The sequence below is a fragment of the Hahella sp. NBU794 genome (assembly GCF_050749805.1).
Classification (GTDB): Bacteria; Pseudomonadota; Gammaproteobacteria; order Pseudomonadales; family Oleiphilaceae; genus Hahella.
In genome coordinates, this window is record NZ_CP192738.1 from 5,002,501 (window position 1) to 5,233,186 (window position 230,686).

184 protein-coding genes and 6 tRNA genes (2 of these 190 running past the window's edge) are annotated in these 230,686 nt (G+C 53.6%); 84 read left to right on the plus strand and 106 right to left on the minus strand.

Annotated elements, in window-relative coordinates; all coding sequences use genetic code 11:
• The 3 genes from eno to ACQYWX_RS21860 all read right to left on the minus strand — a co-directional run.
• Positions 1-856 carry the 5' portion of a phosphopyruvate hydratase gene (eno, locus tag ACQYWX_RS21850; RefSeq protein ID WP_216738433.1) on the minus strand. 440 nt of this gene lie to the left of the window's left edge, so the window shows 856 of its 1,296 coding nt (coding positions 1-856); the start codon lies at positions 854-856; the stop codon falls past the left edge of the window.
• A 132-nt stretch (positions 857-988) separates the two neighbouring features.
• Positions 989-1,834, minus strand: a complete 846-nt coding sequence (gene kdsA, locus ACQYWX_RS21855; RefSeq protein WP_431686337.1) for a 3-deoxy-8-phosphooctulonate synthase — start codon at positions 1,832-1,834, stop codon at positions 989-991.
• Positions 1,835-1,976: 142 nt separating this feature from the next.
• Positions 1,977-3,605: a CTP synthase gene (locus tag ACQYWX_RS21860; RefSeq protein WP_279507739.1), complete on the minus strand. Its 1,629-nt coding sequence runs from the start codon at positions 3,603-3,605 to the stop codon at positions 1,977-1,979.
• A 169-nt stretch (positions 3,606-3,774) separates the two neighbouring features.
• On the opposite strand from ACQYWX_RS21860, the gene ACQYWX_RS21865 reads away from it, so the two are divergent.
• Entirely contained in the window at positions 3,775-4,773 is a 999-nt protein-coding gene (locus ACQYWX_RS21865; protein WP_431686338.1) for a hypothetical protein, read from the plus strand.
• 2 nt (positions 4,774-4,775) lie between these two features.
• Here the strand turns inward: ACQYWX_RS21865 and tilS are convergent, their stop codons facing one another.
• From tilS to ACQYWX_RS21885, 4 genes are all read right to left on the minus strand, one after another.
• Positions 4,776-6,119 carry a tRNA lysidine(34) synthetase TilS gene (gene tilS, locus ACQYWX_RS21870; protein WP_431686339.1) on the minus strand — a complete coding sequence of 448 codons (1,344 nt, stop codon included), beginning with the start codon at positions 6,117-6,119 and terminating at the stop codon, positions 4,776-4,778.
• Complete coding sequence (gene accA / locus ACQYWX_RS21875) at positions 6,103-7,056, minus strand: acetyl-CoA carboxylase carboxyl transferase subunit alpha (RefSeq protein ID WP_216738516.1); 954 nt, start codon at positions 7,054-7,056, stop codon at positions 6,103-6,105. The genes tilS and accA overlap by 17 nt, the downstream gene beginning before the upstream one ends.
• 102 nt (positions 7,057-7,158) lie before the next feature.
• Positions 7,159-10,635, minus strand: a complete 3,477-nt coding sequence (gene dnaE, locus ACQYWX_RS21880) for a DNA polymerase III subunit alpha (RefSeq protein ID WP_431689529.1) — start codon at positions 10,633-10,635, stop codon at positions 7,159-7,161.
• Between the two features lie 109 nt (positions 10,636-10,744).
• Positions 10,745-11,272 (minus strand): TlpA family protein disulfide reductase, encoded by a 528-nt coding sequence (locus tag ACQYWX_RS21885; RefSeq protein ID WP_216738437.1) that lies wholly within the window; start codon positions 11,270-11,272, stop codon positions 10,745-10,747.
• A gap of 149 nt (positions 11,273-11,421) precedes the next feature.
• On the opposite strand from ACQYWX_RS21885, the gene arsC reads away from it, so the two are divergent.
• The 4 genes from arsC (at position 11,422) to ACQYWX_RS21905 (ending at position 14,703) form a co-directional block, all read left to right on the plus strand.
• Positions 11,422-11,778 (plus strand): arsenate reductase (glutaredoxin), encoded by a 357-nt coding sequence (gene arsC / locus ACQYWX_RS21890; RefSeq protein WP_431686340.1) that lies wholly within the window; start codon positions 11,422-11,424, stop codon positions 11,776-11,778.
• Positions 11,779-11,811: 33 nt separating this feature from the next.
• A complete protein-coding gene (wrbA, locus tag ACQYWX_RS21895) occupies positions 11,812-12,432 on the plus strand; it encodes an NAD(P)H:quinone oxidoreductase (protein WP_431686341.1) in 621 nt (206 codons plus the stop codon).
• Between the two features lie 28 nt (positions 12,433-12,460).
• The gene (locus tag ACQYWX_RS21900) at positions 12,461-12,829 is read left to right on the plus strand and encodes a DUF2069 domain-containing protein (RefSeq protein WP_431686342.1); all 369 of its coding nucleotides are present in this window, start codon (positions 12,461-12,463) and stop codon (positions 12,827-12,829) included.
• Between the two features lie 89 nt (positions 12,830-12,918).
• Complete coding sequence (locus ACQYWX_RS21905; protein ID WP_279507745.1) at positions 12,919-14,703, plus strand: GspE/PulE family protein; 1,785 nt, start codon at positions 12,919-12,921, stop codon at positions 14,701-14,703.
• A gap of 9 nt (positions 14,704-14,712) precedes the next feature.
• On the opposite strand, the gene ACQYWX_RS21910 is transcribed toward ACQYWX_RS21905, so the two are convergent.
• Both ACQYWX_RS21910 and exaC read right to left on the minus strand, forming a co-directional pair.
• On the minus strand, positions 14,713-15,789 hold the full coding sequence (locus ACQYWX_RS21910) for a DUF3080 domain-containing protein (RefSeq protein ID WP_431686343.1): 1,077 nt from the start codon (positions 15,787-15,789) through the stop codon (positions 14,713-14,715).
• A 129-nt stretch (positions 15,790-15,918) separates the two neighbouring features.
• Entirely contained in the window at positions 15,919-17,439 is a 1,521-nt protein-coding gene (gene exaC, locus ACQYWX_RS21915) for an acetaldehyde dehydrogenase ExaC (RefSeq protein ID WP_431686344.1), read from the minus strand.
• Between the two features lie 204 nt (positions 17,440-17,643).
• Here exaC and ACQYWX_RS21920 point away from each other — a divergent pair, with 204 nt between their 5' ends.
• The 4 genes from ACQYWX_RS21920 to ACQYWX_RS21935 all read left to right on the plus strand — a co-directional run bounded on the left by ACQYWX_RS21920 (position 17,644) and on the right by ACQYWX_RS21935 (position 23,033).
• Positions 17,644-18,552: a helix-turn-helix domain-containing protein gene (locus ACQYWX_RS21920; RefSeq protein ID WP_431686345.1), complete on the plus strand. Its 909-nt coding sequence runs from the start codon at positions 17,644-17,646 to the stop codon at positions 18,550-18,552.
• A 153-nt stretch (positions 18,553-18,705) separates the two neighbouring features.
• Positions 18,706-20,721 (plus strand): endo alpha-1,4 polygalactosaminidase, encoded by a 2,016-nt coding sequence (locus ACQYWX_RS21925; RefSeq protein ID WP_431686346.1) that lies wholly within the window; start codon positions 18,706-18,708, stop codon positions 20,719-20,721.
• A gap of 170 nt (positions 20,722-20,891) precedes the next feature.
• On the plus strand, positions 20,892-21,563 hold the full coding sequence (locus ACQYWX_RS21930) for a response regulator transcription factor (protein WP_431686347.1): 672 nt from the start codon (positions 20,892-20,894) through the stop codon (positions 21,561-21,563).
• Positions 21,564-21,596: 33 nt separating this feature from the next.
• Positions 21,597-23,033, plus strand: coding sequence for an ATP-binding protein (locus ACQYWX_RS21935; protein WP_431686348.1), 1,437 nt, complete (start codon positions 21,597-21,599; stop codon positions 23,031-23,033).
• Between the two features lie 158 nt (positions 23,034-23,191).
• On the opposite strand, the gene mtnC is transcribed toward ACQYWX_RS21935, so the two are convergent.
• The 3 genes from mtnC to ACQYWX_RS21950 are packed head-to-tail and all read right to left on the minus strand — an operon-like array spanning position 23,192 to position 25,073.
• Positions 23,192-23,893: an acireductone synthase gene (gene mtnC / locus ACQYWX_RS21940; RefSeq protein WP_431686349.1), complete on the minus strand. Its 702-nt coding sequence runs from the start codon at positions 23,891-23,893 to the stop codon at positions 23,192-23,194.
• Entirely contained in the window at positions 23,893-24,450 is a 558-nt protein-coding gene (locus ACQYWX_RS21945) for a 1,2-dihydroxy-3-keto-5-methylthiopentene dioxygenase (protein ID WP_431686350.1), read from the minus strand. The genes mtnC and ACQYWX_RS21945 overlap by 1 nt, the downstream gene beginning before the upstream one ends.
• Positions 24,447-25,073 carry a methylthioribulose 1-phosphate dehydratase gene (locus tag ACQYWX_RS21950; RefSeq protein ID WP_216738449.1) on the minus strand — a complete coding sequence of 209 codons (627 nt, stop codon included), beginning with the start codon at positions 25,071-25,073 and terminating at the stop codon, positions 24,447-24,449. Before ACQYWX_RS21950 ends, ACQYWX_RS21945 begins: the two co-directional genes overlap by 4 nt.
• A gap of 177 nt (positions 25,074-25,250) precedes the next feature.
• Here ACQYWX_RS21950 and ACQYWX_RS21955 point away from each other — a divergent pair, with 177 nt between their 5' ends.
• The 3 genes from ACQYWX_RS21955 (at position 25,251) to aspA (ending at position 29,196) form a co-directional block, all read left to right on the plus strand.
• The gene (locus ACQYWX_RS21955; RefSeq protein ID WP_216738450.1) at positions 25,251-25,505 is read left to right on the plus strand and encodes a hypothetical protein; all 255 of its coding nucleotides are present in this window, start codon (positions 25,251-25,253) and stop codon (positions 25,503-25,505) included.
• A gap of 22 nt (positions 25,506-25,527) precedes the next feature.
• Positions 25,528-27,705: a GNAT family N-acetyltransferase gene (locus ACQYWX_RS21960; protein WP_431686351.1), complete on the plus strand. Its 2,178-nt coding sequence runs from the start codon at positions 25,528-25,530 to the stop codon at positions 27,703-27,705.
• Positions 27,706-27,783: 78 nt separating this feature from the next.
• Complete coding sequence (gene aspA / locus ACQYWX_RS21965) at positions 27,784-29,196, plus strand: aspartate ammonia-lyase (protein ID WP_253938507.1); 1,413 nt, start codon at positions 27,784-27,786, stop codon at positions 29,194-29,196.
• Positions 29,197-29,266: 70 nt separating this feature from the next.
• Here the strand turns inward: aspA and ACQYWX_RS21970 are convergent, their stop codons facing one another.
• Positions 29,267-29,860 (minus strand): SIS domain-containing protein, encoded by a 594-nt coding sequence (locus ACQYWX_RS21970; protein WP_216738453.1) that lies wholly within the window; start codon positions 29,858-29,860, stop codon positions 29,267-29,269.
• 519 nt (positions 29,861-30,379) lie between these two features.
• On the opposite strand from ACQYWX_RS21970, the gene ACQYWX_RS21975 reads away from it, so the two are divergent.
• A complete protein-coding gene (locus ACQYWX_RS21975) occupies positions 30,380-32,785 on the plus strand; it encodes a M64 family metallopeptidase (protein WP_431686352.1) in 2,406 nt (801 codons plus the stop codon).
• 66 nt (positions 32,786-32,851) lie between these two features.
• Here ACQYWX_RS21975 and ACQYWX_RS21980 read toward each other — a convergent pair whose 3' ends face one another.
• A complete protein-coding gene (locus ACQYWX_RS21980) occupies positions 32,852-35,185 on the minus strand; it encodes a M48 family metallopeptidase (RefSeq protein ID WP_431686353.1) in 2,334 nt (777 codons plus the stop codon).
• 592 nt (positions 35,186-35,777) lie between these two features.
• Here ACQYWX_RS21980 and ACQYWX_RS21985 point away from each other — a divergent pair.
• The 6 genes from ACQYWX_RS21985 (at position 35,778) to ACQYWX_RS22010 (ending at position 42,429) form a co-directional block, all read left to right on the plus strand.
• A complete protein-coding gene (locus ACQYWX_RS21985) occupies positions 35,778-37,328 on the plus strand; it encodes an ABC transporter substrate-binding protein (RefSeq protein ID WP_216738456.1) in 1,551 nt (516 codons plus the stop codon).
• A 138-nt stretch (positions 37,329-37,466) separates the two neighbouring features.
• The gene (locus ACQYWX_RS21990) at positions 37,467-38,444 is read left to right on the plus strand and encodes an ABC transporter permease (RefSeq protein WP_216738457.1); all 978 of its coding nucleotides are present in this window, start codon (positions 37,467-37,469) and stop codon (positions 38,442-38,444) included.
• A 23-nt stretch (positions 38,445-38,467) separates the two neighbouring features.
• A complete protein-coding gene (locus ACQYWX_RS21995; RefSeq protein WP_216738458.1) occupies positions 38,468-39,409 on the plus strand; it encodes an ABC transporter permease in 942 nt (313 codons plus the stop codon).
• Between the two features lie 3 nt (positions 39,410-39,412).
• The gene (locus tag ACQYWX_RS22000; protein ID WP_216738459.1) at positions 39,413-40,411 is read left to right on the plus strand and encodes an ABC transporter ATP-binding protein; all 999 of its coding nucleotides are present in this window, start codon (positions 39,413-39,415) and stop codon (positions 40,409-40,411) included.
• A 20-nt stretch (positions 40,412-40,431) separates the two neighbouring features.
• Complete coding sequence (locus ACQYWX_RS22005) at positions 40,432-41,439, plus strand: ABC transporter ATP-binding protein (protein ID WP_216738460.1); 1,008 nt, start codon at positions 40,432-40,434, stop codon at positions 41,437-41,439.
• Positions 41,440-41,490: 51 nt separating this feature from the next.
• Entirely contained in the window at positions 41,491-42,429 is a 939-nt protein-coding gene (locus ACQYWX_RS22010) for a LysR family transcriptional regulator (RefSeq protein WP_216738461.1), read from the plus strand.
• Between the two features lie 29 nt (positions 42,430-42,458).
• Here ACQYWX_RS22010 and ACQYWX_RS22015 read toward each other — a convergent pair whose 3' ends face one another.
• Together ACQYWX_RS22015 and ACQYWX_RS22020 are read right to left on the minus strand one after the other, a co-directional pair.
• The gene (locus ACQYWX_RS22015) at positions 42,459-43,340 is read right to left on the minus strand and encodes a TraB/GumN family protein (RefSeq protein WP_431686354.1); all 882 of its coding nucleotides are present in this window, start codon (positions 43,338-43,340) and stop codon (positions 42,459-42,461) included.
• 210 nt (positions 43,341-43,550) lie between these two features.
• A complete protein-coding gene (locus tag ACQYWX_RS22020) occupies positions 43,551-45,320 on the minus strand; it encodes an immunoglobulin domain-containing protein (protein ID WP_431686355.1) in 1,770 nt (589 codons plus the stop codon).
• 311 nt (positions 45,321-45,631) lie between these two features.
• Between ACQYWX_RS22020 and ACQYWX_RS22025 the strand changes: the two genes are divergently transcribed.
• The 4 genes from ACQYWX_RS22025 to ACQYWX_RS22040 all read left to right on the plus strand — a co-directional run bounded on the left by ACQYWX_RS22025 (position 45,632) and on the right by ACQYWX_RS22040 (position 52,903).
• Positions 45,632-46,417: an AraC family transcriptional regulator gene (locus ACQYWX_RS22025; protein ID WP_127972733.1), complete on the plus strand. Its 786-nt coding sequence runs from the start codon at positions 45,632-45,634 to the stop codon at positions 46,415-46,417.
• 244 nt (positions 46,418-46,661) lie between these two features.
• Positions 46,662-49,835, plus strand: coding sequence for a bifunctional proline dehydrogenase/L-glutamate gamma-semialdehyde dehydrogenase PutA (gene putA, locus ACQYWX_RS22030; RefSeq protein WP_431686356.1), 3,174 nt, complete (start codon positions 46,662-46,664; stop codon positions 49,833-49,835).
• A gap of 86 nt (positions 49,836-49,921) precedes the next feature.
• A complete protein-coding gene (putP, locus tag ACQYWX_RS22035; RefSeq protein ID WP_279507762.1) occupies positions 49,922-51,394 on the plus strand; it encodes a sodium/proline symporter PutP in 1,473 nt (490 codons plus the stop codon).
• Positions 51,395-51,721: 327 nt separating this feature from the next.
• Positions 51,722-52,903 (plus strand): C13 family peptidase, encoded by a 1,182-nt coding sequence (locus ACQYWX_RS22040; RefSeq protein ID WP_431686357.1) that lies wholly within the window; start codon positions 51,722-51,724, stop codon positions 52,901-52,903.
• A 60-nt stretch (positions 52,904-52,963) separates the two neighbouring features.
• Here the strand turns inward: ACQYWX_RS22040 and ACQYWX_RS22045 are convergent, their stop codons facing one another.
• The 10 genes from ACQYWX_RS22045 to ppc all read right to left on the minus strand — a co-directional run bounded on the left by ACQYWX_RS22045 (position 52,964) and on the right by ppc (position 63,767).
• On the minus strand, positions 52,964-53,539 hold the full coding sequence (locus ACQYWX_RS22045; RefSeq protein WP_127972737.1) for a YceI family protein: 576 nt from the start codon (positions 53,537-53,539) through the stop codon (positions 52,964-52,966).
• Between the two features lie 66 nt (positions 53,540-53,605).
• Positions 53,606-54,151 carry a cytochrome b gene (locus ACQYWX_RS22050; RefSeq protein ID WP_431686358.1) on the minus strand — a complete coding sequence of 182 codons (546 nt, stop codon included), beginning with the start codon at positions 54,149-54,151 and terminating at the stop codon, positions 53,606-53,608.
• 98 nt (positions 54,152-54,249) lie between these two features.
• Positions 54,250-55,149, minus strand: a complete 900-nt coding sequence (locus ACQYWX_RS22055; protein ID WP_431686359.1) for a DMT family transporter — start codon at positions 55,147-55,149, stop codon at positions 54,250-54,252.
• Between the two features lie 419 nt (positions 55,150-55,568).
• Entirely contained in the window at positions 55,569-56,360 is a 792-nt protein-coding gene (locus tag ACQYWX_RS22060; RefSeq protein ID WP_431686360.1) for a class I SAM-dependent methyltransferase, read from the minus strand.
• Positions 56,361-56,404: 44 nt separating this feature from the next.
• Positions 56,405-56,752 carry a hypothetical protein gene (locus ACQYWX_RS22065; RefSeq protein WP_216738469.1) on the minus strand — a complete coding sequence of 116 codons (348 nt, stop codon included), beginning with the start codon at positions 56,750-56,752 and terminating at the stop codon, positions 56,405-56,407.
• 154 nt (positions 56,753-56,906) lie between these two features.
• Positions 56,907-57,707 (minus strand): undecaprenyl-diphosphate phosphatase, encoded by an 801-nt coding sequence (locus tag ACQYWX_RS22070; protein ID WP_431686361.1) that lies wholly within the window; start codon positions 57,705-57,707, stop codon positions 56,907-56,909.
• Between the two features lie 127 nt (positions 57,708-57,834).
• The gene (tsaB, locus tag ACQYWX_RS22075) at positions 57,835-58,530 is read right to left on the minus strand and encodes a tRNA (adenosine(37)-N6)-threonylcarbamoyltransferase complex dimerization subunit type 1 TsaB (protein WP_431686362.1); all 696 of its coding nucleotides are present in this window, start codon (positions 58,528-58,530) and stop codon (positions 57,835-57,837) included.
• Between the two features lie 71 nt (positions 58,531-58,601).
• On the minus strand, positions 58,602-59,258 hold the full coding sequence (gene adk, locus ACQYWX_RS22080) for an adenylate kinase (protein ID WP_431686363.1): 657 nt from the start codon (positions 59,256-59,258) through the stop codon (positions 58,602-58,604).
• A 299-nt stretch (positions 59,259-59,557) separates the two neighbouring features.
• On the minus strand, positions 59,558-60,967 hold the full coding sequence (locus tag ACQYWX_RS22085; protein ID WP_431686364.1) for an HDOD domain-containing protein: 1,410 nt from the start codon (positions 60,965-60,967) through the stop codon (positions 59,558-59,560).
• Positions 60,968-61,121: 154 nt separating this feature from the next.
• Positions 61,122-63,767, minus strand: a complete 2,646-nt coding sequence (gene ppc / locus ACQYWX_RS22090) for a phosphoenolpyruvate carboxylase (protein WP_431686365.1) — start codon at positions 63,765-63,767, stop codon at positions 61,122-61,124.
• A gap of 319 nt (positions 63,768-64,086) precedes the next feature.
• Here ppc and ACQYWX_RS22095 point away from each other — a divergent pair, with 319 nt between their 5' ends.
• The gene (locus ACQYWX_RS22095; RefSeq protein WP_216738475.1) at positions 64,087-64,431 is read left to right on the plus strand and encodes a type 1 pili tip component; all 345 of its coding nucleotides are present in this window, start codon (positions 64,087-64,089) and stop codon (positions 64,429-64,431) included.
• Positions 64,432-64,470: 39 nt separating this feature from the next.
• On the opposite strand, the gene mazG is transcribed toward ACQYWX_RS22095, so the two are convergent.
• The 4 genes from mazG to cysM all read right to left on the minus strand — a co-directional run bounded on the left by mazG (position 64,471) and on the right by cysM (position 69,957).
• Positions 64,471-65,334: a nucleoside triphosphate pyrophosphohydrolase gene (gene mazG, locus ACQYWX_RS22100; RefSeq protein WP_431686366.1), complete on the minus strand. Its 864-nt coding sequence runs from the start codon at positions 65,332-65,334 to the stop codon at positions 64,471-64,473.
• Positions 65,334-67,574 (minus strand): GTP diphosphokinase, encoded by a 2,241-nt coding sequence (gene relA, locus ACQYWX_RS22105; protein WP_431686367.1) that lies wholly within the window; start codon positions 67,572-67,574, stop codon positions 65,334-65,336. Before relA ends, mazG begins: the two co-directional genes overlap by 1 nt.
• 44 nt (positions 67,575-67,618) lie before the next feature.
• A complete protein-coding gene (gene rlmD / locus ACQYWX_RS22110; protein WP_431686368.1) occupies positions 67,619-68,959 on the minus strand; it encodes a 23S rRNA (uracil(1939)-C(5))-methyltransferase RlmD in 1,341 nt (446 codons plus the stop codon).
• A gap of 107 nt (positions 68,960-69,066) precedes the next feature.
• Entirely contained in the window at positions 69,067-69,957 is an 891-nt protein-coding gene (gene cysM / locus ACQYWX_RS22115) for a cysteine synthase CysM (RefSeq protein ID WP_431686369.1), read from the minus strand.
• Positions 69,958-70,265: 308 nt separating this feature from the next.
• Between cysM and ACQYWX_RS22120 the strand changes: the two genes are divergently transcribed.
• Positions 70,266-73,139: a response regulator gene (locus ACQYWX_RS22120; protein ID WP_431686370.1), complete on the plus strand. Its 2,874-nt coding sequence runs from the start codon at positions 70,266-70,268 to the stop codon at positions 73,137-73,139.
• Between the two features lie 38 nt (positions 73,140-73,177).
• Here ACQYWX_RS22120 and recO read toward each other — a convergent pair whose 3' ends face one another.
• The 11 genes from recO to rpoE all read right to left on the minus strand — a co-directional run bounded on the left by recO (position 73,178) and on the right by rpoE (position 83,162).
• Positions 73,178-73,894 carry a DNA repair protein RecO gene (gene recO / locus ACQYWX_RS22125; RefSeq protein ID WP_431686371.1) on the minus strand — a complete coding sequence of 239 codons (717 nt, stop codon included), beginning with the start codon at positions 73,892-73,894 and terminating at the stop codon, positions 73,178-73,180.
• A gap of 17 nt (positions 73,895-73,911) precedes the next feature.
• A complete protein-coding gene (gene era, locus ACQYWX_RS22130) occupies positions 73,912-74,826 on the minus strand; it encodes a GTPase Era (RefSeq protein WP_216738482.1) in 915 nt (304 codons plus the stop codon).
• Positions 74,823-75,503 (minus strand): ribonuclease III, encoded by a 681-nt coding sequence (rnc, locus tag ACQYWX_RS22135; RefSeq protein WP_216738483.1) that lies wholly within the window; start codon positions 75,501-75,503, stop codon positions 74,823-74,825. Before rnc ends, era begins: the two co-directional genes overlap by 4 nt.
• On the minus strand, positions 75,500-75,868 hold the full coding sequence (locus tag ACQYWX_RS22140) for a DUF4845 domain-containing protein (protein WP_216738484.1): 369 nt from the start codon (positions 75,866-75,868) through the stop codon (positions 75,500-75,502). Before ACQYWX_RS22140 ends, rnc begins: the two co-directional genes overlap by 4 nt.
• An 81-nt stretch (positions 75,869-75,949) precedes the next feature.
• Complete coding sequence (lepB, locus tag ACQYWX_RS22145; RefSeq protein WP_431686372.1) at positions 75,950-76,717, minus strand: signal peptidase I; 768 nt, start codon at positions 76,715-76,717, stop codon at positions 75,950-75,952.
• A gap of 49 nt (positions 76,718-76,766) precedes the next feature.
• A complete protein-coding gene (gene lepA, locus ACQYWX_RS22150; protein WP_431686373.1) occupies positions 76,767-78,566 on the minus strand; it encodes a translation elongation factor 4 in 1,800 nt (599 codons plus the stop codon).
• 200 nt (positions 78,567-78,766) lie between these two features.
• Entirely contained in the window at positions 78,767-80,176 is a 1,410-nt protein-coding gene (locus ACQYWX_RS22155) for a DegQ family serine endoprotease (RefSeq protein ID WP_279507778.1), read from the minus strand.
• Between the two features lie 150 nt (positions 80,177-80,326).
• Positions 80,327-80,761 (minus strand): SoxR reducing system RseC family protein, encoded by a 435-nt coding sequence (locus ACQYWX_RS22160; protein WP_431686374.1) that lies wholly within the window; start codon positions 80,759-80,761, stop codon positions 80,327-80,329.
• Positions 80,758-81,786: a MucB/RseB C-terminal domain-containing protein gene (locus tag ACQYWX_RS22165; RefSeq protein ID WP_431686375.1), complete on the minus strand. Its 1,029-nt coding sequence runs from the start codon at positions 81,784-81,786 to the stop codon at positions 80,758-80,760. Before ACQYWX_RS22165 ends, ACQYWX_RS22160 begins: the two co-directional genes overlap by 4 nt.
• 3 nt (positions 81,787-81,789) lie before the next feature.
• Entirely contained in the window at positions 81,790-82,422 is a 633-nt protein-coding gene (locus ACQYWX_RS22170; RefSeq protein WP_431686376.1) for a sigma-E factor negative regulatory protein, read from the minus strand.
• Positions 82,423-82,565: 143 nt separating this feature from the next.
• Positions 82,566-83,162 (minus strand): RNA polymerase sigma factor RpoE, encoded by a 597-nt coding sequence (gene rpoE / locus ACQYWX_RS22175; RefSeq protein ID WP_216738491.1) that lies wholly within the window; start codon positions 83,160-83,162, stop codon positions 82,566-82,568.
• A gap of 255 nt (positions 83,163-83,417) precedes the next feature.
• On the opposite strand from rpoE, the gene nadB reads away from it, so the two are divergent.
• The 5 genes from nadB to ACQYWX_RS22200 all read left to right on the plus strand — a co-directional run bounded on the left by nadB (position 83,418) and on the right by ACQYWX_RS22200 (position 87,817).
• Positions 83,418-85,034: an L-aspartate oxidase gene (gene nadB, locus ACQYWX_RS22180; protein WP_431686377.1), complete on the plus strand. Its 1,617-nt coding sequence runs from the start codon at positions 83,418-83,420 to the stop codon at positions 85,032-85,034.
• A 113-nt stretch (positions 85,035-85,147) separates the two neighbouring features.
• Positions 85,148-85,408, plus strand: coding sequence for a succinate dehydrogenase assembly factor 2 (locus tag ACQYWX_RS22185; RefSeq protein ID WP_011395704.1), 261 nt, complete (start codon positions 85,148-85,150; stop codon positions 85,406-85,408).
• Complete coding sequence (locus ACQYWX_RS22190; RefSeq protein ID WP_431686378.1) at positions 85,386-85,817, plus strand: protein YgfX; 432 nt, start codon at positions 85,386-85,388, stop codon at positions 85,815-85,817. The genes ACQYWX_RS22185 and ACQYWX_RS22190 overlap by 23 nt, the downstream gene beginning before the upstream one ends.
• Positions 85,818-85,832: 15 nt before the next feature.
• On the plus strand, positions 85,833-86,825 hold the full coding sequence (locus tag ACQYWX_RS22195; RefSeq protein WP_431686379.1) for a YgfZ/GcvT domain-containing protein: 993 nt from the start codon (positions 85,833-85,835) through the stop codon (positions 86,823-86,825).
• 152 nt (positions 86,826-86,977) lie between these two features.
• Complete coding sequence (locus ACQYWX_RS22200) at positions 86,978-87,817, plus strand: HDOD domain-containing protein (protein ID WP_253938509.1); 840 nt, start codon at positions 86,978-86,980, stop codon at positions 87,815-87,817.
• 39 nt (positions 87,818-87,856) lie between these two features.
• Here ACQYWX_RS22200 and ung read toward each other — a convergent pair whose 3' ends face one another.
• The 14 genes from ung to ffh form a co-directional block, all read right to left on the minus strand.
• On the minus strand, positions 87,857-88,618 hold the full coding sequence (ung, locus tag ACQYWX_RS22205; RefSeq protein ID WP_279507785.1) for a uracil-DNA glycosylase: 762 nt from the start codon (positions 88,616-88,618) through the stop codon (positions 87,857-87,859).
• Between the two features lie 42 nt (positions 88,619-88,660).
• Positions 88,661-90,184 carry a lysine--tRNA ligase gene (gene lysS, locus ACQYWX_RS22210; protein WP_279507786.1) on the minus strand — a complete coding sequence of 508 codons (1,524 nt, stop codon included), beginning with the start codon at positions 90,182-90,184 and terminating at the stop codon, positions 88,661-88,663.
• Between the two features lie 72 nt (positions 90,185-90,256).
• Positions 90,257-91,355 (minus strand): peptide chain release factor 2 gene (gene prfB, locus ACQYWX_RS22215; RefSeq protein WP_431686380.1). Its coding sequence is split into 2 segments (ribosomal slippage): positions 90,257-91,279 and positions 91,281-91,355, totalling 1,098 coding nucleotides; the frame shifts between segments, so codons are not numbered across the junction.
• Positions 91,356-91,476: 121 nt separating this feature from the next.
• On the minus strand, positions 91,477-93,228 hold the full coding sequence (recJ, locus tag ACQYWX_RS22220) for a single-stranded-DNA-specific exonuclease RecJ (RefSeq protein WP_431686381.1): 1,752 nt from the start codon (positions 93,226-93,228) through the stop codon (positions 91,477-91,479).
• A gap of 87 nt (positions 93,229-93,315) precedes the next feature.
• Complete coding sequence (gene thrC, locus ACQYWX_RS22225) at positions 93,316-94,710, minus strand: threonine synthase (protein ID WP_431686382.1); 1,395 nt, start codon at positions 94,708-94,710, stop codon at positions 93,316-93,318.
• 103 nt (positions 94,711-94,813) lie between these two features.
• Positions 94,814-96,109, minus strand: coding sequence for a homoserine dehydrogenase (locus ACQYWX_RS22230; protein ID WP_216738500.1), 1,296 nt, complete (start codon positions 96,107-96,109; stop codon positions 94,814-94,816).
• Between the two features lie 52 nt (positions 96,110-96,161).
• Positions 96,162-97,352, minus strand: a complete 1,191-nt coding sequence (gene alaC / locus ACQYWX_RS22235) for an alanine transaminase (RefSeq protein WP_431686383.1) — start codon at positions 97,350-97,352, stop codon at positions 96,162-96,164.
• 515 nt (positions 97,353-97,867) lie between these two features.
• Positions 97,868-98,611 carry a DsbC family protein gene (locus ACQYWX_RS22240; RefSeq protein ID WP_216738502.1) on the minus strand — a complete coding sequence of 248 codons (744 nt, stop codon included), beginning with the start codon at positions 98,609-98,611 and terminating at the stop codon, positions 97,868-97,870.
• 147 nt (positions 98,612-98,758) lie between these two features.
• Positions 98,759-99,661, minus strand: a complete 903-nt coding sequence (xerD, locus tag ACQYWX_RS22245) for a site-specific tyrosine recombinase XerD (protein WP_431686384.1) — start codon at positions 99,659-99,661, stop codon at positions 98,759-98,761.
• A 97-nt stretch (positions 99,662-99,758) separates the two neighbouring features.
• A complete protein-coding gene (gene rplS, locus ACQYWX_RS22250; protein ID WP_431686385.1) occupies positions 99,759-100,115 on the minus strand; it encodes a 50S ribosomal protein L19 in 357 nt (118 codons plus the stop codon).
• A 29-nt stretch (positions 100,116-100,144) separates the two neighbouring features.
• Positions 100,145-100,894, minus strand: coding sequence for a tRNA (guanosine(37)-N1)-methyltransferase TrmD (trmD, locus tag ACQYWX_RS22255; RefSeq protein ID WP_431686386.1), 750 nt, complete (start codon positions 100,892-100,894; stop codon positions 100,145-100,147).
• 1 nt (position 100,895) lies between these two features.
• Entirely contained in the window at positions 100,896-101,417 is a 522-nt protein-coding gene (gene rimM / locus ACQYWX_RS22260; protein WP_431686387.1) for a ribosome maturation factor RimM, read from the minus strand.
• A gap of 21 nt (positions 101,418-101,438) precedes the next feature.
• Positions 101,439-101,678 (minus strand): 30S ribosomal protein S16, encoded by a 240-nt coding sequence (gene rpsP, locus ACQYWX_RS22265; RefSeq protein WP_216738506.1) that lies wholly within the window; start codon positions 101,676-101,678, stop codon positions 101,439-101,441.
• Positions 101,679-101,805: 127 nt separating this feature from the next.
• Positions 101,806-103,188 (minus strand): signal recognition particle protein, encoded by a 1,383-nt coding sequence (gene ffh, locus ACQYWX_RS22270; RefSeq protein ID WP_127972774.1) that lies wholly within the window; start codon positions 103,186-103,188, stop codon positions 101,806-101,808.
• A gap of 247 nt (positions 103,189-103,435) precedes the next feature.
• On the opposite strand from ffh, the gene ACQYWX_RS22275 reads away from it, so the two are divergent.
• The 5 genes from ACQYWX_RS22275 (at position 103,436) to ACQYWX_RS22295 (ending at position 109,714) form a co-directional block, all read left to right on the plus strand.
• Entirely contained in the window at positions 103,436-104,242 is an 807-nt protein-coding gene (locus ACQYWX_RS22275) for a cytochrome C assembly family protein (RefSeq protein ID WP_431686388.1), read from the plus strand.
• Between the two features lie 66 nt (positions 104,243-104,308).
• On the plus strand, positions 104,309-105,607 hold the full coding sequence (locus tag ACQYWX_RS22280) for an HlyC/CorC family transporter (RefSeq protein ID WP_431686389.1): 1,299 nt from the start codon (positions 104,309-104,311) through the stop codon (positions 105,605-105,607).
• A 171-nt stretch (positions 105,608-105,778) separates the two neighbouring features.
• On the plus strand, positions 105,779-106,381 hold the full coding sequence (locus tag ACQYWX_RS22285) for a Yip1 family protein (protein ID WP_216738509.1): 603 nt from the start codon (positions 105,779-105,781) through the stop codon (positions 106,379-106,381).
• Between the two features lie 246 nt (positions 106,382-106,627).
• Entirely contained in the window at positions 106,628-108,895 is a 2,268-nt protein-coding gene (locus tag ACQYWX_RS22290; RefSeq protein WP_431686390.1) for a DUF1631 domain-containing protein, read from the plus strand.
• 102 nt (positions 108,896-108,997) lie between these two features.
• Complete coding sequence (locus tag ACQYWX_RS22295; RefSeq protein ID WP_431686391.1) at positions 108,998-109,714, plus strand: hypothetical protein; 717 nt, start codon at positions 108,998-109,000, stop codon at positions 109,712-109,714.
• 38 nt (positions 109,715-109,752) lie between these two features.
• Here ACQYWX_RS22295 and grxD read toward each other — a convergent pair whose 3' ends face one another.
• Positions 109,753-110,073 (minus strand): Grx4 family monothiol glutaredoxin, encoded by a 321-nt coding sequence (gene grxD, locus ACQYWX_RS22300; RefSeq protein ID WP_127972779.1) that lies wholly within the window; start codon positions 110,071-110,073, stop codon positions 109,753-109,755.
• 351 nt (positions 110,074-110,424) lie between these two features.
• Between grxD and ACQYWX_RS22305 the strand changes: the two genes are divergently transcribed.
• The 5 genes from ACQYWX_RS22305 to ACQYWX_RS22325 all read left to right on the plus strand — a co-directional run bounded on the left by ACQYWX_RS22305 (position 110,425) and on the right by ACQYWX_RS22325 (position 116,920).
• Positions 110,425-111,621 (plus strand): aspartate aminotransferase family protein, encoded by a 1,197-nt coding sequence (locus tag ACQYWX_RS22305; RefSeq protein ID WP_431686392.1) that lies wholly within the window; start codon positions 110,425-110,427, stop codon positions 111,619-111,621.
• Between the two features lie 92 nt (positions 111,622-111,713).
• Positions 111,714-112,628: an ornithine carbamoyltransferase gene (gene argF, locus ACQYWX_RS22310; protein ID WP_216738513.1), complete on the plus strand. Its 915-nt coding sequence runs from the start codon at positions 111,714-111,716 to the stop codon at positions 112,626-112,628.
• Between the two features lies 1 nt (position 112,629).
• Positions 112,630-113,682 (plus strand): ABC transporter ATP-binding protein, encoded by a 1,053-nt coding sequence (locus tag ACQYWX_RS22315; RefSeq protein ID WP_431686393.1) that lies wholly within the window; start codon positions 112,630-112,632, stop codon positions 113,680-113,682.
• Positions 113,683-114,283: 601 nt separating this feature from the next.
• Positions 114,284-115,036, plus strand: a complete 753-nt coding sequence (locus ACQYWX_RS22320; RefSeq protein ID WP_279505031.1) for a hypothetical protein — start codon at positions 114,284-114,286, stop codon at positions 115,034-115,036.
• 27 nt (positions 115,037-115,063) lie between these two features.
• Complete coding sequence (locus ACQYWX_RS22325; RefSeq protein ID WP_216739580.1) at positions 115,064-116,920, plus strand: carbohydrate binding domain-containing protein; 1,857 nt, start codon at positions 115,064-115,066, stop codon at positions 116,918-116,920.
• 46 nt (positions 116,921-116,966) lie between these two features.
• Here ACQYWX_RS22325 and ACQYWX_RS22330 read toward each other — a convergent pair whose 3' ends face one another.
• Both ACQYWX_RS22330 and ACQYWX_RS22335 read right to left on the minus strand, forming a co-directional pair.
• On the minus strand, positions 116,967-118,535 hold the full coding sequence (locus ACQYWX_RS22330) for an ATP-binding protein (protein ID WP_431686394.1): 1,569 nt from the start codon (positions 118,533-118,535) through the stop codon (positions 116,967-116,969).
• Positions 118,536-118,555: 20 nt separating this feature from the next.
• Entirely contained in the window at positions 118,556-119,293 is a 738-nt protein-coding gene (locus ACQYWX_RS22335) for a response regulator (RefSeq protein ID WP_127972786.1), read from the minus strand.
• A 294-nt stretch (positions 119,294-119,587) separates the two neighbouring features.
• Here ACQYWX_RS22335 and ACQYWX_RS22340 point away from each other — a divergent pair, with 294 nt between their 5' ends.
• Complete coding sequence (locus ACQYWX_RS22340) at positions 119,588-120,361, plus strand: GNAT family N-acetyltransferase (protein WP_216739582.1); 774 nt, start codon at positions 119,588-119,590, stop codon at positions 120,359-120,361.
• Positions 120,362-120,393: 32 nt separating this feature from the next.
• The gene (locus ACQYWX_RS22345) at positions 120,394-121,188 is read left to right on the plus strand and encodes a lysophospholipid acyltransferase family protein (protein WP_431686395.1); all 795 of its coding nucleotides are present in this window, start codon (positions 120,394-120,396) and stop codon (positions 121,186-121,188) included.
• On the opposite strand, the gene ACQYWX_RS22350 is transcribed toward ACQYWX_RS22345, so the two are convergent.
• From ACQYWX_RS22350 to ACQYWX_RS22375, 6 genes are all read right to left on the minus strand, one after another.
• The gene (locus ACQYWX_RS22350; RefSeq protein WP_431686396.1) at positions 121,168-121,623 is read right to left on the minus strand and encodes an FKBP-type peptidyl-prolyl cis-trans isomerase; all 456 of its coding nucleotides are present in this window, start codon (positions 121,621-121,623) and stop codon (positions 121,168-121,170) included. The two genes, ACQYWX_RS22345 and ACQYWX_RS22350, sit on opposite strands and share 21 nt — an antisense overlap.
• Before the next feature lie 105 nt (positions 121,624-121,728).
• Positions 121,729-123,900: an acetyl-CoA hydrolase/transferase C-terminal domain-containing protein gene (locus ACQYWX_RS22355; protein ID WP_431686397.1), complete on the minus strand. Its 2,172-nt coding sequence runs from the start codon at positions 123,898-123,900 to the stop codon at positions 121,729-121,731.
• A gap of 300 nt (positions 123,901-124,200) precedes the next feature.
• On the minus strand, positions 124,201-125,742 hold the full coding sequence (locus ACQYWX_RS22360; protein ID WP_279505041.1) for a methyl-accepting chemotaxis protein: 1,542 nt from the start codon (positions 125,740-125,742) through the stop codon (positions 124,201-124,203).
• Between the two features lie 334 nt (positions 125,743-126,076).
• The gene (locus tag ACQYWX_RS22365) at positions 126,077-126,397 is read right to left on the minus strand and encodes a hypothetical protein (protein WP_216739587.1); all 321 of its coding nucleotides are present in this window, start codon (positions 126,395-126,397) and stop codon (positions 126,077-126,079) included.
• A 161-nt stretch (positions 126,398-126,558) separates the two neighbouring features.
• Positions 126,559-127,719 carry an alpha/beta fold hydrolase gene (locus ACQYWX_RS22370; protein ID WP_279505044.1) on the minus strand — a complete coding sequence of 387 codons (1,161 nt, stop codon included), beginning with the start codon at positions 127,717-127,719 and terminating at the stop codon, positions 126,559-126,561.
• An 85-nt stretch (positions 127,720-127,804) separates the two neighbouring features.
• Positions 127,805-128,842 (minus strand): NADP(H)-dependent aldo-keto reductase, encoded by a 1,038-nt coding sequence (locus tag ACQYWX_RS22375; protein ID WP_431686398.1) that lies wholly within the window; start codon positions 128,840-128,842, stop codon positions 127,805-127,807.
• A 188-nt stretch (positions 128,843-129,030) separates the two neighbouring features.
• Here ACQYWX_RS22375 and ACQYWX_RS22380 point away from each other — a divergent pair, with 188 nt between their 5' ends.
• The 6 genes from ACQYWX_RS22380 to ACQYWX_RS22405 all read left to right on the plus strand — a co-directional run bounded on the left by ACQYWX_RS22380 (position 129,031) and on the right by ACQYWX_RS22405 (position 133,832).
• Complete coding sequence (locus tag ACQYWX_RS22380; protein ID WP_279505046.1) at positions 129,031-130,278, plus strand: glycosyltransferase family 4 protein; 1,248 nt, start codon at positions 129,031-129,033, stop codon at positions 130,276-130,278.
• Complete coding sequence (locus ACQYWX_RS22385) at positions 130,238-130,765, plus strand: phosphatase PAP2 family protein (RefSeq protein WP_431686399.1); 528 nt, start codon at positions 130,238-130,240, stop codon at positions 130,763-130,765. Before ACQYWX_RS22380 ends, ACQYWX_RS22385 begins: the two co-directional genes overlap by 41 nt.
• Before the next feature lie 244 nt (positions 130,766-131,009).
• Complete coding sequence (gene minC, locus ACQYWX_RS22390; protein WP_431686400.1) at positions 131,010-131,708, plus strand: septum site-determining protein MinC; 699 nt, start codon at positions 131,010-131,012, stop codon at positions 131,706-131,708.
• Between the two features lie 87 nt (positions 131,709-131,795).
• On the plus strand, positions 131,796-132,611 hold the full coding sequence (minD, locus tag ACQYWX_RS22395) for a septum site-determining protein MinD (protein WP_127972798.1): 816 nt from the start codon (positions 131,796-131,798) through the stop codon (positions 132,609-132,611).
• A complete protein-coding gene (gene minE / locus ACQYWX_RS22400; RefSeq protein WP_011395660.1) occupies positions 132,608-132,856 on the plus strand; it encodes a cell division topological specificity factor MinE in 249 nt (82 codons plus the stop codon). Before minD ends, minE begins: the two co-directional genes overlap by 4 nt.
• A 313-nt stretch (positions 132,857-133,169) precedes the next feature.
• On the plus strand, positions 133,170-133,832 hold the full coding sequence (locus tag ACQYWX_RS22405; RefSeq protein WP_431686401.1) for an START domain-containing protein: 663 nt from the start codon (positions 133,170-133,172) through the stop codon (positions 133,830-133,832).
• 2 nt (positions 133,833-133,834) lie between these two features.
• Here the strand turns inward: ACQYWX_RS22405 and ACQYWX_RS22410 are convergent, their stop codons facing one another.
• A complete protein-coding gene (locus ACQYWX_RS22410) occupies positions 133,835-134,305 on the minus strand; it encodes a CBS domain-containing protein (RefSeq protein WP_216739594.1) in 471 nt (156 codons plus the stop codon).
• 163 nt (positions 134,306-134,468) lie between these two features.
• Here ACQYWX_RS22410 and ACQYWX_RS22415 point away from each other — a divergent pair, with 163 nt between their 5' ends.
• Together ACQYWX_RS22415 and ACQYWX_RS22420 are read left to right on the plus strand one after the other, a co-directional pair.
• Entirely contained in the window at positions 134,469-135,137 is a 669-nt protein-coding gene (locus tag ACQYWX_RS22415; RefSeq protein WP_216739595.1) for a TetR family transcriptional regulator, read from the plus strand.
• A 263-nt stretch (positions 135,138-135,400) separates the two neighbouring features.
• Positions 135,401-136,783, plus strand: coding sequence for a PhoH family protein (locus ACQYWX_RS22420; RefSeq protein ID WP_216739596.1), 1,383 nt, complete (start codon positions 135,401-135,403; stop codon positions 136,781-136,783).
• On the opposite strand, the gene ACQYWX_RS22425 is transcribed toward ACQYWX_RS22420, so the two are convergent.
• Positions 136,778-137,275: an ATP-dependent zinc protease family protein gene (locus ACQYWX_RS22425; RefSeq protein WP_431686402.1), complete on the minus strand. Its 498-nt coding sequence runs from the start codon at positions 137,273-137,275 to the stop codon at positions 136,778-136,780. The genes ACQYWX_RS22420 and ACQYWX_RS22425 overlap by 6 nt on opposite strands.
• Before the next feature lie 151 nt (positions 137,276-137,426).
• On the opposite strand from ACQYWX_RS22425, the gene phrB reads away from it, so the two are divergent.
• Positions 137,427-138,872, plus strand: coding sequence for a deoxyribodipyrimidine photo-lyase (gene phrB, locus ACQYWX_RS22430; protein WP_431686403.1), 1,446 nt, complete (start codon positions 137,427-137,429; stop codon positions 138,870-138,872).
• Here the strand turns inward: phrB and ACQYWX_RS22435 are convergent.
• The 4 genes from ACQYWX_RS22435 to hemA form a co-directional block, all read right to left on the minus strand.
• Entirely contained in the window at positions 138,852-139,604 is a 753-nt protein-coding gene (locus ACQYWX_RS22435) for a molybdopterin-synthase adenylyltransferase MoeB (protein ID WP_431686404.1), read from the minus strand. The two genes, phrB and ACQYWX_RS22435, sit on opposite strands and share 21 nt — an antisense overlap.
• 29 nt (positions 139,605-139,633) lie before the next feature.
• Positions 139,634-140,464, minus strand: a complete 831-nt coding sequence (prmC, locus tag ACQYWX_RS22440) for a peptide chain release factor N(5)-glutamine methyltransferase (RefSeq protein ID WP_431686405.1) — start codon at positions 140,462-140,464, stop codon at positions 139,634-139,636.
• 22 nt (positions 140,465-140,486) lie between these two features.
• Positions 140,487-141,569: a peptide chain release factor 1 gene (prfA, locus tag ACQYWX_RS22445; protein WP_431686406.1), complete on the minus strand. Its 1,083-nt coding sequence runs from the start codon at positions 141,567-141,569 to the stop codon at positions 140,487-140,489.
• Between the two features lie 78 nt (positions 141,570-141,647).
• The gene (gene hemA / locus ACQYWX_RS22450; protein ID WP_216739602.1) at positions 141,648-142,922 is read right to left on the minus strand and encodes a glutamyl-tRNA reductase; all 1,275 of its coding nucleotides are present in this window, start codon (positions 142,920-142,922) and stop codon (positions 141,648-141,650) included.
• Between the two features lie 343 nt (positions 142,923-143,265).
• Between hemA and ACQYWX_RS22455 the strand changes: the two genes are divergently transcribed.
• From ACQYWX_RS22455 to ACQYWX_RS22505, 11 genes are all read left to right on the plus strand, one after another.
• Entirely contained in the window at positions 143,266-145,044 is a 1,779-nt protein-coding gene (locus tag ACQYWX_RS22455) for a tetratricopeptide repeat protein (protein WP_216739603.1), read from the plus strand.
• 87 nt (positions 145,045-145,131) lie between these two features.
• Positions 145,132-145,752 (plus strand): lipoprotein insertase outer membrane protein LolB, encoded by a 621-nt coding sequence (gene lolB, locus ACQYWX_RS22460; RefSeq protein ID WP_216739604.1) that lies wholly within the window; start codon positions 145,132-145,134, stop codon positions 145,750-145,752.
• A 52-nt stretch (positions 145,753-145,804) separates the two neighbouring features.
• Positions 145,805-146,695: a 4-(cytidine 5'-diphospho)-2-C-methyl-D-erythritol kinase gene (gene ispE / locus ACQYWX_RS22465; RefSeq protein WP_431686407.1), complete on the plus strand. Its 891-nt coding sequence runs from the start codon at positions 145,805-145,807 to the stop codon at positions 146,693-146,695.
• 26 nt (positions 146,696-146,721) lie between these two features.
• Positions 146,722-146,796 (plus strand) — tRNA-Gln (locus tag ACQYWX_RS22470).
• A gap of 64 nt (positions 146,797-146,860) precedes the next feature.
• The gene (locus ACQYWX_RS22475) at positions 146,861-147,805 is read left to right on the plus strand and encodes a ribose-phosphate diphosphokinase (RefSeq protein ID WP_011395645.1); all 945 of its coding nucleotides are present in this window, start codon (positions 146,861-146,863) and stop codon (positions 147,803-147,805) included.
• Positions 147,806-147,951: 146 nt separating this feature from the next.
• Positions 147,952-148,578: a 50S ribosomal protein L25/general stress protein Ctc gene (locus ACQYWX_RS22480; RefSeq protein WP_216739606.1), complete on the plus strand. Its 627-nt coding sequence runs from the start codon at positions 147,952-147,954 to the stop codon at positions 148,576-148,578.
• 6 nt (positions 148,579-148,584) lie between these two features.
• Positions 148,585-149,172, plus strand: coding sequence for an aminoacyl-tRNA hydrolase (pth, locus tag ACQYWX_RS22485; RefSeq protein WP_216739607.1), 588 nt, complete (start codon positions 148,585-148,587; stop codon positions 149,170-149,172).
• 242 nt (positions 149,173-149,414) lie between these two features.
• Entirely contained in the window at positions 149,415-150,506 is a 1,092-nt protein-coding gene (ychF, locus tag ACQYWX_RS22490) for a redox-regulated ATPase YchF (RefSeq protein WP_431686408.1), read from the plus strand.
• 64 nt (positions 150,507-150,570) lie between these two features.
• Positions 150,571-150,647, plus strand: a tRNA-Met gene (locus ACQYWX_RS22495).
• 233 nt (positions 150,648-150,880) lie between these two features.
• Positions 150,881-151,624, plus strand: a complete 744-nt coding sequence (locus ACQYWX_RS22500) for a substrate-binding periplasmic protein (protein WP_431686409.1) — start codon at positions 150,881-150,883, stop codon at positions 151,622-151,624.
• A 184-nt stretch (positions 151,625-151,808) separates the two neighbouring features.
• Complete coding sequence (locus ACQYWX_RS22505) at positions 151,809-152,543, plus strand: substrate-binding periplasmic protein (RefSeq protein ID WP_279505098.1); 735 nt, start codon at positions 151,809-151,811, stop codon at positions 152,541-152,543.
• A gap of 6 nt (positions 152,544-152,549) precedes the next feature.
• On the opposite strand, the gene ACQYWX_RS22510 is transcribed toward ACQYWX_RS22505, so the two are convergent.
• Complete coding sequence (locus tag ACQYWX_RS22510) at positions 152,550-153,272, minus strand: lysophospholipid acyltransferase family protein (protein ID WP_431686410.1); 723 nt, start codon at positions 153,270-153,272, stop codon at positions 152,550-152,552.
• Positions 153,273-153,582: 310 nt separating this feature from the next.
• On the opposite strand from ACQYWX_RS22510, the gene ACQYWX_RS22515 reads away from it, so the two are divergent.
• Positions 153,583-154,599 (plus strand): hypothetical protein, encoded by a 1,017-nt coding sequence (locus ACQYWX_RS22515; RefSeq protein ID WP_431686411.1) that lies wholly within the window; start codon positions 153,583-153,585, stop codon positions 154,597-154,599.
• A gap of 144 nt (positions 154,600-154,743) precedes the next feature.
• The gene (fnr, locus tag ACQYWX_RS22520; protein ID WP_431686412.1) at positions 154,744-155,523 is read left to right on the plus strand and encodes a fumarate/nitrate reduction transcriptional regulator Fnr; all 780 of its coding nucleotides are present in this window, start codon (positions 154,744-154,746) and stop codon (positions 155,521-155,523) included.
• On the opposite strand, the gene ACQYWX_RS22525 is transcribed toward fnr, so the two are convergent.
• From ACQYWX_RS22525 to rnr, 8 genes are all read right to left on the minus strand, one after another.
• On the minus strand, positions 155,520-156,437 hold the full coding sequence (locus tag ACQYWX_RS22525; RefSeq protein WP_216739612.1) for a sugar nucleotide-binding protein: 918 nt from the start codon (positions 156,435-156,437) through the stop codon (positions 155,520-155,522). The genes fnr and ACQYWX_RS22525 overlap by 4 nt on opposite strands.
• Before the next feature lie 154 nt (positions 156,438-156,591).
• Positions 156,592-157,716 carry an alanine racemase gene (gene alr / locus ACQYWX_RS22530; RefSeq protein WP_431686413.1) on the minus strand — a complete coding sequence of 375 codons (1,125 nt, stop codon included), beginning with the start codon at positions 157,714-157,716 and terminating at the stop codon, positions 156,592-156,594.
• Entirely contained in the window at positions 157,716-159,146 is a 1,431-nt protein-coding gene (gene dnaB / locus ACQYWX_RS22535) for a replicative DNA helicase (RefSeq protein ID WP_253938651.1), read from the minus strand. Before dnaB ends, alr begins: the two co-directional genes overlap by 1 nt.
• A gap of 140 nt (positions 159,147-159,286) precedes the next feature.
• Positions 159,287-159,733, minus strand: coding sequence for a 50S ribosomal protein L9 (gene rplI, locus ACQYWX_RS22540; RefSeq protein WP_127972820.1), 447 nt, complete (start codon positions 159,731-159,733; stop codon positions 159,287-159,289).
• A gap of 125 nt (positions 159,734-159,858) precedes the next feature.
• The gene (gene rpsR / locus ACQYWX_RS22545) at positions 159,859-160,089 is read right to left on the minus strand and encodes a 30S ribosomal protein S18 (RefSeq protein WP_011395632.1); all 231 of its coding nucleotides are present in this window, start codon (positions 160,087-160,089) and stop codon (positions 159,859-159,861) included.
• 16 nt (positions 160,090-160,105) lie between these two features.
• Positions 160,106-160,534, minus strand: a complete 429-nt coding sequence (gene rpsF / locus ACQYWX_RS22550; protein ID WP_216739614.1) for a 30S ribosomal protein S6 — start codon at positions 160,532-160,534, stop codon at positions 160,106-160,108.
• A 126-nt stretch (positions 160,535-160,660) separates the two neighbouring features.
• On the minus strand, positions 160,661-161,377 hold the full coding sequence (gene rlmB, locus ACQYWX_RS22555) for a 23S rRNA (guanosine(2251)-2'-O)-methyltransferase RlmB (RefSeq protein WP_431689530.1): 717 nt from the start codon (positions 161,375-161,377) through the stop codon (positions 160,661-160,663).
• A 105-nt stretch (positions 161,378-161,482) separates the two neighbouring features.
• On the minus strand, positions 161,483-163,909 hold the full coding sequence (rnr, locus tag ACQYWX_RS22560; RefSeq protein ID WP_431686414.1) for a ribonuclease R: 2,427 nt from the start codon (positions 163,907-163,909) through the stop codon (positions 161,483-161,485).
• 284 nt (positions 163,910-164,193) lie between these two features.
• Here rnr and ACQYWX_RS22565 point away from each other — a divergent pair.
• Positions 164,194-164,280 (plus strand) — tRNA-Leu (locus ACQYWX_RS22565).
• Between the two features lie 335 nt (positions 164,281-164,615).
• Here the strand turns inward: ACQYWX_RS22565 and ACQYWX_RS22570 are convergent.
• The 3 genes from ACQYWX_RS22570 to ACQYWX_RS22580 form a co-directional block, all read right to left on the minus strand.
• A tRNA-Glu gene (locus ACQYWX_RS22570) sits at positions 164,616-164,690 on the minus strand.
• Between the two features lie 25 nt (positions 164,691-164,715).
• A tRNA-Cys gene (locus ACQYWX_RS22575) sits at positions 164,716-164,790 on the minus strand.
• A gap of 6 nt (positions 164,791-164,796) precedes the next feature.
• Positions 164,797-164,873, minus strand: a tRNA-Ile gene (locus ACQYWX_RS22580).
• A 247-nt stretch (positions 164,874-165,120) separates the two neighbouring features.
• Between ACQYWX_RS22580 and rtcR the strand changes: the two genes are divergently transcribed.
• The gene (rtcR, locus tag ACQYWX_RS22585) at positions 165,121-166,755 is read left to right on the plus strand and encodes an RNA repair transcriptional activator RtcR (protein WP_431686415.1); all 1,635 of its coding nucleotides are present in this window, start codon (positions 165,121-165,123) and stop codon (positions 166,753-166,755) included.
• A 16-nt stretch (positions 166,756-166,771) separates the two neighbouring features.
• Here rtcR and ACQYWX_RS22590 read toward each other — a convergent pair whose 3' ends face one another.
• Entirely contained in the window at positions 166,772-168,457 is a 1,686-nt protein-coding gene (locus ACQYWX_RS22590; protein WP_431686416.1) for a S8 family peptidase, read from the minus strand.
• Positions 168,458-168,833: 376 nt separating this feature from the next.
• Here ACQYWX_RS22590 and ACQYWX_RS22595 point away from each other — a divergent pair, with 376 nt between their 5' ends.
• Positions 168,834-170,153 carry a Na+/H+ antiporter NhaC family protein gene (locus ACQYWX_RS22595; RefSeq protein ID WP_216739618.1) on the plus strand — a complete coding sequence of 440 codons (1,320 nt, stop codon included), beginning with the start codon at positions 168,834-168,836 and terminating at the stop codon, positions 170,151-170,153.
• Between the two features lie 64 nt (positions 170,154-170,217).
• Here the strand turns inward: ACQYWX_RS22595 and ACQYWX_RS22600 are convergent, their stop codons facing one another.
• The 4 genes from ACQYWX_RS22600 to ACQYWX_RS22615 all read right to left on the minus strand — a co-directional run bounded on the left by ACQYWX_RS22600 (position 170,218) and on the right by ACQYWX_RS22615 (position 191,558).
• Positions 170,218-171,411, minus strand: a complete 1,194-nt coding sequence (locus ACQYWX_RS22600; protein WP_216739619.1) for a glycosyltransferase — start codon at positions 171,409-171,411, stop codon at positions 170,218-170,220.
• Between the two features lie 571 nt (positions 171,412-171,982).
• The gene (locus tag ACQYWX_RS22605; RefSeq protein ID WP_431686417.1) at positions 171,983-172,852 is read right to left on the minus strand and encodes a hypothetical protein; all 870 of its coding nucleotides are present in this window, start codon (positions 172,850-172,852) and stop codon (positions 171,983-171,985) included.
• Positions 172,853-172,871: 19 nt separating this feature from the next.
• On the minus strand, positions 172,872-190,538 hold the full coding sequence (locus tag ACQYWX_RS22610; RefSeq protein WP_431686418.1) for a LysM peptidoglycan-binding domain-containing protein: 17,667 nt from the start codon (positions 190,536-190,538) through the stop codon (positions 172,872-172,874).
• Between the two features lie 240 nt (positions 190,539-190,778).
• Positions 190,779-191,558: a hypothetical protein gene (locus tag ACQYWX_RS22615; RefSeq protein WP_431686419.1), complete on the minus strand. Its 780-nt coding sequence runs from the start codon at positions 191,556-191,558 to the stop codon at positions 190,779-190,781.
• Between the two features lie 218 nt (positions 191,559-191,776).
• Here ACQYWX_RS22615 and ACQYWX_RS22620 point away from each other — a divergent pair, with 218 nt between their 5' ends.
• The gene (locus ACQYWX_RS22620) at positions 191,777-193,576 is read left to right on the plus strand and encodes an acyl-CoA dehydrogenase C-terminal domain-containing protein (RefSeq protein WP_431686420.1); all 1,800 of its coding nucleotides are present in this window, start codon (positions 191,777-191,779) and stop codon (positions 193,574-193,576) included.
• Positions 193,577-193,611: 35 nt separating this feature from the next.
• On the opposite strand, the gene ACQYWX_RS22625 is transcribed toward ACQYWX_RS22620, so the two are convergent.
• A complete protein-coding gene (locus ACQYWX_RS22625) occupies positions 193,612-194,697 on the minus strand; it encodes an AI-2E family transporter (RefSeq protein WP_216739726.1) in 1,086 nt (361 codons plus the stop codon).
• A gap of 196 nt (positions 194,698-194,893) precedes the next feature.
• On the opposite strand from ACQYWX_RS22625, the gene ACQYWX_RS22630 reads away from it, so the two are divergent.
• On the plus strand, positions 194,894-195,085 hold the full coding sequence (locus tag ACQYWX_RS22630) for a hypothetical protein (RefSeq protein WP_431686421.1): 192 nt from the start codon (positions 194,894-194,896) through the stop codon (positions 195,083-195,085).
• Between the two features lie 43 nt (positions 195,086-195,128).
• On the opposite strand, the gene ACQYWX_RS22635 is transcribed toward ACQYWX_RS22630, so the two are convergent.
• A complete protein-coding gene (locus tag ACQYWX_RS22635; RefSeq protein ID WP_431686422.1) occupies positions 195,129-195,584 on the minus strand; it encodes a MaoC/PaaZ C-terminal domain-containing protein in 456 nt (151 codons plus the stop codon).
• Positions 195,585-195,998: 414 nt separating this feature from the next.
• Between ACQYWX_RS22635 and ACQYWX_RS22640 the strand changes: the two genes are divergently transcribed.
• The 7 genes from ACQYWX_RS22640 (at position 195,999) to ACQYWX_RS22670 (ending at position 203,769) form a co-directional block, all read left to right on the plus strand.
• Positions 195,999-197,117, plus strand: a complete 1,119-nt coding sequence (locus ACQYWX_RS22640; RefSeq protein ID WP_431686423.1) for an alpha-hydroxy acid oxidase — start codon at positions 195,999-196,001, stop codon at positions 197,115-197,117.
• Entirely contained in the window at positions 197,114-197,626 is a 513-nt protein-coding gene (locus ACQYWX_RS22645; RefSeq protein ID WP_431686424.1) for a VOC family protein, read from the plus strand. Before ACQYWX_RS22640 ends, ACQYWX_RS22645 begins: the two co-directional genes overlap by 4 nt.
• Positions 197,627-197,685: 59 nt before the next feature.
• Entirely contained in the window at positions 197,686-198,606 is a 921-nt protein-coding gene (locus tag ACQYWX_RS22650) for a phytanoyl-CoA dioxygenase family protein (protein WP_431686425.1), read from the plus strand.
• A gap of 3 nt (positions 198,607-198,609) precedes the next feature.
• The gene (locus ACQYWX_RS22655) at positions 198,610-199,926 is read left to right on the plus strand and encodes a PLP-dependent aminotransferase family protein (RefSeq protein WP_431686426.1); all 1,317 of its coding nucleotides are present in this window, start codon (positions 198,610-198,612) and stop codon (positions 199,924-199,926) included.
• Between the two features lie 21 nt (positions 199,927-199,947).
• A complete protein-coding gene (locus tag ACQYWX_RS22660; protein WP_216739732.1) occupies positions 199,948-200,850 on the plus strand; it encodes a DMT family transporter in 903 nt (300 codons plus the stop codon).
• Positions 200,851-200,890: 40 nt separating this feature from the next.
• The gene (locus tag ACQYWX_RS22665) at positions 200,891-201,094 is read left to right on the plus strand and encodes a tautomerase family protein (protein WP_216739733.1); all 204 of its coding nucleotides are present in this window, start codon (positions 200,891-200,893) and stop codon (positions 201,092-201,094) included.
• 290 nt (positions 201,095-201,384) lie between these two features.
• On the plus strand, positions 201,385-203,769 hold the full coding sequence (locus tag ACQYWX_RS22670; RefSeq protein ID WP_431686427.1) for a glycosyl hydrolase family 18 protein: 2,385 nt from the start codon (positions 201,385-201,387) through the stop codon (positions 203,767-203,769).
• Positions 203,770-203,829: 60 nt separating this feature from the next.
• Here ACQYWX_RS22670 and ACQYWX_RS22675 read toward each other — a convergent pair whose 3' ends face one another.
• The gene (locus tag ACQYWX_RS22675) at positions 203,830-204,213 is read right to left on the minus strand and encodes a hypothetical protein (RefSeq protein ID WP_431686428.1); all 384 of its coding nucleotides are present in this window, start codon (positions 204,211-204,213) and stop codon (positions 203,830-203,832) included.
• A 354-nt stretch (positions 204,214-204,567) separates the two neighbouring features.
• On the opposite strand from ACQYWX_RS22675, the gene ACQYWX_RS22680 reads away from it, so the two are divergent.
• The 3 genes from ACQYWX_RS22680 (at position 204,568) to ACQYWX_RS22690 (ending at position 208,069) form a co-directional block, all read left to right on the plus strand.
• The gene (locus tag ACQYWX_RS22680) at positions 204,568-205,452 is read left to right on the plus strand and encodes an immunoglobulin domain-containing protein (RefSeq protein ID WP_431686429.1); all 885 of its coding nucleotides are present in this window, start codon (positions 204,568-204,570) and stop codon (positions 205,450-205,452) included.
• A 262-nt stretch (positions 205,453-205,714) separates the two neighbouring features.
• Positions 205,715-206,377: a hypothetical protein gene (locus ACQYWX_RS22685; RefSeq protein ID WP_216739738.1), complete on the plus strand. Its 663-nt coding sequence runs from the start codon at positions 205,715-205,717 to the stop codon at positions 206,375-206,377.
• A 363-nt stretch (positions 206,378-206,740) separates the two neighbouring features.
• Entirely contained in the window at positions 206,741-208,069 is a 1,329-nt protein-coding gene (locus tag ACQYWX_RS22690) for a glycerophosphodiester phosphodiesterase family protein (protein WP_216739739.1), read from the plus strand.
• Positions 208,070-208,117: 48 nt separating this feature from the next.
• Here the strand turns inward: ACQYWX_RS22690 and ACQYWX_RS22695 are convergent, their stop codons facing one another.
• From ACQYWX_RS22695 to ACQYWX_RS22730, 8 genes are all read right to left on the minus strand, one after another.
• Positions 208,118-208,930: a crotonase/enoyl-CoA hydratase family protein gene (locus ACQYWX_RS22695; RefSeq protein ID WP_127972841.1), complete on the minus strand. Its 813-nt coding sequence runs from the start codon at positions 208,928-208,930 to the stop codon at positions 208,118-208,120.
• 23 nt (positions 208,931-208,953) lie between these two features.
• Positions 208,954-209,697, minus strand: a complete 744-nt coding sequence (locus ACQYWX_RS22700) for a 4'-phosphopantetheinyl transferase family protein (RefSeq protein ID WP_216739741.1) — start codon at positions 209,695-209,697, stop codon at positions 208,954-208,956.
• Positions 209,698-209,993: 296 nt separating this feature from the next.
• Positions 209,994-210,158 carry a hypothetical protein gene (locus tag ACQYWX_RS22705; RefSeq protein WP_216739742.1) on the minus strand — a complete coding sequence of 55 codons (165 nt, stop codon included), beginning with the start codon at positions 210,156-210,158 and terminating at the stop codon, positions 209,994-209,996.
• Between the two features lie 168 nt (positions 210,159-210,326).
• Positions 210,327-211,673, minus strand: coding sequence for an ABC1 kinase family protein (locus ACQYWX_RS22710; protein ID WP_431686430.1), 1,347 nt, complete (start codon positions 211,671-211,673; stop codon positions 210,327-210,329).
• Between the two features lie 171 nt (positions 211,674-211,844).
• On the minus strand, positions 211,845-212,243 hold the full coding sequence (locus tag ACQYWX_RS22715; protein ID WP_253938668.1) for a hypothetical protein: 399 nt from the start codon (positions 212,241-212,243) through the stop codon (positions 211,845-211,847).
• Positions 212,244-212,428: 185 nt separating this feature from the next.
• Complete coding sequence (locus tag ACQYWX_RS22720; protein WP_253938669.1) at positions 212,429-213,388, minus strand: sensor domain-containing diguanylate cyclase; 960 nt, start codon at positions 213,386-213,388, stop codon at positions 212,429-212,431.
• Positions 213,389-213,443: 55 nt separating this feature from the next.
• The gene (locus tag ACQYWX_RS22725; protein WP_431686431.1) at positions 213,444-214,460 is read right to left on the minus strand and encodes a response regulator; all 1,017 of its coding nucleotides are present in this window, start codon (positions 214,458-214,460) and stop codon (positions 213,444-213,446) included.
• A 135-nt stretch (positions 214,461-214,595) separates the two neighbouring features.
• Positions 214,596-214,784, minus strand: coding sequence for a hypothetical protein (locus tag ACQYWX_RS22730; RefSeq protein WP_279505239.1), 189 nt, complete (start codon positions 214,782-214,784; stop codon positions 214,596-214,598).
• A gap of 27 nt (positions 214,785-214,811) precedes the next feature.
• Here ACQYWX_RS22730 and tcdA point away from each other — a divergent pair, with 27 nt between their 5' ends.
• Entirely contained in the window at positions 214,812-215,603 is a 792-nt protein-coding gene (gene tcdA / locus ACQYWX_RS22735; protein WP_431686432.1) for a tRNA cyclic N6-threonylcarbamoyladenosine(37) synthase TcdA, read from the plus strand.
• 187 nt (positions 215,604-215,790) lie between these two features.
• Positions 215,791-216,558, plus strand: a complete 768-nt coding sequence (locus tag ACQYWX_RS22740) for a substrate-binding periplasmic protein (RefSeq protein WP_279505244.1) — start codon at positions 215,791-215,793, stop codon at positions 216,556-216,558.
• A gap of 3 nt (positions 216,559-216,561) precedes the next feature.
• Here ACQYWX_RS22740 and ACQYWX_RS22745 read toward each other — a convergent pair whose 3' ends face one another.
• From ACQYWX_RS22745 to ACQYWX_RS22755, 3 genes are all read right to left on the minus strand, one after another.
• Positions 216,562-217,779 (minus strand): osmoprotectant NAGGN system M42 family peptidase, encoded by a 1,218-nt coding sequence (locus ACQYWX_RS22745; RefSeq protein WP_431686433.1) that lies wholly within the window; start codon positions 217,777-217,779, stop codon positions 216,562-216,564.
• A gap of 10 nt (positions 217,780-217,789) precedes the next feature.
• Positions 217,790-219,550 (minus strand): N-acetylglutaminylglutamine synthetase, encoded by a 1,761-nt coding sequence (gene ngg / locus ACQYWX_RS22750; protein ID WP_431686434.1) that lies wholly within the window; start codon positions 219,548-219,550, stop codon positions 217,790-217,792.
• An 85-nt stretch (positions 219,551-219,635) separates the two neighbouring features.
• Positions 219,636-221,408 carry an N-acetylglutaminylglutamine amidotransferase gene (locus tag ACQYWX_RS22755; protein ID WP_431686435.1) on the minus strand — a complete coding sequence of 591 codons (1,773 nt, stop codon included), beginning with the start codon at positions 221,406-221,408 and terminating at the stop codon, positions 219,636-219,638.
• Between the two features lie 214 nt (positions 221,409-221,622).
• Here ACQYWX_RS22755 and ACQYWX_RS22760 point away from each other — a divergent pair, with 214 nt between their 5' ends.
• Entirely contained in the window at positions 221,623-222,090 is a 468-nt protein-coding gene (locus ACQYWX_RS22760) for a MarR family winged helix-turn-helix transcriptional regulator (RefSeq protein ID WP_127972851.1), read from the plus strand.
• A 92-nt stretch (positions 222,091-222,182) separates the two neighbouring features.
• Here the strand turns inward: ACQYWX_RS22760 and ACQYWX_RS22765 are convergent, their stop codons facing one another.
• Both ACQYWX_RS22765 and ACQYWX_RS22770 read right to left on the minus strand, forming a co-directional pair.
• On the minus strand, positions 222,183-224,357 hold the full coding sequence (locus ACQYWX_RS22765; protein ID WP_431686436.1) for a malate synthase G: 2,175 nt from the start codon (positions 224,355-224,357) through the stop codon (positions 222,183-222,185).
• A 429-nt stretch (positions 224,358-224,786) separates the two neighbouring features.
• Positions 224,787-225,254 carry a carboxymuconolactone decarboxylase family protein gene (locus ACQYWX_RS22770; RefSeq protein ID WP_279505252.1) on the minus strand — a complete coding sequence of 156 codons (468 nt, stop codon included), beginning with the start codon at positions 225,252-225,254 and terminating at the stop codon, positions 224,787-224,789.
• Between the two features lie 143 nt (positions 225,255-225,397).
• Here ACQYWX_RS22770 and ACQYWX_RS22775 point away from each other — a divergent pair, with 143 nt between their 5' ends.
• The gene (locus ACQYWX_RS22775) at positions 225,398-226,291 is read left to right on the plus strand and encodes a LysR family transcriptional regulator (protein ID WP_431686437.1); all 894 of its coding nucleotides are present in this window, start codon (positions 225,398-225,400) and stop codon (positions 226,289-226,291) included.
• 288 nt (positions 226,292-226,579) lie between these two features.
• A complete protein-coding gene (locus ACQYWX_RS22780; protein ID WP_431686438.1) occupies positions 226,580-227,413 on the plus strand; it encodes a hypothetical protein in 834 nt (277 codons plus the stop codon).
• Positions 227,414-227,503: 90 nt separating this feature from the next.
• Here ACQYWX_RS22780 and ACQYWX_RS22785 read toward each other — a convergent pair whose 3' ends face one another.
• The 3 genes from ACQYWX_RS22785 to ACQYWX_RS22795 all read right to left on the minus strand — a co-directional run.
• Positions 227,504-229,249 (minus strand): methyl-accepting chemotaxis protein, encoded by a 1,746-nt coding sequence (locus ACQYWX_RS22785; protein ID WP_431686439.1) that lies wholly within the window; start codon positions 229,247-229,249, stop codon positions 227,504-227,506.
• A gap of 215 nt (positions 229,250-229,464) precedes the next feature.
• Positions 229,465-230,118 carry a fumarylacetoacetate hydrolase family protein gene (locus tag ACQYWX_RS22790; protein WP_431686440.1) on the minus strand — a complete coding sequence of 218 codons (654 nt, stop codon included), beginning with the start codon at positions 230,116-230,118 and terminating at the stop codon, positions 229,465-229,467.
• Positions 230,119-230,140: 22 nt separating this feature from the next.
• Positions 230,141-230,686: the 3' end of an FAD-binding oxidoreductase gene (locus tag ACQYWX_RS22795; protein ID WP_431686441.1), read on the minus strand. It continues 858 nt past the right edge of the window; 546 of the gene's 1,404 nt are visible here — the last part of the coding sequence; its start codon lies off the right edge, out of view; its stop codon occupies positions 230,141-230,143.

The window sequence follows — 230,686 nt, forward strand, 5'->3', positions numbered from 1 at the left end:
CGATGGGATAACGTTGAGACAAGTCACCCAAGTAGTCAGCAAACTCCTCAGACGAGAAAACTTTACCTTCACCTGAGAGGTTATACTGCCCTTCTTTGTAAAACTCAGAGGACGCGCAGTCCAACGCCAAGGTCACATCAGATCCAAGTTTATAGCCAGCCTTAGTGACAGCCTCTTCAATCGCAGCCAACGCAGCTTCATTGGATGGCAAGTTGGGAGCAAAGCCACCCTCATCTCCGACAGCCGTATTCAGACCTTTGTCGTGCAGGACTTTCTTCAGGTTGTGAAAAATTTCGGCGCCAACACGCAGCGCTTCACGGAAACTGGCCACTCCCACTGGCTGAACCATGAACTCCTGAATATCGACATTATTGTCTGCATGCTCACCGCCATTGAGAATATTCATCATTGGCACAGGCATAGAATACTGCCCAGACGTACCATTGACGTCGGCAATATGCGCATAAAGAGGTACGCCTTTTTCTTGCGCAGCTGCTTTCGCCGCAGCCAAAGAGACAGCCAGAATCGCATTTGCGCCTAGGTTGGCTTTATTTTCAGTGCCATCCAGCTCAATCATGATACGATCCAGTTCACGCTGCTCCCTCGCATCCTTCCCTATCAAAGCGGAACGAATGGAAGTATTAACTGCATCGACCGCCTTCAACACGCCTTTACCCATGTAACGCGCAGGATCTTTATCACGCAATTCCAAGGCTTCGCGAGAACCCGTGGAGGCCCCTGACGGCGCGCATGCGGAACCAACAACGCCAGACTTCAGCACCACATCCGCTTCAACGGTGGGGTTACCGCGAGAGTCAAGCACCTCTCGGGCGCGCACATCTACTATTTCCGCCATATCTCAATTTCTCCTGTAACAGTTGGTAATGTTTCGGAATCAATAATTATTGTGGTTAATGCAGTCATCGGAAGCACCTTACGACCAGCCATGAGAGCCAATCATTTCGGCACTACGACAACTCACCCTTCCTCACGCAGTATCAATATTGGGAAATTGTTTGACCATATCGTCCAGCGCTTTCATTTGCGCCAAAAACGGTTCGAGCTGGGACAAGCGCAACGCACAAGGGCCATCGCATTTGGCCACATCAGGATCAGGATGCGCCTCCAGGAACAGCCCCGCCAAGCCAACAGCCATTCCTGAACGAGCCAATTGCACAACTTGCTCTCTACGGCCACCAGCCGAACTCGACAGCCCACCAGGCATCTGCAGAGAGTGCGTCACGTCAAAAAATACCGGGTAGCCAAATTGCTTCATGACGCCAAAGCCAAGCATGTCGACCACTAAATTGTTATATCCAAACGAGGAGCCACGCTCACAAAGAATCAACTGATCATTCCCTGCTTCCTCACACTTGCTCAGAATGTGCTTCATTTCTTGTGGAGCCAGAAACTGAGCCTTCTTGATATTGACCGGGCGCCCTGTCCTCGCCATTGCCGCCACAAGGTCAGTCTGACGAGACAAGAAAGCTGGTAGCTGAATAATATCAGCCACTTCCGCCACCGGTTGCGCCTGATGCGGCTCATGAACGTCCGTGATGACAGGAACATTAAATGTGCGTTTGATTTCTTCGAAGATTTTTAGGCCTTCATCCAGGCCTGGACCACGGTAGGAATTGATTGATGAACGGTTGGCTTTGTCGAAAGAGGCTTTGAAAACGTATGGGATGCCCAGCTTCTGGGTAACTTTTACATAGGATTCTGCGACTTGAAGAGCCAGATCACGCGATTCCAGCACATTCATACCGCCGAACAGAACAAAGGGACGATCGTTTGCGATATCAATACCGCCCACTTTCACAGTTCTAGTTGACATGTATTCAACCTTATTTTTGAGCATCCCCATCTAACGCCCGGGGTTGCATTGGGCCATAAAATGAAAAGGCCGCTATTTTAGCAAAAGCGGCCTCTCAAATAACCCTCAACTTTTGTTCATGGAACAAAATGCATGGAACCGCCTATTTTTCGACAGCATTCTCCAAAGCTGCGCGAACAAAGCCTTCAAACAGTGGATGTCCATCACGGGGCGTCGACTTGAACTCAGGATGGAACTGACAGGCCACGAACCATGGGTGATCTTTTACTTCAACCACTTCCACCAAAGAGCCGTCCTGAGACCAACCCGCTACCTGCAGGCCGGCTTCTTCCAACCTTGGAACAAGATTACCGTTCACCTCATAGCGGTGACGATGGCGCTCTTGAATTATGGACTTACCATAACATTCGCGCACTGTGGAGCCTTCAACCAACTTACATTCCTGTGCGCCCAGGCGCATGGTTCCGCCGAGATCGGAAGCTTCGTTACGCTGCTCGGTTTTGCCGCTCGCATCCTGCCATTCAGTGATCAAGCCTACAACCGGGTGAGCGGATTTGGGATTAAACTCAGTACTGTGGGCGTCTTCCATACCCGCCATATGGCGAGCATATTCAATTACCGCAACCTGTAATCCCAAGCAGATACCTAAGTATGGGATTTTATTCTCACGAGCATAACGGACTGTTTGGATCTTGCCTTCCACGCCCCGCTCACCAAAACCGCCTGGCACCAAAATCGCGTCTACGCCTTTGAGCAAATCAACGCCTTGCTGGTAAACCTGTTCGGAGTCGATGTAACGAATATTCACCTTCGTCTTATTACGAATACCCGCATGCTTCAACGCCTCAATCAAGGATTTATAGGCGTCCAGCAGCTCCATGTACTTGCCAACCATGGCGATGGTGACTTCATGTTCAGGGTTGGCTTCATTGTCGACGACATTCTGCCACTCACTAAGGTCAGCCGCGCCGCATTCCAGCCCGAAACGCTCCACAATAATCTCATCCAGTCCCTGGGCATGTAGCATCATGGGAATAGAGTAGATGGATTTGGCGTCTTCCAGAGCGATAACCGCACGCTCTTCAACGTTAGTGAACAGCGCGATCTTGCGACGGGAAGACTGATCAATACTGTGCTCAGAACGGCATACCAGAATATCCGGCTGCAAACCAATCGAGCGCATCTCTTTAACAGAGTGCTGGGTCGGCTTGGTTTTCACCTCGCCGGCGGTGGCGATATAGGGCACCAGTGTCAAATGCATAAATAGCGCACGCTTGGAGCCTACTTCCACTTTCAGCTGACGAGTGGCCTCAAGGAACGGCAACGATTCGATGTCCCCCACTGTGCCGCCGATTTCAACCAGCGCCACATCCGCATCGCCGGCACCTTCTACGATCCGGCGCTTAATTTCGTCAGTAATGTGAGGAATGACCTGCACGGTGCCGCCCAAATAATCGCCGCGACGCTCTTTGCGCAACACGGTTTCATATACACGGCCAGTGGTGAAGTTATTACGCTTGGTCATGGTCGTGCGGATAAACCGCTCGTAGTGACCAAGGTCGAGATCCGTTTCCGCGCCGTCTTCGGTGACGAAGACCTCTCCGTGCTGGAAGGGGCTCATCGTGCCCGGGTCCACGTTGATGTAAGGATCCAGTTTCAGGATGGTGACTTTTAGTCCGCGTGCTTCAAGGATAGCGGCCAATGATGCGGATGCGATGCCCTTCCCCAAGGAAGAAACAACCCCACCTGTGACGAATATATAGCGCGTCATGCAAAACCCGTTGGTGTAACAGATGTTAATCGGAAAGGAGGGAGATATTCATCTCAAAGATGGGACGCCAGAATAACAGAAACAGGGGGGTATCTCAACGAATGATGCGATGAATTCCCCGGATTGACAACGACGCATCCTGCCGCCGCGACCAGCTAAAAAGCACGTTATGGGCAAACGCCCCGGCTGTTTCCAGTCCAATGGCTATACTTCAACTATGGCTGGCTCGAACTCAAAAAATCAATCTGCGACAAAATGCGTCACCGCGACGTCACGACCTTTTCGTTTCACATTGCAAGCGACTGGGGCGATTCTCTTGCTGTCACTTTCACTTTTTGCAGAGGCGTTAGAAGTAACTAAAGTAAGATACCCAGTTCCTGAATCCGAAATGGACCTTCGATATGAGTATCCGAGGCAGCTGCTAAAGCTGGCCCTGGAGGAGACGCTCAGCTCTCACGGAGCCTATACAATAGAAGACGCAAAAATCAGGGCATCCCAGACCCGCAACGAGATATTCCTACGCCAGGGATTCAACATCGATATCATTTGGAGACCTGAGAACGGCTCATTAGATGACAACTTCCTCCCCGTTCGCATTCCCATACTAAAAGGCGCTCTGGGATATCGTGTATTTTTGATTCGCCAATCCGATCAAGGTCGCTTTCACGCCATCAAGTCCCTAAATGAGTTAAAAACCCTGACCGCCGGCTTTGGCCATGACTGGCCCGATGTTCATGTACTCAAGGCGAACAGCATCCCACTTGAACTCTCCTCAGATTACGAGACACTGTTCAAGATGCTCATTACCGAAAGGTTCGACTATTTTCCCCGGGGTATAAATGAAGCATGGGATGAATACGAGCAACGCCACCCGTTTCTTCCAGAATTAAAAGTGGAAGACTCCATTCTCATGTATTACCCCCTGCCCGTTTATTTTGTTGTGAACAAGTCAAACAAGGATCTCGCGCAACGTGTGGAAACCGGTCTGCAGAAAGCGATTGCAGACGGCGGCTTTGATCAGCTTTTCTTTTCTCACCATCAGAGCATGCTGGAAAGAGCCAATCTTGGCGGAAGAAAACTATTCGTTTTGGAAAACCCTTATCTGCCGGATTCCACGCCGACAGGGAGCCAGTATTGGCTTAAAGTGGGCTTCAATCAGACGCCGTAGAATTACGAGCCAGAGGGTTGATGGAACACTGGCAGCCATGCATTTTCCGAAGCGGCGAATTGCTCGGCCACGCCATAACTCCCCACCGCAGCCAGTTCATCATTGAAATAAATCAACGGAATGCTGTCCCGTCGCCATGGAGGAATGCCCTGCTCCTGCAACCATTTTTTTAAAGGACAGGAACCACCGCGCCCCTTGGGTCGAAAACGTTCCCCTCCACGACGAAATCGAACAATTACCGTTTCATCGGTTGTAGGTTGACGCAGCCCCTCGGTAGCTGGCTCAGCCATCAGCCTCCCAACAGGGGTCAACAATGCCTCAGCCAGAGGCCAGACCACTTCGTACTCCGATGGCGGCGCATCAATCCTCTCCGTGATATATAGCTTCCCATCGTGCCGACGCAAAACGCTTTCCCCTAATGGATAGCATGGCTGACGGGAGCCTTCAGCATGAAGCATCTGCGCTAGAATCTCGACCAGATCGCCTTCAGATGGCGTAAAGCCGGCGGTTTGCAGCCAGTATCGCAGCGCATTTTTTCTGCGATGAGGCGACAAACCTGATAACACAGCAAGCCCCAGCTCGTCCGCACTTATTGATTCGCCCTGTAAATCCATCTCCGCCAACTCATCCAACAGACTCGCGGCTTCCGACATACGCCGGCCAGTCTCAGCGATCATCGCCACAGCATTTCGCCATCGCGCGCTCATTGGCCGAAGTATTTCATTACGAAGAAAATTTCTATCAAACACGGCGGCGACGTTACTTTCATCCTCCACCCAGCTCAATCCCCAGCGTTGCGCCAGCGCTTCCAGCTCCGAGCGAGTGAAGCCAAGCAAAGGCCGTCTCAGCATGCCTTTGCCCAAAGAGCGCTGACCAGGGATGCCAGCCAGCCCTTTCACACCATGTCCTTTTAGCAGCCGAAACAGGATGGTTTCAGCCTGATCATTCTGATGATGGCCCAGCAACAACACCGCTCCCGCACACTCATTCAGATAATGCTCGAATACAATATAACGGGCCTCTCTCGCAGCCGCCTCAAGACCATCGCCATTCATCGCCACGCTCACGGGATGCGCATGGCATCTTATGTCCAGACTCCGACATTCCTTCTGACAATGCTCCATCCAGGCGTCGGCATTCGGGCTGAGCCCATGATGCACATGAATCGCTTCAATGTGCGCCTCTGCGGGCCAAACGCGCCGCACAGCATGCAGCAATACGCTGGAATCCAGGCCGCCGCTATAGGCGATATACAAACGGGAAAAGTCAGGCAGGCCGCGCAGGGCCGAGAGAAGACGCCGCTCGATATCAGCGGCGTCATGGGGAGTCTTAGAGGAAGCGCTCATAGGACGTCAGGCGCTTATACCGCTCTGCGACCAGCTCCTCGGTATCCATTTCCAGCAACTGGCTCAGAGAATCTTTCAGAGCCGCTTTGATATGACCAGCCATCAGTTCCGGGTTGCGATGCGCACCGCCCAGAGGCTCATCCAATACCTTATCCGCAAAGCCCAGTTCTGCAAGACGCTTGGCTGTAATGCCCATCGCTTCCGCTGCGTTGGCGGCGTACTCAGCATTTTTCCACAGAATGGAGGCGCAGCCTTCTGGAGAGATAACGGAATAAGTGGAATATTGCAGCATGATCAAGCGGTCGCAAACGCCAACCGCCAGAGCACCACCAGAACCGCCTTCACCGATGACCGTTGAGATGATCGGCGTCTTCAAGCGGGACATGACCGCCAGGTTAAATGCAATCGCCTCGCTTTGACCACGCTCTTCCGCCCCGATGCCCGGATAGGCGCCCGGGGTATCAATGAAAGTCAGAATCGGCATTTTGAAGCGCTCGGCCATTTCCATCATGCGTAACGCCTTGCGATAACCTTCTGGGCGCGGCATGCCGAAGTTACGCTTCACTTTCTCTTTGATTTCGCGACCTTTCTGATGTCCGATGATCATAACGGGCTCATCATCCAGTCTGGCGATACCACCAACGATAGCCTGATCGTCAGCGTATTTACGGTCGCCATGCAATTCGTCGAAATCTTCGAAAATCATCCGCACGTAGTCCAGCGTATACGGACGCTTAGGGTGACGGGACAGGCGGGAAATATCCCAAGAGGACAGATCCGCAAAAATATTTTCCGTGAGCGACACGCTCTTGGACTTCAGACGGTTGATCTCGTCAGTGATATTCAACTCACTGTCGTTACCAACCAGACGCAACTCCTCTATCTTTTCCTCCAGCTCGGCGATCGGCTGTTCGAAGTCGAGATAGTAAGGGTTCATCTGCTTTTCATGCTTACTCATAGTTTTTCTTGCTCGGCTATGTCTCTTGAGCTTGAGCTGACGCGCATGTCATTCCATGCCTTGCCGGATACAAGCGAGGGATCAACTGTAACGCAGTTGCACCCGCTCCTTGCCCAACAAATATCGCAGCCCCTGAATCAATTCATCGCTTGGATTAACCCGCCAATCTTCCGCCAGACGCAGTCTGGTGCGGGCGGTTTCCGTTTCATAATTGATCAAAACCGGGCAGCCCTCGGCGCGATGTTCTCCCAAAACGCCGCCCAGTTCGTCAATAAAGCCGTTATTAAAGTCTTTTTCGTGTACAAAGAGAATAAGCTCTTTGGCGAACTTCAATCGCGCTTGACCAATGTCCGAAGTTAATTTCGCCCGGACAGAAAGCCCACCAGAGTAGTCATCTTCGCCAACAACGCCCTCCACAACCAAAATGCGATCGTTGTGCAGCATTTCTTTGGCTTGCTCGTAGGCGTCGGAGAAAAAAGTCACTTCAATACGGCCGCTACGATCATCCAACGTAGCAAAACCGATATATCCGCCGCGTTTGCTCTTCATCGTGCGCACCGCCACCACCAGACCCGCCACATTTTGCGGGCTCTTGCCGGGACGCAACTCCGAAATGGGCGTACGCACGAATCGGCGTACTTCCTGCTCATATTCATCAAACGGGTGGCCAGTCAGATAAAGGCCCAGAGTCTCCTTCTCTAATTTCAGACGCTCCTTATCGCTCCATTCCTGCATGCCTTCCGTCGCGCTGTAGGGATTCGGATCGGTTTCCGGCACCACCTCGCCGAACAAGTCCAGCATACCGGCGTCCTCATTACGGGAATGTTGATCCGCGCGACGCACCGCTTCATTGATGGAGGCCATCATGCGGGCGCGATTCGGTCCCAGCTTGTCCATCGCCCCGGAGCGGACCAGCGCTTCCAAGGCGCGCTTGTTGACCCGGCGTAAATCCACTCGCTGACAGAAATCGAACAGGTCGCGGAAGGGACCACCTTCTTTGCGGGCGTCCAGAATGCTCTGCACAGGACCTTCACCCAGCCCTTTTACGGCGCCCAGGCCATAGACAATGCGATGCTTATCGTCGACGGTGAAGGTATAACTACTGTTATTGACGTCCGGCAACACCAAATCCAGCTTCATACGCCGGCACTCTTCCACCAGCGTCACCACTTTATCGGTGTTCTGCATATCCGCAGTGAGCACCGCCGCCATGAACGGCGCTGGAAAGTGACACTTCAGCCAGGCGGTCTGGTAGGACACCAAAGCGTAGGCGGCGGAGTGGGATTTGTTAAAGCCGTAACCCGCAAACTTTTCCACCAGGTCGAAGATCTTTTCCGCCAGATCCTGCCCAATCCCCTGATTAATGCTCCCCTCTACGAAAATCGCCTTTTGCTTGGCCATCTCCTCGGGTTTCTTTTTACCCATGGCTCGACGCAGCAAGTCCGCGCCGCCAAGCGTATATCCCGCCATCACCTGGGCGATCTGCATGACCTGCTCCTGATACAGGATGATGCCGTAGGTGGGCTGCAGGACAGGTTTCAATGATTCCAGCTGATAGTCAGGATGTGGATAGGCCAGTTCGGCGCGTCCGTGTTTACGGTTGATAAAGTCGTCAACCATGCCTGACTGCAGCGGCCCCGGGCGGAACAGGGCCACAAGAGCGATGATGTCTTCAAAACAGTCCGGCATCAGACGCCGGATAAGTTCTTTCATACCGCGGGATTCAAGCTGAAACACCGCAGTGGTTTCGCCATGCTTGAGCAGATTGAAGGTCGGCGCGTCATCCAGCGGGATAAAGTTGATATCCAGCGGCGGCTCGCCTTTTTCCGCCTGCTGGCGGTTAATGATATCCACCGCCCAATCGACGATGGTCAAGGTACGCAGCCCCAGGAAGTCGAACTTGACCAGACCTGCCGATTCTACGTCATCCTTATCGAACTGAGTCACCAGACCCGAGCCGGTTTCATCACAGTACAGGGGCGCAAAGTCCGTTAACTTGGTGGGCGCAATCACCACCCCACCGGCGTGCTTACCGACGTTACGGGTGACCCCTTCCAGCTTGCGCGCCATTTCCCAGATTTCCGCCGCCTCTTCATCCGTGGACAGATATTCCCGCAGCGGCTCTTCCTGCTCATAGGCCTTGGCCAGAGTCATGCCTACTTCAAAAGGGATCAGCTTGGACAGGCGATCGCCCATGGAGTAAGGCCGCCCCTGCACCCGCGCTACGTCCCGCACTACCGCCTTCGCCGCCATGGTTCCGAAGGTGATGATCTGGGACACCGCATTACGCCCATAGGCATCGGCCACATAGGCGATAACCCGGTCGCGGCCTTCCATACAGAAGTCGACGTCAAAGTCCGGCATCGACACCCGCTCTGGGTTCAGGAATCGCTCGAACAGCAAGTCGTAGGCGAGAGGGTCCAAATCGGTGATTTTTAGCGCATACGCCACCAGAGAGCCGGCACCGGACCCCCGTCCTGGCCCTACCGGCACGCCGTTGTTCTTGGCCCACTTGATGAAGTCCATAACGATGAGGAAGTAGCCGGGGAACCCCATCTGGGTGATGATATCCAGCTCAAACTTCAGCCGATCATAATAGCTTTGACGTTTACTCTCGTACTGAGGGTCGTCTTGTTTGAAAAGCGTAGCCAGTCGCTCCTCGAGTCCCTCTTCCGAGACCTTGATGAAAAACTCATCAATGGTCATGCCTTCTGGAATGGGATAGTTCGGCAGGAAGTATTTACCCAAGCGCAGGCTGACGTTACAGCGCTTGGCGATTTCCACCGTATTCTCAATCGCCTCGGGAATATCTGAGAACAGCTCGCACATTTCCTCCGCCGACTTCAGGTATTGCTCTTCACTGAAGCGGCGCTCCCGACGCGGGTCGTCCAAAGTGCGGCTTTCGTGGATACAGACCCGCGCCTCATGGGCTTCAAAGTCGTCGCGCTCAAGGAAATGCACATCGTTAGTGGCGACAACCGGGCAGCCGGTTTCCATCGCCAATTCGACAGAGGCGTGCACGCACTCTTCGTCATTAATCCGACCCGTGCGTTGCAGTTCCAGATAAAACGCATCCGGGAACATTTCCATCCAAAAGGCCAGCCGCTCGCGCGCCAGCTCCGGCTTACCCGCCAGCAACGCCTGACCGACTTCGCCATATTTGGCGCCGGACATCGCCAACATGCCTTCCGCCTGGGCGGCGATCCAGTCTTTCTTCAGGATGGCGCGACCATGAGACTGACCTTCAGTAAAGCCGCGGGATATGAGCTCCGTCAGGTTGCGGTAGCCGGTTTCATTGCGGGCGAATAACGTGAGTCGAGATGGAGCCAAGGGGTCGTCCAGGTTTTCAACCCAGACATCAGCGCCGACAACCGGCTTCACGCCTGCGCCCGACGCCGCTTTGTAGTACTTGACCAGACAGCACATGTTGGACTGATCGGTCACCGCCACCGCTGGCATCCCCATTTCGGCCAGCTTTTTAACTAAAGGTTTGACCTTTACCAGTCCGTCAACCAGAGAAAATTCTGTGTGAATGCGTAAATGAATAAAATCGCCCATCGGGCCTTTATCTCCAGTTTCTTCGTGCAACACGGCTTTCAGATCCGCGCTAGCCAACAATTCTCAGTAAAGTCACAAATTCTTAAATATAGACGCCAATTGGCGGCGATTATTGTGGAATAGCCGACAAAATCGCATTTTTCGTCTGCGCGCCGATCATCTCGCGCTGCACCTTGCCGTCATGAATCAACAGCGTGGTCGGCAACACCTTGGGGATTTCCACTTTCCAGTGACGGGTCGGTTCGCCTTGCAAAACCGGGAAGTTAATGCCCATTTTGTCGATGGTTTTGGTCAGCGCCTCCCCATTGTGGCCATCATAATCCACCCCCAGAACAATGACGCCGGGATGTCTATTTAGCTCATTCAACTCAGGAATTTCAACCTTACAGGGGCCACACCACTCCGCCCAAAAATTCAGAATGATCCACTGCCCGCCCAGATGATCCAGATTGATTTCTCCACCATCCGCCAGCTTCACCACAGTCGTCAGCGGCGCATCGCCTTTGTCTTCCGAACAGCCCGCCAGTAACGCCAGCAGGGCTCCTGCGATCAGCGCTTTGAATATGGTCCGATGGATAATCGAGACGCCACTTGCAATGGCTTGAAACAGACCGGGGGTAATTTCACGGGCGATCAAAATGTTTCTCCAGGTAATACGCTGACCGGCATTCTACACGAAAAAAGCGGGGGAAATGGGAGTCTGGCCTTTCCGTCATTGAAAGTGTTAGAAATGCGTTCCACAGATGCTTAAACTTGCCCCCTTACTGCAACAACAGGAAACCGACGATGAGTAAAAGCGCCCTCACTATCTGGCATAACCCACGCTGCTCAAAATCCCGGCAGACACTGCAAATTATTGAAGACAGTGGCGTGGAGCCCACCGTAGTGAAGTACCTGGAAACACCTCCCACTGCTGAAGAGCTGAAAGCGGCCTTGGCCAAGCTCGACATTTCCGCCAGAGACCTGTTGCGTAAAGGTGAAGAAGAATACAAAACTCTTAACTTGGCTAACGCCGACTTGAGCGAAGACGCCTTGATCGATGCAATGGCGGCCCATCCCAAACTGATCGAACGCCCGATCGTCATCAAAGGCGATCGCGCAGTCCTGGGCCGCCCGCCGGAAAACGTCAACGAACTGCTGTAATTAGTCCATCTATCTATATAGAAGAAGGAAACCATGAAGTCAGCGACCGACTCCCCTTATCTACTGGTGCTCTATTACAGTCGTAACGGCGCCACCCGCACGCTGGCGCAACATATCGCTCGCGGCGCTGCGCAAGTATCAGGCATGGACGTGCGCGTACGCACGGTGCCTCCTGTGTCCGCGGTCAGTGAAGCGACAGCCCCTGCAATTCCCGAAGAAGGCGATGTTTACTGCACCCTGGACGACCTGGAAGGTTGTAGCGGCCTGGTCATCGGATCGCCGACCCGCTTCGGCAACATGGCGGCCCCTTTGAAATACTTTCTCGACCAGACTGGCTCTCTATGGCAAGCGGGAGCTCTCATCGATAAACCCGCCGCTGCTTTCACCTCCACCAGCAGCCTTCATGGCGGCCAGGAAACCACCCTGCAGACCATGCTGACGCCTCTGCTGCACCACGGCATGCTGTTGGTTGGCCTGCCTTATACCGAGTCCGGCCTCAGCGAAACACGAGGGGGCGGCTCACCCTATGGCGCAGGCCACTGGTCTGGCTCCGATGGAGCCCGTCGCCCGGACGAGACGGAACTGCAATTGTGTCGGGCTTTGGGCCGCCGGGTGGCGGAACTGGCGCACAGACTGGCTATCACCAAGGCTTGAACCCTATCGCGAAAACTGGAGATTAACGTTGTCCCTATCGCAAAAAGTTAAAATCGCCCGTTCCACAGTGACGGCGAGCTATCTGATCCTGACCCTTTTGGTGCTGTTCAGCACCTGGCAGAGCATTTCTCAAAATATCGAAACCTCATGGCTGTTGATTGTCAGCGTCAAGTGTCTGCCTCTGCTGGCGTTTTTCCCGGCAGTATATCTGGGCCACGTACGCGGCCTGATCTGGTTATGCTTTGTGCTCTGCCTATACTTTATAAGGGCCGTCGGCGATTACGCAGCGGGACAGAATTTAATGATCAGTGGCGCTCTCGCCGTAATGAGCGTTATCCTGTTCAGCACCATACTGTGTTTTATTAAATGGAACGCACAAGCGCGCCGCGCCGCCTGAACCGAGCGTCCAGGCTGCACTGACAGCGATGTCGGCGGCTTGGGGCGGGCAACTCACTTTTTCGGAATAGACAACAGTAAAATAAGCCAATGAGCATCGCCGCCTCCGCACAACCCCAATGGCTGACCACCGTCGACATCATTAAGCGTCTGGTGCGTCTGAAACGGATCACTCAGGAAGAAGGAGAAAAGTTCCTGAGTTCTCCTCGCAGTAAAAGCGAACTGGCCCTTCACCCTATCGAGCAGGTCGTCAACTCCGGCCTGATTGATCACAATTCCGGCAAAGCCTTTGACCTGGAGGAATTATCCTCCTGGCTGGCGAAGGAAGCGGGGCAGCCTTATTTCCACATCGACCCTCTAAAAATAGACGCCCGCGGCGTGGCCTCCCTGATGTCCTTCGCCTATGCGCAACGTCATCGCATCCTGGGCGTGGAAATTCACAAAGATCACGTGGTGATCGCCAGCGCCGAGCCCTTTGTCACCGGCTGGGAAGACAACCTGCGCCATGTCGTCCGCAAAGACATCAAACGGGTCGTCGCCAACCCTGCGGATATTCGCCGCTTCACCGTTGAGTTCTACCGGCTCGCCACCTCCGTGGACAAAGCCGTGGGAGGACGCGGTGAGACCTCCGCCGCTATCGGCAATTTCGAGCAGCTGCTAGAGCTGGGCAATGTCGCCAATCCTGACGCCAACGACCAGCACATCGTCAATATCGTGGATTGGCTGTTGCAGTACGCCTTCGATCAGCGCGCCAGTGATATTCATATTGAGCCCCGACGCGAGATTGGTCAGGTAAGGTTCCGTATCGACGGCGTGTTGCACAACGTTTATGAGCTACCCATGCAGGTCTCCATGGCGGTGGTGAGCCGGCTGAAAATACTGGGGCGCCTGAATGTAGCGGAAAAACGCAAACCCCAGGACGGCCGCATCAAGACCAAGAATCCAGATGGCCTGGAAATCGAATTGCGTCTTTCCACGCTACCCACCGCCTTCGGCGAAAAGCTGGTCATGCGGGTATTTGACCCGGACGTATTACTACGCTCCTTCACCGACCTGGGCTTCGGCCAGGACGACAGCCGTCGCTGGAACTCCATGACCTGCCAGCCCAATGGCATCATTCTGGTGACGGGGCCTACCGGCTCGGGCAAAACCACCACCCTTTATTCCACGCTGAAGAGTCTGGCCACATCGGAGGTCAACGTCTGTACGATTGAAGACCCCATCGAAATGGTGGAGCCCGCCTTCAACCAAATGCAGGTGCAAAGCGGCATTGGCGTAACTTTCGCCAGCGGCGTCAGAGCATTGCTGCGACAAGACCCCGACATCATCATGGTGGGCGAGATCCGCGACCTGGAAACGGCGGAAATGGCGATCCAGGCGGCGTTGACCGGTCACTTGGTCCTCTCCACGCTGCACACCAACGACGCCCCCAGCGCCATCACCCGTCTGCTTGAGCTGGGCGTACCCGGCTACCTGGTGAAAGCCACGGTATTGGGAGTCATGGCGCAGCGTTTGGTGCGAGTGCTGTGTCCTAACTGCAAAGAGCCCACCACGATTGACGATAAGGACTGGCAGAATCTGATCCAGCCCTGGAAAGCCTCTAAACCAGATCACGCCTGCGCTCCGGTAGGATGTCTGGAGTGCCGCAACACCGGCTATCGCGGACGGGCGGGCGTTTACGAAGTCATGCTGCTCAGCGAAAGCGTGAAAGAGTCCATCAATGAGCAATGTGACCTGGAACGCATCCGCAAAGTGGCGGTGAAAGAAGGCATGCGCACGCTGCGCCTGAGCGGCGCGCAAAAAGTGGCCAATGGCATGACCACGATTGATGAAGTGTTACGGGTCACGCCGTCATCCAGTCTGGCGATACTCTGACGCCATTATTTACCGGCTTCCGGGCTCCAACCCGCATTGCGCCAACATCTCCGTCCATATCGCCGCATGCGCTGCGGCGTTGTGGCGGAACTCCCACCAAAGACTGGACTCCCCTTCCTGTAAGTAGCGCCGTGCAAAATCCTGCAACGCCACTGACTGCTCACCATGCAACTGATCATAGGAGCGCTGCAAGGGCGGCAGCCAGTCACGACGCGCCTTTTCCAGCTGCGCCAGGTACGGCTGCACCCGGGCGCTGTAGATATTGACCAGCACATTTTGCAGGATGCGACTACGCTCGCTCGGGGCTCCGTTCACACAGAGCGGCCGTTCTGCAAGCCAACGCTTCAGCCCTTCAACAATCGCCCCCATTTCCGCAGAAGCTTCTTCCGCAGAGAAAAGCAGCCGTCCCACCATGGGATACGTCAGCAAGCGACGATTCAGCGCCTCCAGACTATCGGCGTCCAAACCGGGCGACTCCGGCCGCGCCGACCACTCGGCCAATGCAGATAACGCCAGACTCAGTTCCGCCCAGTCGCCAGCTTGAAAGTCCAGGTCGAAGCCGCCTTCTTTCTGCGACATCAACGCTTGCCATTCCGGCCCCGCCCAGGTTGCGTTCCAAGCCACATCGCCAATCTCATCGCGTTTACTCGCCAGCGCGCGACGCAGCTCTAGGGCGAGATCCGCCTCTTCGTCTTGCGCCTCAAGCGTCGTCAGACAGGCATCGCCCAAGCTCAAAAACTGCTGCTCATATAGCCACTTCTGACTGGCGGGCATCATCTTGCCTAGCGAACTATTACGAAAGCCCACCAGCCGGTTCAACTCACAGCCGGTCAGTCCCAGGAAATCCAGTAAATTGATCTTCAGCTCGGCGACGTCCCTCAGCAGCACTTTGCTGCGAGGATAAACCTCAACGGGAAGCGTACGATCAGCGGTAGGAAAGTCAGTGTCTAACACCCGCTCCAAGCGATCACGGTAATCCTGAAATAATTCAGCGCTGGTGTCGGGGGGACCAAGGCAGGCGGTCAGCGATAGCATTGCAAGCAGCGTCAGCGTAGCCGTCCAGTATCGATGAGAAAAAACGAACATGAAAAAAAGCGGCCGCCCCGATTGCCCTGTCAGTATCGAAATTGTCGGCCGCAAGCAGTCTGAAAGTCCAGCCCTCAGTTCAAGGGCTTAGGGGAGTTCGCGCATCCTGCCGCAAATTCCTGTCTGTATTTAGAAAAAGCCTAAGGGGTTGATGTCATAACTCACCAGCAGATTCTTGGTTTGCTGGTAGTGCTCCAACGCCACCTTGTGCGTTTCCCGGCCAACGCCGGATTTCTTGTAGCCGCCAAAAGCCGCATGCGCCGGATAGTGGTGATAACAATTAGTCCACACCCTGCCCGCCTTGATTTGCCGCCCCATCCTGAACGCCAGATTGATATCCCGCGTCCACACGCCCGCGCCCAGCCCATACTCAGTGTCATTGGCGATGGTCAGAGCTTCCTCTTCGGTTTTGAAAGTCGTGACGCCGACCACCGGGCCAAAGATCTCCTCCTGAAACACTCTCATGTCATTGCCGCCTTTCAACAGGGTCGGCTGGATGTATAAACCGTCCTGCAAGTCGCCGCTCAGTTTTTCAACCCCGCCACCCAACAGCACTTGCGCGCCTTCTTTGCGGCCAATTTCGATGTAACTCAGAATTTTATCGAACTGCTCCTGAGAGGCCTGCGCCCCCACCTGGGTGTCGGTATCCAGAGGGTTGCCGCGCTTGATGGTTTTGGTCCGGTCAATGACTCTGCCGATAAAGTCGTCATAGATTGACTCATGAATCAGCGCCCGCGAGGGACAGGTACACACTTCACCCTGGTTGAAAAAAGCCAGCACCATGCCTTCCACGCATTTGCTGATAAAAGACTCTTCCTGACGCATTATGTCCGCGAAGTAGATGTTAGGAGACTTTCCACCCAGCTCCACGGTGGAAGGAATAATGTTTTCCGCCGCGCACTTCAGGATATGCGAGCCAACCGGGGTTGAACCGGTGAAGGCGATCTTGGCGATACGCTTGCTGGTGGCCAGTGCCTGACCCGCTTCAGCTCCCCAGCCATTGACGATATTCACTACGCCCGGCGGCAACAGATCACCGATCAACTCCATCAACACCAGAATTGAAGCAGGCGTCTGCTCTGCGGGTTTCAGCACCACACAGTTGCCCGCCGCCAGCGCTGGCGCCAGCTTCCAGGCCGCCATCAGGATGGGAAAGTTCCAGGGAATAATCTGTCCCACTACGCCCAGCGGTTCATGGATGTGATAGGACAAGGTATTAGCGTCGATTTCCGCCAGCCCGCCCTCCTGAGCGCGAATACAGCCGGCGAAGTAGCGGAAGTGATCCACCGAGAGGGGGATATCCGCCGCCAGAGTTTCCCGCACCGGCTTACCGTTATCCCAGGTCTCCGCCACCGCCAGGATCTCCAGATTTTGTTCCATGCGGTCAGCAATTTTCAGCAATAAATTGGAGCGCTCCGTCGCCGACGTCCGCCCCCAGACGTCTTTGGCCTTATGCGCCGCATCCAGAGCCAGATCAATATCCTCCGCACTGGAACGGGGAATTTCGCAGAACTTCTTACCATTAACCGGAGAGATGTTGTCGAAGTAGCGACCTTGTACAGGCGCCGTCCACTCGCCGCCAATAAAGTTCTGGTAGCGGGCTTTAAAGTTAACCAAGGCTTTATCGTGACCGGGCTGTTCGTAAATCATGCCGTTATCCTCTCTGTTTTTGTTATGGCTACTTGTCGTTATGGACAGCGCCTGCCAGGCGCGGCGGTACTACCGCCATGGAACCACTTTAAACCTCTGGACAGCGGCTCTGCTTATCTGTTAGTACATATCTGTTGCCTGTGAGTCCACGGGCAATGAAGTCTGCTGGTTACTCCAAAAATAAAAACATGACGGGTGACAGAGGTGACAAGAGCAATAGCCATTGCAGCCCGCGAGCCACGCGAGCTGATAGAAAACAGGGTATCTTTCGCCGGCCCCAACTCGGAGTTGAGCGTCTACGACACCTACCTGCCCGCGCAAAGCGTCGGCCTGTCGGCGGACGAACTGCTTTATTGCGGCATGATCAGCGGCCGTAAAATTCTGCACGGTCGCGACGACTACACGGCGGAGTTTCTGCCGCAGGAATCCTTCGTGATGGCCCCCGGCGAAACCATCAGCATAGATTTTCCCGACGCTGAGCTGGACCGCCCGACGTCCTGCCTGACGGTAGAGATCTCGCGCACGCGGGTGGACAGCATCTGTTCGCATATGAACAAAGTGGCGCCGCTGCATAAAGACTTTGAAGAATGGCGCTACCGCACAGAGACGTTAATCCATACTCCCCATACTCAGGCCACCCAGGCGTTGCTTGAGAGAATGATCGCCACGTTCAGCGAAAACGGACCAGACCGGGATATCCTGATCGACTTGGGCGTCAGCGAATTAGTGGTGAGGATGCTGCGCCAGCAGACCCGCGCCTTCTTACTGGGCGCCTGCGAACGTCAGCCCGACATTAATGGGTTGGCCGCCGCTCTTAGCCATATCCAGAAACACATCACGCAGCCCCTGGATATTGATCAGCTCTGCAAAATCGCCTGCATGAGCCGCAGCCGTTTCTTCGCTGAATTCAAAAGCCACTTCGGCTGCGCCCCCTCAGAGTTTCAGCAGCAGTTAAGATTGCAACGCGCCGGCGAGCGCCTGCGCCAGGGAGAATCCGTCACCCGGGTTTGTTTCGATCTGGGATATCGTAACCTGAGCCATTTCAGCCGACGGTTCCAGCGACAGTATGGGCGCAGCCCCAGCCAGTATCAGAAGCAGCTCACCGCCACCTAAAAACACGACAGAAAGTTCAGTTTTTGTTCAGAGCAAAAATCAGGCAATCATAATGTTCCGGTAAGTTTCTCCTGATTAGGATGAAATTGGCTCACTCATAAAGTGAGCCAGTCTTCCTACTTAACTAATAATTAGAACCTCAGGAGATCAGCAATGACCCAGAAGTTATTCGGTCCTTACATTTCCGCCAATCCGCCCTTCGCCCGCAGGCGCCTGCAACCCGCACTGGCTGCGGCGACGCTAGCCTGCGCATTGGGTCTCACCGCCTGCAACTCCGACGCAGGGACTCGGGATAATGAGACAAAAGCAACCAACAGCAGCTCTGCCTCCAATGCAGGATCGCAAAGCGCCGCCAATATCTGGCGCCCCAAACCAGGAACAACCTGGATGTGGCAGCTGCAAAACTACGGCTCCATGAATATGAATCTGGATGTCACCGCCTACGACATTGACCTGTTCGAAGGCAGCGGCAGTGGCTCCAACAGCCTGATTCGTCAATTGAAGAACAAAGGCAAGCGCGTAATTTGTTACTTCAGCGCCGGCACCCGCGAAGACTGGCGTCCCGATGCAGATCAATTTGCTCCTGGCTCGGTGATCGCAGATGGCGGCATGCAGGACTGGCCCGGCGAAACCTGGTTGAACATCGGCAATAAATCCGCCCTGGAGCAGACCATCAAACCCATTATGGAAGCGCGGCTGGATTTGGCCCGAGACGCGGGTTGCGACGCCGTCGAGCCGGATAATGTGGACGGTTACACAAACCGGGATGAAACCCATGGCGCCATCAGCGCAGCGGATCAGTTGGCCTACAACAAGTGGCTGGCGGAAGCCGCACACGCCCGTGGCCTTAGCATCGGACTAAAAAATGATGTTGACCAGTTACAGGCGCTGGCTCCGTATTTTGACTTCGCCGTCAATGAACAATGCTACGCCTGGGGCAATGAGTGCGTTGCATACGAAAATACCTTCCTCAGCGCCGGCAAAGCCGTATTCAACCAGGAGTACTATAAAAAAGGCGAGGAAGGGATCATCACTAAAGAGCAATTCCTCGGCAACGCCTGCTCCTACTTCGTCAGCGCAGGCATTTCCGCACTTTGGCGGCAAAGTTTCGAGCTGAACGGCGGAACCAGCCTGTCCTGCCCCGGCGCAGTAGATCCTGGCGATGATGGGGATGACGACGGAGGCGATAACGGCGGAGATACTGGTGGCGACGACGGCGACAATGGAGACAATGGCGGCGATACCGGTGGCGATGATGGCGACGACGGCGACAATGGAGATAACGGCGGCGATACCGGTGGTGACGATGGCGACAACGGGGACAATGGCGGCGATACCGGTGGCGACGATGGCGACAACGGCGACACCGTTGGCGATATCTGGACCCCAACGCCAGGAACAACCTGGATGTGGCAACTGCAGCGTTATGGCTCCATCAACATGGACCTTGACGTGGACGCCTACGACATAGACCTGTTTGAAGGCAGTGAAAACGGCGCCAACAGCCTCATTCATCAGTTGAAAAACAAAGGTAAGAAAGTCATTTGCTACTTCAGCGCAGGCACCCGCGAAGATTGGCGTCCTGACGCCAACCAGTTCACCGAGGGCTCGGTAATCGCTGACGGCGATATGGACGACTGGCCCGGCGAAACCTGGTTGAACATCGGTAACCAAACGGCTTTGGAGCAGACCATCAAACCCATCATGGAAGCGCGACTGGATCTGGCCCGTGACGCAGGCTGCGACGCCGTCGAGCCGGATAATATGGACGGCTACGACAACCGCAGCGAAACTCACGGTGAAATCAGCGCCGCGGACCAGCTAGCTTATAATATCTGGATCGCACAAGCGGCTCACGCCCGTGGTCTCAGCGTGGGTCTGAAGAACGACGTCGGTCAGGCGGAAGAGCTGGTGGCTTACTTCGATTTCGCCGTCAATGAGCAATGCTTTGCGTATGAAGAGTGTGAGGCATATGAAGATACCTTCCTCAACGCCAACAAGGCGGTGTTCAATCAGGAGTACTACACGGACGGCGACGACGGGGAAATATCCAAGCGTCGTTTCCTTCGCAAGGCATGTCCTTATTTCGAAAGCGTGGGCATTTCCGGCTTGTGGGCGAAGGGTTACAGTCTGAACGGGCGTAACGTCGTCGCCTGTGAAAGCAATTAATCAGACAGCTAATATAGAAGGATACTATTAGCTTGAAACAACCGAGCCTGCGCCGGGCTATTAACATGTCAATGTAGTCGCCATGTTGATAAAAATTGAGGCGGAAGGGCGCAGGGACGCGCCCGACTCATCGGGCGGACGCCCCTCACAACAGGAAGCTAGTCCCTTTTATGCGTTTACTGGTCATTGAAGACGCCGACATTTTACGCCAAAGCCTGGTCATCGGATTGGGCGACGCCGGTTATGTGGTCGACGCCGCCGCAGACGGCGAGGAAGGCTTATGGCTCGCCAGCGAGCAATCCTACGATTTGATTATTCTCGATATCATGCTCCCACGTATGAACGGCTTTGAATTGCTGGACCGTCTGCGCACTCTCGGCGCTGACAGTCTGGTGCTGATGCTGACCGCCAGGGACAATGTTGAAGATCGCGTACTAGGCCTGCGCAGCGGGGCTGACGATTATTTAGTGAAGCCTTTTGATTTCGCTGAATTGCTGGCGCGCATAGAGGCTTTGTTACGCCGTCGCGCTGGTTGCGCCAGCAATCTGTTGGAAATCGGTGAGCTGACCATCAACTTGCACAGCAAACAAGTCAGCGTCAGTGGCGTTCCAGTCACCCTCCCGCCTCGCGAGTATGCGCTGCTCGAATGTCTGGCTTTGAATCGTCACCGTGTGGTGTCCCGGCAGGAAATCGAACACAAGATCTATGACGACAAAATCGAACCAATGAGCAACGTCGTGGATTCCGCCATTTCCAGTCTGCGAAAAATGATTGATCACAAAGACCGTCCTTCGTTTATCCTTACCCGCCGGGGACATGGCTATCAGATACGCCAGTCATAACCATCGACGCTCAATTTCCAAACGCTCAATACGATGAAATCCATCCGTTTCACTACCACCTGGATGACCTTCGTAGGCGTCAGCCTGCTGGGGCTGGCCCTGTGCTCCGCCGCCTATCTGGTTGCGCGCAAGATTCTCATCGACAACTTTGATCGCGACCTGCTGCTGGAATTTCAAAATGTCGCCAGCGTCGCCCGAGTCTGGCCGGACGGCGACTTCTACATCGATATCGATTTTGATGTAGCGACCCAGTACAACGCTGGCGGCTCACGCATATTTCAAGTGTGGAGCGCAGACGGCAAAGAGATCGTTGACCAATCTCCTATGCTGGAGGAGGAAAATCGCCGCCTGTCTTACCCTCCCCGCCCAGCGGGTAATAAACCCTACTTTTTCGATCTGCAGGACAAGCATTCTGCGCGAGCCATTTTTCAAAAAGTCGACGCGCAATGGGGATGGATCGAAGAACAACCGGATCTAAAAGTGCCGGAGCACGTACAAGGCATGCAAGTGCAGCTCCTGGTCGTCCGGGAGCGCACGTCCCTCGACCAGTCGCTCTCTCTGCTGCGCAACTGGATGCTGGCCATTGCGGCTATCCTGCCAGCGCTGACGTTTCTGATTGTTTATCTCACCATCGGCCGCGGACTAAAGCCGTTACGAGAGCTCGCCACCAAAGTCAGCGCTATTCGCTCCAGCGGGGAAAAACTGGAAGCCGATCTACATTGGCCGCAAGAAATCACGCCGGTTGCAGAGACCCTAAACGCCTTACTGAAACGACTGGATTTCACCCTGCAACGGGAGCGCCGCTTCACTTCCGACGCCGCTCACGAACTGAGGACCCCGTTGGCGGAATTACGCATCGCCACGGACATCGCCCTGCGCGCCCAGCAAAATCAAGAACGCCTGCTGACAGCGGTGCGTCACGCCAACCACCTCTCCCACTCTATGGCCAACCTGGTCAACTCCATGTTACTCCTGGCCCGCTTCCAATCGGGATCGAGCAAACCGGAAAACGCGCCCATCGACGCCGCCGCCTTGTTCGACGAACAACGCCAACGTATATATGAGCTAGCCAAGAAGCGAGGGCTGGCGGTGCAAGCGCAGACGCCCGATACGCTTGTCATCACCAGCGACAAAGGCCTGCTCACCACTATCATGGCCAATTTATTCACGAATGCGGTGGAATACGCGCCGCTGGAATCCACTGTCACCCTGACCCTGTCCGCCGCCCCCAGCGGATTCGCCCTGGAGACACGCAACGCCGCGCCGGACCTGACACAAGAAGACCTTGAGCACTTATTCCATCCCTTCTGGCGCAAAGGCGAATCCCGCAGCCAACGCGACCACTACGGACTCGGCCTGGCCATCGTGCAAGAAGCCGCCGCCTGTCTTGCTTTGAAGTTGGATGTAACCCTGGAGAAAGAAAACGTACTGCGTATTCGCGTCAGCTCACGCATAACGGAAACAATTTAGCGACGAAGAAAAGAGTGTCACCAAAGCCAACTTCTCGTTAAAGAGAGAGCCTTAGATTAGAAGTCATCAATAAGGTGAATTAGGGACTGATAAGATACGAATGATAGCGAGGAAGCGGGAAGAAGCGAGAGTGCGACGCCTCTCGCTTCTTATTATACTCAGGCAGGTTTAATCACCAGATCAGCAAAGCTGGCGACCGCCGGATAAGCTTCCTGACGCTCGATGCCTTCGCCTCTCACCAACTGGCACACCTGCAATTCGGCTTCCGCCGCTGCGCTGAGCTCCGCCGGCACATCGGAGAGAAACAAGACGCTGGACGCAGGCTCCGACACCTCACGCACAATCGCCCGATACGAGTCAGCTTCTCGTTTGCCGCCGACGCGCGTATCAAAATAGCCGCTAAACAACGGCGTCAAATCGCCCGCCTCGGAAAAACCGAAAATCTGCTTCTGCGCCGCAACTGAGCCAGACGAGTACACGAACAAACGGATACCCAGCTCGCGCCAATGACGTAAACGCTCGGCCACTTCCGGGTAGACATGCCCTTTGTAGGCGCCTTCGTCATAGCCTGCGCGCCAGATCATGCCTTGCAGCGCCTTCAGCGGAGTGATTTTCTTGTCTTCCGCAATCCAGTCCAGCAGCTGTTTGATCAGCGCATCAGGGCTTTTGCGGTCAACGCCGCCCAGGCGGGCGACCTCGTCCAACTGCTCCGCAACGGCAGGCGCGGAGAAATTTTCCCGGATAAATGCGTCCATATGCCTGGCGGCATAGGGGAACAACACCTCATGCACAAAACTGATGCTACTTGTTGTGCCTTCAATATCCGTGACGACAGCTCTGATACCGTTAAACTCCGCCATTACGCCGCCTCGATCAGTTGCTCAAAACGAGGCGCTTTCGAAGCGATTTCGTCGCCCGTAAACTGCGCCACCCAGCCCTCAGGGTTGGTGAACAAGCGCACGCAGGTGAACTCCGGCGCCGGGCCCATATCAAACCAATGCCTGGTTCCGTTAGGAACGCTGATCAGGTCATTCTTGCGGCACAGCACGACATAGACCTTGTCATCCAGGTGCAAATAAAACAGGCCTTGTCCGCGCACGAAAAAGCGCACTTCGTCTTCACTGTGACGGTGCTCGTCGAGAAATTTCTTACGGAAATCATCTTTTTGCGGATGAGTTGGGGTCAGGCTGACCACGTCCGCCGTGGTGAAACCATTTTCCGCCTTCAACTTCTCCACTTCCGCCTGGTACGCCGCCAGAATTGAATCCGGCGTAGCGCCCTCTTCCAGCTCACGAGTGCACCAGCGCTCAAAGCGAATGCCCACTTCGTTCAACTGGCGGGAGATCTCCGCGCCATCTTCAGTAAAGACCAGGGGTTGCGAAAAATCGTTATCGTTGTATATACGCAGGCTACTCATGACTTGATCCTCATCATTTCCAATTCACAGGCTAGCAGGAATTCCATGGCTTCCACATGACGCAAACATTCCGCCATGGTCTCTCCCCAGGTATACATACCGTGGCCGCGAATCAGGTAACCGGGACAATCTGAATGCTCTTTCAGATACTCCACCGACAACGCGGACAACGCTTCAATATCCTGAGTGTTATCAAATATGGGAACGACACAGCGCCCTTCGTGGGTGTATACGCCACGGAAGGCTTTTTGGAGTTCGTAATCTTCAAATACGATCTCCGTATTGGGACGCAACGCGCGGGAAAGCACCGTGGCGTTCACTGAGTGAGTATGCAGCACCGCGCCGACATTGGGTTTCAAGTCATAAATAACGGTGTGCAGCAGCGTTTCCGCTGAGGATTTCATCTGACTGGCCACCGCCCGACCCTGCAGGTCCACGACCATAATATCCTGGGCCTGCAGACGCCCTTTGTGCTTACCGGATACCGTGATGGCGATGTTGGCGTCGTCGATGCGCGCGGAGTAATTGCTGCTGGTGGCGGGAGACCAGCCGGCGCCGTACAAAAACTTGCCAGCCTCAATGATTTCCTGCGCGCGAAGGGAAAATTTATGCAAATCAAACACAGTGGGTCCCCCTGAAATAATTGGCCGGTATTATAAGCGCCTCCGCCCTGCATTTCTAAGGTTTCATCGGCTTTCCGCTCATCTATATGAAGCGACGCGGCGCTGCTAACATAGACAACACACAGTCGGCGTGTTTGCATAGTCGGCTCCACGGCTAATCACAGTGAGGAACTCAGGATGAACATTTCAGCGGAATTGAGCTTTTACCCCTTCACAGACGATTTTAAACCGCCCGTTCTCGACGTTATCAAGCACTTAGAACAGCAACCCGGCGTGGACGTCCACCCTAACCGCATGAGCACTCAGGTCTTTGGTTCTTTCGACGATGTCACCGCCGCCATTAACGCCACCATGCGCTGGTCGTTCGAGCGCTATAACAGCTGCGTCTTCGTCACCAAAATCATGAACAGCGACCGTAGCCCCAAAGACTGACCCTGCGAGACCAGCACCCACCATGCAGTATTCCGTAATGTCTCAAGAGGAGAATTGGCGTGACGCCCTGGCGTCCGCTTTAGCCCGCGCGCGCGCCGCCAATTTCAGAGCGCCGATTTTGATTCAGGGTGAAGCGCCTGAGGTCGAGGCGGTGATCTGGCCAATACTTGAGCATTTTGCGCCAAACCAACGGGTTGTCTGGGTGGGCGCTCCCTCCTCGCCACCATCCAGTTTGCAGATGAAACTGGAAGTGCTGGAAGCCGCCCGCTTTCAAACCAGGCTCGGACAGGAAATCGATTGCCTGATATTCGACGCCCGCTGCGGATTTCATGCAGACGCCTTCGCAGCCCTAACCGGAACCGTTCTCGGCGGAGGTTTATTGCTTTTGTTGACCCCGCCGGCGCGGCAATGGCCATCATTCGATGATCCGGATTATCAACGGATATTGGCGCACCCACTCACTCACCAAGATGTGGACGGACATTATCTGCGACACTTGCAGGAGCGCCTGGACAACGCCAGCGGGTGGCTGCGAATCACGTTCGCCAAGAGTGCGACGCCCATTATCCGTTACACGGCTTTGAGTCCCCCATCCAATACGAGCGCGCATACCGGATCGGTTTCGCAGTCCGCCGTGATCACAGCGTTGCGTACGCTGGCTGCGGGACAGCAGGACGCCTTGGCCATAACCGCCGACCGCGGCCGGGGAAAATCCGCCTCACTAGGCATCGCAGCCGCGCACCGAATCGCCGAAAGTGCGGAAGGCATCTTAGTGACGGCGCCCTCTTTCGCCGCCGTGGCCACACTATTCAAGCATGCGGAAATGACTGCGACCGAACTGGGTCTCGATCAGGAACGACTCAAACGGCATCTGATATTCATCGCTCCCGATGACTTATTACAACGCCTGCCCGAGGCCGACCTGATATTAGTCGACGAAGCCGCCGCCATACCCACCCCCATTCTGGCGTCGTTACTGGAGCATTATCCCAGCGTTGTTTTCGCCACCACCCTTCACGGTTATGAAGGCACAGGACAAGGCTTTTCACTGCGGGTCTTTCCCTTGTTGGACAAACGCCGTCCTGGCTGGCGACATGTGACGATGTCGCAACCCATGCGCTGGTCGCAAGGCGACCCACTGGAAGCCTTTATCAACGACGCCTTATTGCTTAACCAATATCAGCCTGCGCCTTTACCAACCGCTTGGAATGAGAGCGAACTTTGTTTCGAAAGGCTTGATGGCGAGTCATTGCTACGTTCGCCGCAGCGGCTATCGGAAATATTCCAGCTACTGACTCTGGCCCACTACCGTACTACTCCTGACGATCTAAGAACCCTGCTGGATAGCCCGGGACTGGACGTATTTGTATCAACCGTGCGGGGCCGCGTTCTCGGCGCAGTCTTGCTTTCCCATGAGCGCCCTTTCACCGAGCCACCGCTCATCGACGCCATCTGGCGCGGAACCCGTCGTCCACGGGGCCACTTGCTGCAACAACTGTTCGCCCAGCAGATGGGCGTCAGAGAGGCATTACAACGTCCGATGGTTCGTGTCATTCGCATCGCCGTACATCCTGAACGTCAGGGACGCGGCGTCGGCTTGTGGATATTGCAGGCATTAAAGAAAATCCTGGAACAAACCGATTGTTGTCTGATCGGAGCCAGCTTTGGCGCCTCCGACTCCCTGCTGCAATTCTGGGAGCACGCGGGATATCGACTGTTGCGCCTGGGCGGTAAACGCGATCATGTCGCCGGCGCCTACGCCGCTTGCGTCGCAATGTCTCTTAATTCCGAGGGGGAAACATTGATATCTCAGGCGCACGATCGTTTTGTGCGACGCAGCGCCTTCGACAGCCACCATGCCTTCACCCAAGAGCCCTGGATATTATCCCGACTTCCCTCCCAGACGCCGAACGCTTTGCAATCCGGAGAAATCGAACTTTTGCAGCTATTTGTAGAAGGAAGCCGGCCGTATGAGAATGTTGAGGATCTCCTGCTGATTTTAGACGCCTACACAGAGTTAACTTATCTGGAAGAGAAAGCCGCCACGCTTTGGCGAGCCAAAGTGCAGCAGCAACAAGACTGGAGCGAAATCGCCCGCCTGACGGGTCTAAGCGGCAGAAAGCAAATCACCGCTCAATTGAGAGAGTGCGTCCGCGTGCTGTTAGCGTCGCTCGAAACCGCTGGAGCCCCCGCAGGATAAGTGATTCTACGAGATTGCAGCGGCTGGGCCGCCATGTTTCCATTGCTTGCATAATTGTTGGCCATGCGAGATGTATCTATGACCGAGGTTCGAATCGAACACGACTTACTGGGTGATGAGCCCGTTCCCCGGGACGCGTATTACGGAATTCAAACCCAACGCGCCAAACAGAATTTCAATATCACTGGCGTTCCCATCAGCCACTTCCCCGAACTGATCAACTCCCTGGCCATGGTCAAAATGGCGGCGGCCCGCGCCAACCAGCAAACCGGTCAGCTCAGCGACGCCAAAGCGGAAGTCATTGAAGCCGCCTGCCGCGACATTATCAACGGCGGCTATCACGACCAGTTTATTGTCGACCTGATTCAAGGCGGCGCAGGCACCTCCACCAACATGAACGCCAATGAAGTGATCGCCAACCGCGCGCTGGAGATCATGGGACACGTCAAGGGCGAGTATGAATTCCTGCACCCCAACAACGACGTTAATATGTCGCAGTCCACTAACGACGCCTATCCTACCGCTGCGCGATTGGCGATTATTTTCGCTTCGGAGCCATTGAGCGCTGCGTTGTCGGATTTGATCAAAGCGCTGGAAGAGAAATCTCGGGAGTTCGCCGACGTCATCAAAATGGGTCGCACCCAGCTACAGGACGCAGTTCCCATGACGCTTGGCCAGGAGTTCGGCGCTTACGCCGTGACCTTGCGCGAAGACATTGACCGCATCAGCTACGCGGCGGGCTTGCTGCAGGAAGTGAACCTCGGCGGAACCGCCATCGGCACCGGCCTGAATGCACACCCAGACTACCCGGATCTGGCGATTGACGCGCTCGCCGACATCTCCGGCAAGCCCATGCAATTAGCGCACTGTCTGGTTGAAGCCACCTCGGATATGGGCGCCTTTATTCTGTTTTCCGGCGTGCTCAAGCGTCTGGCGGTGAAGCTGTCGAAAGTCAGTAACGACTTGCGTCTGCTATCCAGCGGCCCTCGCGCCGGCTTCAATGAAATCAACCTGCCGCCCATGCAGCCCGGCTCTTCTATTATGCCCGGCAAAGTGAATCCGGTTATTCCTGAAGCCATGAACCAGACTGCGTTTCAGGTCATCGGCAACGACCTCGCCATCACCATGGCGGCGGAAGCAGGACAGTTGCAGTTGAACGCCATGGAGCCGTTGATCATTTACAACCTGCTCAGCGGTATGCGCATGCTCGGCGAAGCCATCAAAATGCTGGAAACCAAGTGTGTGGCCGGCATCACCGCCAATAAAGAGCATTGTGAGAATACCGTTAAGAACAGTATCGGCATTATCACCGCGCTGAACCCATTCATCGGTTACCAAAACGCCACCCGCATCGCCAAGAAGGCGCTGCATACCGGACGGGGCGTCGTGGAGCTGGTGTTGGAGGAAGGGTTGCTGACCGCAGCGCAACTGGATGAGTTGTTGCAGCCGTCCAAGATGCTGTCGACCCGTAGAATCCGGCCACGCGGTTAACCTGTCTGACCGACAAAAAACCGGGCCTGATGCCCGGTTTTTTTTATTTAGAGACGCCTAACGACAGGAGTTAAGCCTGCTCGTAGTTCTCAGGAAAAAAGCGGCGCTCCACCAACTCAATCAGAATATGCAGGACTTTGATGTGCAGTTCCTGCACACGGTCTGCGTACGAGCCGCCGGGAGCGCAGATACATACGTCCGCCAGACTCTCCAGGGGCGAACCCGCTTTACCCGTCAGAGCGATCACGCTGACGCCCTGTTCTCTCGCCGCCTTGGCCGCGTTGAGAATAGTGGGACTCTTGCCGCTGGTGCTGATGGCGATAAGGCTATCGCCTTCACGGCCATGGCTTTCGATATATCTTGAGAAAACGTAGTCATAGCCAAAATCATTGGCGACGCAGCTCATGTGACTGGGGTCGCTGATGGCGATCGCGCCCAATCCTGACCGATTCTTGCGGTAACGCCCGGTCAATTCCTCTGCAAAGTGCATGGCGTCGCACATGGAGCCGCCGTTGCCGCAGGAATATACCCGCCCCTTGCGCTCATAGGTTTTAATCAGCGTCTCGGCCGCCGCCTCCACGCTACGCAAAGCCTCCGCGTTGGCGATAAAGTCATCCAGAGCCCGCTGAGCTTCAAGCAGACTGCCTTTGATATGTTCGATCACAGTGGAGACACCCTTCATAAAAATTTAATAAAAGCTTCTAAGGCCATACGACCTGCATCCGATAATAAGCGTCAGAGATTAATTTTCCTAATTTTTCATACGCTTTATCGTCAGCAAAGTGATCTGCGAACAGAACGCCCCCTATTTAAAAAACGCATCCGTAATTATCCGCTTCAATTAATTTATTCGAAAAAAGTATTTCTTTATTTCCCCAGGTTATTTAGAGCGGGCGTTATGCCGGAAAGCAGATCGCCCACTCATTTTGAAATAAGCCTAGTCCATTGATTTAACAAGTCATACGCCCTCCTGCATAGCTCCTAGGAACTACATAAAAGGCCTCCGCTCCTGTGTATTATTAAGCGGCTATGCTTATCAATTAACCAGTCCGGCGCAGAGGGAGTTAAGGCTCCGGGCATGTCATTAACCATGAGAAATGGATGATTCCGGATGATGCCGCCGACGCACAAACTCCGGCGCATATCCCGTCCATGGACCTCTTGCCTGAAAGGAGAGCTAGAAATGAAGGCGCTTGCGAAGTTATTCATACCTGTCTTTTTGCTGTGCTCATCCGCCTTCGCCACAGCAGAATCAGTGACCGAGCTGCACATCCAGTTAGATCGCACTCAAGTCAATGCAGCCAATCCCAGCGATCTTTCCGCCGGCGTCAACGCCAGTGTGAAAGACAAAATCGCCAAACAGGCCAAATTTTATCAGGACGATGAAATCGTTTCCGACGACCAATTAATGGTGATAGGTAAGGACGCCGAGGGCCGCGAAGTCTATCGACAGGCGGTCGGCAACCCTTTGTTGATGCATGCGGAAGCTTTCGACCCTGACAGCGGCCAAGTGGAAATTGCGGAAGAGATCGTCAAGAACACAGGTACGCTACGTCTGGACGTTCCCAACCGTTTGGATATCCGCACCCTGGAGTTGAACGCCATCAAGAAACAGCGTTCCGGTTACCAGTTCAACTTGTTGCAGCGCATCAAGCTGGGAAAGAAACAGACGGCGCAGACAGCAGCCTCAGTGAGCCTGGAAGCCCGGGCGGATAATGGCGTATTCAGCGTTTTCAAAACCGGTGATTCAGAAAACCGGGCTGACCTGGTATTAGTCTCCGAAGGCTACACCAGCAGCGACCTCAGCAAGTTCGAAGAAGATGCGCGCAAAATCGTAGAAGGCTACTTCGGCGAAGATATCTATAAAGAGTACAAAAACCATTTCAACGTATGGCGCGTGGAAGTACCGAGCAACCAGAGCGGCGCTGGCAACGGCGGCCCTATCGACACCAAGTTCGGCGCCTACTTTAACTGCTACAACATTGAACGCCTGCTGTGCGTCGACGAGAGCAAAGTACTCAACTACCTGAAGTCCGTCATGCCGGCTAACGCCATGGATAAAGTCCTGGTCGTAGTCAACACTGAAAAATACGGCGGCGCAGGCGGCCAAGTAGCCACCATGTCCCTGGCCCCACAAGCCATCGATCTGGCGTTGCATGAGCTGGGCCACAGCTTCGCCAAACTGGCTGACGAATATGATTATGGTACCTGTCAGGTGCACGAGCCGGACAACGCCAACGCCACCGCCAATTCCAGCGGCGCCAAATGGCGACATTGGATGGATGTCGACTCCAACGTCGGCGTATTTGAGGGAGCGATGTACTGTACTCGCGGCATGTACCGCCCCACGCAGAACTCTATGATGAAAGAGCTGGGCCAGCCTTTCTACGCCGTCAACGAAAGTGAAATCGTGCGTCGCATCTATGGCCGCGTGAATGTCATCGACGCCGCCAATCCCGCACAGACTGATATTTCCATGGGGCAAGGCGAGTCCAGAGACTTTTCCGTTACGCCAGTGGATACCGCATCTCATACCGTGAAGACCTTGTGGTATCTGAATGAACAGCAAGTCGGCGAAGGCGCGTCATTCACCTTCAACAGCGGTAAATATCAGGAGGGCGTGTATAAACTGAAAGCCGTCGCCGCGGACAAGACCTCCCGCGTCATCAAAGATCCCAACAAGCTGCTGATCGCTGAGAACACCTGGACAATCACCCTGGGCGACTCTGATTCCGGTTGCAAAGAAGCGCCTGCTACGCCAACAGGCCTGGCTTCTGCGAATATCGGCGCAACCTCATTCAGCTTCACTTGGAGCGCCGTCTCAGGGGCGGAAAGCTATCACACTGAAATCTGGAACGAATCCGCTTCCAAGTGGGAAGCCCTGGAAGACACAGCTGAGACTACTGTTTCCGTCAACGGACTGGAGCAAGGCAGCACTCAATGGGTCAGAGTCTCCTCCAAAAACGCTTGCGGCGCATCCACTCCATCCGAGTACCTCGCCGTGGAGCTGACTGACAGCCAGGACTGCACGCAGCCTCCGGGCGTTCCCGGCGCCTTCGCCGCATCGGATGTTAACGATGGACGCTTCACTCTGAGCTGGAGCGCAGCAGACGGCGCAGCATCCTATGCGGTGCAAAAATGGACTGGCAGGGAATGGCGCGATCACAAGGAAACGGATGCGACGTCCATGGAAGTCACGGCAAGCCGTCTAGGCACAACCGAGTACTATCGTGTTTACGCCAAGAATCAGTGCGGCTCCGGACAGGCGACCAACTGGATCAAAGTGGTCATCCCCCAGAGTAAAGGCTGTACGAATCCACCCGCCAAGCCGGCCGGTTTGCAGTCTTCCTACGTCTACTCCACCCAATTCAGATTGACTTGGCCCAAAGTAGCCGACGCCACGCAGTATGAAGTGCAGACCTGGGACGGCTACGCCAGATCCTGGAAGCCATATCAGAGCACCCAGGGCAACTACGTGGACTTTTACCAACTGCAAAAAGGCTATGTCTACTATCCAAGAGTGGTGGCGAAGAACGCTTGCGGCGCAAGCACTCCGTCCAACTACCTGACAGTCAGACTGCCACGCTGATCCCAACGCAAAGAACCCGGCTCACGCCGGGTTTTTTTGTCTTCTCAGAATTTTCTATCAGGGACCTTAGCGCGCTAAAAGCTCCGCAAACTGCCCTGCTCCCAATGCGGCTCCCACAATCGCCACTGCGATAAGGAAACGCGCCAATGCAGGCGCAACGCCATCCGCAGTCTGGAAACGGTCCCAAAGTCCAAGGCGCTTTTGCCGCTTACGTTCAGAACCTGGCAACAGCACCGAATATTTCGCAGGCGCTCGGGAAGGCTTCGGAGCTTCTCCTATTTGCTCTCCGTCTTTCAGGCTTTGCGCCACTTTGGCCTCCGTTAGCAACAACTGCTCCAACGCCGCATGTCTGAGCGCAGAAAAACAGCCAGCGGCGCTGTTTATCCAGCTATCGATGGCCTGCATCCATTCATTGATATTGTTCTTGCTGGGCGGCGGCAGCTTGAACTCGCCAAACGCATCACTCCAGCGGGACAAGCCAAGTTTTTCACTCAATGTGGCGTCCAACGTCACCTCCACCGCCACGGCAAAGTCCAGGCGCAGAATTTGATATACCTCTTCCGCCACGACCAACAGACGCTTCAATTCACGGGAACTGACATTGCGGTCCGCAGTGATGACTGCGACCACATTAGCCATCAATCCCTGCGCGTCTCTTAAATTGGCCTCTGAATGATCCGCGTAATGCAACATGGCCGCCAAACCTGTCAGATAGGCGTCCCAGCCCCCAGGCACTCTCTTCGCCGCAGCGCGAAACACACTGCGACAACGGCGGTCGTGGCGACAAATCTGTTCGCGAGCGTCTTGAACCTCTTTTTCCAGCTCAGCGATGACGCCAGGCAACTCCGCCCTCTTGAGCTCTTGTCCACGGTGGCGGATAACGCCTCCAGGAGCAGTGAAAATTTTGTCGTATACCGCTTGCAGCGAAACCCGTTCCTCTTCCAGATTACGCAAGCGCTCCAGGTCCGCCGTCAAGGTTTCTGGATACAGCGCCGCCAATTCAGTGCTGATGGCGTTCGTAATAGGTTTCTTGTCATATAAATCATCAACCGTCTCGGCGCTACGCACCACTGAGCGTCCCAGATAGGCGCCCCGGTAGGCAGGATTCAGATACGCCCGATCAAACTGGCTGTCCAGTTTCAACAAAGACTCTTGAATATCCGCCGGCGCCGCCTCCTCTTCCAGACGGATCAGGTGAGCGCTCATTTGCGCTTTCATCGCCGCAGGATCGGAAAATAGTTCCCAGGCCGAGCGCTCATCCAAAGGCGCCGCCACATAGACGCGCTTGGCGTTGTTCTCCCTTTCCGAATTCTCCGGGTGCGTCGCCCACATGCGAGGCGGTTGCGCCAAAGCGGATTTAAACACTCGATGCGCTTCCGGATTCGCCTCTGGCAGCAAAGGGGCGCAGCCATAGTCGGGTTTATCCAGTATCTTGCCGATGCTTTCGATGACGCGACTTTGCACGGCGAAAATATCCTGTACTCCGCGCTTCTCGCTCAACTCGCCGCCGACAAACCGCAACGCTCTGTCCCAGGCCTCATCTGCGGCCTGCAATCGATGCAACGCGTGCACCAGAGCGTCGCTGCCGGTCAACGACACCGCCACCAGATCCGCCTGCAATTCCATTTCCCGCGACAACGCGCGCTGCGCCATCACCACCAGACTGAACACCGTGTCCAACAGGGATCGTATGGACCAGACGATCAAAGACAGCAGCCAACCGATCCAGGCTACACGTAAATCGAATCGGGACAGCCCGCGTAGAAAGTTATCGAACATATCCCGTTCAGCGATGATGTAAGCCGCGATTTGATGCGCCACATACACCCATCTCCCCACCGCCATCGACCGCTGGGCGAAGTGCCCGAACTCATGGGCCAGAACAGCTTTCATCTCGCCCAAAGTCAGCACATTCACCAGCCCGAGGCCGATCTCCAGATTTTTCTTGGAGGGAAAGATCAGGTTGAGGATCGACAGGTCGTAAAATACTGCGGCATTGACCCGTGGCGACAAAAAGACGCGGTGCGGTCTCGGCGCCCCCGCCTCGTCAGCCAACCGATATAAAAATTCGAAGAGTTTAGGCTCTTGTTCCGGCTTGATTTCAATATCGCCGGACTCGTGTCCATGTTTGACAAAAAACAACGCCTTCAACAGGAATAAAGCCAGAAACGCAGCGAGAGCGCCGGCGATTGCGTTAAACAACACTTCATCCCCACCCAGATAGGCGGCGTATAAGCGTTTACCTGCTATCCAGCTGAACCAGCCCGCCAGAAAAAAATAGAGTGTGACAAACAAAGCCAGCCCGGCCATGGCGAGCCAGGCCTTCTGCTTATAGCCCGCAGTGGGACGGGTTAGATTCTCAGGAACTGAGGAAGGACCAGCGGGGTACATATTTTCCATTCACTTTGCTCCAACAAAGTTTTTACAACAGGACGGGGACAGGATTTCCCCTGATGACCGAAGGCGGACTTGCGATAGCTTTCTTGCGACTGGCGCTGGCGAACAATCCCTTGCATTAATTTTGGATTTCGAATGGCTGGCGTATACGCAAAATCTATGGCGAAGCCGACCACCTAATATAGTCGATAGGTTCTTTTTTCGCCATTTTTATTACAGCTCCCCTTTTTTCAAACACTTAGACGCCCTTACATCAAGATGAGAAAATATCGCATAAACCCCGCTTTAATCTGCACCAATTAATTTCGGCGTTTCACAATACGGGTGCATACTTATACGTTTCATGCATGAGACGTGTCGAAATTTCGATTGTCTGATTCATAGGCGAGCCATTAGTCTGCTTATCTCATGATGCAGTACTCGCTTCTAACGACCATGTATCATTTCTTTAGGGATAACCTGAATCAACGCTAACTTGATTTAACGCCTTCTAATGCTGACCTGTCGGCAGTAGACGCGGCTGGTGGCTCCAGGACGGATATTTCCGGTCGCTCATAATAAACAGTCATTCCCAACAAAGAAGGAAGACGAAACAATGAAAAAGACTCTTGGTATCATTGCCGGGGCAGTTCTGTCACTAGGCCTGGTAAACGCTAACGCCGCGACACTCAAGCTCGCGCTGGACGCAGACCCCGTTTCACTCGACCCTCATGAACAACTTTCCGGCGGCACCTTGCAGCTGTCTCATTGGTTGTTCGATCCTCTGATTCGTTGGACCAAAGATCTCACATTCGAACCGCGCCTGGCGGAAAAATGGGAGAGAGTCGACGACCTGACCATGCGCTTCCACCTGCGCAAAGACGTTAAGTTCCACTCCGGAAACACATTCACCGCCAAAGATGTGAAGTGGACTTTCGATCGTCTGAAACAGTCTCCAGACTTCAAGGGAATCTTCGAGCCATTCGCGGACGTTAAAATTGTTGACGACTACACCATCGATCTGGTGACCAAAGAGCCTTTTCCATTGGTGCTGAACAACGCGACCTATCTGTTCCCGATGGACAGCGCTTTCTACAGCGGCACGGATGACAACGGCCAGCCAAAAGACCTGCTGGTCAAGCACGGCAACTCTTTCGCCTCACGCAAAGCCTCCGGCACCGGACCTTTCACTGTGTCCTACCGCGAACAGGGCGTAAAAGTTGAATTCGCGCGCTACCCTGGCTACTGGGACACCAAGTCTCCCGGTAACGTCGACAAAATGATCCTGACGCCTATCAAAGAAGACCCGACTCGCGTCGCGGCGCTGCTTTCCGGCGACGTGGATTATATCGCGCCAGTACCGCCGACCGACCTTAAGCGCATTGAGTCCGACAAGAACTCCAAACTGGTCACCATGAGCGGCACTCGCATCATCACTTTCCAGATGAACCAGAATCGTCGTGCTGAATTCAAGGACCCTCGCGTCCGTCTGGCGATCAACTACGCGATCAACCAGGAAGCTATCAGCGACAAAATCATGAAAGGCTTCTCCACGCCTGCCGCTCAGTTAAGCCCGAAAGGCTACCTGGGTTACAACGCGGACCTGAAGCCTCGCTTTGACCTGAAAAAGGCCAAAGAGCTGATGAAAGAAGCGGGTTACGAAAAAGGTTTCTCCATCACCATGATGGCGCCGAACAACCGCTACGTGAACGATGAGAAAATCGCGCAGGCCGCCGCCGCCATGTTGGCGAAAATCAACATCAAAGTGGACCTGAAAACCCTGCCGAAAGCGCAATACTGGCCTGAGTTCGATGCTCGCTCTGCGGACATCATGATGATCGGCTGGCACTCTGACACCGAGGACTCCAATAACTTCTATGAGTTCCTGGTGATGTGTCCAAATACCGAGACTGGCGCAGGACAGTACAACAGCGGTAACTACTGCAACCCGAAAGTGGATGAAATGGTGAAAGAGGCCAACAAGGTCACTGACACCAAGAAGCGCGCAGAAATCATGCAGAACATCGAGAAGACTCTGTACGACGAAGGCGCTTTCATCCCGCTGCACTGGCAGGACCTGGCCTGGGCCTCCAAAAAGAATGTCGGAGCCGAAGAAGTGTTGAACGTTATGGACTTCCCGTACTTCGGCGACTTGGTGATTAAGTAAGCTAACCAAGCTTGATTAGTCCGCCATTCAGGCAAAGAATCAGAGCCAGATTCTGGAGGGGATCGGACAGCAGTGATGGGACTGCTGTCCGAAGGGAAAGAATCTGGCTCTCCTTTTAACGCCTTAGGTATCTATTAGATGTTGGCATTTTTAATTCGCAGAATCGCTCAGGCTGCGGTGGTGATGTTCGTCATCAGCCTGATCAGTTTCTCCATTCAAGACAATCTTGGCGACCCACTTCGTGAACTGGTGGGACAAGCCGTATCAGAACAAGAACGTAACGCTTTGCGGGAAGAAATGGGACTCAATGACCCCTTCCTCACCCAGTACTGGCGTTTCGCAAAAAAAGCCGTTCAGGGAGATCTTGGCGACTCTTACTTTTTTAAAGAGCCCGCCTTGCAGGTTATCCTCAAGAAACTTCCCGCCACCCTGGAACTGGTATTCGGCGCTACGCTGATCATCGTCCTTCTGTCGGTGCCGCTCGGCGTGTTTTCAGCCATTCGACCGCGCCACTGGCTTTCCAAACTGGTGATGGGAGTCAGTATTATCGGGATATCCATACCAGTATTCCTCACAGCCATACTATTAATGTACGTCTTCGCCATAGAACTGGGGCTGATGCCTTCATTCGGGCGCGGCGAACTGGTCCATGTGTTTGGCTATTGGGACTCTGGCTTCTTCACCTGGGATGGCATCAAACACTTGATTCTTCCCTCAATCGCCCTGTCTTCCATCATGCTGCCATTATTTATCCGCCTCATCCGGTCGGAAATGATGGAAGTGCTGGAATCGGAATACGTCCGTTACGCCTGGGCGAAAGGCCTGAATCCGAAACGTATTTACTTTCTGCATGCGCTTAAAAACACCATGCTGCCCGTCATTACTGTCGGCGGCGTGCAAATAGGCACCATGGTCGCTTATACGATATTGACCGAAACGGTCTTCCAATGGCCTGGCATGGGCTTCCTGTTCCTGGAAGCAGTGAACCGCGTCGATACGCCCTTGATCGTGGCCTATCTGATTGTCGTCGGCGCCATCTTCGTGATTACCAACACTATCGTGGACCTGATTTACGGACTGGTTAACCCAACCGTAAAACTGGCCGGTAAGCAATAGCATCAGGAAGGAGAGTAACCCTCATGCAATCAAACGTAAAAGCTTCACCGAGCCGATGGGCGCAGTTTAAAGACTCTCACTTTTGGCACAGCTTTAAGAAAGACAAGATCGCCATCGTCAGCTTCACGATATTCGCGCTGATTTTGTCCGCGAGCCTGCTGGCGCCGGTATTGGCGCCCTTTGACCCCTACGACCTCACCCAGGTCGACATCATGGATGCGGAAATCCCGCCAAACTGGCAGGAGAACGGAGACGAGCGTTTTGTGTTCGGAACCGACTCTCAAGGGCGCGATATGTGGAGCACGATTCTCTACGGCACCCGCATCTCATTGATGATCGGCGTCTGCGCAGTATTGCTGCAAGCGTTCCTGGGCATCGTCATTGGTCTGATCGCCGGCTATTTCGGCGGCAAGGTCGACAACTTCCTGATGCGTCTGGCGGACATCCAGTTATCGTTCTCCACATTAATGGTGGCGATTATTGTACTAGCCGTGTTCCAGGCCGCATTTGGCGCAGAGCTGTATCAGGAGCTGGCGCTATTCATGCTGATTATGGTTATCGGCATCGCCGAATGGCCGCAGTACGCCCGTACTGTTCGCGCCACCGTGTTGGCTGAACGTAAGAAAGAGTACGTGGACGCCGCCAGAGTCATAGGCCTCCGCTCCAATCGCATCATGTTCCGCCATATTCTGCCGAACACGTTGTCGCCAGTATTGGTCATCTCCACGGTGCAGATCGCCAACGCTATTATCTCGGAAGCTTCCCTGTCCTTCCTTGGCTTGGGCATGCCGCCTTCGAAACCGTCTCTCGGTTCCCTGATATCCAGCGGATTTGAGTTTATTTTCTCGGGCTCCTGGTGGATCACCATCATTCCCGGCATCGTGCTGATCTGTCTTGTCCTGGTGGTGAACCTGCTGGGCGACTGGATGCGCGACGTTCTCAATCCCAAGCTTTACAAGGGCTGATCCATGGCGCTATTAGAAGTTAAAAACCTGGAAGTAAAATTTGGATTGCGCAGCGGCGCCGTTACCGCCCTGCGGGATATCAGCTTCACCGTTGACCGCGGTCAACGCCTGGGCATCGTGGGTGAGTCCGGCGCAGGTAAATCCGTCGCTGCATTCTCCATACTCAACTTGCTGAGCCGCCCCGGCTATATCTCCAGCGGAGAGATCAATTTCGACGGCAAAAACCTGTTGAAGATGTCTCCCGACCAACTGCGCAACGTGCGCGGAAACCGTATCAGTATGATCTTTCAGGATCCCATGATGACCCTGAACCCCGTGCTGACAGTTGGCGCTCAGATGGTTGAGTGTCTGCAGGCGCACACGCGGGTATCCAAAGAAGACGCGAGAAAAATCGCCCTGGAAAAGCTCAAGCTTGTACAGATTCCTTCTCCGGAAAAACGACTGGACCAATATCCTCATGAGCTTTCCGGCGGTATGAAGCAACGCATCATTATCGCCATCGCTCTATTGCTGAATCCAGACATCATCATCGCCGATGAACCTACAACCGCTCTGGACGTCACCATCCAGGCGGAGATCATGGATCTGCTGCTGGAACTGTGCACAAGCCAGAACCTGGGACTGATTCTGATCACTCACGATCTGGGCGTTGTATCCCAGGTCACGCAACAGATGATCGTCATGTACGCAGGAAAAATAATCGAGCAAGGCCCGACCAAGGAAATCATCAATGACGCACAGCATCCCTACACGCAAGGCCTGATCAACGCCTTACCGCAGCAGGGCGTGCCTGGAGAACGTCTATACCAGATTCCCGGAGCGATGCCTCCGCTGCAACGCATTCCCAAAGGATGCGCCTTCCATCCTCGTTGCACCTATGCGCAAGAGCGATGCGAGAAGGAACAGCCGGACTTTACTATATCCGGTGGTTGCCGCGTGGCATGCCATATGGTGGAGGACATGATCAAACAGGCTAACGTCCCCGCTTCCGAAGAGAAATAGAATTACAAGAGTCCGGTCTTATGACAGCATTGGTGAATATAAAAAACTTATACAAAAAGTTTCCGATACATGGCGACTGGTTGGATCAAATCAGTTTCGCCAACGGCCGCTTCCACATGAAGCGCGAGTACGTGCACGCCATTAACGGCGTTTCTCTGGACGTGCAAAAAGGCGAAGCGCTATGCGTAGTCGGCGAATCTGGCTGCGGAAAGTCCACCGTCGCACGCGTCGTAATGGGACTTCTTTCTCCCAGCGGCGGCGAAATTTGCTACGAAGGCCAGCGTATAGACCACCTTTCGTCCAACGCGATGATGCCCTACCGCCGCAAGATGCAGATGATCTTTCAGAATCCGTATGCATCGCTGAATCCACGCATGACCATCAAGCAAACCCTTGAGGAGCCGATTCGCTGGCACCAGCCTAAACTGGCCACCGGAGAGCTGAAGGACAAAGTGGCGGAAGTCATGAAGTCCGTGGGCGTGGACCCCTCCTGGGGCGAGCGTTTTCCTCATGAGTTCTCCGGCGGTCAGCGTCAGCGTATCAGCATCGCGCGCGCACTGATTGTCGATCCCGAGTTTATCGTCGCTGACGAACCTATTTCCGCCTTGGACGTATCAATTCAGGCGCAGGTATTGAACCTGCTGATGGACGCCCAGGAACAACGCGGCCTCACCTATTTGTTCATCACCCACGACTTGTCCGTCGTTGAGCATTTCGGCACCCGCGTCGCGGTAATGTATTTGGGCTCTCTCTGCGAAGTCACTACGGCTCGCAAGCTGTTCGCAGCGCCCCGGCACCCCTACACCCAGGCCCTGCTCAGCGCCATTCCGCGACTGGAAGACGAGAAGCCTGACTTTATCCGCCTCAAAGGCGAAGTGCCCACCCCGGTAAACCTGCCTTCAGGCTGTGTTTTTCACGGCCGCTGCCCTCACGCTAACGATCGCTGCAAACGTGAAGTCCCCGTATTAAGGGAGGTAGACGGAACACAGGTGGCATGTCATGCTGTTGAAGAAGGCCGGCTAGATTAGCCGGCTTTTTCAACCACCCCCAACAATAAAATCATAGCGGACTGTAGATCTGTGGAAATTCGTTGGCTTGAAGACTTCATAGCTCTCGCTAAAACCCGGCACTTTTCACGCGCCGCGGACGAGCAGAATGTGACGCAGCCGACATTTAGCCGTCGGATAAAACTTCTGGAAGAAGAAATGGGCGTACAGCTGGTGGACAGGAACACCCTGCCGCTTTCGCTGACGCCAGCAGGCGAGCTGTTTCTCGACGCCGCTGACAAAATCACCCGCATCCTCAGGGACACACGGGAAGAATGCCACGCGATTCGCGAAGAACAATCAAGCCGACTGGTTTTTGCAACGACGCAAACGCTTTACCTTTCTTTTTATAAAGCGTGGCTGGAGCCGTTCAGTCGCGCGCTGGACATTGTACTGGACTTGAATCTCCACTCAACCGCCTGGACCGTTCGCGATTTTTCCCATGCGTTGATGGAACAGCAGTGCGATATCATGCTGTGCTATTGGCACCCCAGCATCGAGCTGTTGGCGGATGCATCGCCCAATGTATTTGAGTATGTAAAGATCGCTGGAGAACGGCTGCTGCCATGCAGCTCCGTGGATGAATCCGGCGCTCCCAAGTTCGTTTTACCTGGGCACAAAAGGAGACCTATTCCCTTCATCGACTATCATGACAACGCCTTCCTCAAGCCGGTTGTTCATCATACGATCACTCACGCACAGAACGACCTGCACCTGGTGACCGTCAACAAGAACTTCCACTCCGTCAGCGTCAAAGCCATGATTCGGGAAGGGTTCGGCGTAGGCTGGATTCCATTCAGGCTGGCGCAGGAAAGCATTCGCTACGGCAGAATGAAACCAGCGGGGGATGAGAGATATTACACAGACTTGGAAGTGCGCTTTTATCGCAAGAGAGATAATAAGCACCCCAGCCTGGAGAAGCTGTGGAATAAGTTGAAGGAACATACGGAAGCCAACGTGAGCGTGGTCTAGCTTCCGTCATTAAGCGGAGTTCAGCTTAGTTATTGCTGCGAAACCTGATAGCCCTGTTTTTGCAGCAAATCCACAACACTGCCGGGCCCTACCAGGTGACCTGCGCCAACCACGACAAAGCAGACTTCCCTGTTTTTCATGCAGGCCTCCACTGACTTCGCCATCTTTGGATTACGGCCATCAAACATCAGTTCGTAGACAGGTTTGGCGGCTGGAGTTTCTTTCAAGGGGTCGCCAATCGCCAGTCGATACATCGTATCCGCATCTCCTTTTCTCCACGCAGTCGCCATTTCTCCCCAAATCTTCTCGTACTCGTCCATTTTGGACAGCTCTTCCCGAGTAGCCTCTTCAACCTCGGGTAGCTTCATCACCAACTCCATCTGCTCCTGGAAAGATTCTATCTCGCGGATGGGCTTACTGCCTCTCGCCTGGCTCATGAAGTAGAAGTCGATGCCTCTATCCTGTGAATAGCCCAAACGCATTGCTTCCAGAGCCGCCAGGGTCAATTCGATGAAACCAATACGCTGGCGCTCAATCGCCTGCAATGGAATCTGATGCAAGCTGAGTCGATCTTTTAGCAGCTTTATAGTTTCTGGAGATAAGTGGTCATGAATCGTTTCGCCGTTGGGGTAAAACGCCGTACGTTGAATGATTTCCTGCTGTTTCTCGGGGGGAATCGCCTTATCGTCCATTTCCACAACCAATACATCGCTGCGCTTGAACGCATCCATGATCTGGCGACGCATGGGGTAAAACTCATCAGACCCGAAGTGAATGGCGCCAAGCAGATAAGCCGTCGCGCCACCGGACTCCACCCGCCAGAATAACCCTCTATCATCAGCCGCCTGAGCGCTGACAACCATCCACTGCAAAACGATAAAGCACAGAACGCGCTTCAGCATGACATGCATTTTAGCTCCTTGATGCGATAGTAATCCGAAGGCCAACACAATCGTCGCCCCAACACCGCCTAGCATAACAGTAGAACTTTTGAGGTAAAGGTTAATTGTCTGGCGAAAAAAGAGGAAGTTTTAAGGCGGGAGAATTAAAAAAGGCCGGGCTTTATCCATTGCAGACAGGCTTCCGGCCTTGATCCATTCCAGCGCGCTCCGCGCCAATGGTTATTTAAAGGTTTTGGACAAGGTTTTGGATGAGTCGCTTTCCAGTCCGTTCACATCCACCGCCGTCACAGCGAATGTATTGTAGCCAGCGGGCAGATCCGACAACTCAATGCTGGTTTGCGATGGGTTGCTTATCTGTATCACCTTCTCGTAATTTTCATCTGGAGCGCGATGGTAAATGCGGAACCCTTTCAATTCAGCTTTAGCCAGACCGTCGCCATTTTCACGAGTAGTTGGAATATGCCAGGCGATCTTCACTTTACGCACTGGCTTAGAGGAAACTTTAAGGCTGGCGCGATTACTGGTGACGCTACTCACATCATTGCTGACCACTACATCGTAATTACCACTGCCGCTTAAAGTCAGACCTTTAAGCGCCAACGAGCTTTGAGTTGCGTTAGGCAGATTGACGCCATTTTTGCGCCATTGATAGCGAATGGGGTCTGTCCCTGTCGCTGAGACATTCAAAGTCACGGACTCTGACACATATACGCTGGCCGACGTGGGCTGTATGGAAATCTTAACTGGCGTGGAATCGCCCAACGCCGCACGCTTGGCGAAATCAGAAGATTGCTGACTGATTTGAGACAACAATGACTGTACTGATTTATTGCCAGTCATCGCCTCCAAGTCAGTAGAAATAGCAGACGCCTCATTGAACAACACGTTCATGGTCACCAGCGCCTGAGTATTGAAATCGCTGGGAGGAAGCTCGCCGGAATCAGTATAAGACTTAACTGCGTCCCCCATTACTTTAGCAATGGACATACCTTGACGCTGCGCCAAACCTGCAAAAGCAGCATTAACCACACTGGCGCGCATGTATTCAATCCCCACGTCAGCGCCCGCTGCATCGCTATTGGAAATAGCAACCAGGTCTACTGGGCGCTTATCAATGAGTCCGGCCTGAATCCCTAAGGATTTCGCCAAATCCGTTTTCGCCTTACTCCAGGATACGGAGGTTAATCCTTTACTGCTCTTGTGAGACAAAGCGACCGCCAAGTGAGTCAACGCGGAAATATTCAAAACCGCTTTATCGGCAGTCGGAAGCGGCAAATAAGAATCGAGGACGAACCCTTCAGATAAAGACATCACATCGCCAAAGGATGTTCCCTGACCGGACGCATTCAGGCCGCAGCCAGCGGTGGCGTCGCAGGTCATACGCGTACTCTCGTTGGAAGTCGCTTCAATCAGATAGCCGCCCGCCACCGGATTTTTAATAACCAGCTCGTAGCTTCCATCGGAATTGGTCAACGTAAGCGCAGCGGGATTTTGATAATCCGCATCATTCGCCGCGCCTTTCGCTACAACTGGGAACGCAGCCACCAAGGCGTTTTTCAGCGTCCCTTTCATCACATAACCACTAACCATTAACGAACGTTCTGGCTCGGCTGGCGCATCATCGTTGGATGAATCGTCATCGCCGGGTTGTGAAGGAGTTGTGGGCTCGGAAGGCGTGGTAGGCTCCGTTGGAGTATCTGGCTGTGAAGGGTTCGTAGAGCCGCCTCCCCCATCTGGAGTTGAAGGAGTAGTAGACCCAGTATCTGAAGATCCTGAGTCGGCGCCAGAATCATTGTTTGTGGCGCCATTGGAGCCAGAGCCGTTTTGCGTTGGGGAGGATGTATCCACAGGGGCGCTGTTGGACTGCCCGCTATTTTGCGCAGACTTGTCCCCATTGGAGTCATGTTCGTTACAGGCTGCCAATCCCAAAGCGACAGCAAAGCATCCTGCCATTAGCAGCACACGGCGGTGAAAGGTATAGGAGATCATTGTGTGTCGTTCTCTATTAGTCGCACGGTAAGGATACTGATCACAGTAAAATCCACCATTGGCCGTTAGGCCTATTTACCAAAACCGCACGCAATCCATTTGGACGATTTTCATCCAAAGACAACACATTGATTGCGTTAAGGAAAACACTTGAGGCCGGAAAAGCGGAGCAGTATAAATTTCAGCAGCGTATAAAGAAAGACGGTGGTAATATTGCGCCGCCTGACTTGCATGCCGCAATGGATGCATTTACCCTGAGCACATCTGTATATTTTTCAACCAATATCAATTTCACTTATTGTATACATTGCATGCTGCAAGCAAATGTGATCAGCCTGCCGCAAAACGTAAATCGGCACAAACATACGCATTACCAACTAGTGCTGGGTCTAACCGGCACCGCTGAGATCGATATGTGCGGTCTCGCAGCTCGTTTGGACGTCAGTCACGCCTGCATCGTGCCGACCGATACATTTCATGACTTTTATGGGCGTCCTCGCAATCATGTTTTGGTCATTGACTTAGACCAGGACTACCCTGCCTTTCTCGACTCCCATCACCCCGACTACGACCTTTTAAACCCTATGTTTGAAAGGCCGCAGCTGGTGACGCTGGATCGCGGACTGCAGCAACTGACGCAGGTCTCCATTCAGGAGATCCAGTGGGCGCAGGACGATCGCGCTCTGCGTCACCATTTGGCGTGCAGCATTATCCGCTGCCTCAGCCGAAGAATTTCGCCCAGCGTAAAACGGCAGAAATCTCCGGTGCTCGACATGCACCGGATTGACCAGTTCATCTATAAGCATCTGCATGAGCGCATCTGTATTTCAGATCTCGCCGGCAGTATCTGCGTGAGTGAACGTCACTTCCACGAACTCTTCAAACAGGCGACAAATCAGACGCCCCATCAATATGTCATCCGGGCGCGCCTGGATTACGCCAAGCGCTTGATGCTGGAAACCAATTTGTCTATAGCGGAAATCAGCCAGAAGTGCGGATTTTCCAGCCAGAGCGCACTGACCAACTGCATGCGTAAGCATGACGGACTCACCCCCAAACAGGTGCAAAAACGCAGTCAGCAATCCGACAGGATGTAAATGCGACAGGTCAATTTTTGATTATTGCAGTTCTGTAAAGCACAGTTTTTTGCAAAATCCATGCAGTTTTTTGTAAGACCTGAACGATAGCAAAACATTACATTCTGTCCATTCGCCCCGTATCAGGCCGTTGCCGTTCTTTTGAACAAATTAAACGACAGCGGATCAGGCCGGGCCGGCTCCTTTCAAAAGCCGGATCTTTACAGACAATAACGCCAATTATCGCGGTTCTGGAGTACTCCGTATGTTTAAAGCTTCATCCGTACTTTCGCCCGACATCCAAGCTGTTAGCCTGGACTCGCTGTGGACGGCGATAACCCAAAACTACGCCGTTGACGAAGCGGCTTATCTTGAAGAACTCATGGCTCTGGCCACGCCCGGAACTGATGAGTTAAGAGCTATCACCCAAGGCGCCACCAAACTGATTGAAGATGTCCGCGCCCAGGACGATTCCGTACACATGGTCGACGCCCTGTTACAGGAGTACAGCCTGGACACGCAGGAAGGCGTATTGCTGATGTGTCTGGCGGAAGCCCTGATGCGCATCCCTGACAAAGCCACCGCAGACGCACTGATTCGCGACAAAATGTCCGCAGCCCAGTGGGAAAAGCACATGGGCAAGAGCGAATCGACGCTCGTCAACGCGTCCACCTGGGGTCTGCTGCTGACCGGAAAAGTCGTCAAGCTTGACCGCAATATCGACGGCACGCCCGCCAATGTCCTCAAACGCCTGATCAACAAGTGCGGCGAACCAGTCATCCGCAGCGCAATGAACCAAGCCATGAAAATCATGGGCAAGCAGTTCGTTTTAGGCCGCGACATTAGCGAAGCATTGCAAAATGGACGCAAATACCGCGACAAAGGCTACAGCTACTCTTTCGACATGTTGGGCGAAGCCGCGCTCACCGCGGAAGACGCAGAGCGCTACTTCCAGTCGTACATAAAAGCGATTGAGACAGTCGGCGCCGACCAATACGACAATCGTCCAGGCGCATCAAGCATATCCATCAAGTTGTCCGCGCTGCATCCCCGTTACGAACAAGCCCACCAAGACCGCGTACTCACAGAAATGTACGAAAAGGTCCTGTTACTGGTGCGCGCCGCTCGTGAACGCAATGTCAGCCTGACCATCGATGCGGAAGAGATGGATCGCCTGGAGCTGTCCCTGCGTCTTTTCGAAAAGCTATACCGCTCACCTGACAGCCGCGGCTGGGGAGAGTTCGGCTTGGTTGTGCAAGCTTATTCCAAACGCGCCCTTCCAGTTCTGTGCTGGCTCACAGCGCTGGCGGCGGAGCAAGGCGACCGTATCCCCGTGCGATTGGTGAAGGGCGCATACTGGGACAGCGAAATCAAGCTTTGTCAGCAACGCGGCTTGCCCAGCTACCCAGTTTATACTCGTAAAGAAAGCACCGACGTTTCTTATCTGGCTTGCGCCCGCTTCCTGTTCAGCGAATATGCGCGCAACCATATCTACCCGCAGTTCGCCACTCACAACGCACACACTGTCGCGTCCGTACAGGCCCTTGCGGAGAAAACCGACCGTCCTTTCGAATTCCAGCGCCTTCACGGCATGGGCGACGCACTGTACAACGCACTATTGGCCAAGCAGAAGCGCACTGTCCGCATTTATGCGCCAGTCGGCGCTCATAAAGACTTGCTGCCCTATTTAGTTCGTCGACTGCTGGAGAATGGAGCCAACTCCTCTTTCGTACACCGTCTGGTGGATGCAGAAACGCCCATCGACAGCTTGGTGCAGCACCCGGTGCATGAGTTGACTCGGTATTCATCGCTGGCCAACCACCGCATCCCGCTGCCTGCGCAGATATTCGGCAACCGTATTAACTCTATGGGAGTGAACCTGTTCGTGGAAAATCAATATTCGCCGTTAGAAAAACAATTGAGAGCCTGGGATCAGCACCAGTGGAAAGCCTGTCCCGTTATTAACGGAGAACACCGCACTCTGGCTGCGCCCGATCAGGTGCTGAGCCCTTACGATCAGACCCAATCCGCTGGCACGGTTTACTGGAGCCAGTCCAACGACGTCGACGACGCACTCTCAGCCGCTTACGTCGGTTTCGAGAAATGGAATAACACTCCCGTTGAAAAGCGCGCACAGAGTCTGGAAAAGCTGGCTGACCTGATGGAAGCCGGCATGCCTGAACTGATGGCGCTTTGCTGTCGCGAAGCAGGCAAAACGCTGCAAGACAGCATCGACGAAGTTCGCGAAGCCGTTGATTTCTGTCGCTATTACGCAGAGCAAGCGCGCAAGCACTTCAGCAAGCCCAATGTGCTGCCTGGACCCACTGGCGAATCCAACGAACTATACCTGGAAGGCAAAGGCGTATTCGTCTGCATCAGCCCCTGGAACTTCCCGCTGGCGATTTTCATTGGTCAGGTCACCGCAGCTCTGGCGGCGGGCAACGCCGTCATCGCCAAGCCCGCGGAGCAAACCAACCTGATCGCGGCGCGCGCCATTGAGATGATGCTGGAAGCCGGCGTCGCTAAAGAAGCGATCCAGTTCCTGCCAGGCGACGGCGCTCAATTAGGCCCGCAACTGCTGAGCGACAATCGCGTATGTGGCGTTGCATTCACTGGATCAACTCAAACAGCGCACATCATCAACCGTACTTTGGCCGCCCGCGACGGCGCCATCGCCACTTTGATCGCAGAAACCGGCGGCCAGAACGCCATGATCGTGGATAGCACCGCATTACCTGAACAGGTAGTCAAAGATGTAGTACAATCCGCCTTCGCCAGTGCGGGGCAGCGTTGTTCCGCACTACGCGTACTGTTCGTGCAGAAGGACATTGCAGACGGAATTCTGGAACTGCTGTCCGGCGCGCTGAAGGAACTCAAAGTGGATCACCCGAAACACTTGAGCACCGACGTGGGCCCTGTCATCGATGCGGAAGCGCAGGCTGGCTTGTTGAAGCACATCGAAGAAATGAAAGCCAACTCCCGCTGGAAGGCTGAAGCGATTCTGCCTGGCGATCACAATAAAGGTTTCTTTGTCACCCCAAGCGCGTTTGAAATCGGCTCTATCAGTGAGCTGAGCAAAGAGCACTTCGGACCGATTCTGCATATTGTTCGCTTTGCTGCGGAAGACCTGGATAAGGTCATCGACAGCATCAACAACACTGGTTTCGGACTGACGCTGGGCATTCACAGCCGGAATGAAACCACCGCCGCTCATATCGAGAAGCGAGTGAAGGTAGGCAACACCTACATCAACCGCAACCAGATAGGCGCAGTGGTTGGCGTTCAGCCTTTCGGCGGTCACGGTCTTTCCGGCACCGGCCCAAAAGCGGGCGGCCCTCACTATTTGCTGCGTTTCGCCAATGAGCGGACGCGCACCATTAACACGACAGCCGTCGGCGGTAACGCAACTCTGCTGTCGCTGGGCGTAGAGCACATTTAATCCCGCTCAGCGCCGCACTCATAGCGGGCGTCCTGCGTACGCCCGCGTTCATAGAACAATTAAAAAACAAGCAGGAGTAACCTAGCATGATTGAAAATCAATTTGCTGTGGGAATGACTTTCTTAGTATATCTGTTAGGGATGCTGGGTATTGGAGTTTGGTCATACTTACGCACTAAGAACCTCTCCGATTATATTTTAGGCGGACGTAGTCTCGGCCCATTCCCCTCCGCGTTAAGCGCCGGCGCTTCCGATATGAGCGGCTGGTTGCTGTTAGGCTTGCCTGGCTACGCTTACGTCGCTGGTTATGAAGCCGCCTGGATCGCCATTGGCCTGCTGGCTGGCACCTGGCTGAACTGGCTTATCGTTGCGCGTCGTCTACGCGTTTACAGCAAAGCAGCCAACGACTCTCTGACTCTGCCCGAGTTTTTTGAAAACCGTTTTGAAGACAGCAGCCGCCTTCTGCGGGTGATCTCCGCTTTCTTCATCCTCTTGTTCTTCCTGTTCTACACCAGCTCCGGTCTGGTAGCGGGCGGCAAACTGTTCGCAACCGTGTTTGGTCTGGACTATAACTGGGCGGTATTCGCTGGCGTATTGGCCGTTGTGTCCTACACCCTTTTCGGCGGCTTCCTGGCAGTTTCCTGGACAGACGTGGTGCAGGGACTGTTGATGGCGGCGGCGCTGATTATCGTACCGGTTATCGCTATTAACGCAGACGGCGGCTGGAGCGCAGCCAACGCAGCTATGGCGGCCAAGAACCCTGAAATGCTGAACGTATGGACCAGCGTAAAAGGCGAACCTCTGGGTCTGATCGCTATTCTGTCACTACTGGGCTGGGGCCTGGGCTACTTTGGACAGCCGCATATCCTGGCTCGTTTTAAAGCCATCCGCTCAGAAAACGATATCCCCATGGCGCGTCGCATCGCCGTGTCCTGGACCGCCCTGACGCTGATTGGCGCCCTCGCCTGTGGTTTCGCTGCGATTTCTTACTTCGAAAATCCGCTGGAAGACTCTGAAAAAGCCTTCATGCTGCTGATCAACGCTCTGTTCAACCCAGTCGTAGCCGGCATCCTGTTAGCCGCCATCCTGGCTGCGGTAATGAGCACCGCGGATTCCCAGCTGCTGGTCTCTTCTTCCGCTCTGGCTGAAGATTTCTATAAGGCGCTGTTCCGTAAAGACGCCAGCCAGCAGGAGCTGGTTAACGTAGGTCGTCTGGCGGTCGTAGTAATCGCCGTTATCGCCGCGTTGATCGCTCTGAACCCTGAAAGCAAGGTACTGGGTATGGTGAGCTACGCTTGGGCGGGCTTTGGCGCCGCGTTCGGACCTGCGCTAATTCTGGCCCTGTTCTGGAAGCGTATGAACCGCAACGGCGCTCTCGCCGGCATCCTGATCGGCGGCATCACTGTTGTCGTATGGAAGCAGCTGAGCGGCGGTCTGTTCGATCTGTATGAAATCATCCCAGGCTTCATTCTGGCGACCATCTCAATCATTGTCGTATCTCTGGCGACGGAAGAGCCTTCCGCTTCTATCCAGAAACAGTTTGACGATGCCGTAGGCTGATAATTCAACGGCGCAACCTGCGCCGTGAATAACCAGCCGGGCGCAAGGATGCGCCCTATCCTTCCGATTCAGCTTATTCTCCTCTTAAGGTTATACTGACCGCCGACAGTCTCATTCATCAAACGGCGTTGCAGAATGTTCCATAACCTTGTCCAAGGCTTACGTTTGGCCTTCTTCCTTCCCGCATCATCTATTCGTTTCCGTTTAAGCCCAGGCGCCTTTTGGTTCATTGCTGCGTTAGGGGCCTTGATAAGCTTACTGGTCGGCCTGTACGCAACGGAGCCTCCCCGGATATTCCAGGCGGAAGGGCTCTTCAGTGAAACCTTTTTGTTAGCATCAATTCTGGCGGGCAGCTTTATCGCCAGCAAAATCGTTGGCGATCCTTACTCTCAGTATCGAATCCCTACCCTGTTTCTGAACTCGATTATTGCGCCTTACGTTATTTATTCCGTATTCGAGCAAGAAATCACTCTTATCTATTACTCAGATTACCCAGAGCTGTTCTGGTGGTCATACTACGCTCTGATCGCCTGGACGCTCGCTATCGCCTATCGCGCGGTAAGACTGTCATCATCAGGCGCTACGCCGCGACACCTTTCCGCAGCGCTGGTTCTAACTGTTCTGACCTTCCTGCCAGCGCACTATTTATACTTCTATGACTTCTGGATCACCGACTACACCCAAACCATGGCGAAAGAACCAGAAGCACCTACTCTGGATGCTGAGCGCATCCTCAGCCGCCAAGGCCCTTTGCTACAAAAACAGCTGGACCAGATGCGAGCGTCCAAGCCCGGTGAGCAGGATATGTTTTTTATCGGCTATGCCGGATGGGGCGATCAACAAGTGTTCGCCAATGAAGTCGCTTTCGCCAAGCGCCTGTTCAACCAGCAATACACTCAGTCAGATCAAGAGTTGATATTGGTGAATGACGTTAACAACCCGGAAGGGTCGCCCCTCGCCACCGCCACTAATCTGGAGACAGCGTTGAATCACATGGAGACGCTTATTCAGCCTGAAGAAGATATTCTATTTCTCTTTATGACCAGCCACGGCGGCAGCGACCACAGCATCGCAACTCAACTCAGCAACCTGCCGCTCAATGACATTCCCGCAGAAAAACTGGGGAAAATTCTCGACGCCAGCCCATTCAAATGGAAGGTAGTGGTGGTCTCAGCCTGTTATTCCGGCGGCGTCATCCCATACTTGGAAAACGAAAACACATTGGTCATTACCGCCGCCAAGCCGGACCGCACTTCTTTCGGATGCAGCGATGACGCGGAGTTCACTTATTTCGGTCGCGCCTTCTTGGTAGAGTCGTTAACGCAAAACGCATCTTTTGTAACGGCGTTTGACCAAGCAAGAGACCTAGTGAGTCGTTGGGAAAAAAGAGATGGATTCACGCCATCAGAACCACAGATCCGGGTGGGAGAAAAAATCCTGCAGCAGCTGGTGAAGTGGGGCGAAGGAAGAGAAAGCTCCGAAAAGAAATGTCAGACCAAGTGTGAATAGTAAGCCGCCCTACGATGGCTCCGCGCTTGGAGCCATCGTAGGGAGTAGTAACACAAGTTATTACTTGCGAATACCTTCTACCGTCATATACAGCTGAATTTCTTCTGCGGCGGGCCCCAAGCTCTTGGGAATGCCAAAGTCCTTCAACTTAAAAGTAGTTGTGCCTTCAAAGCCCTCGCGGTATCCACCCCAAGGATCATTACCGCCCGCAATATGTTTAGCGTCCAGCACCACTTCTTTGGTCACGCCGCGCAGGGTCAGGTCGCCAATAATTTTCGCTTTGCCGTCGCCTTCAGGGACCACCTTTTTGCTGACAAACTTGGCGTCAGGGAATTTGTCCACGTACAGGAAGTCTTCGCTGCGAACGTGTTTATCGCGCTCAGCGTGATTGGTATCTACGCTGGATGGGTCAATATTCACGGACACTTTCGCTGCGGCGGGGTTAGCCTCATCGTAAGAAAACTCGCCGTCAAACTTGTTGAAGCGCCCCAATACCCAGCTGAAGCCGAGGTGAGACATTTTGAATTGAATAAAAGAATGCGCGTTCTTGGTGTCCATGACGAAATCCGCCGCATGAACCGACGCTGCGCCAGTCAACATAACGCCCAACACGGCGCCAACGATGCTCTTCTTCATTGCTGTTTATCTCCTTGGATTTAAGTTAAAAAAACACCCGTACAAAACCGCCGACAGCAAGAGCGGTTATTTGGGGGAAAACATTCTCATCAGAGTTTTATCTTTATCTATCATATGGTGCTTGATCGCCGCCAAAGCATGCAGTACGGCCAGCCCCACCAATGTCCACGCCAACACCTCATGAATCTCCCCGGCGATATCCTCCATGCCTTTAACGGGAGGCAACAACGCGGGAATTTCAAACCAGCCAAACACATCAATGCCGCGCCCGTCTGCAGTGGAAATCAGATACCCGGCGACCATGGTGGCTATCAACAACAAATACAGCAGACGATGCGCCCATTCACTCGCAACTTTCTCGATACGGCTCAAGGAAGCCTCTGGTTCAGGACGAACATTGATAAACCGCCAAACCAACCGGAATACAATGACGAACAGCAGCAGCATCCCAATGCTTTTATGAATGAACGGAGCTTTTTGGTACCAGGCGTCGTAATATGACAGGTCAGTCATATACAACCCCAATCCGAATAAACCGAAAACAACAAGCGCGACCAGCCAATGCAGCAAAATCGCTATAAGTCCGTAATTTTGTTGTGTATTTTTCCACATATTAAGCTGCTCCCATCATCAATTGCCGTAGTCTAACCTCAACTATTTCGTATAAATATCGATAAATTTGAGATAGAGAATTCTATTTTTTAGAAAGCTTAGACCGAAGCCTTCCTTTTTCCAGCGAACAAATACATCACCCGCCGTAACTGCTCCCTGGGTATATTAATGATCACCACTCCCAGCAAGGTCAAAGCGCCTCCGAGAGACAGCTTCCAGGTCAACACATCTCCAAACCAGAATATGCCGAACACCATCGCGAATATCGGGGCCAACAACATCATCGGCGTAACCAGAGAAACGCTATAGCGCCCAAGTAAGCGATACACGATGCCATGACCAATAATAGACGCCGCCACCGCGGAATAAAGCGGCGCCCAGTAATCCGACCTCTCACTTTGAGTCAGTCGCGACCACTGACCTTCTTCAAAAATATACGACAACAGCAACAATGACGGCGTCGCCACAAGCGCAATCCACGCCTGCAATCGCATAACCCCCAAGGTGGGACATTGCTTCATTAAAATCGTAGCGACAGCCATACTTGCCGCCGCGCCCACCACCCAGGCAAGCGCATCCAGATGATTGAATACAACTGGATCAAATCCGATAATAAATACCCCGGATAAAGCAAGTACGATTGCTCCGCCCTTAACCCACCCAATACTTTCTTTTAATATCGCCGCCGCCAAGATGGCTGAAAAGGGAACATATAGCTGCGTCGCAATAGCAACGGAGGCTATATTTCCTCCCGCATTAAGCCCCAGGAACATCATACTGAAGTGTAATACACCCAATACAAATGCAACTGACAGCAATGGCTTCATATATCCCTTCGCCGGCTTCAACCAAGGGGCCGTCAACGCCAGCAAAATGGCGAAACGCAATGCGGTAAATAAAAGAGGCTGAAAGTGTTGGGCGCCTTCCTTGCCCGCAATGAAATTAAATCCCCATGCGAGGTTCGCCAGCAGGCCCAACAACAAGTCCAATAGGCTCATAAATAATCTTCGCCTGCAGCGACGGTTTGATACGAATTGCAGCGCAAAAAGCATATACAAAATAACTTGGAATAGATCGTTAACATGCTGTAATCAGTGGGCCTAAACAGAGGTTGATAATTAGTACATTAGTATAGATAGGTAACTCTACCTAACTTGTTTTGTGGATAATTGGACTATATTTAACCAGTCCTTAAAAGGAGGGGAATCATGGAAAATCAATTTGACGAAGACGTAATTATCCCAAGCAACAACTAGAAAGTAGTTGAAGTATCACGAAGCCAGTTTATCGAACCGGCAATCGTAAAAATCCGCTGACGCAACGGCGGAACCGCGCCTCAAAAAGGCGCCAAATAGAATTCGGATCAGTTATTTTATCCAGACGCAGTGCGCCGTTGCGCGGCTACAACCAGTTGGTGCTATCCACCGGTCAGTTTGCGTAGCGCGTAAACATCAAACCGGCCGCTTTTTCCTGTCACAGCAAAGCTCGGTTCACGCCCTAGCAGACATGGCGCGCCTTTCGGTCTCTTAACCACTATTCGCTTAACGTCCTGACGCAACGCCGACGCCAGCAATTCGTCCGCATCGGGGTCAGCGCCGACAATATCCTTAAACGCCTGCATTTCTTTCTTTACGGCGCTGCTCTTGCGACGTTCAGGAAACATGGGGTCGAGGTAAACCACATCTATCCCATCAGGAAAAACAGCAAAGGCTTCTCCCAGATGCAGTGTCATACGCGCAGCCACTGACGCAGCGTCAGAACAGTCTTGCGCACGACGCAAACCATCCGCCAACAGACAATGCACCAGCGGGTTACGCTCGTACATCACCACATGACAACCCAACGCCGCCAATACATAGGCGTCCCGCCCCAAGCCCGCTGTGGCGTCCAGCAAGTTCAAGCGCTTGACTTCGCCTTTCAGTCCTACCGCCTTAGCCACCATCTCACCACGACCGCCGCCATGTTCGCGTCGATAAGCCAACGCGCCTTCGACAAAATCCACAAACACCGGTCCCGGCGCCTGCATGCGCCAATTGACTAACTCCACTCGCGCATCAGAGAAGTTCAGCAAGTACACTGATTTATCGCTCTTGGCCGGTAATGCCTCCAAGGCGACAAGTGGGAGTCCAAACCGGGATGAAAACGCTTCAGCCTCGTCCCGGCGTTGTTCGCAATAGCTCACCAACACCTGATTGTCATAAGAAATCATGGCGATATATCCATAGAAAAAAAGAAAGGTATTAAAGCAGGAGTTTAAACAAACAGATCTATGCTGACCAAGCTGTCAACGCCATCGCGCGGCGCATTGTTGGCGGTAGACTGATAGGTTTCTATGGCCTGTTGCGCGGCTAGAGATACATCATCAGGCTCAGGCTTCCGTTGCAGCTGTGTTTGCTCTGGAGAATTGTTGGCGTTAACGCGACGAAACGGGATGCTCTCCTGCGTCCTGGTCTGCAACGCTTCCTCGGCAGGAAATGCCTGCTCAACACTGCGGCGCTGAGACTCATCACGACGCGAGGCATCCGCATCGCTGATCGTTGAGCTGTCATTGCGCTTAATTGTGGGCAGTAACGGCAGCGATGAGCCGACTCCGCCAATCATGCAGCTATCCTTCCGGCGACTAACGCCCGGTCCATGTCAATGATTGAGACTTTCAATTAGCAGGGCTCCGAGCAAGTTGCCGGGGCGACTCTTAGAGTATAGACCGCCCCGTTACAGCCGTTATTGGCGGCCCGCACAAATACGGGCGCCCAACTTAGGCTACATACAACCAGATCAAAAGACCTGCGCCTAATAGCATGCGATAGATTACGAACGGCATGAAACCTATCTTCTGTAAAAATTTTAAAAATAAATGAATACAGGCGTAGGCGCTGACGGCGGAAATAAGCACCGCCCCGGCAATCTCAGACCATTGCGAACTAGTCCCGGTATCCGCCAGCTCAAGCCCTTTGAACAAGCCAGCAGCGGCGATCAAAGGGATGGATAGCAAGAAAGAGAATCGGGCCGCCGTATCCCTGTTCAAACCAAGAAATAAGGCTGACGTCATGGTGATACCGGAGCGCGACGTGCCTGGAATCAGCGCCAGTGCCTGGGAGACGCCAATAATCAACGCATCTTTCAGAGTAAACTGGTCAATATCACGCGTTCCTACTTTGCGGTCGGCCAGTCCCAACAATACCCCGAAACCTATAGTCGCCAGTGCGATAACCAAAGCGGAACGCAGGTTCTCTTCAATCCAGCTGTCCAGCAGCACTCCCGCCAGACCCGCAGGGATAGTGCCGAGAATAACCGCCCAGGCAAGACGGGACTCTTGCGATGCGCCGCCGCCGGTAATCTGCTTAATCCATCCATTGAGCAAGTTGAAAATATCGGCGCGGAAATAAATCATAACCGCCAGCAAGGTGCCGACATGAACGGCCACGTCAAACGCCAATCCCTGATCCTGCCAGCCCCAAACCTCAGAGGGAAGAATCAAATGCGCGGAGCTGGAAATAGGAAGAAATTCCGTCAGCCCTTGAATCAGCGCCAAAACAACGATTTCAAGCCAAGTCATCTAAAATGTTCCCATAAAATATTAAGCACAAAAAAAGCCCCTTAAAGTTCCACTTGTCGAGGTCGACGTCAAGCGCGACATTCGTGAAAGTTTGGAGAGGTAAACAGAAAAGAAACACTAACGGCTTTTAGCGACCGGGAAGTTTTTTCCAGGCCACTTCATCACGCAAATAAATAGGCTGAGCTTCAATGGCGGACACAGTACGCCCCATATCAAACATCGACACAGACATTTCCGCCATTGCAGCCGCACGCGGCCCCCACTCAGGCTCCTGTATGGGCGAGCTTTCGATCAACGTCGCCGGCAGACGCTCAAGATAAACCAGACCGCTCCCCAATATCGCCAGTTCCTGTTCCGAGACTTGCGCATCGACCATTTCTGGAGGAGCCACTTGCTCCGCATAAACTTCTTTAACGCTACCCGAGGAATGCTCATAGCCTGCCCAATAGACTTCGTTCATACGCGCATCGAGAAGACAAACAACTTGGCCGGCAGGGCTTTTCTGGCGCTTGAACCACGCAAACGCCATCGCTTGCAACGTAGAAACAGGAATAACGGGCAAGTCGGAGCCAAAAGCCAATCCCTGCACAATACCGGCTGCAATGCGGAGCCCGGTAAATGAGCCCGGCCCTCTTCCAAACGCCAGCGCATCCAACTGCCCCACACGCAAACCGCTATCGCCAAGCAAACTATCAATCATAGGCAGGCAGCGCTTGGCGTGAGCTCTTGGCGTCGCTTCCAGCAATTCGGTCAACTCGCCGTCGTTCCATAAGGCTACGGAACAGGCGTCACTTGATGTATCGAGTGCGAGTATTTTTGCCATGAGGATTGTTCAATCAATTCTGAAGAGAAGGCGGCGCAGAACAGCGCCGCCCGAAGATGAAGATATAAGTATTACTTCTGCAGACCAGCGAAGACACGGTCACGAATTTCGTCTACCGAGCCAACGCCTTCAACGCGCAGGTATTCAGGCGCAGCGTCCGCATCCTTCTCCGCCCAGTTGCGGTAGTAATCGACCAGAGGCGCGGTTTGAGAATGGTAAACTTCCAAACGCTTACGCACAGTTTCTTCTTTATCGTCTTCACGCTGAACCAGTGGTTCGCCGGTAACGTCGTCCTTACCTTCCACCTTGGGTGGGTTGTAGTCAACGTGATAAACGCGACCGCTCGCTTCATGTACGCGACGTCCGCTCAAACGCTTGATGATTTCTTGGTCATCTACGGCGATTTCTACGACATTATCAATTTTTACACCGGCTTCACGCAGCGCTTCCGCTTGCGGAATCGTTCGAGGAAAGCCGTCAAACAGGAAACCGTTGGCGCAATCGTCTTCTTTAATGCGGTCTTTGACCAGCGCGATAATGGTCTCATCTGAAACCAATCCGCCCGACGCCATGACCTCTTTCACTTTGAGGCCCAGAGGAGAGCCTGCTTTTACCGCAGCGCGCAGCATGTCGCCAGTGGAAATCTGGGGTATCCCGAATTTCTTCATAATATTCTGCGCTTGCGTGCCCTTTCCGGCGCCGGGTGCGCCCAACAAAATAATTCTCATACCAATTACACTCCTGATCCAAGCAACAAATTCCTGTGCGCTTGCGCCGGCTACAGGCCGACGCAGCAGTCTGTCGACGAGTTATTATTGTCGAGTTCCATCATGGCCTTCTGTGAGACCACTCTCAACACATTGATTCTAATCGCATTTCCCCGCGATTCCGGCGACAATTCACATCCGATTAGAGACGCTGCACATTGTAGGGAAGATTAGCAAAGAGCTGAATTATACGGATATAGGCAGGTAACCTGAAGCGCCAATCTCGATAAAGCCGCCCGTGCGGCGGCTCCTTGGCGGATCTACCCCATCTGGGAGGCCAGTTGATTCAGTGAATCGCTGGATTGCTTCAGTTGTTCAAACACTTCAAATACGATCTCTGGCTGCATATCCAGACGCTTGGCGTAATACACCGGGTCATCAGGAACTTGGTCGTCGCCCAACTCAAGCTCTTTGAGCAAGCAGTTAGACAACTGAATCAGCAAGACATAATCCTCATATGGGCCGTGATAATCTTTGACCTGATGCCCTGCTGCGGTCATGGAAACTTCTTTCGGCAACCGCCAATGCTCCAACAAAATGGAGCCCAGCATCCCATGCCCCAAACCGACCAGCTCCTTGGCGCCGCCCATGCCAAGCACTTGCTTTTCCAACACGGCCAACTCAGTCATCGGGTCCGCTTCCGCAAGTTTATTGAGCATGGTGTATTCGGGGCGGAACAAATGCCCCAGAAGCAAAATGCCAAAGTTATGCAGCAACCCGGTCAAATACGCCAGCGATGGATTGATGCGTTCATCCGGCACGTGAAAAGCCAGACGCTGCGCCAACAGGGAAACATGCAGCGCATGTCGCCAGAAACACACGATGCCAAGCGGGCCTTCATTGGGCAAATCAAAAGCCTTACTGGCGGAAATAGACAGCGCCAACTGACTGACGCGCTCAAATCCAAGGACGCGCATCACCGCATCCTTGACGCTTTCCAGCTTACCTCTGTATCCGTACAACGCCGAGCGGGCCTGTCGCATAATCTGCGCCGCAAGGCTGGGGTCCTGCTCAATGATCGCCGCCAATTCGCCTGCCGTCGCGTCCGGATCTGAGGTGGCCTGCAGTATCCGCGTCGCAACCGTCGGCATCGGCGGCAACTTGTAAAGACGCTTCAGTCGCTCCGCCACGCGCTCAGCGTTGGCTTCGCCTACATCGGGACTTTCTGGAGTATCTGATGATAAAGGATTCATTGCCTGCGCCTCGCAACAACCTTGCTTAAGTTTTATAGCACTACTCATCACTCTCTGAAAGCTTTCGCGATCCAAGCGCAGCAAAGTATTATGACACCCTGACTGAATATATATCTGTTCCTTGGCGAACAGACGCTCATCGCATACGGCATGAACGCCATAAGCGTTGGCGATGGGGGGGTGTGAGCCGGGTTCGCAGTCCCGAAACAGGCGATCCGCCTGTCGGCCGGTAAGGCGCTGCAGGTTGCGCCGAATCGCGCCATTGAGGGCTTCCAGGTTCATTTGCGTCCCGAATTCGGTGATCGCCATCACGACGCCTTTGGCGTCCACCAGGATTTCCGCAACCGCCACACAATCAGGCAACACCTCAGCCGCCTTCAAAGCAGCGTCGATATTGCCTGCGCGATCATGGTGTATCTGTTGATACGGCACTCCCTGCCGATTCAGATACTGCATAACTCTGGATGCAAGCGGCACACTTCCCCCGTTCTACTAAATGAGTACAAATAATAGTTTAGTTTATATGTGGTTGAGGGGATGTGCGTGATATGAATCACATGCAAAGGTAAGCTTGCGTTGCGCAATGTTGGAGTTTGGTAACCGACCCGGCGACGCCGGGTCGGCGGCGGGATTAACCGGTATTACGCATACCGGCGGCGACGCCCGCCATCGTAACTTTGAGCGCTTTTTCAACCGTTTCCTTGTTGGTCTCGCCCTCAGCCCGATCACGCACCAATAGCTCTACCTGCAAGTAGTGCAGCGGGTCCGTATAGGGGTTACGAACCTGCAGAGAATGCATGAAGACCGGGTTATCCAGCAACAGTTCATCCTGCCCTTTCAGCTCATTGATCAAGCGCACGGCGCACCCCGCCCGGCGACGCAACTCATCCCCCAATGGATGCAGCTCGGGCTTAACCAGACGCTCCTCATAAAAGCGCGCGATCTCCGGGTCGACTTTGGACAACACCATTTCCAGCATGTCCACATGTGTCTCAAAGAATGGCCACCCGGTCAGCATCGCTTTCAACGTATCGGCGCCGCCATCGTTTACTGCGGTTTGCAGTGCGGTATCGCTACCCAACCAGGCAGGCAACATCAGACGCATTTGCGTCCAGGCGAAAATCCATGGAATCGCGCGCAGACTTTCAACGCCGCCAGACGCCTTACGACGCGCAGGACGGCTGCCTAACGCCAGCTTGCCCAACTCCTGCTCCGGCGTCGCGGAACGAAAATACTCGACGAAACCTGGACGTTCACGCACCACTTCGCGATAGGAGTTCACCGCCAGTCCGGATAACTTGTCCATCATCTCGCGCCAAGCAGGCTCAGGCTGAGGCGGCGGCACCAGGGAAGCCTCCAATACCGCGCCGAGGTAGAGATTAAAGCTCTGCTTCGCGACCTTGGGCTGCCCGAACTTAAAGCGGATCATTTCACCTTGTTCGGTAATCCTGAAGTTACCCGCAACGGAACCTGGCGGTTGCGACAAAATGGCGCGGTTAGCAGGTCCGCCGCCACGACCGACCGTTCCACCACGACCGTGGAAAAGCGTCAGTTTCACATCGTGCTTCGCAGCCACTTTGACCAACGCCTCCTGCGCCTGATACTGAGCCCAGGCCGCCGCCATCTGCCCCGCATCTTTGGCGGAATCCGAGTAGCCGATCATGACCTCTTGTTTACCGCCGATGTACTCCCGATACCATGGAAGATCCAGCAAGCGGCCAATGCTATCCGCCGCGCCTTGCAGGTCGCTCAGGGTCTCAAACAGCGGCGCAATCGGAATACGATGGCGCATGCCGCTCTCACGCAGTAATAGAATCACCGCCAGCACATCGGATGGGTCGCTCGCCATGGAGATAACATAGGAAGCCAGCCCTTCAGGAGGCTGCATCGCCACCACCTTGCAGGTATCCAGGACCTCCTTGGCTTCCGCAGACGCCGGCCATTCTTTGGGAAGTAGCGGACGCCGGCCCTCCAGTTCCCGAATCAAAAATGCCTGCTTCTCTTCTTCCGTCCATTGTGAGTAATCGCCAATACCGAGGTAAGCGCATATATCCTTCATAACGTCGCTGTGACGCTCGGAGTCCTGTCGGATATCCAGTCTTACCAATTGCAGACCGAAACATTGCGCCCGACGAATGACGTCCAGTAGCGGCCCGTTGGCGATAACTTCCATACCGCAGTCCCGCAGCGAGCGATAGCACACCATTAACGGCTCAATCAGCTCCGCATTATTGAGCAATACATCAGCGGAAGGCTTTTTCGTGGAGTCCAAAGCCTCAGCGGCCCAGGCCCTTGTCGCCTCCAACCGGCTGCGTAACTTGGCGAGGATCTTCCGGTATGGCTCACGGCTCTGCCCCGAAGCCCGCGCCAGCTCGCCATTACACGCAGTCATAGATAGTTCTGAGCGCAATGCCTCGATATCACGCAAATACAGATCCGCCGCCATCCAGCGACTCAACAAAAAGACTTCGCGAGTGACCTCTGAGGTGACATTGGGATTACCGTCTCTGTCCCCTCCCATCCAGGATGCGAACCGCACGGGATTTACATTAATCGGCAGCCCTTCGCCAAAACGCTCATGTAGAGCGGCGTCCATCTGACGCATGAAATCCGGCACCGCCTGCCACAACGAGTTCTCTATCACGGCGAAGCCCCACTTAGCCTCATCCACTGCGGTGGGACGCTCATAACGGATCTCATCCGTATGCCAGGCTTCGGTGATAAGGCGGCGCAAACGTTCAACGATCTTGGCGTATTCTTCGTCCAGCAAGTCGCTACGGTCCAGGGATTCAAGACACTCAGAAATCTGGTCATATTTCTGAATCAAAGTGCGACGGGTAATTTCAGTGGGGTGCGCCGTCAGCACGAACTCCAGATTCAAGTCCGCCAGTTGCGCGAAGAATTTATCTTTACTGACGCCTTGGCCAATCAGGCGGTCAAACACGACTTCGATAGTGTCCAGGCGGTTATCGACCAATTCGCTGGCGGGCGCCCGACGCCTTACAATATGATATTGCTCAGCGATATTGGTAAGGTTTAGAAACTGGTTGAACGCTCTTGCAACCGGCGCCAGTTCCTCGTCATTCAAGCCCGAAAGCACCTCTTTCAGCTGCTTTCTCTGGCTGATTTCCGCATTGCGGTCAGCTTTTGCGGCGATACGGATTTTCTCGATTTTATTGAATATTTCGTCGCCAAGGTGGTAGCGGATGCTCTGTCCCAACAACTCTCCCAGAAGGCGTACGTTTTCTCTCAGCTCTGGATGCAATTCCTTCATCATTTCTCTTACTCCGCCGCTTTTTCAAAAGTCTTTTCTTCGTTGACGTTTTGTTGCAATCGCCTTTTCTTAACTATAACTCAGTGAAATATCGAAAAATTCCGAACTAGAACAATAGCACCCCCCGTCTTGGTTGTCTCATCATTCATCCGCTTCGGAAGCCGCCCCGCCGTAGACGGTCTAAACTGAATATAACCCCCGCGGAACCGCCCGCGTCATGTTCGGCCGCCCTCTCAGGCCGCTACGTACATGCTCTTATGGCCCGATTATTGGGGGCCTCCTAGACTGAAATTGATGTCGTTTGTTTTACATAGGCCGCTTTATGAAAATTAACGCTCTCGTACAAAACTGGGAAAACACCGCTAACGTTCGCCTTACGAACAAGGAATATCCCCTGCGCCTGCGCATAGAAGATGCAGCCAGAGTCGCAGCCCTTGCAGAAATGTATCCACTTCGCAGTCAGGAAGAAATCATCAGCGAACTCCTGTCCGCCGCGCTGGATGAGCTGGAAAGCAGCTTTCCTTATGTGCAGGGAGTCAAAGTAGTGGCGGAAGATGAAATGGGCGACCCCATGTACGAAGATGTCGGCCCAACGCCCAGATTTTTGCAGTTGAGCAAGAAGTACATCAGCCTACTCAAGCAAGAGCTGAAAGCGGCCAATAGCTAACCGTATTCAAAGATGCGCGCAGACAGCGCGCATCTTGCTTTATAGGCCTTCTTCTTTAGCTTTATCCCAGAGCAAGTCCATTTCCTGCAACGACGCGTCGTCCAGGGTCTTGCCCTGCTCTTGCAGTAGCGACTCGATGCGAGAAAAGCGCCTGATGAATTTGGCGTTAGCCCTGCGCAAAGCCGCCTCGGGATCAGCCTTAACGAATCGCGCCAGATTCACGCAGCAAAAAAGCACATCTCCCAACTCATCTTCCAGCTTATCCTGATCTAGAACCGGCGCCGCCAGCTCGTGGCGTAGCTCATCTATTTCTTCATGGATCTTGTCGAGAACAGGGTTGATTTCCGGCCAGTCAAAGCCATGCAACGATGCTCGCTTCTGCAGCTTTTGCGCTCGCTGCAGCGCAGGCATGGCGTTGGGAATATCCGCCAATACACTTGAGGGCGCTGTCGACTCTTGCACTTCGCCCTGCTTCTTCAGCTCTCGTTCCTGCTGCTTAATACGCTCCCAATTGGCCTTAATCTGTTCTTCGCTGATAGTTTCCCCTGGAGCCAAACGGCTTTCCAGGGTTCCATCGGGAAATACATGAGGATGCCGGCGCAACAGTTTACGCACGACGCCATCCACAATATCCGGCCATTGAAACAAGTCTTTCTCTTGCGCCAGTTGTGAATAGAAAACCGCCTGAAACAGCAAATCCCCCAGTTCATCACGCAAGTGCAGCCAATCTTCGCGCTCAATCGCATCCGCTACTTCATAGGTTTCCTCTATGGTGAACGGAACGATGGATGCAAAGTCCTGCTTCAAATCCCAGGGACAACCGTCCTTCGGGTCCCGCAGGCGGCGCATCAAATATAAAAGATCTTCCAGAGTGTATTGGACGCTCTTGTCTTTCTCGCTCATCACCCTTCTCCCGGCTTGGCGCGGCGCGCATCGATAATGTTGGGCAGCCTCCGAATACGGTCGAACATGCGGCCCAATACATCGATGGAAGTTACTTCCACGGTTAGACGAATATCCGCGGTACTCTGATTCTTGTCGGTATTTGTCAATGCGGCGGTCACGTTGATCTTCTCATTCGCCAGCAACAAGGTGATATCCCGCAATAGTCCGGGGCGGTCATAAGCATTAATAACCACATCCACAGGATAGGTGTACTCGGTATCGCCCCAACTTACTTCTATCATGCGATTGGGTTCGACCGTCTGTAGCTGCAGCGCATTGATGCAATCTTGTCGGTGAATGGAAACACCCCGGCCAATAGTGATATAGCCGACGATGGGGTCGCCCGGAGCTGGCTTACAGCAGTTCGCCATCTGAGTCATCAGGTTACCGACGCCACGGATGTGAACATCGGAAGACTTAGCGCTTTCCTGCGCTGTGCGTAGGTGCAGCGACAACTGCTCATCCCGCGGCTCCAACATGTTCTGCGCCGTATGGGCCACCTGCATCGGCTTGAGATCGCCGGCGCCGATAGCGGCGAACATGTCTTCCGCGGAAGGATAGTTTACTTTTTGCGCCAGATCGTCGAAGTCCAGCTGCTCCAATGACAGGCGTTTCAACACACCTTGCAGGATATCGCGCCCTTCTTCGACATTTTGATCGCGATCCTGCAACTTAAACCAATGGGTGATTTTCGCCCGCGCCCTGGAAGTATTGGCGTAGCCCAGATCCGAGTTAAGCCAGTCGCGACTGGGGCGAGCCTGGTTCGAAGTCAGAATCTGCACCTGATCGCCGGTTTTCAACTTGTAGTTAAGCGGTACGATTCGGCCGTGAATCTTGGCGCCCCGGCAAGCGTGCCCGATTTCCGTATGCACCTTGTAGGCGAAATCAATAGGCGTCGATCCTGCTGGCAAATCAATAACATGCCCGTCTGGAGTGAATACGTAGATGCGGTCGCTGACGATGTCGTTGCGCCACTGATCAACAAGCTCTGAAGTCTTGCTTCCCAATTCGTCCTGCCACTCCAGCACTTGCCGAAGCCAGGCGATTTTCTGCTCGTAACCGTGTGATTTCTGCTGTGTATCCGTGCCTTTATATAGCCAATGCGCACAGACGCCCAGCTCCGCTTCTTCATGCATTTTTTGCGTACGGATCTGCACTTCCATGATTTTCCCGGAAGGACCCACTACTGCCGTGTGCAAAGATTGATACCCGTTTTGCTTCGGGTTGGCGATATAGTCGTCAAACTCATGGGGAATGTGACGCCACAACGCATGCACCACCCCTAAGGCGGAGTAGCAGTCGCGAATGCTGGGAACCAGAATACGAATGGCGCGGATATCATAGACTTGCGAAAAGTCGATCCCCTTGCGATGCATTTTGCGCCATATGCTGTAAATGTGCTTGGCACGGCCGGAAAGCTCCGCTTTGATGCTACTGGCTTCCAGCTCCTGACGCAAAGCGGAGAGCGCCTCCTCAATAAACTTCTGCCGATCCAGGCGGCGCTCGTCCAGCAACTTGGCGATCTTCTTATAGGCGGTCTCATGCAGATAGCGGAAAGACAAATCTTCCAGCTCCCACTTCAGATAACCAATCCCCAAGCGGTGCGCCAACGGCGCGTAAATATCGAAAACTTCTCTGGCGACGCGGTGGCGTTTGTCGGACCCTGCGTTTTTGACGTCTCGAATAGCGCAGGTTCGCTCGGCCAGCTTAATCAACGCCACGCGCACGTCGTCGATCATGGTGACAAGCATGCGGCGAATGTTGTCCACCTGAGTCTGGGTCTGCCCCAGCACGCTACCCTGAATAGGATGACGCAGGCTGGAAATCGCCGCCATCTGGGAAACGCCTTCAATCAGTTTGGAGACTTCTTCGCCAAACTCTTCGTTCACTCTGACAAGGGAGAGCTTGCCTTCACGCACCGCGCGGTAAAGCACAGCCGCAATCAAGCTGGGCGTATCCAGCTGCAGCTCTGACAGAATCTGCGTCATTTCCAAACCGGTCAGAAAGCTGCTGGAGCCTTCCGACCAAAGATTTCCGGCGCGCACCGCCTCTGATTCGATCTCTTTCGCCAGCAGGCAGGCGCGACGAAACGACGCCACATCCTCCAGTTCAACCTGTTGCTGTAAACGGTCAATCCAACCGTTGATATCAACTGACCCGTCCTGAGCCAAAGGATAATCTTCGCGAACTTTAACCATAGTGACGCCTTTCGCCAGACTCTCTTATTTTCTGAGTAACGGGCTTACGCTTTCTCGAATAAGGCCATTGACTCGACATGGGCCGTATGCGGGAACATATCCATTACCCCGGCCTTGATCAGCTTGTATCCCTGCGCCGCCAGAATGCCGGCGTCCCGCGCCAAAGTAGCGGGGTTACAGGACACATAAACAATTCGCTTCGCCCCAAAACGGGTCATTTGCTTCGCTAACTCTTCCGCGCCAGAGCGCGGCGGGTCCAGCAGAACTTTGTCATAAGTGTGCAGCCATGCATGCTTCGCCTCATTCACCGGAGCCAAGGGAAGATGCAGGTCCGCCGCATAAAACTCTATGTTGCCAACGCCGTTGAGTTCCGCATTGGCGTAGCCTCGACGCACCATATCCTCGCTACCCTCTACACCCACTACATGCGCCGCCGAGCGGGCAATAGGCAGAGTGAAGTTACCCAGTCCGCAAAACAGGTCAAGGATAGTCTCGCCCGCCTGCGGCTGCAGCCATTCCAGGGCCTGCGCCAACATCCGACGGTTGATATCGCGATTGACCTGAGTAAAGTCCATTGGATGGAACTGCATCGTCAAATCATAGTCGCTCAGTTGATAGCTGAGCAGTTCCTGGCCATCTTTCGGCCACAATTTGGCGACAGTATCGGGACCTTTCGGTTGCAAATAGATTGCCAACCCGGTTTGCTCGGAGAAAGCGATCAGTTTTTGCAAATCATCTTCAGTAAGCGGGTCCATATGACGAATCACCAAGGCGCAAACATCATCGCCCGCCGCCACTTCGATCTGAGGAATGCGCTGATAGCCGGAGAGGCTTCGGATCAGCGCTTTCAGCTCAGGAATACGGCCGCCAACGGACTCGATCAATATCGGGCATTCGTCAATGGCGGTCAGGAAATTACTGTAGCGCTCGCGGAAGCCGACCAGGACTTCATCGCGCTTGGCGACATAACGCACGCCCAATCTTGCTTTTGTGCGATAACCGCGCCCCGCGCCCACCAGAGGCGGAACAACCTGCTCAGGCTTCAGGTCGCCAAAATGTCTTAGGTGATCCAGCAGCACAGACTCTTTGTGGTTGATCTGAAAGCCCAGATCAACATGCTGCATGCTGCAGCCGCCGCATAGTTTTGAGAATTGGCAGTCAGGCTCAATGCGTTGAGGATGCTGCGTCAGCACCTCTTCTACAGCAAGCTCATCATAGCTGCGACGACTGTTTACATATCGCGCAGTCACAGTTTCGCCAGGCAATGCGCCTTCGACAAACAGGGTTTTGCCGTCTTTATGGGAGACGCCGCGCCCTTCGTGACTGAGAGATTCAATTTCGCAGGTAATGGACTCTTGGGGTAACTTCTTTCTACGACGAGACATGCTTATAAACCTGGGCTATGGGGCCGATCTGGATAAAAAGCCGGCCATTATAGCGGCCTCCCGCAACAGATATAAGGGCTTTGGCGTCGCGCTCCGGCGCGACCGCTTTAGCCGCGGAATACGCCGGTAGACAGGTAGCGGTCGCCCCGATCACAGATAATGGCGACGATCACCGCATTTTCAACCTCACAGGAAATTCGCAACGCTCCAGCGATGGCGCCGCCGGAAGATACGCCACAGAAGATCCCCTCTTCCCGGGCCAGCGCGCGCATTGTCTCTTCGGCTTCCTGCTGAGCGATATCCAAAACCAGATCCACGGACTCAGGCTGGTATATTTTGGGCAGATACGCTTCCGGCCAGCGACGAATACCGGGAATAGATGCGCCATCAGCAGGCTGCAGGCCGACAATCTGAATCTCCGGATTGCGCTCTTTGAGGTAGCGAGAGGTCCCCATGATGGTGCCGGTGGTCCCCATGGAGCTGACGAAGTGAGTAATAGCGCCATCAGTTTGCCGCCAGATTTCCGGGCCCGTCGTCTTGTAGTGCGCCAGGGGGTTATCCGGGTTAGCGAACTGATCCAGCACCTTGCCTTTTCCTTCTGACTCCATTTGCTTGGCAAGGTCACGTGCGCCTTCCATCCCCTCTTCTTTGGATACCGAGATGATTTCCGCACCATAGGCGGTCATTGCGGCGCGGCGCTCTTCACTCATATGCGCAGGCATGATCAGGACCATACGGTAACCTTTGATCGCTGCAGCCATAGCCAGAGCAATCCCGGTATTGCCGCTGGTCGCCTCAATCAACGTATCGCCAGGCCGGATGTCGCCCCGATTTTCCGCCTCCTGAATCATGCTCATGGCGGGACGGTCTTTGACTGATCCCGCTGGATTATTCCCTTCAAGTTTCGCCAGAATGACGTTACTGGTGTCGCCGGGCAGTCTCTGCAATCGAACAAGCGGTGTGTTTCCAACGTAGGATTCAATCGTGGGGTATGACATCTTTAACGTTCGCTTCTTTTTAAATTCAATCAATTAGCTGTAGAATCGGAAATGTCCTTGTCCGCTGCGGCGGCGCTGTGACAATGACTCGACGTCGCCTGAGCAAAAATCCGGTCCCTGTTACGCCATCGAACCATTTCCGTCGATAGCCGCGTTCGGACTTGATATTGGCCGAACATCGGCCATGATAAGCAATAATCTGAGAGTGGCGATATATTCTTTTTTAATATAAAAATCACTTTATATCATAAATACCATAATATGCCGTTTATCCGCGCCTCCTCTACAAGCCGCCGAAGGGCCCCTGCATGAAACGTTGGGGAATAAAAGTAAAGGTCATCTTATTGACCTTGGCGCCATCGCTCACTATTGCGTTCACGCTGTCCGCAGCCTTTGTATTTACACGCCTGGACGATCTTAGCGACGTGCTTCTGGAGCGCGGCTCCGACTCCGCCCGCCACCTCGCAAACGCTGCAGAGTATGGCGTTTTCACCGGAAACCGTCGTCAATTGATTGGGTTAACCAACGCCGTACTGGAAGAGAAAGACATTCGTTCAGTCTCGATTTACGGACGCCAGCGTCAGATACTAGCCCATGCCGGTCCGCGCATTCAGGAAGAGCATACAATCCCCGCCAGCTTATCTACTCAGCTTACGATTTATTCCAGCGAGGATGTGCTGCGCTTCACCGCGCCGGTCACCTTACAAGACCTTAGCCTGAGCGAAGACGCCAACTTACAGGAATCTGAAACCACCAATGGTCTGCAGGACAACATTTTGGGCTGGGCGGTCATTGAAGTCTCCCGAGCGCCGACACAGGTCGCCAAATATCGGACCATTCTCTTTGCTGTCAGCGCCGTGTTCAGCGCGATTATTGTCTGCACTATCCTGGCGTTGCGTTTAAGTCGCGACCTTACCTCGCCGCTATCTCAAGTGGCGCAAGCGCTTACTCGTATAAAAGAAGGCAAGCTGGACACCCGTGTTTATATAGAAGCAAGTCCCGAGCTGGCTTTACTGCAGGACGGCATCAACTCCATGGCGGAAGCTCTCGCCAAGGCCCGCAGTGAGATGCAGCAGAATATAGATCAAGCCACGGAAGACCTGAGAGAGACTCTGGAAACTATAGAAATCCAGAATATTGAATTGGACATGGCCCGCAAAGAAGCGATCGAAGCCAGTCGGGTGAAGTCCGAGTTTCTCGCCAACATGTCCCATGAAATCCGCACACCGCTTAACGGCATCATCGGGTTCACGCATCTTCTTCTGAAATCCAATCTGGGACCACAGCAACGGGACCAGCTCAACACCATCCTGAAGTCGTCCGAGATCCTGCTGACGATCATCAACGACATCCTCGACTTCTCAAAAATCGAGGCTGGCAAGCTGGTGCTGGACAACACCACCGTCAACCTTCAGGAAATCGTGGAAGACGTTCTCACCATGCTCGCCCCCGGCGCACACGAGAAAAATCTGGATCTGGCGGGACTCGTCTATTCCGATGTTCCCAGCCACATCATGGGCGATCCGCTGCGCATCAAACAGATCGTCACCAATCTGGTCAACAACGGTATTAAATTCACTCAAAGCGGCGAAGTGGTGGTGCGCGTCATGCTGGAGGACGAGTCCGACGAGCGCTCGCTCATCAAGATCACGGTCACAGACAGCGGCGTAGGACTCTCTCGCGTTCAGCAGCAGACGCTCTTCAGCGCATTCAGTCAGGCGGATGCGTCAACGGCAAGGCGTTTTGGCGGCACGGGTCTTGGTCTGGTTATTTCCAGGCGCCTGACCGAGCAAATGGGCGGTCAGATCGGAGTAGAGAGCGAACTGGGCAAAGGGTCGACATTCTGGATCGAGCTTCCTGTTGAAATCGCCCCCAACCAACCGGACAATGAGCTTAACCACCGCTTGTTCGAGGGCGAGCGAGTCATCTATCTTGAACACCAGAAAAAAACCGGACTGGCGGTGGAGCATACGCTTAACAAGTGGGGCTCCAATGTCACGCAGGTGGACAACATCAAAGATCTGGCGGATAAGGTGGAAGAGGCTCAACGCAAAGGCGAAGGCTTCGCCGTCGCGATTATTGGCCTGACCCGCCACCACTTGCGTTCCAACTCGTACTTGCAGACCGTGCGCAAGCTGGAATATAAACTCGACTGCCGCACGCTAATACTGACCCCCACCATCGACACCGGCAACGAAGAGCCGCCAATATTGACTGACGCCTCAACGTTCCTGATCAAGCCGGCGTCACAGCGACGGCTGGCGAATGCGCTTAGCTGGCTGATTGAAGGACGTTCTGAAGAAGAGGAAGCCCCATCAGCAATATCCATCAAGCAACTGAACGCCACCAGCGGCCGCAAGCCGTTGGTATTAGCGGTTGATGACAACCTCGCCAACCTCAAACTGGTGGAAGCCTTTCTGTTGGACCTGGGAGCCGTGGTGGAAACCGCCATGAGCGGCTACGAAGCACTCACCAAAGCCAAGCAGAAGCGCTTTGACGTAATTTTCATGGACGTACAAATGCCTGGAATGGACGGAGTGGAAACCACAATCAAGATTCGTGAGTTTGAGGCAGGCAAGCGACGCACGCCGATCATCGCCCTCACCGCGCACGCGATGTCAGAAGAGCGCAAACAGCTGTTACAGAGCGGCTTTGACGACTACCTCACAAAACCCACTAATGAAGATGAACTGCAGCGCATTATAGAGCGCAGAACCGGCTTCCAGCTGTCCCCGCAACCACTGTTGACACAACAGCCTGTGCGAGAGCCCGGCAAGATAAAACCGTCAGTGAAAGCCGCCACCGAGCCATGTGTGGATATTCGCAATTGCGTCACGCTTGCTGGAGGTAAAAAAGGACTAGCGGAAGAGTTATTTTCCATGCTGCTTGAGAATCTACCGGAAGAGCGCAAGTCTATTGAAAGCGCCTGGGAGCAACAGGACAGGTCTGAGCTGCTGGAGCGTGTTCACCGCCTGCATGGCGCGACGCGCTACTGCGGAGTCCCCTTGCTACGCAACGCCGCAGCGGAGCTGGAAGGGCAGATCAAGCGCGACGTAGAGCCACTGGAAACGGCTGTTTCCGCGCTCTTTGAAGAGATAGAAAGAGTGCTTTACTGGTCAGACAGAAATGACTGGCAAACGGAGTTCAGGGAGTATCAAACTCAGTCAGCGCCTCAATCCTAGCGAGGCCGGGATTTCGCAGTACCTGACTTCGGCGGCGGTTAGCCCTTAGTTAGTTTAAGGTAACTGCGCATCAGCTCCCGGGAGTGCAGCGGACGACCGCCTAACAGTTCATCCAGGCAGCGACGCGTCAGCTTCTTGGCGGCGGCGAGACTCCCAGGAACAGACCAGTCCCGCTCAGCCATTGCAAGCAGATGACGCCCCTCTATCACAATTGAGTATGGTTCTGGCGTTCGGCTAACGCCTTCAGTAAGGGAAAAGTGATAAGCAATATTACTTTTCACAACATCCCCTGTCGCGCTCTCCACACAAAAATCCACGCCAAAACCCAGCTCATTCAGCAGCGTAAACTCTAACTCCCGTAATCCGGGCTCAAGATTCGTTTGGGGAAGCGACAAAAATGTCAGGCTTGATTTATAAGCGTTAAAAACGTCTCGGCTGCTTTCCAATGGCTGCAGCAGCTTCAGCAACAACTCATTGAGATAAAGGCCAGCATACAGAGCAGCCCCCGCCAGAGGATAACGGAGGTTAGTGGTCTCGCAACGAATGAGGGATTTGAGTTCGCCACGCCCTCCCAGTTCAATCTCCAGTTCAGTAAAAGGCTGGAGTGTGTTTGGAGCTCCTTTCCTGCGACCGCCACCTTTCATAACAGCCGAAGCTTTACCATCAGCTTCGGTAAGCAGATCGACAATCTGGCTGCTTTCGCGATACGGCCGACTATGCAGCACATAGGCGGCTTGCAGCAAAACCCGGTGCATAGCGGCCGATATTTCCGTTAGCGGTCGTCGTAACCCAGGCTTTGCAGAGCGCGCTCGTTATCGCTCCAGCCAGACTTCACTTTTACCCAGGTTTCCAACATGACTTTGCTTTCAAACAACTTTTCCATGTCCTTACGCGCATCGGAACCAATCCGCTTGATTCGCTCCCCTTTCTGGCCGATGACAATCTTTTTCTGACCTTCTCTTTCCACCAGGATCAGGGCGCTAATACGCAGCAATGCGCCTTCACGCTTAAACTGCTCGATCTCTACAGCAATTTCATAAGGCACTTCGTTGCCTAACTGGCGCATGACTTTTTCACGAATAATTTCCACCGCCATAAAACGTTCGCTACGATCCGTGATTTGATCTTCAGGGAAGAAATGAATCCCCTGCGGCAGCATTTCGTTAATAACAGTTTCCAATCGATCAATATTCAGTCCACGTAGAGCGGAAAGTGGAATAATGTGCTGAAACTCGCACATCTTCTGCACTTTATCGATAAATGGCAGCAGATCGTCTTTATTTTCCAGCTTGTCCACTTTATTGATCGCCAGAATGCGCGGACGATTCACCTTGGCGATTTTTGACAAGACGTAGTCGTCTTCTTCTGTCCAGCGCTTCCTATCAACGACAAAAACTATCACATCCGCATCTTTGATCGCTGAAGAGGACGCTTTGTTCAGCACCCGATTAAGGGCTTTCTTGTCCAACTGGTGCAAGCCTGGCGTATCTACATAAATAGCCTGGTAGTCACCCTCTGTCTTGATACCTAAAATCTGATGCCGGGTAGTTTGCGGCTTCTTCGAGGTAATACTGATCTTCTGCCCCAGTATATGGTTCAACAGGGTGGACTTGCCTACGTTCGGCCGACCTACAATCGCAACATAACCGCAGCGGCTATTTTCTTGTGAACTTACTTCAATACTCACTGATCCACTCCTAACGCCACCAATGCTTGTTTCGCCGCTTTCTGCTCCGCCACTCTCCGGCTGCCGCCAGTCCCTTCTGTCGGGTCAGACAGGCCGTCTATTTCACACCGCACATGGAAAGTTTGGGCATGCGCTTCTCCCTGTACGGAAATAACCTCGTAGCGTGGCAGATTAAGCTGACGCGCCTGCAAATATTCCTGCAAACGTGTCTTGGAGTCTTTCTGAGTATCCTTGAGGTTAAGCTTCTGCAAACGGGTTTCAAACCAGTTCAGCACCCTGTCGGCGCAGACTTCAAAACCAGCGTCCAGATAGATCGCGCCAATAATGGACTCCAACGCATCAGCCAGGATGGATTCCCGGCGAAAACCGCCGCTCTTCATCTCCCCTGACCCCAATCGCAGATACTCACCCAGATCAAATTCCCTGGCGATTTCAGCCAGAGTCACCCCTTTTACCATTCTGGCGCGCAAACGACTCAACTGCCCTTCCCGCGCTTCTTCAAAGCGACCAAAGAGGTAATCGGCGATAATAAAATTGAGGACAGAGTCCCCTAAAAATTCCAAGCGCTCATTATTACGACCACCGAAGCTGCGGTGGGTGAGCGCCAAAGTAAGCAAAGCAGGCTCTTTAAATGTGTATCCGAGCGCACGTTGCAGTCTTTCCAGCTTAGCTGTCACTGATTATTGGCTTCCAAATGATGATTAAATGAAACAACGGCATCAATATTGTTAATAATATTCGTACGCTGCTCATAAATTATGTCTATGCGCATCTTGGTATTCTCACGCGTAATCTTGATACTATTCTTATCAAAATTACGCACATTATTGACCATGAAATGCTTGTCCAACCTGGACAAAATTTCTGGATTGGACAACCGCGCTAAGTCAGCCTCTCTATTAAGGCCTTCTAATGATGATTTCACAGCAAAATCATCGATATAGATAGGAATGAGTTTAATGCCTAGGGTAATAACTGAAATCCCGACAGCAACCCAGACCAAGACTGCGAGAACAGAAGCGCCCTGTTGATTCTTGCGCATATTCACTCCTTATCATCCTCTTATTAATCGATATTATTTAGAGAGTAGACGTTAACTCACTGTTTTTACACTAATGCGCACTTACTGTATCGAACCAACTCGTGAGAAAGAGGGCAATGACAAAAACTTTTCCCAGTGCATCCAGATAGCGAATGCCCTACCAACGATATTTTCGTCCGGCACAAGTCCGATATAACGGCTATCTTTACTGCGATCCCGGTTGTCGCCCATCATGAAATATTTGCCTTCCGGCACAACCCATTTGCCTTCATGCCCAGTGTTTGGGTAGTTTTCTTTTATGATGCGATGGAGTTGCTCGCCCAACTGTTCCTCGTAATACAGCTCTCTGGGCGCGCCCGCGGGCAATGCGGCGATTAGCTTTTCATCAATAGGCTCCCCATTGATGGTCAGCCGCTTGTCTTTATATTCCACTGTATCGCCAGGAACGCCCACGACACGCTTGATATAGTTGGTAGTGTTGTCTTCCGGAGTGCGAAACACCATCACATCTCCACGTTGAGGGTCTCCCAAATCCAGGAACTTATACCCCAAAACAGGAACTCGCAGCCCATAGGAATACTTATTAACAAGGATAAAGTCGCCCACTTCCAGAGTAGGCATCATGGATTGGGACGGGATCTGGAAGGGCTCGATAAGAAAGGAGCGGACCACCAATACCAAAAACAGAACAGGAAAGAAAGACCGGGAATACTCCACCACAATCGGCTCTTTGATCATCGCGTTGCTTCCCCCACGCGTCCTGACCTTAACAAATAGCCAAAAGCCTAACCAAATCAGACCTGAGACCAGGGTCAGTACAACCAGAATCAAAGAGAAATCAAAGTCCATCGTGTGTCCTATTCAGTTTGTATTTATTGCTTTCAGTCCGCAATTTGGCTTATTTATCGACCTTCAGCACAGCGAGAAACGCGTCCTGTGGAATTTCAACGCTGCCCACCTGCTTCATCCGCTTCTTACCTTCTTTCTGCTTCTGCAACAGCTTTTTCTTCCGTGAAACGTCGCCGCCATAGCATTTGGCCAATACGTTCTTGCGTAACGCTTTAACGGTAGTTCTGGATACAATCTGTCCACCGATAGCCGCCTGAATCGCCACATCGAACATTTGACGCGGAATCAGCTCTTTCATTTTTTCCGTCAGCAGGCGGCCACGCGAGGCGGAGTTATCGCGGTGAACAATAAGCGCCAATGCATCGACTTTATCGCCATTGATCAGAATATCCAGACGCACCAGGTTAGCAGCTTGGAAACGAACAAAGTGGTAGTCCAAAGACGCATAGCCGCGGCTTACTGACTTAAGTCGATCAAAGAAGTCCAGTACGACTTCTCCCATCGGCAATTCATAGGATAGTGCTACCTGGTTCCCCAGGAACTGCATATTCTTCTGCACGCCGCGCTTCTCCACACACAGAGCGATGACGTTGCCAAGGTAAGTCTGCGGCACAAGAATATGAGCCTCAACGATAGGCTCGCGCATTTCCTCGATAAAACCAGGGTCCGGCAGCCTGGAAGGGTTATCGACTTTAATGACTTCGTTCTTTTTGGTCAGGACTTCGTAGACTACCGTCGGCGCAGTAGTGATCAAATCCAGGTCGTATTCCCGCTCCAAGCGCTCCTGGATAATTTCCATATGCAGCATCCCCAGGAAGCCGCAACGGAAACCGAATCCCAAAGCGTCAGACGTTTCGGGCTCGAAAAATAATGACGCATCGTTGAGCGTCAACTTGTCCAACGCATCACGGAAGTCTTCGTAGTCGTCAGAACTGACGGGGAATACGCCCGCGTATACCTGAGGCTGCACACGTTTGAACCCAGGCAAAGAAGCTACATCCGGCGTTTTCGCCAGTGTAATGGTGTCACCGACGGGAGCTCCGTGGATATCTTTAATGCCAGCGATGACATATCCCACTTCTCCCGCCTTCAGGCAGCCGGTCTCCGTACGCTTCGGGGTGAATACGCCGATTGAAGTCACCAGTTCCTGGGTCTTGGTCGACTTGATCAGTATTTTATCGCCTTTGTTCAGCGTTCCGTTTTTAACCCTCACCAAAGACACAACGCCCAGATAGTTATCAAACCAGGAGTCGATAATAAGGGCTTGCAACGGCGCATCCGGATCGCCTTCAGGAGGCGGCACTAACTGAACGATTTGCTCCAGACTCTCCTGGATGCCCATACCAGCTTTGGCGCTGGCTTCCACGGCGCCGGCGGCGTCAATGCCGATGATCTCTTCAATTTCATGGCGCACACGCGCTGGTTCCGCCTGCGGCAGGTCCATCTTGTTCAGAATGGGAATAACTTCCAGCCCCATTTCGATGGCGGTGTAACAGTTCGCCACGGACTGTGCTTCAACGCCTTGCGCGGCGTCGACCACCAGCAAAGCGCCTTCACAGGCGGCCAAAGAACGAGATACTTCGTATGAGAAGTCCACGTGTCCGGGAGTATCGATAAAATTCAGCTGATAACGGGAGCCATCTTTTGCGTCGTAATAGAGCGTTACGCTCTGCGCCTTGATGGTAATGCCCCGCTCTCGCTCGATATCCATGGAGTCGAGCACCTGTTCGGACATTTCCCGATCAGACAAACCGCCGCAATATTGAATAAAGCGGTCAGCCAAAGTGGACTTGCCATGGTCGATGTGGGCAATGATAGAAAAATTTCTAATATGGTTGAGTTTACTCACGGACTACTGTCACTCAGATTCAAAGTTGAAGGCGGCGAAATTTTAACAGCTCCGCCGAGTAAATTGCAGCGAATTAACAAAATACCCTCAGAATTCACACCGATATTGGGAGAAACGCCACTTTCCCTACAATAAAACGAGCAACGGCCGGGCTTCACCCTAAGAAACCCGGCCGCCCGCTTGCCCAGTCAAACCTGGGCCTACTTGTTGTTCAGCTTCAATACAATGAATGCTGGATTGCCCTGACGGATAATCAGTACTGGCAGCGACTTGCCGACCGGCAGCTTCTCAACCACCTCATGGAACTGCGCCACGGACTCTACATCTTTGTTGTTGATGCTGCTGATCACGTCATTGGGCTGAATTCCCGCCGTCGCCGCAGGTCCTGGGAACACTTGCGCCACCATGACGCCTCTCGATACCTGCATGCTCTCTTTTTCTTCATCCGTCAGATCGCGAACCTGTAAGTTCAGGGCGTTATTCTGCGGAGCGGTCTGACCTGCCGGTACGCTGGCCACGCCGTTGTCGTCCGCCGGCAACTGACCGATCTCGACGTCAACATCCATTTCATCCCCACGTCGAACCACTTTCATTGTCGCCTTCACTCCCGGCGTGGTGCGCCCTACCAGATGCGGCAACTCAGAGGACAATCCAATCTCATTGCCGTTATAGCTGACAATGACGTCCCCTGGCTGCAGGCCAGCCTTATCGGCGGGGGAGCCTTTCATAACCTGCGCCACCAATGCGCCACGCGGCTTGTTGAGATTGAAGGACTCCGCCAGATCCTTATTCACTTCCTGGATCAGCACACCCAACCAGCCGCGCTTGACCGCACCCGTATCTTTAAGCTGATTCATCACATCCAATGCGACATCAATGGGAATCGCAAATGAAACGCCCATGAATCCACCTGAGCGGGTGTAAATCTGAGAGTTGATGCCGACAACCTCCCCTTCGAGGTTGAACAGCGGCCCGCCCGAATTGCCAGGATTAATCGCCACGTCCGTCTGGATAAAAGGGACGTAACTTTCATTCGGCAGGCTGCGCCCCTTGGCGCTGACGATGCCTGCCGTCACGGTATATTCAAATCCAAACGGAGAGCCAATGGCGACAACCCACTCACCCACCTTTAACTCAGAAGACTTGCCCAACTTAAGAACAGGCAGATCATCCGCTTCCACCTTCAAAACCGCCAAATCCGACTTTTCATCCGATCCGATCAGCTTCGCCGTCAGTTCACGACGGTCCATCAGCCGGACGAAGATTTCATCTGCGCCCGCTACGACATGGTTGTTGGTAAGGATGTAGCCATCTTTGGACACGATGAAGCCCGACCCCATGGACTGGGCTTCCTGCGGGCCTCTGCGACGGTATGGGTCGCCAAAGAAGTGACGAAAGAATTCAGGAATCTGATCTTGCTCGGGACCGCCAAAATAATACTGGGCGCTATCGTCTCCGACTTTACGTACGGTGCTGATGTTTACCACCGCCGGAGAAGTTTTCTCCACCAATCCGGTGAAGTCAGGTAGATCAACGGCCCCTGCTCGCATGCTGATGACGGCGCTCATCCAGACCAGCAGAACCGCCGTATATTTCTGACAAACCTTCATATGCAACTCCACTTGGTTACCCAAACCACCCACGCGAAGCATGGGCACAGTCGTTTGACCCAGGCGCTCCAACCAGACGAGCCAACGCCTCTCGGCTCACATAGTGGCGTCAGATTTCCTTTAGACAATTGGAACTAGGCTATACGACGCTTAACAAAGCTTGCGTAATAATTGGGGATGGTAGGAGGGATTGCAAGACAGCCTTGATGACAAGATTTTAACAAAAACAAAGCCTAAGCCCAGTCCTGACAGGCCCGCCAGGGCCACGCCAAGATCCGGCCAATGCAGCAGAGATTGACTGACCCCAGCCAAAATGATCATCGCAATCAGGGGCGCCAGATAAACCAGCAGAGAGGCGTTGAGCAACGCCTGCTCAGCAACGCCAATCTCCACTTCGTCTCCGACTTCGACATCAAACGTTTTCGCCACTTTAATCTGGGTCGAGGCGCCATCGCTCATCTGATTGAGAAGTCGCGAACCGCAGCCCTTTCGGGCTGAGCAGCTCTGGCAGACGGACTCCCTGATGGTCCTTACCCAGACTTCATGGTCGCCGACAGCAACGACTTTCCCGGTTTCCAGTATCAAGAGGCGTCTCCAGCGGATGGACTTGACTTCATATTATCCGCCACCCGCTTGACTGTCTCAATGGGCACCTCACCCACAACCGTAATGACGTAGGTCATGCCTCCGTGCCGGATATGTTTCGAGTAAGCAGTGGTCGCTCCCATGCGTGAAGCCCCTTCCGGCATGGCCTGGGGGCTATTCTCTTCGACAAATATGCTGAACATGGTCAAACCATCGCCGTATACCTGCGTGCGCATATCTCCAGGCATTATATCGTTGCGCTTGGTTACGTTAGGCGACATGCTGAACCCCTTCGGAAGCCAGGCGGGCATCCATTGTTCCGGCAAGGTCTCTGAGGTTTCTCCTTGTTTTGGCTCTAACGCTTTGACATCCGCCTCAGGCATTGAAGGCGCCAGCTCTTGGTCCGTCACTTGCGCCCCCAGTTCCAGCACCGTGTACTGGAAGTGCTCCAACACCTCGCCCTTGCGGTTTGTCAGAAGAGATTTGAGCAGCATACCGGAGTTTTTCTCCAGCCACAGGTAGTAGCTGTAGCGGTACTGATCCTTGGCCATGACCGCCATTTTCAACACATCATGCCCGGCTACCCGCTCCTCTCCGGCCATTTTCAACTCGTAGACCGAATCAACATCGGAGCCGCCATTCAAAACCGCCCCCGGAAAAGGCCCGGTGTAGGCAGCCTGCTCCAGTCGAACCTGCTTGCCGCCGGGAAACACGCAAATCAGCATGTCTCCGTCTCGAATGATCTCCCTCATCTCACCGTCCATGGCGACCAAACGCTCTTTCTCAACGCCATTCTGCGAACGATGAAAGACCTTCATTGAGCTCATTTCATCGCCACGGCTATAGATAAATGCGCCGCGGTATGAGAGTTCCTGACGCGCCTCCAACATGCGCTGCAGCCATTCTTGCGGACCTGACGCCTGCGCTGACGCAGAAATCAAAGACATCAGCGCTAAAACCCAGACCAGACTCCACTGTCGGACATCATCCTTGATCGCCGCCGCTTTACGAATTACCAGTTTCATTGCTTACCTGCGCTGCTCCGTTCCTTGCCCCTCTACCACCTCAAAGGCGCTCAAACGGGCATAAGGAGAAATAACCTGCGAGCCGTTTAGCGCAGCCTGCTCGGCATGCTTCATCAAATAGGCGTTCAACCTGCTCGCATGCTCTGCGGAGAATTGAACCGCATCTTCGCTTTCCGCACCGGAATCCGCCACCAAATGAGAGCCGGCGCCGTTCACATTCAACGCCGGCGCACTTTGCTGTCCGCTGGCGACCGCAGGAGCAGGTTGCGTCGTGTTTGGCCCGCCGGAGAATTCCACCATAAATACAGCAGCGAAAGCGACCGACGCTGCAACAGCGACTCCTCGCCACCAACCGCCGCCGGCGCGAGCCTCTTCTGGCTCAGCCTCTTCCTCTACAACGTTTTCATTGCGATCAACGCCTTCCTCTTCCTCCAGCGCTGACCAAATGCCCTGCCTCAGATCAACATGCGCCCATTGCGCAGCCTCTTCGTGGAGCTCATCGCGAACACGCTGATACCGACTCCAGGTCGCCATCACCTCTTCATCGTGGGACTGCGCCAATATACGGCGCACCTCCAGCTCATCCGCTTCTCCATCCAAAAGCGCGGACATAGATTCTTTCAGTCGTTCATTCATAACCGTCAACCTCTGCAAATCCGGAGCCTGTGCGCCGCTCCGGCTTCTCTGTAATACTTTTCACTTCGCCAACCCTGGTGATTCCCGGCGTCCCCGTTGGAAAAACCCATGACGCTCCAGCCTTCCTTCGTTCTCCGCCCATTTCAGGCTCGCATTTTTTGTTCCAACATCGGCGCAATTCGCGCGTCCACTGCGTCCCGGGCCCTGAAAATTCTCGATCTCACCGTCCCGACCGGACATTGCATGATCTCCGCGATTTCTTCATAGCTAAGGCCATCGAACTCTCGCAGCGTCAGGGCTGAGCGTAAATCTTCAGGCAACTCATCCAGCGCCTGGAATATCGCCTGTTTAACCTGATCGCGATGTACTTGGCGCTCAGGGGAGTCAATATCTTTCAAAGCGGAGCCGCCCTCATATAAAACCGCCTCGTCGGCGTCCACATCCTCGCCTGGCGGGCGACGCCCTTGAGCCATAAGGTGATTTTTCGCCGCATTGATAGCTATACGGTAAAGCCAAGTGTAAAACGCGCTTTCACCGCGAAAATTGGCGAGCGCCTTATAGGCTTTGATGAACGCTTCCTGCGCAACATCCATCACTTCGTGATGATCGCGGATATAGCGGGCGATAATCGCCATGACTTTGCTTTGATATTTCACCACAAGCATGTCAAAGGCGCGCTTGTCGCCACGCTGAACCCGCTCAACCAATTGTTGGTCTGTCGTCTTGTTAGGAGCGCTCATATTTTCCTTATTATCCAGTAATTCAGCGCGACCACGCGTTGATTCAAGAGCGGTCAAAACCTGCACTGACATAAAAGAACCACCGTTTGCTGCGTCTATAAAAGTTGATTGCATAGCCCTATAGACACAACTTTTTTCGGATAGTTCACTCTTAGCCATTAATGTTAGTATATTCAGCTATTCTGCTTGGGCCCAACAACTATCCGGCCCTTTTTCCTGGCTGTTTTTCCTGATTGCTGGAGTCACGCAAAGGCTATGAGTTTAAGCTTCGAACACGATGTCCTCATTATCGGCAGCGGCGCCGCAGGCCTTACCGTCGCCCTGAATCTTCCCTCCGATTTAAGAGTGGCGGTATTGTCCAAGACCGAACTCAAAAGCGGCTCCACGCTTTGGGCGCAAGGCGGCATCGCAGCGGTGCTTGACGATGACGACAGCACTGAATCCCATCTGCAGGACACGCTGGTAGCCGGCGCAGGGCTGTGCGACAAAGACAGCGTGCGCTTTACCGTTGAGCATGGTCGTGAGGCGATTGAATGGCTTATCTCCCAGGGAGTGCAGTTCGATACGGACGAATCCGAAGAGTCCACGCAAAAGTACCACCTCACCAAAGAAGGCGGACATAGCCATCGCCGAATTGTTCACGCCGCAGACGCCACCGGCCGCGCAGTATCAGGCTCTCTGGCCGACCGCGCGCGCGAAAAAGCCAATATTGAAATATTCGAAGACCGCGTCGGCATCGACCTGATCACTCATAGCAAGCTGTTTCTTCCCGGCAACCGCTGTGTCGGCGCTTATGTGTTGAATAAGAAAACCAGCCATGTGGAGCTGTTCCGCGCCAAATTTGTGGTGCTCGCCACCGGCGGCGCCAGCAAAGTCTACCTCTATACCAGCAATCCTGACGTGGCCACCGGCGACGGCATCGCTATGGCCTGGCGCGCAGGCTGCCGCATGGGCAACATGGAATTCAATCAATTCCACCCGACATGCCTCTATCACCCTCAGGCGAAATCCTTTTTGATTACAGAAGCCGTTCGCGGCGAAGGCGGCAAGCTTCTGCTACCCAACGGCAAACGCTTCATGGGTCAGTTTGACGAGCGCGAAGAGCTCGCTCCACGTGACGTCGTCGCCCGCGCCATCGACCACGAAATGAAACGACTTGGCGCGGACTGCCTGTATCTGGATATCAGCCATAAAGACAAAGATTTTATCCTCGGACATTTTCCCACAGTGCACCAGCGCTGCCTGTCTTACGGTATTGATATCACCAAAGAGCCCATCCCTGTGGTTCCCGCCGCCCACTACACCTGCGGAGGAGTGGTTACCGACAGCGCCGGCCGAACCGACCTGAACTCTCTATACGCTGTAGGCGAAACTGCATTTACCGGACTCCATGGGGCTAACCGCATGGCCAGCAATTCCCTCTTGGAGTGCCTGGTATTCGGAAAGTCCTGCGCAGAAGACATCGCCAGCCGTATCGCCCACACGCCAGAGCCGCCGCCCGCTCCCTCTTGGGACGAAAGTCAGGTGACAGACTCCGACGAAGATGTTGTGATCTCACACAACTGGGACGAACTACGCCGCTTCATGTGGGACTACGTCGGCATCGTACGGACCAACAAACGCCTGCAACGCGCCAAGCATCGCGTAGACCTGTTGCATCAGGAAATCCGTGATTATTACAGCAACTATAAAGTGTCCAATGACTTGCTTGAGCTGCGTAATCTGGTGACGGTTGCGGACCTGATTATCTGCTCGGCGATTCAACGCAAAGAAAGCCGCGGCCTGCATTACACCCTGGACTACCCCCACCCGCTCAAAACGCCGGAAAACACGATTTTAACCCCCGTTAATTTTCCCGCTGAGCCTTGGTGAACGTTTATAAATCGCCCCGATAAGGTTTCACGCCGCCATGGGTGGCGGCGAGAGCCTGGGACCGTTATCATGCAGCCAGAATGACGGCCCACGGGCAACATACAGAGGCGCACATGACTGAAGATGTAGAATACAAGCGTTTATTCTGGCACAGCCGACGCGGAATGCTGGAGTTGGACGTGCTGCTGGTTCCCTTTCTCAAGGAAGCCTACCCCGAACTCCCGGACGAAGACAAAGCGCGCTACCGTATGCTCTTAGAGTGTGAAGATACGGATATGTTCCAGTGGTTTATGCAAAAATCCACGCCGGAAGATCCCGATCTGGCGCGCATCGTTAAAATCATCCTAGACCGTGTTCAACCAAGCTACGATTGAGTTGCGGCCATCGCTACAGTTGACGCTGTTCTTTACCGTCTTTTTCGGACTGATTGGCGTAGTGCTGCTGGCTCTGGCGATGCCTATCTGGCTAAAACTTTCTTTGAGCGCTCTGTTAGGCGCTCATTTTGTCTTCACCGTCGGCCAGTATGCTCTGTTAACCTGGCCGACTAGCGTGATAAAAATCCGCTATGAAAAAACCGGCGACGAAGACGTGAAAGTAAGGCTATTCAAGCGCAATCAACGCGAGCTGGATACCCGTCTGCACGGAGACACTTGCGTCACTCCAATTGTTACCTTGCTGGTTTGTCGTACAGGCTGGCGAGACTTGGTGTTTCTCGTCCGGGATAATTGCGACCCGGATGCATTTCGCCGTTTTCGAGTTTGTTTACGCTTCGCCAGGAATTAAGGGAGATCCATCTATATGACGTCCTTTTGGAACGCCTTCGCCGCCCCCGTAAATACCCCGGCGGCGCAGGTAAGCGACAACGCCCCGCATCTCCACAGGCTGACCAACGTCGCCTTACTGGAAATAAAAGGGCCCGACGCCATCAAATTCATGCAAGGTCAATTTACCTGCGACGTTCAGAATATTACCAGCAATCATTCTTCGCTGGCCGCCTGCTGCACCCCTAAAGGCCGCATGGTCGCATTGTTCCGCATAGCGCAAGCCCAGCCTGACAGCTACTTATTGAGACTTCCCGTAGAGATCGCGCAAAGCTTTCTCGCTCACCTCAATAAGTACAAGGTGTTTTATAAGTGCACTGTCACCTTGCTGGAGAATTGGGGCGTGATAGGACTGAGCGGAGATCTGGATGGACTGCAGTCTATCTCCTCGAATATTCCTACTTCCTCAGACGCCAGCCATGTCGGCGAAGGCATATTGCTTATCCGCTCTCCAGATAAAGCATCCCGGGTGGAGTGCTGGCTGGATAGCGACCAGGCGTCAAAGTTACTACCAGAGCTGGATACACAATGCGCGGCTGGCTCCATTGAGGATTGGGAACGCCTGGAAGTTCTTTCAGGATTGGGAGAGGTCTATCCAGAGACCCTGGATGAGTTTATCCCACAAATGCTGAACCTGCAGGCGCTGGGCGCTATCAGCTTCAAGAAGGGCTGCTATACGGGGCAAGAAATCGTCGCCCGCATGCAATACCTCGGCACCCTGAAGAAACGCATGTTTTTACTCTCTTCCGATAACTTAGCTCCTGCGCCCGGCTCACCGGTTATCGACGAGACCGGCGCCCGCATTGGTTCAGTCGTGCGCAGCGCTCAAGGACAAATCCTAGCCGTGCTGGATAAGTCTGCGGCGACGGACAAAGCGCTACGCCTGGAGGAGGCTCCGGACGCCTCATTGCAACTACTTGAACTTCCCTACGCAATTGAAGAAGTTAGCAACGCAAAGAAAAAGCTCTAGCATAATCCTACACCTTAGCGGCGCGTTTCTATGCGCCGCCGACAAGCATCCCTCAAAAATTCTGCTATAACTTAAATTGGACCTTGCAAGAGGCTGAAGCGCTTCTCAGTGGGCCCGAATCCAATGCAGCCAACCTATTCACGGATATGCAAATGGCAGAATTAGAAGAGAAAATCAAAGCAGACATACTTCAGGCAATAGATTCCGATAAGCTGGTGCTGCCCACCCTTCCGGAGGTCGCTCTGCAAGTTCGAGAAGTAGCGGAAAGTCCGGACTCATCCGTTCAGGACCTCGCTAAAGTCATTAGTAACGACACCGCCATGACGGCTCGCATTATACGTGTATGCAACAGCCCGCTTTTACGCGGCAGCAGGGAAATATCGAACCTGACCATGGCGATTGGCCGCCTCGGCATGGCCTACACCGCAAACCTCGCGACAGGGCTGGCGATGGAGCAAATGTTCCAGGCCACCTCGGAACAGATAGATCAACGCATGCGGGAAATCTGGCGCAGCAGTACAGAAGTGGCCGGCATCTGCCACGTGCTGGCGCAGCACTACACCAAGCTGAAACCCGATCAGGCGACCCTCGCGGGACTGGTGCACCAGATCGGCGCCCTGCCCGTACTGACCTATATCGAGCATAACGACATTCATGTCGACAACGAAACCCTCGACAAACTGATCGAAACCCTACAGCCCACGATTGGGCAATACATTCTCAAAAAATGGGACTTCCCTGCGGAGCTGCAAATCGTGCCTACAGAGTTCAGCAACTTCCATCGGGAAACGCCCAGCGTCGATTACGCAGATGTGGTGATGGTCGCCAAGCTGCAAAGCCTGATAGGCAGCCAGCATCCTTACACGGAGATGGATTGGGGGCAGATATCGGCGTTCAACCGACTCGGACTCGACCCGGAAATAGATATGAACGAGGCGGAGGATTTAAGCGCGGAAATGGAAGCCGCCATGGCGCTACTTTCACCTTCCTGACGCAAAAAAAACGGCGGACCTGGGTCCGCCGCTTTGGCCTTACTCTACAGAGGCTGGCTCTTTCTTGATCAGCCGCCCCTTCTCGTCCAATCGATCCTTCGGAGGCAGTCGCCAGTCAATCGCTTTCTTCTGATGAGCACGCAGATAGTCATTCGTGCTGGCGAAATGACCGCACCCCATAAAACCGCGATGGGCGGATAACGGCGACGGGTGAACACTTTCCAGCACACAGTGACGCTGGCGGTCGATAAAGGCGCCTTTGCGCTGGGCGTAACTGCCCCACAACAAAAACACCACATTTTCCCGCTCGCTGTTTATCAGCTGTATCACTCTGTCAGTGAACTGCTCCCAGCCTTTCCCCTGGTGCGAGGCGGCCTTGCTCTGCTCCACAGTCAACACGCTGTTCAGCAGCAAAACGCCTTGTTGCGCCCAATAGGCCAGACATCCATGCTCAGGCACGCCCAATCCGAGCTCGTTGTTGATTTCCTTAAAGATATTCACCAACGATGGCGGCGGCGCTATCCCTGGCAACACGGAAAAGCTAAGTCCATGCGCCTGACCCGGACCGTGATAGGGGTCCTGTCCCAGTATGACAACAGACACATTCTCAAAAGGCGTCGAGTTGAGCGCGTTGAAGCAGTTATCCAGACTAGGGTATATCACCTTGCCCAGTCCGTCTTGCGCCCCAAGAAACTGCTCCAGCTGCACCATGTAGGGCTTGGAAAACTCGTCTTTCAGGGCGTCCTTCCAGCGGGTGTCTGGGGCCAAAGCCCCAAACAGCACCTCTGCGCAGCTTTGCATCTGCATTCTCCTTTTCTCTATCCTTTCAATGCGACGGAACGATCAGTCCGCCAACGGGCGCATATGGGGGAACAAAATAACGTCCCGAATTGAGGGCGAATCGGTCAGCAGCATCACCAATCGATCGATGCCAATACCCTCACCCGCAGTAGGCGGCATGCCGTGCTCCAGCGCTGTGATGTAGTCTTCGTCGAAGAACATCGCTTCGTCGTCGCCCGCCTCTTTCTCTTCCACTTGCTTGCGGAAGCGCTCAGCCTGATCTTCCGGATCGTTCAACTCCGAGAATCCGTTAGCGATTTCTCTACCGCCCACGAAAAACTCAAACCGGTCAGTGACGAAAGGATTATCGTCATTACGACGCGCCAATGGCGATACTTCCGTCGGATACTCAGTAATAAAGGTCGGTTGCATCAAACGATGCTCAACTGTCTTCTCGAAGATTTCGATTTGAACCTTGCCCAGACCCCAGGATGCTTTAAGAGGAATACCCAGGTCCGTCGCCACTTTTTTGGCGCCGTCCATATTATCAATATCCGCCAGCGTCAATTCAGGATTGAAGTGAAGAATAGACTCCACGACGGTCATACGCAGGAAAGGCTTGCCGAAGTCATAGACGATTTCATCGACCACCTCGCCCTCTGCATTCTTGGAGGTGTTGCGCACTTCCGTCGTTCCCAGCGCTTCCTGGGCCACCCAACGCAGCATTTCCTCGGTCAGGTTCATCAGGTCTTTGTAGTCTGCGAACGCCTGATAGAATTCGATCATGGTGAATTCAGGATTATGGCGAGTGGACAAGCCCTCATTGCGGAAGTTGCGGTTAATTTCAAATACTCGCTCAAAACCGCCGACCACCAGACGCTTCAAGTAAAGCTCCGGCGCGATACGCAGGAACATCTCAATATCCAGGGCATTGTGATAGGTCACAAAGGGACGCGCCGTCGCGCCGCCAGGAATGACCTGCAACATTGGCGTCTCCGCCTCAATAAAGTCACGCTTGGTCAGGAAATAGCGGATGCTTTCGATTACTTTGGAGCGAATACGGAAGGTTTCACGCGCTTCTTCATTCGTGATCAGGTCCAGATAACGCTGGCGATAGCGCATTTCAGTGTTGGTCAGACCTTTATGTTTGTCCGGCAAAGGACGCAACGCTTTCACCATCAAACGCGGGTTTTCCATATTCACGTACAGATCGCCCTTGCCTGATTTATGCAGAGCGCCTTCCGCCGCCACAATATCGCCCAAATCCCACAGTTTGACGTTTTCCAACTGTTCCGGCGGCAAGCCCTTACGATCTACGTACAGCTGAATACGCCCCGTCGTGTCCTGTATGACGACAAAAGGCCCACGCATCGCCATGATGCGGCCAGACACTTTCGCGCGCACGCCCGCTTCTTCCAGCTCTTCCTTGCTTTTATCACCATAACGAGCCTGCAGGTCTGCACAGTAGCTGTCGCGACGAAAATCATTCGGAAACGCCTGCCCCTTTTCCCGCAACTTACCCAGCTTGCCCCGGCGCTCAGCGATCAGTTTGTTTTCATCTATTGCAGGATTTTGGTTCTCTGTCATGGTTTGTTTAATCCACTATTTATCAATCAATTGGCAAAAAATTACGGGTCGAGACATAAGCGAAGGGCCTGATTACAGGCCCTGCTTCAAACTCGCCTCGATAAACTCATCAATATCGCCGTCAAGCACCGCCTGACAATTGGAGTTTTCTACGGATGTACGCAAGTCTTTTATGCGCGACTGGTCCAATACATAAGACCGGATCTGGCTGCCCCAACCAATATCGGACTTACTATCTTCCAGTTGCTGCGCTTCGGCATTGCGCTTTTGTATTTCAAGCTCATACAGCTTCGCTTTCAGCTGTTTCATGGCCTGATCTTTGTTTTTGTGCTGAGAACGGTCGTTCTGGCACTGCGTCACGATGCCGGAAGGCATGTGCGTGATACGTACGGCGGACTCAGTCCGGTTAACGTGCTGACCGCCAGCGCCTGAGGCGCGATAGACGTCTATACGCAGATCCGCCGGGTTGATGTCGATTTCGATATCGTCATCCACTTCCGGAGAGACAAACACAGACGCAAAAGAAGTATGACGACGGTTGCCAGAGTCGAAAGGCGATTTACGCACCAAACGGTGTACGCCGGTTTCCGTGCGCAGCCACCCGTAGGCGTATTCACCCTGGAAGTGAATCGTGGCGCTTTTGATACCGGCCACTTCACCGGGGGATTCCTCGATCAAGTCAGTTTTGAATCCACGACGCTCGCCCCAACGCAGATACATACGCAGCATCATGCTCGCCCAATCCTGCGCTTCAGTGCCGCCGGAACCCGCCTGAATATCCAGGTAGGCGTTATTGGGGTCCATTTCTCCCGCAAACATCCGACGGAACTCCAAAGTCTCCACCTGTGCGCGGATTGATTCCAATTCGGTTTCCACTTCAGAGACAGCATCCGCGTCCTGCTCTTCCACTGCCATATCCAGCAAGTCGGAGCAATCCGTCAATCCGCCGGTCACGTCATCGACGGTTTTAACTACCACTTCAAGGGAGGAACGCTCTTTACCAAGACCTTGCGCGCGCTCAGGATTATTCCACACGCTGGGATCTTCGAGCTCCCTTTCTACTTCAACCAGACGCTCTTTCTTGACGTCGTAGTCAAAGATACCTCCGTAAAGATTCTACGCGGGAGCGCAAGTCCTTGATGGTATTAACTATTGGATTCACTTCTAACATAATCGTCGGGGCCTCAAAAAACAGTTGAAACGGCGGCGGATCATCCACCGACCGTAAAGAAAGCCCGCTATTGTAAACAAACTGAACAGTGAGTTACACCTAGGAAAAGACGATAGACAGCCTAATTACAAGGCTCCAGATACTCGATGAGCAGTTGCAGATTGCTATGCCCGCGAAACTCATTTACGTCGAGCCTGAAAACCACCTTTACCCGATCCCATTCACTGAACGGCGTCGCAGGATCAATATTGAAGTATATAGCGTCATAGCAATTGCCTGAGCGATTATCCGCCAGCGTCATCTTGAGATGGCGCTCGCCGACAATTCGGCAGCTGGCGATGCGGAACTGGCCGTCGAACAGCGGCTCAGGGAAGGATTGCCCCCACGGCCCCGCATTCTTCAAAGTAATCGCCATATTCATGCAAAGCTCTTCTGGAGACAGCTCGCCATCCGTCAAAAGTTTCGCCTGCAGATCGTCCGCACTCACAGCCGCTGCGACAACCTCTTGAAACGCTTCCGAAAAAGCAGTGAAGTTTTCCGGCCGTAAAGACAGTCCCGCCGCCATGGCGTGACCGCCGAACTTGGACAACAGTCCACTGCGCCTGGTGGCGACCGCATCCAACGCATCGCGAATATGCAACCCGGGTATTGATCGAGCCGACCCTTTTAGCTCGCCATTATCTCCGGGCGCAAAAGCAATAACGGGGCGGTGCATACGGTCCTTGATGCGCGAAGCCAGAATTCCCACCACACCCTGGTGCCAGCTTTCATCATAAAGACAAACCGCCGCCGGAGGGTTGTCGTAAGTCCAGTTCATACGATCCAGAATCGAAAGCGCCTGAGCTTGCATGTCGCGCTCTATTTCTTTGCGCGCCTGGTTCAATCCATCAAGTTCCCGCGCAATCATCAACGCCTTGGCGGGATCCTCCGTCAGCAACAGTTCGATGCCAACGGTCATATCTTCCAAACGACCCGCTGCATTGAGCCTCGGGGCAATTGAGAACCCCAGATCGGAAGCGCTAAGCTTTTCCTGATTACGTCCAGCCACTTGCAGCAGAGCATTAATGCCAGGGCGGCAGCGCTTGGCGCGGATGCGTCGCAGCCCCTGCTCTACCAGGATGCGGTTGTTGGCGTCCAGCGACACCACATCGGCGACTGTTCCCAGCGCGACCAAATCCAGTAAATTAGCCAGGTTTGGCTCTATCATACCCGTAGCGGCGAACCACCCCTTGTCGCGTAACGCCTGTCGCAAAGCCAGCATCACGTAGAAAATCACTCCTACCCCAGCGATAGATTTACTGGGAAAGTCGCAACCGGGTTGATTGGGATTAACAATTGCGTCAGCTTCCGGCAACTCGTCACCCGCCAAGTGATGGTCTGTCACGATGACTTGCAATCCAGCCCGTTTGGCGGCTTTTACGCCCTCAATGCTGGCGATGCCGTTATCTACCGTAATCAGCACATCCGGCTGACGTGACAACGCCACATCGACTATCTCAGGAGACAGGCCATAGCCGAACTCAAAACGATTGGGGACAATGTAGTCCACATAGGCCGCGCCAAACATACGCAACGCCAACACCCCCAAAGACGTACTGGTGGCTCCGTCAGCGTCAAAGTCGCCTACGAAAATTATGCGCTGATTGCGCTGCAACGCTTCCGCCAGAATATCCGCTGCGCTTTGCGCGCCCGCCAGACTATCCAATTGCAGCAGATGGCTTAACGAGTACTCTAACTCATCACAACTGGCGACGCCTCTGGAGGCATAGATCCGCTGCAGCAAAGGAGGAAGCCCAGCCTGATTAAGGCATTCCGCCGGAACAGGACGACGTTCGATACGCTTTTTCGATATGGTTTGGGAGAGCTCGCTCACCGGCTATCCAATTTGTTGGTTGGCTAAATAGGAGTGGCTCGTGACGGGACCATGTAAATAGTCACCGCCACAACCTGTCAATGGAGATTATTTTTTGAGCTGGTCCTGCACAAAGCGCTGCACCGCCTGCAAGTCATTCGGCAACACCGTGAAACGCTCTTCTCTGTCGAACAGATCAGACATATGAGCAGGTAGCTTCGGTTCTTCCTCAACGCCAGCTTTAACCACAGCTTCAGGGAATTTCGCGGCATGCGCAGTCGCCAGAATCACCATTGGCGCACTTTTATCGCGACGGCAGGCTCGAGCGGCTTTGATGCCAATCGCTGTATGCGGATCTACAATCTCTTCCGTTTCGGCATAAATCTGATCGATGCTCGCCAGAGTAGTTTCGTCATCCACAGCGTAGGAGTCAAACAACTCCCTGGCATGACGCCAGCGATACTCCTCAATTGCTACGTCCTCTTTATTCATCTTCTCCATAAGTTCCGCCAACAAAGAGCCATTACGGCCATGTAGATCAAACAACAGGCGCTCAAAGTTGCTGGACACAACAATATCCATACTTGGAGATAGCGTATGCTGTAAAGGCTGCAGGTTGTACTGGTTATTGCTCATAAAACGATGCAGCACATCATTGCGATTGGTGGCGATGACCAACTGGCTCACCGGCAAGCCCATATTGCGCGCGAGGTAACCAGCAAAGATATCGCCAAAATTCCCTGTAGGCACAGAGAAAGCGACACTACGATGAGGCGCCCCCACGCTCAGCCCGGCATGGAAATAGTAAACGATCTGCGCCATGATCCGCGCCCAGTTGATCGAGTTCACCGCAACGAGAGGTCGACCATCCAAAAACGCCTGATCGCCAAAGCTCGCCTTAACCATCCGTTGACAGTCATCGAAGTTTCCTTCGATCGCCAGATTATGAACATTATCGCCCGGCGCCGTAGTCATTTGCCTACGCTGAACCTCAGAAACGCGACCATGGGGATGAAGAATGAAAATATCGACATGCTTGGAATGACGACAGCCTTCAATCGCCGCAGATCCAGTATCACCGGAAGTGGCTCCCAGAATCGCCACTTTCTGTCCACGCTTCTCAAGGAAATGATCAACCAAACGTCCCAGCAATTGCAGCGCGTAATCCTTAAACGCCAGAGTGGGCCCGTGAAATAGCTCCATCACCCATTCATTCGCCGAAATCTGCTTCAGCGGCGCCACAGCCGAATGAGCGAATTCTGAATATGCATCATTGACGATGGCGGTGAACTCTTCGATAGACAGAGAGTCTTCCACGAATGGATACATGACCTTGACCGCCAGCTCCGGGTAACTCAGCCCAGCCCAAGAGGCAATCTCCTCAGGGGTAAAGCGAGGTAAAAACTCAGGCACGTACAGGCCGCCATCCGAAGCCAACCCGGTCAACAGAACCTCTTCAAAGTTAAGCGCAGGCGCTTTGCCTCTGGTGCTTACATACTTCACGATTTAAACCCTTTACCTTTAGCGCAACGCCAATTACCGCACTGCGCGTTCACCTAATACTGTTAATCGAAAACCCTGCACCGGCATGGCTTTCTAAATTTATTCAACTGAATGATTCAACGCGAATGCGCGTCACTTTGCCAACCACATCAGGGAGCGCCTCGATCACCGCCAGGGCATGATTCATATTCATTTCCTGCACCCGGTGTGTCAGCATAATCATGGGGATCAGCCCGTCATGCTGCTCACTTTCCTTTTGCACAATCGATTCAATATTGATGCTGTGTTCACTCAGAATCTGAGCGACATTGGCCAGCACTCCTGGATGATCCTGCACAAGAATGCGCAAATAATAAGCGCTAACAACTTCCTCCACTGGCACCACCTCAAGATCATTGAGGTGCTCAGGGTTATGCCCCAGAGAAGGAACGCCAACCGCCACGCCTTGACGCGACGCCCTGGCGATATCCACCAAGTCTGCGACTACCGCAGACGCTGTAGCCTCAGCACCAGCGCCAGCGCCGTAGTACAAAGTCGGCCCCACAGCGTCGCCGTCGACCATCACGGCGTTCATAACGCCATCGACTTTTGCGATCAGCTGAGTTTCTGGCACCAACGTTGGATGTACACGCAGCTCAACACCATGTTCCAAACGTCTCGCTATGCCCAAGTGCTTGATGCGGTAACCGAACTCTTCCGCATACTGAACGTCTTCCGGCGCAATCGCACTGATGCCTTCCGTATAGGCGCGCTTGAATTGCAGCGGAATACCGAATGCAACGGACGCCAAAATGGTCAGCTTATGCGCAGCGTCAATGCCTTCCACATCAAATGTCGGGTCTGCTTCAGCATATCCTAAGGCTTGCGCCTCTTTCAGCACATCCTCAAACGCGCGACCTTTGTCACGCATTTCCGTCAAAATGAAGTTGCCAGTACCGTTAATAATTCCAGCCAGCCAGTTGATTCGGTTTGCAGCAAGGCCCTCACGCAGCGCCTTAATCACCGGCACGCCACCAGCCACAGCCGCTTCAAACGCCACTGTGACGCCCTTGCGCGCAGCCAACTCAAAAATTTCGCCGCCATGCTCTGCAATTAACGCCTTGTTGGCGGTAACCACATGTTTGCCGTTCTCGATCGCTTTGAGGATCAACTCTTTCGCGATTGTCGTGCCACCAAGCAGCTCAACAACGACCTCAACTTCAGGGTCAGAAGTTACAGCGAAGATATCAGTGGTAAATTGCGTTGAGTCCAGCTCACAAGCCGGATTCATCCGACGGGATGCGACACGGATTACTTCAATAGCCATACCCGCACGCGCCGCAATATCAACACCATTGCGCGCCAGCACGTTAAAAGTTCCACTACCTACAGTGCCCAATCCACAAATAGCTATTTTCATCTACCACGTCTCCACAACATTACGCGCTTACTATGGCGCATTTAAGAGTGCCTTAATCCAGTATCAAACCATCTCTACGAAACATCGTCTTAATGCCCCGGATCGCCTGCCGCGTACGATGTTCGTTTTCAATCAGTGCGAAACGCACGTACTCATCGCCATAATGCCCAAAGCCAAGACCTGGAGATACCGCCACCTTCGCCTCCAGCAACAGCTTTTTAGAAAACTCCAGTGACCCCATGTGGCGATAGTGTTCAGGAATTTTCGCCCAAACGAACATGGTTGCTTTAGGCGGAGTTACATCCCAGCCAATACTGTCCAAACCCCGGCATAGTACGTCGCGACGGGATTGATACATCGCTCGGATTTCTTCCACACAAGCCTGATCGCCCTCCAATGCAGCAATCGCCGCCACTTGAATCGGGGTAAAAGTACCGTAATCCAGATAAGACTTAATCCGAGCCAAAGCTGCTATCAGTTCTGCGTTTCCACAACAGAAACCAACGCGCCAGCCAGGCATATTATAGCTTTTAGACAGTGAGAAGAATTCCACCGCCACTTCCTTCGCTCCAGGGACCTGCAATATCGAAGGCGCTTTATAACCGTCAAATACGATATCCGCATAAGCGATATCCTGCACAACCCAGATTTTATGCTCTCGGGCGATGGCAATGACTTTTTCGAAAAAGTCTAATTCAACACACTGGGAAGTGGGGTTGCCAGGGAAGTTCAAGACCAGCATTTTGGGGCGGGGCCATGAATCGAGAATCGCCTTTTCCAGCTCAGTGAAAAAAGCATCAGTATCCTCGCCCAGTGGGATATGTCGAATATCTGCGCCAGCAATGACAAACCCATAAGGATGAATCGGGTAGCTCGGGTTCGGCACCAGCACGGCGTCTCCCGGTCCCATTGTCGCCAAGGCCAAGTGAGCAAGCCCCTCTTTCGAGCCAATGGTGACTATTGCTTCTTTCTCAGGGTCCAAATCCACATCAAAGCGGTTTTTATACCAGCCGGCAATGGCCCTTCTTAGCCTGGGGATACCTTTGGATTGAGAGTAACGATGCGTATCATCCCGTTGCACAGTTTCAGTCAGCTTGTCGACTATATGCTTAGGGGTTGGCTGGTCAGGATTCCCCATGCCAAAGTCAATAATATCCTCCCCCCTCGCTCGCGCCTGCTGCTTGAGCTCCCCAACAATGTTAAAAACATAGGGCGGCAAGCGACTGATGCGCGGAAATTCCATTGCGATCTCCTGAACGGCCAGAGGGCGAAGATTAAGATGAATACAATATTGGGAACAGGCCACGATAACCCGCACCCCGGAGTGTGTCAACGCAGCGCAGCGCTTATTTTACAAGGAGAGCAAGGGATCTTAACTCACCCTGACACAACCTGATAACAGGAAATGGCGCCACCAGAAAACAGCGGCTAACCTGTTAAGTAATTCCTTTTGGCGCAGACTGGCATTACGGAAATATAGATGGCCACTCAAACCAGAAAATCAGCTCAACATTGCTTATCAAGAGCTCTTCTTTTCGTTCCACTGCTTCTCGCTGGATGCGATAGCAGCACACCTTTTACTGGACTGAGTAATTATGAACTAAGCATGGAATTCCGTGCGTGCCAAAAAGAGGGGCTATCTCCCGGGGGAGCTCAAAGATGCAACAACATTGAAAGGGAGTGTGAAATAAGGAAGGACGAGAAAAACTTTCGCTGCTAGCGGAAGAGAATGCCTCACTTCCGCTAGCCAAACTTCTACTACTTAACTTCCAACCCCAAGCCTTTAGCAAGAGAGTCAGCAGGCACATATCCTGGAATCAAGCGACCATCATGCAGCACGATGGCTGGAGTCCCGCTAATACCAATCTGATTCCCCAAATTATATTGATCGGCGACTGGATTTTTACAGTCCTTGGAAGCAGGAGTTTTCCCTAGTTTCGCTTCTGTCAGAGCAGTCTGCTGGTCATCAGCACACCAAACGGAAACCATTTTTTGATAGCTTCCCGACCCTACGCCCGCACGAGGATAAGCCAAATAATTAACTTGCACGCCCAGCTCATTTAAACGAGGAATTTCCTTATGAAGCTTCCGACAGTATCCACAGTCCACATCCGTAAAAACAGTGATAGAAGCCTTCACCACTTCGGGCTTGAATACGATCATTTTTGACTCATCAATCGAGTTGACCAACTCTGCGCGAGTCTCTTCACGCCGGCGCTCCGCCAAGTTAGTGATGCGCCCCTCGCTCACTTGGTAGATATCACCCGCCACGAAATATTGCCCATCAGCGCTGGTGTACAGCAGCTGCGGATTATTGGACTCCACTTCATACACTCCCGGTATTGGGCTAGGGCTAACCTTTAGGATTTTCAGCCCAGGCACAGCCTCAGCCAACCGTTGTTTAATCACTTTCACGGCTTGCTCTTGCTGCTCGTCGGCGCGCGCTCCGAAAGCGACCGACAATGCCATTAATACCAATACAAAAGGGCGCATTACGTGCATGAATATACCTTCATCCGTTCTTGAATATATAGTTAGACCCTAAAATTACACAAATGCTCCTATCAAAACTAGGTCAATTGTGTAACGTGAAATAGATTTAACCTAACCCTTTCAAGCTCACACTCAAATGAAGCAAATACAAAAAAATCAGGAGCGAGGGTGGTGTTTTGAGTGCAGTTGCTGCAGCCTGGCCTTGGCCACATGGGTATATATCTGAGTAGTAGATAAGTCGCTATGCCCAAGAAGCAATTGAACCACGCGCAGATCCGCACCATGATTCAGTAAGTGAGTGGCGAATGCGTGACGAAGTGTATGTGGCGTTATGTTCTTAGCAATCCCACTGCGTGACGCATATAGCTTGATACGATGCCAGAAGGTTTGCCTCGTCATCCCCCCGCCACGCAAACTCGGGAAAAGGACGCCATCTTCTCGCCCCCCCGTCAATTCGGGCCGAACACCTTTGATATAGGCCTCTAATTGCTCTATCGCTTGCTCCCCCAAAGGAGTCAGTCTTTCCTTATCCCCCTTTCCAACGACACGCAACACCCCCTGCCTCAAGTTAACCTGATAAAGCTGAAGACCAACCAGCTCTGATACCCGCAATCCGCTAGCGTACAACACTTCCAACATCACTTTATCCCGGGCTTCAATCGGCAACGAAACATCCGGCTCCGCCAGCAACCTATCCACTTCAGCCTCAGATATCGCACCCGGCAATAGCCGCCCTACTTTAGGATGCTCAATCCTTAACGTCGGGTCCTCCCGAATAACCCCTTCCCTCAACAGATAGCGATAGAATTTTCTCAATGTCGACAACATACGAGCTGAAGAAGCGCTCTTAGCGCCTTTCTGCATACGGGCAGCCAAAAAGGAAAATAAATCTTCCCGAGAAGCTTCAATAAGCGTTTTTTCACTTCTCGCCAGCCATTCCGCCAAGCGCACAAGATCCGACCGGTAGGACATTCTTGTATTTTCAGACAGCCCCTGCTCCAGCCACAACATTTCTATGAATCTATCGATAGCTTCCTGGCAGGCCTGCGAAAAACTCATATCACTCGCCACATTTCCTTTTCAAACTTCCAACCCAGCCACAAACAAAAAAGGGTGGTCAATTGACCACCCTCTTCTGAATAAACCGAGGTCGGAATTAATCCAACTTCTCTTTGATGCGAGCAGCCTTACCGCTAAGATCACGAAGGTGATACAACTTAGCCTTGCGAACGTCGCCACGACGCTTAACACTGATGCTGTCGACCAAACGGCTGTGAGTCTGGAAAGTTCTCTCCACACCAACACCATATGAAACTTTACGAACAGTAAAAGAAGAGTTCAGACCACGGTTTCTTTTTGCGATCACAACACCTTCGAAAGCCTGCAGACGCTCACGAGAACCTTCTACCACTTTCACACTGACAGTTACTGTATCACCCGGAGCAAACTCTGGGATTTCTTTAGTCATTTGCTCAGCTTCAAGCTGGCTAATGATTGTGTTTTTGCTGCTCATGGCTCGCTCCTAACTAATCCGAAGTAATCCTACGTTTCTGATATCAACTGCCCGCGCCGCAACTCTTGTATGATTTGAGCCTCTTCTTCGGATAGCTCACGCTGCTCGAGCAAATCGGGTCTGCGCTGAAGCGTTCTAAGCAAAGACTGCTCCAACCTCCAACGCCTAATCTTTTCATGATTGCCACTCAATAAAACCTCCGGAACCCGCTTGTCGCGGTATACCTCCGGCCTCGTGTAATGAGGACAATCCAGCAAGCTATTCTCGAAAGAGTCCTGCTCAGCAGACTCATTGTGACCAAGCACTCCTGGCGCAAGCCGAGAAACACTATCGATAATAGCCATAGCGGCAATCTCGCCACCACTAAGAACAAAGTCACCCAAAGACCACTCTTCGTCGACTTCATCCTCAATCAATCTTTCATCAATCCCTTCGTAACGACCACACAGAAGAATCAATCCTGGGACATTTAACGCCGAGTGAACCAAAGCTTGATCTATTCGCCTACCCTGAGGAGACAGATAAATAACTTTACTTCCCCCAGGAGCCACCGACTTCGCCGCATTTAATGCAGCCTCTAAAGGCTCCACCTTCATCAGCATTCCAGGACCACCGCCATACGGCCTATCATCTACCGTGCGATAGTTATCGGTTGCGTAATCCCTGGGATTCCAAGAGCAAACTTCTATCGAACTCTGCTTGATAGCCTTACCCACCACGCCAAAGTCCGTAACCGACTTCAGCATTTCCGGAAATAAAGTTATGACGCCAAACCACACTTTAAAAATCCGGATCCCAGTCAACAACCATTAAATTCTTATCCAGATCAATATTCTCTATGAATTGACCTGGCAAGTAAGGAATTAGCCGCTCACGCTTATCAATGCTTTCCACAGATCCTGCAACGACAAGCACATCATTAGCGCCAGTTTCAATCAAATGACTCACCCGCCCTATATTTACCCCTTCAGAGGTAACAACGGTGAGCCCTTCCAATTGACGCCAATAGAATTCACCCTCTTCCAAAACTGGAAGCTCTGACGTCTCAATCTCAATCTGACAACCAACATAGTTTTTTGCCATATCTCGATCATCCACGCCAGCTAGCGCAATAACGATCCCTTTACCCTGAGGCTTACCAGACCGAAGCTTTGCGCCCGAGCGATTTCCATCTTCGCGCACTAATTCCCAATTAGCGTACCGAAGCATATTCTCCGGTGGCGACGTGAAAGAATGAACTTTCAGCCAACCTTTTACGCCATACACACCGACGATTTTGCCTATGCAAATTTTCTCATTCATCGGCGTGCTTCACCAACCTGCTTAAGCGCTGGCCTTCACCAGATCACGAACGCGATCAGACATCTGAGCGCCACGCTCAACCCAGAACTGCAGACGCTCTGCGTCTACACGGACACGCTCGTCGTTACCGCGCGCAGTGGGGTTGAAGAAACCTACACGTTCAATGAAACGGCCGTCACGGGCGTTTCTGCTATCAGTCACGTTAAGGTGATAAAAAGGACGTTTTTTTGAACCGCCACGCGCTAGTCGAATTGTAACCATCTCAGTTTGAATCCTGTTGTAAATAAACCAATGTTGTTGGCTCAACACCTGAAAGGGCGCATATTCTACGCAATAATTCAAGCATTGAAAACCTTTTTGTTTACTCTCTAACAAATAGTCGCCAGAACTATCTCATGCGCCCCATTGGAGGCATTCCACCACCAGGAGGCATCATCCCCCCCATTCCCCGCATCATGTTCATGACGCCACCTTTCTTACTAAACTTTTTCATCATCTTCTGCATTTGCTTGTGCTGCTTAAGGAGGCGATTCACGTCTTGAATTTGCAGACCCGCCCCCATGGCAATCCGACGCTTGCGCGAATTGCTTACAACATCCGGAAACCGCCGCTCATGCGGAGTCATTGAATTTATCAACGCCTCCATATGCACAAACATCTTATCGTTCATATGCTGTTGCGCAACTTGAGAGATTTGCCCCATTCCCGGCAACTTATCCAGCATGCCAGCCATTCCGCCCATATTTTTCATTTGCTGTAGCTGGTCACGGAAATCTTCGAGATCAAAGGACTTCCCTTTTATAACTTTCTTGGCGAGCTTCTCGGCCTTCTTCTTATCAAGCTTGCGCTCAGCCTCCTCTATAAGAGAGAGTACATCCCCCATACCAAGGATTCTTGACGCAACTCGATCTGGATGAAACGGCTCCAGAGCCTCTACTTTCTCCCCCATCCCCATGAATTTGATGGGTTTGCCGGTAATAGAACGCACAGACAAGGCGGCGCCGCCACGAGCATCACCGTCCGCCTTCGTCAAAATCACGCCAGTCAAAGGCAGAGCATCATTGAACGCCTTAGCGGTATTCGCCGCATCCTGCCCCGTCATGGCGTCAACAACAAATAAAGTTTCAATCGGATTGACTGCAGCATGCAGACGCTTGATTTCGGACATCATATCCGCGTCAATATGCAACCGCCCGGCCGTATCAACAATCACCACGTCATTAAAACGCTTGCGAGCCTCAGCAATTGCCGCACTTGCAATATCAACGGGATCTTGGTCAGCAGTGCTCGGGAAGAAATTAACCCCGACATCCCCCGCCAAGGTTTCCAGCTGTTTAATAGCGGCGGGGCGATATACGTCCGCACTCACCACCATGACAGATTTTTTGCGACGTTCCTTTAGGAACCGCGCCAACTTACCCACAGATGTCGTTTTACCAGCGCCCTGCAAGCCCGCCATCAAAATCACGGCTGGAGGCTGGCAATTGAGATTCAAGTCTTCATTCGCCTGCCCCATGACAGCAATAAGCTCATTCTGCACAACGCGAATAAACTCTTGCCCCGGCGTCAGGCTTCGCATCACGTCCTGACCTACGGCCTTCGCTTTAACGCTATCTACGAATTCTTTTACGACGGGGAGAGCAACATCAGCCTCCAGCAAAGCCATGCGAACTTCCCTGAGAGTATCCTTGATGTTGTCTTCAGTTAGTTTCGCCTGGCCGGTAATCTTTTTTAGGCTGTCGGACAACCTTTCCGTCAGACTATCAAACATATAGCATTCCCCTTAATAATCAGGTATGTCGTAAAAGGGCTTGGATTATATCCAACCCTACGGCATACTTCATCTAACAAATGGACCCAGCCGAAACCTATTTTTCCAACTCTTTGTTTATCAGGCGACTTTCGGCGCTTTTAAGTAAGCGCAAGAATATGCCAAAGCGCCTCATTTCCATAAGCAAAGACAGCAACCAGCAGGGCCAAAACAGCTAACACACCCCAGCCGACATGACTGACATTTAATGAGCGTTGTCACCCTTAGCATAGTCGCCACCGTTTTTTACACTATCGCCACAGCCTTTCAATACGCTGTTTACGAGGGCAAGACGCCACAACGCCCACACCTGGCCGGAGCCGTTGGCTTTCTGGCTGTCGCAGCACACGCAGTTAGCGTTTGGCTACTGAGCTCAACTTCTCTCGGAGCGGACTTCGGCTTTTTCAAAATCATCTCAATAATCAGCCTATTCCTCAGCGCTTTGATTGTTTCCTTCGCCTACATCAAACCCGTACACAATCTAAAGCTACTAATTTACCCCATAGCGATCATAACAGTCATTGCAGCCGTCAGCTTTAAAGGCCCCACTCAGGTGGTAGAACCTGGACATGTGGGACTCATGGCGCACATCACCTTATCAGTGATTGCATACTCCGTATTTAGTCTGGCTGGATTACAAGCTTTACTTCTGTACGCGCAAAACAAGCAGCTGAAGTCTCACATGACCGGCCGACTTGTCAAAGCGCTCCCCCCTCTTCAGACCACCGAAGATATTTTATTTGAGATGATTTGGACAGGCCTAATCCTTCTCACTCTGGCGATAGTAACTGGCAGCTTCTTTGTGGAAGACCTGTTCGCACAACATTTGGTCCACAAGACAGCGCTTTCGATTTTATCCTGGCTTATCTTCGCACTCTTGGCCGTTGGCCGTAACCTATGGGGCTGGAGAGGCTTGCTCGCCGCCAGACTGACAATTGGCGGATGCTTACTGCTAGCCCTAGGGTTTCTGGGCAGCAAGATCGCCTTAGAGTTTATCATCCAACCCAAAATCTGATCTTGACACGCCCCCAAGCGTTTCTATGATGACTTCGTAATCACAACAAATGGTTTAACGCTCCCCTTGAACGACTTATCCACCACTTTTCTTTTCGTAGTATTGATCATCCTGATAGCCCTCTCTGGGTTCTTTTCCGGCTCAGAAACAGGAATGATGACCCTGAACCGCTACCGTTTAAGGCACATGACCAAAAACGGGCACAAAGGCGCAAAGCGCGCCAACGCCTTATTGCAGCGACCAGACCAGCTAATCGGCGTCATCCTGATTGGCAATAACTTTGTTAATATTTTTGCATCCGCAATCGCCACCGTTATTGCCATACGCCTATGGGGAGACGCAGGCATTGCAATCGCCACCGCGGTATTAACGATAACTATCCTGGTTTTTTCTGAAGTTACACCTAAAACACTCGCCGCCCTCTATCCAGAGCGAGTAGCCTTCCCCGCTTCAGTCGCACTAATTCCTTTACTGAAGCTTCTCTATCCCTTTGTGTGGTGCGTCAACCTCGTATCTAACTCACTACTCCGCCTATTTGGAGTCACCGAGTCTCAGGCAGGATCTGACCACTTGTCTCGCGAAGAGCTACGCACCCTGGTTCACGAGGCGGGAGTCCGCATCCCAAAACGACACAGACAAATGCTTCTAAGCATCCTAGATCTGGAGAAAGTCACAATAGAGGACATCATGATCCCACGAAATGAAATTACGGGGATCGACATAGAGGACAACATTGATGAGATTGTCGAACAACTAAGATCAGCTCAACACACCCGGCTGCCAGTCTACCGGGGGGATATAAACAACATTATAGGCATCCTCCACCTCCGCAATGCCGCCAAATTTCTCACTCAGAACGAGATAAACAAGGCGATGATCATGCAAAGCTGCCGTGAACCCTATTTCATTCCAGAAGGCACTCCGCTAAACACCCAGCTTTTTAACTTCCAGAAAGAAAAGCGGCGAATAGCGGTCGTTGTAGATGAGTACGGCGACGTACAAGGCATAGCCACCCTGGAAGATATACTGGAAGAGATTGTCGGAGAGTTCACCACCGATATCGCCGCCACCAGCCCAGACATCACGCCAATGGACGACAACCGCTACATGATCGATGGCTTTGCGACAATCCGCACGATCAACAAAATACTGGGATGGAGACTCCCCACCGATGGCCCCAAAACGCTAAACGGACTTATCATGGAACTGCTGGAGACCATTCCAGAGAATCCAACATGCCTTAAGCTGCACGGGTACAATGTGGAAATCAAACAGGTCAAAGACAATGTCGTCAAGGCCGCAATTGTTCACGATCCATTCGCCCCACCAAAGAGCAGCAAAAAGAAAAAGGCCGCCCAACAGTAATTATAACGCGCCGGAAACTCATTCAAATCAATGTCCGGCGCCCCTCCATATGCAGTTAGCGAATAAAAAAAAATCGCTTAAAAGATCAAAATATAAGCTACTTCTTGACTAAAAATAGCCGGAACACTATGAAGTAATAGTGACCATAAAAATAAGAAGGAGGCTTCCTATATGATCCTGGGCCACACGTTAGGTCTTTTCACGCATCCCGATCAGGAATGGCTGTCAATACGCGAAGAGCGCGCCACAACAGGGCGACTGTACGTACAACACACGCTATTACTGGCCTTAATCCCAACCATCGCCGCTTATATCGGCTCCACGCAAGTAGGCTGGACCATTGGCAGCGAAGAAACCGTCAAGCTAACTCAAGTAAGCGCCTTTAACTTGTGCGCGCTTTTCTACGTGGCGATGCTGTCCGGAATCTATATTCTGGGCAAATTCATCGACTTTATGGCAATCACCTATGGCGTAGACAAAAATGCGCCGAGAGGCATTGAGCTGGCTGCCTATGCAGCAACACCGTTATTTATTATGGGGGCCATAGCCGTTTACCCCAATATTTGGGTAGACATGTTCGCAGGATTAGTCGGGGTATCTTACTCTGTATACCTTCTTTACGAAGGTCTACCGATTTTGATGAAAATCCCCAAAGAAAGAGGCTTCATGTTCGCCACAAGCGTTCTGACCGTTGGTCTAGTTATGCTTGTAGCTTTGATCGCCACCAGTGTTGTCATTTGGAGCGTTGGCATCGGTCCGGTTTATACGAACTGAAGCTATCAACGCCCTTACCTATGCGGTCGACTTCAGGGGCGACCGCATAGAATTGACTAAAACGGTGCAATACAGCCTAAGATGGCAAGACCGTTTTAGTAACTTATGGTAGATTTTTGTATATAAAGCCGTAAAATAGACGGCAATTATTATAACGACTCACCGCCAAACTCATACCCAAAAAAATAACAATATCTGTTGTCAGCTTGTTTTTGACGCCCCATTTGGGTGCAACAGGAGAAGTTTATGAATAAGGGGAGCGGTGTAAGTTACATTCGCGAGCGCGTGAAGGCTCACCCAAAGCCCGCGGATGAGCAGTTGCTTACGCGTATTCGCGATCACTCCATCTCAATGCTCCTTAACTTCCTCAACAGCATGTTCGATGGTGTTGATGATTCTTTCTTTGAACTAGCGAATCACGCTCATACAAATAATGAGCAAAATCGCTATTTCGAAGCCATGCGTGAGATCCGGATAAAACGGAAGGGGATAGAAAACCACTTCCAGCAGGAACTCGCACGCCTGTTCAATCAGCCGCCCTCCCAGCATAAGTCCAGCGAGACATTGTCCGACAATGTTGATGTTGATGTACTGAGCCTGGTGCAGAACGACGCCCTGGAAGAGTCCGTCGCGATTAACAGCATGATCAGCAAGGCAAGAGCTAACTTCTCCGGCTCGCTATTGCAGTTTCAGACTCGCGTATCCAGTGTGTATGGCGAAACCAATGAAGAAAATGCGGTCAACCCATTAGACCCTGAGCATATCTGCAAGGCGTTTTCCGACGCCTGTATTGGTCTTGATATCGAAATAAAAGAAAAACTGATCGTTTATAAGCAATTCGACCGCTACGTAATGGGCAACTTGGTCGAGAGTCTTGAAGAGGCCAACAAAATAATGATTCAGGCAGGTGTTATGCCTAACCTGAAATATACAGCCAAAAAGTCCCGCGTCACCCCTCGGTCAACTTCCGACGTTTCCGCACGCCCCCTGGAAGCGCAAAGCGATGCAAACAGTCATGACGGCGCAGGCGATGTTTTTAGTCAAGTACAAGAGCTACTGTCCGCGCTCAGGAACACGCCATCAGACTCTTCTGAGCAGCAACAAGGCGCAAACGTTGGAGCTGGAGCCGGAGGACGACAAGCCCCGCCCCCAGGAAACGTGCAATTCATTGCAGACGCCGACTTACTTTCAATCCTATCCCGTTTGCAGCATAGCGTTCGCACTGAGAATCTGGCGGAAGGGCCCGTCGTAGCGTTAGATCTGCGCTCAGCGGTACAAGGATTGTTGACCGAAGAAAGCCAAAAGTCAGGCAAGGCGACAGCACTTGATCAAGTTGATGAAGACCTCATCAACCTAGTCTCCATGCTTTTCGAGTTCATCCTTGATGACTACAACCTGTCGGCTCCGATTCAGGTCCTAATTAGTCGCCTGCAAATTCCTATTCTCAAAGTCGCAATCAGAGACAAAAGTTTTTTTAGCAAGCCATCTCACCCTGCCCGCAAGCTATTAAACGCACTGGCGAAAGCAGGCATTGGCTGGAGTGACGCATCAGAGAAAAAACGCGACAAGCTCTACGAACAAATCCACCGCGCCGTTCAGCGCATCCTTGAGGAGTTCAACGGCGAAAGCGAGCTTTTCGAAGAGATATACCAAGAGTTCTCTCAATATTTAAGCCGCGAAGAACGAAAGGCCAAGCTGGTTGAGCAGCGAACCAAAGAAGCGGAAATTGGCCGCGTCAAGTCCCATAAAGCCCATCAGGTGGTAGAACAGATTCTCAGCGAGAAAATCGCTGCGCAACCTCTCCCACCTGTTGCCGTTGAACTACTTCGCGGCGGGTGGAGCCGCGTTATGTTCCTGGCTTACTTAAAAGAAGACACGGAACATCGCCTGAATCAGTGCACCAAAGTGGTGGACGAACTGACTTGGTGCTTACAGCCCCATGCCGAAGTTGAAGCCAGACAGCGCTGGGTTAAAGTTGTTCCCCAGTTACTCAAAAACCTCAAAGCTGGCTTGAAAGAGGTTTCCTACAACTCAGCCAAGCTTGAGCACATGCTGGGAGAACTGAAGAAGGCGCTGACAGAAACCTTCAAGCAACAGTCTATAACCAGCGCACAGAATGACGCACCCAAGCCGCCCGTATCGGTCCCAGTAGTCATAGAACAAAAACTCACTCCTGCCGCAAAAACAGCGGTAGAACGTCAGAGCGAGTACGAAGACGCTGCACTGGCGGAATATCTCGCCAAAGTGGATGAGATGGAGTGTGGAGCCTGGATTGAGTTTTCTCTGGTAAATGGCGCTCGCTTCAGATGCAAGCTGTCCACAAAGATCGAGGACTCCGACACCTACATATTCGTTAACCGCCTAGGACTGAAAGTCGTCGAGAAGACCCGAGGCGAACTGGCTCACGAATTACGTAAAGGGCGTATCAAAGCGCTGGAAGAAGGCCTCCTGTTCGACAGGGCGATGGATGCCGTTATTGGCAACCTGAGAAAGATGTCAGGCAAGGCGGCGTGAGGCGGAATAGGACTACCCGCTTCACATAACTGACGGAAACTCATTTCTACCGCCCTGGGAAATAAGTTAAATTCACTGCAGACCTCAAGTTCGATGTATTTTATGTCTGACAGTGAATTTAACGGCGCGCGCGCCACCAACGCTATTTTCTTCTCCATCCTCGCTCACGCAGGCATACTCTTTCTACTATATTCCATCCAGCTTCCACCAAAAGAAAACTCAACAATTACAGTCACTCTCAGCGCACGAGCGCCCGCCGCCCCAGAAGCTCAAAGTAATAACAAACCTACACATGCCGAAGCGCCAAAGGACATTGTCGACGACACGCCTCCATGGAAAAGCGCACAACAAGACACCTTCTCGGGAATACCTCGCAGCAATGCAAATCGCACTAACCCGAACTGGGTGAGCGACCTGTTTAAAGGCGAACCGCTCTCTGGCGACAAAAAACCCAATAAACCAGAAAACAAAGCATATGAGATGGACGCATCCATCCTGGAGCTATTGAAAAGCCAGCCATCAACACACTCGACTTTTTGGCCATACCTCGTGCGCCACTTGGCGCAAAATCGCCTCTACAACAATCAATATGAATATAGCGACCTCACAGAGCCCCGCATGGTCGTGCTCAAGTTGCAGTTTCAAGAAACAGGAATGCTAGTTAAAGCGGAGGTAGAGAGAAGTAGTGGGGACGAGAAGCTGGACGCTGCGGCGATTCGCAGCGCATACGCCGCCAACCCCTATCAACGCCCACCTTCTACAGACAGCGTATTTGGATACAGTTATCTAGTGCAGATCCTGTACACCCCTGCCAGCTAAGCTATAGCTGCAGGTCCAAAGCCGCATATTTGAAATGGTTATTCTGCGACTGCAGCGCCTTTCACCATTCCCTGCAATTCGCCAGATTCGTACAACTCAGTGACGATATCGCACCCGCCTACCAACTCGCCTTTAATATAAAGCTGAGGATAGGTCGGCCAGTTAGAGTAGGTTTTCAACGCTTCACGAATTTCTGGATGCTCCAGAATATTCACATAAGCAAATTTCTCACCGCAGGCCATCAACGCCTGAACAGTACGAGCGGAGAATCCGCACTGAGGAGCATTGGGCGACCCCTTCATAAAAAGAATGACAGGGTTGCTGGTCAATTGCTCTTTGATAACTTCGATGACATCCATAAACCTAACCTTTAATAACAGTCATTGAGTGATTGGTTGACTATTTTACTATGTTTTTATGCGCTAGCGATGACGATTTAAACAGGCATCGACATAGAGCGCAAAAAATAAGGCTCTTCGCCCCTTCTGGAGCGGAAGTATACGCGAAAAGAGACGCTTCTTCAGGGGCAAATAATCATCTGTTAACCAGGAAATTTGAGCCAGATCAGCGCCTCCCTGGGCTTCGTTGCCATGTGTAACAATTATCTATACTATAGCTGTTGGAACAGGCAGCCGGGGCTGCCTTTTTGCGTTATATAGGGTTTTCAACCATATATAGAGTTTAAGGTTGTATATAAGAGGACGAAGAAAATGGCCGGTCCAACCCTGATGAATACTTATGGCAGACTGCCCATCGCCTTTACGCATGGAGAAGGTTGCTGGTTATACGATACTCAAGGCAACCGCTATTTTGACTCAGTAACCGGAATCGCCGTATGTGGACTGGGTCATGCGCACCCTGCCGTTTCCGAAGCGGTTTGCAGCCAATCCAAGAAGCTTTTGCACTGCTCCAATCTTTATCAGGTTCCTCTACAGCAACAACTGGGCGATCTATTGTGCCAAGTCGCCGGTATGGACAGTGCCTTCTTTTGCAACTCCGGCGCCGAAGCCAACGAAGCCGCCATCAAGCTTGCCCGTCTATACGGCAAAAAGAAGGGCATTGAATCCCCCTCAATTATCGTCATGGATCACTCTTTCCACGGCCGCACTCTCGCGACATTGAGCGCAACCGGCAACCGCAAAGTTCAGGCCGGATTTGAGCCATTGGTGTCAGGCTTCGTTAGAGCACCATACAACGATATGAAAACCCTGGAGAATATCGCCCGCGCCAACAATAATATTGTCGCGGTAATGATGGAGCCTATCCAGGGCGAAGGCGGCGTTAACATCGCGCCAGTAGAATATCTCCATGCAGTAAGAAAACTGTGTGACTCCAAAGGCTGGCTGCTGATGCTGGATGAAGTGCAAACCGGCAACGGCCGCACTGGCGCTTACTTCGCTTACCAGGACTATGGCATCGCTCCCGATGTCGTAACAACAGCCAAAGGCCTGGGCAATGGCGTGCCTATTGGCGCCTGCCTGGCCAAAGGCGTCGCTTCCGAAGTGTTCCATCCCGGTTCTCATGGCTCGACATTTGGCGGCAATCCACTTGCTTGCGCAGCGGCGATGGCGGTCATCAAGACGATTCAAAGCAACAATTTGACCGAAAGAGCCCGCACTCTTGGCGAGCAAATCCTCAGCAAGCTGAAGCAGGAATTCGGTGGCGCCGAATATATCAAGGACATTCGCGGCAAGGGCTTGATGATCGGCATAGAAATGACTGAGCCCTGCCCCGAATTAGTTCCCCTGGCGCAAACAGTGGGACTTCTGATCAATGTCACGTCTGATCGCGTTATCCGTTTGTTGCCTGCTCTGACCATGACGGACGTTGAAGCCGAACATCTAGTAACGACACTGGTGCGACTGATCAAGCTCTACGCAGCGGACGATCGAAAAAAACCAAGGTAGGTTTATAGCCGTGCATACTGAAAGGCGACCGCCGTCGTCTTTCATTCCTTCTATATTTGACTTAAACCTACTGAAATGGCGAGTAACGCACCATGAGCATCAGACATTTTCTGACATTGTGTGACTTTTCCCCGGCTGAACTGGAATATCTGATTGAGCGGGCCATCCAGCTTAAAGCCAAGCATAAAAGCAAACAGGCCTATACGCCGATGCAAGGCCAGGTTCTGGGTATGATTTTTGAGAAGTCCTCCACTCGTACTCGCGTCTCTTTTGAGGCGGGAGCGGCGCAGTTGGGCGGCTCAGCCATATTTCTTTCGCCCCGCGATACACAGCTGGGCCGCGGAGAACCTATTGAGGATAGCGCTCGGGTTCTGTCGCGCATGGTCGACATCATCATGATTCGCACCTTTGAACACAGCAAACTTGAACTCTTCGCCAAGTATTCCTCTGCACCGGTCATTAATGCACTGACTGACGACTACCACCCCTGCCAGCTTCTCGCAGACATACAGACCTATGTCGAACACAGAGGCTCTATCCGAGGCAGGAAAGTCGCCTGGATTGGCGACGGCAACAATATGTGCAACTCATACATCAACGCAGCGCGCCAATTCGGATTTGAGCTGGCGGTCGCCTGCCCTGAAGGATATGAGCCCATGCAGTCGCTAGTAGAGCAGAACGCGGACCGGGTAAAAATATTCCGTAACCCGTCTGACGCTGTCGCAGGCGCCCACTTGGTCGTTACCGACGTATGGGCCTCCATGGGACAAGAGCAAGAGCAGGCAGAGCGGGAAAAGGCTTTCTCCCAATTCCAGGTTTCCCCTGAGCTAATGAATAAAGCCGCGCCCGATGCGTTGTTCATGCATTGTTTACCCGCACACCGAGGCGAGGAAATCAGCACAGACATGCTTGACGACCAACGCTCCGTTGTCTGGGATGAAGCAGAGAACCGCCTGCATGCGCAAAAGGCCCTTATGGAATTCCTGCTCTACGGCAAGCAGGTTTAACATGGCGGCGAGCGCTCCTCTGCTGGAGGCCAAAGACCTCAGCTGCGGCTATGGTGATCAGGCTGTCGTATCTCATCTGTCTTTTCAGCTCAACAAAGGCGAAATAGCCAGCTTGCTAGGCCCCAGCGGCTGCGGCAAGACGACTGTTCTGCGTGTGTTGGCGGGTTTTCAGCCCGTCTTTGCGGGAGAGGTGAGAGTAAATGGCGCTCCCGTTTCTACGCCATCCGCCACTGTGCCGACGGAGAAACGCCAAGTCGGCATGGTATTCCAGGATTATGCGCTCTTCCCTCACTTAAGCGTCGCCGCAAATATTAGGTTTGGCCTGCATAATCGCAGTGCGACGGAAGCAGACGCAAAGCTGAAAGACATGCTGGAGCTTACCGGTATGACAGCTTACGCGAATGCTTACCCTCACCAACTTTCTGGAGGCCAGCAGCAACGCGTCGCCTTAGCTCGCGCACTTGCGCCAGACCCAGTGCTGCTGCTAATGGACGAGCCTTTCTCCAATCTGGATGCAGAACTTCGCTCGCGCCTTAGCCTGGACGTCAGGGAAATACTCAAAAAGCGGGACATCACCGCAATTTTGGTGACCCACGACCAAAACGAAGCCTTCGCCATGGCTGATCACGTTGGCATTTTGCACGGAGGAGGCTTACAGCAGTGGGATACCCCCTATAACCTGTATCATGAGCCCGCCAACCGCTTTGTCGCCAACTTTATCGGCCGCGGAGCCTTACTACCCGGCGTATTGGCCACCCACGACAGCGTTGAAACGGAGCTTGGCGTCATTCGCGGCAACAGGGCCTACCCCTGGAATCCGCAACAGGCTGTCGAAGTATTGATCCGTCCTGACGACTTGGTATTCGACGATACCTCCCCTCAAAAGGCCAAAATTATCGATAAGATATTTGCTGGCTCCTCAACCCTCTATCGACTCCTCCTCAGCTCTGGCCGCAAACTGGAAGCGCTGACGCCCAGCCACCAGGATTTCCCCATTGATGCGGAAGTCGCCATTCGCCTGAAAGCAGAACATTTAATCGCGTTTAAAAAATAAAGGCGCAGCTGAAGTCTGAAGTCTGAAGTCTGAAGTCTGAAGTCTGAAGTCTGAAGTCTGAAGTCTGAAGTCTGAAGTCTGAAGTCTGAAGTCTGAAGTCTGAAGTCTGAAGTCTGAAGTCTGAAGTCTGAAGTCTGAAGTCTGAAGTCTGAAGTCTGAAGTCTGAAGTCTGAAGTCTGAAGTCTGAAAGGGGGGCAAAAAAAGAGGGGCTAAAATAGCCCCACAATGAAACAAGGAAAGTTCGATAGAACTACAACCTCAAAGAGTCATCCCTTACGAGACGAATTATGAATTTCTCCCGCCTTCGTGTCTGTTAGAGAAGTGTCGCCTTATGTAACAAATGGTAAGCAAAAAGGCCTAACTCCTTATTTTTACATCACCTAAATCCGCCCACTCTAAAACCCAAATTTTTACGCCCTCAAAAATCCTGACCAAGTAGACAAGCCAAAGTAAGCCATTAGTCCAACGCCCATTTGCACGATTGAGGCGTCGGCGCCATTTGGCTAAATTTTCGGACCGCCCGGTAAGATCGCTCGTTTATGGATGAATGTGAGCGGAATGTTAACTGTTCTATTCCAAACACAGTCAGAAAGGAACGCAAATGAAGAAGCCACTGATCCTGGGCGCAGCCGGTCTGGTCGCCTTGGCGTCGGTCGTGGGAATACTTCGTTATTCCGACGGTCCCAAGCCAAGCCCCGACACGCCAGCCGCTTCCAATGAAGCACAACCTGGAGGCGCGGCCCCCGCTGCCGCATTCAGCTCTCCGGCGCCGCTTGACGCCCAATCTCAGACCACCACGTCACAGCCGCCCGCCAGCACGGCGACGCAGGCTGATGCGGATTTTTCCGCCGACGGACCTCCACCTGAACCGGTAAATGATGAGCTGGACGCTAACGACTCCAACGAAGTCATGTCCATGTGGAGCGCTCCAGGAGACGCTGAAGATGTTGTTGTGAACGGCATCCCCGCCAAAAGGATGCACGCCAATATGGAAGCGCTGGATAAGCTGCGCGTGGGACGGCAGTTGGAACTGCCTATCCCGCAAAGAAATGAGTCGCTGCTTGCGGAAATCACTTCCACACACAATCAGCTAGACACCATAGAAGTCTGGAAAGGCCCGCTGGTCGGCGGAGCTCCGACAGATAACGTCATCATCACACGCGGAGAGATGGACACGCATGTAGTCATCGCCACCCGCACCGGCACTTATTCCGCTGTTATTAATAACGACACCGGACAGGTCACCCTCACCGACGAAGGCGAAATAAACAGCCGGATCACCCCAACTGACGACGGTGTGCCGATTCCACCTCTGGATCTGCCAACGCCCGAGCAGCCTCAAAGCAACTCATAAAATATAAATGAAAAAAGGAAAACTATAATGAATTTTAGTAAAGCCGCCGCCCTTATGTTCGCCGCCAGCGTCGGAGCCGGCTCCGCGCATGCGAAGAACACCGTAGACGTACTGGTTCTGTACATTGACCAAGCGACACAGACCTCCAATGGTCGCGATATCGACGCCCGTATTGCGTCCTATATCGAGTACAGCAACCAAGCCTACGAGAACAGTAATGTTGATATGCGTCTGCGCCTTGTAGGCGCGGAAAAGATCAATTCAAACTATGTTTATGTAAACAGCTCCAACCTGGATTCCTTCAGCCGCAACAACACTGTCGCCTCACTGCGCCAGAAGTACGGCGCTGACCTTGTAACCCTGATCAACCTGCGCGAGCCTATGAATGGCGGGTATGTGTGCGGTATCGGTTATGTTCCACCGGGTAACTCCAGCTCAGGTCAGCTTTACAGCAACGCCGCTTCAGCCGGCTTCAGCCTGGTCGGCGTAGATTGCGGATACAGCACTTTCACTCACGAACTCGGCCATAACATGAGTCTTGGCCACTCTGCCGTTCAAAACTCGCAAGGCGGCATCTGGTCCTGGGCCCGCGGCCACGGCGTGTACGGCTCATTCAGCACCATCATGGCCTATCCTCAGGCCTACAATACTCGTAACCAGCTGCAAATGATGTCCAACCCGGACCTCAACAAATGTGAAGGCCAGGCTTGTGGCGTCAGCGCGGGACAGAGCAACGGCGCCGATGCGGCGCAGAACCTGCGCAAGATTGGCGACCAGATCGCAGCTTTCTTCCCCACGAAGATCGACGACGGTGGAGATGGCGACGATAACGGAGACGACAACGGCGGCGATGACAATGGTGGAGATGACGGCGGCGACAATGGAGATAACGGCGACGACACCACCGTATGCAGCAAGCCAGAGTTGAACGACAATCTGGTGGAAGACGGCGACTTCAATGAGCTGTCCAGCTGGACCAGCTACAGCAACGCTGGCGACTTGGGACAGGCTTACTTCAAGAAAGACTGCGGCCGTGATTATATTCTGGAAATCACCAATCGCTCAGCCTACTACGCTGGCGCTTACCAGAAGCTGACCGGCAAACTGAAGGCTGGCGTTGAATATAAACTAACCGCCAAACTCGGCCTGGGTGAAAATGGCAGTCGCGAGAATATGCGCGTCGTATTCAAAGTTTCCGACGACAGCGGCACGCACTATCAATACCTCTCCCGCGCCTCTTTCACCAACAGCGAAATGTCCAAGTATGAACGCACCTTTACGCTGGACGCCAAAGGCTCCATCCGTGAGGTAGGCATGTTGATTTACGGCGCTAGCGCTGGCGTAGACATGCTGGTTGACGAAGTGAAGATTGCTCCTCTCAACCGCGACGGAGACGATGGCGATGACAACGGCGGCGACACCAGCAATCCCGGCGGCAAAGAAATCATCAATGAAGGCTTTGAAAATGGGACTCGCGGCTGGAGCAACTACTTCGGAACCAAACTTTACCTGAGCGACACAGCCGCTTCCGGTAAGTACAGCCTGCTCAGCAACTATCGCTACCGCTGGTACTCCGGCCCTGGATTCAACGCACACGGCCTGTTGGAAGCCGGTAAGTCCTATCAGGTCAGCGCTGACGTTTATCTGACCAGCAGCCGTCGCTCATCCGATAAGGCAGAACTGTGGGTCTACTACGTTGATAACTCCGGTGGTCATTGGAAGAAGCTGGGCGGCCAGGATATCGCCACCTCACAATGGCAGAATATCAGCGGTGAGTTGAACCTTTCTCCGAACGGGACCATCTCTCAGCTGCGTCTGCATGTGATTGGCGCACAGCCTTCCACCAGCATGTACATCGACAACCTGAAAGTAATCAGCAAATAAGGGAAGAGAGATAGACTTTAAAAGCGCAGCTCAAGCTGCGCTTTTTTTATGCCCCTTGTTTACGGGGCCAGACCAGACTGAACTTGGCGCCGCCAAGGTTTTCGCTGCGGCCGACAAAGGCTTGTCCGCCGTGCCAATATAGAATTCGTCGAACAATGGAAAGCCCCAGACCGTATCCGCCGGAGCTACGGGTGCGACTATCATCGAGCCTTGCGAAGGCCGTAAATACGCGTTCCCAATCCGCCTCAGGAATACCTGGCCCATCATCTTCAACATCAATACGGCAGGTTTCCTGGCCGAAGTTACAATGCACAACCACTTTCGACTTAGCATAGCGTGTTGCATTGCCCACCAAATTCTGCACTGAGCGATGGATGTAGCGGGGCTCGACTTCAGACACTTTCCAACGATCCGAACCTCGTACGAAGTCCGCGCTGATTTCCAGGTTTGGTTTAACAGAACTCTGCTCTCCCACCACCTGATTGACGATGTCTTTAACATTCGCTTCCTGGAAGTCCAGGATAGGCCCACCTTGCTCCAAGCGAGCGTAGGTGAGGATTTCATCAATTAGCTCGTTGAGTTCCTGTATATCCGAATCAATCCCTGACAACTGCTTGTGCAGGAATTGGTCTTCCGTGCTGTCTTCAATCATCTGCACGCCAAAACGAATGCGGGCGACCGGCGTACGCAATTCGTGCGACACCGCGTGAATCATTTCCCGCTGCACCGCGACGAGCCGCTGAATATGCTCCGCCATTCGATTAAATACCGTCCCCAGGCGTCCGACGGCGTCAAAGCGGTTGTCATCCACCCTGGCGTCTAACTCTCCTCGCGCAATACGACTGGCCACGGTTTCCAGCTTACGCAAGCGGCGCTCCAGTTTTTCCAGCAACAGATAAAGTGTGGCGCCGATACATACCAGCCCGGCGACAATCAGCGTCGTCAAGACCGGCCAGGCCCAGGGATTAAACGTCGGCACCGGGTCAATCTGCAAAATGAACTGTTTGTCGAACGACACCGCCAGCGCATCGCCTTTACGACCCTGTGACGGCAACGAAGTCCACCCTTCCTTCAGAAAACGTCCCTGAATATTGGCGGGCCACTCCGCAATCACGCTAAGCGGAACCAGGCTCGCTGACAGGTTAAAGGTCTTACCCAATTCCAACAGAGTATCTTCACGGGACTCTTTGGCCACGGCGCGAGTTTGTAGGGAGATCAAACGCGCCGCCCACAGAGCGCTTTCCAATGGCAGGTCGGCGAAATAGGCGCCCAGCATTTTATCTGGACCAGCTTGGGCGAAAGCATGTATGCCGGCGTTATTGGAAAGAACGATGGTTTGCCCGTAGGCCAGGCGCTCCCGCTCCAACCGACTGAACTCAAACTCCGCCGGAGCGAGCAAATCAAATGTCAGATCAGTAGTGGTGATGGATTTGAGGAATTCCAGCCGCTCTTCCGGCTGTTCTATGACCCAGTTGAATAGCGGCGCCACGCGTTGCTCTCGGTACTGCAGGTAGCGCACGGCGTTTATGGAGTGAAAAAGGCCCAGTGCTATAACTGCATATACGAGCAACGATAACGCTACGCCGCTGTATACGCGCAGAAAGACGTTATTCACAGTGAGCCCTGTTGTCCCGGTTAGGCTTCTTTGACGAAGAGATATCCTTTGCTACGCACCGTTTTGATTCGTCTGGGATGCACCGGATCGTCCCCAATCTTGGGTCGGATGCGGGAAACTCTGACGTCGATGGAGCGATCCTGTCCATCATATTCAATACCGCGCAGTGCGGTAAAAATCTCTTCCCGGCTGAGCACTCTGCCGGCGCTGCTGGCCAGCAACCACAACAAATCGAATTCCGCACTGGTCAAGTCGATACTTTGGTCTTCCAACCAGGCTTCGCGCATAGAGCGATCGATCACCAGGTTGTTGAACACCAGACGCACCGGACCGTCTCCAGACTGCTCGGCGACCGGCGATTCTGCGGCCGCTTCGCCCTGCTCCTTCACCCTGCGCAGCAACGCGCGGATTCTCGCCAGCAACACCCGCGGGCGCACCGGCTTACACATATAATCATCCGCACCCATTTCCAGGCCCAATACCTGGTCCAGGTCATCTGTACGCGCGGTCAGCATCAGAATGGGGCCGTTATAACTCGGCCGTACTTTGCGGCAAATGGAAAGACCGTCTTCGCCCGGCAGCATCAAGTCTAATACGACCAGATCGGGTTGCTCATTCTGAATTCGCTCAACAGCCTTACTGCCATTGGGCTCAACGGAGACCATCAAGCCATTCGATTCAAGATACTCTTTGGTAAGATCGGCCAAACGTTCATCATCTTCAACGATCAATATGCGCCAAGCTTCATTAGTATCCACGGTATCCGTATCTCTCACATTATAGATTTTGAGTCCCGTCCCTGCCCCTGTCGCCATCCTTTCCTGAATGGCCCCCAATAAAATTTAGAATTATTCGTGACTTATAGAAAAATAGCACTTTTATCCACATAAGTATAACCAGTCTTACAAAAATTACCCCTTTCTAAGTCAAGTGACTTAGCAAGTACACCAACGCTTACTTAAAAACAATTGTCATAAACCAGTAACTGCAACGTCACCCCCCTGTCACGTAATCGCCATAGTATCCGCCAAAACACTATAAAGAGAATTACTATGCACACATCAGGTCAGCGAGTCGTCTTAGCCAAGGCGGAATCAAAGAAAGCGGAGCTCTTCGTTCGCGTGGCGCAGCGTAGTGAAGAGGTGATCATGGCGCAGCAACTGCGCTACCGGATATTTACGGAAGAGTTCGGCGCCAATCTCCACAGCCCGGTTCCAGGACTGGACTGCGATAGTTTCGATCCTTTTTGCGATCACCTGTTGGTGAAAGACAACATCAGCGGACAAGTGGTCGCCACCACCCGCTTGCTTGCCGATGACAAAGCAAAACTGGCGGGCAGTTTCTATTCTGAAAGCGAGTTCGACCTTAGCGCTATTTGTCAGCTACCGGGGCGAAAACTGGAAATCGGCCGCACCTGCGTGCACCCCGCCTTCCGCAACGGCGCTACTCTGGCGTTGTTATGGTCCGGCATCGCCAAGTACGTCATTGACAATGAATTCGACTATCTATTGGGATGCGGCTCCATCAGCGTCATAGAGGGCACGGCGGAAGCCTGGTCTATCACGCGCCAGTTACAGGAGCGCTGCCTCACAGCGGAAAACGCCAGGGTCATTCCCAAGCGGACCTTACCCCAGCCTGTCGGCCCGGTTCCCAACAAGTCAGCAGTTCCCCCGTTGATCCGCGCTTACATGCGCCTGGGCGCCCAGATCGGCGGTGATCCATGCTGGGACCCTGACTTCCAGTGCGCTGATTTGTTTATTCTGTTGCACATCGATGCACTGGCGGCGCGCTACGCGAAGCATTTCATGAAAGAACCACAAGCCTGATCACTGCGCCTGACGCCCGGAGGAAGGACGCCATGAATTCAGTTCGCCTGTTTCTGAGAGCCTCGATTCTGATCCCTTATCTGATGTGGGGCGCGGTGCTCGCCGCAATTGTGGCGGTTATAGACGCCATCAAGCCCGGCAGGTTGCGGCGCGCGCCAATCGCTCGCTTCTGGCTGGCGGGTTTATGCCGGGTGCTGAACCTGCGTATTCACGCGTCCGGTGAACTCTATGACGGGCCGGTGATGGTGATCAGTAACCATATTTCCTGGCTGGATATTCCGGTCCTCGGCGCTATCAAGCCATTACACTTTCTGTCTAAAGCGGAGGTCAGAAGCTGGCCTTTCATTGGCTGGCTGGCGGCGCAGGCTGGCACCCTATTCATTACCCGGGGCGGCGGCAAAGCGCGGCAAGTGATGACGGAGCTGGAGTCCAGCATGCGTGACGGAGCCACAACCCTGATTTTCCCAGAAGGCACAACGACAGATGGCCAGCGGGTAAAAAAATTCCATGGCCGCCTATTGAATGCCGCCATTCGGGCGCAAGTTCCGATACAGCCCATTACCCTGCATTACAGACGGGACAATGTGCCAGATGCTTACGCGCCCTTTATCGGTGACGACGAATTCGTGTCGCATTTGGTAAGACTGATGAAAGCCACGCCGACAGATGTCTACGTGGCGATTCACCCGGTCATGGAAGTCGCAATGGATACGCCTGCGGAAAGCGTCGCCAGGACAGCTCAACAGCAGGTGGAGACATCGTTGCAGCAAATGTACTGGAGCAACGATCCCAAGCCTGACTGGGCGTTAGCCGACGGCGTAGCCTGATTTGATTTCGTCATCGGTCGCTTCCCGCACCGATCTGACGTGAACTTCGAAGTACAGGGTTAGTCCCGCCAGAGGATGGTTGGCGTCCACAAGCACTTTGTCTCCGTGGATGCTGACTACCTTGATTACTTTGCGCTCGGCTCCGGACTCAGTTTGAAACAGCATGCCTGGCTTTAACTCATAAACGCCTTCAAACTGATTGACCGGCACTAATTGCACCAGCTCTTCCTTCAGAGCGCCATAAGCCAGCTCGGGGGGTATCGTCAGCGACACGACATCGCCTGCGGTATGCTCCGCCAGCCCTTGCTCAAACCCTGGGGTCACCTGCCCCGCGCCTTGCATAAACACCAGAGGCTCACCGCCGAATGAGGTGTCCACCACCTCTCCTTCGGCGTTTTTCAGGTTGTAATCCACGGTAAAAACTTTCGGTCGCATAATTCTGTTCCGCAAAAGGGCGGGATTCTATCACGAAGCGCCTCGCCTGTTTTACGTGAGGCCGCTAATTTATGGCGCGGCGCTGGTTTAGACGCAACCCCCGCTTCAGCCAGCCATTTCCGCAATCAGCAGCTTTTGCTCCATGCGCTCTCTTATTTCCTGAGGTTGATCCAGCTTCATACGCTTGAGTATCGGCGCAAGCTCCAATGGCGTCTCCCGCACATGGAAGGCGCGCCACAGCGCCTGCGCCAAACCTAATTTGGTTGAGGTTTTCGCTTTCAATGCTTTCAGCGCTTTGCCTATCTTCAACTCTTCCTCGGTAAACTCACACCCGAACGGAAAAGCGGGGAACAAGCCCTTGGCGCTGTACTTTTGATGCAATGCGCGGAGTTTTTCCGGCGTATTGCTGCGATAGGCCTCCGGCAGAATGTAGTCCGCCGGCACTTTGCCCGCACGCTTCGCCTGCTGTAGCAACTCGTCCTGAAAGCGTGAATCCGCAACTTTGATCAGCTCGATATACACATCTTTATCCGGTTTGCCGCGCACGTCGGCAATACCGTATTCCGTCACGAAGATATCCCGCAAGTGACGGGGGATCGTCATATGCCCATAGTTGAAAATAATATTGGAGAGACTGCGTCCGCCGGAGTTACGCGTGGATTTCAGCTTGATGATGGAGCGCGCCTGCGGGATCTCATGCGCCATAGCGACAAAGTTATATTGCCCGCCAACGCCGCTCACCACCTTCCCGTTGCATAGCCCATCCGAGATCACCGCGCCGTTCAGCGTCACCATCATCGCCGAGTTGATAAAACGGGACTCGGCGCGCTGCGCTACCTTCAATGCTTGTACGCCAAACTTATGGTCATAAAGATGATTAATGAAGTTGACGCTGGTCATGCAAAACTTTTGATGCTCTTCGTCACTGAGCCCATGAAGCATGTCATAAAAGCGCTGTGGACCAAGGAAAAAGCCGCCATGCATGACAACCCCGCCCTTCAAACTCTCGCCCAGGCAGACCGCTTCGATTTTCGTACGCGCTTCCTGAGAGCTTAAATCCGGTTCGATCGGCTCCCCTTGCCAGACCAGCGCGCCGCCTTTGAACTCGACCTGGGGTTTGAAAATGCCGTACTTAATCAAATACTGCACATCCCGGGCGCGCAACTTGGCATGAATGACGTCCGCATCGACCAGCGCATCAAGGATGCGCAAATCCACCCTGGTGGAGATATCCCCCTGATTCAGCAGCTTTTGCAGAACCAGATCATCAAAGACTTCACGAGTGAGAATGCCAGCCTTGTAGAGATACATAAAACCATCGACCATCATCTCACTGCATCCATACAGTCCTTGGGACAAAGGATCATCGCCGCCAATAGCGTCAACGACAGGGAACTTGTTGCGCAAGTCCAGGTCTTGCATCAGCTCGCGATATACCTGATTCTGCTCCCTGCGCAGGATCGTGCTGTAAACCAGCGCGCTTCCCAATGATCCGATCCCCACCTGCAGCGTGCCGCCGTCACGAATCAGCGTACTGGCGTTGAAACCAATAAAATGATCGGCGGGGGATATAGCCATGTTAGGCGTCGCAAACAAGGGATGGTCGAAGTCCCGGCTGTCCACCACGAAATCAACCCGCTCCGGCTCCAACACTGCATGATTGTGCATGAAAGGCAGACGACGATTGACCATACCTACAATGGCGATCGGCGCTCCCTGCGCAGCGAGTTCGTGCAGCATGGGCTCCAGATCGATGGACAGATCCGGATTACAACTGAAGCTGTAGCAGGGCTTACCATCGATTTCGCGATAGGCCAACATCTGTAGCACCACATTAACGCCGTTAGCAATGAGATCTCTCGCGGCGTGGGTGTAATTGCTGCTCATGTAATTCTGTTGTTGCCGGGCATTGTTCAAATAGCTGCCGGCTTTGAAGAAGAACTCCGCCACCTCTACATTACGAGGCAGACTGTTGTTACGAAGGTCAAGCACGTAGTCCAGGTCCGGGACGCCGGCGAATTGCCGTTCGACGAAAGGCTCCAGGAAGTTACGTTCTAATTTACTGCGGCCAACCGGCTTCTCCAGAGACAGCGCAGTCACGATCTTTAAACTAAGACTGGCGTCATCTTTGGCCCGCTGGTAGATCGCATTCACCAGAGGAACAGGCTTGCCCAGACCAAGCGGCAGGCCAAGCACGATCTTATTCCCCACTCTTTCAATAATAGCGTCGACGCAATCGGACAACTTCCTGAAGGTCCGTGGACGTTCTTGACTCATAATCGCTGGTTCCTTTTGTTATTTTTCGCCAACCACAGTACGGCCGCATGCAATCCAACCCACCCCGCGGTCAGACGTCATAGACTTGACGTAGAAGACTATCGCTCTGGGAACGCTACATGGCATCAGGGATCGCCGCCGTGACTCACGCGCCCAGTATGTGAATGAACACTAGGAAATGACTTGACGATCGTCAATAGAGAATCAAACCGACCATAGGATAAATCCTAGCGCATAAAAAAAGCGGCGCTGTTGCGCCGCTTAGCGTAGCAATGTCGCATCCATGCGCGGTTATGAAAGTTAAATCTTGAATTGGCGCACCAGGTCGCGCAGACGTTTGGCGTCTGCGGAAGACTTCTTGTTCGCTTCGACGGTTTCTCCCGCCCGGACAACGGAGTCATCCGCCACTTTGGCGATATTGACCACGTTTTCGTTGATCTCTGATACCACCAGACTCTGTTCGTGGGCGGCTTCTGCAATGAACGTACTCATCTCCGTAATCTTGTCCACCGCCCCGGCGATGATTTCAATAGACTTGCCCGCCTCCTGAACCTGGGTGACGCCATGTTGCGCCTGGTCTTTCACCAGCCCCATGCCGGCTTTGACCTCCTCTGTGGAATGCTGTAAGCGCGCGATGATCTGCTGAATCTCGTCGGTAGACTCATGAGTGCGTTGCGCCAGGGTGCGCACTTCGTCCGCCACTACGGCGAATCCCCGCCCCTGTTCGCCAGCCCGCGCCGCCTCGATCGCCGCGTTAAGCGCCAGCAGGTTTGTCTGCTCGGAAACGCTTTTGATAACGTCAAGGACCGTACCGATGTTCTGGCCTTCCACCGCCAGCTTCTCCGTCACGTCCGTCGCATGGTCCACTTCTTTGGCCAGGCTTTGAATAACCGTGATGGCCTGCTGCACCACTTTCTCGCCCTGCTGCGCCGTTTCATCCGCCTTCTGCGTAGCCTCTGAAGCCTGCGCAGCGCTCTTGGCGACGCCATCGATCGCGGATGACATTTCCGTACTGGCGGTGGCCACCATATCTATTTGCTGCTGCTGGTTACTCATCTCCCTGGAGATTTCCTCCACCTTGTCACTGGACTCGGTGAAGCTGTGCAGCAGTTGATCCGATGTCTCCACCACCTGCCCGATAATGCCCTGTAGCTTTTCTATAAATATGTTGAACTGCTCGCCCAACGCTGCAAACTCGTCTTTACGCTTGAACTTCAGACGTTGCGTCAAATCTCCGTCGCCCTGCGCGATATCACTGATAGCGTGGGTGACGTTGCTCAAAGGCGTCAGCACCGTAGTTTTCAGCAGTAAAATCATGACCGCCGCCAAAATAGCGTCGAGCACAATAATCTGCACCACGGTTTTCATAAAGACCCGGTCCAACGCGACTTTCACCGGCGTCTGATCGATATAAAGCTCCACCTTGCCGACTTTGTTCTCTGCGCCGCTTTCCACGTAAATCAGGTCACGGGTCAGCACCATATCCTGACTCAGGTCAGGCAGATCCGCCCCTTCTTCAACTTTCTGGATTTCGCCTTCGCCACTTTCCTTATATTGGGCGGCCAACCTGTTTTCTTCGTTACTAACAACGATGCCGGCCACAATGGCGTCCTGCATTTCCGATTCGATGTTGCGGTTCAGGAATTCCGTTTCGTAGTTCCATATCGGAGCCGGCAGGCTCAGCGACAACCGTCCAAGTATGTTGTTCGCACTTTTTTCAAGTCTCGCCTGTACTTCGCTTTTCGTCGTCGAGTAATCGAAGTATCCGAAACCGATCAACATAAGCGTCGCCAGACTTAGAAACAGCAACGGCAAACGGACACTGATACTTGATAAATTCATCACACAGCCTCAAACCGGATCACATGACAGAAATTGGAGCGTGCGGAAAGATGTTTCAGGGTTATTCCAAGCTATCTCAGATAACGGCCTGATATATGTTGGGAAAGTTTTCCGCACGTACTTAATGAATAAGTCTATACCATGCTGTGTAATTCGCCATTTTACGCAGGACAAACAAGGCGCAGGCGAAGGAAAAAATTGTAAAAGGTCAAAAAACAGATAAGGAAGGAAAGAGAGTTTACTGAGAAGTCCGCGATGACAAGGATTAACGGAGGGATTTAGCGCCGGATTCGCGCCCTGACAAAGCCAGGAGCGCCCATTCGCAAGCAGTTACTCAGAAGTTCCAGGAAACAGAAACGCTTACGCCTTCTTCGATGGCGTCAAAATTATATTGAGGATGGGAAAGTACTTGACCGAAAGTTTGAGGGCGATGGCCCTGGGGTTCGACGTCTACAGCGCCTTTCAGAAACTGGTTCGCCAGTATCACCAGCGCCCGGCGTACGCAATCGCCAGCTCCGCCTTCACTGACTGCGCCCTGAGCGGTGTAGTTTTGATCCGCTGGCCATACTGCTTGAGCGGGCTCTGCAGCATCTACGCGGGAGACCTGACCGGCAACATTCAGAACCAGAAGAAGGGCGAATAGTCTTAACATCATGGCGCTGGTCTCCGGAAAACTACTTACAACTTACGGGTTCGTTTCTATGGTTCTAATACTACTGTATAAAATTTACCCGCGGCGTGACTAAGTTATCAAAAGCCATACTTTCGTCTGATTTTAGCCATAATTATGACAAAAAGTAGTCTTTGTCACGTTTTTTACGCCTGTGACGCTTTTTCGCCGGACCTTTGCGCCAGCCAATCGGCGCTTATCGCCCATACGTTTTGAGGCGCTTTCCCACCGGCGAACACGCCGGCATGGCCGCCGGGAGCGACACAGAACTCCTTGTCTTCCGTGGAAACAATGTCCAGCACCTTATGAGCGGCTTTGATGCTGACCAATTTATCCGCGTCGCCAGCGAACGCCAGAATCGAGCATTTGATAGCGGAGAACTCCGCAGACGTCGCCCCCATCTTCATGCGCCCCTTCGCCATCTGGTTCTGCAGACCCATCTTCACCAGCATCTCTTTAATGGTCTGCCCTGGATAGTCCACCATATCGTTGAACCACTGGCTCATGGTGGTGTGATTTTTGACGAACTCCCGATCCCACAGGTTCACCAGCAGCTCCAATGAACTGATCAGGCTGCCCATTGGGTTGGTGAGCTTGAACGCCAGGGAATTCACCCATCCGGGGATATGCAGAAAACGCGCAGGTAAATCCATCAGAGAGAAATTTAATACCCGGGAAATAATATTGGCGGGCCGATAGACCAATGACAGCACCCTGCCCGCCATACCGCTCTGATGCATGTCCACCGGGCTCGCCACGGTGACCAGATTGCGAATATTAGGATCTTGGCTCGCCGCTGCGTACATAAGCGTCAGCAGCCCGCCCATGCAGTAGGAGAAGAAAGAGACGTCTTCGCGGCCGCTATGCAGACGAATTTGCCGCAACGCGTCGGGCATCCACTGCGTCACATAGGTTTCCAGAGACAGGTGAGAATGATCTTCGGTCACTTCACCCCAGTCGATCAGGTAAACGTCAAAGCCTTTGGCCAGAAAGTAACGGACGATACTGCGTTGCGGCAAAATATCGAAAATCATCGACGTCGCCGCCAGAGGCGGAACCAGCACCAACGGCGTGTGTTGCTTCACTCTTTCGACAGGGATAGTTTCATCGCCGACCTGAATTTCGTCCTCTTCCAGTGGGAGATAGTGACGCACCGACATAATGCCGTCGCGATAGATCTCCTCATACGGACTCAGATTCGCAATGAAGAAGTTCTCGGAAAACAGATAGCGCTCAAGGGCGTTAAGAGCGCCCCACATTAGTTTTTCCGACCAGGCTGGGGCTTCCGCCTTTACATCCGCGACCATATTTTAGTGCTCTGTGCTGTTGTTATTGTATTTTCACCCGCTCATTCAGGCGGTTACGCCAACCTGAATGAGCGCAGCATACCTGTTAAGGGCATGGGAAAGTATAACGCTGATGCGCCTCTTCCAGATCCTGCAACACCTCGTTACTGAGCGTCAGGTTAGCGCTGTCGATATTAGAACGCAGCTGATCCATGCTGGTGGCGCCAATAATGTTGCTGGTGACGAAGGGTCGAGAAGTCACGAACGCCAGCGCCATTTGCGCCGGGTCCAGCCCATGCTTTTCCGCCACTTCCACGTAAGTTTGCGTCGCCAGTTCGGCTTGCGCTCCCAAGTAGCGGCTGAAACGGCTGAATAACGTAATACGCGCATTAGCGGGACGCTGACCGCCCAGATATTTACCACTGAGAATGCCAAAGGCCAGCGGTGAGTAGGCCAACAGCCCGATGCTCTCGCGGTGCGCCACTTCCGCCAGTCCGACTTCAAAGGTGCGATTCAATAAATTGTAGGGGTTTTGAATGCTCACCGCTCTGGGCAATCCAAGTGATTCAGCATAGCTGAGATACTTCATCGCCCCCCAGGGCGTCTCGTTGGAGAGTCCGATGTGCCGAACCTTGCCGCTTTTCACCAGCTCCGCCAGCGCTTCAAGGGTTTCAAGAATGGGGGTGGCGTCCTCTTCTTCTTTGTGCTCATAACCCAGCTTGCCAAAGAAGTTCGTGTTGCGGTCCGGCCAATGCACCTGATACAGATCCACATAATCGGTTTGCAAACGTTGAAGGCTGGCGTCGATGGCTTCGCTTATATGGGCGGCGGTCAATCGCGGCCCGCCGCGTAAATAACTGAATGAGGCGGCGGGACCGGTAACCTTGGTGGCGATAATCAATTTGTTACGGTCACTGCGTTTTTTCAACCAGGAACCAAGATAGGCCTCCGTGCGCCCTTGCGTATCCGCCTGAGGCGGCACCGGATACATCTCCGCCGTATCAATAAAGTTAATACCCTGATCTACGGAGTAATTCAGCTGCTCGTGCGCTTCCGCTTCCGTATTCTGTTGCCCCCAGGTCATCGTGCCCAGACAAATGGCGCTGACGTTCAGGTCCGTTTTTCCTAACTGACGGTATTGCATGGCATCCCCTTCTGAGTAGTCACATTAGCGGCGAACAGGCCCGCAGCCTGCAAAATATGGCGGTTGACCGCAAACCATAACGGTCGACTGCAAAAATGGCAATCGTCACAAATCTGCAATCTCCGATTAGTTTTTCTGTAACTTTGCGGGAGGAAGGTAGTCCTAGCCAAGCCATATTTGTGAGATGCATGATTTTAAAGCACAGCTTGCAGGACATTCAGGGACGAGCCGCTGAAGCGGAACGGGAACGTCCGCGCCCCAAAATAGCCATTGTGACCGAAACTTTCTTCCCCGAAATCAATGGCGTCGCCAATACGCTGCGCTACGTCAGCGAAGGATTATCCCGCCAATACCGGGTGCAGGTGGTGCGCCCCAATCAGCCTCTCGGAGAGAGGCGCGAGCTGATTGACGCCATGGAGCATATTCTGGTGCGCGGCCGTCCGATTCCTGGATACGGTGAGCTGAAGTTCGGCCTGCCCTGCCGCCGGCGCTTATTGAAAGCCTGGCGTCAGGACACGCCGAGCGCCGTTTATGTAGCGACTCAGGGTCCTTTGGGCTGGAGCGCGGTGAGCGCGGCTACTGAGTTGGGCGTGCCGGTGGTCAGCGGTTTTCACACCAACTTTCACAGCTACAGCGCCTTTTACGGATTCGGCTGGTTAACCAAACTCATCACCCGCTACCTGACTTGGTTTCATCACCGCACGCTGCTGACGCTGACGCCGACCCGGCAAACCGCCGAGGCAGTCTCCCAGATGGGAGTGCGCAACACCCGGGTCTGGAGCCGCGGCGTGGATTGCAGTCAGTTCAATCCCTCGCTTCGCTGTCAGCATCTGCGTGAGGAATGGGGAGTGCGCGAGGAAAGCCCTGTATTCATTTATGTGGGGCGTCTCGCCAGCGAGAAAAATATTCATCTCGCGATCGCCGCCTTCCGACGCGCCCAGCAACAGGTCAGCAAGGCGCGCATGGTGATGGTGGGCGGCGGCCCCTTGCGGGAACGCATCGCCGCCAAACATCCGGACATCATTCTGGCGGGCGTGAAACGCGGCGACGATCTGGCGCGCCACTACGCCAGCGCAGACATTTTTCTGTTTCCCAGCCTCACCGACACCTTCGGCAATGTCGTCCTAGAGGCGATGGCCAGCGGCCTGGGAATCGTCAGTTTCGACGACGCCGCCGCCCGAGAACACCTGGAACACGAAGTCAGCGGCATGTTGGCGCCACAACAGGACTGCGACGCGTTCTGCCGTCATGCCCTGACGTTGGCGCTGCGTCCGAGCCATCTCAAGCGCCTTCGCGCCGCTGCTCGCGGTCGCGCATTACCGTTGGATTGGAGTCAGATTGTCGATCGTTTCGCACACATTCTTTTGTCCGGAGAAGCTAAAGGGGAGCAACAACATGAATCAGCCAAGAGCCTCAGAGCTGTTTCGCCGAGCTGACGAGCTTGAGCAAAGCATCTGCCGCACCGCCATCGCCTGGGCCAGACGCCGTCGGCTCGCGCCGTTTTTCCGCACAGTAAGTCGCCTCGGCGACGGAGTGTTCTGGTACGCCCTGATCGGCGTCGTATGCATGTTTGAAGGCTGGGAAACCGGGCGCTTCATGATTGTCACCGCCCTCATCTGCACCGCGATCTATAAGCTACTCAAGCTATGGCTCGTGCGTGAACGTCCCTTCATCACCCATAACGACATTACTTGCGACGCCAAGGTGCTGGACAAATACAGCTTCCCCAGCGGCCACACTCTGCACGCGGTATGCTTCACTCTGCTGACGGCGGAAATCAGTCCCGTTCTGGCGTTGTGCGTGTTGCCTTTTACGCTTTGTGTCGCATTGTCTCGAGTCGTGCTTGGCCTGCATTATCCCAGCGACGTGCTGGTGGGCGCCGCCATCGGCTTTTCCATTGGGGCCACGGCATTGTCCGTATAGGCCTATAGAGCTAGAGAACAGGCTGTACAAAAACAAGCCTAGAGGGCATATGACAAATAATTAACCCGCTCTCCTACGGGAACGCGCTGGAATCGCCTTCCGCACGCGTTTATACCATGGACCCTGAGCGAACGATTAAAGTACAATCCCGGCAACGACAAAAAAACGATAGGGATTAACTTTTATTATGCCGCAGGCGACTGCCGACCTATTTTCGTCACCTTGCTTGCAGTTCAAGGGTAGCATGGTTCCCCTAACCACCCTGGAGCTGTTGTATTTCGAACCGGATAAATTCTCCGAAGAATTACGGGAAAAGGTGAAGCAAGCTCCCAACCTGTTTCATAACCTGCCTATCGTCGTTGGACTCGAAAAACTGGCTGAAGCCCACTCTCCTCTCGATTTCTCCTTGATTCAAACGCTTTGCGAACAAGAAGGCATTCGCCTGATCGGGGTGAGGACAGATGCGCCGGAACAGACTTCCGCCGCACAGACTGCCGGGCTGGCGGTGTTTCAACCGTCCCGAGGAACCCGAAACGCAGAGGCGGAAACGCCTGTGCAGGAGCCAACGCCCAGCGCCGCCACTGAGACCGGGCGAGATGAAGCGCCGCCTCAGCGTGTAGCCAATCGCGTCATCACCACGCCCGTCCGCTCAGGGCAACAGGTGTACGCCCCCGGCGGCGATCTGATCGTGTTGGCGCCGGTCAGCGCCGGCGCAGAAATTCTGGCCGACGGCAACATTCACGTCTACGCTCCATTACGTGGACGCGCGCTGGCTGGAGTGCAAGGGGACGCCAGCGCCCGCATATTCTGCCAGAGCCTGGAGGCTGAGCTTGTATCAGTAGCGGGGCAGTATAAAATCAGTGAAGACTTACAGGGCGAGCATTGGAAACAAGCGGCGCAAATATGCCTGGATGGGGAAAAGCTGACAATAAAGGCCATGTAGCGGCTGCAAAACAGGATCGACGGGTTGCTTTGGGAAAGAGCTTTATAATTTTCAACTTACAGAGATTGAGTGGAAAGGGTTACCAAATTGAGCAAAATTATCGTAATTACCTCAGGTAAAGGCGGTGTAGGCAAAACAACCACCAGCGCGTCGATTGCTTCAGGTTTGTCGAAGCTGGGCCATAAAACGGTAGTCATTGATTTTGATGTAGGCCTGCGCAACCTCGATCTGATTCTCAACTGCGAGCGCCGTGTTGTTTACGACTTCGTCAACGTTATCAACAATGAAGCCAGCCTTAATCAGGCGCTTATCAAAGATAAATACACAGAGAACATGAGCATTCTGCCAGCGTCGCAGACCCGCGATAAAGAAGCCCTCTCGAAGGAAGGGGTGGAGCGGGTGCTGAACGAGCTGTCCGAAACCTTTGAATACATTATCTGCGACTCCCCGGCGGGCATTGAGCACGGCGCCATGATGGCGTTGTATTACGCCGACGAAGCCGTTGTCGTCACCAACCCGGAAGTATCCTCGGTGCGTGACTCCGACCGTATTCTGGGTATCCTGCACAGCAAATCCCGTCGCGCGGAAATGGGCCTCGATCCGGTGAAAGAGCACCTGTTGCTGACTCGCTACAATCCTGAGCGCGTGCAAAACGGTGAAATGCTGAGCGTACAGGACGTAGAGGAAATTCTGGCGGTGCCGTTGCTGGGCGTTATTCCAGAGTCCAAATCTGTTCTGACCGCCTCCAACCAGGGCGTTCCCGTCATTCACGACCAACAGAGCGACGCAGGCCAAGCCTATGCGGACGCTGTCGCCCGTCTTTTGGGTGAAGATCGCGAGCACCGTTTCTTAGACGTACAGAAAAAAGGCTTCTTCCAGCGCGTGTTTGGAGGTAAGGCATGAGCTTCTGGGATTATTTCCGCAGCAACAAACAGGCGACCGCTTCCGTAGCGAAAGAGCGTCTGCAGATCATCGTTGCCCACGAACGATCCCAGCGCAATCAACCGGATTACCTGCCGCAACTGCAACAGGAAATCCTGGAAGTGATCGGTAAGTACGTCAAAATCAACCGGGAAGATATTCAGGTGCAGATTGACCGCAATGATGACTGCGCCGTACTGGAGCTGAACATCACCCTCCCCGAATGAGTTCTCAGCCCGCGCGTCACTCAGCTTGACGCGCGGGCTTGCTTATTACCTTTCGTTTATACGCTTATTTCCTTTATATATCGTTTCCATATCCCGCACCTCACCCGGCACCCTGAACTCGATTTAGTCGCCACCTGTAAATGGGCGTTTCTTATCATTTTGACGCTGTCGCAAGTGCTAACATAACAGCCCGAAAGCGGCCACCACCGCTCAGGCTTCTTATGGAGAAACAACTATAACAATGCGGCGCTCACACCTGACACACACTTCCCAAAAACATATATTCGTCGGCTTTCTGTTCAGTATCTCTTTATTGTTCACATCGATTTCCACTCAAGCAGAGATCCCACTGGATTCTGAGCAGTGGCGACTTGAGTTTGATAAAGACGGAGTGAAAATCTTCACCATGGATTTCCCCGGGTCCGACTTCAAAGCGTTCAAAGCAGAAACAGTGCTGAATACGCCGTTGCGTTCTATTCTCGCGGTTATGGCTGACCCTACATCCTGTATGAAATGGGTGCATGGCTGCATCGCCTCAGAGGAAGTGGAGCGCGACAACTTCACCAAGCGCTACGCCTATTCCGTGAATGACTTGCCCTGGCCAGTGCGGGATCGGGACTATGTGCTGGAAATCAGCACTCAGCGCGATCCCGCCACTCAGGCAGTGACCATGGATATGTACGCCGTAGACGGTAAAGTGCCGGAAAAAGATAAGTATGTGCGCGTGCATCAACAAGAGACGCACTACCTGTTTCAACCACAGGGGGAATCGCAGACGCGCATGACCTGGCTGCAGCATACCGAACCCGCTGGAGCCATCCCCAGTTGGCTGGTAAACTCGCTGATTGTCGATATCCCCTACAAGTCCATGCGCGCTCTAGAGAAGCTGGCTAATACCGATCCCTATCGCAATGCCCGCGTGCGCTACGATGACGCAGGGAATGTCGTCGCCGTGGAAACCAAAGCCGAGCAATAACCTTATTCGTTCAGGCTTTCTTTCAACACTTTCAGCATGTCGTAGGTGGTGATTATTCCTACCACCTTTTTATCGCGCATGACGAAAATCCGGTGCAGGTGCTCTTTCATCATCAGCTCAGCCACTTCCGACAAGGGCGTGCTTTCAGTGACATACAGCAGGATGGGAGACATGATGTCGCCCACCTCCACCGGCACTTTCACCATTTCCTCAAAAATGAACTGACGCAGACGGCGAGCTTCTTTTTGCTCCTCCGGCGTCATTTGCGCGTCGTAATTAGTGTCGACATGGTTGAGATGGAAGTCCGCGATATCGGACAACGTGGCGATGCCGACCACTTCATTGCGGTCATTCACCACAGGACTGCCGGAAATGCCATTCTGGGCCAGAAACGCGCCGAACTTTTGCATTGTCCAGCTGGCGGGTACGGATTTAATGTGGGGCGTCATGATGTCGCTTGCGACCAGAGTCATCGTCCAAAATCCTCTTCAGGTCGGCGGAATTATTATCGTTGCGCAAAACATTCTACTCTTCCCCCATAGCCATGCCTAGTTCACAACACTTGAAGAGTGCTTCAATGCTAGAATAACGACGTCTATCGTTTAACGATGTAGTACTAAGCAGGTAAACGTCTCAGTGAAACACCCAACCCGGCGCAGCCGCGCTATTGATGAGCAAGAAAAGGCCGCGCGTCGACTCAGCATACTGGAAGCCGCTCGCGCGCTTTACTTACTGCAGCCCACACAGCTGCCGTCAGTAATCAGCATCGCCCAGCAGGCTGGCCTGGCCAAAGGGACCGTGTACCTTTACTTCAAAACCAAAGAAGAAATCTTTCTCGATCTGCTTGGCGCGTTATACCAGCAGCTACTGCAAGAGCTGGCGGAGGTCGCTGAGGACAGAGAGAAATCTAACGAAGACCTGATCGGCGGACTAATCGATCAAACGACCCAGTTTGTTCAGGAGCACCCTCATTTTATGCCGCTGGCCTCCATGACCAGCTCCATTCTCGAACGCAATGTGGAAGCAGAGCGCGTCGCCGACTTTAAAGCGGAATTGATGGGACGCATCCAAATACTGGCCGTCGGCTTACGGCGTCATTTACCCCAACTTACCGAAACCCAGTGCCTCAATTTGCTGCTTCACACCAATGCATTGCTGTTGGGACTGTGGCAGATGCAAAGCGTTCCCGCCCAAGTGAAAGAAGTCTTAACGCAACGCAACCTCGACGCACTGGTTCCAGCATTTGAACCCGCGTTGAGAGAATCCATGACCTTGCTATGGCGCGGAGTCCTGCAACCAGCCTAATCCGTTTTTTATTATTCCAAATACTTCCAAAATTACATGCGTAGGTTATTATGCAAGTGAGGGACGTTAAATGACTGCTCGGTTACCGCAGAGAAACCAAGTCCTTTAACGTCGAACAATAACCAGACATCAATGGCAGGGAGTGGGTTGTTGATTCAAACCTACATATTCCTCACACATCCTCGCATTCGACCATCAGGCGCGACCTGCGCCAACCACTCCCAGACACGTTGCTGCTCATCAACCGGCAAAGGAAATAAAGCATGGCGCGATCCCGTTCGCAATTGAAGACCTATGTGCTTGACACCAACGTCCTTATCCACGATCCAAACGCCATTCTCAACTTCGAAGAACACCAAGTCGTTATTCCCATTACTGTGCTGGAGGAGTTAGACCGTCTGAAGACCGGCAAATCATCCATTGCCGCTGACTGCCGTCAGGCGATTCGCCTGATCGATAAATTACTGGGGGACGCCACGCCCAAAGAAATAGAGAAAGGCGTCCCTATCGTACGCGTAGCCAAAGGCCAGCCTCTGGGAACCATTTCCATCCTGATGGACCTGGAAGGCACTCACCAGGTGCAGTTGCCTGAAACGCTGAACGACAACAAGATTATCAACGCCCTGGTGACGCTCCAGAGCAAGCATAAATCCCGCCCCACCATTCTTGTGAGCAAAGACATCAACATGCGCCTGAAGGCGAGAGCCTGCGGCGTGGAGGCGGAGGACTATCACACCGACCAGTTGATCGACGATATTGATCTGCTGCCCAAAGGCTACCAGGAGTTCAACCACAGCTTCTGGGATAACATCAACAAAGTAGAGACGCTACAGAAAGACGGACTCACCGAGCACGTTATTCCGCGTCTGCCGGAGTTGAAGGATCTGAATCGCAATGATTTCATCATTGACGAGCAAGGGTTCGTGGGACGCGTTTCCGAGTTCCGCGACGATCACATGGTGGTGCGCGACCTGTCTCGCGATAAATTGCTGCAGCAGGAAGCCTGGGGATTAACGCCTCGCGATATCTATCAGGCGGTAGCGCTGCAACTGTTGCTGGACCCGGATATTCATCTGGTCAATCTGACCGGCGCCGCCGGCTCAGGCAAGACCATTCTGGCACTGGCCGCAGCAATCGAAATGACGGTAGCGAGCAAGCGCTACAAGCGCATTATCGTCACCCGCAGCACCCAGGGGCTCGACGAGGATATCGGCTTTCTGCCCGGCACCGAGGCGGAAAAAATGGAGCCCTGGCTGGGCGCCATCACCGATAACCTGGAGGCGTTACATCACGATGATGAAAATATGTCCGCCAGCGTGGAGTACATCCTGCAGAAGGTGCCGATACAGTTCAAATCGCTGAACTACATCCGCGGCCGCAGTTTCCAGCACAGTCTGATCGTTATCGACGAGTGCCAGAACCTCACGCCGCATCAAGTGAAAACCATCATCACCCGAGCCGGCAACGGCAGTAAGGTGGTCTGCCTTGGCAACCTGGCGCAGATCGACACCCCTTACTTGAACGCGCCCAGCTCAGGTTTGACGTATATGACCGAACGCTTCCGCGGCTTTAAGCACGGCGCGCATGTTCATCTGCGCGGCGTGCCCAGATCCGCTCTGGCGGAGTTTGCGGAAGCCAACTTATGATCTCTTGATTTTGCCCATCAGATAGGAGGCGGCCGGATTCACTTGTATCCGGCCCGCCATAGCAGTGCGTCCCAACAGCATACGAAAGCGCATGCTGTCGCGATTGGTAAGCGTCATCTCCACGGGCCAGGCATGGCCACCCACCTGAAGCAGAGTGCTGATCACAAAACGCATTTCCCGATGGCCGCCGGAATCCGACACCATTCGCTGATCAATGACCGCTGCGTCGCACTCAATCACTTTCTCACTATCCCCCTGAACCGGGTGAATAGCGAAGCGCACACGGGTTCCCGTCGGCGATTCATAAGACTCCAATTCAAACGCATGCAACGCGGAAGTTCTCGCTCCGGTATCCACCTTCGCCTTGATTCTTGAGATGCCCAACTCCGGCAGCGCCAACCACTCCCGCCAGCCGACCACCAACTGCTCCTGCTTGCTCTGAGGAGCGTTTTTCACCGCCTCTTCAAGCTTGTTCACTGCGCCTTCAGTCATTCTCACATCCACTCAACATGCTTCACAGCCACTCCACTATTATTACGCGCCAGGAATTTTTCATTCGAGGCGTCCATTCATAAACTTTATGCGTAAATAAAATAACCCGAGATACGCAAATCGCAAACAAATAATCCCTGAAGGAGACCACATGCCGCGAACCCTGCACTGGTTCCGCAACGACCTGCGCACCCGCGACAACCCGGCATTATACGCCGCCGCCCAACGCGCCAGAGAACAAAACTCTGAGCTGATCGCCTGCTTTATGATGAGCCCTGAGCAGTGGCTCGCCCATGACATGGCGGATATCAAACTGGACTTCATGCTACGCAATCTCAAAGCGCTGCAAGCTGAGCTGTCCGACTTAAATATTCCTCTGTTTATTCTAGACTCTTCCCGCTTTGATGAGGCGCCGGACAAACTTATTTCCTTTATGCAACAGCATCAATGCGGCGCATTAACCTTTAATGAAGAGTTCGGCGTCAACGAGAGGCGCAGAGACAAAGCCGTCAAGGCGGCATTGAACGAGGAAGGATTGGAAGCCCTCAAGTTTCGTGATCAAAGCATTCTTCCCGCAGGCTCCATCCGCACCGGCCAGGGAACTCCCTACGCCGTTTTTACCCCCTATAAACGCGCCTGGTTTTCACAATGCCCGGAGCACATTGAACTGTGGCCGGCGCCAGAGAAGCAGCCATCGTCAACGCACTCAACCAAAGACGACATACCTGAATCCATCTCAGGCTTTGACAAAGTTTCCTCAAAAGCTTACGCCGCTGGTGAAGACGCAGCCCTGCAGAAGCTGGACGACTTTCTGGAGCAAAAGGTTGACCGTTATCATGAGCGACGGGACTTTCCCGCCATTGACGGCGTCAGTCAGCTGTCACCCTACCTCGCCCTAGGCGTGCTCTCCGGTCGGCAATGTTTTCGCGCCGCGCAGCGGCATCGCCATGCCTCGCCAAATGCAGGCGAAGGCGTGGACACCTGGATAAATGAGCTGATCTGGCGGGATTTCTACATTCATATTCTTTATGACTTTCCCCGCATCAGCATGACGAAAGCCTTTAAAGAAGAGACGGAAAACCTGCAATGGCGATATTCTGAAAAAGACTTTCTGGCATGGTGCGAAGGGAAAACGGGAATCCCCATCGTCGACGCCGCCATGCGGCAGTTGAATCAAACGGGCTGGATGCACAATCGACTGCGCATGATCTGCGCCATGTTTCTAAGCAAAAACCTGTTGCTGGATTGGCGCCAGGGCGAGCGCTACTTTATGCGCAAATTGATAGACGGGCACCTCGCAGCCAATAACGGAGGCTGGCAATGGAGCGCCTCCACCGGCGTCGACGCTGCGCCCTACTTCCGCATGTTCAATCCGGTAGCGCAAAGTGAAAGGTTCGATCCAAACGGAGACTTTATTCGCCACTATGTGCCCGAGCTGGCCGAGCTTTCGACTAAACTAATCCATCAACCCCCGGCGGACGCCAGGAACCGGCTGGGTTACCCTGCTCCGATTGTGGATTTAAAAGCCAGCCGCGAACGGGCTCTGCAAGCGTTTCGGGAGCTTAAAGACTCGGCCTCACCCGCACACAGCGCATGATGGGTCTTTACGCACCTTGAATTCGCGCCATTGCATGGTTTTTCCGTCGAACAACAACAGTTTGCCTGCGCAGACGTCACCAAATCCGCTAAGGATTTTTACTGCCTCCAGCGCCTGCAGACTGCCTATGACGCCCACCAAAGGCGCAATGACGCCCGCCTCGGAGCAAGTCAGCTGCTGCTCGGACAACATGCCGTAAAGACAGTGATAACAGGGAGCATCGTCTCTGCGTGGATCAAACACCGCCAGTTGTCCTTCGGAACGAATCGCCGCTCCTGACACCAAAGGCTTGCCGTGGCGTACGCAAGCCTCGTTAACCGCTGACCGGGTAGCGAAGTTATCAGTACAATCCAGCACGACATCCACATCCGCAATCACTGCGGACAATGACTCATCCTGCAGAGGCTGAGTAATGGTCTCTACTCTGACATCCGGATTGATATCAGCAAGCGCGCGTCGCACGGACTCAGCCTTGTTGACGCCAACGTCCTGCTCTCTATGAGCGATCTGGCGCTGCAAGTTGGACAGATCCACCGCATCGAAATCTGCAAGCACCATGCGTCCGCAACCGGCTGCGCCCAGATACATCGCGGCGGGACATCCAAGACCGCCCAACCCGATAACCAGCGCGGAGCTGTTTCGCAACGCTTCCTGACCCGCGATATCGAAATCCGGCATCATGATTTGCCGGTTGTAGCGCATCAGCAGCGTATCGTTCATTTCATCCCGCATTGCATCCTCCATACCTTGGCCCGCCAGCGCTATACAGGCAAGCGCCCCAGAGTGATTCGGTCATGTCCCGCCAAGTCTTGGTGAGTTCGCACGCCAACGTAACCGGCATCGGAAAAAATTTCGCGCACTGCAGCGCCTTGATCATAGCCATGCTCCACCGCCAGCAAACCGCCCGCCAGCAAGTGTCGCTCGCCGCCAGCGGCGATCACGCGTATATCCGCCAATCCATGATCTGCAGCCACCAGCGCGGAGGCAGGTTCAAAGCGCACATCCCCTTGCTTCAGGTGGACATCCAGAGCATCAATGTAGGGAGGGTTACTGACAATGGCATGGAACTGCTCGTCCGCTATTGCCTCGTACCAATTGGAACGCAGGCATTGTACGTTCGCCAGCCCAAGCGACTGAACATTGGCCGTCGCCAATTCAACCGCATCCTGACTCAAATCCACCGCGGTCAAACGCCAGTCAGGACGTTCATGAGCCAGCGCGCAAGCAATAGCGCCGGTCCCAGTTCCTAAATCCAACAGCTTGGCTCCGGCGGGCAAGGCTTCTTCAAGGACCAGCTCAACCAGCAGTTCAGTTTCCGGTCGAGGGATCAGCGTGGCGGGACTGACTTGAAACTCCAGCGACCAAAACTCCCGCTTCCCAATCAGGTGCGCCACCGGTCGGCCTGTTTCACGCTCGGCGATAAGCCGCTGATACGCCTGCAAGGCAGGCTCATCCAACAGACTGTCGTTATGACTGATCAGATATGTTCGACCTTTCCCCAATACATGAGCAAGCAGCACTTCGGCGTCCAGCTTGGGACTTTCCGTCTCAAGCCGGCTTTTCGCCCAGGCCAGGGCTTCATCTATACGCATAAGTCCGGTCCTGGTTTATCGCTTATTCGCTGATGCTGGCCAGCATCTCCGCCTGATACTCTTGCAGCAGAGGCTGGATTACCGGATCAAGATCGCCCTGCACCACTTCCTCCAGTTTGTACAATGTCAGGTTGATGCGGTGATCAGTGATACGCCCTTGCGGGTAATTGTAGGTGCGAATACGTTCGGAGCGGTCACCGCTGCCCACTAGGGATTTACGCGTCTGCGCCTGTTCCTTCGCTTGTTTTTCCTGCGCAGAGGAAAGCAACTTGGCTTTCAGCAGCGACATGGCTTTAGCGCGGTTTTTGTGCTGCGAACGCTCGTCCTGACATTCCACAACAATGCCTGACGGCAAGTGAGTGATACGAATGGCGGAGTCGGTTTTGTTAACGTGCTGACCACCCGCCCCGGAGGCGCGGTAAGTGTCTACACGCAAATCTGCGGGATTAATGTCGACGTCCCCTACTTCCTCAACTTCTGGAAGAATCGCCACCGTGCAGGCGGAAGTGTGAATGCGGCCTTGGGATTCCGTCTCGGGCACCCGCTGCACGCGATGAGCGCCGGATTCGAATTTCAGCAAACTGAAGACATTATCGCCGGCAACGCGACTGATCACTTCTTTATAGCCGCCATGTTCGCCAGGACTTTCGCTGACGATCTCCACTTTCCACTTTTTCAGTTCGGCGTAGCGGGAATACATACGGAACAGGTCGCCTGCAAAAATAGCCGCCTCATCGCCGCCGGTGCCTGCGCGTATTTCAAGAAACACGTTGGAGCCATCACGCGGGTCGCGGGGCAACAACAGAATCTGCAGATCTTTCTCTAACTGCTCGCTGGACTCTTCCGCCGCGGCCAGTTCTTCTTTCGCCATTTCCCGCATATCCGCATCACTGTCGTTAAGCAACAGTTTGGACTCGTCAATGGCGCTTAACGCGTTCTGGTATTCCTGGTAGCACTGCACCACCGGCTCCAGCTCCGCGTACTCTTTCGACAATTCTTTAAACTTTTCCTGGACGCTGATGATGTCCGGGTCGGAGAGCAACGCCCCTACTTCCTCATAACGATCTTTCAAAAGATCGAGCTTTAACTTAATCGATTCTTTCATAAACCAATAACCATAGTGAAATTACGCAGTCGACCGAAACGGGGATAGAGGTTGGCCGGATTCCGGCCTCAACGGACGCTAATCGTTCTTAACTTTTTCATCCGGAAGCTGAAACAGATCCCGCAACCAGCCAGTCACTTCCTGACGCCCTTCCGCAGAAGCGCGACGAACCTGAACGGTAGGATGGTGTATCAGCTTATTGGTGAGTCCATGAGCCAGCATGCGCAGGACGGATTCGGGGTCGTCCCCCCGGTTAAGCAGTCTGATGGCTTTCTGCAGCTCTCCGTCGCGGACGCCTTCCGCCTGATCGCGAAAGCGCCGCAAAACCGACACCGAATCAAGAGCGCGCAGATGATACATGAAATCCGCAGCGCCTGCCGCAATCAAACGCTCAGCTTCTTCAGCGGCGCCTTCTCGCGACTTCATGTTGTCTTCGATGACTTGACGCAGATCGTCGACGGTATAGAGGTATACATCGGCGAGTTCGCTGACTTCTTCTTCTATATCTCTGGGAACCGCGATATCCACCATAAACATGGGTTTATGCTTGCGCCGTTTGAGCGCCTTCTCCACCGCTCCCTTGCCAAGAATAGGCAGCGGACTGGCGGTGGAAGCGATAACGATATCCGCACGGTGCAGATATTCCGGGATGTCGGAGAGACCTATAGCGCTGCCGTGAAATTCGGCGGCCAGATCTCTGGCCCGGGAGAGCGTGCGATTGGCGACAATCAGTGAACGCACCCCAGCGCGATACAAATGACGCGCCACCAGCTCGATTGTCTCGCCTGCGCCAATCAACAGAGCGGTATTTTGCCCCATATTAGAAAAAATATGCGACGCCATACTCACCGCAGCATAGGCAACGGAGACAGGATTTTCGCCGATCGCGGTTTCAGTCCGCACCCGCTTCGCCACAGCGAAAGCATGCTGGAACAGGCGATCCAAAGGGCCTCCCAACGAACCAGCGGCTCTACCGGAAGCATGCGCTTCCTTCATTTGCCCAAGAATCTGAGGCTCGCCCAACACCATGGAATCAATGCCGCTGGCGACGCGCATCATGTGCTGCGCAGCATCTTCATCATTATATATATTGCAGCAGGCTTTCAGTTCGGTGAGGCTGACTTGATGGTACTGCCCAAGCCACTCTATCAGGCTTATCTCATCCGGCTCTCCCGGCGTGGAGCAGTACAACTCCGTGCGATTGCACGTAGAAAGGATAGTGACTTCGTCGATATCAGGGCGGCAGCGCAGGTGCGCCAATGCATCGGCCATCTTTTCCGGGCCGAACGCCACCTTCTCCCGGATCGCAACCGGGGCGGTTTTATGATTAATACTTATAACAAAAAGCGCCATAACAACCAGGACATCTCCCAAGCCGGCGACCATTTTAACGCGCTGACCGCTGCGCACAATGACTTATCTTAAAAAATATACCGAAATCACGGCGACGAAGTTTTAATCTAAAACAAATTATAGGCGGCCAATCCTGAATTTTCCGCTTCCGCCACTCTTCCTTAGCCCCGTTGAAAACCATTGCAAAATAAACTGCAAAGAGAAGGGTTTACCTCTCACCAATAAAGGCTTCGAGCGGTTAACAAGCTTTAATGAATAGAGCTATGCTAAGTAGGAGGTATATGCTAGCTTGTCAGCAAACCTCTCGATAAAACGTCATAAGACCGGTAATAAGATAGTATCAATGAAATATTTGCATCGAGCGCTGCTCAGCGCGGTGGTTTGTGTTGTTTTCCCCGGTTGCAGTCAGATCGCCGGCCTGCAAAAAACACAAGAAGTGACGGACCCCGTCACACAACGCCCCATCCCGGTGCTCCAAGCCTACGATGACTCCGAGCTTGCCCCCGCCCCGGATGAACAATCTCCCTATCCGCAACAATTCAGCCGCTCCACACTGTTGGACTTGCTTACCGCCGAAGTCGCGGGGCAGCGCGGCCAAGTTGACATGTTGTTGCAGAACTATTTGAAAGTCGCCCGCGAGACTCGCGATATCGGCGTTATACGCCGGGCGCTCAATGCCGCGCAGTATATAAAGGATGACGCGGCCATGACCGAAATGACGCTGCTGTGGACCGAAGTGGAGCCGGAGAACGTAGACGCTCACCAATTGGCCGCCTTCCAGCTCATTAAGCAAAAGCAGTATCCAGAAGCGCTGTCTCACATGGAGCAGGTGCTGGAGCTTGAAGGACCGACAACGTTCGACCGCCTCGCTGTCCACGCCAAAAACCTGACCGACGAAGAGAAGAAAGAGCTGCTCAATCTGTACAAAAAGATCCTGGAGCGTCACCCGGAGAACGGCGAACTAATGTATGGCTACGCCGTGCTGCAGGAAATCAATGGCATGGAAGAAGCCGCTCTCGCCAGCACAGATCCGCTGCTGAAGACCTCACCAGACAACCCTGCGGTGATTGCCTTACGCGCTCGCCTGCTGAAAAGCGTCAAAGGCGTTGATGTCTCCCTCACCTATTTGAAAAAGCAGTACGCCAAGCATCCCGATGAAGTTCAAGTAGGCGCCCTGTACGCTCGCACACAAATTGAAGCGCACAATTTCGACGCCGCTCAGTCTATATATAAGGAGCTGATGAATCGCTTCCCGAATACGCCGCACCTCAAGCTCTCTTATGCGCTGGTCTCCCTTGAAAACCAACATACACAGGAAGCCCGCAAGCATTTAGAAGATCTGGTCAAGCAAGGGCAGCATCTCAATGAAGCTCATTTTTATCTGGCGCGCATCGCCGACCAGGAAGACAGAGTCGAAGACGCTATCCAGCATTACCAGAATGTGACCCGTGGCGGCCATTACTTCAACGCCCTTGCGCGCTCCGCCTATCTCCTGATCCGATCAGGCCGCCAAAGCGAAGCGGAAGCCGCATTCACCGAAGCCCGGGAAAATTTGCCCTCCCAGGCCAGCCAGCTATGGGAACTGCAAATCAACCTTATGCTGGAGTTGGACGACCTCGACGCCGCGTTGAAACTTTCAGACCAGGCCGTAGAAGAATACCCTGAAGACCTGCAGCTGCTTTACGCCAGAGCCATGCTGAAAGACCGCATGGGATTGCTGGAAGGTATGGAAGACGATCTGCGCCACATCATTGCGCTTGATCCCGATAACGCCGTCGCACTGAACGCTCTGGGCTATACCCTTGCCGACCGCACTGACCGCACCCAAGAGGCGTACAATCTGATCAACAAGGCGCTGGAGTTGGACCCAGGCAATCCCGCCATACTTGATAGCATGGGTTGGGTGCTGTTCCGTTTAGGTAAATCTGGCGAAGCTGTCGGCTTCCTCCAGGAAGCCTACTCCAAGTTTCCCGACCCCGAGGTCGCCTCTCATTTAGGCGAAGTACTCTGGTCTCTCGGCAAACAGGACGATGCCAAAAATATTTGGCGTGAAGCGCTGAACACAAAACCCGATCACCGGCTTCTGAATGAAACCCTGAAACGTCTGAACGTAGACCTTTAACGCCCTCATAACTCATTTTCGGGCGGGAGCATCAATCCCGCCCGAAAATCAATTCAGACAAGCCATCCATATAAACGGACGCGATAGATGTCAAAAACATTTTCTGGCGGACGCCTTTTCGCCGCACTGCTTACAACACTGGTCGCTTTAAGCGGATGCCAGCTGACGCCCCCCAAAGAAACCACCCTGAATGCGCCAGGCGACTGGTCACAACGCAAAAGCGCCCTGCTGGCGTTCGACCACTGGCGACTACAAGGCAAACTGAGCGTGCGTAGAGGAGACCGCCTGGATAGCGCCCTCATCAACGAATGGAACCAACAGGGCGATCACTTCGCCATTCACGTTTCTTCTTCTTTATTAGGGTTAGGCGCAACACAAATAGAAGGCTCCCCCAAAGGCATTCGCCTTTCACAGCCCGATAACGAGCCATTATTCTCCGAACGTCCACAACAACTACTGGAGCGCGCCCTTGGATGGTCAATTCCAATTGAATCACTCCCCTACTGGGTGCGCGGCGTGCCTGACGCGAACGAGGCCAACAAACTGACATTCAGCGTTGATGGCGAACTGGTCAGCATTGAGCAGAATGGCTGGCTGATTGAATATGGCCGCTTCACCCAGGTCGGCGACCTCTCGCTACCGGAGAAAATCACGCTTACCAGCGAAGACGCCCGCGTCAAAATGGCCATAACAGAGTGGCGCCCCTGAGCGCCACCACCCCAACTCAGTAACCACCCGTTTTAACCTGCTCACACTTCCTATGCGCAACGAAACACTGACACTAAGCTCTCCAGCGAAACTGAATCTTTTTCTACACATCACAGGCAGACGCCCTGATGGCTACCACGAACTGCAGACTCTGTTTCAATTACTGGATTACGGCGACAGCCTGAGCTTCACTCCCAGAGATGATCAAAGCATAACGCTGGAGCCAAATCTCCCCGGCGTGCCGGAAGCAGACAACCTCATCATCAAAGCCGCCCACCTACTAAAAGATCATGTGACGGCCGCAAGCCCAAATAAGGTTAAGCAAATCAGCGGAGTCTCCATCTATATAGATAAGAGGCTGCCAATGGGCGGCGGTATCGGCGGCGGCAGCTCCAACGCAGCGACGACATTGTTAGCGCTAAATACATTGTGGAATACAGATCTCGATACAGAAACTCTGGCCGAACTGGGATTAAAACTCGGGGCGGACGTACCCGTATTCGTCCGCGGCGCGACGGCTTTCGCTGAAGGCGTGGGAGACATCCTCCATCCCGTCGACACTCAGGAAAAATGGTACTTAGTCATCCACCCAAACCTCCATATCTCCACCGCTAAAATTTTTTCAGATAAGTGGTTGACAAGAGACACACCAAAAAGCACAATAGCGCCCGCTCTTGAGGGAGATCTCGAAAACCTCCGAAACGACTGTGAAACAGTAGTTTGCAGGATGTATCCAGAGATTCGCGAGGCGATAAATTGGCTAGATCAATTTTCGCCAGCTAGATTAACCGGAACAGGGGCCTGCATCTTTGCAAGCTTCTCCGAAAAAAAGCGAGCGGAATATGTTCTCTCCCAAATGCCGACAAAATATCACGGCTTTGTCGCCAAGAGCATTAATGAGTCGCCAGTTCATTCAGAACTCAAAAAGTGGCGTCATCATTAAAACTGATAGCAGAAATGCGACTCCACTGGGGTGTAGCCAAGCGGTAAGGCAGCGGGTTTTGATCCCGTCATGCGTAGGTTCGAATCCTACCACCCCAGCCAACTTCCAAACCCACTCCTTTAAAAATTCATTATTTGCCTAGACGCTATTATGAAGGTACGTCCCGTGTCCAAGTTAATGGTTTTTACCGGCCAAGCAAACCCCGAACTAGCCAAGAACGTCGTTGATACGCTCCATATCCCTATGGGCGCCGCAGCCGTCACCCGCTTCAGCGATGGCGAAGTATCGGTGGAGATCAATGAAAACGTGCGCGGTCGGGACGTTTTCATCATTCAGCCTACTTGTGCGCCCACCAATGATAATTTGATGGAGCTGGTGGTTATGGCTGATGCGCTCAGAAGAGCTTCGGCAGGTAGAATCACCGCAGTAATTCCTTATTACGGTTATGCCCGTCAGGATCGCAGACCCCGATCTTCCCGTGTCCCTATCAGCGCAAAAGTCGTTGCGGACATACTTACCGGCGTCGGCATCAATCGCGTACTGACTGTGGATCTTCACGCAGACCAGATCCAGGGCTTCTTCCACATTCCAGTGGACAACGCCTACGCCACTCCGGTCATGCTTGACGATATCGAGCGTCGCAATTTTGAAAACTTCGTTGTCGTTTCCCCAGATGTTGGCGGCGTTGTGCGCGCCCGCGCATTCGCCAAGCGACTGGACGACGCAGATCTGGCGATCATAGACAAACGTCGCCCACGCGCCAACGAAGCTCAGGTCATGCACATTATCGGCGAAGTGCAAGATAAAGTTTGCATCCTGGTCGACGACATCGTGGACACAGCAGGAACCCTTTGCAAAGCCGCCAACGCTCTAAAAGAGCACGGCGCCAGCAAAGTTATCGCTTACATCACTCACCCTGTACTCTCCGGTCCGGCTATCGAAAACATCGAAAACTCCGTACTGGACGAGCTTGTGGTCACCGACACAATTCCATTGAGTGACAAAGCCCAGAAATGTGATAAAATCCGCCAGCTTTCTTTGGCGGGCCTATTGGCCGAATCGATTCGTCGCGTTTGCAACGAAGAGTCGATCAGCGCCATGTTCGGATAATTGTCCCGCCATATATCGGGATAAAGCGACAAAGCTTCCTTCATGGAAGCTTTGTTTGTTTAAGACACCGGCAATTTCAACCGGTAACCACAATGCCTTTCAGGTCTGGTCGCGGACCTGCCGGGTTTAAAACTGAGGAAATAATCATGAGTAATGAATTTAGCTTAAACGCTGAAAAGCGTGACGTTCAGGGGAAAGGTGCGAGCCGCCGCCTACGTCGCATTGACGGCAAAGTTCCTGGAATCATCTACGGCGGCGAAACCGCTCCTGTAGCTATTTCCGTCAGCCACAACCAGCTGAGCCACGCCCTGCAGAATGAAGCGTTCTACTCTCACATTCTGACCCTGGACGTTGAAGGAACTAGTGAGTCCGTCATCCTGAAAGATCTGCAGCGCCACCCATACAAGCCGATCATCATGCACGCTGACTTCCTGCGCGTACAAAAAGATCAGAAACTGCACGTAAATGTTCCTCTGCACTTCATCAACGAAGACAAGTGCGAAGGCGTACGTCAAGGCGGCGGCAGCATTTCTCACCAGCAAACAGAAGTCGAAGTAGTATGTTTGCCTGCCAACCTGCCTGAGTTCATCGAAGTTGACATGACTTCCGTACAGGTTGAGCAAATCCTGCACCTTTCCGACCTGAAACTGCCTGAAGGCGTTGAGCTGGCTGAGCTGGTAAAAGGCGCAGACCACGACCTGCCTGTTGTTTCAGTACACAAGCCGAAAGGCGCCAAGGCTGACGAAGCTGAAGGCGAAGCTGAGGCTGAATAAGGCTCCATGTCGAAGCCTGTTCGCGCCATTGTCGGGCTGGGAAATCCCGGCCCCGACTATGCCCAGACCCGGCATAACGCCGGGGCTCTCTGGTTAGAGCATCTAGCCAGAAAGAAAGGCCAATTCTTAAGACCGGACAAAAAACTTCACGGCGACTATTGCAAAATATCCATCGCTGGCGAAGACATCCACCTGCTTTTTCCCACCACGTTCATGAACCGCAGCGGTCAATCCGTTCTGAGCCTCAGCCAGTTCTACAAAATCGAACTGGAAAATATACTGGTGGCGCACGATGAACTGGACATTGACGCAGGAACGCTTCGCCTCAAATTTGGCGGCGGACACGGGGGACACAACGGTCTGCGCGATATCATTCGCTGTTTTGGAGGGAATAAAGAATTCCCCCGTATGCGACTGGGTATCGGCCATCCCGGAGATAAAAGCAAAGTGACAGGCCATGTCCTTGGCAGAATCAACAAAGAAGATATGGACAAGCTGGAATCTGCGTTTTATCAACTAGACTCCCACCTGGAGGCAATCGTTTCCGGCCAGTGGGACACTGCGATGAACCGCCTGCACAGCTTTCGCGCCTGACGCATTTCCTTCCCTGCCAACTGGCTCACGCCTCTCCGAATGCGTATAATTTGCGCCCACTAACGCGCCTAAAGCGCACCGGTTTCAAGATTACCACCCGCAGCCCTCAAAATTTGAGCCTGCGGTTTAGTTTTCCGCCCTCCACACCAGACAGCAAATTTGTTGCATTGTCTGCCCAGGCTGGGCCGCCGAGACTTTATAGAGACCTAATTACTTAAATTTCCGAGCTTTGAGGACATATCATGGGATTTAATTGCGGCATAGTCGGACTCCCTAACGTAGGCAAATCAACTCTATTCAACGCACTCACCCAAGCGGGCATCGACGCCGAAAACTTCCCTTTTTGCACCATTGAGCCCAACTCAGGCATCGTCGCCATGCCCGACCCTCGTTTGCAAAAGCTGGCGGAAATCGTCAAGCCGCAGAAAGTCATCCCCACCACCATGGAATTTGTCGATATCGCAGGCTTAGTGGCCGGAGCCTCCAAGGGCGAAGGCTTGGGCAACCAGTTCCTGGCGAACATCAGACAGACTGACGCTATTGCACACGTAGTGCGCTGCTTTGCTGATGAAAATGTGGTTCACGTGGCGAATAAAGTCGATCCAGCCGCCGATATTGACGTCATCAATACAGAGCTGGCTCTCGCCGACCTGGACACAGTAGAAAAAGGCATCAAGCGGATCTCGCGCATCGCCAAAGGCGGAGACAAATTCGCCAAACAGCAAATTGAGGTGATGGAAAAATTACTGCCACACCTGAACGAAGCCAAGCCTGTACGCGCCTTGAATCTCAGCGGGGATGAAATGCTGGCGATCAGAGAGCTTTGCCTGCTTACCGTAAAGCCAACCATGTACATAGCCAACGTTGCCGAAGACGGCTTCGAGAACAACCCTCACCTTGACGTGGTGCGAGCCATCGCCGAAAAAGAAGGCGCTATCGTCGTTCCTATCTGCAACAAGCTGGAATCCGAAATCGCAGAACTGGAAGACGAAGAGAAAACCGAATTCCTGGCCGACCTGGGCATGGAAGAACCCGGGCTTGATCGCGTCATTCGGGCCGGCTACAAACTGCTGGGCCTGCAGACTTATTTTACCGCTGGCGTAAAAGAAGTCCGCGCATGGACTGTTAAGATCGGCGCAACGGCTCCTCAGGCAGCAGGCGTCATCCACTCCGATTTCGAGCGCGGATTCATTCGGGCGGAAATCGTCAGCTATGACGACTTCACCTCCTTCAATGGAGAACAAGGAGCCAAAGAAGCTGGCAAATGGCGCCTGGAAGGCAAGGATTACATCGTTCAAGACGGCGACGTAATTCATTTCAGATTTAACGTATAAACTGATGATTTTTAGGGTTGACAAGCCCACCAAAAAACAACAGAATACGCGCCTCAAATGAGACGGCAAGGTAGCTCAGTTGGTTAGAGCACAGCACTCATAATGCTGGGGTCGGCGGTTCAAATCCGCCCCTTGCTACCAAGTTTCGAAAGCCCGCTTTTAAAGCGGGCTTTTTTGTTTCTACCCCCCCCCTATTTCCTGCACCGCCGCCACGCACCCAACGACCAAAACGCATAAAAATAAAGCACATCCACTTTCAGTGTGTACTTTTGTTAATAAAATCAACAAAATAACAAAAAAAATTCTCGGCATACCGTGGATTTTTCGGATAGACGGACTATCCTTAATGGGGTAGCTACATTCGAGGTTAAGACATGTATTATTTTCGCTCCCTTCTTTTGGCGTTATGCGCCACTCTCTGCTTATCAGCAAATGCGGAAGAGGTAACTTTCAATCTGGTTACCGAGAACTTCCCTCCCTACAACATGAGCGTAAATGATGCTGAGTATGAACACAGACCCGAGGATATCACCGGTCTGATTACTGATGTTGTTAAACAGATTTTTACTAAGGCGAAAATCGGTTACACCATGAAGCTGCGTAATTGGAGCTACGCATACAACTACGCTCAGCGCAAAGAGTTCCGAGGAGTATTTGGAACCACTCTCACCGACGCCCGCAAACCGCTTTTCAAATGGGTTGGCCCTATCGCATCAGACGGATGGGTACTGTACGCCAAGGGAGGCTCCACCATTAAAATCAACTCTATTGAAGACGCCAAGAAGTACAAGATAGGCGCGTATAAAGGGGACGTTAGAGAACAGTGGCTTCTTTCCAATGGCTTTGAGACTTCCAGTCTCGACGACGACGCCTTGAACCCCAAAAGACTGCAAAACGGCCAAATCGACCTCTGGATATCCGGCCCCGTATCCGGCCCATACTATGCTGCGAAGAATGGCGTCACCAACATCAAGCCTGTATTCACAGTTAAAGAGACACAGCTCTTCTTAGCGGTTAACAAGGAAACGCCAGATGAGTACGTTAACAAACTGAACGAAGCCCTGGAAAAAATGCGCTCCAGCGGCGAATTAGACAAAATTACCGCCAGATACAGATAGACAACAGAGTCTTACAAAGACTGCGAAGCCCCATTTGACGGGCTTCGCAGAGACTTTCCCGCCCGTTTCTTTTCACTTATCCGGAAAACTACTTATTCGGAAGTCACCTACTCCAGCTGTTTAATAAGCAGCCAGACTATTCGTTAGTCAGAACACTATCCGCCCAGCCGTTTGAGGTGATTTAATGATCGCTAAGAAGCTATTGTTGGTTTCTGTTCTCTTTCTATCCGCCATTGCTCGTGGCGAAACCTTTAACCTGGTCACGGAAAATTTCCCGCCTTTTAATATGGGCGAGGAAGACCACAAGTACGAACACAAAGCTGACGCTATCAGCGGCATCAACGTAGACATTGTAAAAGAGCTCTTCAAACGCTCGGGTTACGACTACCGCATGAAGCTCAGAAACTGGAATTACGCTTACAACTTTGCACAACGCAAGGAATTTCGTGGCGTATTCGGCACTACACTGACTGACGCGCGCAAACCGCTGTTCAAGTGGGTCGGCCCCCTCGCCAAGAATGACTGGGTCTTCTTCGCAAGGAATGACACAACAATCAAAATAAACTCTGTAGAAGACGCCAAGCCCTATTTGATTGGCTGCTACAAGGATGACTCCAGAGCGCAGTTTTTGAAGAACAACGGCTTCAACGCTTCAGAGCTGGAAGATGACAGCCTCAACCCAAAGAGACTGCAGCAAAGACAAGTTGATCTCTGGATCTCCAGCACCGCATCAGGCTATTACTACGCCAAGCTGGCCGGAGTTTCCGACATCAAACCTATCTTTACCATAAGAGACACCAGTTTATATCTGGCGATGAACAAGGACACACCTGACGAAAGCATTGAGCACCTCAACAAAGTGCTCGATAAGATGCGTACTGAAGGCTATTTGGACAAAGTGTACTCAAACTACAAATAGAGAGCTCTACGCCTGGCTTAAGGCGGCTGAAGTCCGCCTTATCCACTCTTCCATTTCCTTGTGAACTTCGTCAGTAGCTCGGCCGCTGGTTTCAATTGGCGCGCCGATTTTCACCTTTATCAAGCCTGGACGCTTGCTAATACTGCCGGCAGGCCAGCAATCTCCAGCGTTGTGCGCTATAGGCAGCAAAGGAACGCCAGCACTGACGGCCAACAAAGCGCCGCCCTTGTTGTATTTACCAACCTGCCGAGGGCGAACGCGTGTCCCCTCAGGATAAATTACAACCCAATACCCTGAGGTCAGACGCTCCTTTCCCTGCTTAAGCAATTGCTTAAGCGCCGCTGACGGCTTACTCCGATCAATGGCGATAGGCTTCAATCTCTTCAGCGCCCAACCAAAAAACGGAACCTTCATCAACTCTTGCTTAAGCACAGTACACTGAGGACGAAATATAACGCCTAGCAAATAAGTCTCCCAAGCGCTCTGATGATTGCTGACAACCACACAGCTCGTCTTTGGAATGTTCTCCAGCCCTTCGATCTCATAACGTATGCCACAGACAACACGCGCCCACCAAAGTGCGAACACATTAAACCGGGAGACGATGTAGTAACGCTTTTCAAAATTGACGTAAGGACCAATCAGCATCCCAACCAAAGATGTGATGATGACGCCCCAAGCATACCCAATGTAAAAAACGAAAGACCGAAATAGCTGAAATGCCTGCACTTTTGCCCGCCTTTTTTCAATGCCCGCAAAGGATATCAACTCCCCGCCCAAAGCTGCAATGAATGTTATCCCTCAACGTCCCAGAAACCCATTGTTTGAGGGATATTGCGACTAAAGTACACCCTCTCAGACAGCCACCCGCTCACCCCTTGATCAATATCAAGACTCCCTTTCGGGAGCTAGATACACTGAGCATGGAGAGAGGGGGGATCCACTTGCCAACAAGTGTGACAGCAGGCGCGCGCGCAAAATCGCTGACAATGATGGTCAAACGCGCGCAGATGTTTTCTTACCTGGTTGGAGACCCAATATGCCAGTTGGAAAGGTTGTCGAACAAGCGAAACAAAATGGGGGTAATGATAGCTGGGTTTATTTGCTCAACTCCCCCCCTAAAGAGTTCTCCAGTGAGAACTGGAGCGCCTTGGACGAGGGAGCCTATGAGGCGGATTATCGCAACAGCTCTCTGGCTCGATATTATGAAGGCGGGTTCGCACTGAGCGTTCAGGCGCCTTGCTTTAATACACTTGTCAGTGCGGAAAATTACACCCGCAGACTCCCATCCATGAATGCTAATTTGCAGAAGTACATCGACTATGTCGTGAAAGAAGTGAGACTACTCAAGCAAAACCTTCCCGCCGGCAGCCAGGTTAAGTACCTGCATTGGTTCGGCGATCTGGTCCGCCAGCTCACTCCCGCAGCGCAGACTCAGGTGATGTATTATTTGGGCAGGGAGTTCAAACTAAACTTCGACGCCGATGCGCGCCATGTTATCGAGCTGGACGCTCGCCCTGACTCCGAGGAAGCGCTAGCCCTGATTAAAGGGTTGGGCTTTAACATTGTCTGCATCAATGATCCTGGTGAATACGCACAGTCCTTCCCTATTGAGAGTCTTAGGGATTGGCTGCAGACCATTCGGGCATTCGACTTCAAAGCCGTTTATCTGCGCCTGAAAGTGACTCCTGCGACCGTCACCGCACTATCCGAGCACCTTGAGGAAATTCTGACAGAGAGACCGCAAGGCATCCTACTCTCCGGCCATAAAATGGAATTCGCCGGCACAGCAGGCCTGGAAGCGGCGCTAAAAGATTTCAAGCGGCGTATTAAGTCCGCATCGTTTATTCCTATCACGCAGGACTTTTTCGCACTACCTTGGACAGGCTTGATTAGCCAGGGAGTCAGCTGTCTACATGGCGTTGGGTTGGGCGCATTTTCTTACACACCACATTACCAGTTGCGCAACGCCACACAGTTGGACGACTACTACAAAACTCTGGACAACAGCGAGCTTCCAGCAAGAGCAATTCGTTACACTCAAACCCAGTTGTAACAAAAGGTGAAAACTATGTAAAAACAAAGGCGAGCGCAGGTTTTCCCTGTAAATTTCCCATTGTAGGGATTTGCTTTTAAATAGCTATTGGCTATCCTAGAAGCCTCTTTAAGCAGTTTCACTCATCCAGCCACGAGGCAACCGATGGAAAGCAAGCATATAGCAACCTCCTCTCCTTTTAGCTTACACAGAGGCTGCCACGAATGTAATTTGAGCAAGCTTTGCATTCCTATCGCGGTCGGGGCTGAAGATATTGATCGCCTGGAAGAAATCATTCGCCAGGGCAAAATGCTCAATCGCGGCGAATATATCTTTGAGCAACACACCCCATTCCGCTCGTGCTTCGCAGTTCGTAGCGGCGCGATCAAAACATTCACCGTATCAGAGGAAGGCGAGGAACAGGTCACTGGTTTCTATCTGCCTGGCGAGATTATCGGTCTGGACAGCGTTAGCATGGAAAAATACTCCTGCTCCGCCGTCGCCCTTGAACGCACCAGCGTATGCGAAATTCCTCTGGAGAAGTTTGAAGACCTTGCCTCAGACATCCCCAGCCTGCAGCACCACTTTTTCTCATTAATGAGCAAAGAGATTCAGGAGAGCAGGCAGCTCACTATGCTATTAAGCAAAAACTCGGCTGAAGAACGCATTGCCTCGCTTCTATTGTCCCTGTCGACACGCTTTAGCCGTCGTCGCCTATCCGGCACAAACTTCAGACTCCCTATGCCACGCAGCGACATAGGCAACTATTTAGGCTTGGCCGTCGAAACTGTCAGCAGGGTCATTACCCGCTTCCAGAACAATGGCATTATTAAGGTCCAAGGAAGGGAAGTTCAGATATTGCAATTGGACGAACTGCAGAAAATTCTTCGCCACGACACCAAGTGTCTGGAGCATCAGAAGGAATCAGCCCTTAACGCTCGTTAACGGGTCTCTTCCAAGCAGTTTTCAGCCGGTTTTACGCCGCCACGCTGCTGACATTGCTCAATCAACGCCGGCAGATAACGACGCCAGGGAAGCTGCTTGACGCCAAAGGTGTTGCGCAGCTTGATACAACCTAACGCGCCATTCGCCGGAAGCGCCACTCCAGGCAACACATCAGCGCCCTTTTTCTCGATCAGGGCCTGCAACATTTCTTCCTGTCCAAATGCCTGCAGCACAATCGCTTTCAACAGTTCATAGTGGGTGACAGCTTCAGCGCCAGCATAATGGTAAACGCCCCACACCGAGATATTACAACTCAGCTGCTTGATAACAGCGTCTACGACTCTCGCCACATCATCCACCGCGACGGGAGTCAGCTGCATATCGGTGCTGGCGTTTAGGCGCTTCCCTGAAGACAGCGCGGAAAGCATGGTCTGCAGCCAGCCTTGAGCGCCAGCCTCCAGCAACCAGCCCACCCTCAAGATCAGATGCTTGCTATAGTTTTCCTGAAGCCATTGTTCGCTCTGCAGCTTTGTCCGCCCATACACGGAAAGAGGACGTCCTTTGTTGGCGGATATATAAGGGTTCTTTTTGACGCCATCGAAAACAAGATGGCTGGAGAGATGAATAATCGGCGCCTTCCATAAAGCCGCCACCTCCGCTACCGCCTCACAAGCGGAGACATTAACCTGATAGGCCAAATCCGGATGCTGCTCCGCCTTGAACAGGTCAGCCATCTCCGCAGCATGAACCACGAAATCCGCAGACGGCATCGCCCTCATTGCTCGCACGATCGCATCATTGGTCATCAGAAACTGCTCGTAGGGAACGCCCTCCACTGCTATGCCGCTCTGCTGTAAACGCTGAGCTATAGCCTTACCTAATGGCGAATCAATTCCCGTCACACAAACAATCACTCATGCACCCCTTAAAATGTGTCTCGTAGCCTTTAGCGCCCCCAGAATGCGGGCCGTCTGAAGATATTATGTTAACAATATTGGCTGCTTGATGGGATTTTCGCAAACCCGATACCCCGGACTCTATCCCCATCATCCAGCTTAACGCTGCGCTTTAACCCCCTTCCGAGCGATTAAGGTATACCCTGGGGACACGCGAGGTCATGCCCGTAAATAAAGTATAGGAGATTGTTGACGCATATCCTGCAACCTCATCAGCGGAAACAGCTCCGCCCCACAGCTCCACCTCCGACCCAATACGCGCTTCTGGAATGTGAGAGATATCCACCGTCAGCATATCCATGGACACCCGCCCGATAATCTTTGTCCGCTTACCGCACACGGCGACAGGCGCACCATTTTGCATTTGTCTTGGATATCCGTCGCCATACCCTACCGCAACCACTCCCATTCTTGTTGGGCCGCTCGCAGTCCAAGCGGCGCCATAGCCAATAGAGTCTCCTGCTTGCAGCTCCCGAGTAGCAATCAAGCGCGACTCAAAGGTCATTACCGGCTTCAAGCCAAAATCCGCCCCGGTCTTATCCGCCATGGGGGAGGCGCCGTACATCGCAATGCCCGGACGCACCCAATCCAAGTGAGTTTCCGGATACTGCAACAAAGCGGCAGAATTAGCCGATGAGTAACTCCAGCCACCCGATCCCGCCGCCTGCATACCAGCTTGAAACGCCCGCCACTGCTCCTGTTGCAGCAAACTATCCAGTTCATCGGCGCATGCGAAGTGAGTCATCAGCCCAATAACAGAAAGCCCAGGAAACTGGCCCAGCATCTCAGCGACGCCAGCCAGTTTATTTAACGGCAAACCCAACCGGTTCATACCTGTATTCAACTTGATCCAGGTTTGCATCCGGGCGGAACCAGGACCTGTTTTACGCAAAGGAGCCACTTCGGACAGCATGTCCAATTGCTCCATATCATGCACAACCCACTCTATATCGCGCCAACGGGTAGAGTCAGCCAGCTCCTCTGAGCTATAAAATCCTTCCAGCACTAATAGCGGCGTCGTAATACCCGCTTCACGCAAACTCACCGCCTCATCGTAACAGGCCACCGCCAGCTTGGGAGCCTCCGCTTTCAGGGCGCGTGCGATTTCCACTGCGCCATGGCCGTATGCATCAGCTTTAATTACCGCCGCACAACGGGCGTTTTTAGCAATGGAATTCAGCAAACGAATATTGTGACGCAAGGCGTCCAGATCAATAAGAGCGCGGGATGGACGCATTACTCGTAGTCTCCCCCGCCATAATCGTGAGCCAAATCTTCAAACCTTGTGAATTTACCCATGAACGCCAAGCGCACCGTTCCGATAGGGCCGTTACGCTGCTTACCGATAATAATTTCCGCAATACCTTTGTCCGGGCTGTCTTCGTGATAGACCTCATCCCGGTAGATGAACATGATCAAGTCAGCGTCCTGCTCAATCGCTCCAGATTCCCGCAAGTCAGAGTTAACTGGCCGCTTATTGGGGCGCTGCTCCAAACTACGGTTAAGCTGGGACAAGGCGACCACAGGACAGTTCAGCTCCTTCGCCAATGCTTTCAAGCCTCGCGAAATTTCTGAAATTTCGGCCGTACGCCCTTCGGTCATTCCCGGCACCCTCATCAACTGAAGGTAATCCACCATGATCAAGCCAATTTCACCATTATGATCCCGCGCCACCCTTCTCGCCCTGGAGCGCATTTCCGTCGGACTTAACGCCGCGGTATCGTCGATGTATAACGGCTTGTCTTTCAACATGTTAACGGCTGATGTAAGACGCGGCCAGTCGTCCTCATCCAGCTTTCCACTTCTTACTTTGGTCTGATCAATTCGCCCCAGAGATGACAGCATACGCATAACGATAGAGTCGGAAGGCATCTCCATACTGAATACCAGGACAGGCTTACCCCCCAGTATCAGCGCGTTCTCAACCAGGTTCATCGCAAATGTGGTCTTACCCATGGAAGGACGGCCGGCAACGATAATCAGGTCTGAAGACTGCATCCCCGAGGTGCGATCATCCAAGTCACGAAATCCAGTTGTAACACCTGTAATGGCCCCGTCTGAGTGGAACAACTCATCAATTTTCTTAAGGGTCTTAGTCAGAATCGGATTAACCGATTCAGGCCCGCCCTGATTGGGCCGGGATTCCGCTATCTGGAAAACTCGCCGCTCTGCGTCATCCAACACCTCTGTACTGGTGCGCCCTTCCGTCTGGTAGGCCTCATCGGCGATTTCATTAGCGACTGTAATCAACTGACGCAATACGGAACGTTCGCGAATGATTTCCGCATAGGCGCGAATATTGGCGGCGCTGGGAGTGTTTTTAGCCAGCTCACTCAGATAGGCCAACCCACCCGCAGAGTTCAACTCGTTGCGATTATCCAGCTCTTCCGAGACAGTGATGGCGTCCAGTGGACTGCCGAGATTCGCCAATCGGGAAATTGAACCAAATATCAGACGGTGATCCAGACGATAAAAGTCTTTTGCTGTAATGATGTCGGAAATCTTGTCCCAGCTGGCGTTATCCAGCATCAGACCGCCCAGAACAGACTGCTCCGCCTCAATCGAATGGGGCGGAGCCTTTACCACAGAGGAACCAACCAGGGCGGCGCTTGGGCCCTGCCCTTCCGAAGACTTGGCCGAATCTTTACGTATTACTGACTCATTCATAATGACTTGCAGAGCTTTTAAGAGTAGCGCTTATTATCGCTAATTTGCGGGCATGGACAACACGACTATCGTGAAGTCTTGAGAGCATAAAAAAAGGCAGTGCGCACGGAGCGGACTGCCTTTTTTTGTATGACCGGAGATTACTCGCCGACTACGATTACCTTAACGGTAGCAGTAACGTCGGTGTGCATCTGTACGTCTACTTCGTACTCGCCTGTGTTGCGCAGAGCGCCTTCAGGCAAGCGAACTTCGCTTTTCTCAACTTCAACGCCCAAAGCAGTCACTGCGTCAGCAATGTCTTTAGTACCAACAGAGCCGAACAACTTACCTTCGTCGCCAGATTTAGCAACGATGGTCACTTCTTTACCGTTGATAGCTTCTGCACGAGCCTGAGCTTCGGACAGCTTCTCGGCAGCCGCTTTTTCAAGCTCTGCGCGACGAGCTTCGAACTGCTCTACATTCGCTTTAGTTGCAGGAACAGCTTTGCCGTAAGGCACCAGAAAGTTACGGCCATAACCAGCGCGAACCTTAACTTTATCGCCAAGGTTTCCGAGGTTGGCTACTTTTTCGAGAAGAATAACTTCCATCTTGTTTACCTCAAATCTTGTAACAATCGGAAGCCTCTTAGCTTCCGATTGGCAAACCTTTAAGAACCTGATTGTTCTACGCCACTTCACTAACAATGAGGAAATGGCGGAAATTTTTCAGGCGCTTAGTCGTCGTGGCGATCAGTGTAAGGCAGCAGAGCCAGGTAACGCGCACGCTTGATAGCAGTGGCGAGCTGACGCTGGTAACGCGCCTTGGTGCCGGTGATGCGGCTTGGCACGATTTTGCCAGTTTCAGTAATGTAGCCTTTCAATACTTCTACATCTTTGTAATCAATCTCTTTTACGCCTTCGGCAGTAAAACGGCAGAACTTTCTTCTGCGAAAGAAACGAGCCATGATAGCCTCCTATACCTTATTCTTCGTTGCTGTCTTCGTCGTCAGTATCGTCGTCAGAGTCGTCAACGTCGTCAGCAACGACGCGGGCGGGACGATCTTCGCCACGAGGAGCGCGCTGTTCGCGGGACTCAGCTGCTTTGATTGGCGACACTTCGGTCACAGCATCCTTACGACGAATAACCAGGTCACGGAGGATGGCGTCGTTAAAACGGAAGTTGTGCATCAGTTCGTCGATGACTTCTTGAGAACACTCAATATTCATCAACACATAGTGCGCTTTGTGAATTTTGTTGATGGGATAAGCCATGTGGCGGCGACCCCAGTCTTCCAGACGGTGAACTTTACCGCCGCCAGCGTTTACGCTGGAGGTGTAACGCTCAACCATTGCAGGCACCTGCTCGCTTTGATCAGGATGAACCATGATCACGATTTCGTAGTGACGCATTGTAGCTCCCTTCGGTTTAACAGCCTTACGTTGCGTTTTCGTAAAGCAAGGAGTTGATGGTGGTTTTAAGAGGGCAGCATTCTATGCCTGTTCAGCAAGACTTGCAAGCCCGAAAGCGAACACAAACTAACCAAACTGACGCTGTCGCACCGCCTCAAACAGGCACACCCCTGTGGCGACGGACACATTCAGACTGCTGACCTCGCCCAGCATGGGAATATTGACGAGACTGTCGCAGTTTTCGCGGGTAAGGCGGCGCATCCCTTTATCCTCCGCCCCCATCACGATGGCGACCGATCCCTTGAGATCCGCCTGATACAAACTTTGCTCCGCCTCGCCGGCCGCGCCAACCAGCCAAACGCCATAAGTTTGGATGTGCTTTAAGGTTCGCGCCAGATTGGTGACGCGAATCAGCGGGGTCACTTCCGCAGCGCCGCACGCCACTTTTCTGGCGGCCGCATTCAACGGAGCGGATTTATCTTTGGGCACGATGACGGCGTGCGCGCCCGCCGCATTAGCGGAGCGCAAACAAGCTCCAAGGTTATGAGGATCAGTGACGCCATCCAGGACGAGCAACAACGCGGGCTCCTCCAACTTCTCCAGCAACTCCTCCAAATCGGTTTCGTTGCTCACTCGGTCCGCTTTCAGATAGGCCACAACCCCCTGATGTGAGCCATCAGCAGCCTTATCCAACGCAGACTTACCCACTTGAGTAATGGGCACCCGGCGCTCTTGCGCCAGCTGCGCTATCTCTTGCAAGCGATGATCATGGCGCTGCTCGGACAGCAGCAAACGATCAATTTTACCCGGATGCTTCTGCAGCAGTGCTCTTACCGCATGCATCCCAAACACAATGTTTGATTCAGACACAGTTAAACTCGTTCCGTACGTTAAAAAACCGGCATTCTACCGGTTTAGTGTTTGCTTTACGCCAGCTTTTTCATACTGCTAAGAGCGTTTGCGGCGTCCTTTTTTTTGCGGCTTACGCAAAGGACCACTCGCCTCGGAACCCTTACCTCCCTTGGCGCCTTTCGCAGGTTGTCCGCCACCTGCTTTCTTTTCCTTTTTCCACTCTTCATTCCATTGCGCCAGAATTTCCTTGCGTTTGTTCTTTTTACCCGGCGCTGAGCGCTTGGGTTCGCCAATCATTTCCAAGTCGATCTTACGATCTTCTAGCCCGACTCGAACCACTTGCACCCTCACCTCATCGCCCAGGCGATGCGTAACGCCCGTGCGCTCACCAACAAGACGATGCTTCACCGCGTCGAATTGATAGTAATCGCTCTTCAGGGAGGAAACATGGACAAGCCCTTCGACATATAAATCTTTAAGCTCGACAAAAAGCCCGAACGCGGTGACAGCGGCCACGATACCATCAAACTTCTCGCCCACATGCTGAGTCAGATACTCGCACTTGAGCCAGCTCATCACGTCGCGAGTGGCTTCATCCGCGCGACGCTCAGTCATTGAGCATTGCTCACCAAGAACAAGTAACGCCTGCATGTCATAGTTATAACGCGCGCTTTTAGGTAAGGCTGGCGCGCCCTCCACCCGCTGCACATTCTTGCAGGGTCGCTCACTTCGAATCAGATCTCTGATTGCCCTATGCACCAGCAAGTCCGGAAAGCGGCGAATCGGAGAAGTAAAATGCGTATACGCCTCATACCCCAAACCAAAGTGGCCCTTGTTCTCTGGCTGATATACCGCCTGACTCAACGAACGCAACATGACCGTCTGCAGTGTGGCGCTATCCGGCCGACCACGGATACTCTCCGTCAGCACCTGATAGTCTGACGGCTTCGGATTAGAGCCGCCCCCAAGACTTAAACTCAACTCGCCAAGAAACGCGCGCAGATTCTCCAACCTCTCCGCCGTAGGCCCTTCGTGCACACGAAACAACGACGGAATTTCATACTTCTCCAGCAGCTTCGCCGTCGCGACATTAGCGCACAACATGCATTCTTCTATGAGTTTGTGGGCGTCATTGCGCACGACCGGTACGATCTTGTCGATCTTGCGGTCCGAATCGAAAAGAATTCGAGTTTCAACGGTTTCGAAATCAATGGCTCCGCGCTCTTCCCGAGCCTGTCTCAACGCCATATACAACTTATGCAGCTCGCGAATATGCGGCGCCAGATCCGCATATCTTTCCGCAAAGGCTCTCCCCTCTGCAGACTCTGGGTCGTCGATATAGGCTCCCACCTTGGTGTAGGTCAGTCGCGCCTTGGAAAGCATCAGGCCTTCATAAAACTTATAGCCGCTCAGCTTACCCTTCTGACTGATGGTCATTTCACAGACCATACACAAACGCTCGACATCCGGATTGAGCGAGCACAGTCCATTGGATAGCACCTCGGGCAACATGGGAACCACCCGGTTAGGGAAGTAAACTGAGTTCCCGCGCTGAAAGGCCTCTTTATCCAGAGCCGTCTGCGGCTTCACATAATGCGAAACGTCGGCGATCGCCACATACAAACGCCAGCCGCCAGACTTCTTCGCCTCACAGTAGACCGCATCATCAAAATCCCGCGCATCCTCGCCATCGATTGTCACTAAAGGCAGATGTCGAATATCGACTCGGTGCGCTTTATCACGCGCACTCAATTTGGACTTGAACTTGGCCGCCTCCGCATCAACCTCTTCCGGCCAACGGAATGGAATGGAGTAAGTGCGCAGAGCGACATCGATTTCCATGCCCGGCGCCATGTGCTCACCCAGTACTTCTTTAACATGCCCCATCGGATTAACACGCACATCGGGCTGACGCACAATCTCCAATGTCACATATTGTCCGTGCTTGGCGCCATTAAGAGCATGCTCCGGCACCAGGATGTCCTGGGTAATACGAGGATTGTCTGGAACAACGAAGGCGACTCCACTCTCCATATATATGCGCCCAACAGCTTCGAATGTTCGCCGTTCGACCACCTCAACGATCACGCCTTCACGCTTACCTTTAAATTCGCGGCCTTCTGCGCGCACCAACACAATGTCGCCATCGAAGACCCGCTTCATCTGACGCGATGACAGGTATAAATCCGAACCGCCCTCTTCAGGAATAACAAAGCCGTAGCCATCTTTATGTCCCTGCACCCGACCGCGAATCAGATTCATCTTTTTCGGCAAGCCATAGGCGCCTCTACGATTGCACACCAACTGACCATCCCGACTCATGGCGATCAATCGACGACGCAACCCTTCATAGGGCTCAGGCTGCACTACATTAAAAGAGGAAGCTATTTCTTCGATGGTCGCGGGAGCGCCGCGCTCTTCAAGAAAGGTAAGAATAAATTCGCGACTTGCGGTGGGGTGTTCATAACGGGCGGCTTCGCGCTCCGCAAAAGGATCCAAACTACTCTTTTTCTTTTTTCCCATTAAAAGAACCTTAAATCTACAAAATTCATCAACATAGCGGAACCTGCGACCGATATGGTTGGTTTTCCGTCACATTAACATAATTCCCGCATTTAAAAACCATTCGCAGATACGCCCGCCCCATGTATAAATTTAGAACAATTTGAGCATTCAGAGCACTTTAACGTTTGCTTTTTATTCAACTTTTTCAATTTAGGCGCGGTTTTAAAAAAAGTTAAAACCCAACTCAAAAAAAGCGTTGACAAAGATCCAAGTGACGCGTAAAGTTCGCGCCATCCTGAAGTGCCGAGGTGGTGAAATTGGTAGACACGCTAGCTTCAGGTGCTAGTGGGGGCAACCCCGTGGAGGTTCAAGTCCTCTCCTCGGCACCATTTAATTTAAGGATAAAGAAAACAAAGAGTTGAACTTCAACTCTGACAAATAAGCGCCTAAGGCGCTTTTTTTGTTTCTGCTCCCAGACGCCTTCCCCTCCTCTTTCGACCATAGATAGCAACCATCCAAAACACCTCAAGAAGCTGGTTAGCACTGACAAACTTCAATCAACATTCGCCACCCCACATCCGCCAACCTCGGACTCAAACCCTAACAGGCTTACCAACAGCAGAGATCTTTCGCAAAGGGCTGCTTAAGATTAATGTCAGTTGAGCTATCTGAATTGGGCACACTTAGAACGCCAAGAGGCTTATTCAGTAATAAGAGGAAGTTTTGGTGCGCCAGGACGGAGTCGAACCGACATTACAAGGTTGAAAACCTTGCGTCCTCACCATTAGACGACTGGCGCAATGGGAAAGTGGATATTTATGCATTGGAGAGGTCGGCGGGACTTGAACCCGCGATCGTCAGTTTTGCTGACTGATGCATTACCGCTCTGCCACGACCTCTATTTTTGGCGCCGCCTGTCGGACTCGAACCGACAACCTATGGCTTATGAGGCCAGTGCTCTAACCGATTAAGCTAAGGCGGCGTAAAGTGGCTCTCTTTCGCAGACGAGCCGGATTCTGAAGGTATGGCTGCCAGCCAGAATCTGTAGTTGTTATAGCGAGCGGCGTGCCAACTTATTTTCACCCCACCAAATCGAATCATAAGCAATTGTTTTATAAAGACTTATAGAATTATCGAGCAAAAATACAGTATTGGACGTAGCTTATACGCGCAGCAATAAATATCATGTTTGATATCAAAATATTGCCTTGGATACGCCCCAAATTTCGATGAACAGCAAAAATATCGTCCTATCCATTCTCGGCACGACTTTGGATGTCGTGTCCAAGCGTCGCGGTAAGTTTGAGAAGCGCTGGGAGCGCTGGCGACCGAACGTATCCATCACTCAACGCGCCGAGGTCTTCCCGGTGGATGAGCTGCATTTACTCAGCGCTGGTAAAGACATGGCGCTTGCCGAAGAAGTCTCTGCGGATATCAATGTCGTCAGCCCAGAAACGCATGTCGCCATCCACGATGTCAGCTTTACCTCCCCGTGGGAACTGGAGATCACCTATCTGCAGTTGCGAGACTTTCTTTCCGACTTCAGGTTTGACCCCAGCGCTAATTATTTTTTCCACATCACGACCGGCTCGCATATTCAGCAGATCGTTATCTTCCTGTTGCACGAATCGCGACTTTTTCCCGGCAAGCTGTTGCAAACAGCGCCACCGAAGGAAGGTTCGACTGAACCGCGCCACCAAATCATCGACCTGGATCTTTCCAAATACGACGCAATTGCAGAGCGTTTTCGCAAAGATCATCTTGAAGGTGAAGACTTTCTGAAATCCGGCATTCAGACTCGCAACCCGGCGTTCAACCGGATGATTCAGCAGATCGAGCTGGTCGCACAGCGTTCTATCGCGCCCATGTTGATCACCGGTCCGACTGGCGCCGGCAAGTCCCATATCGCACGCCGCATCTACGAGCTGAAGAAAAAACGCAATCTGGTGAGCGGCGATTTTGTGGAGACCAACTGCGCCACGCTGGTGGGCGACAACGCTATGTCCACCTTGTTCGGCCATAAAAAAGGCGCATTCACCGGGGCAGTGGATAAGCGGGACGGCTTACTGAAACGTGCGGATAAAGGCATGGTGTTTCTTGATGAAGTCGGCGAGCTGGGTTTGGATGAACAGGCCATGCTGTTACGCGCCATCGAAGACAAATGCTTTCTGCCCATGGGCGCGGACCTGGAGGAGAAAAGCGACTTTCAGCTGATCGCCGGCGCTAATAAAGATCTTCGCAAAGAAGTACGGGAAGGTCGCTTCAGAGAGGACCTTTTTGCGCGCATCAATTTGTGGACTTACCGCCTCCCCGGACTGGCGGAAAGGAAACAGGACGTCGAACCCAACATCGAGTACGAACTGGATCGATTTGAGCGCAATCATGGCGAGAGAGTGGCGTTCAACAAAGAAGCCCGCGCCCGCTATCTTGAGTTCGCATTGTCTCCCGAGGCGCTTTGGCCCGCCAATTTCCGCGACCTCAACGCCAGCATCGTGCGCATGGCGACCCTGGCGGACAAAGGACGGATTAAGACGGATCATGTGGACGAGGAGCTACAGCGGTTACGTTATCTGTGGTCGCACGCGGAATCGCCGGCGATGGCGAGCAGCTTATCTCTGGATGATTTTCTGGCCCAATATCTCGACCTCGAACAGCTTGAGCACGTTGATTATATTGAGAAAGTGCAACTGAAAGCCGTCATCGAAGTGTGCAGAAACTGCCGGGACGGCGCAGAGGCGGGACGCACCATTTACAATGCATCCCGGCTTCGCAAAAAACAGACAAACGACTCCCATCGATTACGTCAATATCTGGCCAAGTACGGCCTTCACTTTGACAGCATCAGGCAAGTCAATTCAGTCTGAATGGAAATAGCGCCAGCTAGGGTTTGCGCCAGCTGGCGGTAACGCTGACGCCGCGATAACTGTGGCGTCCGCGCAACCCGATAAACCATACGCCGGGTTCGGGATTGGGAAACACACATTGCTCTTCATTGCCGTCTACAAAAGGGCGGCAGTCATATTTATTCGGCGTGGGACGCACATCGTCGGCGACATAGAGGTCCACATCCCCCGTCCCACCAAAGCTCCTGACCACCATTTCGATAGCGCCGCGCGGTACCTCAAAGCGATAGTAGTCCCATTCATTCTCACCTCCTCGCAGATTCTCCAGCCTTAACACGCCCCGCTCCGGCAGCGGCAGATCGCCATTCAGCGCCGCCAGCGCCCGCGCCGCGTCAGCGATGCCTGCGCCGCATCCACCATCACAATCCCCGGGCAAGGGCCTCGCTCCCAGTTTTATAGCGCTTTCGATCCGTCCCGGCGTCGCTCCTGGGTCAGCTTCATACAGGAGAGCCGCTATCCCCGCCACATGGGGCGTCGCCATACTGGTGCCTTGATAGAACTGATAGGACTCCTCCCCCGGCACAGTCAGGCCGGTATTCCATATAGACAACACCCCGTTACCGAGCACGTCAGTTTCACCACCCGGCGCAGAGACGTCGACTTTGCGGCCGAAATTGGAGTACCAGGCGCGTGCGCCCGCCTTGTTATTTGCAGCAACCGCTATAACGCCTTTGCAGTTGGCCGGCAGAAAGTGGCGAACATCCGCATTGGCGTTACCAGCAGCGACGACCACTGTGACGTTACGTTGACGCGCCATATTGATGGCTGACTGCATGGTCCCGCCACAACGCCCTTCCCCTGTCAGGCTCATATTGATGACCTTGGCTGGGTGCAGGTTTTCAGGCGCGCCATCCACCGGCACGCCCGCCGCCCAGACCAGAGCGTCCGCAATATCTGACAGATAACCTCCGCATTTGCCCAGCACACGGACTGGCAAAATACGGGCGTTAAACGCCACGCCAGCAACTCCGATATGGTTATTGGTGACGGCGGCGATCGTCCCAGCCACATGCGAACCATGCCAACTGGAGTCTTCCGCCTCCGCTCCGTCGTAACATTCGTTTTGCGCCACCCAATCCCCGGGATCACTGGCGTCAGCGTCACGCCCATCGCCATCATTGGCGACAACTGGATCGCTGATAAAGTCATATCCGGTGACGACATTGGCGTCCATATCCGAGTGGGCGACGATTCCTGTATCCAGCACCGCCGCCACGACACCTGAACCGGTCGCCACGCTCCATGCAGCGGGCGCATTGATGCCCGCCACTTCATCAAAGTATCCCCATTGCTCGACATAACGCGGATCATTAGGCGCAAACATCTTATGCAGCAATATGTCTTCCTCCACATCAAGAACGCTGGCGTCACTGAGTAAATCTTGCTTCAACTGCGCCAGCTCAGTCTGCGTCAGCCACCGTTTAGCCTGATACAAGCCTCGATAGCCAACCGCGAGAGGGCGTAGATAATCGATGCTTTGCAAAGCGCTGCGCGCAGCGGGAGAAATTAAAGAGAAGGAAGAAGAGGATGGAGGCGTCGCGGTATCGCCAGCATAGTGAATAATAAATCGTTGCGGTCGGTAAGCGACATCTTGCGCTAAAGCGCGCGCCCCATGAAGTCCTGTCAATACTACTGCCGTCATCAACAACAAAGCTAATCTCATAACAATCATTCCTTGACTGAAGTTGCATAAAGTACTGCAGTGAGCAGCCAGCGCTTCCCTACTTCCAGGGATGTACAGAAAACCCGACGCCCGGAAAAGCTGACAGTTCGTTGACTCTACGAAAAACTTATGACGCGCTCAAGGCGACGTCTGAACGCTTGGCCAGGACAGAAAATATAAGGATCTGTTTTTGCGTCAAATATTTCTTTATGACCTTAAAACGGCATAGCTTATAACCGAAACAAAGCTCCCGATCACGATAAATTATTAGAGATTAATTTTCCGTTACCTATAATCTTTCGCCTTTTTATAGTCCGCGCCCTGTATCTGTACCGAACGGGGTGGCTCTTAATCATTCGTGGAATACAGAAGTAATATGTCCCAAGCATCTCCCTTAGCTTTGCTTCCGCTGGCGCTGTTTCTGGCGCTGTTTGTCGGCAGCGGCCTCTGGTATCAGTCAGAGGGCGTTGAGTACGCCTTTTATCAAATCTCCGCGCCAGTCGCGATCCTGCCCGCTATTCTATTAGCGGTAATGATGGCGCGCGGAACCTTGAATGAGCGCATAGAAACCTTTATCAAGGGCGTCGGCGACAACACAATCATCACCATGGTTCTGATTTATCTGCTGGCGGGCGGTTTCGCCAGCGTCGCCAAAGCCGTAGGCGGCGTGGACGCCACGGTCAACTTCGGACTCAGCGTGATTCCCCCTTCTCTGGTGCTGCCAGGACTGTTCATCATCACCGCTTTCGTCGCCACCGCTATGGGCACTTCCATGGGCACCATCGCTGCTATCGCCCCTATCGCGGTGGGCGTTGCTGACGCAACGGAACTCCCCATGCTGCTGACCATCGGCACCGTAGTGGGGGGCGCCATGTTCGGCGACAACCTGTCTATTATTTCCGACACCACCATCGCCGCCACTCGCACCCAAGGCTGCGAAATGCGCGACAAGTTCAAACTGAATTTTATGATCGCAGCGCCAGCGGCGGTGCTGACCTTAATCTGGTTGTACTTCCAGAGCAGTAACGCCGTGGTGGAGGCGCCTAAGGACTACGAATTGATCCGCATCCTGCCCTATGTCGCCGTGTTGGCGCTGGCGGTATTGGGCGTCAACGTCATGCTGGTGCTGTTCAGCGGGATCGTACTGGCGGGAGGAATTGGTTTGTTCATGCAGCCTGACTACAGCGTAGCGTCCTGGTCCAAGGACATCTATGCCGGCTACACAGGCATGCAGGAAATTCTGATCCTATCGCTGCTGATCGGCGGCCTGGGAGCCATGATGAAGTCTCAAGGCGGCCTGGACTGGCTGGCGAAAACCATCGACCGTATCAGCAGACTGGGCGGCGCCAAGCAGCACACCAGCCGCGCGGGCGAACTGAGCATCAGCGCCACCGTCGCCCTGACCAATGTCTGCACCGCCAATAACACCGTCGCGATTCTTCTGTCCGGCAGCCTGGCGAAAGATATCGCCGACCGCTATCAGGTCGACCCACGCCGCAGCGCCAGCCTCATGGACATTTTCTCCTGCGTCGTCCAGGGCGTTATCCCCTACGGCGCACAAGCCCTGCTGGCCTCGTCCCTTGCCAAAGTCTCTCCAGTAGAACTGATCGGCAACATCCAATATTGCTGGCTACTGGGACTCATGGCGCTGATATCAATTGTCATCGGACTGCCGAAAGGCAAAGTCCAAAGTTAATGACTTGAATTGGAAGCCCGCTGTTGCGGGCTTTTTTGATGCAAATAACGGCGCTTATCAGCGCTTAGTTTTGAAAAAATACTGAGCGTACTTTTTCCCGCTGCCAGTCCTGAGTTATAAAACTATAACGAGACGCTATTCCTTGTGCGCACTCAGAATAGGACACCTCATCCAGAAGCCGTTTAAAAGACTCCTCACATTCCTCAAGATCAGCATTTTCCACAACCAAGCCTGCTCCCAGGTCCTGAAGCTTAGACGCATTTAAATGCTGTTCCTGGTGATTTGGCGCAAGTAGCTGAGGCTTACCTTTTAATAAGGTTTGGCACAAAAGCCCATTCCCGCCATGATGGACGACTATGTCCGCACCCTCTATCAACGAGACTACATCCACTGGGCTTGAAAAGACTTTCATAGTGTCACTGACATATTCAGAGGCGGCGACTCTTTTATCAGACTTAGGGACGTAAGCGATCACGTTACATCCCGAACGCGACAGCATTAGCATCAAAGCTTCGAAGAACATAGAGTCTGGCTTAACGTAAGCCAGAACTTTGGGTTTATCATGCTCAGTCCAGCAGATTTCAGATTCACCAAGCGTCATGGATAAAGGACCAAGATAATCTCCATCCACCCTTCTCTGGTAAACATCAAGTTCTGGCAAGGTTGTTAGCAACGTTCCCTTTACTCTGAAGAGTTCATCCAGAGACTCCAGCGTCGCCATTTTTAAGCGGGATAAGACCCGATTAATATTGTCTTGCACCGCCATATGAAGATCGATGTCCTCAGGCTTTTCAGCTTCGCCTGTAATTTTGAGTCCATAGCGGTTGGGGTCAGGTTCAGCAAAGCTGCTCCCAACAGCAACAGTATCAATACCCAAGCCATAAGCCGCGACTTGTAGCCCTGGCGCAAATTCACAAACAACTACCTGAGGCTGGTAATTTTGAAGCACTCTCTTCCAACCGCTGACGCAGTCATATAGACAAGCAAGATCCGTAAATCCAAAGTTATATAAAACTGTTGAAAAGCTAGATACATCATGAACAATCGACCTAGCTCTTCGTCTCCATGCAGGAGCCTGAATGAGTTTAATATTCGGCTCACGAATAAGCTTAGATGCCGCAACCTTATCTCTTACTGCAACAACAACCTCATATCCGGATTCCTGCAACGACTCAGCAAAGAATAACAAATTACTTAAATGCCCTAAACCTTCACCCCACTCCCAGGCTAGTAGGATAGTTTTTTTATTAAGCTGCATAATCTATTCAACACACTATTGAGCACAAGGAAACCTCTGAACTATCCATAGTTATCGGAATATTTCTCTCCGACAGGGAGCTTGAACAACTATAAATTTTTTCCCGACACCTTTTGCCCCTCGAAGAGCAAAATTAAGGTTTATAAGCCTTAATCAGCAGTCTGTCCTTGCGATTAAAAGGTCACTGAATGCCAAAAATAGATTTAATCACCCCCTCTACTTGGACAGTCTTCACTCACCGCTCATCCCAGTCTAATTCAGAGAAGAGAAAACGATAGCATTCGTTAGCATCAAAGCCACATTTACGTTTTTAGGCTAAATGCAGAAGTCTGTAGCACCCTCCAAATATATAAGAACGATTTGCAGGAGTTTCTGTAGCGGGTATGTTTAACGCCTCAAAAGATGAGCACACGGCTACCAAGGCACCCTCGCAGTTGTCAGTTCACTTTGAGGGAATGTTAGATATTCACATTAACCTGCAACTTTTCAGACACAGAGTTTCGAGTCCTGCCAGATTTAAAACTTGCTTTCCCTAGCAAAATTTTAAGAGCACCATTTACAGACCACCACATCAAACAACTATTTCTTCCCTGTTAAAAACAACTCTACAACGCTTGCTATTTCTTTTAAACTCAGCCATTACACCCCTAACTTCTGGCCGAACATCTCGAACATCAATAGACTCAAGATTCTTCAACTCTAAAAAGCTTAAAATTCCTTCCATTGAAATAGAACTATCATCCAGAACTATACTAGACACATGCTGATACCCGCTAGCTTGTTTTAGGCAGCTAAGCAACTTATCATCTGCAGCATCCCCCATTATCGCCAAACGAGTAGATATACTTTGCATTTCAAACCATTCCCACCCCTTCCACAAATCAAAACTAACCCGCCCCTGTAAAGAGTTTGCTTTTTCGAAGTAGTTCCCTTCAGCCTGAATAGCATAAACCTTCCCTACCGCATCAAAACCAATTCTATATCTAAAGTTATTCTTACTATATATTTCAAACAATTCGAGGCCACCATCCTGCTGCCACTCATACTCTTGTGTAAGATCATCCTCTTCGATCACAAGCAACAGCATGACGCCACACATTGTCCAGTTGGCCTCATGAAGAAGAATACCTTCATTATAGTATTTTTCAGCCACACAGACATCTTTATCAAACTCAAAAGTGGTTCCACATAGAGGTACCCCGTTATAAAAAACAGGTTCACCAGAAGATTCCAAAACAGTTTCATCTATGCATATATTTGAAGAAATAATATTTGACCAATAATGATTTTTATATCCACGCTCAGCGACCCCGTTCACTATTACATCGCCTCTCACCTCCCCTCCTGACAACTGAGTGAAAGCTATACCTGTGAACACCTCTTCATTATATAAAAAAAGTCCATTTTTTTTAAACAACTTCTCTGCTTTCACTCTTAGCATTATTCTACCCACCTATAAGTTAATTAGTTAATATTTCAAAAATGGAAGAGGGCAGTATCCCACTACAATTCTGGCAAGCCACAAAATCTTTACCTTGCTTAACAGGATTACTAGTAATATTAACAGTCGCCACCTGGATTTTCTCTTTCAACACAAGGGACTGCTGGCTAAGTTTATTAAATAAGCTGTTAGCAGCCCTCACTTCTGCGTGAAGTCCAGGTATCCCAAAATCCGTACTGAATACTTTCTCGCCAGCCGCCCCAATATATTCCCTTATTAGACTTTCGGCATTAGCATTGAGAGGTTCTGACTCTGGCCCCGCAGTTTCATATCGCTTTCTGACCTGATGCATATACTTATCTACATCCGTAATTCTAAATAGCGTCGTCTCACCCTCAACCATACTTACACCATCAAAGTTTCTTATTTTATTCACTTTTATATTAGTAAAAAACTCACTATATATTCCTAACTCTGGCAAGCCTACTCTTGCAACAGCCGCCAACTTATCACGATGTCTAGGGTCAATACTCTCTATCAACTCATTTGCCTTAGCTCTAACACTGTCGACCAGTTTTTTACCAAACTCTGACCTCAAGAGAGATACAGCTTCACTTGTCGTAGTCTCTATTCCTTCTTTAATCGATTTACGAGAGGGAAGCCCCGATCCGCCACCTTTACTTTTAATATCACCAATCGAGCCGATTTGATTTCCAGATGAAATTGACCCAGAACCCTTAAACTCGACTTTTCCTACTCCAGACCTCTTTGCGCCCGCGAACATCATGAAAAGATTGCCAAATGCCTCTCCAGCTCTTTCGCCATCCCCAGTAATAACGCCGGTACCCAGCTCATACCCAAACGTATAAGGTGCAAAAATAATCCCCGCAGCCATCTCGAGCAGTATGTCGCCAGTACCGGCGCCACCCGCTACAGATTGCCCCATAGCGCTGGTGTAGTTGATATCTTCTGGCGCATTTCCTGTCAGTAATGACTTCCCAAAATTCCAGGCCACCTGCTCTATGTCATACACCATTGCTAATGGTTCATACACTGCGGAACCTAGCGCCTTCGCAAAACCAATTCCGAACTTACCGACTTCTCCTAGAACGCCTCCGCCCTGCTCGTCGCCAATTACGCGCCCCTTATCTATCACTACAGTGGTACCCAGCTGCGATGGCCTTTTTAATACATCAAAAGCAGAGCTCGGCAAAGGATCGTCAATATTTTCCAGACCGTTGTATAAAGCCTTTAACTCAAACTCGTAATCCGTCCCTTTAATTGACTCACTAACTTGGTTTGAAGTTTTTACACCACCACCACTAGATACTCCGATTAGAGCTAAATCTCCTAAAGCACTCCCAACAACCCCCGCTATCATCCCCACATAATCAGGACGATAGTCTTCGCTGTCATAAACAGCAGTCTTCACTGCTTCAGACACGACTCCCGACGTTATTCCGCTTATCGCTGAATAGGATAGAGGCGTGCTCAGGGGGCTCGGCATCCAGCTTTGCGCTTCCAGTCCACTGTGAAGAATGCTGCCTGTTTTACCAAGTCCGGTTCCTCCCATAATGGCGCTCGTCGCCAGACTCGCGGCGACATCTCGCCATCTGAAGTGGGTCTCTTGGTCGACGAGTTTGCCTGCGGCGTAGTTTGCGCCTACCGCCGTTAAAGCTTTGCCGGCGGTTGCCGACCAAGATATATCTTTCCCCCACCCCATGTACTGGCTGATCCCAGCCGTGGCGGCGGCTGTAAGCCCTCCGCGTAGCGCAGACCGGAGTGAAAAGTGGTCCTGAAGGTCCAGCTCTTTTGCCGCAAGCTGAGAAACAGCACTGCCGGCAAGGCCGCCGACAAATGCCCCCGCCGCTGTTGCAAAAGCGCTTGCGCCCGCTGTTAGCGTGGTTATGGTAGCGCCGCCTGCGCCTATGCTGGTAACGGTAGTCATGCCCGCAGTGAACAGCGCATCACCAACGACGCCCGCCAATGCCGGAGCCACTATAGCGGTTACGGCGATTGCGATAATCATTACAAATATCGCAGCGCCAGCGCATTTGCCCTTCTTGGGCGGAGGCGGCGGTTCAGGCAGTGTCGGCGTCGTATCGCCCAACGCCAGACCAGGATCGTAAGGCCTGAACGTTGACGCATTAATGTGGATGTTCGTTACCACGTTCGGGACGACCAGATTCAGGTCTGCTTTTAGATCCTGATCTCCTGACAACCCATTCGCGTCAGCAATCAGATACCAAAGGCTGGCGTCGCCCCAGAGTCTTGAAGCAATCGTCGCCAAAGTGTCGCCACTGTTTACGCGATAATATGTCGGCGCCTTACCCGGATAGTTCGAGTTTATAGGCTGGAAGTTTTGATCGAAGTCCGCAGAGGTAACAGGAACTATTCGCTTCAGATTTGAGTACCCAATCTTACGCTTAACATCCCGATTGAAGGTAAAGTGCCCCTCTTTTCCAACCGGGATCGTCACCTGCTCCTGGCCAACAACGTGTTCTGTATCCGGCATGTTAGCCAAATGCTGAACATAGTCAGTGCGAGATGGAACATCATCACTCCCCATATCGCCTCGAACAATACCGTTCAGATAGAAGAATTTGCGTCGGACCGGCGCCTTACCTCCTTTTTCCTCCCAGTCCACTTCATCCCGGAAAAGTATTTGCCCATTATGATTATTGACGTAACTCAGGCTACGGTCCGCTGCATGGTCGTATACAAACAGATTATGGCCGTTGGCGTCGTATGCGTAATACGAAGTTCCTGGTTTCCAGTTATCTACGCCACTCTTTGTAGCCGTGATGGTAACTTTACTTTCCTTATAAGTATCCCAGCGGTCTTGAGAATCATAGAAATAGTCAGTAACACTATTCGCATCATCGCCACTTCCTTTAAACTCCGTTTGACGCAGAGTCTGTCCGTCATTTAGATAGTGATATTTAATACTTCTATCGACAGCGCGGCTATCAGCGACAGTAATCTTACTTTCTAATAGACGGTTATCAGCATTATAATCATAGGATTCTTCACTGACTTTGAACGTCTGAACGTTTCCATTATATTTTTCGTACTTATACTCGGTCTTCTTTTTCGTTCTTCCTAACGGATCAATGTTCTCTCTCCGTGAGATTAAAACATACCCACCATCAAAGTTTGCGCCAGTAGCATCTTTAAATTTTTCGTCATATAACCAGATGGTTTCCAGGTTGCCTCTTTCGTCATAGCCGTATTTCTGCCGAACCTCTTGTGGAGAACCGCTATTTTCGGATAGTTGCGCGCTATCGCTACTGAGGCGACGCCCCATAGCGTCATACTTAATAGAATATCCCGTATTCCCGGCGCCTATCGTCCGCACGCCATTAGCAGCTTGATTTAACGCCCCCATGGTAACCAGGAAGCGATTCTCTTTATCGTAGAGATAAAAGAAATCCTGCGTTAGCTTATTTTCTCCATATTTATCGCTTGAAATAGCCGCATTGTCATATTCAGCTTTCACCCGGCGACGATTGCCTACCGCGTCATAAAAGTAATTGAGCTTGTAGTCATAATCATCAATTTCATAGACACGATTTAGCGCATCATATTTAGCCGTCACATTTTGATAAGGAAGCGTGTCGTTTTCGAGCCCACCCGCCAAATCAGAAAATGGCTTACTACGATAGGTTTCTCCAACGACATTTCCATTGGCGTCATACCGAAATTCAGTAAAGCTTTTAGCCCCCTCATCAAGTACTTGATGCAAACTTCCATTTGCATAGTACTTATACTCAATCTTTTGTGACTTACGCTGCCTCACCCTATCGGCAATTCCTGTGTCTGTAGGAATGATGCTATCAGAGTAGTTAAATGCTGTATTGCTGGTTTGCTTTGTTAACCAGCCAGCTTGGTTATACTCATAATAGAATTCATGCCCCCCCAGGTCCTTGTGGTAGCGAATTTTTCCAAAATAATCGACATCATCGGTTAAAAGGTGATTCGTTCTATAGTTAGCGTTGGTTTCTGTATTTAGACCATTTTCCGTCGTTTTTCTGAAACCGCCAATGCCGCCAATTTCAGCGTCATAGGAATATTTATAATAAGTTTCTCTTCTTTCCCATTTGGCGCTGTTGTTGGAGATATCGCCATCGTCGAAGCTGATATGCTTAGTGATACGTCCTTCACCGTCATAAAAATACTTCTGTTGAAAGTTCGCCGCATTAGTATGAGTGATCCTATTGCCAGCTTCGTCATAACTATAACGCTCACTGGAATATGACGAGCCCTGGAGATAGTTGCTGAGAGAGCTAAATTGACGAACTTCCTGCAAACGGTTCGCTTTATCATAAATGAAAGAATGATAGCGACCCAACTCATCGATCATTAAACGCTTATTGCCTAACTGATCGTACTTATAAGTCTTCTTCGCTCCCATCGCATCTACTTCAGACGCGACTTGTCCTGCAGCGTACTCCTGACCACGATAAAATGCTGTATCGCCTTTCCATTCATTGGAATACCCCGATTTCTGTTGATGCAGATAGCTGTTCGCATCTTGACTTGCGACGAGGTTATTCTGACCGTCGTAATAGTATTTTGTTACAGGATGGGCGTTTAGCGACTTCAATGAACTATTAGAATCGCTTGCGGACTCAGGCCCATGATCCTGATATACAGCCACTTTCGGATCAACTTTATACGTAAGCCTGCCTTGAGCGTCATAGGCCATGTGAGTGGCGTTACCGTTACCATCCACCTCTTTTACAATCTCGCCAAACGCGTTGTATCTCTGACTGCGGTGAATTTGATAACTTGACTGTTCACCCAACAACCAACTAACGCGGTAATTTTGGATTACATTTCTCTGCTCAGGGCTCTCTAACTTCCAGGAGCCGCCTATATTTTTCGTCGAAACTGCCTTAGCAGACTCCGTATGAACCTTCTTTAACTTTCTATGGATGTATGTAAATTCATACTCTTGACCAGAAACACTAGCTGCTCCCGCTCCTATATTTATTGAAGCACGGGCTTTATTATGCGCACCCCCTTCACTACTTTGGGTCTCATAATAAATCTGATAGAGTCCTTCGCCTATAGGAAGTATAAAACTACCCCCCACTTTAGTAGCTCTTGATTCTAAATTTGAAGCCCCAACTAAAGTATCTACACTTACCCGACCATTCCTTACCCCTTGATACAAATCAAAGGTATATTTACCGTCAAATACATTAAGATTATTCTTACTAGGAATATCTATTGTAAATCGCGCAGACTGCTTTACCCCTCCTCCTGCACTCAAACTCCCGCTATGGTTAAATGTCACCATAGACGTTCCTGAAGGAACAGTCTTGACTCCCCCGCCTTCGCCATGGAGCGTAACTAGCAAGGGAACATTCAGTTTTTGAAGCTCTGGAGGTATCTTTATCGAATACAAGTTATTCCAAGAGATTTTTTGAGCGCTACCATAGTGATAATCTGAACCCCAGACATTTTCTTTAGCATCTATAATCACTGTCGCCTTTTCAGGCAATGACTCATCACCAGGTCTACTCACATTTCCTTTTATTACCGCCGCATGATTTGCATCATCAACAATTACAAACCCAGCAAGGGTTTTACCTTTTACCTCTCCAACGGAATTACCTTTTGAGGGGTCATAAGAAACATTCTTCTCAAAAATTTTAATGTTTCCTAGTTTCTCGGAATATATCCTCAAAACCAGGTTTTGATAGCCAACGCTGCGATTTGAAGAGTTATTTGCACCACTATGCTTAAAAGTTGCAGTGTCAGATATGCTACGAACATACCTTAAACCTATCTCTCTATTAGACCCATCATATAAAACCACCCTCAAATCCGAATTCATATCCTTTAATTCAGAAGGAATATCAACCGTCAAATTACAATTCCATGATGAAATATATGATTGCCCATAGTTTCCGTATGTGCGTGCAACCTTAACGTCACTCTTTACCGAAATATATTTTGTACCAATAGCCCTAATCGTATCGATGTTGCCACCAGTTTTTACACTCTCATCAACAACACTTCTTTCAAGCCTGACTCTCTTAGTGTCATGAGTGGTTTTCATAGGGGCAGTCACTGTCACAGTTCCGCCACGCTCATAACTGATCAATACGTGATAGCTGTTTTCCTTCTCCTCGATTTTGAGACTTGAAAGCGCTTCCGCGTCCAACTCAAGTTCAGGTTTGAAGGTAAACTCCTGCGTCTGCACATCACGATAGATATAGTAATTATGGGTTGCCCCTACTGGCTCAGCGGCTCGCCAGATTCGGACAGTTGTTTTGATATACCTATTTTCGTTTGCTGGATCTTTTTCCACGCTCTCCGCTTGCCAGGCGGAGTCGTAGCTATTGGTGGCGTTACTTAATGCAACGTCACTTAAGCCTTTACCTACTTTTGTTAACTCATACTGCAACGCCAGGGCAGATTCGACCTGAGTCAAATCAAAGCCATCAAATCCAATCGGAGTAGTAGAAGAACTTGTGCCTGGAGCACTGGAATAATACCCAACATTCTTTTCGTTATACTCTACCGTCGTTTCCTCTTTGACATCCTCCCAAGCTGTAAGCCCAGGCTGAGGCGCCTGCGTTCCCAGCAGTCGTTGCCTGTACTCCTCAAAGTCGACGGTTGAACTCCAATTCTTATCAACCTCCTCTTCCGTCAAGGAAGCGCTCAACTGGCTGTAATCATGAGGCGCCTCAAAGGTGTCCGTATGGCGGTTGCGTTCGTCATACACGCTGACTTTCATCTGCGTCTGCAGCACGCCCAGCGCCTTCACCTGCTCCGGCGACGTCAGCGTCGCCAGGTCGATCGGATTGCCTGACGCGTCCTTCAGGTCGTCCACCAGGATGAACTCCGCCGAGGCGTTGCCGTTCTTGTCGTACAGGTAAAGCTGCGGCGCGCCGGTTTCCTTGTTGGTGCTGAACAGGCGGCCCAGGCGGTCGTACTTGAACTGCTCCTGGAATTGCCCGTTCATGCCTTTCGCCGTGATGTCGCCGTAGCCGTTATAGCGCGTCTCGTGACTCAGGCCGGTGGTGTCCACGCGTTTGATTTCACGGCCCGCGCCGTCATACCAGTAACGGTTCCAGTAGCTCTGGCTGCCGCCTTCCGCCTGCCGCTGGCTCCAGCTTTTCTCCGCCACCGCGCCGAACGCGTCCGTCGCGTAATCCGTCCGCGCGCCGCTGGCGTCAATGTCCGCCACCGCAAAGCCCAGCGCGTTCACCAGCGTGCGGCTGGTCTGGTTGGCGCCCGCCTCCAGCGCCACCCGCGTCTGCGTCACCTGACGTCCTAACGCGTCATAACCATAGGTCACGGTCGCGCGCGCCATGCGGCCTTTGTAGTCCGTAAAGCTCTGTCCTTTCTCCGTCGTCTTGCGGCCCAGGGCGTCGTAGGTCGTCTCCAGCGTACGCAGCGTCTCCGCGCCTTCTCCCGGCGCAATCGTGCGTTGCAGGCGGTTCAGGTTGTCGTAGTCGTAGCGGGTGCTGCGACTGCTCGCCGTGGTCTTCTTCGGCGCCCCGTTCACGAACTGGTAGTCCTCCACGCCGTGCACGGTTTCGGTGATCCGGCGTCCCAGGCGGTCATAGTCGTAAGTCTGTCTGCGGTCGCCCCGCACCAGTTTCTGCGCCACTTCTTCGTCGCTCAGGTCCGCCAGGTCGCGTCCGGCCAGCTTCGCCGCGTCGCTCTCCGCCGCCGCCCGCTGCGCCGCCACGTTCGCCAGCAGCTCCGCCAGGGTCGCCGTTTCTGCTGGATTTTTCGCCTCATAGGCGTACTGGACCTGCTCCCGGATCTGACCTAATGCGTCCGTGGTCCATTGCGTCAGGGCGTGATGACGGGTCACCGTCACCGCTCCCCCATCGCGCTGGTAATCCGTGACGCCCGCCGCCAACGTCGCCTGCAGGTCGCCCTGCGCCGTATAGAAGTGACGCGTCACGCCGCCGCGACCGTCCCGCTCCGCGATCACGTCGCCGTTACGGTTGTAGAGCGTTTGCGTCACCACCTCTTCCTGGCTGTACGCGGAGCTGTAGAAGCCCTTGCTCACGGCGCTTTCGCCCTGGGTCAGCGCCGCCAGTTGCTGATTGCTCAGCGCCAGATCAAAGTGGGTTTCGCCCCGGGTCCGCGTCTCCACCTGACGGTTGTTCAGGTCGAACGTGTAACGCAGTTCCCGGTAATCGTCCGTATCTTTGCTCAGCAACGCCGCCAGCGCGGCATTGCCGGGATTGCTCAAGGCCTCGCCGTAACGTCGCTCCAGGATGCGGTTGCCGCTGGGGTCGTAGTCGTAGGCGGTCACGGCGCCGGCCGCGTCCACCGCCGCCGTCACCCGACTCAGGTTATCGTATTCGAACAGTTGCGTGCGCTGCGCCCCCACCGCCGTCGTGGGTCGGTTGGCGCCGTCCACCTGAAACGCCTGCACGGTCTCTTTCAGTTGGTTGCCCAAGGCGTCGTATTCGCGCTGGGTCGCCTGCCGCACCCGGTTATAGCGGCGGATCTCGCCCGCGTCGTTGGCGAAGCTAATATCGATGAGGTCCGACCACACCTGAACTTCCCGGTTCAGTTTGTCGTAAACGTATTCCGTCGCGCGCGTCTGCCCGCTGATGGTTTTGTAGGAGCCGTCCGCATCGCGATAGCCGCCTTCCACCACGCGAATGCGGTTGCCCAATGCGTCGTAGCTGTTGCGGTCGCTCAGACGCCGCTCTCCGGTCAGGCTCGCGTCGGCGTTGAAGGTCACCCGCACGCTGGGTTTGATGGTCTCCAGCAGGCGCCCCTGCGCGTCATAACGGTAGGCGTAAACATGGCCGCCGCGGTCGGTCCAGCTGATCCGGTTGCCCTGCGCGTCATAGCCGTAGCTTTCCACGACCTGTTGCCCCGAGGTCGCTTGCGCCGTCTGCGTCGTCAGTCGGCCCAGGCTGTCGAAGTCGCTGCGGGTGAACTGGTCATGCGCCGCGTCCGCCGTCAGCATCGCCCGCGCCTGCGCCTCGGTTTTGCCCGCCAGGAACGCCGCGTTGATCCGGTTGGCCCAGCTGCGCTGGGCGACTACCTGGCCCGCCGCGTTGTAGGTGAAGTCCTTCGCCGCGCCGCCGGCGCTGACCTGCAGCGTCTGGCGATTGAGGGCGTCATAGAAGAAGTAGCCGGTGGCGCCGCTCGGATCGGTCACCGAGATGATGTTGCCGAACGCGTCGTATTGCGTGTATGTCGTATAGCCTTCGCCGTTGGTTTCCGAGGTTTTCAGGCCCCGCGCGTCAAACGTCTGGGATTTGCTGTAAATCTGCAGCAGCAACGCCCGGTGCTCGCCCTCGGGCAGGTGCTCCCGGCTCAGGAAGCTCAGCAATAACGCATTGTCCTTCAGCCACTGCGCCTGCTGGGACTGCCACAGTCCCGCAGGGTTGGCCTGATAGTTTTCCGCCAGCAGGCGCAAGCGCTCCCGCTCCCCTTTGGCCCAGTCGCTTTGACTGTCGAGAATCTCATAGGCGCGCGGATCGATCACCCGCTCCACCTGATTGAAGGCGTCGTAGACGTAGCCGGTGCTGCTGGCGTCCGCCGTACCGAACGCTTTGGTTTCCTTCACCACCCGGTTCAGGTCGTCGAACTCATAGCGCGTGGTGCGCTCCAGGGCGGAGCCCTCCGCTTCGATCAGGGCGATGACGTTGCCGTAGCGGTCGTATTCCTTGCGCGTCAATGTGGAGACGCCATTGAGTTCCGGCGTGCGGATGCGCTCCTGGCGATTGAGGGCGTCGTATTCGTAACGGGTGTGCCGATCTCCGCTCACCGGGTCGTTATTCGCCGGGACGTTCGCCGTGGCGTAATCCGCCGCCGTGCGTTCATGGATCGACACTTCCGTGATGTACTGGCTTTCCTGAATCAGGTTGTCGAAGCCGTCGTACTGGTAACGCGTCACGGCGCCTTTGCGCGCGCTGGCGCTGATGTCCGCATCGTCGATGGAGTCTTTCGGCGTCAGTTTGGCGATCAGGCGGTTGTCCGCGTCGTAGGCGAAGGTGGTGACGTTGCCCCGCGCGTCGGTCACCGCCGTGCGGTTGCCGTGGGCGTCGTAGGCGTAGCTTTCAGTAATCCAGGTTTCCGCGCCGCCCGTCATCAGCCGTTGCGACTGGCTGATCTTGCGACCGGCGTCGTCATAGGCGTAGCGGGTGATGCGGGTTTCCGCATCCGGATGCAGCCCCGACAGGGCGCTCAGGGTCGCCGCCTGGGTCCAGGGGGCGGCGTAACGGCGTTCTTCCGTCACCTGCCCCTGTCCGTTGTACAGGGTTTCCGAGACGTAGTTCTCGCCGTCCAGGCTGTAGCGCAGGCGTCCCAGGGCGTCGTAAACCCGACGGCTGTGCTGGTTCGCCGCCGCGCTGCGATGGGCGTCCGCCGCCTGCGTCACGTGCGTCAGGGTCGCGGCGGTTCCGAGATTTAGGCTGGCGGCGTAGCGCACGCGATGGGTCAGACGGCCAGCGTGGTCGTACTCCTGTTCGATCAGGCGTCCGCCGGCGTCTATCCGGTAGATTTCCAGGCCGCGGGCGTCGTAGAAGACCTGCTCCACCCGGTCCCCGGCTGAAGCGTGGCCTTGCACATAAGTTTCCAGCGCCGCCGCCGTCAGCGGCTGGCTCAGGTCATAGGCCGCGACGTAACTCAGGGTGCGCGTCACCTGGCCATTGTGATCGTATTCCAGCTCGGTGATATGGCCCTGGTGATCCAGCTTGAAGCGCGCCTGGCCCAGGCTGTCGTACACCATGTAGGCATGTTGCGCCCGGGTCTCGCCCGCGACGAACTGCGCCAGCGCCGCTTCGCTGTAATCAGCGCCGCTGTAGGCGGTTTCGTAGCGCAGCGTCTGCGTCGCCCGGCCCGCCGCGTCGTAACGGGTCTCCGTCACCTGCCCCAGGGCGTTCAGGCTGAAGCGCGCCAGACCGCGCGCGTCGTAGATCGTGCGGCTGACGTTCACCCGTCCCGCCGGGGCGTCCAGCCGCGTTCCGATCACCACGTCTTTCAGCAGGGAGCCGCCTTTATAGAAAGAGCTGTCGATGGCGTACGCCTTGCTCGGGTCCGCCGCTTTCGCGGAGGCGTACACCAGCGTAAAGCCGGCGTCAGCTTCCCGTTTGATGTAGTAGCTGACCTTGCCGTTTTTCAGCTCGATGCGGTAACGGGTGTCCCCGGGCAGCACACCCAGCTCCTTCACCTTGGTCGAGTCTTCATAGCAGCGCACCACGCCGCCCTGCTTGCGGTAAAACGCAAAGTTCAGGTCCTCGTAGGTAGTGCCCCCATCCTTCTCGCTCAGACCACAGAACACGGCATTGACGCCCTCCGAGGGCAGGCTGAATTCAACGTAGCCCTCGCCCCGAATGCTCTGCCGCGATCTCACGCTGCCGGTAAAGTCTCTCGCTTCCGGTACGTCCAGCTGCTCAATGCGCGACGAACCGCCCACCAGCGCGCCGGTGCGCTTCGACCACTCCGCCGCCTGCGGCAGCCATTGCTCCACGCCCGCTTCGGTGTAGGTCGCGTTCGCAGGCAACGCCCCGTTGTACTGATAGGTGGCGATCACCCGTCCCGCCGCGTCGTATTCCCGCTCCGTCACATGGCCCAGCGCGTCGATCTCAAACCGCGCCTGGCCTTTGGCGTCATACACCAGGCGCCCGCTGCGCGGCTGACTTTGTGCGCTGGCGAACTGGGTCAGCGCCGCTTCGCTGTAATCCGGGCCGGCGTAGGCGCGGTCATAGCTAAGTTTTTCCGCCACCTGTCCCAGGGCGTCGTAACGGTTCTCGGTGACATAGCCCAGAGCGTCAATGGTGAAGCGCGCCTGACCTTTGGCGTTGTATACCAATCGTTCATGGCTGCGCTCACTGTTCTGCGTCGCTGTTCCGCTCATCCAGACATCGCCAATCGCCGAGCCCTGCGCGTACAGGTTCGCCTGCGCCACATAGGTCTGCGTGGCGTCCACCGCATCCTTCAGAGTGTGAATCAGGACGTAGTTATCCTGTCCCTTGCGTTGCAGCAGGATGCGGGCGTCGCCGTCCTTCAGCTCAATCCGGAAACGGTCTCCCGCCTCCACGAACTGCATCGTCGCCGGCGCAATCTGCGTCCCCTTGTATTGAATCAGAACGCTGTGTTTCTCCGCCGCCGCGCCGTCCCGGTCGCGAATAAATACGCCCAGGTCGATTTCCTTAAAGTAGTCGTTCCCCGACAACCGTTCTTCCGGGTTCAGGTTGAAGCCCACCACGCCCAGAGATTGGCCATTGACCAGCTGGTCTACGGTGAATTCCAGGACGCCTTCGCCGCCCGTCAGGCCGCTTCCCGCGATCACACGACCTGCGGTCAGACTCGCTGGTCCGGTGCGCGTCAGGCGTCCTCCTTGCTGGGACACCGCCGCATCCGTTCCCCAGTTCAGTAACTGAGGCAGGCGCGACGCCAGATCCGCCGTGGCGGCGTCAATCGGCTGCTCATAGCGGCTCTTGTTAACCACCCGCCCTTGCGCGTCATACTCGAATTCCGTGACGTAACCCAAGGTGTCGACCTCAAAGCGCACCTGGCCTCTCACGTCATACACCAAACGAGAGTGAGACGCCGGAATTGCGCCATTCGCGAACGTCTGTAAGGCGCTTTCAGTAAAGACATCGCCCGTGTAAGCAGAGCTGTAACTAAGTTTCTCGGTTACCCGACCCAAGCTGTCGTAACGGTTTTCCGTCACCAGGCCCAGAGCGTCCAGGGTGAAGCGCGCCTGGCCTTTCACGTCGTAGACCAGTCGGGAATGGGCAGCAGGCGTTTTGCCGCTGATGAAGCTCTGCAAGGCGCTTTCGGTAAAGGCGCCGCCGGTGTAGGCGGAGCTGTAACTGAGTTTTTCGGTTACCCGACCCAACGCATCGTAGCGACTCTCCGTCACCTGTCCGAGGGCGTCGATGGTGAAGCGCGCCTGGCCTTTGGCGTCGTAAACCACGCGTTCGCGGCTGCGCTCACTGTTCTGCGTCGCGTCGCCGCTCATCCAGACATCGCCAATCGCCGAGCCCTGCGCGTACAGGTTCGCCTGTGCCACGTAGGTCTGCGTGGCGTCCACTGCATCCTTCAGGGTATGAATCAGGACGTAGTTATCCTGTCCCTTGCGTTGCAGCAGGATGCGGGCGTCGCCATCCTTCAGCTCAATCCGGAAACGGTCTCCCGCCTCCACGAACTGCATCGTCGCCGGCGCGATCTGCGTCCCCTTGTATTGAATCAGAACGCTGTGCTTCTCCGCCGCCGCGCCGTCACGGTCGCGGATAAATACGCCCAGGTCGATTTCCTTAAAGTAGTCGTTCCCCGACAACCGTTCTTCCGGGGTCAGGTTGAAGCCCACCACGCCCAGGGATTGGCCATTGACCAGCTGGTCTACGGTGAATTCCAGGACGCCTTCGCCGCCCGTCAGGCCGCTTCCCGCGATCGCGCGGCCGGCGGTCAGACTCGCTGGTCCGGTGCGCGTCAGGCGTCCTCCTTGCTGGGACACTTCCGCATCCGTTCCCCAGTTCAATAACTGAGGCAGGCGCGACGCCAGATCCGCAGAAGCGGGGTCAACCGGATGCGCGTAGCGGCTCTTGTTAACCACCCGTCCTTGCGCGTCATACTCGAATTCCGTGACGTAACCCAGCGCGTCGACCTCAAAGCGCACCTGGCCTCTCGCGTCATAGACCAAACGAAAGTGAGAAGCCGGGGCTTCGCCGTTCGCGAATGTCTGCAGGGCGCTTTCGGTGAAAACGCCGCCCGTGTAGGCATGGCTGTAGCTGAGTTTTTCGGTTACACGGCCCAGGCTGTCGTAACGGGTCTCCGTCACCTGGCCCAGGGCGTCGACGGTGAAGCGCACTTGGCCTTTCACGTCATAGACCAGTCGGGAATGGGAAGCGGGCGTTTTGCCGCTGATGAAGCTCTGCAGGGCGCTTTCGGTAAAGGCGCCGCCGGTGTAGGCGGAACTGTAACTGAGTTTTTCGGTTACCCGACCCAAGGCGTCGTAGCGGCTCTCCGTCACCTGTCCGAGGGCGTCGATCGTGAAGCGCGCCTGGCCTTTGGCGTCGTAGACCAAACGAGAATGGGAGGCCGGGGTTTTGCCGCTGACGAAGCTCTCCAGGTCGCTCTCGCCCCATGCGTCGCCCGGGTAGGCGCTGTCGTAGCGGAGGGTGGCCACGACCCGGCCCGCCGCGTCGTAACGGTTCTCGGTGACGTAGTCCTGTTCGTCCAGACTGAAACGCGCCCGCCCCTGGGCGTCGTACGCGACTCTCTTGCTCTGTGCGACATAGTTCGCACGCGCGAATTTCACCGCATCGGCCACCACATAGCCGTCTCCGCCGCCCAGCAGCTCCACCCATCCTTCCGCGCCGAAGTCAAAGTCGCCCAGCAATACCCATTGCCCGCCCTGCGTCCGCTGGTTCACTGTCACGTCCGTCACGGTCGCCTTGCCAGCCGCGTCCAGATGATGTATCCGATAGGTCGCGTTGCTCGCCCGGTTCGCGTGCGAGGTCCAGGTCGCGTACACGCCATGGCGTCCCGCCTGCGTCAGCGCCGAGCGCCACGACACGGCGGTGGATGCGCCTTTGGCCGTCAGGTACTGCCGCCCTTCATACCCTGCGGCGCTGGTCGACTCGCTCCAGCCCGCCGGCGCCGGCAGGGTTTCGCTGTCCAGGACAACGTCTCCCACGCCTCCCAACGCGCCGCTGTCCGCCTGTCGCTGCAGTTGCGCCAACTGCGCCGGCGTCAGCGCCTGCGCGTCCAGGTACCGCACCGTCTCCACCACGCGCCCCTGGGCGTCGTAGCGGTTCTCCGTCACAAACCCTTGCGCGTCGACTTCGAAGCGCACTTGGCCTTTGCCGTCATAAACGTAGCGGGTGGAAACGCCCGCGCTGTGGTAGTCCGCATCGCCGCTGAGCGCTACGGCTTCAATCGCCGCGCCGGCGCCGTACAGGTTGGTTTGCGCCGTGTAGTTCGCGTTTGCGTCCACCACGCCCGTGAGGGTCTGAATCAGCGTGAAGCCGTGCTGGCCAGAGCGCTGAAGCAGGATACGCGCGTCCGCGCCCCGCATTTCAATGCGCAGGCGGTCGCCAACCTGTATCGGCGTCGCCGAGGTTGGCTCCGTGCGCACGCCGTTCACCTGGATCATCAGGCTGTGGCCCTGTGAACCCGCGCCGTCCGGGTCGCGGATGAAGACGCCCAGGTCCACTTCATTCAGATAATCGTTGCCGGTCAGGACGGTCTCCGGGTTCTTATTGAAGCCCACCGCACCCAGGGAAGCCCCGGTCGGCAGCGCCGCCACGGTGAACTCCAGCGCGCCGCGGCCTTGTTGCAGCGCTTCGTTCGCCACCGCCCGGCCTCCGCTGAGCCCGGTGGCGGCGGTCTTGATAATCCGTCCCGCGTCAATCTGCACAACGCCGTCGCCACGCCAGCTCGGCGCATGCGCCGCCAGCGACGCCAGGTTGGCGGCGTTCAGGTCCGCCGCCTTGTCGTAGCGGGTCTTCTTCGCAACGCGTCCTTGTCCGTCGTACTCATAACCGGTGACATAACCCTGGGCGTCGATGTCGAAACGCACCTGGCCCTCAGCGTCGTAGAAGCGTCGCGTGGTAATCGCGCTCTGGCCCCCGGCGAAGGTCTCCAGCGCCGCCAGGCTGACGGCGCCGCCGTAGGCGGTCTCATAGCGACGCGCCTGCGTCACCCGCCCCAGGGCGTCGTAGCGGTTCTCCGTGACGTAACCCAGGGCGTCGATCTCAAAGCGCACCCGGTCCTGGCCGTCATAAACATAGCGGGTCTGCGCGCCCTGTGCGTCCACGCTGCGGATCACCCGGCCCTGGGCGTCGTAGTATTGCTGCGCCTTGCCCAGCTGTACGCCGCCGGCGTCGCGCTCCACCACGTCGATCAGCGCGCCGGCGCTGTTGTACGTCTTCACGCTTTGCAGGCCCGCCGCGTCGCGGCTCAGGATGGTCGCGCCCTGGTATTCGGTCTGCGTGGTCACCGCGCCCAGCGCGTCCTTCACCGACAGCAATCGGCCCAGGCCGTCGTAGACGTACAGCGTTTCTCCCGTGCGATGCCCCAGGCTCTCCGGGGCCGCGCTCGCGTTCTCCGTCGGCGCCGCCTGGTCGGGGTTAACCTGTTTCAGCAGGCGCCCTTCCGCGTCGTAGATAAAGTGCGTCGTCGCCGCGCCGATTCCCGCGCCCGTGGCGTCGGTCTTGCTGTAGCGGGTCTGACGGCTCAGCTGGCCGCGGAAGTCGTAGTCGTATTCCGTGAGGGTGGTTCCCTGCGCCCGGGCGCCAGGCGCCCACGTATTAAGAGATCCTTCGCTCAACGGTTGATTGGGACTCAGGTCGCTCAGGTCGTAGCGCGCAAGGTACCCCTGGGTCGCCGTCAACTGGCCCTGGTTGTTGTAACGGAATTCGGTGACGCCGCCCTCGGCGTCCACGCGGTAACGCAAGCGATGTTCGCTGTCGTAAACGTAGCGCTGGGTGGCGCCGTCCGTCGTTTCCGTCAGGGTCTGGTTGTAGGCGTTATAGGTGTAGTCGGTGGCGCCCCCCAAACGGTCGGTATGGGTCAGCAGATTGCCCATGGCGTCGTAGCGGTAGGTCTCGCTGTAGCCGTCGGCGTCCGTACTTTGGATAAGGTTGTCGTCGGCGTCGTAGGCGTAGCGGCGCACGCTCTGGGCGCCGTCCTGCTGCGGCAGACGCAGCTCCACCAGGCGCGCGCGTTCGTCGTAGCGCAGCACCGTCTGCAGGCCGCTCAGCGTCGCTGGGTCCAGCACCCGCGTCACCGTCGCCGTGCGCTGCGCCAGATCATAGGCGTAGGCGGTGACGATGGCGTCCGCGCCGTCGCCCTGGGTCACCCGGGTCACCCGGTATTCGCCGCCGATGTTCTGGTACTGGAAGCTCACCGACACGCCGTCGCTGGCCTGCATCTTCGCCACGCGTTTGCTGTCGCCGTCGTAGCTGTAGCGCGTCACGAAAGTACGGCCGTCGCCGATGCTGTTGTCCGCCGGGGTCAGGTCCACCGTCACCGTCGTCAGGCGTCCCTGGGCGTCATAGCCGTAATAGGTCTGGTTGCGTTGCGCGCCGTCCGCGCCCACCGTCTTCACCAGCACCGCCCGCCCAGAGCCGTCGTACTGAATCTCCAGTTTCTCCCCCGACGCCGTCGTCAGGGTCGTCGCGGCCGCGCTGCGGCTGATGGTCACCCGTCCGGGTTCGTCGCGATGGGCCAGCGCGCTCAGTTTGCCCTGCCAGCTGTACACTTCCTGCGCGCCGCTCTCGCCTTCCGTCCACAGGAACGCGTCAGCGCCGGTTCCGCCGCGGAATTCCAGAGTGTCGTGAGCGCCTTCGCCGACGCTGGAGACGTACAATCCCCGACTCTCGTCATAACGATAATCCGTGCGGCTGCCGTCGCCGGCGATCCGCGTGATCACGCTGCCGGCTTTGTTCAGGGTACCGCCGTTGAATTCCAGGCGATGGTTGAAGCTGAAGTAGAAGTTGTCGCCGTTGTCGTCGGTGAAGCGGCCCTGGCTGTTGTAGGTGCGGATCAGGCTGGCGTCGCGCCCCGCACCTAACAGCAGTTCATCGCGGCGCTGCAGCACCAGGTTGCCCGTGGCCGCATTGACGTAGACCCGCTCGCCGCCCTGGCCCACGCCCGCTTGCGACAGTCCCGCGCCCGCGCCTGACAAGGACGCGCCAAATAATCCCAGACCTTCCCCTGATACAACCGCAACCATTTGATGACTCCTAAATCCTTCCGACTGACTTTTTTAACGCATAAAAAAGCCGCTGACGGCAGACTTTGCGCCTGTCGTCAGCGGCCTATCGCTTTATATAAATGATGTAAACTGAGCTACGAGGATGAAATGCCCCCTCATTACAGTATCCTTACAGCAATTCACCCACAGCTCTCTCTAAAAGAAAATACAATGTCATTTAATCACCACACACCACGACTGGCAACAATCTGACCTAAACTAAGTTTCGAGCAAAAACCGCTCATAATCGCTCAAATATTCAACAACCGTACACCTTTCTGGCTCAAGCCAAGGAATATCTTTAGCCCGCTCTAATATATCTAAAGCCAACTGCTGTCTGAGTCCAATAAAACCAGGCTTCATATGCAATGCTTTTTCAAGACTACTGGAAGAATCACACTCTTCCAACACACCAAGATCATGACAAAAGGGTCTCTCTGCCGAACCAAAGCTTAAAAGGACATCTTCGAAAGGACCTATTTTCCTAGCGTGATCCAAGCCCAAAATTTTTAATAACTTAAAGGAGTTTAAAACATGCTCCTTTGTACATGCGTATACCCGATTAAGTACATCCACGCTTCTACTTTGACCTTGAACGCCATCAACCAGTTTGAGGCCTTTAGGTGTATTAACTATTCGTTGACCCCATACTCCATGAGGCACAACAGGTCTATCAAACAATCGTTCAAGCAAAAGATCAATCTGCTCTACGGATAGGAAGATATCGTCATCGACAGAAAAAAAGTAGTTAGCGGGTTCATGTGCAGCAAATTCAAATCTTATCCATGGCGGATAATGAACAACCTGCTGGATTAATCTTAGCTTTGGATGCTGTTCAATATACACACAAAGATCGACATCAGGGTTGTTATTAGAAACAATTATCTTGTCAATATATTTGCTCTTTGCAAGTTGCCCAAAAATCCTTTGTATATTTTCAGGCCGTAAGTAGCTTAGCAATATTGCTGTAACTGACTCCCCTTCATGAGCGACGCGCACTTTACTCCACCCTAATCACAACACGAAACTCGTGACCTTATCACCTTTTAGCCGTCAAAAAATCCTCCCCTTTTGCAAAATATCTACTCCCCCCTTCCGTCCAATCCCGCATCATTTTTGTCAAAAACCACCAACGGCTTATCCTGCCTCTGCGGGTAAACTGGGTTTATTGGCTGAGTATATTTGGCTGTTGGTGATTGATAATACGAGGTAGGCATATGTTGAACTACAAGGCTCCGCAGCGTGATGTGGCGTTTGTGATGGATGAACTGTTGGGTTTCTTCGAGCATTACGAAAAGCTGGGGTTCGCGGATGCGACGCCGGATATGGTGCAGGCGATCCTGCAGGAGGGCGGTAAATTTGCGGAGAATATCCTGGCACCGCTGAATGCGGTGGGCGATACAGAGGGCTGCTCCTGGAATGACGGCGTCGTGACAACGCCCAAAGGGTTTAAAGAAGCTTATCAACAGTATGTAGAAGGCGGCTGGCCCGCCATGTCGCAGCCATTAGAGTACGATGGCCAAGGCTTACCCTATTCGCTGTCGAGCATTCTGTCCGAGTGGTTCTCCGGCGCCAATCACGCCTGGGCCATGTACCCAGGACTGAGCCAGGGCTGTATTGAAACCATCCTCGCCCATGGTTCGGATTCACAGAAGCAGCGCTTTTTACCTCACCTGATTGCAGGGCGCTGGACCGGCACCATGTGTCTGACTGAACCCCACTGTGGATCAGATTTAGGGCTGCTCAAAACCAAAGCTGAGCCGCAACCTGACGGCGCTTACGCCATATCCGGGACCAAGATTTTCATCTCCGCCGGCGACCATGACCTTTCCGACAACATAGTTCATGTCGTCCTGGCCCGCCTGCCGGACGCCCCCGCGGGCACCAAAGGGATATCCCTGTTTATCGTACCCAAGTTCAATGTGTCCGATAGCGGTGAAATCACAACGCCCAATACATTATCCTGCGGCTCCCTTGAACATAAGATGGGCATCAAAGGCAGCGCCACCTGCGTCATGAATTTCGACGGCGCGCGTGGTTATCTGATCGGCGAACCCAATCGCGGTCTCAACTGCATGTTCACCTTCATGAATGCCGCTCGTGTTGGCGTGGGACTGGAAGGTCTGGCGGCCACCGAAGCGGCGTTTCAAGGCGCCATCAGCTACGCTCGCGATCGCCTGCAAATGCGCTCGCTCAAAGGCCCCGTCAACAAGGACAAACCCGCTGATCCAATCATCGTGCATCCCGACGTACGGCGCATGCTGCTGACGCAGAAAGCGATCCGCGAAGGCGGACGCGCCCTGGCGATGTACTGCACCCAGCAAATCGACCTGACCCTATACAGCGAAGACGCTGACATCAAAGCCGCCGCAGAGGCGAAACTGGCGCTGCTGACGCCAATCGTCAAAGCCTTTTTGACGGAAACAGCGCAGGAGTGCACAAGCTACGGCATGCAGGTTTACGGCGGCCACGGCTTTATCAAGGAATGGGGTATGGAGCAGCTGGCCAGGGATACCCGCATCTGCACCATGTATGAAGGCACCACCGGCATTCAGGCCATAGACTTGCTGGCTCGCAAAATCATCGGCAGCCAGGGAGAGCTGCTGCATCAGTTCGTCAATGAGATACGCGCGTTTTGCGAAACTCAGAACGCCGCCCGCCGCTTTAGTGTCTGGACGGACGCGCTGCTGCAGCACTTGGATGAGTGGCGGCAACTGGCTCAGGGCGTTGCAGAAAAAGCGCAGACCAACCCGGATGAAATCGGCGCGGCGTCAGTCGAATTTCTGATGTATTCCGGTTACGTTTGCCTGGCCTATTTCTGGTTACGCATTGCGGTGACCGCCAAAGACAAACTGGAAGCGCAAAGCGGCGACAGTGACTTCTATCAGGCCAAATTACACACAGCGGAGTTCTACTTTGAGCGTCTGCTGCCCCGCACCCGCTCACTCGCCGCCAGCGTCAAAGCCGGCGCAGACAGCTTGATGGCGTTGCCAGAAGAGCTGTTCCACCTCGACTGATAAGCACATCCGGGCGCAATACGCGCCCGGTTTTATCAAACCCCGGACGCCTCGTCTTCATCGACGAAGGTCTCTTCTTCGCCGTTATTGAACTCTTCCATAAAGATCTGCCAGAACGCCAGGAACAACGCAGTCAATACTGGCCCCAGAACAAACCCATTCAAGCCGAATAACGACAAGCCGCCCAAGGTCGACAACAGCACGAGATAGTCAGGCATTTTGGTGTCGCGTCCCACCAGCACCGGGCGTAACACGTTGTCCACCAACCCGATGACAAAGAAGCCGAACAGCACCAGCACAACACCTTTGAAAACATCGCCACTGAAAAACAGATATGCCGCCGCCGGGCCCCATACCAGGGCGGACCCCACCGCCGGCAACAACGACAGCACCACCATCACTACGCCCCACAACAGCGCGCCTTTGATGCCGAGCGCCCAAAAGATCAAACCTCCCAGAGAGCCCTGCACCATCGCCACCACCAGGTTCCCCTTCACCGTCGCCCGGGACACTTCCGCAAACTTTTGAAAGAGATGAATTTCCCGGGTGTCGCCCAACGGCAGAGCGCGAATCAACAGCTGTATCAAACTGCTGCCGTCTCTTAAAAAGAAAAAAGTCAGATAAAGCATCAACACAAAGCTGACGGTGAACTGCAGATATTCCTGTCCAAAATTGAACGCCTGGGTGGCGAAAAACTTACTGCCCGTCAACGCCGCCTGCGACAGCATTTGCTTGACGTTGCCCAAGTCAATCTCGAAACGTTCAGCCAGTTCCTGAATCACCGGCATGGCGGCTCTGGCTTTGTCCACCAGTACCTGCAACTGTATCTCGCCGGAGCTTACCTGCTGATAGACTCTGGCCCCCTCCTTCGCCAACATCGTCATCATCACCGCCAGCGGAATCACCACGATCAATACACTGGCCAGCAATGTCAGCAGCGCGCTGACGTTGTCCCTGCCGGGAAACCGGCGAATCAGCCAGCGGTGCAGCGGCGCAAATAGAATGGCCAGCATCGCCGCCCAGAAAATAGCGTAAAAGAACGGCAGGATCAGCAGTCCAAACCCAAAGGTTACAGCCAGCAACAGCAGCAAAAAGGATCGGTCTTCTAGATTTCGTTGCATCTAAGGGGATCTCTTACAGGGTATTTCGAAAGATGGGCGAAGATAATCTCATGTTTTTATTGGCTACGCATCCAACGAAGCCATGAAGCGCACCGCCCTCCCAATAAAAATATGACATTTTTTTACTTTTTTGACGGGAACCGCCGGAGAAGGTCGCTACTGAATGTAAGCAACAATAATTACGGGATACGACATCATGTTCAGCAAACTTCTTAGAGCCCTTACCCAAAAAGACGATTCCGTGACCACGCAGCCTTTCGACAGCCTGCGCAAAGTTGCGGCAGCCCAAGTAAAAGTTATCAGCGACCACCAAAAGCAAGCTCCTCTAAGCTTTTGCACCGTCAGCGCAGGCGAAGTTAAAGATCTCGCCAGCCTGCAAGGTTTCTAAACCATCTCGAGATAGCGCTGAAGCCAACACTCCGCAGTACGCTCTAAGGCTTCAGCTCCGCACACAGCACCAATAATGCAGCCGCCAGGGCAGGCTTTTCGCGATGATTGATGCGCGCCGCGCAATTTATTCGATATAACGTTCCACTCGTTTTTTGCTGAATACTCTCCAGCTTCGCCTCCAAGCGAATTTCATCGCCGCTCCGCACCGCCTCAAGAAAGCGCACTTGTTCCAGACCATAATTAATCAGCGCATAACCGTCCTCTGGCGGAGAGATCAACTCATATAACAGCCCCGGCAGCAGCGACAACGCTAGAAAGCCATGAGCGATGGGCTGGCCATATGGGCTCTCCTTCCGGCAACGCTCAGCATCCACATGAATCCACTGCCTGTCACGAGTGCAGTCGGCAAACTGATCAATCAGCGCCTGATCAACTCTCACCCATCGACTTTCGCCCAAATTTTCGCCTACCTGAAGATCCTGCATCGACTTAGCCATGGTCTGAACTCCTTTCATCTACGCATGAAAATGGTCATGTAGACATAGTCTAGCTGCGACGCCGGGATTGCATAGAAAAGTGAAAAACTTTCTTTTTCTCATTCTCAACACCTCACAGACGCCAACGGAAAGAGAGATTTTTAATTCATAACGCCCGTTATGAGCAATGCATTCCCAATATTCCCAACCTTCGTCATTATTCGAAATTTCATCAAATTTTCATTGACAGAGAATTAACGAGGCCAATAGAGTAAAAAATACGTACAAATTAGAAAATTTACGAAAATATTCAATCAGAGACGAATCTGAATATTTTCCGTTATGTCCGACTGCAGGAGCCCTTCGGATATCGTCACAGGGCGTACTCCTTCGCATTGAACGGACAGGGAAACCATCACACCAAAGGGAGCCAGCATGGAGCCGGTTTGTATTGAGGATTGGGAAGAGCTTGCCAAACGCCGCTTAGCGCCGGAAATTTATGACTTTATCGCCGGCGGCGCGGGGCTTGAGCGGTCTTTGCAGGAAAACATACGCACCCTGGAGCGGGTAAAACTGATTTCCCGAGTGCTGCGCGGCGTTAGCGATGTCGATACGAGCGCGCCGCGTTTATCGCCACTCCAGAGCGCCCGCACGCCCGCCACCCCGCTGATCATCGCCCCCAGCGCACACCATCAACTCGCTCACCCTGACGGCGAGCGGGCGACCCTGGCGGCCGCTAACCAATGTGGCGCGCCACTCATTGTCAGCACCATGTCAGACACGCCGCTGGAGACCCTCTGCAAACACTCCGCAGAGCCGGTCATGTTTCAGCTTTACCTGTACAAAAATCGCGGACGCAATCGAGACATCATTCAGCAGGCGCAGGACGCCGGCTGCAGCGCCCTGGTGCTGACCGTTGACGTGCCACGTATGGGCGCACGGCTGCGGGATCGTCGCAATAGCTTTGACGTTAAACGCTATCAAAAACGCACAGACCAGTTTGACGAGCCACTATCCAGTGAGCCCCCTGTACCCGGTCAGTCCGGCGTCGCCGCCTTCGTCGCAGAACAGCTGGAGCCGGCGCTTTCCTGGGCCGATGTGGACTGGGTGAAAAATCAGACCCGCATGCCGCTGATATTGAAAGGCGTACTGCATCCGCAGGATGCGGAAATCGCGCTGAAGCACGACGTCGACGCCTTGTATCTATCGAATCACGGCGGTCGCCAACTTGATCACCATGTTTCCGCCATCGACATGCTGCCCTACATACGTCAACGCGTAGGCGAGTCCATGCCGCTCATTGTCGATGGCGGCGTACGCAGCGGCGCAGACATTCTCAAAGCTCTGGCCCTGGGTGCCGACGCGGTGGGCGTTGGACGCCCGGTCTTATGGGGACTCGCCGCCGCAGGCGCCCAAGGCGTCGCCGCGGTGTTAAGACAACTCATCGATGATCTGACGCTCAGCATGCACCTTTGCGGTTGCGCGTCGCTTGCGGACATCAGCCAGGAAATTATTTGGACCGAACACCCCTCATATCAAGGAGAAACCCTATGACGACAGGTTGGGAAAGCATGTCTAAGTTAATGCTCAGGCATAAGGCGAAAAAAATCGATCACGTGGCGATCGCTGTACTGGATCTGGAGCAGGCCATCGGCTATTTCAGCATGATGGGATTCACCCTATCCGACCGCATGACCACCACCGGCGCGCACAGCGCCATGCATTCCGCCGTCATGGAAGCGGGTCCAATCAAGTTCGTTTTATTGGAAGGCGTCAACGAAGCCTCTCAGATCACCCGCTTTATCAATGAATTCGGCCCTGGCCCCCAGCACATCGCCATAGAGGTGGATGATGTGGAAAGCCTGTGCAAGGAGTTGGAAAAGCAAGGGTTGGACTTCAGCACCAAAACCATCAAAGGCCCGGACCTCATCCAGCGTTTCACAGTGCGCTGCCCTAATTCCGGCGTCATGATCGAGTTCATAGAAAGAAACGAGGAAGAAGGCTTTTCGGAGCAGAACGTGGAAGACCTGTTCCGCCAACTGGAAGCCAGCGACGCCTACTGATAAACGCCGGCCACCCCGCGGCGACTCTCTCCGACATCAAACATAGAAAGGAATACTACGTGTATATAGCGGAATACCCACTGAGCGAGCACGAACATGCTCTGTTGCCCAGCGATGAGGACGTGCGCTTTTACCAGGAGCACGGCTGGTTCATGACCGGCAAAGTGTTCACCGACGAGGAGCTGGACGCCTTCGCTCAGGAAAGTCGCGATTATTATGCAGGCAAGCGCGACAGACGCTTGCCGACCATGCCTTCCACATTGGCGTACTGGACCCCGGAAGATGGCGACGTCGCCCGCAACAATGACTACGTGCATTATGAAAGCGATACGTTTCGGCGCCTGCTGACCAAGCCAATCATTGGCGCTATCGCCGCCCGGCTGGCGCAGACAGACGAAATACGCGTATGGAACAGCGCGCTGATCACCAAGCCCGCCCGAGGCGACTTTGCGGCGGAAGGGATGTTTCGCCCCGTCGTCCCCTGGCATAAAGACGCCCATTACTGGTCAACCTGCACGTCCAGCAAACTGCTGACCGCCTTTATCAACTTTTATGACTGCTTTGAAGGCATGGGAGCCCTGGAAATGATCGACGGCAGCCATCGCTGGCGGGAAATCGACGCCAACGACAGCGTCACCCGCCACTTCGGACGGCGCAGCATCGATGAGCTGCAAACCATGCTGGAGGAAACCGCCCAGCTTAATGGCGACACCGTCAGAAAAATACCCATGACCAGCAAACGCGGCCATATCAGCTTTCATAACTGCCACACCTTTCATGGTAGCTCCCCCAACTACAGCCAAGTGGACCGCGTCTCGATTTCTCTTCACCTGCAGGACGGCGGCAACACCTACAAGCGCCACACGATGGCGGACGGCTCCGCGTTGAAATACAACAACGACTATTTCTGCCGCCAAAACGGCAACGGCGACCCGGACTACACCGATCCGGATTTCTGCCCGCAAATCTGGAAGGAGTAATTCATGAACGCAATGCAACCTCAGGATGAACGCGAGGAGCTGCCGCTGCATGCATCCCTGGCGGACCCATGCCTTAACTCCATGACGTTTCTCAACGACATCGCCGGGCAATATCCCGACGCGATATCGTTCGCGCCCGGACGCCCGATCGAAACGGACTTTCGAATCGATGATATCGGCCATTATCTGCATCGCTATGTCGAGCATCTCACCCAGCAGAAACGTCGGCCTGAAAGCGCCGTCATCACCCAGCTGTTTCAATACGGCCCGTCGGAAGGGCATATTCGCGGGCTCATCGCCGAGATGCTGGAGAAAACCGACGGCGTCATCTGTCGCCCCGAAGATATCGTGGTCACCTCCGGCGCCCAGGAAGGGATGATTCTGACTCTGCGCGCTCTGTTCGCCGATCCTCGGGATGTCCTGCTGGTTCCACAGCCGGTGTACGTCGGTATTATCGGCGCCGCCAGACTGCTGGATATCCGGGTCGAAACCTTCGATGTCCACGATCAGGGCGTGGAAATCAGTGAAATCGAAAACAAAATCCAGACGCTGGAGGCGGCAGGCGACAAGGTCAAAGCGCTGTATATCAACGCCGACTTCTGCAACCCCACGGGCGTCTCGCTACCTCTCAGCCAGCGCATGGATCTGGTCTGGCTTTCCCACACTTACAACTTCACCGTACTGGAAGACAATCCTTACGGCATTTTCGGCGCGGCGAGCGCCATCAAACCGACGCTGGCTTCTCTCGACAGAAACGGCCGCTCCGTGGCTTACCTGGGCTCGTTCTCCAAAACGCTGTTTCCAGGCGTACGCATGGGATTTGTTGTATCCCGGCGACTGGCGGAAGCGCTTACCAAAATCAAAAGCATGCTGACGCTCAATACATCACCGATCTGTCAGGCGGTGGTCGGCGGCGTGTTGCTGGAGTGCAAGGGCGACCTGCGATTGCATTGCGAGAGCAGAATCCATTTTTATCAGAACAACCTCAAGCATTTGCTGCATCAGCTTGAGGTCGCCTTTCCCAAAGGCTCGCCCCTGCGTTCGCAAATCACCTGGAACAGACCAGATGGCGGCTTTTTTCTCGTGCTCACGCTGCCGTTCACTGTTAACCTGAAACAGCTTAAAGCCTCAGCGGAACAATACGGCGTACTTTGGACGCCGATGGAAATGTTCTATTCGCCGCCGCGGGAGTCCAATGAAATCCGGCTCTCGTTCAGTTACCTGACGCCGGAGCAGATCAGCGAAGGGGTTTCCCGCCTGCGCAACTTTATCAAGGAATGTGTGGCCGTACATGCGCCTGAGACGGCGGCCGCCAGCTAGAGCAAAGGAGACAAGCTCGTTATGACCGCTTTTTTATATATCGCCTGTATTCTGGTGTGGGGCACGTCATGGTTCGCGATCCACATGCAATTGGGCGAAGTTCCCATTCTGACGTCCATTTTCTATCGCTTCGCCATTGCCGCATTACTGCTGCTGCCCGCTCTGTTTTTGCTAAAAAAAATCCAGAAGACCCAGCCTGTCGACCACCTGTGGTTCGCCGGGCAGGGACTGTGCTTTTTTTCCCTGAACTTTCTGTGCTTCTATCACGCCACCCAATACATCCCCAGCGGCATCGTCGCAATCATTTTCTCCACCGTGTTGCTGTTCAACAGCGTCAATCGCTGGCTGTTCCTGCGTCAAAGCACGTCGCAAAGCGAGTTCATCGGCATCGCCTTCGGCATTGCCGGCATTGTGCTTCTGTTCTGGCGGGAACTGACGCAACAACACTTTGGCGCGGACTTTTTTACCGGAATGCTGTTCGCACTACTGGGCACACTCGTATTTTCACTGGGTAATATGATCTCTGTGCGTAATGGAGCCAAGGGCATCACGCCGCTCACCGGCAATGGCTATTCAATGGCTTACGGCGCCATGGTGCTGTTAATCGCCGTCTTCGCCACCAACACGCCGCTCAAGTTCAGCTTCACTTCCCAATATATTTTCAGCCTGCTGTATCTGGCGATTTTCGCGTCAGTGCTCGGCTTTACGATCTACCTGACCCTGGTGAACAAGATCGGCATCAACAAAGCCGCGTACTGTATGGTGGCGTTCCCTATCGTCGCGATCCTGATCTCCACGCTGTTTGAAGACTATCGGTGGGACGCCACCACATTTTCAGGCGTTGGCGTCATCATCTTCGGTAATTTCTTGATGGTCTCCAAACTCTGGTGGCGACCCGCTTCGCTGGCCAGACAGCAAAGCTGATGCAGCTACCCTTCCATTCATATATTTGCAGGAGTCAATTATGCCCGTCGTCACCATCGCGCAATCCCCCGGCCGAACCTTGGAGCAGAAACGGGATTTGGTGAAAAAAATTACCGACGCCTTTGTGACCAGCTACGGGGTAAAGCCGGAGTCGGTCACGATATTTTTACAGGACTATGACGACAGCAACTGGGGAAAAGCCGGTTTGTTGCACGTTGACGCCAAAGCCGGCAAAGACGGGTAAAGGCTTCCCTGGCAAAAGCGCATAACCCTCTATTTTAGCGGCGATTTTCTTCCCCCGACCGGCCTATTGCCAATAACGGACAAAAAGGTTAAAAACTCACCAACTACTATAAAGAACTTCTGCAGTACTGGGCCGGATTCATCGCTCCTCGCGGCGAATCCGGCCCACAAAAACTGACCGTGCGCCGGTCCAGCACGGGTGCGCTCGGCCACCGCTTGGCGAAGCCATTTTGGTGGTATGACAGTTGGCTGACCCAGGATTGTTAACCAACCACACGAGAGAAATGGACCATGAAGAAGCTATTGGCCACGCTCTTAATTGGCGGCGCTTGGACCATCGCCGCCAATAGCTACGCTTATGACTGTACAGACGTAGCCCCTTTTGAAACCGGCGCTATCGGCGCCAACGCCATTCGTCAACATCACGACAACGCTTATCGCTGCAACGTCAGCGGCTGGTGTGGATTGGGCGGAGCCTATGAACCCGGCGTGGGCTGGGCCTGGGAACAGGCCTGGAACGGGCTCGGCGCCTGCGACGGCGATTCCCCTCCCGATGATGGCGGCCCCGGTGACGACCCCGACGCCTGCGACGCTCCGCAGTATTCCGCCGGAACCAGCTACAGCGCGGGACAAATCGTACAGAACATTGGCAATGACTATCGCTGCGATGTCTCCGGCTGGTGCTCGTCCGCAGCCGCCTGGGCGTATGAGCCTGGCGTCGGCAGTAGTTGGAGTTCCACCTGGACCTTAATTGGGCCTTGCGGCACAGACGACCCCGACAACCCTGATGATCCCGGTCCAGGGCCGGATACACCATTCTGCGCCAGCGCCTGGAGCGCCAGCAAAGTCTATCGCACAGGAGCCGTGGCGGCTTATCAGGGCGGCGTTTACCAGGCCCAGGTGGATGTCTGGGGCATTCCCCCTAACGATCCTACTTATCCCGATCGCTGGAAACTGGTAGGCGTACCCGATGACAGCTTGTGCCCAGTGCCTATTCCCAACGACATCGACTACGGCGACCCGCAGCCTGTCGATGGCAACCCCAACGCCGGCGTCAGCTTCCCTGGCGGAGCCATCGGCGCGGCGCGCATCTCCAATACGCCATCCACCGGTACGCCGCGCTCTTCTGTTCCGTCCACCGATCCAGGCGGGGATCATCCCGGCTTCGACGCCGATAACGGCGCCCGGGTTTCCAAACTGCCTCCCGGAACCGTGCCGTTGCAGCACAATACTTATTCCCTGCGCGCAGGAACGGAAATTGTCACTTACATCGGCGATTGGGCGATCTACGGTCGGCGCTATGATTTCACGAAGCTTCCCGTGAAGAACCTGCATCGCATCGTCTACGGTTTCTCCGGCATCTGTTATCCCGATGCGTCCAGCACTCAGGACCCCGGCTTCCCCACGTCCGCTCCCGCGGCGGTGAATCGCACCTGCAATCAGAGCAATCTGCCTGACGGCGCCATGGCCATCGCCGACTTCGAAGCGGCCTTCGTGCGCAATGTTGGCGTTCCCGGCAGCGTAACGGGAACGGAGAGCATGTATGAGCTGGAGCCAGCCAGCGTTGGCGGCGTATTCGGCGTGCTCTATAAACTGAGAAAAGAAAATCCGCACTTGAAACTGGATCTCTCCGTCGGCGGCTGGACCCTTTCTGAAGGCTTTGGCTGGATGTCGCGGGATGACGCCAGACGCAAAGCCTTCGTCGACTCCTTGATCCATTTCTTACAACGCTTTGACTTCGACGGTATCGACATTGACTGGGAGTACCCCGCCTCCGACGGCGCCGTTCCTGACGCGGACAGGCCGGAAGACGCCGCTAACTATGTGCGTCTGTTGAAGGAAATTCGCGCAGGTATGGACTGGCTGGGACAGAAAACCGGCAAGCATTATCGCCTGTCCTCCGCGATCCCCGCAGGAACTGGTCGTCTCGACCTGATCGACTGGCCCGCCGTGCATCCATATATGGATCGCCTGTATGTGATGACCTATGACCTCACCGGCGCCTGGGAGCGCGAGCTGAGCAATCACACCCCCATGCAGGTCAACCCAAGCGCGCAGGGTTCATCCGCCAATACCTCCGTCACAACAGCGATGTCTTACCTGCAGGGCAAAGGCGTCCCCAATAACAAACTGATGGTCGGCGTGGCGAACTACCATCGCGCCAAGCGCCTCAACAGCTCAGCGGATATTACCGAGTACAGCAACGGAGTCGCTGGCGCGACCACCCACCAGCCTAATCAGGCGCCGGGAACTACTGACTTCATACTCGCCATCGCCGGATACGGCAGCTGGGAAGCCGGCGTTCTGGAAGGCTATGAGATGTATCAAAGCTTCCTTGATCCATCCTTACGGCCTTACAACGGGTACAAGCTATACACCGACAAAGCCTCCAATGCCGACTATCTCGTACAGCCCGCCATCGGCTCCTTCATCACCATAGAATCGCCGCGAACCGCTGCACTGAAAGCGCAGTACGCCAAGGACAACGACTTCGCCGGCGTCTTCTTCTGGATGGCGGAACAGGATAACGGCTACAACCTCAACGCCGTCAACCATGTTCTTGGCAATACCCTGGTGAACGACGTAGCTAACGGCAAACCGCAAAACCAAATCCCGGTGTGCGGTGAAAATATCAGCGCTAGTGAATGTGAAAACTTAATCAAAAGCCTACGCTGATTGCACTGATTAAAACGCAAAAGGCCCTCGGATGAGGGCCTTTCAACTCCTTGTTCTCTCTTAAAACAACAACCAAATAAACCGGATCACTCTGATCAGAATCGCGAGGGGAAGGACCACCATCAATAGTTGGAGGTGGATCATGAATGCGATTCCGCCCTCGTTTACATGAGAGGTGCTGATAAAAAAAAGCGCCGTGTAGATCGCCATGAAGATCAGCCCCGGCTGCACAAAATCAGCGCCCCAGATGGCCATTACAGGTAGTAGGAATTGCAGTAACAGAAGCAGGACAAAGTTTGCAGTAGACAAATAATCATACGCCCTTGTCCGCCGCCAGAACATCTCAAACATCCCAAATATAACCGTGTAGACGCCACAGGCCAGCAATACCCAATCGGTCCAGTCCGTTAGCCAGGGCGCAAGATATTGTTCATAGAGGTTCATGGAGGCGCTCATCCCTAAGTAAAGGTAAAGATAACGACAATGCTCATCTGAGCCGCTCGCCATGTTAGCGATTGCGAGGGCCGGCCACTTTACTCGATAGCTATCAGAACGTACATCCGCGCATTGGACTATTCGATCCTCGCACTTCTTCCTCGCTCTTTTTCCTTTCTCGGACTCTTTCTGGCTCTCACAAACTGAGAGGAACCGCACACTTTGCATACAAAGTTCAAGATTTAGCCCGATTCGTCATTTTTTTGACGATTTACGTTAGCTTCGTGTGACGTTTTACAGTCTTTTTCATTTATAGCCATCTACTATTGATCATAAGTTGACATATAACGAAGGAAGTGACCGATGGCTGCTCAAACCACCCAAACCAGATTACTGTCCACCGCGATTTTAGCCGCGACGCTGGCGTTACATGGCTGCGGCGGCGGAGCGGCGGGTGAAAGCTCCGACAACGGCTCTGTTTCCATTCAAGGGGCCACTTCTTCACAGGTGGAAAGCACAAGTTCAGCGTCTGAAGCCAACGCGCAAACCGCCACCCAGACGGAGACTTCCACGACTAATTCATCCACCACCAATGACACTGTTACGGACAGCAGCCAGACCAATTCAGGCTCTTCCACTCAAACACAGCAGGACACACAACAGACAGATCAGCAGGACCAAGTCCAGAACGACTCTCAGGATTCCAGCCAGGAAAGCGACGTCGCCCTGGATATCGTCATCAGCCTGCAGCCCGCCTCGCAAAGCGCCGGCAAAGGGGAGTCAGTTACTCTGAACGTCAGCGCGTCAGGCAGCGGAGCTTTGAACTATCAGTGGCGTAAAAATGGCGTCGTCATCGCTGACGCCGTGCAGTCTTACCTGAGCCTGTCAAACCTGGACGACAGCGACGCAGGCGTTTATGACGTTATCATCAGCAACGCCACCGGCTCCGTCACCAGCAGCGGCGCAACTTTGTCCCTGACGGTCAACCAAAGCGTGCGCCTGGTCTGGAACACACCGAATACTCGCGAAGACGGCAGCGCATTGGCCCAACAGGAAATCTCAGCCTACCGCATCTATCACACCACTGAAGACGGCTCCTGGGGCGCCAGCGTGGAAACGCAGGCAGATGCGACAGACTACACCTTTGGCGGCCTGGGCAGCGGCGTTCACTACTTCGCCGTCACCGTGGTGGACACCTCAGGCATTGAAAGCGACTTCTCCAACATCATGAGCAAGCAGATTTTCTAAGCCCTTTCGGGCTCGTCTTACCGACTTTTCCCAACGATGTCATTCGGGGCCTTTGGCCCCATTTTTTGTTCTCTCCCCTTCCGTAAAACCGTGTCCGTTTTTTACAAGTCAGCGTCTTCCCGCCGATTTATTCTAGCGCCACATAACTCCTCAACGCCTGAGCCAGTCTCGGCTCCGCGATGAGTTATTGCATGGAAAGCGCCCGGAAACGCGATCCAGCTCTATGGCCAATCTCTTGTGATGTTTTCAAGGAATACGATTTATGAAGAAGAATCTGATACTTATGGCTGCGGCCGCAACAATGCTTTCCACTCAGGTCAGCGCCGCCGAAACCCTGTTTGAGTATTACAGAAGCACGGCTCAGACCGGTGTTGGCGGCGAAACCCAGAGAGAATACGAGAGCAAGACACTGCACAGTGCAGAACCTGTGCGCCAACATTACGACCTCAGCGTCAATGGAAGCAGCGCGTCCGCCTCTCTGGATTACAATCTGGAAGTCTCCCACTTCGATAACGGAGCCACACTGAGCTACCGCATTGACGCAGATATCGTCCGCAGCGAGGGAGACCGGACCGGCGTTGCAGTCAGCCACGGCGGCAACTTCCAGCACAGTATCCGCGCTACCGAAGACGGTGTATTGCGCATCAACTTCAGTGTTGAGCAAATGGACCGCAACTGCCCGGAAAAAGGCTCCTGCCTGCCCCTGAACAGCTATGTATCAGCAGGAGGAAATGGCTATAGAGGAAGCATCACTTATGATCCGAAAAACGGATTCAAAGATGGTGTGAGCTATATCGAGATTCCCACTGAAAAAGGCCGCACATACAAAGTCGAGTTCAATTCAGGCGGCAGCCTATCCGGCAGCCCGCAATCACAAGGCGTCTCCGCTTCCTATTCCGTCACCTGGGAAATGGACCACCTCTGACAGCCCTCTTCAGTAAGCTGGAAGTAAAACTTCCGGCTTACTTCCTCTCCCTCAGTCTGATCGCTCTTTCCTATTTTTGCGGGTCTAAGTGCTTGTCTTTGTGCTTGACCTTGTTCTTCATAAAGGCGCATTAAATTTCTGTAAAGAGCGCCCAAAACGACTGTGGGCAATCGCAATAAAGGCCTCTGAGAGCCTTTAAAGAGCGTCTGTAAACCCCTGCAAATCCTGGTTTTCATGACCAAATTGAAACTTGCTCACGATGGCTTTAAGCGGCTAAAAATAGCGTGACCTTAAACTGTCATTTTCTTCTATTAGTTTGTACTCTACTGATTGTGAATGAGAAATCTAATTAGGGATATAACGATGAAACAGTATTTCACTTGGCCGAAGTGTCTCCCCTGGATCGCCGCGGCCGCGCTCAGCGCAGGAGTTACCGCAGCGCAGGCCAAGCAACCGGCGGTCGCCACCGCAGCCGCCGACCACCCTATCGTCATCGGCCATCGGGGCGCTCCCGGATACCGTCCTGAGCACACGCTCGCCAGCTACTGGCTGGCCATTCGCCAGGGCGCGGATTTTATCGAACCCGACCTCGTGCCAACCAAAGACGGACACCTGATCGCCCGCCATGAAAACGAGCTGGGCGGCTCCACTGACGTAGCGGATCACCCAGAATTCGCCGACCGCAAAACCACCAAAATGATCGACGGCGTCGCCATGACCGGCTGGTTCAGTGAAGACTTCACCCTGGCGGAAATCAAAACCTTGCGCGCCAAAGAGCGCATTCCGGAGGTACGTCCTCGCAACACGCGCTTTGACGGCAAATTCGCCATTCCCACGCTGGAAGAAATTATCGGCATGGTGCGTCTGATCGAACATAACACCGGCAAAAAAGTCGGCCTCTATCCAGAAACCAAGCACCCCACTTACTTCGCGAAAGAAGGCGAGTTTCTGGAAGGCGGCAAAATCAATATGTCCATCGGCCGCAAGTTGATCGAAACCCTGGTCAGCGAAAACTTCACCGATCCCACACGGGTTTACATTCAATCCTTCGAGGTTGAAAACCTGATGGAATTGCAGAAGGACATCATGCCCAGCAACAACGTAGATCTGCCGCTGGTGCAGTTGTATGGCGACTTTGACGATATCTACGTACAACCGGACAGCAACTTCTCTCGCCCCTACGACATGTACTACAACGCGAAACACGGCGCGGACATGGCAATGATCTATGGCGAGTTGAATGACCTGATCGAGGGCGGCGTCACCGATACAACCGGATACGGCAAACTGGTCAGCCCGGAAACCGTCAAGTTTATTGCGGACAACTACGCGGAAGGCGTCGGCCCCTGGAAAAACAGCTTCCTGCTGCGCGCCAGCCTTGACGAAAAGGAAGACACCAACGGCGACGGCAAAGCTGAAGTTGGCAGTAAGCTGACCGGCGGCGTGCACCCCTTCCTGCAGGAAGCCCTGGCTAACGGACTGGAGATTCACCCTTATACGTTACGTGTGGAAGAACAGTTCCTGACCCTGCATCCGAACAACGAACCACAGACGCTGACTGGCGAAGCCATTCAAATGCTTGGTCTTGGGGTAAGCGGATTCTTTACGGATAACCCTGACCTGGGCGTCAGAGCGCGAGACATGTTCCTGAAAATCAACGAAGAAAGACCAAGACACAGGAACAAAAAGTAAGACTTAACATTTCAGGGGAGGACCCGCCTCCCCTTTCTTCACAGCTGACTAGTCCCTGAACTTGGGCTCACGCTTCTGCATCTGCGCCATCATGGCTTCCTGAATATCCTCGCTGATCAACATCGCCGCATTCCAGGTAGCGACGTAATTCAGACTGTCCGCGACGCTGTGGTCACGGGTGTATTTGATCATCTCTTTCGTGCCGCGAATCGCTAAAGGCGACTTGCTGGCGATCACCTGAGCAGTTTCCATGACGCCCGCCATCAAGGCTTCCGGCGACTCATATACACGATTAACCAAACCAATGGCCCGCGCCTCTTCCGCGTCGACCTTACGGCCGGTATACGCCAGCTCCCGCATGACGCCATCGCCAATGATATGCGGCAGTCTTTGCAACGTGCCCACATCCGCCGTCATGCCGATATCGATTTCCTTGATCTGCAGATAGCCTTCCGCAGAGATGTAGCGCATATCGCAACTCGCCACCATATCCACGCCGCCGCCGATACAACCGCCATGCAAGGCGGCAAGCACGGGTTTACGGCAGTCTTCAATGGCGGAGAGACAGCCTTGCAGCTTGAGAATCAGACGGCGCAGCTCTTCACGACGACGACCGTCGCACTTTTCCTTGCCGGTCATGACAGAAGCGAAGTCCATCAGGTCGATACCTGAGCAGAAGTGCTTACCCGCGCCGCGCAGCACCACTACCCGCACTGTGCTTTCCTGATCCGCCCGACGAAACGCCAGACCGATTTCTTCCCACATCGCCATGTTCAGCGCATTGGCTTTGTCGGGACGATTCAATTCAATGACGGCGACGCCGCCTTCCTGTGTAACGCTAAGTGTTGAGTATTCTGACATTATTAGTATCCACTCTCTTTCTATTATTGATGTCGCCAGTTTTCCGAACCAGCCAGAAGACTTGGCGAAACCTGGACGTAGCCCTGTCCCGGCAAGCCTTCAAAAAAGCGCATCGGGCGCGGCTCGCTCAGGGCCACTCCCAACAACTGCTCTTCACGCCATTGAAACAGCCCATAGCCACAGGCCGCACCTTCAGCAAATTCCGCCACCGCCAAGTCGCCATGCAGACGAAACGGCGCCCCGGACAGCAGTTCCGACATGGCCGAACCACGCCGTTTCACCTCCGCCTCTTTCAGCGTCCAGATACGAAAGAAGCATTGCGCCTGACTTTCTTCAGGTTGCCCGCACACCCACTGATATTCCTGCTCCGTATAAAAGCGACGCGCCAACGCCTTGACGTTGCGCCGCTCCGCGCGCTCAAGATCGAGCCCTACAGGCGTCTTCGCGATCGCCACCGCTACCCAGGCGCCGGCATGGGCGATGCTGAAACACCAGGCCGCATCCCTATCGCTCAGAAAAGGCTTGCCCTTGTCGCTGATGGCAATCGCGACCTCCGCCGGCTCGCAGTGCAGCCTTTCCGCCAGTTGAGTCCGAGCCAATGCCCGCCCCAGCAAAAAACTTAAACGCCCCTCGGGAAAACGAAACGAGGAAAGCCGTTCGTCTTCTCCTGGACCCAGCATGGCGCAGTAACGGCCATCAAGGCCCGGGTCGATCTGGCGAATATCAGCAAGATAGATGGCGCATTCAGGATGCTCGGAGGTAGACACGTTCACTAATCCGGGAGAATAAAGGCCTGTTATATAACAGATTTAAAGGCAGGTGTAAGGGCTTGCGGGCAAACTTTCCAACATTTCACCCGCATCGCGCCAGAGTTTGCGGCGATAAGTCACAGAAGAAAGGCCCCTGCGTGTATAGGGGCCGCCGGCTTAATACCGGTCTTTGAGTATGATTGAGGTTGGTTTCAGAGGGGCTAAAAAAACAGGGACCATCCAGGTCCCTATTCACACAAAAGAAAGCGTTCAGCTACATCTTTTGGCGTTATGTTGTTTTGTTCAGCGGGCTATTACACCCGGCGAGTCACAGTAGAAACGCGCAGTGCTTCAAGTGCGCTCATTTCAAATTCCACCGGAGGAGCTTTGACTTCCGCCTTTTTCTCCTCAACTTGCTTACTGGAACGCTTCTCGCCGACGATTCGTCCCATCAGTGTTTCACGAAGACTTTTCAACATGGACTTACTAGCTCACTACCGTATCAATACAACAACGCTTAGCTTTTCGCGAACGTTTATATTGCCACTGAGTTAGCTCGTTTTCCGTGAGAGATACGGCGTTACAAACCCAAACTACGTCACACTTCCGCCCGAAAAGGGCAGAAAGTGACCATTTTGGGCGCCTTATCAGGCTGCGGAGGAAAGATCGAGGTAATCTTCCAGCTCCTTACGGAAAGCCGCCTGCACCCCTAATCGCATCATCATCCAGTAGTGACCGGCGATCATCCTGTCGATAAACAGGCTCTCCACGGGCGGCTGGAAAAAGTCCATGTACTTGAAAACGGTGGTAGCCTTGGACGCCACCTGCTTATGCAGATTAGAGCTGGCGAAGTCGAATTCCTCATCCTTGCTGCGGAACGGACGTATGAAGATATCCCGCCACATGGCGTAGTAGTCCTGCTCCACCGCCGGCTTTCCGCTTACCCTGACGCCCAGGTCCACCAGATAATTGTCCAGCGCGTCATAATCCGCATTGAGCCCCGCCGTCAAAGCCTGACTGTAGGCGTGCACTATCTCCGGCTTCAGGCGTTTTACGCAGCCGAAGTCATACATGATGATAGAGCCGTCAGGGCGAAACGCGAAGTTGCCCGCGTGAGGGTCGCCATGAATCGCGTGAAACTTGAATAGCTGATCCGCCATGATGCGGAACAGGCGTCGGCCGATCAGGTTAATGACGTCCTGCCCGTATGCCTCTGCGCTGACCGCGCTGATGTGATCCCCTTCCACGCACTCCATGGTCAACACCCGCTTACTGGATAGCTGACGCACGACGCTGGGAATGATCAAACCTTCGTCCTTGGCGTGAAAGCGCTGGAAATCCGCAATGTTGCGGGCTTCATTCTCATAATCCAGCTCTTCATTAAGACGCTCGCGAATTTCCTCGAACAGCTGATCAACGCTTTCTTTTGGCAGCTTGAGCAATCCCCCCAGTTTCAGCGTCAACTTAAGCTGCTTGAGGTCAGAGTCCACGGATCGATCCACGCCTGGATACTGCACTTTGACGATAACCTCTTTGCCATCCAGCGTCATCGCCTTGTGAACCTGACCAATGGAGGCCGCTGCGTAGGGCTCCTCGCTGAACTCTTTGAACAGTTCTTCCGGCGCCGCGCCCAGCTCTCTCTCGACCTGCTTGGCGATCACCTCATAATCCATGGGCGGCGCTTCTTTCTGCAAACGCTGCAACGCCTGAGAAAACTCTTTGGGTAAAAAATCCTGGGTCTGGGAGGCGATCTGCCCCACTTTCATCACCGCGCCTTTCAATTCGCCAAGGGTGTCGGCGATTTGATTGGCCATCTTGTCGTAGGTCTTGGCCTGACGCTCTTCCTTATCCTCTTCATTGAAGGCGCGTCGCACCCGCTCCGCCGCATAACTGCCCGCCACGGACGCCGTCATGCCGGCCAGCTTCAGAAACCGCTTGGTCCTGGTAGCCGGCGCTGTTTTTTGCTTGCTGTCGTCCTTTGTCCGCTTAGCCAAAATTTACCTCCACGGCGATTAAACTCTCTGGCGGAACTAGCATACTCCATACGTTAACCAGGGTTAACATGGTTTGCTTTACAAGTTTTTCAGACAACAGCGGAAGTCGCCAGTTTTGACGTGAGATTGCGTAAATATGTGGGGGTCGCGCCGATAGGGGGAGAGAAAAGATCAGCCGGGATTGTTGCTGGAAAGCGGGCCGTTACGGATTTTGTTGATCAGTGAGTCGTAGCGGGAAAGAAGGGATTCAATCTGTTTGAGGTCTTTGCGAATCCTGTCGCTCTGCAGCATGCTGCCGCCCAAATTGAATTCAACCTCGTAGTCAAAGCAGCTACACACCTTCTGGCGGTCTTTAACATTGATTTCGACTTTTTTGATGGCGATATCGCCAAAGTCCATGGGCAGCTTGAGAGAAATGACCGCTTTGCCCCCGACCTGAAGGTTTTCATCCGTGCGCAACAGCATGCCTTCCGCGGAAAATTGCAGAATCTGCACCTTTACCCACTCCCGCGACAACAGTCCTCGCTTGATTTTTAATTCAGCATGCAGGTGGGTAGCTGGATTTTTCAACCGACTCCTTGGGGACGCCTTCATTTCTGGTTCTCGCGACAAACGACCGCCGAAACTCTAACCAAACGACCGTTTAAAAGCAAAAAAATGTTGATAGCGCCCACTTTCCCCCTAGCGGTGACTTTTTATCACATCACAACTCCTTTCCAAGCCTTTGGGGACGCGCACTTCACTGAATTCGCTCGTTATTTTTCATAGGTCGTGGCGCGGTTGCGTCCGCCTTGTTTGGAAGCGTACAAGGCGTTGTCGGCGCGCTCGATCCATTCTTTATGATCTTTAATCTTTTTATCCAGTTCAGCCAGCCCCAGGCTGATAGTGAAACGGATATCTTGCCCCTCATGAGTGACTTCCAGATTCTCAATGCGGGTGCGCAGGCGCTCAGCGAAGTTCATGGCGTTTTTGCAGTCGGTATTCACCAAAATGACGCCGAATTCTTCACCGCCGTAGCGGCCGGCGATATCCGTACTGCGCATGGTTTCCCGCAACGTGGCGGCCACCAGGCGAATCACTTCATCCCCGGCGGGGTGACCATAGGTGTCGTTGACCTTCTTGAAGTGATCAATATCGAACATGATCAGCGTGCTCGCCTCATTGGTGCGCTTCAGCCGCTGATACTCTTTCACCAATTGCTCTTCCCAATAGCCGCGGTTATTGAGCTGAGTCAGCCGGTCGATGCGGCTGAGCTTCTCCAGTTTGGAGTTGGCGGCTTCCAACTGGCGGCGGTTACTGGCGATATCGGTGACGTCGTATATGATCAGACAGATGTTCTGCACTTCGCCGTTAGGCGACACCAAAGGCGTAATGGTGATGTTCTGGTACATGAACTCTTCCGTCCCGGTGATAGGACGGTAATTTTTGAAGCGGAACAGAAATGGACGCTGCTCCCAGGTGGTGAAGGTGCGGTTCTTGAGCAGGAATACGGATTGGGTTTTGTGCTTGAACCACTCCTCGGGGATTTCCTTGAAGACATCGAACAGCACCTGATCCTTCACCACATGCGGCCTCAGCCCGCTATGGTTCTCCATGAAGCTGTTCCAGACGTTGATGCGGTATTCCGAGTCCAGCACCACCAGTCCGACATCGATGGTCTGGAGCATATCCATTACCCAGTGGAATTCAGTAATGTCGAAGTGATTCTCAGCCATGGATTTATCGTTTTCCTTTTATTTTTTATTACATACGCCTGACATTACGTACGCCCTATATTAGATACGCCACTTTATCGCGAAATACCGGCAGCGAGTCTTCCGTAAAAAGCAGCAGCAGATCGCAATTGATGTTGTAGTTCTCAATGCTGTAGCAAATCTCGATGGCCAGGGTTTTGGTCCAGCGCCAGTTGTTGTTGCTCAACAGGTCGCCGACGTTCACATGCTGCCCCAGCACCACCGGATGCCCCTGGCTGAAAGCGATGTCCAGCTGTTCGGCGATGCCCTTGATGCAGGCGCCGATCAGCACTGAGGACACATCCATCAGCAGCTCCAGTTCAACCAGCTCATTCAGTTTGCCGTCATAACGCATCAGCTTCGCCATGTCCTTGAAGCTGGAGTCATGGAACAGCAGGAAGGCTTCGCCGGCGATGCCGGAGCCGATAAACCCCTGACACACGCCAGAATAAGTATCGTTGTCCTCTGTCGCCTGCAGCGCCATTTGCAGTTCGGATATTTCCAGCAGATTCACCCGCGGTATCGGCAGCAACACAAACACGTCCAGTAAACGCGCCAGCAGGTCGGCCGCCTGCCCCATGGCGACGTTGGCCACCTCCTGGAAGGCGTCGAACATGGAAATAGCGCCCTGATGGCTGGCGGTGCGGTCCACCGCCGGGGCGGACTTCTTGGCCGGCGCATCGGACTCTGTGTAAAGACCGGTCTTCTGCAGAATCGCCGTCAACTCGTCGCCGTTGATCGGCTTTTTAATGAAATCGAAAGCGCCCAGCCCAATTACGCGTTTTCTGGCGTCGGGTTGAATATCGCCGGATACGACAATGACGATCGTCGGCAACTCTTCCTTGCTGATCACCTCTAGCGTCTGATAGCCGTCCATAACCGGCATATTGAGGTCGAGAAATAACACATCCCCCAGCCCCTGATGAATCAGGTCAATCGCTTCCTGGCCGTTGGCGGCGAAACTGACCTCAACATCCCAGCCCGCAGGCAGCGACTTGGCCATCTGCTTGCGCGCCACGCCTGAGTCATCGCAAATAAGAATGGGAATGGTCATGTATAAGTCCAGTTATAGTTGTCTGCATGTACGATAGCGGTTGTTTGAATATGACTACTGAATCAAGCGAACGGTCTCCACCTGAGTTTCGCCAGTAGCCAATTTGCAGGCGGTCAAAATCTCCCTCTGGTTGGCTTATGAAGTCGAAATTTTAGGCGCGCTCTTGCCGATATCCTGTAGATAAGTAAAGATCATCTTGCCCTTATTGGCAAAAAAGAGCCGTCCATGACTGCTTGGAAAATTTAGAAAAATTGCCCGATGGCGCTTATAATCCGCGCGTTGCTTGCGCCGCGCCAAGGTTCCCGCGCGCTCAGCCGGATTCATTCAGCATTAGTCCCGGATCAGACCGCCATGACAGATTCAGATTACAGTTTTCGCTTCGGGGGCATCGCCCGCCTGTACGGCCAACGCGCGCTGGAGCGCTTTCGCAACGCCCACGTCTGCGTGATCGGCATTGGCGGCGTCGGCTCCTGGGCGGCGGAAGCCCTGGCCCGCTCAGGAGTGGGGACCATCACCCTGATCGATATGGACGACATCTGCGTGTCCAACACCAACCGGCAGATTCACGCTCTGCAAAACACGGTTGGACGCAATAAAATTGAAGTGATGGCGGAACGCATCAAGTCGATCAACCCGGAATGCGACGTGCGCACCGAGTTCAAATTCGTCACCGAGAAAAATGTGGCGGAGTTATTGGATCGCGGCTACGACTTCATCATCGACGCTATCGACAGCGTACGCCATAAATGCGCCATCATCGCCTACTGCCGACGCAACAAGATCAAGATCGTCACCGTTGGCGGCGCGGGCGGCCAGATCGACCCCACCCGCATCGAAGCCTGCGATCTGAGCCGCACCTATCACGACCCGCTGCTGGCGAAAACCCGCAAACGCCTGCGTCAGGAATACAACTTCCCAGACAATCCGCAACGCCGTTTCGGCATTGAAGCGGTATTCTCCACTGAGCAGCAGGTCTATCCCGATGCCGGGGGTGAAGTCTGCCAGAGCAAACCGGGCAATATGGAGAGTACGCGTCTGGACTGCGCTTCCGGCTTTGGCGCCGCTACAGCGGTCACCGCCACTTTTGGATTTATCGCGGTGTCGCGAGTGCTGAAAAAACTGCAGGAAAGCGCAGCCAAATAATCCCGCTCACGCCCTGTTTTTGCCCAACGAACAGCCCCAGTCCGCAGCGACGCCGAAACGTCGACAGTCCCTAGCGGTTTCCCGACGATGGCCTATGCTTAGACTATAGCGACCCTTCGACTTCCCGCAGCGGCCGGGCGCAGTCTTCCGAGTCGCGCCATAACCTCGGCGTACTGGGTTGAATGTTATGAACAGACGTGTAACGACTTTTCTGGGCTGCATCATCATGACGCTCGCCGCGACTTTCTGCAGCGCGGCGGAAACCATCACTATCAGCACCGGCGACTACTCCCCCTGGACCGTCGAAAAGTCCACCTATGGCGGCTACGTCAACCGTCTGGTGCGAGAAGCCTTCAAGCGCAAAAACATTCAAGTGGAGTTTGTTTATCTGCCCTGGAAACGAGCTTACGAGGAAGTGCGCAACTTGCGCGTCCACGCCAGCTCATTCTGGTTTTTCAATGAGGAGCGTAACGCGGAGTTTTATCAGGTGGGGCCCGTGTCCTGGCATAACGAGGTGTTCTTTCACCTCAAGTCCAATCCGATCCCCAATTGGAACAAGCTCTCCGACCTGAAGCCCTATCGCGTTGGCGCCACCATCGGCTACACCTACTCCGACGAGTTCTGGAACGCCGCGCGCAGTAATGTGTTCGGGCTGGAGGAGACCGCCCGCGACGACATTAACTTCCGCAAGCTGCTGCGCCGTCGCATTGACCTCTTCCCCATTGACGAAATGACCGGCTGGCGCATTGTGCGGGAGCAGTTCGACTCTGGCATGGCGGACCTGCTGACCACCCTGGCCAAGCCGCTGACCACCACGCAGGGCTTCATTCTATTTTCCCGCGCCCACCCGGACAGCGAGCGCCTTTCCTCCCTGCTGACAACCAGCCTGGAGGAAATGGATAAAAACGGCCTCTTCGACAGCTACATGGACGATATGCTCAAAGGCAATTTTTAGCGCCTATTTCACGATCTGCTTTTTACTGCGACCGCCTTTCTCACGCTCGCCCAGTACTTCGTTCACCGTCGGCACGGCAGTGCCGCCAAACTGCATTTCGTCCCAGGTGATCTGATCCTGGAAATCCTCCTTGGGAATATTCGCCTGGGCGTCATGAGGACGCACCGGCTCGCTTTGCGCATAGCGCACAACCAGATCGGAAATCGCAGTCAATGCATCAATATGGGTGCGCTCGTAGCCATGGGTGGCGTCAGTGCCGAAGGTCACCAGCGCATGGCGGATATCATGGCCCGCCTGCACCGCCGACACCGCGTCGCTGTAGTAGTAGCGGAACACATCGCGCTGATGGGGAATATGATGATCCTGACACAGATGAATCAGGTGCCGGGTCAAATGCCAGTCGAATGGCCCCGAGGAGTCTTTCATGGCGATGGTGACGCCATGCTCTTTCGCGTTCTGGCCTTCCGCTACCGGACCGATATCAATGCCGACAAATTCGGTGACATCCGCTTCAATCGCGTGCCCGACGCCGGAGCCGATTTCTTCCGTCAGGGTAAAGATTGGCAGACAATCCATGGCCAGCGGCAGATCGTTCTCCACAATGGCTTTCAGTCCCGTCAACAATGCGGCGGTTCCCGCTTTGTTGTCCAGATGGCGTGAGACCACGAAGCCATTGGGCAGAAATTCCGGATTGGGATCAAAAGCCACAAAGTCGCCCACGCAGATACCAATTCTGAGGGCGTCTTCTTTGGTGTAAATACATTCATCCACCCGGATTTCCACGTGATCCCAGGTCACCGGAAGGCGATCCACCTCCTCGTTGTAACGGTGTCCCGCCGCATATAAAGGCAATACCGATCCTCTGAAACAGCCGCTGTCGCTGAAGATAGTCACACGCGAGCCTTCCGCGAAGCGGCTCGACCAATGCCCCACCGGAGTCAGACACAAACGGCCGTTGGGCTTGATTTCACGCACCATGGCGCCGATGGTGTCCAGGTGCGTCACCACCGCCCGCTGCGGCGCATTCAGTTTGCCCCGCAATCGCCCTTTGATGGTGCCGCGCCGGGTCAGCTCATAATCAATGCCCAGCTCGCTCAAACGCTCGCACACGTATACAACCGCCCCATCCGTGAAGCCGGTGGGACAAGGAATGGCCAGCAATTCGAGCAATACTTTGGTGAGGTACTCAGAGTCCAGGGTATAGCCTTTCTCTTCTATCATAACTTCGCCTCTAAGATGCATGTCGTACGCTCCGCGTCAGCGGGAACAGCAAATCGATAAAACGTTGCGCCGTCGGCTGGGGCGCGTGATTCTCCAGCCCTGGGCGTTCATTAGCTTCAATAATGACGTAATCCGGCGAGGTGTGGTCCTTGACGATGAAGTCCATGCCCACCACCGGAATTTGCAGCGCTCTGGCGGCCTCTTCCGCCGCCGTGCGCAGTTCGGGATGCAGATCGTCAGTAACGTCGATCAACGTACCGCCGGTATGCAGGTTGGCGGTGCGCCGCACAAACAGGTGCGCTTCCACGGGCAACACGCTGTCCCAGTCATAGCCCGCCTCGCGAATACAGCGTTCGGTTTCCGCATCCATGGGGATCTGGCTCTCTCCCCCCGTCGCCGCGGCGCGACGACGGCTTTGTTTTTCCACCAGCGTGCGAATGGAATCGCGTCCGTTGCCGTAGATCTCCGCCGGGCGACGAATCGCCGCCGCCACTGTGTCGAAGTCGATCACCACCACCCGCAGGTCGAATCCAGGATGATAAGTCTCCAGCAACACCGATGAGGAAACGCTTTCCGCTTTGCTGATCGCGGCGTGCAGGTCATCCACATTGCGGATATCCACGGAAATACCTTTACCCTGCTCACTATCCAGTGGCTTCACCACCACCGCTCCGTGATCGGCGAGAAACTCTTCCGCCTGCTCCCGCGAGTGATACAGTTGATAAATTGGCGTGCGCAAACCAGCGCGGGCGCAGGTGCGATGCGTCAGCATCTTGTTCTGGCACAGGGACATGGTCAGCGCCGTCGTCATGTCGGTGAGAGACTCATGGCAACGTATGCGACGACCGCCAAAGCTCAAGGTAAACAGGTTGTTGGCTTCATCGTCGATCACCACCTCGATGCCTCTGCGCATGGCCTCATTAACGATGATTTTCGCGTAAGGGTTCAGCTTCGCGGACGGCTCCGGTCCCACGAACAACTTCTCGTTGATGGCGTTTTTCTTTTTCAGCGCAAAGGTGCGTATCGCCTGAAACCCGAGCTTTTCGTATAGCGCCTTGGCTTCATAATTGTCATGCAGCACGCTAAGGTCCATGTACTGGCATTCCCGCGTCTGAAAGTATTCCGCCAGATAGCGCACCAGCGCTTCGCCGACGCCCGGCGTCTTACTGTCCGGGGACACCGCCAGACACCACAGACTGGAGCCCTTGCTGGGGTCGCCAAAGGCCTTGATGTGGTTCACGCCCATTACGGTGCCGATGATCTTGCCGCTGCCCAACGCCTCCGCCACCAGATAGACGACATCTTTGGAATGACGATGCGCGAGCACATGATCCACAGGTGCGCAGACCATTTTTCTCTGGGTGAAAATCGCATTCAGCGCTTCCACGTCCGCCGTGCTGCTGGCTCGTCTGACCGTGACGCCCGGCAGAGCGCGCGTGCGTGGACGATACTGACTCATCCACAAGCGCATGGTGTCGGAGGGGTCCAGAAACAGCGACTGCGGCGCATGACTCAGCACCACATGCGGGTCCGCGACGTAGAGCGCGATATCGCGATCGCCGGAGGACTCTTCCGCCAGACTCTTCGCCAGTTCTTTCGGGCTTTCGAATGTATTCGCCAGCAGCAGTCGCCCCCAGCCGCAGTGAACGCTCACATTCCTGGGAGCGTCCACGTCCGCGTCGGCGCGTATATGTTCCGCCTGCATGGATTCGTATGACGGCATTTGTTTGCGCAACATCCTTTCATGATGATGGCGGGGTGTAATAGCCATATTGATGTAACCTTTTCGTGCCTGAGGTTGCTTAGCGCAGCGCCGGTGAGACGCTGCGGGCTTCACGGCTGAATAATGCTTACCGTTATAAATTGTGGCGCTGCAGCCAAAGCTCCAGCAGGCCAAGCTGCCAGAGTTTGGAGCCGCGCAACGGCGTAATGTGCATATCGGGCGACAACAACAGGTTGTCCACATACGCCTGATCAAACAGGCCGCGCTCCCGTGCGCTTTGCGTGGACAGGGCTTCCTTCACCCATTCCAGAATAGTACCGCGCAGATACTTCAGCGCAGGCACCGGAAAATAGCCTTTGGGGCGGTCGATCACTTGAGAAGGAATAACGCGGCGCGCGGCTTCCTTCAAAATCCATTTGCCTTCATCTCTCACCTTCAATGGCGATGGAATACGCGCGGCCAGCTCCACCAGCTCGTGATCAAGGAACGGCACCCGCGCCTCCAAGCCGGCGGACATTGTCATGTTATCCACCCGCTTCACCGGGTCGTCCACCAACATGACGCTCATATCCAGACGCAACGCCTTGTCCACCGGGTCATTGGCGCCGGGACGCAGGAAGTGCTGCTTGACGAACTCGCCAGCGTAATCCGGCGCTATCCAGCGAGGCTGCACTGTCTGCTTGTATTCCTCGTAACTGCGGTCAAAAAACGCTTCGCGATAACAGGCGTAGGGATCTTGCGCGCCCACCAGCGGCGGATACCAGTGATAGCCGCCGAACACTTCATCGGCGCCCTGCCCGCTCTGCACCACGCGACAGTACTTGCTGACTTCCTGGGACAACAGATAAAACGCCACGCAGTCGTGGCTGACCATCGGTTCCGACATCGCGTCGATCGCTTTCGGCAAGGCAGAAAACATGCGGTCCGAGGCGATCTGAATTTTGTGATGACGAGTGCCGAAATGATTGGCGATGATATCGGAATAGTGGAACTCGTCCCCCTCTTCCCCGCCAACCGCTTCAAAGCCGATGGAAAAAGTCTGAAATCCGTCCGGAACCACTTCCGCCAGCAATCCGACCAGCAGACTGCTGTCGACGCCGCCGGAGAGCAGTACGCCGACCTCAACCGCCGCGTTATTGCGACGGCGCACGGACGCGAACAAAGCCTCCAGCAGACGATCACGCCAATCATCCGCGGTCAGCGTCTCGTCGCCGGGCTGCATGCCGAAAGCAAGACTCCAGTAGCTGCCCGTGTTGATGTTTCCGGTTTTATCCAGCTCCATCCAGGTTCCCGGCTGCACTTTGTAGATGCCCTCAAAAATCGTATCAGGCGCCGGTGTGACGGAGTGGAAGTTGAGATACATATTCAACGCTTTGGGGTTGATCCGCGCGTTGAAGTCCGACGCTTTCGCCAGCGCCGGCATAAATGAGGAGAAACGCAGCGCTTTGGCGTCATGTTGAAAATACAGCGGCTTGATGCCGAGACGGTCGCGGGCCAGCACCGTTTTACCACTGTCGCGCTCCCAGACAGCCAGCGCAAACATGCCGTTGAACCGGGTCAGGCAATCCTTGCCCCATGCATGATAGGCCTTCAACACCACTTCCGTATCGCCGTCAGAATAAAATGTATAACCCCGACCTTCCAATTCAGCGCGTAATTCCCGGTGATTGTAGATAGCGCCATTGAACACCAGCGCCAACCCTAACGCAGGGTCGTACAACGGCTGCTGGGATGCGTCGGAAAGGTCCATGATTTTCAGGCGCCGGTGGCCGAATGCGATATTGTTCTGCACGAAGACGCCTTCGGCGTCCGGGCCGCGGGGGGTTTGAATGTCGTTGGCGTGACGGATGAAATTTAAATCGGGCGAGTGGTTGTCGAAGCGGATCTCTCCGCATATGCCACACATAAGAACTCCTTGGTTTGTTCATACATATAGCTGATCAATATTAGCACACATTTACTTTGACAACAAAGTAAACACATGGCACGAAACCTCCTATACATCTGTTTTTAGGCTATTTTAAAATTTTGTCATGTAATATTTATGTCACAAATTAAAAGGTGGATAGCCCAACAAGTATGAAGGATAATATGAGTTTTTCCATTGATGTAATTTACCCATGACTCGACACGATGAAGTATTGGTCCTGATACGAAGGATTATTCGTGCAGCGGACCTCCGCTCCAAGCAATTGGGCAAAGAAACCGGACTCACCGCGCCGCAGTTACTAATTCTTCGCTCTATCGGCGACTCACGAAACACAACGATGAGCCAGGTCGCGCAGAACATCAGTCTGAGCCAGGCGACGGTCACCAGTATCGTTGACCGCCTGGAAAAGAAAAATCTGGTGGCGCGTATTCGCGACTCGGTAGACAAGCGTCGCATCTATCTGGTGCTGACGGATGAAGGCAAAGAAGTACTGGCGGGCGCGCCTCGGCCGCTGCAGGAGCTGTTCACCTCCCGCTTCGACAACCTACCGGAGTGGGAGCAATATCTGATCCTGGCCAGCCTCGCCAAAGTCGCGGACATGATGGACGCCACCGATATCGATGCATCGCCTTTACTGGCGGTGGGCTCCGTCACCTAAGGCTGGTCGCAAGAGACGTTTAACCGGCCTTTTGGCCTGAAAACGAAAACGCCCGGCTTCAGGCCGGGCGTTTTGCATTCAGCGTTGCGGGATCAACCGCCGAACTTGGCTTTCGCCTTGCGACGATAAGCATGCAGCAACGGCTCGGTGTAACCGTTGGGCTGCTCGCACCCTTTCAGCACCAGATCGCAAGCGGCTTGAAACGCCACACTGTCGTCAAAGTTCGGAGCCATATTGCGATAACTTGGGTCGCCAGCGTTCTGACGGTCTACAATCGCCGCCATGCGCTGCATGGTTTCCAGCACCTGCTCTTTTGAGCAAACGCCATGACGCAGCCAGTTGGCGATATGCTGACTGGAAATCCTCAACGTGGCGCGGTCTTCCATCAGGCCCACATCATTGATGTCAGGCACCTTCGAACATCCCACGCCCTGATCGACCCAGCGCACCACATAACCCAAAATACCCTGCGCATTGTTATCCAGCTCCTGCTGAATATCCTGCGCTGACAGAGCCTGATCGCCAAGCAATGGAATGGTTAGAATATCGTCCAATGACGCACGCGTACGGGAAGCAAGCTCTTCCTGACGCGCCGCCACGTTCACCTTATGGTAATGCAGCGCATGCAAGGTCGCCGCCGTGGGTGACGGCACCCAGGCGCAATTGGCGCCCGCCTGTGGATGACCGATCTTGGCTTGAAGCATTTGCGCCATTTCATCGGGAATCGGCCACATGCCTTTGCCGATCTGCGCCTTACCTTTCAGACCTACCGCCAGGCCAGTATCCACGTTCCAGTCTTCATAGGCGTTGATCCAGGGCTGCTGTTTCATCGCCGCCTTACGCACGACTGGACCGGCTTCCATACTGGTGTGAATTTCATCGCCCGTGCGATCCAGGAATCCGGTATTGATGAACACCACGCGATTCGCCGCCGCTTTGATGCACGCCTTCAGATTGATAGTAGTGCGACGCTCTTCGTCCATGATGCCGACTTTCAGAGTGAAGCGCGGCAGCCCCAGCGCATCTTCGATGCGAGCGAACAGGTCGTTGGTGAACGTCACTTCTTCCGGGCCATGCATCTTCGGTTTTACGATATAGACGCTACCGGTCTTGCTGTTGCGCAAAGGACCTTCGCCTTTTAGATCGTGAATGGCGATCAGCGACGTCATCATGCCGTCGAGAATGCCTTCCGGAATTTCTTCGCCATTACTGTCGAGCACGGCGTCGATCGTCATCAAATGACCGACGTTGCGCACGAACAACAGGCTGCGCCCGGGCAGGCTGAAACGCTCGCCATTCGGGGCGATGTATTCGCGGTCAACGTGCAACGTACGAGTAACGGGTTTGCCGCCCTTGTCGAAGGTTTCCGCCAGGTCGCCTTTCATCAGGCCCAGCCAGTTGCCGTACGCCACTACTTTGTCTTCCGCGTCCACCGCGGCCACAGAATCTTCACAGTCCTGAATAGTGGTTAACGCAGCTTCCATCAGAACATCTTTGACGCCAGCGGGATCGGTTTTGCCGATAGGGCTGCTTGCATCAATCTGAATCTCGAAGCGCAATCCATTGTTTTGCAGCAGAAGGCCTTTAGGCGCGGAGGGTTCGCCGACGTAGCCGGCCAGTTTGCTTTCGTCCAGTAGACCAACGCTGGAGCCGGACTGCAGTTTCACCGCCAGACGTCCGTTCTCCACGCTGTAGCCGATGGCGTCTTTGTGACTGCCTGAAGCCAAGGGAGCAGCCTCGTCCAGAAACTTACGGGCGAACTCGATGACCATGGCGCCACGCACCGGATTATAGCCTTTGCCCTTTTCCGCGCCGTTTTCTTCAGAGATGACATCGGTGCCGTACAACGCGTCGTACAGGCTGCCCCAGCGCGCATTGGCGGCATTCAGAGCGAAGCGGGCGTTCATCACCGGCACAACCAACTGCGGACCGGCCATGGTGGCGATTTCCGGGTCCACATTGGCGGTGGCGATCTGGAAGTCTTCCGCTTCCGGCGCCAGATAACCGATGTCTTGTAGAAATGTTTTATAGGCCGACAGATCGACCTTACCTGGGTTCTCGCGGTGCCAGGCGTCGATCTGCGCCTGCAGCTCATCGCGTTTTTTCAATAACGCCTTGTTTCTGGGAGCCATTTCATTGATGACGGCTTCCAGCTCGGACCAGAACTTATCCGCAGAAACGCCAGTTCCGGGGATCGCTTTTTCATTCACGAAGTCGTACAGAACCTTAGCGACCTGTAAGCCGCCTACTTGTACTCTATCTGTCATAGTAAGCCTCAACACACTCTCTTGTGGTTTCCTGAATCCCTTCGCGCATCGACAGACCTGTGCGACATGATGCCGCAAAAGCCGCCGCAGACGCTTCATTACGGGTCCCCATCCGTTCCGAAGCAGGCGAAGAGCGCGTCATTTTACGTGAAAATACGTAGATAATCATGTGCAAAAGATTACTAGCAAAATTACGGCCCAGGTAATCGGGCGTAAGGATTAAACTGCCACCACAGAGAGGTCAGGTGCAAGTCTGCGTATCACCGATGCAATACCTATATAGAAACCTATATAGAAACCTATATAGATACATATATAGATAGAAGGAGCGCTGGCAGTGAATCGAGATAGAGAGCTGGAGGAGAAAGCCGCGGAAGGAGCCAACGCCCCCGCCGCGCAGGCCTGGATAAGGCCAGTGTCGCAGGACGCTTAAGAGTACTGACCTACCTGATAATCACCGGGAGTATACGCAAAAGTCTTCGCCAGGCGGTTCCAACTGTTGATCTGCGCGATAGCCAGAGCAAGGTTCGCCGCCTGCGCATGCCCAAACAGGCCGATCACTTTTTCCATCAAGGCGTCCTCCACTTTCTGCTCCGCCACCAGAGTCAGTGTCTCTGTCAGCGCCAGCGCCGCCCGCTCCTTGTCATCAAAGCAAGCCATTTCCCGCCACACTGCGACAGCGTTCAACTTCAACGGGTCGACGCCAGCCGCCACCGCATCCTTATAGTGCATGTCGACACAGTAAGCGCAGCCGTTAATCTGCGACGCCCGCAGGCGCACCAGTTCCAGCAACTCTTCTGCGAGACCGGTTCCGCGTACGTAGCTTTCCACCGCCATCATCGCGGCGTACAAGGGTTTGGGGATTTCAGCCAGGGCGATACGAGTGCTCATCATCATGTTCCTTCTATTAGTTAACGATATCGGCTATAGCCATGGGCATTATCAATCTATGCAAAAAACTTAGGAATAAGGCCTATAATCAAATCTGTTTTGCATAAATTGCAAAGCCGATCATTTTCCGTCAACGGTAAAATACACCTATGCTCGACGAACTCAAAACCTTCATCAAATGCTGTGAATGCGGCAACTTCTCCGCCGCCGGCAAGGCGCTGGTGTTATCTCCCTCATCCGTCTCCCGGCAAATCGACAATCTGGAGGCCAAGCTGCAGACCAAGCTTTTCCGGCGCACAACGAGACAGCTTATTCTCAGTGATGAAGGCCACTTTCTCCTCAAGCGTGCGGAAGACATTCTCGCTCTGGTCGACGACGCCATTGCATCCTTACGCCAACAGCACAGCGAACCAGAGGGCCGCTTGCGCATTTCAGTGTTCGATAGCTACGGCAGATTACGCATCGCCCCCCTGCTGCCGCAATTCCTCGCGCTTTATCCCAAAGTCAGCATCGACATTGAGCTGGAGAATCAGATTGTGGATCTGTATCGGGACGCCGTGGACATCGCCATACGCATCGGCCCGCCGGAAGACTCACGGCTTAAAGCCAAGAAATTGACTGACGGCCGCACACTGTTATGCGCCAGCCCGGACTACGTGCAAAGGTTTGGCTCACCACAAACACCCGACGAACTGGCGCAACATAACTGTCTACTGATCAGTCGCGGACGCCGTCAGGCCTGGTGGCACTTTCGCAAGGGCCAGGAGTATCGTCGCGTGCAGGTGCAAGGCTCCATCCGCTCCGCCGGCGGCACGCCGCTACTGGAATGCGCGCTACAAGGCGCGGGGGTCACGCTGCTCACACAATGGTCGATGCAGCCCTATATAGATGAAGGACGTTTACTGCAGTTGCTGCCGCAATGGGACGCCTCGCTCTATGCGGAAAAAAGCGCCGAGATTTATGCGGTCTACATTGATAACCACTACATGCGGCCGGCTATTCGGGCTTTTTTGGACTTTCTTGGCGCTCAAATCCCTCAATAGAACCCTTCACCGAAAGATAAAAAACCGCCGGCAAGCGACTTTCATCGAATAATACCCTCAATTTTTTCCGTTCCTTCCTCTTCGCGTTCTTTGTCCCCGTGAACTAATCGGCGCCTTTGTCCCAATTAGTTCACATATCCCAAATGGACTATTTCTCAGTTCAAAAAATAGCCAATTTTTTGACGCATTTTTGTACATTTTATGTGCGTTTTACAACTTTTGACTAAAAATTAATCCGTAGAATGGCCCCATCAGTTACGAATCACCATTCATCTGGGGAATAACAACATGACTACTACTACCAAATTTACAGCAAAAGTTTTCAGCGTCATTCTGGCTAGCGGCCTGTTGGCTCAACTGGCTCCCATGGCGGAAGCCGCTTCCTGGAAGCGCTCTAACGACACACAAGTCAGCACTAAGGGTTCCTGGAAAAAGACCACAGACATCACTACTACTGATACCTCTAGCTCTACTATTGACACGTCTACGACTAGCACTTCCAGCACTGACAGCTCTACTGCTACGGACACCTCCACAACCACCACTGTTGCGGATACCTCCACCAGCAGCGCGACCGCCACGGAAGAGCAAACTGTAGCGGTAGACATCAAAATTACTTTCCAGCCGGTGTCTCAGTACGTGTCAGTCAACAACCTGACCACATTGAACGTCTCCGCCACTGGCAGTGGAACCCTGGCTTACCAATGGCGTAAGGACGGCGTGGCTATCCCGGACGCGGTTAAGTCTTACTACGACATCAGCGCCGCCGCCATGGACGACGAGGGGACCTATGACGTCATCGTCTCCAACAGCACTGGCTCCGTGGTCAGCAACAGCGCGCAAGTCACTGTGTTCGTAGACAGAACCGCCAACATGTTCTGGCAGCCGCCCACTACTCGCGAAGACGGCAGCGCGCTGGCTCTGGAAGACATCTCAGGCTACCGCATCTACGTCACTAACGACGCAGGTTCCCTGGAAGCGACTTATGACGTGCCCGCTGGCCAGTACTATCACTACTTCGACAACCTGGAAACCGGCACGCACTACTTCACCATTACCGCCATCGACACCAGCGGTACGGAAAGCGACTTCTCTGATCTGATGAGCAAAACGATCTTCTAAGCCAACGCTGAACAAGATCAGAAAACAAAAAAGCGCAGGCGGGAGATTACCCGCCTGCGCTTTTTTCTGTCGAGTTGTCGAGCCGAAGATTTAAAACTTGAAGAGTCCAACCGCCGTGCGGATATCGCTACTGACCTCGTTTAACCTTGATGACATATCCGTGGTGGCTTCCGCCAATCCGTTGATCTCATTGGTTTGACCGCTCAGGTTATCAATGCTGCGGTCAATGCTCTGCACCGCTTCGCACTGCTCCGCCGTCGCCTGGGCGACTTGATGATTCAGTTCATGCATACGCGCCACCGCGCCGGAGATAGCCTCCAGGGCTTTGCGACAGTCGTCGATCTTCGCCACGCTGAGCTTGCTTTCGTTCAGGCTGACGCCGATCTCACCTACCGCGCTCTCCGCATCCCGTTGAAGGTTTTGCACCACTTCCTGTATTTCCGTGGTCGATTCATTGGTGCGCTTGGCCAGACTCCGCACCTCATCCGCCACCACCGCGAAACCACGCCCCAGCTCTCCCGCCCGGGCCGCTTCAATCGCCGCGTTCAACGCCAGCAAGTTAGTTTGCTCGGAAATGCCGCGAATCACATCCAGCACGCCGCCGATGGACTCGGTGCGCTGCGCCAGTTTGCCAATGACATCACTGGCGCTCTGAATGCGATTGGAAAGATCATCGATTGAGCGCACCGACGCCGCCATCGCACTGCGGCCGGCTTCAGTGAGATCGGTCACCTCTTCCGCAATATGCGCGGCGCTGTCCGTCGTCTCCTGAATGCCTTTTGCCGTCGCGGTCATCTCGTTAGTCGCCGCCGCCACCATGGAGGTTTCCGCCTGTTGCTGGTTAACTTGATCCGCCAGTTTCAAGCTGCCGTCAGCCCCTTCCGCCGCCACGCCCTGCAACACTTCGGTCGCCTTGCCGACATCGCTGATCAGGCTGCGGAATTTGAGCAGCATACGGTCCAGGGCCTCAGTGATATCCTGCAATTCATCTGAGTTGTCGTAATCGATGGTGCGGGTCAGATCATTTTGCGCTTCGATGTCGGAAATCACCCGAGTCACTTTGCGCACCGGGCGCACGACCGACCAAATGAAGAAAGCGCCCAATAACAGACAGGAGATCACCATAAAACCAAGCCCGACCAGACTCGCCCGGCGCGCATCGTCTACGGCGCCGCCAATCGACAAAGCGCCCTCCTGCACCAGGCTGCCCTGATGCGCGACCTTATCGGCCGCCGCCGCCACGCCTTCCGCCGAGGTTTTCTGCGCCATCTCGTACTCGCCGCGAATCTGGTTCAGCATAGTGATGAACTTAATGGCCTCGCCCCGCGCTCGTTCGCTCATGGACTTACCCATGCTCATGGAGCGCTCCTCGTAGAACCCGAACATTCTCACTGCGAAGCCCTGATACCGGTCCAACGCATCCTGAATCTTTTTGAAACGCTCCTCTCGCTCGGGATCATTCGCCGCCAGATCCGCCAGCATTTTTTTAACCCGACCGTAGGTGGTTTCACCCAGGCTCAATGAATTGCGGTCCGCAGCCAGAGAGGCGTGGAAAAACCAGTACTGCAACTCGCTCAACAACAACTGCGCCTGGGTAATCGCCGCCACCCTGTCATAGATTTTCTGCTGCTCCCCCATCAACTGGTTCTGCTCACGCACCAACTCGTTCTGCGCGTCAATACTTTGCAACTGCACGGAGACCGTGTCGGATATTTCGCTGATGCGGAGATTCAAAAAATAGGATGACGTCGCCGAGATAAGAATAAAGACCAGGAACAACAGAATAACGCGCGCCTTAATGGTCATTAACAAGCGCAATGACGTAGGTAACTTCATGACCAACCTCTACAAATTTATTTTTTTTGGTGCGTAACCAACTAAGTATAGACGGCGCATGAAGGCTTAACCGGCGCAACTGTAATATGTTGTTGCAGGCCCGGCGACGCCATAACCAAAGTCAAGCTGGGCGGGGAGTATGGAGAATAAACAGGGGGCAGTTTGCGGAGGGCTAAGAGAACGGAAAAGGAACGGGCGCAGCGCGCCCTTTCCTATCAAGCGACGGTAGTGGCGACATCCAGTCCAAGGGACAAGGAAAGCTCAACGCGGTCGCCGGATTGCAGACGACCGACGCCGGCCGGCGTGCCGGTAAGCGCCACATCGCCAGGCATCAGTGTGAAATGCGAGGACATATAGGCCAGGAGAGGCGCTATCGCGGTGATCATGTCCGACGCTTTGCCGTCCTGACGCAGCTCGCCGTTCAGATACATGCTGAAATTCAGGTCGGCGAGGTCGTCCTCCGCCGTCACGGAAACGAAATCCGACAACGGACAGGCGCCGTCAAAGCTCTTGGCGATTTCCCAGGGGAGGCCTTTTTCCTTCAGAGCGGATTGCAGGTCGCGCCGGGTCAGATCCAGGGCCAGGCCGACGCCGATGACGGCGCTGCGCGCCTCCTGTGGGGTCGCGTTTTTCAACGGTTTGCCGATAAGCAGGGCGATTTCCGTTTCATAATGCACATCACCCTCCGGAATAATCAGGGGGCCCCGCATCTCCACCACCGCCGTGCTCGGCTTGATGAACAGGATAGGCGTGGTCGGCACCGGGTTGTTTAACTCCCGGGCGTGCTCAGCGTAATTACGCCCTACGCACACCACTTTACCGATCTGACTCTCAAAATAGCCGCCGCCAATAAAACGCGCCTTGACCATAGCAAACGCTCCGTTTTCCCGTTTAGATATCCAGCACTTTGCCGGGGTTCATCACATTGTTGGGATCAAACGCCACCTTGATCGCCTTCAGGTAAGCGATTTCTTCCGGAGCGCGGGTGTATTGCAGATAGTCCTTTTTCAGCAAGCCCACACCATGCTCGGCGGAAACGCTGCCTTGGTGGCGCTGCACAGTTTCAAACACCTGGGTGTTCACTTCTTCACACTTGGCGAAGAACTCTTCTTTAGCCAGACCTTCCGGCTTCAGAATATTCAAGTGCAGGTTGCCGTCGCCGATGTGGCCGAACCAGATGATCTCGAAATCCGGGTAACGACTGGCGACGATGCCGTCGATCTCAGTCAGGAATTCAGGCACCTTGCTGGGAACGACCGAAATATCGTTCTTGTAAGGCGTGAACTTGGAAATGGTTTCGGAAATATCTTCACGCAGACGCCACAGATTCTTAGCCTGGGTTTCGCTCTGGCTGATGACGCCATCCACCACCCAGCCGTTTTCCATGCACTCTTCGAAAACGCCCATGGCTTCTTCCAGGGTTTCTTCCGTCAGCGA

Coding starts and splice junctions, on each gene's coding strand:
- kdsA (WP_431686337.1), bottom strand. CDS start 1,834: ATGTCAACTAGAACTGTGAAAGTGGGCGGTATTGATATCGCAAACGAT.
- ACQYWX_RS21860 (WP_279507739.1), bottom strand. CDS start 3,605: ATGACGCGCTATATATTCGTCACAGGTGGGGTTGTTTCTTCCTTGGGG.
- ACQYWX_RS21865 (WP_431686338.1), top strand. CDS start 3,775: ATGGGCAAACGCCCCGGCTGTTTCCAGTCCAATGGCTATACTTCAACT.
- tilS (WP_431686339.1), bottom strand. CDS start 6,119: ATGAGCGCTTCCTCTAAGACTCCCCATGACGCCGCTGATATCGAGCGG.
- accA (WP_216738516.1), bottom strand. CDS start 7,056: ATGAACCCTTACTATCTCGACTTCGAACAGCCGATCGCCGAGCTGGAG.
- dnaE (WP_431689529.1), bottom strand. CDS start 10,635: ATGGGCGATTTTATTCATTTACGCATTCACACAGAATTTTCTCTGGTT.
- arsC (WP_431686340.1), top strand. CDS start 11,422: ATGAGTAAAAGCGCCCTCACTATCTGGCATAACCCACGCTGCTCAAAA.
- wrbA (WP_431686341.1), top strand. CDS start 11,812: ATGAAGTCAGCGACCGACTCCCCTTATCTACTGGTGCTCTATTACAGT.
- ACQYWX_RS21905 (WP_279507745.1), top strand. CDS start 12,919: ATGAGCATCGCCGCCTCCGCACAACCCCAATGGCTGACCACCGTCGAC.
- ACQYWX_RS21910 (WP_431686343.1), bottom strand. CDS start 15,789: ATGTTCGTTTTTTCTCATCGATACTGGACGGCTACGCTGACGCTGCTT.
- exaC (WP_431686344.1), bottom strand. CDS start 17,439: ATGATTTACGAACAGCCCGGTCACGATAAAGCCTTGGTTAACTTTAAA.
- ACQYWX_RS21925 (WP_431686346.1), top strand. CDS start 18,706: ATGACCCAGAAGTTATTCGGTCCTTACATTTCCGCCAATCCGCCCTTC.
- ACQYWX_RS21930 (WP_431686347.1), top strand. CDS start 20,892: ATGCGTTTACTGGTCATTGAAGACGCCGACATTTTACGCCAAAGCCTG.
- ACQYWX_RS21935 (WP_431686348.1), top strand. CDS start 21,597: ATGAAATCCATCCGTTTCACTACCACCTGGATGACCTTCGTAGGCGTC.
- mtnC (WP_431686349.1), bottom strand. CDS start 23,893: ATGGCGGAGTTTAACGGTATCAGAGCTGTCGTCACGGATATTGAAGGC.
- ACQYWX_RS21945 (WP_431686350.1), bottom strand. CDS start 24,450: ATGAGTAGCCTGCGTATATACAACGATAACGATTTTTCGCAACCCCTG.
- ACQYWX_RS21955 (WP_216738450.1), top strand. CDS start 25,251: ATGAACATTTCAGCGGAATTGAGCTTTTACCCCTTCACAGACGATTTT.
- ACQYWX_RS21960 (WP_431686351.1), top strand. CDS start 25,528: ATGCAGTATTCCGTAATGTCTCAAGAGGAGAATTGGCGTGACGCCCTG.
- aspA (WP_253938507.1), top strand. CDS start 27,784: ATGACCGAGGTTCGAATCGAACACGACTTACTGGGTGATGAGCCCGTT.
- ACQYWX_RS21975 (WP_431686352.1), top strand. CDS start 30,380: ATGAAGGCGCTTGCGAAGTTATTCATACCTGTCTTTTTGCTGTGCTCA.
- ACQYWX_RS21980 (WP_431686353.1), bottom strand. CDS start 35,185: ATGGAAAATATGTACCCCGCTGGTCCTTCCTCAGTTCCTGAGAATCTA.
- ACQYWX_RS21985 (WP_216738456.1), top strand. CDS start 35,778: ATGAAAAAGACTCTTGGTATCATTGCCGGGGCAGTTCTGTCACTAGGC.
- ACQYWX_RS21990 (WP_216738457.1), top strand. CDS start 37,467: ATGTTGGCATTTTTAATTCGCAGAATCGCTCAGGCTGCGGTGGTGATG.
- ACQYWX_RS21995 (WP_216738458.1), top strand. CDS start 38,468: ATGCAATCAAACGTAAAAGCTTCACCGAGCCGATGGGCGCAGTTTAAA.
- ACQYWX_RS22000 (WP_216738459.1), top strand. CDS start 39,413: ATGGCGCTATTAGAAGTTAAAAACCTGGAAGTAAAATTTGGATTGCGC.
- ACQYWX_RS22005 (WP_216738460.1), top strand. CDS start 40,432: ATGACAGCATTGGTGAATATAAAAAACTTATACAAAAAGTTTCCGATA.
- ACQYWX_RS22015 (WP_431686354.1), bottom strand. CDS start 43,340: ATGCATGTCATGCTGAAGCGCGTTCTGTGCTTTATCGTTTTGCAGTGG.
- ACQYWX_RS22020 (WP_431686355.1), bottom strand. CDS start 45,320: ATGATCTCCTATACCTTTCACCGCCGTGTGCTGCTAATGGCAGGATGC.
- ACQYWX_RS22025 (WP_127972733.1), top strand. CDS start 45,632: ATGCTGCAAGCAAATGTGATCAGCCTGCCGCAAAACGTAAATCGGCAC.
- putA (WP_431686356.1), top strand. CDS start 46,662: ATGTTTAAAGCTTCATCCGTACTTTCGCCCGACATCCAAGCTGTTAGC.
- putP (WP_279507762.1), top strand. CDS start 49,922: ATGATTGAAAATCAATTTGCTGTGGGAATGACTTTCTTAGTATATCTG.
- ACQYWX_RS22045 (WP_127972737.1), bottom strand. CDS start 53,539: ATGAAGAAGAGCATCGTTGGCGCCGTGTTGGGCGTTATGTTGACTGGC.
- ACQYWX_RS22050 (WP_431686358.1), bottom strand. CDS start 54,151: ATGTGGAAAAATACACAACAAAATTACGGACTTATAGCGATTTTGCTG.
- ACQYWX_RS22055 (WP_431686359.1), bottom strand. CDS start 55,149: ATGAGCCTATTGGACTTGTTGTTGGGCCTGCTGGCGAACCTCGCATGG.
- ACQYWX_RS22060 (WP_431686360.1), bottom strand. CDS start 56,360: ATGATTTCTTATGACAATCAGGTGTTGGTGAGCTATTGCGAACAACGC.
- ACQYWX_RS22065 (WP_216738469.1), bottom strand. CDS start 56,752: ATGATTGGCGGAGTCGGCTCATCGCTGCCGTTACTGCCCACAATTAAG.
- ACQYWX_RS22070 (WP_431686361.1), bottom strand. CDS start 57,707: ATGACTTGGCTTGAAATCGTTGTTTTGGCGCTGATTCAAGGGCTGACG.
- tsaB (WP_431686362.1), bottom strand. CDS start 58,530: ATGGCAAAAATACTCGCACTCGATACATCAAGTGACGCCTGTTCCGTA.
- adk (WP_431686363.1), bottom strand. CDS start 59,258: ATGAGAATTATTTTGTTGGGCGCACCCGGCGCCGGAAAGGGCACGCAA.
- ppc (WP_431686365.1), bottom strand. CDS start 63,767: ATGATGAAGGAATTGCATCCAGAGCTGAGAGAAAACGTACGCCTTCTG.
- ACQYWX_RS22095 (WP_216738475.1), top strand. CDS start 64,087: ATGAAAATTAACGCTCTCGTACAAAACTGGGAAAACACCGCTAACGTT.
- mazG (WP_431686366.1), bottom strand. CDS start 65,334: ATGAGCGAGAAAGACAAGAGCGTCCAATACACTCTGGAAGATCTTTTA.
- relA (WP_431686367.1), bottom strand. CDS start 67,574: ATGGTTAAAGTTCGCGAAGATTATCCTTTGGCTCAGGACGGGTCAGTT.
- rlmD (WP_431686368.1), bottom strand. CDS start 68,959: ATGTCTCGTCGTAGAAAGAAGTTACCCCAAGAGTCCATTACCTGCGAA.
- cysM (WP_431686369.1), bottom strand. CDS start 69,957: ATGTCATACCCCACGATTGAATCCTACGTTGGAAACACACCGCTTGTT.
- ACQYWX_RS22120 (WP_431686370.1), top strand. CDS start 70,266: ATGAAACGTTGGGGAATAAAAGTAAAGGTCATCTTATTGACCTTGGCG.
- recO (WP_431686371.1), bottom strand. CDS start 73,894: ATGCACCGGGTTTTGCTGCAAGCCGCCTATGTGCTGCATAGTCGGCCG.
- ACQYWX_RS22140 (WP_216738484.1), bottom strand. CDS start 75,868: ATGCGCAAGAATCAACAGGGCGCTTCTGTTCTCGCAGTCTTGGTCTGG.
- lepB (WP_431686372.1), bottom strand. CDS start 76,717: ATGGACTTTGATTTCTCTTTGATTCTGGTTGTACTGACCCTGGTCTCA.
- ACQYWX_RS22155 (WP_279507778.1), bottom strand. CDS start 80,176: ATGAAGGTTTGTCAGAAATATACGGCGGTTCTGCTGGTCTGGATGAGC.
- ACQYWX_RS22165 (WP_431686375.1), bottom strand. CDS start 81,786: ATGAAACTGGTAATTCGTAAAGCGGCGGCGATCAAGGATGATGTCCGA.
- ACQYWX_RS22170 (WP_431686376.1), bottom strand. CDS start 82,422: ATGAATGAACGACTGAAAGAATCTATGTCCGCGCTTTTGGATGGAGAA.
- rpoE (WP_216738491.1), bottom strand. CDS start 83,162: ATGAGCGCTCCTAACAAGACGACAGACCAACAATTGGTTGAGCGGGTT.
- nadB (WP_431686377.1), top strand. CDS start 83,418: ATGAGTTTAAGCTTCGAACACGATGTCCTCATTATCGGCAGCGGCGCC.
- ACQYWX_RS22185 (WP_011395704.1), top strand. CDS start 85,148: ATGACTGAAGATGTAGAATACAAGCGTTTATTCTGGCACAGCCGACGC.
- ACQYWX_RS22195 (WP_431686379.1), top strand. CDS start 85,833: ATGACGTCCTTTTGGAACGCCTTCGCCGCCCCCGTAAATACCCCGGCG.
- ACQYWX_RS22200 (WP_253938509.1), top strand. CDS start 86,978: ATGGCAGAATTAGAAGAGAAAATCAAAGCAGACATACTTCAGGCAATA.
- ung (WP_279507785.1), bottom strand. CDS start 88,618: ATGCAAAGCTGCGCAGAGGTGCTGTTTGGGGCTTTGGCCCCAGACACC.
- lysS (WP_279507786.1), bottom strand. CDS start 90,184: ATGACAGAGAACCAAAATCCTGCAATAGATGAAAACAAACTGATCGCT.
- ACQYWX_RS22230 (WP_216738500.1), bottom strand. CDS start 96,109: ATGAAAATAGCTATTTGTGGATTGGGCACTGTAGGTAGTGGAACTTTT.
- alaC (WP_431686383.1), bottom strand. CDS start 97,352: ATGGAATTTCCGCGCATCAGTCGCTTGCCGCCCTATGTTTTTAACATT.
- ACQYWX_RS22240 (WP_216738502.1), bottom strand. CDS start 98,611: ATGCACGTAATGCGCCCTTTTGTATTGGTATTAATGGCATTGTCGGTC.
- xerD (WP_431686384.1), bottom strand. CDS start 99,661: ATGAGTTTTTCGCAGGCCTGCCAGGAAGCTATCGATAGATTCATAGAA.
- rplS (WP_431686385.1), bottom strand. CDS start 100,115: ATGAGCAGCAAAAACACAATCATTAGCCAGCTTGAAGCTGAGCAAATG.
- rimM (WP_431686387.1), bottom strand. CDS start 101,417: ATGAATGAGAAAATTTGCATAGGCAAAATCGTCGGTGTGTATGGCGTA.
- rpsP (WP_216738506.1), bottom strand. CDS start 101,678: ATGGTTACAATTCGACTAGCGCGTGGCGGTTCAAAAAAACGTCCTTTT.
- ffh (WP_127972774.1), bottom strand. CDS start 103,188: ATGTTTGATAGTCTGACGGAAAGGTTGTCCGACAGCCTAAAAAAGATT.
- ACQYWX_RS22275 (WP_431686388.1), top strand. CDS start 103,436: ATGAGCGTTGTCACCCTTAGCATAGTCGCCACCGTTTTTTACACTATC.
- ACQYWX_RS22285 (WP_216738509.1), top strand. CDS start 105,779: ATGATCCTGGGCCACACGTTAGGTCTTTTCACGCATCCCGATCAGGAA.
- ACQYWX_RS22290 (WP_431686390.1), top strand. CDS start 106,628: ATGAATAAGGGGAGCGGTGTAAGTTACATTCGCGAGCGCGTGAAGGCT.
- ACQYWX_RS22295 (WP_431686391.1), top strand. CDS start 108,998: ATGTCTGACAGTGAATTTAACGGCGCGCGCGCCACCAACGCTATTTTC.
- grxD (WP_127972779.1), bottom strand. CDS start 110,073: ATGGATGTCATCGAAGTTATCAAAGAGCAATTGACCAGCAACCCTGTC.
- ACQYWX_RS22305 (WP_431686392.1), top strand. CDS start 110,425: ATGGCCGGTCCAACCCTGATGAATACTTATGGCAGACTGCCCATCGCC.
- argF (WP_216738513.1), top strand. CDS start 111,714: ATGAGCATCAGACATTTTCTGACATTGTGTGACTTTTCCCCGGCTGAA.
- ACQYWX_RS22315 (WP_431686393.1), top strand. CDS start 112,630: ATGGCGGCGAGCGCTCCTCTGCTGGAGGCCAAAGACCTCAGCTGCGGC.
- ACQYWX_RS22320 (WP_279505031.1), top strand. CDS start 114,284: ATGAAGAAGCCACTGATCCTGGGCGCAGCCGGTCTGGTCGCCTTGGCG.
- ACQYWX_RS22325 (WP_216739580.1), top strand. CDS start 115,064: ATGAATTTTAGTAAAGCCGCCGCCCTTATGTTCGCCGCCAGCGTCGGA.
- ACQYWX_RS22340 (WP_216739582.1), top strand. CDS start 119,588: ATGCACACATCAGGTCAGCGAGTCGTCTTAGCCAAGGCGGAATCAAAG.
- ACQYWX_RS22345 (WP_431686395.1), top strand. CDS start 120,394: ATGAATTCAGTTCGCCTGTTTCTGAGAGCCTCGATTCTGATCCCTTAT.
- ACQYWX_RS22350 (WP_431686396.1), bottom strand. CDS start 121,623: ATGCGACCGAAAGTTTTTACCGTGGATTACAACCTGAAAAACGCCGAA.
- ACQYWX_RS22355 (WP_431686397.1), bottom strand. CDS start 123,900: ATGAGTCAAGAACGTCCACGGACCTTCAGGAAGTTGTCCGATTGCGTC.
- ACQYWX_RS22360 (WP_279505041.1), bottom strand. CDS start 125,742: ATGAATTTATCAAGTATCAGTGTCCGTTTGCCGTTGCTGTTTCTAAGT.
- ACQYWX_RS22365 (WP_216739587.1), bottom strand. CDS start 126,397: ATGATGTTAAGACTATTCGCCCTTCTTCTGGTTCTGAATGTTGCCGGT.
- ACQYWX_RS22370 (WP_279505044.1), bottom strand. CDS start 127,719: ATGGTCGCGGATGTAAAGGCGGAAGCCCCAGCCTGGTCGGAAAAACTA.
- ACQYWX_RS22375 (WP_431686398.1), bottom strand. CDS start 128,842: ATGCAATACCGTCAGTTAGGAAAAACGGACCTGAACGTCAGCGCCATT.
- ACQYWX_RS22380 (WP_279505046.1), top strand. CDS start 129,031: ATGATTTTAAAGCACAGCTTGCAGGACATTCAGGGACGAGCCGCTGAA.
- ACQYWX_RS22385 (WP_431686399.1), top strand. CDS start 130,238: ATGAATCAGCCAAGAGCCTCAGAGCTGTTTCGCCGAGCTGACGAGCTT.
- minC (WP_431686400.1), top strand. CDS start 131,010: ATGGTTCCCCTAACCACCCTGGAGCTGTTGTATTTCGAACCGGATAAA.
- minE (WP_011395660.1), top strand. CDS start 132,608: ATGAGCTTCTGGGATTATTTCCGCAGCAACAAACAGGCGACCGCTTCC.
- ACQYWX_RS22410 (WP_216739594.1), bottom strand. CDS start 134,305: ATGACTCTGGTCGCAAGCGACATCATGACGCCCCACATTAAATCCGTA.
- ACQYWX_RS22420 (WP_216739596.1), top strand. CDS start 135,401: ATGGCGCGATCCCGTTCGCAATTGAAGACCTATGTGCTTGACACCAAC.
- ACQYWX_RS22425 (WP_431686402.1), bottom strand. CDS start 137,275: ATGACTGAAGGCGCAGTGAACAAGCTTGAAGAGGCGGTGAAAAACGCT.
- phrB (WP_431686403.1), top strand. CDS start 137,427: ATGCCGCGAACCCTGCACTGGTTCCGCAACGACCTGCGCACCCGCGAC.
- ACQYWX_RS22435 (WP_431686404.1), bottom strand. CDS start 139,604: ATGCGGGATGAAATGAACGATACGCTGCTGATGCGCTACAACCGGCAA.
- prmC (WP_431686405.1), bottom strand. CDS start 140,464: ATGCGTATAGATGAAGCCCTGGCCTGGGCGAAAAGCCGGCTTGAGACG.
- prfA (WP_431686406.1), bottom strand. CDS start 141,569: ATGAAAGAATCGATTAAGTTAAAGCTCGATCTTTTGAAAGATCGTTAT.
- hemA (WP_216739602.1), bottom strand. CDS start 142,922: ATGGCGCTTTTTGTTATAAGTATTAATCATAAAACCGCCCCGGTTGCG.
- ACQYWX_RS22455 (WP_216739603.1), top strand. CDS start 143,266: ATGAAATATTTGCATCGAGCGCTGCTCAGCGCGGTGGTTTGTGTTGTT.
- lolB (WP_216739604.1), top strand. CDS start 145,132: ATGTCAAAAACATTTTCTGGCGGACGCCTTTTCGCCGCACTGCTTACA.
- ispE (WP_431686407.1), top strand. CDS start 145,805: ATGCGCAACGAAACACTGACACTAAGCTCTCCAGCGAAACTGAATCTT.
- ACQYWX_RS22480 (WP_216739606.1), top strand. CDS start 147,952: ATGAGTAATGAATTTAGCTTAAACGCTGAAAAGCGTGACGTTCAGGGG.
- pth (WP_216739607.1), top strand. CDS start 148,585: ATGTCGAAGCCTGTTCGCGCCATTGTCGGGCTGGGAAATCCCGGCCCC.
- ychF (WP_431686408.1), top strand. CDS start 149,415: ATGGGATTTAATTGCGGCATAGTCGGACTCCCTAACGTAGGCAAATCA.
- ACQYWX_RS22500 (WP_431686409.1), top strand. CDS start 150,881: ATGTATTATTTTCGCTCCCTTCTTTTGGCGTTATGCGCCACTCTCTGC.
- ACQYWX_RS22505 (WP_279505098.1), top strand. CDS start 151,809: ATGATCGCTAAGAAGCTATTGTTGGTTTCTGTTCTCTTTCTATCCGCC.
- ACQYWX_RS22515 (WP_431686411.1), top strand. CDS start 153,583: ATGCCAGTTGGAAAGGTTGTCGAACAAGCGAAACAAAATGGGGGTAAT.
- fnr (WP_431686412.1), top strand. CDS start 154,744: ATGGAAAGCAAGCATATAGCAACCTCCTCTCCTTTTAGCTTACACAGA.
- alr (WP_431686413.1), bottom strand. CDS start 157,716: ATGCGTCCATCCCGCGCTCTTATTGATCTGGACGCCTTGCGTCACAAT.
- dnaB (WP_253938651.1), bottom strand. CDS start 159,146: ATGAATGAGTCAGTAATACGTAAAGATTCGGCCAAGTCTTCGGAAGGG.
- rplI (WP_127972820.1), bottom strand. CDS start 159,733: ATGGAAGTTATTCTTCTCGAAAAAGTAGCCAACCTCGGAAACCTTGGC.
- rpsR (WP_011395632.1), bottom strand. CDS start 160,089: ATGGCTCGTTTCTTTCGCAGAAGAAAGTTCTGCCGTTTTACTGCCGAA.
- rpsF (WP_216739614.1), bottom strand. CDS start 160,534: ATGCGTCACTACGAAATCGTGATCATGGTTCATCCTGATCAAAGCGAG.
- rlmB (WP_431689530.1), bottom strand. CDS start 161,377: ATGCATGCGGTAAGAGCACTGCTGCAGAAGCATCCGGGTAAAATTGAT.
- rnr (WP_431686414.1), bottom strand. CDS start 163,909: ATGGGAAAAAAGAAAAAGAGTAGTTTGGATCCTTTTGCGGAGCGCGAA.
- rtcR (WP_431686415.1), top strand. CDS start 165,121: ATGAACAGCAAAAATATCGTCCTATCCATTCTCGGCACGACTTTGGAT.
- ACQYWX_RS22590 (WP_431686416.1), bottom strand. CDS start 168,457: ATGAGATTAGCTTTGTTGTTGATGACGGCAGTAGTATTGACAGGACTT.
- ACQYWX_RS22595 (WP_216739618.1), top strand. CDS start 168,834: ATGTCCCAAGCATCTCCCTTAGCTTTGCTTCCGCTGGCGCTGTTTCTG.
- ACQYWX_RS22600 (WP_216739619.1), bottom strand. CDS start 171,411: ATGCAGCTTAATAAAAAAACTATCCTACTAGCCTGGGAGTGGGGTGAA.
- ACQYWX_RS22605 (WP_431686417.1), bottom strand. CDS start 172,852: ATGCTAAGAGTGAAAGCAGAGAAGTTGTTTAAAAAAAATGGACTTTTT.
- ACQYWX_RS22610 (WP_431686418.1), bottom strand. CDS start 190,538: ATGGTTGCGGTTGTATCAGGGGAAGGTCTGGGATTATTTGGCGCGTCC.
- ACQYWX_RS22620 (WP_431686420.1), top strand. CDS start 191,777: ATGTTGAACTACAAGGCTCCGCAGCGTGATGTGGCGTTTGTGATGGAT.
- ACQYWX_RS22625 (WP_216739726.1), bottom strand. CDS start 194,697: ATGCAACGAAATCTAGAAGACCGATCCTTTTTGCTGCTGTTGCTGGCT.
- ACQYWX_RS22630 (WP_431686421.1), top strand. CDS start 194,894: ATGTTCAGCAAACTTCTTAGAGCCCTTACCCAAAAAGACGATTCCGTG.
- ACQYWX_RS22635 (WP_431686422.1), bottom strand. CDS start 195,584: ATGGCTAAGTCGATGCAGGATCTTCAGGTAGGCGAAAATTTGGGCGAA.
- ACQYWX_RS22640 (WP_431686423.1), top strand. CDS start 195,999: ATGGAGCCGGTTTGTATTGAGGATTGGGAAGAGCTTGCCAAACGCCGC.
- ACQYWX_RS22645 (WP_431686424.1), top strand. CDS start 197,114: ATGACGACAGGTTGGGAAAGCATGTCTAAGTTAATGCTCAGGCATAAG.
- ACQYWX_RS22655 (WP_431686426.1), top strand. CDS start 198,610: ATGAACGCAATGCAACCTCAGGATGAACGCGAGGAGCTGCCGCTGCAT.
- ACQYWX_RS22660 (WP_216739732.1), top strand. CDS start 199,948: ATGACCGCTTTTTTATATATCGCCTGTATTCTGGTGTGGGGCACGTCA.
- ACQYWX_RS22665 (WP_216739733.1), top strand. CDS start 200,891: ATGCCCGTCGTCACCATCGCGCAATCCCCCGGCCGAACCTTGGAGCAG.
- ACQYWX_RS22670 (WP_431686427.1), top strand. CDS start 201,385: ATGAAGAAGCTATTGGCCACGCTCTTAATTGGCGGCGCTTGGACCATC.
- ACQYWX_RS22675 (WP_431686428.1), bottom strand. CDS start 204,213: ATGAACCTCTATGAACAATATCTTGCGCCCTGGCTAACGGACTGGACC.
- ACQYWX_RS22680 (WP_431686429.1), top strand. CDS start 204,568: ATGGCTGCTCAAACCACCCAAACCAGATTACTGTCCACCGCGATTTTA.
- ACQYWX_RS22685 (WP_216739738.1), top strand. CDS start 205,715: ATGAAGAAGAATCTGATACTTATGGCTGCGGCCGCAACAATGCTTTCC.
- ACQYWX_RS22690 (WP_216739739.1), top strand. CDS start 206,741: ATGAAACAGTATTTCACTTGGCCGAAGTGTCTCCCCTGGATCGCCGCG.
- ACQYWX_RS22695 (WP_127972841.1), bottom strand. CDS start 208,930: ATGTCAGAATACTCAACACTTAGCGTTACACAGGAAGGCGGCGTCGCC.
- ACQYWX_RS22705 (WP_216739742.1), bottom strand. CDS start 210,158: ATGTTGAAAAGTCTTCGTGAAACACTGATGGGACGAATCGTCGGCGAG.
- ACQYWX_RS22720 (WP_253938669.1), bottom strand. CDS start 213,388: ATGGCTGAGAATCACTTCGACATTACTGAATTCCACTGGGTAATGGAT.
- ACQYWX_RS22725 (WP_431686431.1), bottom strand. CDS start 214,460: ATGACCATTCCCATTCTTATTTGCGATGACTCAGGCGTGGCGCGCAAG.
- ACQYWX_RS22730 (WP_279505239.1), bottom strand. CDS start 214,784: ATGAATCCGGCTGAGCGCGCGGGAACCTTGGCGCGGCGCAAGCAACGC.
- tcdA (WP_431686432.1), top strand. CDS start 214,812: ATGACAGATTCAGATTACAGTTTTCGCTTCGGGGGCATCGCCCGCCTG.
- ACQYWX_RS22740 (WP_279505244.1), top strand. CDS start 215,791: ATGAACAGACGTGTAACGACTTTTCTGGGCTGCATCATCATGACGCTC.
- ACQYWX_RS22745 (WP_431686433.1), bottom strand. CDS start 217,779: ATGATAGAAGAGAAAGGCTATACCCTGGACTCTGAGTACCTCACCAAA.
- ngg (WP_431686434.1), bottom strand. CDS start 219,550: ATGGCTATTACACCCCGCCATCATCATGAAAGGATGTTGCGCAAACAA.
- ACQYWX_RS22755 (WP_431686435.1), bottom strand. CDS start 221,408: ATGTGTGGCATATGCGGAGAGATCCGCTTCGACAACCACTCGCCCGAT.
- ACQYWX_RS22760 (WP_127972851.1), top strand. CDS start 221,623: ATGACTCGACACGATGAAGTATTGGTCCTGATACGAAGGATTATTCGT.
- ACQYWX_RS22765 (WP_431686436.1), bottom strand. CDS start 224,357: ATGACAGATAGAGTACAAGTAGGCGGCTTACAGGTCGCTAAGGTTCTG.
- ACQYWX_RS22770 (WP_279505252.1), bottom strand. CDS start 225,254: ATGATGATGAGCACTCGTATCGCCCTGGCTGAAATCCCCAAACCCTTG.
- ACQYWX_RS22775 (WP_431686437.1), top strand. CDS start 225,398: ATGCTCGACGAACTCAAAACCTTCATCAAATGCTGTGAATGCGGCAAC.
- ACQYWX_RS22780 (WP_431686438.1), top strand. CDS start 226,580: ATGACTACTACTACCAAATTTACAGCAAAAGTTTTCAGCGTCATTCTG.
- ACQYWX_RS22785 (WP_431686439.1), bottom strand. CDS start 229,249: ATGAAGTTACCTACGTCATTGCGCTTGTTAATGACCATTAAGGCGCGC.
- ACQYWX_RS22790 (WP_431686440.1), bottom strand. CDS start 230,118: ATGGTCAAGGCGCGTTTTATTGGCGGCGGCTATTTTGAGAGTCAGATC.